This is a genomic window from Paenibacillus taichungensis (assembly GCF_050994985.1).
Taxonomy (GTDB): Bacteria; Bacillota; Bacilli; order Paenibacillales; family Paenibacillaceae; genus Paenibacillus; species Paenibacillus taichungensis.
In genome coordinates this window covers 4,786,196-5,016,881 of sequence record NZ_CP194720.1, presented here as the reverse complement: position 1 = coordinate 5,016,881, position 230,686 = coordinate 4,786,196, and the positions used below count along the sequence as shown (strand labels likewise).

Genomic DNA, 230,686 nt, shown 5'->3' with positions numbered 1-230,686 from the left:
AGCTTCATAATGTCCGCTGTTGAACCCGATTAACACACGGCAGACCTCATCTCCCGTATTTTTGATATAGTGACCTGCACCCATCGGGGCATAACCCACATCACCTGCTTCGAATTGCTCTGTCACCGCATGACCTTCTGCCAGAAATACGGTCATTTCGGCAGTGCCGCTAATGTAATACTGCCATTCGTCGGCGTTTGGATGCCAATGCATCTCTCGTAATGCGCCTGGTTGCAGCTCGATCAATGATCCGGCCATCGTGGTGGAGATGGGGAAATCTTCGACAGTAACCGTACGCTGTGTTCCACCTCCTGGGGCACGTCTGGGCTGCTTGGCATGCAGCGGGTATCGGTGGGGAGTCGTCAGCTCTGAATTGCGGCGATAGGTTCCAGAAGAGGAGCTGTCATTAGGGACAGGTCCTTTGACGAAGTAGGCTTCGCCCTGAGGCAATTTCGCTGCTCGCTCCGGGGTAATCCCAAGATTCTGGGCAACAATGTTGTTTGGTGTATGAGACAGGAAATCGGTAATGCTGAACGTGTGATCTTCCGAGAAATCACCATTATCAAATATCAGAATAAAATGGCATTCGTCCGGTCCCAATCCCTGAATGGAGTGTCCGTAACCACGTGGGAAATACCACACATCTCCTGGCTCAAATGTATCGGTGTACGCATGTCCGTCCGGATGAATGACAGTGGTGCGACAGGAGCCGCTGATCACATAAGCCCATTCCGCCGCATTGGCATGCCAGTGCAATTCACGCATGCCTCCCGGTTCCAGGCGCATGGATACGCCAGCTATTCCAATGGACGCAGGAAAATCCCGAACGGAAGCACCGCGGGTAATACCGCCCGGGCCTGTACGGGGTTCTTTTTGTTCAAGTCGATATTTGAAAGATGTCATCATGATTCCTCCTCATATTATATTAGGTACACATGTAAATAGTTAAATATGGCGTTCATACCTTTTACCCATATTTTGAGAAACTATTCAATTGATTCCTGATTAATATGAGGAAAAAGAGAGACTTTCATTCAAAACTTATGCTGGTTTGTCTGTACGTGTTGTACTTAGGGAGACTTATACGAGGTATGGTACACGACATTACCAGGTTTGAAATTAATGATTTTAAATAACTCATCTGCCATATAAGCCGGAGTATGTTTGAATTCTTGTCGAATCCATTCAATAATCATGCCGAATATCGCATGGGATTGATAACTTGCCAGCAGCTCGCGATTGATGTGGGACGGAAATATTTCGTTGAGGTCCTGAAGGGCAAGGTCACGCAGAACATCGCAAATCATTTGCTGAAAATTGGATGATGCCTCTGATTTCACAACAAGGGTGTAGAATTGCGCATGCTGATGCACATGTTCGAATATTTTGATTGCCGAAGAGGGCATATGACTTACTTCAAATATTTCTTTATCCAGATAAGGTTCACGATAGGAGAAGACCAGATCCTTAATGATGTCATCGATGATCTCATTGAACAGGTCTTCTTTGTATTGATAGTGCCTGTAAAAGGTGCCCCGATTCAGATCCGCCAGCTGTACGATATCGGTAATGGATATTTCTTTGAACGGCTGCTTTTGCATCAATTGGATGAGGGCATCCTTTAGTGCCGCTTTGGATTTCTTAATTCTTCGATCCATGGAACTCGGAAGTTCGGTCATATGCAGTACTCCTCGTAAACAGGTATTTTAAGATAAAGTACATTTGGAATTAGAAGTGTTGATTAACGTACAATTGGACAAGCTTTTACTGATTGAACAGGAATGCTATGACTTATTATACTAATGATAAGAGTTAATGAACATTTGTTTGTTAACTTATTGTAAACGAATACATGGAGGTTGATACAATTATGAGACTTCAAGATAAAGTAGCTGTAGTAACAGGTGCGGGTTCTGGCATGGGCAAAGCAATTGCAACACTTTACGCGCAAGAAGGTGCTAAGGTGGTTGTATCGGATATCAATGAAGCTTCAGCGAAGGCAGTTGCTGAGGATATCAAGGCAAATGGTGGAGAAGCGACGTTTGTGGTTGCGAATGTGGCGAAGGAAGAGGATATTCAGAACCTGATCGATACGACGGTTAACACCTATGGAACCGTGGACATTCTGGTCAATAATGCAGGCATTATGGACGGCATGGAGCCAGTTGCTGATGTTCTGGATGACAAGTGGGAAAGAGTATTTGCAATCAACACGACCAGTGTCATGCGTGCAACACGCAAAGTGTTGCCAATCTTCCTGGAGAAACAAAAAGGAGTCATTGTGAATATCGCCTCAGCAGGTGGGTTAAACGGTGGACGAGCAGGTGCAGCCTATACGGCTTCCAAACATGCAGTGGTAGGATTAACGAAAAACACTGGCTTCATGTATGCCGAACAAGGCATTCGTTGTAATGCCATTGCTCCAGGCGGGGTGGCAACCAACATCAGTTCGTCCATGGACGGGATAAGCCCATTTGGTGCAGGGCGACAACAGCTGGGCATGGCGATCAATCCGCGTGTGGGGACGAGTGAAGAAATTGCACAGGTGGCGCTATTCCTTGGTTCCGATGAATCCAGCTTCGTGAACGGAACAGTTGTAACGGCAGATGCAGGATGGAGCTCTTACTAATCCATCGTTTATAACTGAAATATGGAAAGAAGCTCATACCAATGTATGGGCTTCTTTTTGCATGTCCACAACAGGCGTGAATGTGGAACATTAGGCCAGTAGGACAAACGTTTGCACAAACATGCCTACGCATTCCCGGATAACGTAAATAGGGACGAATCCCGAACAATCAAGCGGTGCGGAATAATAACAGGATTCTGAGGCAGGTGTTCACCGTTTAGAATTTTTAACAATACCTGAACCGCAGTATAGCCCAGCTGATAAGTTCCGATATCAATCGAACTAAGCGGCGGCGAAGCAAGTTCCGACAAGGCAATGTTGTTAAAGCTCACAACACTTATATCTTCAGGAACGTTGTATCCCAGCTCGGCCAGAGCGCGAAGCACGCCAAACGCAACATTGTCGTCGATGACAACGAGAGCGGTAGGCCTGTCGGGTAGCGACATGAACAGGGACATCGACCGGAAGCCGCTTTCCTGCAGGAATTCTCCCTCCACGATCCAGTCATTGTTAGCATCAAGACCCGCTTCTTCAAGCGCATTTTTGTATCCAAGCAGGCGATCATGAGACAACGTCAAATCTGGTGGTCCGCTAACAAATCCGACTCGTTTATGCCCTTGGGCAATCAGATGTGTGGTTGCATCGAAAGCTGTCTGTACATTGTTGTTGTCCACCATCGGAGCATCAGGATGCGTTTCGCTGCGGCCGATCAGTACAAAAGGAAACTTTTCCGCCTCCAAAAATGAAATAATCGGGTCTTCCCGTTTGGAGCCAAGCAGCAAAATGCCATCCACGCGCCGCCCATGTACCAGGCGAGATATGGCATTCAATTCATCGCTGGAAGACGTTTCGGTGGAGAGAAGAAGTTCATAATTCATACGGGTGGCATGGGTAATGATTCCCCGAAGCAATTCTCCGAAAAAGTAGTTCTGAAACAGCTCTTCAGCAGGTCGGGGCAGCATGATACCCAGGGTTTGAGTCGTTTTGGAAACAAGGCTTTTGGCCATCATATTGGGATGATAATTCATTTCTTTCATGATTTGCTTCACTTTGAGTGATGTTTCCGAACTGATTCTGGGATGGTTGGAAATAACCCGTGAGACCGTAGAAGGGGATACACCCGCCAATTTGGCAATATCTTTGATTGTAATCATGTGAAAAATCCCTTCTGTACAAGCATTTCAACATGTCTCCTATGTTAATTCAAAGACTTCGATAAATCAATTGCTAACTACTTCATGGTAAAGAGGAGAAACGAAAAATAAAGGAAGATGGTGGGAGATCAAGCAAATAGGAAATTACAGAAAGAAACACCACAAAAGTGACGGAAAATGAGCGAAAATGACTTGTGCAAACGTTTGTACAAACAAAGTTTGCTGTTGTATGATGTTATTGTTATTATAGCGCTTACATGAATTAAATCAACATACTTCCTAGAATATTCATCCCGATTACATAAGGATTGGACCAGTCTGAGGTTAATATGAGCAAACGTTTGTATTACTTTCAAACGGAACCACGGCGAACTTCGGAGTACAGGAACAGTACACAGAAAAACGGGTGAAAAGCGCGAGTACAGCATCGATCAAGACTACGAAAAGGGGGAAATTCAATGAGAAAATGGCAGCAAGCAGCACTTGCAGGTTTCATGGCACTTGCACTTACCGCATGTTCAAGCGGAGGTGGAGGCGCTGCGCCAACCACAACAGACAGCGGTGAGACTGGGGAAACCATAGTGACCGCGGAAAATATTCAGCCAGAAGAGGGCGCGAGCCTTGTCATATGGGAGGATAAAAATCAGCGCAGCTTTATCGAGGAGCGTGCGAAGAAATTTGAAGAGGAGTACGGCGTTACTGTAAAGATCGAGGAATTGCCACCGACCGATCAAGTGACCAAGCTCACTACGGACGGACCCGCAGGATTGGCTGCGGATGTAGTCGTTTTCCCGCATGACAAGATTGGTAGCGCTTCAGAAGCAGGACTGATCTTGCCGAACGATATTTTTGAGCAACAGACCACACAATCTACCAGTGACAATGCGGTTAAAGCCGTAACTTTCAAAGACATCTTATACGGATATCCCTACAGCGTAGAAACCTATGCGTTGTTTTATAACAAAAAGCTTTATCCCGAAGCACCGAAATCATTTGATGACATTATCAGCTTTGCCAAAACCTTTAATGATACCAAAAACAACAAATACACCTTGATGTGGGAGCTTCAGCAGTTTTATTATAACTTTGCTTATCTGGCTTCCCAGGGCGGATATATCTTCGGTGATGAAGGCATGAACAGCGAGGATATTGGCCTTAACAATGAGGGAGCCATCAAGGGCGGTCAGTTCTTGCAAACGCTGAAATCGGAAGTACTGCCTGTGAAGATGGGTGATGTGAACTATGACATCAAGAAAGGCCTCTTTTCAAGCGGGAAACTGGCTATGGATATTAACGGACCTTGGTCCATCGCCGATTATCGCAATGCTGGCATTGACTTCGGTGTGGCGCCACTCCCGGCAATTGAAGGCAAACCGATGACCTCCTTCTCTGGAGTCAAGGCATATTACGTCAATGCATTTACAACCTATCCGAATGCTGCCAAGCTGTTTGCGGCCTATCTCTCCAGTGCCGAATCCCAGATGGTCAACTTTGAGATGAACGGAACTCTCCCGGCCAATAAAGACGTGGCGGCAGATCCGAAGATTCAAGGGGATGAAATCACGAAGGCATTCCTTGAGCAATTCAACAACTCCACCCCAATGCCTTCGCTTCCTGCCATGGATAGCGTGTGGGGTCCCATCAGCGCGGCGATTACCGACATATGGGATGGAGGCAAGGATGTAAAAACCTCTCTGGATAACGCAGTCAAACAAGTCAAGGAGAGCCTTGCAACCACCCAATAAAATAAAAAATGAGCAGGTGCAGAGGAAGCTAACATGTCCTCTGCACTCTGCTATAACTGATCGGTAACTTCGCTTGCCGGGAAGGAGTAGGAATGAATGAAACAACAGCATGTTCCAGTCACTGTTAAGCCGAATCGAGAAAGACAGCATCGTATGACAGCGGCTGTGTTGTCCGTTGTCCTGCAAGGACTTGGACAGTTGTATAACCGTCAATGGATCAAGGGAATTTGTTTTCTGATCTTAGAGGGAGTGGGACTCGCATATCTGATTCCCCGTTTGAATCAGGCTGTATGGGGAGTATGGACGCTGGGCGAGCAGACGCAGCGTTTCGTCAAGGTCAATGGATCAACGGTGCTGCAGCAGGGCGACCACTCCATCTTTTTGCTGCTCAACGGAATCATAGTACTTTTGGTATTTTTCGTTTTTCTTCTTCTGTATATATTCAATATCCGGGATGCGTACATCACGGGAAAATTAAGAGAGGAAGGCAAGCAGGCCACCAGAGCTTCTGCTTCCCTGAGATATCTGCTCGATAAACAATTCCCGTATCTTTTCTTATCCATCCCTGCGCTCGGCATCTTGTTTTTCACCATTATGCCGATTTTGTTTACGATTACCCTGGCCTTCACCAATTACTCGGCACCGGATCATATTCCGCCTGCCAAGCTGGTGGACTGGGTCGGCTTCAAGACATTCACGGATCTGGTCCAGCTTAAATCGTGGAGCCATACCTTCTTTGGCGTATTAACGTGGACCGTAATCTGGGCCATCCTGGCAACGGTCACTACGTATTTCGGCGGGGTGCTGGTTGCACTTCTCATCGAGCAGAAAGGTATTCGTTTCAAAAAGGTATGGCGGACGATATTCATTCTTCCTTATGCCATTCCACAGATTATCTCACTACTTCTGATGCGTAACCTGTTCAACGGACAGTTTGGTCCGATTAATACGTATATGAAGGCTTTTGGCCTTGAGGGGTTGCCATGGTTAACCGATCCATTCTGGGCTAAAGTTACAGTCGTTATTGTAAACATGTGGATTGGAATCCCGGTCAGCATGGTGCTCATCCTGGGCGTGCTGACGGCGATTCCACGGGATTTGTATGAAGCGGCTGAGGTAGACGGTGCGTCCGGCTTTCAGAAGTTCCGCATCATTACGCTTCCTTTTATCATGTTCGCTACGACACCGGTGCTCATTATGCAATTTGCCGGGAATTTCAACAACTTCAACGTCATCTTCCTGCTGACGAACGGTAATCCGCTGCGTGGTGATTATCAATACGCGGGATCAACCGATCTTCTCGTGACCTGGTTGTACAAACTGACGTTGGATAACAACAAGTTCAATATGGCTTCGGCGGTCGGCATCATTATTTTCTTGATTATTGCGTCGTTCTCCATCTGGAATTTCCGTCGTTCCAAATCGTTCAAAGAGGAGGACATGATTCAATGAAAAAGCGCAATAATCCCATGCGTCTGGCGATCAGTTATGTGCTGCTGGTCATCATTGCCATCGTATCGGTGTATCCCGTCTTGTGGATATTTCTCTCGTCACTGCGTCCAGGGGCGGCGCTGTACAGCGAACGTCTGTGGCCTGAAGCATTCACGCTGGCCCATTACGGGGAATTGTTTACCAACCCGTCGTTCATGTATGGCACATGGTATCTGAACACGTTGAAAATCGCCTTTTTCACGATGATTTTCTCAACGCTTATGGTCACTTTGGGCATGTATGCCTTGTCCCGTTTCCGTTTTCGCGGTCGTAAGACCATTCTATCCACGATGTTGATTCTGGGGATGTTTCCCAGCTTCATGAGCATGATTGCCATTTATATTATTTTGCTTCAGATCAAATTGCTGGACACCCATGCCGCGTTGATTCTGGTTTATTCGTCCGGAGCCGTGTTGGGTGGATTTATTGTCAAAGGGTTCTTTGATACCATCCCGCGCAGTTTGGATGAAGCAGCACGAATTGATGGTGCCAGTCATCTGCGTGTGTTCACCAGTATCATTCTGCCGTTGTCCCGGCCGATGCTGACCTATGTAGCCTTAACCAGCTTCACTGGTGCGTGGATGGACTTTATTTTTGCCCGACTGGTACTTCGGACAAAAGAGAACTGGACACTTGCAGTTGGCATGTGGGATCTGGTTAGCCGTTATCAGGACAGTAACTTTACGATGTTTGCTGCCGGGGCGGTGCTGATCGCCATTCCAATTACGTTATTGTTTGTATTCCTGCAACGCTTCCTGGTGCAGGGGCTGACCTCTGGCGCTTCCAAAGGATAAAAGGTTAAGAGGATAAACACCCAAATCGCATAGACAGCCTGTAGAACATATTCAGGCCACCAATCAGGCGCTTCTGAGAGGTTCCATTCATCGCTGGAACTGCTCCGGAAGCGCCTGCCTGCTGTTTGAGATCCGAATGACAAGAGGAGGAAAAGATCGATGGGAACGCTACAGTCCCCAGAACCGGAATTGGGACCGAACGGGGCTCTTGCGGCTGCGGAAAGTCAGAAAATGGCCAACAGGGCGCTTTGGCGCAATGTTGCTTATCGCAGAATTTTGTGTGGCTATGGCATCTCGGTATTTGGTGATTGTTTCAACGGCATTGCCATCAGTCTGTGGGTATTGCAGACCACGGGAAGTGCGAAGAGCATGGCAGCTGTACAAGTATGTAATATGGTCGTCAGTTTTCTGTTCGGATCATTCGCGGGTACGTTTGCCGACAGGCTGGATCGCAGAACATTGATGTTGTCGTCGGATTTGTTTCGTGGGGCTATGGCGTTTATCATCGCGGTGAGTCTGTTTGTGCTGCATGCTCCTTTTCCAATCGTACTGCTCATGCTTTCCCTTTCGATGTTCTCCAGCCTGTTTCAGGCGCCTGCATTTCATGCTTCGGTAACCAGTCTGGTGGGGAGGGAGCATCTGCAGCAAGCTACAGGAACCATTCATCTTGTCGATAATATTGCACGTATAAGTGGACTGGCAGCAGCGGGGATTGCGGTTTCTGCATTTGGAGGGTTTACGGCTATTATGATTACGGGTGTGACCTTTCTGCTATCTGCGATATGTGTAATGTTGGCCGGGCGTTTTCCGGATGTACAACGCTCTTCGATGCATAGAGGATCGTTTGTAAAGGAGTGGGGTGGTTCATTTTCCTACATCTTTGCACATCCACTGATTCGCTCTATCGTTATTCTTAATCCGCTGCTGATTCTTTTCTTCATGTCAGCCATCATGCTTGTTCAGGTCATGGCCGTCAAAGTATGGCAGGCGAATCCAGTCCAGTTCGGACTGATTGAGACATGTATTCCACTGGGGTACATGCTGGGTTCCGGGATTCTGATTGCCTCAGGCAATCGGCTGAAACGAAGGGGGCGATGGGTGTTCATCGGTCTGCTGGTTCTCGGCCCACTGTATATGCTGTTAGCCAATGTATCTTCTCCTTTGGTGGCCTTGCCGCTGATCATTGCTGGGGGAGCCATGTTTGCGTGCTGTACGATGTTAACCCAGATCATGATGCGTGCCGAGGTTCCCGATGAGCTGCAGGGGAGAATCTACGGGGTGCTTGGAACCATAACAAGTACAGCCCCAATCTTGGGATTAACGGTGGTTTCCGTTTTGGCTGATCAGTGGGGTGCCCAAACCGTGCTGGAGAGCCTCGGAGCATTGCTGTTGGTGGTAGGAATTATTGCTGCAGCAGGATTAAAATCCATTCGGACCTATCGATAGTTAATGCATGCCACAGATAAGGACGAGCCTAATCAAAGAACCCGGAAGCAGACGCTCATCGCGTCTGACTCCGGGTTGAATGATAGGACGGTGAAGGAATTAAGGTTGCCAGTCCACTGTAACGGTTGCGGTTCCACTGGTTGGTGTGGTGAAAGTATGATTATTGCCATTTTCCCACGTAATCGTAGAGCCGTTCTTTTTGAAGAACTTGAATTCTAGATTCGTTCCGGCTGGCACACTCACGTCATAATACCAGATTGGATAGGAATAGATCACCTGATTGAACGCCGGACCAATGGCGAGAGGGCCTGTGGACCAGTTACCCAGTTCCGCGACATTGCCCGTCAGATAGAGATTCTGACCGAGTGTCGTGGATGCATTGTTGATGACAAACCGCACGGAAACCTGGTTGCCACTAAGAATCGTGAAATTGTTATAAGTGTTGCTGTTGACTCCGCTCGCTGCGACTTTGACTGCATAGTTGCCGGCGGCAACAGCAGGGATGGTCACTTTGATCTGAGTATCTTCCCATGATGTAATGGATGAACCGGTAACAGCGGTTGTTCCGAAATAGACAGTGCCTTTGGTAGTACCAAATCCACGACCATCAATGGTAACGGTATTACCCGCTTTACCCATTACAGGGCCCACATGCCCAATGGTTGGTGTAGTGGTATTGGCTGTATACTGCCAGACTGCTGTAGCTCCTGCTGCCAAAGTGAAGTTAGCGACGTTACCTCCTGTAGAGGTAATGTTATTACCACTTAATGCACCTGCAAGAACATCGTTGTATGTACCCGAAGGAAGCGAAGTGGTCAGACCACTGATGGATGTGGGAGTCGAAAGATTACGGTTAACCGCTACGACGGCCACGTTGTTGCCGAATTTACGTTCATACACATACACATCGTTGTTAATCCAGCGCTGCTGGGTTGTTCCATAGGCGATGGCTGGATTGGTTTTGCGCAATGGAGCCAGCTTGCTGATGACGTTAAAAGCAGTTGTTGTTTTGGAAAACGAAGGCATTTTGGCACGGTTATCCGGGTCACCGTTACCTGTCATATACTGCTCAGTGCCATAATAGATGGCTGGTACGCCCCGTGAGGTAAGTGTAAATGCAAGAGCTTGTTCCAAGCGACGGTTGTTAACGGCACTTGTTTTGAAGCGATCCATGTCATGGTTATCAATAAAAGTCACTTGGTCATTCACCTGTGCATAATCAGCGGCAGTGCTGGTGATCATGGAATCCAGGGCAACCATCGTGGATGTGTTATCACGGAACACGTTACGTACTTCATTGTTGAAACGGAAGTCAAGCAGACTCATGCCGGACTGGTTGGCGAAGTTGGTATTGTCCGCATCGGATGCGGATGAACCCAGGAACCATTCACCAAACGTGAATACCGGTTTGTAGCCATAGATGGAGGACATCCAGTTCTTTTGCCATCCCATCGGCATATGCTTCACCGCATCCACCCGGATTCCGTCAATACCCATATCCAGCCAGAGCTTGATCGCATCCTTGAAGTAGGTGTCAATGGTGCTGTTATTGTGATTCAGGTCAGCAAGATCATAGAGGTTTTTGTAGATACCGTTCTCCAGTGTGGAGAAGTCGGAACCGCCATTGTGGTGGAAAAGTTTGTTCGTATCATTGGTGTAGCCACCAAGCAGCGTACCGTTATTGTACAACTTTCCATTCTCTGCGAACGAGGTGTCGGTTTCCATGGCAGGAGAGGTATGGTTGGGAGCAAAATCAATGATGACTTTAATGCCTTTGGCATGTGCCGTATTGATCAGATTCTGGAAATCGGTCATCGTACCGAAAGCAGGATTGGTCTTCTTGAAGTCACGTGCCCAATAGCCGTGATAAGCCGTATTGTTAACACCGGAATAGTTAATCAGCGAGTAAATGTTCTCCACAGGCTGGGAAATCCAGAGTGCCGTAATGCCGAGATCGGAAAAATAGTTGTCGTTGATCTTGTTGATCAGTCCTTGCCAGTCGCCCCCGCAATAGAGCTTCAGGTTAGAACAGGAGGCGTCATAGGCTCCCCCGGTAGGGTTGTTGGAGGGATTGCCGTCCAGAAAGCGGTCGGTAAATACCTGATAAATAACATCGGTGCTGAAGTTCTGCTTGTTGCTTACAGCCGTATCAGCATCTGCAAATACGGAGGCCGCCGGGAATAATGGCAGTGCACTTCCGGCCAGCAAGCTGAAGCTCAACGTGGTACTGAGGATGATTCGCTTGGTCCATTTGAACATTGGTAATCCACCCTTCGTTTATTATATAAATTGAACTAAAGAATATTTACACTTACCACTCCGATGACAGAACAACCTTCCGATCGCTGTTATCCCCAGATTTTTTTGATGCCCTTTTCAAAGGGGGAAATCCGGGGATAAAGGCGAAGCGTATGCTTCCGATGGAGCTTTCCTTCAGAAAGCTTTTAGCTTCACTTCTTCAGGTTATTTCTGTCCTCTCCGTTCTCGTGCAAATGTGTAGTTCAATTTATATAGATTTGTGATCTCTTTTTTGATTGGAAAAGCGCTTTCAACATTGGACGTTGGTAGGTTATTCTTAACGATATCCCCCCTTTATGAACGCCAACAACCCCGGCACCTCCTGCTGGAGTTACCGGGGTTGTCCTAAACCGATTGGGTTTAAAAGCATGGCCCTCTAGTTATAATCACAACGTTATGATAATTAAATAATGGTTTGGTTGTCAATAACTTTTTCTTGAGCATTTTTTTTCTATTTCCATATTTACAAATCAGGCTCAACAGATTTAAACTATTCGCAGACCCACCAATATAAGGGCTATGCATTTTAGAACATTTCGGTGTTTTAAAACAACCCCGTCTCTTCAGAGACGGGGTTGTTTGTCGATGTAGCCGAGGGAAGAACGAAGCAGAACTAACAGAAAACCCCGGTAGTGTAAAAGCTAAATCTATAGGAGAGGCGGTTGATGGATCAGTGAACACTCATTCTGTTATCGAATGTGTGGAAGGTTTCAAGGCGTCCAGGCTGGACAACACAAGAAAGATTTTTATCTATTTGCCACCAGGATATAAGGAGCATGTGGATGAACGCTATCCAGTGTTATACATGCATGCGGGTCAGAGGGCCTTCGGCTCTTCGACTGCGGGAAATGAAACGTGGCACGTAGATCAGGCGGCAGACCAACTGATTGATCAAGGCTTGATGGATGGACTGATCATTGTCGGAATTGCCCATGTTCGTCCAGTTACACACAATGAATTCTATCATTTTATTGCGCCTGCAAGAGAAGCGGTGAGTGTGGGCTGCTCAGGCCTGGATTATGAACACTTTATCATTCATGAGCTGAAACCATTCATTGACGAGCTTTACCGCACACTTCCAGACAAGGACAATACGGGATTGCTTGGTTCTTCCGCAGCGGCACTCAGCACCTTCCATATAGGAACACGTCATCCTGATATTTTTGGCAAACTGATCATGCTCTCTCCCTTTTTCGTGGATGTGCAGCTGGATGAAACGTCGGAGAGCAGGTTACAGGAGGAGGATATGTACCTCTTGCCTGAGGGCAGTGCTCCCATTCAAATGTGGATGGATATAGGAGATGCAGAAGGATTATTTCTTCCTTACCAGGTAAGGAATGTAGCCCATCAGATGCTTGAACTGGGATATAAGTCTGGCAAGGACATCGCATTTCTGGAACAGCCGGATGCAGGTCATCAGGAGGCGGATTGGGGAGAGCGAGTTCATATTCCGCTACTGTATATGTTCGGCCGAATCGGCAATCCAGTCTCTCTGGAGCTGATGGGAAGGGACGTTATTGGATTGAAAGGCGGGATGAGCGGGCAGATCAATGCGCTGCTTCATTACGACAGCGGGTTCACCATGAGTGTGCTTGAAGGGGAATATCATTCCGATCAACCCGATGTTCTTGAGGTTCGACCCAATGGGGAACTGGTTCCTGTCAAGATGGGACATGCAATTGCTACCCTGACGGTGGGAGAGTTGACGGCATCACGGATGTACACGGTTGTGGAAGAATTATCGGGTCACGTGACAGTCTGCATGAGTGCCGAGGTACCCTTTCAAGACATGTATGATGACTCGATCTACGGAGGCATGGGCATGAAGCTTCTGCACACCGGAGGTGGCGATTATGAGGGCTGCTTCGAGGTTCCACGTGACAGCGGATTTCGGTTCAGGTTCACGCGAGGCTTCCGGCAGTTTGAAACCGATGCAGATGGCAAGGCACTGCCCAATCGGGTGTTTCGTGCCCATGATAACCTGTCTCTACATTACAAAATCCAGTCTTGGGGCAGTACGGCTGCCAAAGCCGGGAACAGGAGGTAGCCATGATTAGTCAACCATTTCAACCAACGATGGATATTCCGTATTATTATCCCTGCAATTTTCCTTTGATTCACGAAATCCTTCAGCGTCAGGGCTCGATAAGCAGTCTCGGCCTGTTGGCTTCCAGCCGCTTGTATAGTCTGACTTCCTGTTCGGATCGTGGCCTGATCAAGCCTTACTTTCATAAGCTGGATTATGAGGAGCCGATGTGGGAAGTGTTTGGAGAACGGGAGTTTGACAGCTTCGAACAAGGAAAGGCATATATTCGGGAACGGCTTGAAAATGAGGGGCCTTTAATCGTTACAGGCACAAGTTATTGCTTGCCTTATGGGGATGATTATCGAAATCCCGAGTATATTCATAAACTCGTTAAACAAGACTCACGCCTGCATCTGGTCGATCATTGGCTGGCTGTGTACGGAATGGATGAGGAGCATTTCTATGTCTATGACCCCGTTCCCTCCAAATACATGGGAGCTGTGTCATCACCTGATTTCCAAGAGTTCTGGAAAGGAAACAAAAATATCTCCGAGCTCGAAATAGCCCGGCGCAAAGAAACATTACGAACATATGGCACGATGGAGATCCGTGCTGTGGAAACACTCGACTCCGCAGGCTATCGGAACATGTTGCGCTCTGCGCTGGCGACACAGGCCTATGAATTCATCGCGGGCAGAACGATCTGGCAGGGCAATCGAAGCTATTATTTTGGACAGGCTGTCACATCACAATTGTTACAAAGATTGCACCCGGATGCCGAGGTGGATCGGGAACAGGAGAAAGCCATCTCCGCGTTCCTGTTCGACATGCGCTGGAGCCGCTACTTTTTCCGCGATTTGCTGGAGGAAGCAGCCAAATGGCTCAATTCTCCTCATGATCAATATGTTGAGGAATTCGGTGCAATGATAGCCCGGTGGGAACAGGCGCATAAGCTGCTGCAGATCGCCAGAATGAAACGAAGCCCTGAATGGCGGGAGCAGTTAACGGATATTATCGAACAATTGGCGGCGGACGAATTACGCTGGTACGAAGCGCTAATGACGACACATCAGCATGCCGATCGCTTCAGACAGATCCCATCGACTGTGGAAAATCCCGGGCCTACGCCTTCACATCGGGAAGTCATTGAGCGGATTGTGCTGGACAGCTGCGATGAGCTTAATCGGTACCATAACGCGCCCATTCCACTAGAGCATGGCTTGCAGGCACCCCTATATGGAAGTCGTGGAAGACTGGACTCCCTTGAACTTGTAACTCTACTTGCGGTTATCGAGCAAAGTGTTGAAGATACGTTCGGTGTAGGGATAACCCTCGCTGAATTGGCGGCTGCTTCCATGCCAGAAAGTCCTTATCGAACGGTGGAATCACTGGTTGAGTATCTGGAGGCGCAATTGAAACCTTGCCCAAAGGATGATGAGGGATGAATATCACTTTTCTTCTGGAACGGTTCGCTGCGTATGACCATCGTCCTGCGTTGATATGGAAGGGCGAACATTATAGTTATAACTGGTTATTGGATCAGATTCACACCTTTAGCCAATGGATTTCCAGTGAAGGGCTCGAAGGGGCGATCGTTGTGCTGGAAGAGGATTATTCTCCTTATGCCGCAGCAGCATTGATCGCTCTTCTGGAGCAAAATTGTATTGTGGTTCCGATGGATCGACACTTGGTTGAGGCTAAACGGAATGAGTATACAGCGCTCGCTCAGGCAGAATGGCGCATGAGTGTTGGGGAAGGGGAAGCTATAGCCAGACGTTGCTCCGTGCAAGGCTCTCGGTCCTCGATTTTGGAAAGGCTGAGTCAGGAAAAGAACGCAGGTCTGGTAATCTTCTCATCCGGATCGACAGGGCAAAGCAAAGCTGCTGTTCACAGCGCGGATCGTCTGTTGCACGGGTTCAGGCGGCAAGTTCGGCCGCTCTGTACCATTCCGTTCATGATGTTTGATCACATTGGCGGATTGAATACGATGCTGCAATCCCTGTCCAGCGGCGGCTGTTTATGCGTCATACCGAATCGCTCCCCCATGGAAGTATGCAAAACCATTGAAAAGTATCGTGTTCAGGCCTTGCCAGTCTCACCAACGTTCATGAATTTGCTGCTCCTTAGTGGAGTCTATCGGGAGTTCAATCTATCCAGTCTCGAAGTGGTCTCCTATGGTTCAGAGGTCATGCCAGAGGCGCTGCTTACCGCATGGAATAGACAGTTTCCGAATGTACGCACGGTGCAGGCTTACGGCATGTCGGAGCTTGGAATTCTGCCGACAAGCTCCAAAGATTCCGGTTCATTGCAATTTACGGTTCGTGATGAGGAAGTCCATTATCGGATTGTGGACGGGCTGCTTGAGATCCAAACAAAAACGGCCATGATTGGGTATCTGAACGCCCCTTCTCCGTTCACGGAAGATGGTTGGCTCCAGACCGGGGATGAAGCAGAGATGGAGGATGGTTACATTCGCATTTTGGGTCGCCGCTCCGAGATCATTAATGTAGGCGGACGTAAGGTTTATCCTGCGGAAGTGGAGAGTATTCTGGAACAAATGGAATTCATTGAAACAGCAGTCGTGAGTGGCGAGCCAAGTGGGATCATGGGACAGATGGTAAAGGCCACGGTCAGACTTACAGGTGAGCAGCCTCTTATGGAACTACGCAGACAAATCTGGGACTTTTGCCGAGACAAGCTGCCCCAGTACAAAATCCCGCAAAAGATTGTGATTACTCAGGAGACATTAACAAGTCCAAGAATGAAGAAAATAAGAAATTCCGGTCCAAACTGCTCCGTTCGGGATGAGGTTGCGGCAAGCCAGGAGGAAGAGTTGGAAGGGACACAGCACTGATTGAACGAATGAATAAAGTGACTCCATGAATGCCAATACAGCAGGGGACATCATGAGTTGTAATAGGAGAGGGGAACCTTCGGATGCATGACGCACCGATGGTTCCCCTTTTGTTGAACAGAGTCGAAGTGATTCGTACGAGAGATTTCCTTTCACACAATTTAATGGGAGATAGCCTCATACGACGTACCAAGAGTCTCATCGGAGAAAGGATTTAGAATGAAGCAAGATGTTATGCCTTCACGTGTGATTTGACATCCAACTGCAACAGGGAGAAACCGTACGCTTCCAAGTCCAGCTTCAGCTTGTTCTGCTGAGTTTCACGAGTTGTGGCTGAGAATACATTACGCCAAGTTCCTTGGTGTAGTGGCAACTCCATACTGCATGGTTCTTCACTTGCATTCAGGACAAGCACGAATTGTTCCCCGGTATCTTGATCCTTGCGTCCGATGGCAATGCACGGGTCTCCGGCTTCCGCGTAAATCATGGAGATGTCCGCACTGCGCAATGCAGCGTGTTGTTTACGCAGGGCAATGGCTTGGGTGAAGAAATCGAGCAGATCCTTGTTCTGCTTCTGTTCGTCCCACTCCATACATTTGCGACAACCTGGATCATAGCCACCATCCAGCCCTACCTCGTCACCATAGTAAATACAAGGAGCACCTGGGTACGTAAGCAGCAGAATGACAGCCAGCTTCATCTTGCGTACATCCCCTTCACATAGGGTGAGCAGTCTTGGCGTGTCATGACTGCCGAGCAGGTTGAAAGCTGCTTCGGTTACAGGCTGTGAATACGCAGCAAGCAGTTTGCCAACCTCGTTGGCAAATCCGAGGCCGTCTAGCTTGCCAAGCACAGCGTAATCCATGACTGAATTCGTGAAAGGGTAGTTCATGACTGCATCAAACTGATCCCCCTGCAGCCACATGATGGAATCATGCCAGATTTCGCCTAGTAGATAGGCATCCGGGTTAAGTGATTTGACCGTTTGCCGGAATTCACGCCAGAATTGATGGTCTACCTCATTGGCAACATCCAGCCTCCAACCGTCGATACCCATATCCTGAATCCAGTAACGGGCCACCTCCAGCAAATATTCCTTAACCTCTGGATGCTCTGTGTTCAGTTTAGGCATAAGAGGTTCAAAGGCAAAGGTATCATATGTGGGAATACCATCCTCGATACGTGCCGGCCATTCTCTGACATGGAACCAATCCGCATAACGGGAAGCAGCCCCTTTTTCAAGCACATCCGCGAATGGAAGGAACTCTCTGCCTGAATGGTTAAACACCGCGTCCAGAACTACCCGTATGCCGCGTTCATGGCATGCATCCACAAGTTCCTTCAATTTCTCATTGGTGCCAAAGTGCGGATCGACCCTCATATAGTCTGCGGTATTGTACTTATGGTTGGTTGTAGCCTGGAACACTGGGCAGAAATAAATGGCGTTAATGCCAAGTGTACTCAGATGATCGAGGTGGTCCAGAACGCCTTGAAGGTCACCTCCGAAAAAATTGACAGGCGTCGGTTCACCGCCCCAAGGTTCAGCATTCTTTGGACTGATCGACGGATCACCATTGGCAAAACGTTCAGGGAAGATCTGATAGAACACCGCATCCTTAACCCAAGCAGGTGCCTCGAAGAAATCCACCGGATTCATAAATGGAAAATCGAAAAATTCCAACGGATGATCAGGCAGAGCCTGTTCGAATCCCCGTTCCGTCATCCAGACCGATTTCTCTTCCTCGATCAGTTGGAAGCCGTAGCGTAATCTGCGGTAGGGTGGTTGCGCTTCCACTTCCCAATAATCGAACAGGGCATCACGGGCAAAGATTCGCATCGGAAGGTGGAGAACCGTACGATCCCATGCATATTTATCCCCGATGATGGCGATAACAGCATCCAGGTCACCCCGCTTGGAACGGAGCCTCAGGTGCATGGTGGAACGGTCATATACGTAGGACCAATTCATTTTGGGACGATGATAAATAGCTTCAAGTAACATAGCATTCACTCCTTATCTGGGATGGATCATATGGCTATAAACGCAAAAAAGGCACAACCCCAATGTTCACGAGGTTGTACCTTTCGGCAGCATAGCCTTTTGATTATAGTGCTATTATACGAACTAAATTGGAAAAAGAAAACACTTTTTTTTCCTGAAATCTCAATTTGTTTATTGTGGAACAAATGGTGTGTCCTGCTTCATGTGTGAGGTAGAATGATTCACAATCAACACACATTTTGGTGGACTATTATTTAAAAATCATACCCAAGCTTATTGGCATAAGCAGAGATTTCTTTATGATATTTCTCGATACTTTTCTTGCCGGTATCAATTTTGGCATTGGCTTGTTTCAGGACAGCGCTGTTTACCGTTGTTTTGGAGACAGCCTTTTTAGCGAGTTGGAATCCTTCCAGCTGTGCATAACTACCTTTAATCAAGTTGGCATGGATTTTTTGCAGTTCCGCATTTTGCGGTTTAATCAGCTTCAGCTTGGATACATATTTGGTGTAGTTAGGAATCGCTGTGTTGGTCAATTTCAGGAAAACGGACTTGCGATTGGAAGATGTAATGTAAAATCCTCCTCCAAGAGCGTTGAATGCTTTCTCTTCATATACCGATGCGCTATCCAACTGATCCAGGTAGTTGAGGAAATCTTCTTCTTCGACTGTAGGGATCGGTTCTTGTTCTGACGTGTCAACTTCTTCATAGTATTCGTCTTCCGAATATGTAGTAGTTGAGTCATCCGCAGCAGCGGCATAGGACCCTGCAGGTGCGAATACTCCGCCGAGCAAAACAAAACTCATAATGATTGATAGTACCCATGATTTCTTCACGTTCTAATTTCCCCTATCTATATATGTGATATTATTCCAATGGATAATCTAACATAGCACGACAAGAAATTACAGGAATCGATTTACAGAGATGGAATCTATGAATAGCAATAAAAGGATATAATAACGTTGTGAATCAACAAAAAGGGAGGAAATCTTGATGACTGTTGAACGTTTTCATATTCATGTCTCCGATGAGATTCTGGACGATTTGCAATATCGGCTGCATCACATCCGTTGGCCAGATCAATTGGCAGACTCCGGCTGGGGGCGAGGAACAGATATTAGTTATTTAAAATCACTCGTTTCCTATTGGAGAGATTATTATGACTGGCGAGCACAAGAGTCCAGGCTGAATCAATTTTCCCAGTTTCATTGCCAGTTGGATGGGGTGGATGTGCACTTTGTATATGAGCGTGGTAAAGGGCCTAATCCTCTGCCGATTATTCTTACCCATGGCTGGCCCGATAGCTATCTTCGTTATCAAAAGATTATCCCTCTCCTGACCGATCCCGCGAGTCATGGAGGTAATCCGGAGGACTCTTTTGATGTCATTGTGCCTTCACTGCCTGGATTTGGATTCTCTAGTCGCCCTGACCAACCTGGCATCAACAATTCTCGTGTCTCCCAGATGTGGGCCAAACTAATGACCAAAGAATTAGGCTACAATAAATTCGCTGCTGCAGGTGGAGATATTGGCTCTGGCGTTACACGTTATCTGGCATCGAATAATCCTGAACTTCTAGTTGGAATCCACTTAACGGATATGGGTATCATAAGAGATCTCTTATCTTCCCAGGATGAGGCAGAACGCTCAGAGGAAGAACGAGAGTACAAGAAAAATGCTTCAACATGGATTTCACAAGAGGGGGGTTATATGTCCATTCAATCAACCAAACCTCAGACACTTGCCTATGGGCTTTCCGATTCCCCAGTAGGTTTGGCCGCTTGGATCATTGAGAAGTTTCGTGCTTGGAGCGACTGTAAAGGTGACCTCAATCAACTATTTAGCAAGGATGAGTTGCTGACTCATATTATGATCTATTGGGTTACGAACACCATAGGATCATCCACACGTATGTACTACGAAAATTCACATTCCTTGCCACCATTGGGACGTATAGAAGTTCCGACAGGCATTGCCATATTTCCTGCGGATATCGTGCTGCCGCCCAAGTCTTGGGCGATGCAAAACCTGAACGTAACGCGCTGGACCTCCATGCCTAGTGGAGGGCATTTTACGGCTTTGGAGGAACCGGAGTTGCTGGCTGATGATATTCGGGCATTCTACAGACCGATTCGAGCAATGAACAATTAATGTAGTTATATATATGGTGGAATTCGTAAGGTCCCGACTTGGATATCTAAAGCGGGCCCTTTTTTTTCTTCAATCTGCTCAAAAAGTGACGTACAAAGGTGGTCAGATGGTATAATCGGGTGAAGTGTTATTGTCTCACCAAGTTATTTTCGAAAAGGTTTTCGAAAAATGGTCTGTTTTTGTTTGTAACCGCAATCATAATACACACAGAAAGTGAGAGCTGAGATGAATCAGAAAAAGCTTTTTACGGATGGATGGCAATTTGCGAAAAGTAAGCTGGAGGTTACGGAGTCTGCGGGATTAACGTTTGAACCGGTTGAGCTTCCTCATGATTGGCTGATCTATAATACGCTTGAACTGTATGAGGACAGCATCGGATGGTATCGCAAGACATTCACATATACGAAGGATGAGCAGCAGGTTCTGCTTTGCTTTGACGGGGTGTATATGGATTCTTCCGTATATGTGAACGGTCAGCTTGTGGGGGAATGGAAGTACGGTTATTCGGCTTTTGAGCATGAGATCACGAGTGCTTTGGTGGAAGGTGACAATGAAATTGTAGTCAAAGTTGTGCATCAGAGTCCCAACAGCAGATGGTATTCCGGGGCCGGAATTTATCGCAACGTGTGGATCAAAACGAGAGATCGGAATCATATCGTCACAGACGGTACCTATGTATCGATTCAGCAGCAGCCAGAAGGCTGGCAGGTTGAGGTGGATACGGAGCTGAGTCTCAATCAGAACGCACAACTTGTGCACACGATTTGGTATCAGGGTAATCAGATCGTATCCAGCAGAGAGGACGTTACAGCTTCAGCGGGTAAAGACACCGGACATGGAGAGATACAATCGAACAGCCAACAGCTGACGGTCGATCTTCCGAAGTTATGGAGCCCGGATGAACCGAATCTGTATGATCTGGTAACGGAACTGCAAGTAGCTACAGGTGAGCAGGGCTATGAGACGATCGAGACCGCCACACAGCGGATTGGTTTCAGGGATATCAAGTTGGATGCAAACGAAGGATTCCACCTGAATGGGGTCAAGATGAAGCTGAACGGCGTGTGTGAACACCATGATCTTGGGGCGCTGGGGGCTGCTTTTAATCTAACTGCGCTGCGCAGAAGATTTGTGCTGTTGAAGGAAATGGGCGTTAACGCTATCCGGACCGCTCATAACATGCCTGCCAAAGAGTTCATGGAACTTGCGGATGAGATGGGTATGCTGATCGTTTCGGAAGCGTTCGATATGTGGGAGAGAGCCAAGACCCCTTACGACTATGCGAGATTTTTCCCGGAATGGGCACATACTGATGTGAAGAGCTGGGTGAAGCGTGATCGTAACCATGCAAGTCTGATCATGTGGAGTATCGGTAACGAGATTTACGACACTCATGCGGATGAGCGGGGGCAGGAAGTAACCCGCATGCTGATGGATTATGTATTGGAATTTGATCCAAAAGGGAATGCAGGCGTGACGATTGGTTCGAACTACATGCCATGGGAAAACGCGCAAAAATGCGCCGATATCGTGAAGCTCGCAGGTTATAACTACGCGGAAAAATACTACGACAAACATCACGAAGAACATCCGGACTGGATTATCTATGGTAGTGAAACGTCGTCTGTGGTGCAGAGCCGTGGGATCTATCACTTCCCGTTCGAGCAATCCATATTGGCAGATGATGATGAGCAGTGCTCGGCTTTGGGTAACAGTACAACAAGCTGGGGCGCGAAGTCCGCAGAATACTGCATTTTGGCAGAACGAGATACGCCGTATTCCTTGGGGCAGTTCCTGTGGACCGGATTCGATTATATTGGAGAACCAACACCGTATCATACAAAGAATTCATATTTTGGACAGCTGGATACAGCAACGTTCCCGAAAGATTCCTACTATATCTACCAAGCAGCCTGGACGGATTACAAGAAAAGTCCGATGGTTCATCTGTTCCCTTACTGGGATTTCAGCCCGGGTCAGCTGATCGATGTACGCGTGTGCAGTAATGCGCCGAAGATTGAATTGCAGCTGAATGGCAAGACAATCGGCACGTATGATATCGACCATGCAAAGGGAACCCAGCTGGCAGGCTGGTGGAAAGTGCCATATGAAGAAGGCGAGCTCAAAGCGATCGCTTATGATGAATACGGCAACGTTATTGCAACGGATGTGCAAAAATCCTTTACAGATGCGAAGAAGATTCGTCTGCAAACCGATCGGGAGCAGCTGCAAGCGGACGGTACAGATCTTATTTTCGTGGAAATTCAAGTGGAAGATGAAGCGGGCAATCCCGTGCAAAATGCAAACAACCGTGTGCAGGTCCAAGTGACAGGTGCAGGTCGTCTGTTGGGTCTCGATAACGGGGACAGCACGGACTATGATCCATACAAAGGACTGAGCAGAAGGCTGTTCAGCGGCAAGCTGATGGCAATTATCGGGGCAACGAACGAATCAGGAACGGTACGGATCGAGGTGACCTCGGAAGGATTGGAAAGTGCAGCTGCCGAGTTCGAATCACGAGCTGTTGCAGGCGCAGTAGATCGTACCTTAGGTGATTCCGAGGCCGCTGCAAGTCAGGAGCAAAACGTACTTATGAGTAATACGGAACGTCCGGTTCTGACGGGACGTCCGCAGGAGATTCCTTTGCGGAAAATCGAGATTATCAGCGAAGGTGGGCAGTTATTCGATCCATCGAAACAGCAGATGACGGTGAGCGCCAAGCTGTATCCGGAGAACACATCCTATCGGGATATTGAGTGGGCAGTTGTGAACGACGCAGGTATCGAATCCAACATTGCCAAGGTCGAAGCCAACGGTCTGGAAGTCAACGTATCCGCTCTGGGCGATGGGGAATTCCGTCTTCGTGCGACGAGCAGTAACGGTACCGATAAAACGAAACTGATTTCTCAACTGGAGTTCAAAGCAACTGGTCTGGGTACGGCTTACAAAGATCCATACGGCTTTATTACTGGCGGGCTGTACGATTACACCAAAGGGGATGTCGGTAACGGCAATGAGCGAGGGGTAGCGACAAGCCGGGACGGGGAGACACATGTGGGCTTCCGCAATATCGACTTCGGGCCGTACGGCTCCGATACCATTACGATTCCAATCTTTGCGTTGTCCAGTGAAGAGTACTTCATTCAGATCTGGGAAGGTATGCCGGATGAAGAGGGAAGTACACTGCTGGCAGATGTGGTGTATGACAAAGAATCCAGATGGAATGTGTATCAGGAAGAGACGTATCAACTGTCCAAGCGGCTGAGCGGGATTACGTCGATCTGTTTTGTACTGAAGCAGAAGATTCATATCAAAGGCTTCTCATTCGAGCGCCAAAGCCGGGCATTTGAACAGAATACGGCTGCATCATGCGATCATCTTTATGGGGATACGTTCAAGATCGAGGGTAATCATGTTGAGGGGATCGGGAACAATGTGTCGCTTGAGTTTGAAAATATGGACTTCACGGCAGAAGGCACATCCAAGCTTGTGATCTATGGACGTTCAACAATCGATAAAAACACGATCCATATCCGCTTTGCAGGTGAGGACGGACAGAGCAATCAGCTGGTCGAATTCACACAGTCCGATGGATATGAGGAGCGAGTGTTTGAGCTTGAGCAGGTTAAAGGTGTGCAGAAGGTGACCTTTATTTTCCTGCCGGGTAGTCAGTTTGACTTTGGCTGGTTCCGGTTCGAGAAGTAGGACGCCAGATATAGTAGTTCAGGGATAGAGATGATTTATATCAATCCTCTTCAAGTAAACGGTATTTGTTAAGAACAAGTCGTTTACCTGAAGGGGATTTTTTTGCATGTTAAACGATTCGTTTAGCTTCCTGAATCTTTTTTATCAGCATCGTCAATGGTCAGCATCGCTTTCTCTGAATCCCAGGACACGTTCAATCCCAAACCACGCAATACCTCAAAAGGCATTGTAGTTGCTCCCGAGTAGTTATTTATGGGTTCAGGTATCTGCACGACTCGCTCCCCAGAGGAATCGGCGGAGGTTATAACATACTGTGTCTCGTTAGGTAGGATTGTGATTGTCCGATTGTCATAATTCAACGTATAGTGGTTCAGGCTACCTTCCACCAGATGAATCTCAAATTTTGCTCCAAGTGCTGTGGCGATGGCTTTGATTGGCAGTTGCACGGTCTTAGGCGTTTCAACAGCGGCATACATCGACTGGAACAGCTCACCGTTCAGATATACATCTGTGCCAATCTTGGCTTGAACGGGTTTGTAGACCATTCCTCCAGATGACGTTGCAGGTGCACCCGCTTCCTCGTACTTATCACTTCCCCAGCCCCAGACGGTTCCATCCGAGGATAAGGCAAGACTGTGGTAATATCCTGCTGAAATATCGGTAATGCCGGATAGATGGTTTACTTTTCCTTCTTTACCGTTCACGCTCCTTCCGTAGCTGTACACCTCACCGGATGTCGTGAGTAATAACATATATTGCGTATTTCCATCCATCTTCTTCACCTTGAAGTCGTAATGAATGGCGAATGCTTTCCCTGTCTCGTCCACACCCCAGACTTTCCCGTTCTTATCCAGTGCAAGCAGGGACGTATCTGTTCTTGTGATCGAAGATATGTTGGTCAGACCTTTTATCTTGGTAGGTTTGGACAGGACTTTATCGGGTTCTTCGGGCTCGTTCCACGTCCATACGGAGCCATCTTTCTTCAAAGCATATCCATGCAGACCTGCGGATCCAACCTGGATAACATCTTTCAGTCCGCTAATCGCATGTGGTTTACGTATGAGATCATCTGAATTGATTCCTTGAGCGTTAGGGTGCTGCCATGACCAGACTGTCCCGTTCTGGAGAAGGGCGACAGTGAAAGAACCAGTCACTACATCCTTCGCAGAGTTGATGCTTTCGACTTTGCTTGGTAGTTTGCCAGCACCCCACTCCCAGACCGTTCCATCTGCCTGAACTGCTGCGTTGATTCCACCGCCGGCGGCTGAAATAGCTATTACATTAGATAGTTCCGGTACGCGGATGGGACTAAATGTATGACGATATCGAATGTTCTCGCTCACACCCAGCTCTCCAAACAGATTGCGGCCCCAGGTCCAGACCGAACCATCACTTCTCAAAGCGACTGTGTAATAATAAGCTCCCTCTACAGCGGTATAGTGGAGTTTCTTCTCTGTATTTGCTGCATTCGATTGAACAGAAGTGTTACTGGCGGAATGCTGTACGTTAGGGGCTGCATGAGTAATTGGCTCAGCTGTCAGTTCCAACAACAAGCTGGACGCAACTAGTGCTGTAGCCATTGCAATGGCGAATCGTCGGGACGATTTACTTTTACTATTAGGTCTATGATTCAAGCGTGAAGTGGGACGTCGTTTTTCTTTTGCTATGTCATCGAATGGGTTAACCGAACGCATGTGTATCGCCTCTTTTTCAGATGAGATGGACGTAAATGATGCATTGCTATATAAACACTTTATGGTGGGTTGAAGTTACATACAAATGATAAAAAATCCTTTATATTGAAGATCCGTGCTGAGTGTGTTTACGTTATTTCTAACAGCACATAGGTAACATGTACGGAGAATTTAGCGTCTTAATTCATGAGGTGATTGGATGAAAAGAGTACTGCTCACGCTTTTGTTAGCGTTAATAATGTTAACAGCCTGTGAGGCAAATGATCCGACAGTGGATTCTCCAGTGGTTTTGAATTCATTTCCGGAAATTATTGAGCCACATAACCCTGAGCAAGCGGAGCAAAGCGGGGATGTCGTTGTGCTTCTCGAAGGCATGCGGAACAAGGATAAGTGGAATACTTTTGTGAAGAATGTGAAGAACAAACAGCAGGATCAGGTTCGTGTGACGATGTATACCATCGAAGGTGGGGCCATTATCCATGAATTGATTTACGATGGCTCAGCCATTCAAGCGACTTATGATAACTCTAGGGATGCCTATGGCTCCAAACAGGAGATCACGACCAACACCTGCCAAGGGATCGGTACGATGAAGAGTGAGCAGGGACGTGTTTTTTACGTGTTAACCGGTTGTGAGAAGGCAGGCAGTACCTTTTCGATTCCCAAGTGATGAGAGCGGTATCTAACCGTAAATAGTTGAGCTATGTAATTATTCATGCTGTAAATCAAAAAAGATCCTGCGAAGCCGAGGCTTTTCAGGATCTTTTTGCTGCTATATGGAGAGCGAGAGCTGGTGGCTTATGCATACAAAGCATTGGATAGTTCGATCAGATTACCGTCAGGATCACGTATATACACCGAACAGATTGGCCCTAGTGCACCTGTCCGCTTAACTGGTCCTTCTTCGATCTTCGTGTTCTGTCGTGTTAAATGCGCAATGACTTCCTCCAGCGGTGTGCTGACTAGAAAACAAAGATCTGCTGAACCCGGTGTGGGGATATGAGCTTTGGGTTCAAACTCTTTGCCACGTTCATGCAGATTGATTTTTTGCTGTCCAAACTGTAATGCTTTTCGGCCTTGGCCGAATTCGACTACCTGCATACCTAAAACATTCGTATAAAATGCAATCGTTGCTTCCAGATTTTCCACGGTTAACACGATATGATCGAGTCGTTCTATTTTCATGGATAAGCCTCCTTTGAAATGGAATATTAGCTCCTGTGAGACGATATTAGTATTATACCTTAGAGATTGGTGTGGGTAATTGGTTTAGGCAACGCCGAGCCTTCGGATATTTTAGTGGAGAAGTAGAATATGAAGGGGAGAGCGAGCAAGATTAGACCGATGATCACGGCGACGATGATACTCTTTTTGTTCAATTTATAGCTCCTTTCGGAAAAATATATTCTAGCAATATGGGGATATAACCTATATATTAACCAATTGATCGAATTATGGAGTAACATGCACGAATGCGCAATATATCTGCCTAATGATCTTTACCAACTTTCAGTTAGACTATGTGAAAATGAATCCTCCGTTTGATTCCAATCCCTATTCTAACTTGTTAAAATTTAGGTACATATACTACGGTCAGGTTGGCGGTGAAGATAGAATGCAGCGTATTCAGGTACATCCCGATGTATTAGAGGAAAAAGCCCGGCTCGTCCAGCAGAAGAAGCTGGAACTGGAGCGAATGGTACGGGAACTGGAAAAGTCAATTTACCTGTTGCAGTCCGAATGGTCTGGTGTCACTGGAGAGCGGTTCTTCTGGGATTTTATGCAGGTGAAAGAAGTTTTTCCTGCTACACTGGGTCTTTTGGATAAAATTCAGAACGAATTTATTTTTATAGCGAAGAATTTCAGAACAGCCGATGGTTCGGGTGAGGTTGCTCTATATATACCTGAAGAACTGAAACGAAATTTCGGTGTTGGACTGCTGGACAAGTCGGTGGGAGAAACAGTAACCGGAATGGGACAGACGGCGGAGGCGCTTTTCTACGATCCATTCGGTACGGTGACCAGTGTGGCTTATGCTATGACCTTGGGCAGAGTGGTCGATGTTGGGCGAGGCATTAAGTTTGCTTGGGATGCAGCCTGGGGAAACGGAACAGCCAGGTCTGATGTAGGTCAATTTGTGGATGAGCAGAAGAAACAGGTGAATGAGAGTGGGGCCGGGTATTATAGTGGTTCTGTGATGGGTCAGGTATTGGCCTACGCCTTTGTTGGCAGGGCGCTTCGTTCGGTGGAGAATAAGCATAGCGATCTGGGAGGATCGGGTGGAAAGACGAATTCAGGGAAGGGAAAAGAGGGGCCAGGTAAAGTTGACCTTACAGAGCCGACACTTTCTCCAGGAGGAAAACCTAAAGGGAAATATGAAAAGCCTGATCCTAACGATCCGAATCCAATAACATTTCAGAATGAAGCGGCAGATTTATTAGCAAGTAAAGGTTATGATATTGATATGTTGCCCAACACAAAAGGAGGGAACGGTTACGGTATTAACCCAACATCCAACCCTGATTTTCTGATTAATGGGAAGGCTTTTGATTGTTATTCCCCAGAGACACTTAAAGTTAGAAATATCTGGGCAACTGTAATGAAAAAGACTGAAGAGCAAACAGGTCGAATTGTAATGAATTTAGATGGATATAAAGGTTCAATGGATGAACTTTACGAACAATTCAATAAGTATGAAATTTCAACTTTGAGTGAGTTAATCTATATTAAAGATGGCCAGATAACGAGATTAAAACCTTAAAAAGGAGGGAAAATATGTTTGGTAATTTTTATTTTGGAGGTTACTCTGAATACAGAGAATTAAAAAATTCATTAACTGGATTATTTCAAAATATTGAAATAATAGAAGAGAATAATAAGCTAACGGTCCCTTGCGACGGGTTCACACTATCCATTAATGAGGGAGGGCCTGGTACTATGTTTGCAAGTGAAGATTATGATATTGAATTAAAGTTTAGTTGTTACATTGATATTATATCTTCTTATAGTCATTGGGCAGACGAGCTAATGGTCTTTATTGGAAAATTAATTAATGGTATGGATGGAGACTGTCTTTTAGAGTTGAATGATAAACCAATATTAATGCGAAAAAACAGTGTAATAACTGTGGATGATAAAAAGCTAAATGGATCAGCTGAATTCCCTTTTCATGGGTTAGGACTAAGTTATCAGGTTGGAGATATAATCTAGGTGATGCTCAGAAGTTTGCGTGGGCTGCAAAGTCGAGTTTGGGGAAGATAAATAAAATGGATTACGAATTATTTTTACGATCTAATTTAGATCTTAATTCTTTAGGGAAACTGTTAGAAAGATATACCACTGAATTTGTTAAGGGATCGGCTTCTTTTAATAGTAACGATGAAGAAATTGTAATTGGTTCTGATTTTTTCTCATTGACACTTGAAATAGAGGATATTTCTGATATCGCTTTTGTTCAACAGCATTATAACTTAGATGTTAATGTATGTATTAGAACTCAGGTGTTTGGCAGTACTTTTTCTAAAGGTATAGAGCATATTTTCAGAATTATTAGTAAGCTTATAAAACATACTGAGGGTAATCTATTATTCCTAGAAGATGGTTCTACTCAACTACTTAGAATGGAGAAGGGTCTGTTGACGGTCACTAATCAGTTGGATGAATATCAAACTAAATATCTAACTAAATATCTAACTAAATATCTAACTTCAAGCCTTCTTCTATTACTTGACAGTCCTTACGTTGAAAAGGAGCTATCAAGCTAAAAAAGCAGCAGGTAAATGAAATAATGATACTACTTGAAAGCACTTCTACCACACAAACGTAGGGGTGCTTCTTACTATAAAATCTTAGGAGAACAAAGTGCCATGATACTAAAAAAACGACTTTTAATGATCGGATGTTGTATTGCTTTTGTGATCTTACTTGTACTAACCTATAGTTTTTATAAAGAAAAAAGAATGTATGAAAAGTATCTAACGATGAATGTACGACAAGATATGGTTGATATGAAGAGTGCGATTATAAATAATGATATTTTATTTAACCGAATACTTAAGAATGAAATAATAACAAACGAGATGGTTGAGGATGGAGAACAAGCCAGCCAGCTCTATTACAACTTTACAGATATGACGCAGATTATAGATAAGTATAACTTGATGAATCTAAGTTTCAGCGAAGAAGCCAACTGGCTGGTAAAACCCGCAGCATTATATGCTAACGACTTAGGCCAAGATGACATTTTGCCACCTACACTTCACCGCATGCGAATGACGTTCGAGAGGCTGGATATAACTGGTTATCCTGTAAAAGCTGAACTTAAAGCCAGAATCGAGGAGTACCAGCAGTTAAATCATCGATGGCTGAACATTGTTGGGGACTTTGAATCCAAGGAAATTAATGAGAATGATTGGCCCCAAATCTTGAATAGTCTGGAGCAAGTGACCCGAGCTTATTTTAGTGAGAAAAAGGTTAATTTCGTGGATGAATACGTTTGGAGAGATGCTTTGAATCCAAGGTACGAATGATAATTATGAGTGTGATTGATGTTTAATAAAATTTAAGAGGTTCTTTAGTATGAAAGGAGATGAGGAGTATATCCATCCTAGAAACAATTAATGAATTAGCAGTGATTCTTTTACTAATTGGTACCTTCTTTTACTTTCTAGAGTTACGTAAAATCAAAAGGCAAAGGAAACTAACGGTTATAGAATACATCATGTATGTCACGATTCAATTTGGGTACTTACTTTGGGCAGGAAGCCGATTACTAATGTTAATTTCATAATAGCTCACACCCAAAGTGTAGCACTACTACCGTTCAGAATGGGTAGAGAGTGCTCTTTTTTTATAACCAAACAACTAATGAATTTTCTCCCATGCTGGACGATAATAGAGCAGAGACCATATTTACTAATAACAAGCATCTAATGGTACCACTTACATAAGGCATGCTGGGGAAGAAGAGTACAATGAATTGCAACTGGATGAGCAGGGGGAAGTACTGACCCATGTGTATTCCAAACTGAACAGCATTCGTGCGGTAGAGAATAAGCATAGTGATCTGGGCGGATCGAGTGGAGGTAAGCGGCATAGTGGAGAAATTAAGTCTTTTGACCCGAATTATCAACAGGCTTTAGCTTGGGAGCGATTAATGAAAGGAAGCTATAATAAAAATGACATCTTATTACTCAATCATGAATTATTTAATATTAGGGAGGTAGAACATTGACTACTTATGTTCTGTTAGTTAAAGAAGAAGAGACAAGGGATTTTGTAGTATATAAATTTGGCCCGGATGAAAATTTATTAGGGAAAATTAAGTTAAGTAAGTCGGATGGGGAATGTGAAGAAATCGAAAAGGTTCCGGGTTCAACCACAAATTTCTATTTCTTACGCGCAGCTTCAAAATTAATTAGAATCTTAAAAGAGAATGATGGTATTTTCCCAGATAGAACATCCTACGCCTCTTAAGGGTCTAAGTTCATTTACACTTCAAACAGCATGTTTTTACAATTTACCAACAATCGTGTACTCTAAAAAATCCAAACTTTTTGATTAGAGAAATTTAAAAGCTTATTCCAACTTTTTCGAAGGAGGAATAAGCCTTTTTTATAGAAAAGAGGAGTGTCCTGCCATTCATAGGCAATAAAGAGCGCTCTTTTTTTATATACAAACAACTAATGCATATAAAATGATATCACTTACATATCCACAGCCATCCTAACTCTCGCGAGGTATATTCATGGACCAAGACATATATGAACAGCTTATTAACACTATCACCAGACAGGAGATTTCGGCGCTGAACCCAGATTAGAGCAGATTCGAACGTGTAATGAGATTATTGCTACTCTGAAAGGCACGCTTGGGGAAGAAGAGTACAACGAATTGCAACTGGATGAGCAAGGGGAAGTACTGACCCATGTGTATTCCAAGTTGAACAGTATTCGTGTGTTCCGGGATACCAAATATTAACGGTAAGATTGTTGGGAAAGTTGATACACCTAATGAGTTTGGTGTCTATCAAGCCAATGTTGAAATTAATGGAGTACCAAAAGGACCCAAATCCACATTTTTTCCAAAGGAATGGACACCACAACAGGTAATTGATTCAGTAAATGAAGCTTTTAATAGTAAAGTAAATATAATAAAACAATAAATATATAGGGAAAACAAGCACAGGTATGGAAATAGAGCTTATTTTGAGAAATGATAAGATAATCTCAGCATACCCATGAATTGGAGGGTACATTAGTGAAGATAAAATATAAATATAAATTAAAATATATGGATGAATTTAATTTGGTTGTAATGGATTTTGACGAGGAAAAAACACTTGAGTTCGCCACTATGATAAGTGATCCTTTAGGATCTGATATTTCTTGGAGATTTGAAGATTTGAGAAAAGATATTGAGAATTATTTTGAAGTATTAAGGGGAGGAATCTCCGAATATAGACATGGAGGAAATGCATCCAGCGTTATATCACATAAAGACTATACAATAATTGAAGATCCATTTTATGATGAGGAAGAAGATGAAATTGAACCGATCTGTAAATTAGAGACAGTTGAATTTGTGAAAATTATATTACTATGGGCTTACGAAACTTACAAATTTAAAAGTAAAAAGGGAGTGATTGCTTTAAAGGAGGCAGAAATGGTTATGAAATGGGTTGAACAAAAGATGTTAGAAGTTGAGAGTATAGAAAATGAATCTATACAATAGATGATGTAGAGCTCATTCCTAATCATGGTCGGCAAGCAGTGAAGAGTTGTATCATCTTATTATTGGGAGATTTAATTCATGGGGATATCATCTTTTATACTATTTAGACTTGGAAAGAGCATGCCGACTTATCTTTTATCGAGTGCTGCTCGGAACATATGTAGAAAAGAGAAACTTTTCTTTGATAAGGATGAAGAAACTTACAATAGTGTAACCAGTCTTACATATGCTATGACAGTGGGCAAAATTGTGGACGTTAGGCCTGGGATAATTCGCAAATTTCGGAGGGAATTAAGGAATGTCTATTAGTGCTGTGATACATGAACCACAAAATGATTTTGAAAAGAGTTTTTTGTTCCAGTTGCAACAGAAACTTTTTTTAAGGATTGCTGGACACCCGCAGTTGAAGTATTAGATTTAAAATGGATAGATCTCTTCTCAACTGGTGTTGATATAGAAGGGGAAGATGTGCCGATGATTATTGAGGAACTACTTCTGGTAAAGGAATGGGCTATAAAGAATTTAAAAGATGAGCAAAGGGATAAAATAGTCGAAAGAATAGAGGTACTTCGAGAAAAGTTGCCACTTGCATTTCAAAGACAGGACGTAATTGTTTTTATAGGGTAGAGGATCTAAATTTTAGGAGTTGCAAAATCAACTTCGGAGACGGATTATGAGAGCGGGAAATCTAATCGAGAAGAATTGAAAGTGGGCTGTTTGAGATGAGTTCTTTCATTTTTCTAAAAAAGTTAGAAAATTATTCACCTGAAAAAGCCATTGAGGATTTTAAGAAAGCAGCGCAAAAAGCGAATATGTTTTGCATCTTGATAAAAGATAAATATTATGATGATCTCTTTATATCTGCTGAAGGGACACTATCCGAAGTTGATGAATCTACTTTTAAAACCATAGATAATAAAGACAACTTAAAGTATTTCACATTTAATGTTAATCAAGTAGAAGAAGACTCAATTGATAGTTTCACTTGGCTTACTCAAGACGAAAATTACTTCTGGGCTTTAGATATTGAAAATATAAATCATGAGTACAAATTTATCTTTAGATTCGTTGTAGAGTATTTTAAAGATAACGGCGAGGATTATTTATGGTTTGATGATGCCGAATGGTATTACACCGCTGACGATATTATAAAATTAAGTAAGATGCCATATGACCCGAAGTGGTGTAGTGAAAAGATTGTATAGTCTTATACATCTATAGATAATTCATTTAAAGGGATTAAGCACTTCTACAAGAGAGAACCTAAATTAGAATTGCTTTTCTTCAAGAACGGGTGCAAGAGAAATCAGACATCGTGATGAAAGAACTTACTTTAGCGTAAGGGCAGTAAAATATACTCGACTATATAAGTGACACGCCATTCAAAAAGGTGGGTTGAACAATGAATAAAGATTTTCTTTACACTAAGCCCTATGTTCCCGGGATAATAGACGATACACCAGTGGACCTTGAATCGTGGTTTCTAGATGATTCAAGAGAGAGGATGGAAGAGAAATTAAGAAATATTCCTCTGAATGACCTTATCATTGAGTTAATTAATATATTTAAAGACGGAGATCCGAATTATCAAGTTCTCTTAGGGTTATTAGGAGAAAAAGTGTTTAAGGAGGCTAGAGAAGATAAGATTGTCTATTGTCTAGCTGATATTTTGCGTGCTGACGATGATATACAGAGAATTGAGATCGAAATTGATGATGAGGGTCTGAATATAAAGAAAATGAATGTTTTTGTTATTCCAGCCGAGCTTTTGGTACTACAAAAGGAGATAACTAGCCTGTTTGTTGATATTCAAACTCAAAAAACAAGCAATTACTTATCAATCTCTATTAAAGATAAAATGATAACCTTATTTTCAATTTAAGAGAGTAGACTGTCATACTAACTTATAATCCAATCGATACAGTGAAAAGATGATATGAGCTGCGCGTATCTATGCATGACTTAAAGTCATATCATTGAGCACTTCTACCAAACCAAAAGTAGAGGTGCTTTTTCCTATGAAATCAAACAACTAATGAAATCTTCCATAGATTGGTCGATAATATAGAAGAAACAATTTTTAGCTCATCATATACATAGAGAACTATCCACAACTATCCTACACCCACACGAGGTATATTCATGAAACAAGGCATATATGAACAGCTTATCAACACAATCACCAGACAGGAGATTTCGGCGCTGGACCCGGATGTGTATAACATTGGGACCGAGAAGCTGGATGCAGAGGAAGCACGTAAACTGCTGTCCACGTATTTGGCGGCGGTGACCCGGCGAGCGCTCAAGATTGTCAGGGAACAGACGGGAGATAAGACAGCAGTGTTGGCGCAGATTCGAACGTATAATGAGATTATTGCTACTCTCAAAGGCACACTAGGGGAAGAAGAGTACAACGAATTGCAACTGGATGAGCAGGGGGAAGTGTTGACCCATGTGTATTCCAAGCTGAACAGCATTCGTGCGGTTAGGGATACCAGAATCGTTCGTCGAGATACGCCTATCAGCCAAAGCTCTTTATTCACAGGTGCAAAGTCCGAACCGAGTATGTTATTGGAGTTGCAAAAGGAGATCGTGACCGCCGATCGAATCGATTGGCTGGTGTCATTTATCAAATTCAGCGGACTTCGCCTGCTTCTGGAACAGCTTCAACAATTCACGGCGGGCGGTGGGAAGTTGCGGATCATCACGACCACCTATATGGAAGCAACCGACCTTAAGGCTATTACCGAACTTAGCAAATTACCTAACACAGAGATCCAGATTTCGTATGATACCAAAGTGACTCGGCTGCACGCCAAAACGTACATTTTCCACCGTGATACTGGATTCACCACCGCCTATGTAGGCTCTTCTAACCTGTCCAACCCGGCGCTGACCAGTGGCATGGAGTGGAACCTCAAGGTGACGGAGAAGGATTCACTCGACGTGCTGCGCAAGATCGAAGCGACCTTCGAGAGTTACTGGAATGACCGCGAATTTACGCGATATGTGGCTGAGGATGAAGGCCATGAGGCACAGTTGAAGGCGGCTCTGAATCGCAAAAAAGATCAGTCCAGCTACTTTCACCTCGACATCCAGCCTTACGATTATCAAAAGGAAGTGCTGGAGCAGCTGCACGCCGAGCGTACGCTGTACGGACGAAACCGCAACCTGATCGTCGCCGCCACAGGCGTTGGCAAAACGGTCATCTCTGCCTTCGACTACAAGCGATTCCGTGCAAGCCATGCGGGAGCAAAGCTGCTTTTTGTCGCCCATCGGGAAGAAATCTTGAAGCAAAGCCGTGACACGTTCCGGTATATCCTGAAGGATATGAATTTTGGCGAGCTGCATGTCGGGAATCACCGAGCAGAGGCGCTGGACCACTTGTTTGTTAGCATTCAGAGCCTTAACGCTATGAAGCTGACGGAGATCACCAGCCCAGACAATTACGATTACATCATTGTGGACGAATTCCACCATGCCGCTGCGCCTTCGTACCAGAAGCTGTTGTCTCACTACGAACCGAAGATTTTGCTAGGACTTACTGCAACACCGGAACGGATGGATGGCAAAGACATTACCGCCTACTTCGATCATACGATTGCCGCCGAGATCCGTCTAACCGATGCCATTGACCGCAAGCTACTGAGTCCGTTTCAATATTTTGGCGTCACCGATACTGTCGATCTATCTCAGGTGAAATGGTCGCGTAAAGGCTACGATCTGAACGAACTGGAGAAACTCTATACCCATAACAAAATCCGTGCCAACCAGATCATCCAAAGTCTGAATAAATACGTAACCGATCTGGACGATGTGAAGGGGCTTGGTTTCTGCGTAGGGGTGGATCATGCGATGTATATGGCAAAAATATTTAACGAAGCCGGCATTCCATCCATGGCCCTACATGGCGGGTCGAACGAACAGGAGCGCCATTCTGCGAAAGGACAGCTAGTGAACGGGGAACTGCGCATGATCTTTGTCGTGGATCTGTACAATGAGGGCGTGGATATCCCTGAGGTGAACACCATTCTGTTCCTACGTCCTACTGAGAGTCTGACCGTATTCCTGCAACAGTTGGGACGTGGACTACGGATGGCGGATGGCAAAGAGTGCCTGACTGTGCTCGACTTCATCGGGCAAGCCCATCAGGAATACAGGTTCCAAGATAAATTCCGCGCCCTGATCGGCGCTACCAAACATTCCATCTCGTACTACGTCGAGAACGGCTTTTCGAACCTGCCTCGCGGCACGTTCATTCAATTGGAAAAGCAAGCGAAGGAATACATTATGCGCAACCTCAAGCAGATGAGTCGTAATCGCAGAGCGTTGATCCAGAAGCTGCAAACGTTCCAGCAAGACACAGGACTGTCGCTGACCTTGGCTCATTTTTTAGAGCATCACGGGATGAAACTCTATGAATTCTATGGTGGACGTACGGGGAGAAGGTATTTCCGCGGTATGTTAGCCGAAGCTGGACTGACAGAGCCTATCGAGAGTGAGCAGGAGGAGTATATCCGCAGACTGCCATCTGTGCTGACGATCAACTCCCGAAGCTGGCTGACGTTCCTGATCGACTTTATTGAAAAAGGCAAAGAAGCAACCACCGCCGATGAACGGCGCATGTTGATCATGTTCTATTACACCTTCCACCGGGCTGCGCCCGAGAAACTCGGACTGAGTAGCATCGAAGAGGGTGTGCAGCGCGTGCTGTCTTGTGAGGCATTCCGAGCAGAGCTTGTGGATATTTTCAAATATAATCTGGCTCATCTGCGATTTGTGGATAAAAGTAATTCGTTCCCGTACACTTGTCCACTAGATATCCACTGTATGTACTCCATCGACCAAGTGCTCGCAGCCTTCGGCTACTGGAACGCTGAGCAATCACCCGCCTTCCGTGAAGGCGTGAAGTATTTTGCAGACGAACAGACCGATATCTTCTTCATTACATTGAACAAATCGGACAAAGATTTCTCACCCTCAACGTTGTACGAGGATTATGCGATCAACGAGCGGCTATTCCACTGGCAGACTCAGAGCCGGGTGTCGGAGCATACGGCTACCGCGCAGCGGTATATCCATCATCGAGAGACAGGCAATCGGATCGCGCTTTTCGTGCGGGAGTATAAGGAGGAGCATGGCTATACGTCTCCATTTGTCTTCTTGGGGGAAGCGGATTATGTGAGTCATGAGGGGAACAAGCCGATGAGCTTTGTATGGCGATTAAGAGAAGAGATGCCTGCGAAGATGGTGGCGGTGGCGAATAAGTGTATTGTTTGAAAACTAGCGGTATTAGAATATGTATGGAGGCAAGGTCATGTGGGATAGAATTTTGGATGGACAATTTTTATCTAAATTAGGCGGATTGGGCGGGATTGTTGCTATTCTTAGCTTTATGTGGACTTTTTTTAAGAAAAATCAGGTGATAACTTCGTTAACTTCATCCAAGATCGAAAGGTTAATTTCATCAAAAGAAAAGAGGACTTTGATAAAAATATCCAATTACATCTTTTATGTTATGATAGGCTCTATTTTTTCTGTTTTTCTGACAATGTTATATTACAATCTTGGTGTTAATGAATATTTTACATTTTGTATTTCAATCATTGGAACAATTTTTTATTTTACTATCTTATATGTTAGCCTTACACAAAAAAGTATTTTTGATAAAAGGTTATCAAGGTCAAAGAATCTTACATTCACATTAATCGTACTTACGTTACAAACATTATGTTTTTTCTCCGTGCTCCCAAGTTTCTTAGCCAGTAATATAGCAGAAGGTAGTTTAGTGTTAACTATGGACAAACCAGAAGTGTTATTAATTAATTTAACACTGAGTTTAATTACGTTGTGTTTCTCAAGTTCCATGTTTGTACTATTAATAATAATGACATTCACACAACTCAGAGAAAAGTTTACTAGGTATGCTTATGAGTGTTTTTATGTTCTAGATCAGGAAGATCAGGAAATAAAATGGTTTATTTATCATCTCCTTGATAAGGATCATTTTTTACTTGGAAATTGTGAGTATATACATGATGCTACAATTTTCCGTACCGAAGAGCGTTCAAAATTACTCTCCGAGAAAATCCATTTACTGAAATTATTGAAAAATAAGGAGGGGGAAATAGAATACTATATATAGAGAAAAACTGATATATAGGTGATGGCAAATGTTCCATTAAAGCAGTGATGCATTAGCTTCTTGTAAATCATGTCACTTAAAAAGTAAAAACTTAAAATGTATTATAGATTTTGCGTATCGAAGAAACCCTATCATTCCAATAATGGAGAGATAGGGTTGTTGTTTTTTACATCAATATTCCTTTTATAACATTTTTGGCGGTTCGTATATGTTCTGAATTAGAGTCTCTTAGTAGTTGTACAATTTCCTTGATTTGCTTCTCATCTTCAGTTACTTCAAACTCTTCCTCTACATACGCAAATAATTGAATTAAGTTCACTTCCAGTGACTCAGCGATCTTAGCCAGATTCACCAAAGAAACGTTCTTTTCACCACGTTCAATCTGTCCTATGTATGAAAAATGAAATCCACCTTTTTCTCCGAGGGATTCCTGTGAATACCCTCTTTCTTTGCGTAGTGCGCGAATTCTGGCTCCGACCAGCTTCAAAACTTCTCTGTCCTCGTTCATGGTATTCACCTCTCTATGTTCAAAAGTGTAGACAAGTTTCCTTAAGGTAAACATTAAACGAAGAATACAAATAATTTATTTGATTACTATATGTATCAATTTATTGTATAATACTGGTATTAACTCTTTGGAGGGATGACGATGGCAAGAAATTGGTCCATAAGCGAAGCACATTGTAATCACCAAGTAGATTTTACCCCACGTTTGCAAGACCATGATATCTCCACACAACCTAGGTCCAAACACATTCCTGCTTACCATATGCTACGTACCACAATAATGGCCTATCACCAACATGCTAAGTATCATCTCAAACTTGCCGCCATCATGTGTAATCACAATCAGTTCAAAGCCTGCCTAATTCTATGTGATTGGGCTCTAACCTCCATGATTAAGGCACTTTATATCCATAAGTATCATTCAGTTCATCCACCCAAAGAACTCACCATGAATGAAATCTTGCCTTTAGTGCATACGGAGACTGAACCCGGACTAGATATTGCCTTGTTCATCGGCACGATGCAACATATATCATCCCTAGTGGATTATCCACATGACCAGCCACTAGAACTGAACAACATCGAAAAGCTTCTTCAACGAACAGAAGAGATATTGTACGAGTTATCCAAACGAATAATAAATAATTCATCAGAGTAAGATTGATTAATCTATGTTACGCTTACAAGATGACATCATCCAAATAAAGGATATATCATGCAGGGAATACAAGGATACTCCTTGCTTTGCATTTGGAAAGTAGGTGTACATTTTGAAAAGAGTGATTGCTATTGCGTTTTTTATATTATCTATATTGGAATTGGTTACTTTAATCCTAATCGGTAAAAGTATGATGCATGGGTATATGGAACCGAGTACGTTTAGAGGGATAATTTCATTTCCACTAAGCGCTACGTACCTCTCGATCTGGATGTTCTTTTCACGGCAAGAGTTTACCGGAGGACGAGTTGCGGCACAGATCAGTTTGACAACGGCATTGTTGACTTCGTGTCCGTTGGTGTGTTTGTTAATTATTTTCTATTAAATCAACCCATCCTCTAATGGCAACTTGCATAATGGCAAAAAGGGGGATTCTGGATCGAGGCTCGAAAGCTCTCACAGCAGAAAGGATGTTATACCACATGCCTACATACAACAAATTGGTACGGGACAAGATTCCGCATATTATCACATCCAGTGGTAAGGAATGCCGCACACGCATTCTCGACCCGGAGGAGTATAAGCAAGAACTAAGAACGAAACTGCAAGAAGAGACGGATGAGTACTTGAATGCAGAAAGCGATCAGGAAGCTCTGGAAGAACTGGCTGACATGCTCGAAGTGATTCGGGCGCTAGCTGAGGTGCATGGTGTTAATATAGCGCAGCTTGATAAGCTACGGGCGGACAAAGCCGAGGCACGGGGTGGATTCCAGGAGCGGGTGTATCTGATCGATGTTGACGAAGCTTAACGTTAAACTGACATATATATTTTAGACAAAAAACCTTTGATTGCTCACCAGACATCCTGGAATATAATCAAAGGTTTTTGAATATTTTTAATCTTCCCGCACGTTATCCACGTTTCATTAATCCCCAAACCACATATATGAACAACGCTACCAATAGAAACGCAGGTACGAAGATTGGTTGTGCCAAGTTGCCAACGGACATTGACGTGACCTGTGAACCCACCAAACTGACCGTGCCAACCCCGACAAACAAAGCGACATTCCATAAGGCAAAAGGGAGTAATCTTCCTACATTTCTTCGGTACCGCGTAATCATGATAATCATCACCAGTATGAAAAGAATTAGAAACAGTAATTCAGTAATTGACGTCCATCTTCCCAGTTGACTCATTGACTCGATCGCTTGGTCGCTTATGGAACCACCGGAAGTCCACTGTTGTGATTGAGCTATCCGATCCGATTCCAAGGAAACATAAATACCATAAAATAAAATCATTAGTACGAGATACATAAGCATCGTTACGTTTATACGACGTTTATCTGGTTCTTTATTTAAAATAAAGTTCATAGATTCACCTCTTAACCTGAATAGTGGGTTATCTCATGAAAATAACATTGAAACCGATCTGACACCAAAAATGGATATCTTTGTAGTATAATCCATTTGGTTCTGGATCGAAACCATGCACGAAGGAGGAGTGCTATGAAAAAGAAAATGTTCTTTTTGCTACTAGTTATAGTACTCGTTACTTCAGCGGTAATTATGATATGGTTTTCTAGGTTAGAACCTCCCGCATATCAGGTGGAAAATGATAACGATACCAACTCTTCAGGCTTGTATAACAAGGCATCTTCATTACCCCATATCATTGAAATCACGAATGAAGAAGCAACCCTGCAATTACCTCTTAACGACGTCCCAGAGTATAGGCGCTACCTGATGAACGAACAGGACTTCCAAACTGAAATAGATCGTACACATGTGGAAGTATTGGAGGTGCCTTCTTCGGAAACATATTCAATGCTGAAGTATGGCTGTGGAAACAAAGCTTGCTATACCCTTTTGGTGAAAACTGATGATAGAGGGACGCATAGCTTGCCGATGCCTGAGGGCATTTTACAAGATTATAAACTTTCCTCTGACTATCAGCAGGTGTTAATTAGATATGCTTATGATGAAGGCGGTCTGGTTAAGAGACAAATCCTTGTTGCCGTGGATCTCAAAAAATTAGAAATCATCCCATATACATCAACTGATTTGGAAGAAGCTTTCATGTTGAAACCAACCTGGCCCATCATCTCTTATGAATGGATAGACAATAACCATTTCACGATTGAAACAGCAGCATTAGAAACAAGTGAATATAACGTACTTAAAGACTGGTTTGATTCTAATGATCGTGAAACGAGGAAGGTAACCATTCGGTTAAATTCATTGGATTAATTTTAGCTATTTAGTGAGAGGGGACAGTGATTTGATAAAAGAAATAGCTTCATTGATGTTGTTGAGTGTAGTTCTTTTTGGAGGATGCCAAACCGAATCGTTAGGCGCTGTCCATCTGGAACAGGTTGTGTCTCCCACCAAGCAGGTAACAACGAAACCGGAACAAGAGACAAATTCAAAATTGAAATTAATCGGATCTTCTGAGGATGAACAAGTAAAACTTTATGCAATTAAAGAAACGGAAGATGCAATTGAAAGCGTAACTCTAGATATAAATGGGCGCACAAAAGATTTTGATTGGAGCATTTCTCATCATTCGGGAACGAAGCCGCAGTTATTTTATACCGATCTTACCGGTGATGGTAAGGAAGAGGCTGTAATAATCATTCAGACTGGTCGAGGGACAGGCTTGGATAACTATGAAATTCATGTCGTTAACTCCGATAACTTATCTGAAATTAAAGTACAGCGTTATGAGGATATTGTTGCTGAGCATATTAAATCGCGTATATCTAAAAATGATGATGGTACATTAGCGATTACAGTGATTTCACAAGGGCAAGTAGGTAACTTCAATTATGATTTTGATCCAGCACCAGACTACCATCAAGGTGAGCTTGCTTTCGGCGGTGTGGTTATTTATACATTGGATAATCACAAAATAAAATTAAGTCTTCCCGGCTCTATTGGCATATCTCCTACATATGTGTGTGACTTCAATATCACGTATACCTTCGATAAAGCCGACAATGAATTTATTGTTGATCAGATTGAAGTTGAACCTGTTGAAAAATAGATAAAAAGCTTGTTCCAATTTTGGAGCAAGCTTTTTGGGCATTTGAATGAATTAATTTCATGGTCATAATTTAATGAATTGACATTTTTAATGGGGAAAGTTATCTTAGTCTAAATAGTTAAGTTATTAACTAAATGGAGAGGAACAGAACGTATGGATCATTTACGAAAAGAAAACTTGCCATTAATTGACTCTAAACGAGATGCGCTGCAGGAATATTTACTTCATCTGCCGCTGCCAAATGCAGCTTTTTTCACGATGGTTGAGGCGACTGCCAACCTGGTAGCCGTATCGGAAAAATACTGGCAGTCGAAGGGGCTGAATGGAGCAAGAATCCGTGTGCTTGTGGAGATTGCCAAAGATGGGGGAACGATGCTACCTTCAGTGCTTGCCGAAAAAATTGGTGTCACCAAGGCTAACATTAGTTTACTGCTAACCCCACTGGAGCGTGATGGTTATATCGCCAGAGCTGAACATGCACGAGATGGTCGCAAGACAGTCATTTCCATTACCGATGCTGGGCGGACATTATTGAGTGGGCATCTGCCGGGAAACCGTGAAGCTGTGGCCAGACAGATGGGCAAGTTGGATGAACAGGAGCAGCATCAGTTGATTGTTTTATTACAGAAGCTGAACAGGTCTTAATGCTGTTTGAAAGGGTGTTAAAATAGAAGGTTCTGGGGCCGGATATGTGGAAAGGAATATGATTAGTTCAGCGAGGAATATGTTGATGTCCAGCTGATCATTTTGTCCATTTAGTTAATAGCTTAACTACTTAATGGTGATTCATTTAAAGGAGGGGGAAACAGGATGTCTATTATGATTACTGGAGCGAATGGACAACTAGGCAATCTGATTATCGCAAATCTGCTAGCCAAGATCCCTGCTACCCAAATTATTGCAGGTGTCCGTAATTTGGGGATGTCCTCAACCTTAGAAGCTCTGAAGGATCAGGGTGGAGAGATTCGTTTCATGGACTATGATAGTCCGGAAACATGCCAGAAAGCTTTTACCGGTGTGAATAGATTGCTGTTGATCTCTAGCTCACATACCGATGATACAGTACGGCTAACTCAACATACTAGTGTAATTAATGCAGCGAGGAAAGCAGGGGTTGAACATATCCTCTATACCAGCTTTGCTTTTCCGCAGACGGGTCTTAAAATTCCAGTAAGCGTTCATAGACTTACCGAGCAGGTCATATTTGATTCAGGTATGAAGTATACGATTTTGCGCAACGGGTTGTACATTGATTTTGTGGATGTACTTGGATTAAATGAGGCGATACAAAGTGGTGTACTGACAACTCGTCCAGGAAATTGGCGATTCAATGCTGTAACACGTAGCGATCTTGCACAGGCAATTGCGAACGTACTCGCAGGCAAAGGATATGAGCAGCAAATCTATGAGCTGGCCGCGTCAAAAACTTGGACCTTTGCTGATCTGGCTGAAGTGCTTACAGCGTTTGCAGGAAAGACCGTTATTCACAGCGAGGATGTGTCGGTGCAGCACTGGATCTACCCTTTTTTAAGCAGTATAGATACGGTATCTACATCGAAGGACCTTGAACAATTGATGGGTCATCCGGTAACTTCGTTGAAGGATAGCATCGCACCCTTTCTGAAATAAGCGAACGTAAATTGGAGCAAAGTTAAGCCTATGATTGTGAAATATAATTAATTTGAAAAAACGCTTACAAACTTTCAATTCTACCCTACCTTTTACGAAACGAAGCTGAGATAATGGGAGAGTAAAGGGGCATAGATTGTTCCCCGTATTGTTCATCATTTACGTCAAAAAAATAAATGCTGCATATCCATAGGAGGATTATCAATGACTACTCAACCACTGGAACTGATCCAATCCACTTCAGGCCAAGCGTTGTTTGCCCAAATGTACGGTCAGCAACAACTAGAAGAACAGACAGCACGTTACACAAAGCTCAATGAATCATTCGAACAGTATTTTGGCGTACAAGATGGCAGCAAATTGTTCAGCGCGGCTGGACGTAGCGAAATTGGAGGCAACCACACGGATCATAACCATGGTAAGGTGCTGGCTGGTAGTATTACGCTGGATACGATTGCGGTGGCTGCGCCAACGACGGATTCGGTGATTACCTTTTATTCAGAAGGCTATGACCAGAAATATGTAATCGATCTCACGGATTTGGCACCGAAAGCAGAGGACGACGGTACTACGGCGTTGATTCGTGGTATGGCTGCGGGATTTGAGAAGTTCGGATACAAAGTGGGCGGCTTCCAGGCGTACATCTCCAGTAACGTGTTCTCGGCGTCCGGGCTGAGCTCGTCGGCATCGTTCGAGATGCTGATTTGTACGATTCTGAATCATTTCTACAACGATGGATCACTGGATGTGGTGGTCATGTCCAAGATTGGTCAGTATGCGGAGAATCAATATTGGAACAAACCTTCCGGTCTGCTGGATCAGATGGCTTGTGCCTATGGAGGGCTAATTGCGATTGATTTTGAGAATCCGGCCGGGCCTGTAATTGAGCCTGTTCAATGGAATTTCCAACAAAACGGCTACTCATTGGTCATTGTAAACACAGGTGGGAATCACGCGGATCTGACTGAGGACTACGCTGCTGTTCCTTATGAGATGAGAGCGGTTGCTAAAGCGTTGGGCAGCGAATATGTCCGAGAAATTACGGCCGAGGCGATTTATGCCAATCTCAAACAGGTACGTGAAGCAGCGGGGGATCGTGCGGTACTGCGTGCGCTGCATTTCTTGGAGGAAAACAATCGGGTGGACGGTCAGGTACAGGCCTTGCGGGAAGGGCGTTTTGCTGATTTCCTGAATCTGATTACGGCATCCGGGAATTCTTCCTGGAAGTGGCTCCAGAATGTATACCAGAGCGGCTCGGTGAAGGAACAGGAGATTGGTATCGCACTGGCGTTAACTGAAAATTACTTGCAAAAGCTGGGTGATGGCGCTTGCCGTATACACGGCGGTGGATTTGCAGGGGTCATTCTGACGATTCTTCCCAACGAAAAGGTTGAGGAGTATATGTCCTGGATGCATGGTATGCTGGATACGCCAATTATTGTGGTTAATGTGCGTGCGCAGGGTGCGGTATGTTTGAACACATTAATCGAAAACGTGGGTTAATCTTGTCGGTGTAACACACGCGATGTTTAACCTGTATAAGTAGTATTAAACAGTACATTATAGCGGTTCTCCAACTTGACGCTGGTCATGGAAGAGGATCGCTTTTTGCTGTCTACATGAGGAGAGATAGCTCGCTCCGGACTTTTTCTGAGGGAACGGTCCGTTATTAAAAACTTCAGATTGGCGAAGATGATTGTGGAACGTGAGCAATCTTAAGTTCAGTTCTCTATATAATTCCAAACTTTGGACGCGTTTCCGTTGTTAATTAGGTAAGGGAGGGGATGCAGAATGACGACAACCGCAATGGCTGAGCAGGAAGATGCGCGATTGTATGACGAGTTGCGACGTACACTGGAAGAAGTGGAAGAAGGAAAGCAGCGGCAGAAAATGTTGAAGCGTATGATCAGGCAACTCAAGTTTGCCAAATGGCGGAAAGATCGATTTCACTGGTTTGATCAATACTTCCAGAATATAAGACCTGTAACACTTTGGATCATGTTAGCCACTGGGGCGCTTATGCCAGTAATGTTGTTCAGCATTTTTATATGGGTATCCTTGTGGGTGGAATGAATCATGATTGATTGGGGTAAATACCTTTGAATGAATAGCATGTTAAAGTGAGGGCAGTGGGTATGGAGGAATTATGTGTACATTCACTGCCTAATAACTTCATTAGGCCAAAGATGCACTATAATGATTCTACTTCTTTTGGTATAAGTTCACATATATAGGGGGTGAATAATATTTTTAAAAAGCTTAAATGTTTATCTATGATATCTATACTTTTATTACTTATCCTTGGAGGATGCAATTCTATGCCCAATCAAAACAAAATCATTGAACAGGCCACAGAAATTGGTCAACAGTATTTTATAGATCAATACAATACGGAAGTTGAGTTTACAGATCATAAGTTCATGCCAAAAGATCTTAGTCACAATGTTAGTCTAAGCGGACATGTCAAAGACGACAAAGAAACGGAAGTCTCTATTCTTATTGATTATGATACGTTTGAATTCCAAACAGCTATTGTCCCCAAAGAACTGCTTAAACAAAAGAAAAAATAAATTCTAAACAATATCTTACTTCTTAGTGAGAAATGAATCAATTTATTTAAGAGGTTTGATATGATCAGGCACTGAACCTGTTTTGACTTCATAGGTATCATAATCCACCATAGCGAATACTTCTTGATCTTTGTTGCCTTTCACATATCCCGTCAATGATACCGTATGAGATAAGTCAGCCGGAATGAATTTATGATTTGTGAATTCTACATCAATTCCATAGTTTTCTTTAAAGTAAGTGAGACTTGCTACTTCGGCTTTTTGAAGGATGTCTTTTTGTTCACTTGACATACATCCGCTTAATACGATGAAAGCAAAAATGAACCATATAAACAAGAACGCTAATGTAAGATATTTTCTATTAAGAATATTCACTTCATTACTCCTTGCCGTACCAATGGAATGTGATGCATTATTTCTTGTCCGTTCCTTCAGGGAGAGAAAGCGTTTCCACCTTCAGAGGATCGTATTTTACAAGTACAAATACTTTTTGGTCATCGTCTCCCTTGACATGGCCATGTATTCCTACAGATTTATCGAGATCAACGGGGGTAAACTTATGATCAGTAACATGAGTAGACATACACCCTCCTAGAATAGTAAAAATTAGTCCCAAGGTTAAAAAGAAAAGTAACCTTTTTTTTCAAATCAATAGCATCTCGGCTTTCATATGATGGTATAAATATACTATAGACACTTAATTTAAACTAGATTACATATAAGCATAAAAATGCATTGAATTAGGAGGCTGATTATGCAGGATTTCATCAGTGATGAACTATATCATAAAATATCGATAATCGCTTACCAAAATTACATTTCTGTGGGTTTAAAAATAGTCCCTTTAAGCTTATGAAGGATAACATGGATTGGGAAAATAATCAGTTTCACCAAGCTGATATGGAGGGGGCATCTGCAAAGCTGACTGAACTTGAGGCTCATAAAGAAGAACTGATCCGATATATTCGTAAAATGGAGGAAGCGGACAGAGAAGATCGTAGCAGGGTACTGTAATACCTCTTTACAAGAAAATAGTTAGACAGGAATTAGACTTCCCATCTAACTATAGTTTGTTTTTTATACAGTGGAGCAATGCAATCCGAATAGCCGATACTGGTTAATGTGTGGCAGACTTCGCCTTGTTCAACGTTTGAATTTTCTCTTGCATGTACTGGTGGTAATCGCGAAAACTGCTGATGTGGTGCAAAGAATCGGAATTTTCAGACTGGATCTTAATTTTACCGTCCTGAGGCAGTTTTTTCATCTCAGCAACCACTTCCTTCGAGCCTTGAATATCTCCAGCCATCTCCTGAATTCGTTGTAACAGCGTTGGATGGCCCTCATGTTGCAGCATTTCAGCGAGCGGTCTCATTTCCTCCAACTTCTGGGTGGATCGTTCAAGGGTGGTCATTACTTTGTCTTCATCCATGCTCGCATTCAGCGAAACCATGCGATGAATATGATCCTTTTCCATCCGTTCCAGCGCTTCCAGATGGGAAGCCTCCAGTCGTTTGGGATCGCTCCAGCTCTCGGTTTGAACAGTATCCTTCTGCTGTGAAGCATGGTTCATATTGGCATTGCCACAGCCCCATAACAGCGTCGAGCAAGTTAACACCGTTCCGACGGCGATGATGCTTTTTAACCTCATGTTGTCACTCCTTCAATAATTTCCTGAAGGTAGTATGAGCTATAATATCCATAATCATGCTTATATTCTTCATTTCTTTCCCAGAAATAAGCATATCTATGATCAGACTGGTAAGAACGTCTTATAAGCACTCCATATATTTAGCTCATTGAGATTGAAAAAAAAGATTGGGAGGTTTTCTCCCACTCCTATATAACGAAGTGTAAATACATCTGTGTATTTCTTTGCAGATTTTTCTCAGGAAGAAGGTACTTCCTTTTTCGGATTTCGGCTATCGATAAACCAGTCTGGTCCTTCTACACTAAGAACCTCCTGTGTAACATAATTATAGGAAACGGTAATACGTTCATCTTCATGTCCTGTTATATGACCATAAAGGTAAAGGCGTGAATGGATGGAAGGGTCATCAATATCATGACTCGTTACAATAAAATCCGCATTGTAGTATTTCTTTATGTACTGAACACTTATTAGTGTAGCTGTTTCTACAATATTTTGCTTATCTGAGGTAGACATACTTGAACATCCTCCTAATAAAAATAAAAAAATAAGTAAGATCAGAGCTACAGGTTTTATTTTCATAGGGCATTAATTCTCCTTTTATGGAAATAAACTCTAAAGATACTTTAGTGCATATTATGGAAGGCTGCAAGATTGGAAGGGAGAGTCTGCAGTACAGTTGTCTGCAAAAATGTCGACTTTTCTTAAAGGGACTACATCCAAATTAGCAGAGTTAGAAGAACACAAAGAGCAATTAAAACGATTTATAAGAAAGATGGAAGGGGCAGACCGCGAAGATCGGCGAAAAGCGCCGTCTCCTTATTAATCAGTTTACTTGCCGAGCAAGGAGGTATTATGTTTATCTACCACAATCCGATCTGGCGCTGGACCATTAATCTTTTATATCCTGCCATTATCTTTGTCTTCCAGAGCTGGGAACCAATATTGGATTCCTGGGCTGTTCCAATTGTATTTGTCGCATTGTTCTGCTTTCTGTGGAGTGGGGTGAAGGATTTATTCATCTCTACCGGACTGACCTGGCTTGTTGCCATCCCGTGCTGGTGGTATTTCATTGAGCTTCCCAAACCATCGTTTGGCGCAGAGAATTTTGCCGCTCATCTGTGGCTGATCGTGCTGATTTTTATATTTGTGGTGCTCCTGCCGCAGACCCTGATACTGACCACACGTATGCGAATAATGGAGTACTATAGGCAGAATGGAAAATAGTCTGATAGGCGGTCGCTGCATAGGGTAAATACAATAATTTAACATCATAAAAAGATCTCTAACCTGTATGGTTGGAGGTCTTTTTATTAATCAGCAAGGAATAAACTATTTATATTTCCATATCCATCCTGTAAAATCTTCTAATAAAGGTTTTTCACGTTGTGCGAATACGTTCATGCAATCAGGAGGGCATATGAGCAAGAGGAAGAATGAGAAGTTATACAATTATTTATTATTATTTTTGATTTTGTATGGAGTTACTTTGTTCATTTGGCCTATGGCTCTTTTTGGACTTGGTATGTCCTTATCGGCACCGTATCCACACACATATGATACTTCCCGTGATCTATTGGTTAAAATTCTTTTCACCTATCCTTTGGGCGTATTATTCGCGATTTTTTATTGTGGGATCAGTTATGAGAATGGGCGATATAAAGCCCCTTACTGGGTTGTTCATGTTCCATTACTTTGGCCTGTTTCATGGGTCATAGTTGAATATTTAGGATTAAAATTTAGCTTTTAAAGAAAAGAAGGATTCATACATCCCTGGATAACGAAGATTAGAAGATCTCACGATTGTTATGAAACGTTTCAACCCCTACACAAAGTAATCGCAGCATCAACCCAAACAATCCCCTAGTCCGTTTCATACGGCAGGGGATTTGTTATGGCTACACTTTCCTACGGAATTTTCCCGTATATGGAATGGTAATATGAATGTCCAGCTTCTGAATGGAATCTTCCGTCAGGATCATCTTTGAGCCGTTGTTGGACAGCTTGCGCCATAGGCTTGGATTTTTGCGATAAACCTTCTCCTGAAGTCCATAGACATCGACCCCACGTTTCAGACCTTCGCGATACGTTTGCAAAATTTGCTCCCGCAATGTCTTCTCGCTGAATTGGACCATCTCGTCATAGGAAACAGGGGTGATATATTCATACAAGGCGGTCAGGTACTTGGCATCGATGTTGAAATAAACCTCATTCCCACGAATGACAGGCACAATTTTGACGTTGGGCAAACCAACGCTGAGCGCGCCATAGATGGTTCCTTCGTTTTCAATAATCAATGGCGCACGCCGCATATCCTTAAGTAACCAATGAAATCCAGGAATTGTGCTATGGGGCAAATATTCAAATTTATCCCCGGTTCTTTCAAAAAAAGCACCGTCAATCATAAACAATTCGTAATTTTTTTTGTTCTGCGACCAGTGTTCCTTGTTCAAGGTGATGCAAGGCAGATAAGTTGTCGTGGACGCATCATTATGGGTGGCAATGAGTTTGAAACTAAGCACTGGAGGAAACAGCGATTCTTCCAGGAATGAGGGAAGAGGGTTATGCAGAATACTGTCCAGCGGCGACATATTGTATATGGACGTGGCGCTCAGAATATTTTCCAATGGATCACGAGTGCCGTATACCCAAGTTGTATAACGTGATTCAGGGAAACGTCCAAGCATGTCGAACACTTCCGTAATATGCTTGCTTGTCAGGACATTTTCGGCCATGACAATGGCCGTCACATGGCCCCAAGCGATATGGAGCTGGGAACTTCGGAACAGTTCGTTTACCGCCAGATTCAATGTTCTCCCCGATGCATGTCCAACCCACACGGGTGGGGCTTCCGCAGTTTTGGTTGAATTTTCGCTCTTGGCTACACTGGCAAAGTCCATGCTTTGAACATACATGTGATACATCCCGTCCTTGTAATCGATCCCGATCGCTTTGGCATAGTCCACCTGTTGGATCTCATAGGCACTCCAGCACCCGCTGGTCACAAAACAAAGAGAGAGACTTAGCAGTCCTAGCAACCATCGTTGTATAAGCCGCTTCATCGCTCATTCCCTTCTTTGCGCGGCTCCTGCGTTTCCAAATAGACAGGTCTGCGTTTCATCCATCCTTTCGGAAGTTTGAACAACGAGGCCAGCGCCTGTCTGAAATTAAGCGGACTGAGCGGTGTCAGATAAGGAATACCGAACGATTTCAGATCGGTCAGATAGATCAGGAACAGGATAATGGACAGAATGAACCCATAGATGCCAAGGGATGCCCCCAGTACAAAACAGAAAAAACGCAGAATCAGAACAGAACTGGTCATGACCTGATTCACAATCGTTGCTCCGGCCACTACGGTTACAGCAATGACGACAATCATGAGCGGGGAAACCATGCCTGCACGGATAGCCGAATCCCCAATAATCAATCCGCCAACAACGGTCAGCGTCTGACCAATGGCGCTGGGAAGCCTCACCCCTGCTTCCCGGAATAGCTCCATCAGAAGCATAATGAGAAACATTTCCACACCAGACTCCATAGGTAGACCCATGCGCCCAACCGAGATCGTGGCTACGAGTGGAAAGGGTAGCTGGTCCATGTGAAAAGAAGTCAGCGCAATATAGAAACCAGGCAAGAACACGGTTATTAATAGCCCGATAAAACGCAGCATACGGCCCACATTCACCGGAAGAAAAGGGAAGCTGGCATCCTCAGGGGATTTGAGAAGCAGAAACAAATTGACGGGTCCGATGATGACGCTGGGATTGCCATCCACGATAATGACGAAACGTCCGTTCAGAAGACATTCCGCCGCAAAATCAGGTCTGCCCGTGTAGTGGGTTACCGGAAACAATGTGACTTTGGAAGGGGACAATAATTCCTCTAGTTCATTGGCGGTCATAATGCGTTCGATATCGATTTTGCGCAGCCTATTCTTCACATCATCAATCAGCTCGGGATTGGCAATGTCCTTAATATACATCAGGGCGACTTTGGTCACGGAGCGAGAACCAATTAATTCAATATTACAGGCTAATTCGGCCGTACGCAGGCGTGTACGAATTAACGCAATATTGACTGATAGTCGTTCGATAAAACCATCTCGTGCCCCGCGGATCGATACTTCCGTAGTGGATTCATCCGGCGACCGTGTAGGAATGTTGGATATATCCATGCTCCACATCTTCTGGATGGAAGGAATGCAGATGAGCATATGCCCCTCAAACACTCGTAGGGACATGAGTTCCTTTCCCAGCGGATTGTTCTGTATGTCTATACTTGTCCATTGCAGGGTAATGGACTTCTCGATATCCGATGCACGAACAAAGTGAGTACTCTCGTACGTTCGCGTCAGTTCGGGAAGAATAATATCATATATGGATTTGCTGTCGACCATACCGCTGCAATACACGATGACAATCTGCTGCGGAGACTCCCCAATCATATGGCTGCTGATGATCACATCGTCTGAACCTGTAAAAAACGTCGTCAGATTATGCTCATTGATTCGGAATGGTTCAGCCAGATGGGGGTTTTTCTTTGGTGTGGTTGTGAGCGGCATGGGCGGGAGCCTCCTTGTCTTTTTTGTGTATGAATGCGGCGAGGGTCAACAGGATTGTTACCGTGGATACATAGGCCAGCATCACGGGGAATTGAATATGGTTTACATAATAGTCAACGTAATCAATTCTCCACCACTGTACAGCTATTCCACACATGATGAAGGTTACAATTAGAACGGCAACGTACCTTTTCTTGGGTCTGCGAAAATCGAGCAGATCGACGATAAGATAGATGGAGATCGCCACTCTGGCAAATGAACCGCTTAGCCATTGATAGATGGACAAGAAGTCCACGTGCTGGAGCAATTTTCCTATATTCACCAGCTTCCATTGCTCATAGGGGCTATTTCGCTGTTTTGCTGCTTCCTCCGGACCGAACTCAACGATGGCTCCCAGCGTTGGACCAATCGCCATACTGAGCATGAATAACCCGAGCAGCAGAAGATGCCACCAGCGAATTTTACTTTTAATATCGTGTTGGAACAGCATCAAGATCCAGATTTCCATCAGTCCAGCAAGCGAATAGATCATGCCCCTTAGGACAGGACCGGCACCGTATTCCATGATGGGAAACAACTGACTATAGTCCTTGTATTTTATGTTGGCTGACATCACGAAATATCCAAGCAGGATCACAAATGGAAGCAGAAGACTTGAAGTCATGGCAATGGAACGGATACCTTTGGCAGCCGCCCAGGCAGCAACCAGTGCTCCCACGCCTGCGAGCACATAGGGTGGGGTGAATTGCAGATAGGTGGATACCGTCCAGTTTGTTGTTTCATATAAGGTATGTGATCCGAGTGCAAGCAGCATGAGTGAAGCAGTGATACGGAAAATCCATGAAGGAATTGCGCCAAATTCCCGCGTAATCCAGTCCGTCAAACGCTGCCCGCGTACCCGTCGGATAATAACGAACATCATACATAGAAATAACAAAAAGAAGGGAGCAGCAGCGACTACCGATAGCCAGCCATCTCTGCCTGCATAATCCAGAATCGCCGGAATGGACAGAACATGGCACACGAGGCCTGCACTTAACAAAATGATGGAAAAGGACAGCCATATCGTGATTTCTCCCTTTTCACGGCTCATGGGAATTCTCCTTTCCGTTCAAGGAAGTTTCCGTTAGGTTGTACAAGAAATGGATTTTCGATTCCTATTTTATTTTTTTGAACAATAGAAGACGAAACAAGATAGACGGAAGAGACAGAAAGCATTAACATACAGATATAGCAAGTTTAGAAGACAAGCTCCAAGCGAAGTATAGAGAAATAGGAGGAAACCTACGATGACAAATACAACGAAGGCACCTGGAGAGACGAAAGTTGGCTTTATCGGTACAGGCGTAATGGGCAGAAGCATGGCAGGGCACATCCAGCAGGCAGGCTATCCGTTGCATGTCTATACGCGCACGGCCGCCAAAGCGGAAGCGTTGGTGAAGGAAGGTGCCGTATGGCATGACACACCAGGCAAACTGGCAGCCGAGTGTGATGTCATCATCACGATGGTGGGGTATCCGAAGGATGTTGAGGAGATTTATCTTGGTGAAGATGGTCTCGTGGCGAACGCGAAACCGGGCTCTTACCTGATTGATATGACCACATCCAGTCCGCTGCTGGCTGCTCGGATCTATGAAGCCGCGGAAGCCAAAGGACTGCATGCGTTGGATGCACCAGTTTCCGGTGGGGATATCGGAGCACGGGATGCCAAGCTATCCATTATGGTTGGCGGCAGCACGGAGGCCTTTGAAGCGGTTCGTCCGTTGTTCGAGCAAATGGGCACCAACATTGTGCTGCAAGGCAAGGCGGGAGCAGGACAGCATACCAAAATGTGCAACCAGATCGCGATTGCTTCAGGCATGATGGGTGTGTGCGAGGCACTCGCTTATGCCAAGACATCCGGTCTGGACGCGGAGAATGTGCTGAAGAGTATCGCTACTGGTGCAGCCGGAAGCTGGTCACTTAGCAATCTAGGTCCGCGCATGATCGCAGGCGATTATGAGCCTGGATTCTATGTGAAACATTTTATCAAAGACATGGGTATCGCTCTCGAATCTGCCAAAGCCATGGGCATGAAGACACCAGGGTTGGCCTTGGCTGAATCTTTGTATCAGGAAATATCCAGCAACGGTCTGGATGAGAAGGGTACACAGGTGCTTTACACATATTATTTACAGGCTTAATCCTCACACCCAAGACAACAGCGTGTTCTTTTTCTTCAATAGAAAGGAATACGCTGTTTTTATAAAATTCCCCCTTCTCGTATGCGTCTAAAGTCACAGTATTGGTTAAAGAATCGTATATACTTTAGTTAAACAATGGATTTTTGGCCCTCTTCCCTTTATTTTTGCCCCTCTTTATCCGACATAAGTAATAGAAGTATACATAATGGATGTGCGAAACCCACACTACATAGAACGGAGCTTGCCCATGTTCAAAAAAATCCTGTCTCTGTTCAAGTCACAGCCAGAGCTCGCGAACCAGATATCAGCTTCCGCTTCATCTTTACCGTCAACGGCCCCCATACCTACGCGTATGGTCCGCAGTAGACGCAAAAAAACGAAATCAGATGGAGATTGGACCCGTCAGCCAGAGGAACCAAGCACTGCCCAGCAGCTGCATGCTCTTCCGGGTGAATACAAAGTTCTGAACGACTTGCTTGTTGCCAATACCAAGTCCCGCTCGGGTTATTCATCGATTGATCATGTTGTCATCGGTCCGCGGGGGATCTTCGTGATTGAGACACGAAACCTGACGACGGGTGAGATTCGTGGAGGCCGAAGAGAGGCCAACTGGACAGTCAGCAGCAGCCGAATCAAGATGTATAACCCATTGATGCAGCACCGGGGGCATGTGGAGGCCATTCAGGCACACCTCGGCGATTATAAAAGAGTTCGTCTCGTCTCCATGGTGACCTTCACCAATCGCTGCCGGATCAGTGTTGATCCAGCTGTGCGGTATGTCAATTCGGATGAACTGATTATCTATGATCATGAATTGGTGGAGACCATTCTTCGTAAAACGGAAAGGCTTGAGACCGAAGTCCCCGAAACGTTGTATAAAGAACAGGATATTCAGGCAATCTACAACATGCTGTCCGCAGTCAATTCCACGGATCCCCAGATTCGGGCTGATCATATGGAGAAGGCCAAAGGCATTAAATAAGAGGAACCTGAACCTGTTACATCATCCATGCGATGAATTGAAACGAATAATGCAGATCACTAAGCATACATATCAACACGGTTGTCCTTCATTTCATGGATGACCGTGTTTTTTTGTTCTCTCCGTATGTAAGAAGGGGACAGCCAGAAGTGCAGGTGAGCATGCAGGCACATTGTCGTATACACCCAGTATTTAACTTATGATAAAATAAAGACCAGATTACACAGTGATATATCTATGTTATCCGAAAGGATATTTATGGAATGAACTATTCATGGATTGAAGCAGAGGTTAATTGAACTCAGGTACATACATAAGATAAGGGGAAGATTACAAAATGAGATGGAATCATAGAATCAAGATGTTCACGGCCATTTTCAGCTTGGTTGCCATATTGACTGCATGTGGCGGTGGGACGAAGGAAGCAACGACGAAGGAGTCTGCTCAGGATGCTGGCACGGTGGCTACAGCAACCAATGGCTCGGCCACGTCAACAACTGACTCGTCGGCAGCAGATACGAATGCTGAAGACTCTGCGGGCACCTCCTCAACTTCCGATACAGCGGGGTCTTCGCCTGAAGAAGGCAAAATCGGAGTGGACTCTACACTGGAGGAATTGAAGGAGAAGTATGCAGACAAGCTTGGCTATATCCGTGTCCCGCTTAACGATCATCCGGTTCGCAGGGTAAGTGAAGAAGGCTCCAAAAATATTAATATCGCCAACTATAGTGATGCGGTAGTGAATATGAATACAGGTATTCCAATCCATTCCGATTCACAGCGTTTGATCGATGATGCCTTTCCTTTTTTCACAACCGTTCAGGCACCGGAAGTGTCCTATGTGTCATGGGAAGAAGCAACCAATCTGGAGCGTGCCATGGTGAAGACATTGTTTATCTCTCGTCAGGCGCTGCTACTCACGGAGGATGCCATGAAGAACAAGGATTACACCAGTCAGTCCTTTAAGGACTCGATGGTATTTTTCAAGAATGCAGCGGAGTTCGACTCCATGGCACCTGTTGCGCAGCATACGTATGACATCACATTAACGAAACTTTACGATAAAGCCCGCGACGTGTGGGGCAAGCTGGCTGCAATCGATCCGGTTCAGGACGAGGCGGCATTTGCGGAGATGTATAAATCAGCCAGAACGGAAGCGAATAACACGATGGGGCTGCTGAATATTTTGCTATCCACTAATGAAGAAGAACGTTTGGAGCAGACATACGGCAAATAAATGTGGTGTGTCGTTGTAAGAGTATGTTTGGTGTAACTGGAGCATTTCAAAAAAATCGTAAACCAAAATCATCGCACCTGGGCTATCTGCCCAGGTTTTTTGTTGCAGATGAATGTTCACTCCAGGTCTATTTCAGGTTAATAAAGAGGAGGAAAGAAAGATATTAACGATTTGGCAATGAAAAATGCGATATAATAAGCGTATTGGATACGTGAAATTTTACATAGAGTTATGGAAAGAGAATAACGGAGCTGGCTGCGTGAACATACCAAATCGTCACGAAGATTAAACGCTCTGGGCCGGAGGAATGGTTATGATCAAGCTGTTGTACTACTTGAAGAAGTATCGAGTCGCCGCCATCGCAGCACTGGTCATGATGCTGATTGAATTGACGGTCGAATTGGCTCAACCCTATTTAATCTCGAAGATCATTGATAACGGTATCCAACAAGGAGATCTGTCAGTGGTTTGGCTATGGGGTGGAGTGCTTGTGGGCAGTGCCGTCGTGGCGTTTGCCGCGGGTATTGCGAGTTCGTTTTTTGCGTCACATGCGAGTCTTGGCTTCGGTTACGATCTGCGGGAGAAGCTGTATGACAAAGTGCAAGCGTTCTCTTATGCCGTATTTAACCGGTTTGCCACATCATCTCTGATTACCCGATTGACCGGGGACGTCACACAGGTGCAGGATACGGTGTTTATGAGTCTGCGATTCATGACGCGTGTGCCGCTGGTGGTGATTGGCAGCATGATCATGGCGGTTGTGGTAAATCCGAAGCTTGGTCTGCTGCTTGTTGTGATGGTGCCTGTACTGCTCGTGTTTGTCATCTGGATGATTAAAAAGGCAGCGCTGCTGTTCCGCAATGTGCAGCGCAGGCTGGATGCCGTCAACGGAGTCATCCAGGAAAATCTGACAGGCATTCGGCTGATCCGTGTCTTCGTCCGGATGGGCCACGAGATTGAACGGTTTGCCGGATATAGCGGCAAGCTGATGAAGGGCACGATTTCCGCGCTGCGCTTGACGGAGACGACAATGCCATTCATGCTGCTCATGATGAATGGTTGTATCATCGCCGTGCTATGGTTTGGACGACGTGATATCACTACCGGAAGTGCAACCGTGGGTGAAGTCGTCGCAGTCATTAATTATCTGCTCCGCACCATTGGCGCCATGTCTGCGCTGTCCTGGATTCTGGTGACCTTCTCCAGAGCGAGTGCTTCGGCACAACGGCTTAACGAAGTTTTTGACACGGAGGAAGTTTCGGATTCGGGTCAATCCATGGACACAGATAGTTCTGCACAAGCTGGGAAAGGGAATTCTGTTATCCAGGGTGCAGTTGATTTCCAAGGTGTAGGATTCAGCTATCCGGGCAGTGAAATTACCGTATTGGAGGACATTACGTTCTCAGCCAAACGAGGTGAGCGTATCGCCATCATGGGAGCGACAGGCTCGGGTAAATCATCACTGGTACAGCTTATTCCAAGGCTTTATACCGAAGATCAAGGCGAGGTTCGTATAGATGGTAATGACGCAGAACGGTTGGACATTGCCACATTGCGCGGAGCAATCGGTTATGTGCCGCAGGAAGTAGTCCTCTTTACCGGATCGGTACGGGATAACATCGCCTGGGGCCGGGAGGACGCAACGCTCGAAGAGATTAAGGAAGCAGCGCGGCGTGCACAGATTCACGAGACCATTGAGAAGCTGCCGAATGGCTACGATACACAGCTCGGTCAGCGAGGAGTCAATCTGTCGGGTGGACAGAAGCAGCGGCTCTCGATTGCCCGTGCATTGATTCGTCGTCCAAGCATCTTGATTCTGGATGACAGTACAAGTGCTCTCGATGTAGCCACGGAAGCAAGGCTGCTGGGTGCACTGGAAGAGCTGTCGTGTACAACGTTTATCATCACGCAGAAAATCAGTTCAACCACCTCTGCCGATCTGATTCTGCTGTTGGACGATGGGCGTCTGATTGGACAGGGGAAACATGAAGATCTGATGGATTCATCTGAACTGTATCGCCGAATTTATGAATCACAATACGGGGAGGGTACACCACATGTTCAAAGCATTCATTGAACCTTTCCGTCAGCCCCCGCCGCCGATTGATCCCGATACGCTGAAGGCAGGTGGAGGTCGCAAGCCGAAGGCACGGGCGAAGAACTGGTCTGGTACGTTAGGCCGAATCTGGACGTATCTGGCCCGTCGCAAGGTCAAGCTGACGATGGTGCTGCTGATGGTATTTGCCAGTTCTGCGCTCGCTTTGCTTGGACCATATATGGTCGGTGTAGCTGTGGATAAATTCATTGATGGAGAAGCAACGAGTTCCAGTTGGACGACATTTTTATTGGGTCTGGTGGCAGTCTATGTTCTCTTTTCCTTGTCGTCATGGCTGCAAAATATATGGATGATTGAAATTGCACAGGAGACCGTGTTCCGCATGCGGTATGATCTGTTCTCCCATCTGCACAAACTGCCGATTCCATTCTTCGGCAAGCGTCAGCAGGGGGAGATTATGAGCCGGGTTACCAATGACATTGAGAATGTCAGCGGTACGCTGAACAGCTCGGCCATCCAGATTTTCTCCAGTGTGTTAACTCTGATCGGAACGTTTGGCGTGATGCTCTGGTTAAGTCCGCTGCTGACCTTGCTTACATTTATCGTGGTACCGCTGATGGCCATTGGCATGCGCTGGATTACCCGTAGAACCGGGCCGTTGTTCAAACAACGTCAGCGTAATCTCGGCGAACTCAATGGGTATATTGAGGAAACATTGTCAGGACAGAAGATTATCAAGGCGTTCTCGCAGGAAGAACGGGTCATTCGCGGGTTTGAGGAACGAAATACGAAGATCCGGTTGTCCGGTTTCTGGGCACAGACCATCTCCGGTTTTATTCCAAAGCTGATGAATGGCCTGAACAACCTGAGCTTTGCGATTGTCGCAGGCATCGGCGGGATCTTGGCGATTCAAGGTTCCGTTACCGTCGGCGTGATTATCATTTTCGTAGAATATGCCCGTCAGTTTACCCGGCCGCTCAACGATCTGGCCAACCAGTGGAATACGTTGTTGTCTGCGATTGCTGGTGCGGAGCGCGTGTTCGAGGTATTGGATGAGGATGAGGAAGCGAAGGATGAAGGCGCAGCAGTATCTCTCGAAAAGGTGGAGGGAGCCGTTCGCTTCGACAAGGTATCCTTTGGATACGATGAGGGACGCAATATTTTGCATGAAATTAACTTTGAAGCCAAGCCGGGCGAGATGATTGCTCTGGTAGGTCCGACCGGGGCGGGGAAAACAACATTGATTCAACTGTTATCCCGCTTCTATGATCCTACAGCCGGTACACTAACGGTGGATGGACGTGACATTACGACCATTCGGCGCGAGAATTTGCGCTCACACATGGCATTTGTTCTTCAAGATTCATTCCTGTTCCAGGGCACGATTCGTGAAAATATCCGTTTCGGCCGCCTGGATGCGACCGACGAAGAGGTAGAAGCCGCTTCGAGGCTGGCGAATGCTCATTCCTTCATTGTGCGAATGAAGGACGGGTACGATAAAGTGCTTCAGGCCGACGGAAGTGGCATAAGTCAGGGACAGAAGCAGCTACTTGCGATTGCCCGGGCAATTCTGGCCGATCCTTCCATTCTTGTATTGGATGAGGCGACCAGCAGTATCGATACCGTCACGGAGATCAAAATCCAGGAAGGGCTGCAGCGCCTGATGCAAGGCCGCACCAGCTTTGTTATTGCTCACAGACTGAACACAATCCGCCAAGCCGATCGTATTCTTGTACTGAAGGATGGTCAGCTCCTGGAGCAGGGTTCGCATGACGCATTGCTGGAACAAGGTGGCTTCTACAGCGAACTGTATTACAGTCAGCTGCGGAATAAGGCGCAATAGTTATTGGAGAAAATCATAATGACGGTTGTTCGGTAAGTTGGCAATGATGATTCACTCGAAAAAGAGCAGGAATGAGAGCATAGTGCCCCTATTCCTGCTCTTTGCATTTTCACTAGTCGAAGTAATTTGAGATTACTTCGTTACACTGCTTAGTTTGAACGAGCCGTCGGTCAATTTATTTGTATTGGCAAAGTCTACTCCAGGTTTATTCGTTTCCGGGTCAATGATTGCAATCGCGATATCATAGGTTCCGGCAGCAAGACCGGAGACCGGAATGGAATCGGTCAGGGTGTAGGTACCCGTTTTCCACGTGGTCAGATTAACGGTTGTTGTTTTCTTGGCGACCACGGTATTGCCGCTGCGCAGTTGAATTTCAACCGGCCAGGCAAACGGGAAGTGCTGTACGCCTTTATTCTCCACTTTAATCGTTGTTGTAAATGTGCTTCCGCTAATGGTGGATGGATGCGAAATTTCCTTCACTACAAAGTGGTAACCCATTCGTTTCTTGAGTGCATCAATATTGGCCTGTAAGGCATGATTCAGCGGAAGCGAGGCGGGGGAATTTGGCCCCAGCCAGCTTGGTTTACTAAGCTCCGTCTGACGCAACGTTTCCGTAAATCCACTACCGGTGGTTAATGCCGCAAGCATGCCGGAAGCTCCCCCGTAAAATTCGCCGCCTGAGATACGTGTCTCCCAGAAGTTCGCATGTGCTGGCTGCTGTTGACCGATATCATCCCAATAGCCATTCTGGGTGCCTGTGTACCAGCCCCAATCCGCATCGAAGCTGTCTTTATGTCCAAACACATCGTTGAACATGCCCATGACCATGCCTTTATTATTGGTTTTGGCGAGGGCGATACTGCGCCGGATCAGAACCTGCATTTTGTCCTCTTTGCCAGCAAAGGCATCAATATAATGCTGAACATACTTGTTCGAGATGTCATTGGTAGGGAAAGAGCCTGTGTAATTGGTTTCACCATTTGGTCCGACATAAGGCCATGTATGGAACTCGCCCCAGTGTCCGAGTGAACCGATCTGAACAAAGGCGACCGGACGATCATTGGTGTTGTATCTTGCCGCAATGGCTTCGATGGCTAATTTGTGCCGTTCTTGCAGATAAGTGGACTTGTAGTTGGGAGAGAAGCCCATGTTGTTTCCCGTACCCATGCCTCCGGTTGTATCGTTGTATACGGTCCCAGGCGATTCTCCGCGTGCAATCATGTCATTGTAGAGCCAGTCGGGAATATCCCTGTGAGCCTGTCCTGTCGGGCTATCCAGAATGAAGCGAAACACCACTTTGACGCCTTTACTTTTCCAGTATGCAAAATTGTTGGCGGCTTCAATTGCACTAAAATCATATGTGCCTTTGGTAGATTCAAGTTCCTTCCAAGTCACTCCGGCATATACGAGCCTGTGTGGCTGTGCATATGTGGTGCTCTTGGCCGAAGGCGCCCAGCCTTTGAATGGATTGTTAAGTGGGCTGTCCAGCTCTACGGGATTCACTACGGTATTGTTCCCCGTACCACCACCCGATCCGGCCGAGGTCAGAAGGTAAGCTGGTAGTGTTTGTCCAGACGCGGGCAATCTCGACGTATCCGAGCTGTTGTCGATATACCCGACTCGCACTGTGCTACCAGCACTGATTTGCAGTGTAGAGAGAGGAATAGCGACCTCAATGACGGTGGAGCTGCGGTAGAATTGGGAGCTGGTCAACGTGCTGTTGAAGTTCCAGACCCAGTCGGTTCCGCTGCCGCCATAGCGGTATAACCCCGTATTTTCAAGCAGCCACTCCACACCTGTAACTCCCCAGCCCGCAGCCTGGTAACCGGTTGAAGTATTGTTATCGGTATTGATCCAGAAGTTGCCCATCGTTGTACTCAGACCAGAGCCTTGAATAAGCAGATAGAGATTGGCTCCATCATTGGTCACCTTGAGCGTTTGGGCAGTGCCACTATTGGTGGTGAGAGCACTAACGCTGCTCCAGTCACTGACATTGCCATCAATGGTGATGGTTGCAGCAGAGGCTTTGGGTAAGGCTCCCGCAGGCAATAGCAGGGTAATCATGAGGACAAAAGCCAAAAACAATCCAAGGCTCCGCTTGCTTTTATCAAACAATCTTGTCATGGTATACCTCCTGAATAATGGATTTTGAATGATACCTCGTTCTGCCCACCCCGAAATTCGTTATGAGGGGAGAGTTAGGAGAGCTCAACTCCTTTCTGATCCGCATGAAGTAGCAGAATAGTAACGTTTTATGTAAGAGTCATGGTAGTAATGGGGAAATAAACAACTGGAAGATGAGATTTTGGTTTGCGGCAAATACAAAATGTGTTTTTGGTTCTTGGATTCCGTGTCTAAATTGCATTATAGGGGATGGGTACAGGAGATACAACAGATATTTTTCCAGAATTTATTATGTTTTCTATTGAAAATAGGCGTGTTTTATTGAATTTTGGACATGAGTATTCATAACTTGAATATAATATTTGCCGCAAATAAAAATAAATACAAATTAAAGTATATGATAATACAACAGAAATGTAAACGCTTAATTTATGATGAATAAAGAGTTATACTGTTTAGTAGTATGTAAAATGCACCGCAAATATATTGCCGCAAAATAATTAAAAATCTAGCCAAAATCAATTGACAAGAGATTAAAACTATTTTACTATCGTTACATAGTCACAGTCCTGTTAGATTTCTTAACATCGAATTGGCTTCATGGCATTTGCCGCAAATTTACGAGCAACGGAGAGTGTAAGCATGGGGAAGATAAAAATGGCTTTTATCGGTGTAGGAGACATGGGGTCACATCATTGCATTGGGTTTGATTTGCTCGAGGATAGTGAGGTTCGTTATATCTGTGATATGAATGAAGCCAATGTGGCACGTACGCTGGCTGAACTCAAGAATAGCAACCCCACCATAGTTAGTGATTATCGTGAACTGCTTACCAAGGAAGATTTGGATGCGGTGGTTATCAGTGTACCGAATTATTTGCATCGCGAAGTGGCAGTCGCTTTTCTGGAAGCTGGCAAGCATGTATTTCTGGAGAAACCGGTCGCGCATACCATTGAGGACTGTGATGCCATTATAGAAGCGGCGGAAGCCTCTGGACAGGTATTGCAGATCGGATTGGTTTATCGATATTCGAATCTGTATCGCCGAATGGAGAAGGAATTGGAGAACGGACGTCTTGGTGACGTGAAATTGATGTGGTGCAAGGAATTCCGTGATCCGTTCCCGCCTGCGGATTGGTTCTATGACAAGACCAAGTCTGGGGGAGCGATTGTAGAGAAGGATTGTCATCACTTCGATATTTTCAACTGGATGATCCAGGCGAAGCCTGTCCGCGTGTTTGCCTCTGGAGGCCAGCATGTCATGAAGCAAGGAGAGCCTAATCGGATTCAGAATTCATACAGTCACTATCCAACGAAAGAAATTTCGGATACCTCCATCGTCGACCATGCATTTATCACCATTGATTATGATAACGGCAGCAAGGCCAATCTGGGCCTGTGCATGTATCTGAAACCGCGCAATCTGATGGGAGAAGGGCTTGAGATTGGCCTGATCGGAGAGAACGGCGGTCAGATGGTGGCCCGTAATGACAAAACGATTGATATCGTTGGCGGGCAGGACTGGACGAAGGACCATTTGGAGATTGATGTGACGTCGGATTCCATTATGGGGGGACACACGGGTGGACAGACCCAACGTATTGATTTTCTGAAATGTGTACAGGAAGGTAGACAGCCCTTTGCTAGTGCGCAGGTTGGTCGTAACGCGTTGCTTATTGCCCTGGCGGCAGAGAAATCTATTTTGGAAGAACGGTACGTCTATTTAGAAGAAATTTCAGGCTGAGGGGTGTCATCATGAACAGGTTGAGAAAATATGACACACTGCTGTTTTTTCTCTTCATTTTGCCTTGGATTATCGGCTTTATCACCTTTTTCCTATTTCCTTTCGGGACTTCGGTTTTCTACGCCTTTACGGATGCGAGACTCCCGGGAGCGACCAACTTCAATTTTGTCGGCATTGATAATTTTACGCACATGATGGATGATCCCATCTTCTTGAAAAGCTTGATGAACACGATGTTTTTCGTTGTATTCGGTGTTCCGATCGTAACGGCAGGTATGCTGGGTCTGGCGATGCTGCTTAATTTTAATGTCAAAGGTATTGCCTTGTTCCGCACCTTCTTCTATTTACCGACCCTGGTGCCCATTGTGGCAACGGTTATTATCTGGCGGCTGGTGTTCAACTCCGAATTCGGCATCCTGAACGCCGGACTTGGCGCGCTGGGTATAGGCAAAGTGGACTGGATTGGCGGGGAGCACACGATCAAGCCAGTCATCATCATGCTCCAGGTCTGGATTTCGGGCAGTGGGGTTCTGATCTTCCTGGCTGCACTGAAAAATGTACCCAGACATTTGTATGAAGCTGCTGCAATTGACGGTGCAAGCGGGATTCGCCGATTTTTCCAAATTACACTGCCGATGATCAGTCCTTCCATCCTGTTTGTCATCATTATTCAGACGATGTATAACTTTCAGATGTTTACGGAAGCACTGCTGCTATCTAAGGGTGGTCCGAACTACTCTGCTTATACGTTTGTCTACAATATTTACAAGTCGGCCTTTACCGATCTGAAATTCAGCATGGCGATGACGCAGTCGATTTTCCTGTTCGCCGTGATCTCGCTTGTCACCCTGATCCTGATGAAAGTATCGAACCGCTTTGTGTATTACGAGGGAGAACGATAGGAGGAGAGTTACATGAACAGCCGAAAAATAGCGGTAAAAACGTCCCAATATACCATGCTGATTGTAGCATTATTGCTGTTCGCAGGGCCTCTTGTATGGATGCTCTCGACCATGCTGAAAACCAAAGCGGAAACCTACAAGGTACCTCCAACCATCCTGCCAGACACATTCAGTCTGGAAGCCTTTGAACGATTGTTTGCTGTGCAGCCGATGATGTGGCAGTGGATCCAGAACTCATTTATCATTTCCTTTTTTGTGGCGGCGGGAGCGGTGGTGTCCAGTTCACTTGTCGCTTACGGTTTCTCCCGTTTTGCAACCAAGTATCGGAATATTCTGTTCCCGGTTGTGCTTGTTACCTTAATGATTCCTCCATCCATTATGATGATTCCCTCGTACGTCCTATTTTCCAAGCTGAACTGGATTGACACCTGGTTGCCGCTCATTGTACCAGCCTGGCTTGGAGGTGCCTATTATATCTTCCTGTTCCGACAGTTTTTCATGACTATTCCCCAGGAGCTGGACGAGGCTACATATCTCGATGGCGGCAATCGCTGGACGGTATATGCACGAGTCATTATGCCGCTGTCCAAACCCATTATTATGACGACCATTATTTTTGCCTTTGTGAACTCCTGGCTCGATTTTCTGGGGCCGTTCCTGTATATCAAAAACGCAGAAATGTTTACGCTGAGCGTAGGCTTGCAGTTGTTGATTGGTCAGACGAGCCAGGATTTACCGGCGCTCGCTGCGGGTGCATTTATCAGTATTGTACCTATCGGTCTGCTGTATCTGTTTGCACAACGTTATATCGTCGAGGGGGTGGTGCTTACGGGCACCAAAGGGTAGAGTGGCTGCCTGCTTTCCGGTTTTCAGGTGAACAGGACTTATTGATATGACTTAAAGGGGAGCTGTGTATATGAGAGCGAAGAGTAAACGGCTATTCAATGTATGGGCACTTGTACTTGCTACAATGGTGGTGATCAGTGGATGTGGAAATGGAGGATCGTCCGAAAACGCCGACTCTTCTGGTTCCGGCAGCAGCCAGAGTGAACCTGTAACAATCACATACTCCCAGTGGGGGACGGCAGAAGAGCTTCATCGTACACAGGAACTGTTGGATCAGTTCATGAAGGCCAATACCGATATTAAGGTCAAACTCGAAGGCAAGGATTGGGGCAGCTATTGGGATGGACTAACAGCGAATGCAGCGGGGGGCACACTTCCAGACGTCTTCAAAACGAGTTATGCATACGTGGAGAAATACGCCGAGCTGGGCATTTTCAAGGAATTGGACGGCTTGCTCGCGGAAAATCAGTTTGATCTGAACAATGTGGACAAAAGTCTGCTCGGTCTTCACCAATATCAGGGCAAACAAGTATCCTTGCCTATCGATGCCAACGTCATCGTATGGTATTACAACAAAGCAATCTTTGAGAATGAAGCCACGAATCCTCATAAAGCTCCCGTTCCATCGCTTGAGCCAACGTGGGATGAAATTACCGACATTGCAACCAAGCTGACGCTGGATAAGAACGGGAAAAGCGCAGACGAAACGGGTTTTGACGCCCGAAACATTGTGCAGTGGGGCTTGTCCATTTCACCAGGATCAACGATGGATTGGTTCTTGGAGCCGGAGCTCTGGTCCAACGGTGCGAAGCTGGTGAATGACGATGGTTCCCTTGCGCTGGAGACACCTGAAGCGATGGAAGTGCTGAACTATTTTATCGACTTGACCAAAAATAAAAAGATCAACACCACGCCTGCACAGATTGAAGGTTTGGGTGGACAGGTGAACCTTGCGATTACTACATCCAAAGTAGCGATGAATCCGGGTGGCAGCTGGAATACAACCAACTACCAGGAGGCTGGCGTGGATTACGGCATCTCTTATTTGCCGAAATTCAAAACGAATCAAACCGTTGTTCAGCCAGCAGGTCTTGCAATCAGCTCCAATACAAAGCATGAAGAGGCGGCTTACAAGCTGCTGGCTTGGCTAGCAGGTCCGGAAGGACAGACAGAACTGGCGAAGCAGGGGTACTCGATTCCCGCGAACAAGGCCGCAGCAGATGCTTATATTGCCACTGTAGGCGAAGATAATAAAATCTTCCTGGATGCGCAGCAGTATGGCATTATATCTCCCTTTACAACCAAAAAAACCGATCTGGTCTGGACGTATGGTGAGCAATCACTCAAACTTCCACTTGCCGGAGATGGTGATCTGAACGCAGCGCTTAAGGATTTGGCCTCCAAGATGCAATAAGCAGATAAAGAGGTGGCAATGCTTCATACGTTTTCTTAAAAAGGATTAAAATTGCGGCAGTTATGGGGGACATCAAGCTCCCTGACTGCCGCTATTATTTTTATAAAAAACTGCGCCCGTGCACCATTTCATTGACTTCTGGGCAGTAGAAATATAGAATTATATTTGCCGCAAATTTGTGTTTGCAGAGATGAAATTGCCCCAATACGAATGGGGTTTAAATACATAGGTAGAGGAAAGGTGGGGACTTCACATGGCAAAATTGAAGGATATTGCAGACCGCGTTGGTGTATCGATCTCTACCGTTTCACGTGTGATGAAGAACGATGTCAATCGATCGGTCAGCGATGAAACCCGCAAAAAAATATGGGACACCGCTGAGGAACTGGGTTATCGTTCACAGCGTCCGGCCAAGAAGAAAAAGGTCCAGCCCAAAACGGCATATGCGATCGGCTGTGTGGTTGCTATTCCTCAAAATAAATACAACAGTCCCTATTTTTCAGTCATTATGGAAGGGATTGAGAAGCAGCTTGCTGAAGCGGGCATGCGTCTGGAATTTGTGTACAGCATCGAAAATGATGGGGATATCGTGCAGCTGCAGTCTCTGGTGAAGGAACATCAGATTGATGGCATGATTGTGGTGGAACGGATTGATCCGGAAGCCTATCGTTGGCTCAAGGCCAATGTTCGGACTGTTGTGGGTGTGGATATTACAGACCCGGACATTCCGGTCGTCGGTTATGATCGTGAAGAGGCAGCGAGGGAAGCAACGAATCATCTGATTGCCCAAGGTCATCGGATCATTGCCTACATTGGCGGAGCAGAATTCAAAAATGATTTTCTGGAGGAAAAACGGTTTCTTGGTTATCGCCGTGCCATGACGGATGCGGGATTATCTATTGATAATGACTGGGTGATCGACGTGAAATGGGATGTTTCGCTGAGTTATGAATTGACCAAGCAGGCATTTACCAACAATGCGAACAGACCTACAGCCATCTTTGCAGCCAGTGATATGATGGCGATTGCGGCCATGCGTGCTGCAACCGAACAGGGGCTCCGTATTCCGGAGGATATCGCCTTTTTTGGGGTAGATAATATTGAAATATCCGAATTCACCTCTCCGCCGTTGTCGACGATTCATGTACCCAAGCTGGAGATGGGCATGTTCGCGGTTAAACAGCTGCTCGATTATCTGGATCATCCGTATGAAGTGGCTGTCAAAATGATCGTCCCGTACCGCTGCATATTCCGCCAATCTTCCAATGGCAAAATAGAATAGCTATCAACCAAAGAGTTCCCTTGTCCTGATTTGGACGAAGGGAATTTTTTTGGTTAAGAATTAATCGTAGATCACATTTTTCCCTTCTTCACTTAATTTTTTTAAAGATGTAAGCATATGATTGATCTCTTCATCGGAGTGTCTTTCCCAGGAAGCTAATTCAGCTACTATTTTTAGAGGTGATTTAGATCTATATGAGCGTGTTGGGTTGCCGGGAAATTTTTTATCCGTTAAGTTAGGATCATTTTCAAAATCTCCTAATGGTTCTACAATGTAGATTCTTTCTTTTGCATTCGTTTTTGCTAATTCAGCACCCCACTTGGCAGCATTTAATGTTCCTGTAAAGTAAATATGGTTAGATTTTTTATCTTGGTAATTGGATAAGTATTGCGGCTCTAATAAATCTCCAATGTTCAGTTCTGCTTTAGTACCATGAAAAAAAGGCCCATTATCTAAGAGATTTTTTTGGTTATCCATACTGAAGCACCTCTTTTTTTGATTTGTATTTAGCAGTATAGTGTAGGAATCGCCCAAAAAACAGTCTATAAAAAACATAAAAAAAACGTTACAATATAAGTAGAAAGAATGATATTGAGCGGAAATTACCTATATAGGCTGAATTAAAGGGTATAGTTTGGCACGGAAAAATGAACCATTTGGGTTAGCGATATTTCAAAAAGCATGGAGCAGACTGCACATTGGCAGGCTGCTCTTTTTTTATAACATTCTGGACAACTTTCGGTATTCCCGGGGTGAAATGCCTTCATATTTGCGGAACATGCGGCTGAAATAATGAATATCTGGGTAACCGCTTTGTACACCCACAGTCTCAATGGAATGATCGGTTTCCCGCAGCAGCTTACGTGCCTCACTCAGGCGGATGGATTGAATGTATTCGTTGGGAGGCATGCCCGCAATCTGTTTGAACAATTTGGCCATATGATCCACACTCAGGTTCAATTGTTTGGCGATGCCCGAATTGGTCCACGGGTCGGAAGGGGCAGCCTCTATACGTTTCATGAGTTCGAGCAGCTTCTCTCCGTGTACTGAATCATGGCGTGACGAACTTCGCCAGGATGAACGCAGGAGATGGGTCAATATTTGCAGCATCAAGGCTTTACATACCAGTTCATATCCCGGTAGGCGCATCGTAAATTCATGTACCAATTGCTCCATAAGCTGCACGGTAGCTGGAGAAGGGGTATACACCGGGTTGATGGATAGCGGCGTCATGCCCTCTGCGCAAGCTTCCACTGCGAATTTATGGTGCAGAACAGTCTCTTCGTTAACAACCATATCTGCCTCGGTCTGAATGGTCAATTCGTTGAAAAAATCAAAATGAATGCCAATGAAACATGCTTCCGGGCTCGAAACCACCTCGTTCTGATGATAGACCCCGGCGGGCAGCAAGATTAGCTGACCCGCCTTCAAAATATGGTGTTTATCGTTCATATAAGTTGCAGCTTCACCTTGAGAGACGTACAGAAGTTCAAAATCATACAAACGCCGCTTTGCCAGCTTACCGGGAGGAAGACTCTGGAACTGAGCATAATGCACGTTGGGAGACCAGTCCTTGTAAGTGACGGTTCGTTGCAGAGGATATACCCCTTGTTGGAGAGACATAAATTCCATCTCCTTTTTCAATGAGATTGGCACAAACAGATTTAATTAAAACTGAACGGAATTATGCAAATAATCTCTTTATCTCCTAAATAAATAATCACATAATTTATTTATAATATATGTATTATCACATGTCTTTACGAGAGAGACAACATCACGGATTAAGCTAAAAAAGGAGAGGATTAAGATGCGCTCTCTCCCTGTGGAACGGAGCCCAAGTTATTGCTGCGAACCACTTAGGTCAGTTGCACAGAGTGGATTTCCCTCGACTGCGGATTGGGAACGATGTGTTCCAGTGGAACTGGTGGACACGGTAACAGGCAGACCACCTTCTCAATCCACAGAAGTCCGTTTTGGCTGGAGTCCCGAATACTTGCATATTCGCTTTGTATGCCAGGATGATTACGTTGTATCTGATTTCACGGAAAGGGATCAGTCATTGTATGAGCAGGATGTAGTTGAACTGTTCATTGATGAACAGGGCGATGGCAGGAATTATATCGAACTGGAGGTCAGTCCGCACAACGTAATATTTGATGCACTCATTCACAATAACAGCGAAGGTTCAGAATTGAAGGCAGATGTAACCTGGCAGTTGGAGGGGTTGCAAACGGCTGTAGAAGTGGATCGTCAGGGCCATCGGGTGTATGTGATCCATATTCCAGCGAGTAACTTCAAGTCGCCCCTGACTAAAGGCGTATGCTGGAGGGTCAACGTTTACCGTATTGATGAGAATGTGCAGGGAGATCGGGAGTATCAGGCATGGCAGCCCACGGGGGCTGTAAACTTTCATTTGCCTGCCCGGTTTGGTCATTTTCAATTAGGATAGCGATGCGATGCTGAAGAACAGGTATTCATATTTTGAAGGAGGGTATTCGGATGAAAAAAGGAATTAACATATGGTCGTTTCCAGGAGATGCCTCTATTGCGGATTGTATTCAGACGGCGAAGCAATCTGGCTTTGAGGGGATTGAACTTTCGCTTAATGGAGAAGGCGAGCTGAGTCTGTCTGCCACGGATCAGGAGGTACGTGATATTCAGGGACGTCTCGAAGAGGCCGAACTCGAAATCGCGGGACTTGCAACCGGATTGTACTGGGATTACCCGATGACGAGCGCCCGTCCGGAGATTCGCACGAAAGCACTGGATGTGTGTAAAAAACAGTTGGAGCTTGCCGCGGCATTTGGTGTGGATACCATTCTGGTCATTCCGGGTGCGGTTGGTGTGGACTTTATTCCAGACAGTGAAGTTACGGATTATGAAGTTGCCTATGAACGGGCACAAGAAGCCCTTGCGCATCTGCTGCCGTATGCGGAAAGTGCTGGAGTATCGATTGGCATTGAGAACGTGTGGAACAAATTCTTGGTGTCACCGCTAGAACTGCGTACCTTTATTGATTCTTTTAGCTCAGATTATATAGGTTCGTATTTCGATGTGGGCAATGTGGTGCAGAATGGTTACCCAGAGCAGTGGGTTCGCATTCTTGGTCACCGGATCAAGAAAGTGCACTTCAAAGATTACCGTCGTCAAGCGGGAGGACTTCATGGATTTGTGGATCTGCTGGCTGGAGATGTGAATTATCCGGCGGTTATGCAGGCATTACAGGATATTGGTTATGACAACTACGTTACTGCCGAGATGATTCCGCCATACACCCATCATTCGAAACAGATCATATTCAATACATCCAGAGCGATGGATGCCATTCTTGGACGTTCTCAGGAATAAATTCAGATAACAACGTTTATAAGTAAATGATTCTGTTTTTATATGGGAGGTAGAAATATGTTAAAAGTGGGATTGATCGGTTTTGGGTTTATGGGACGTATGCATTTTGATAACTATGTACGCCTTGCCTCAGAAGGGGAACCCGTGGAATTGGTAGCCATCTGCGATCTGAGAATAGAGGAACTGAAGAACGGTAAAGCAGCCGGCAATATGGCGACAGAGCAAGAGGTATATGATCTCACACCTTATCGTTTGTACGACAACATCGACGCGATGCTAGAGCAAGAAGAACTGGATATCATTGATATTACGCTGCCTACGCCACTGCATGCTGAATTAACGTGTTCGTTGCTGGAGAAAGGTTACCATGTGCTGTGTGAGAAACCGGTTGCGCGTCATTCGGTGGAAGGCTGGAAGATGGCACAGACGGCCAAAGCGACCGGGAAAACACTGATGATTGGTCAATGTTTACGCTTCTGGCCAGCTTATGCCTATCTGAAATCCGTAGTAGAAGACGGTCGTTATGGAGCGGTCAACGCAGGTTATTTCTTCAGGGGTTCAGGTTTGCCTCAAGAGTGGTTTTTGGATGGGGAGAAAAGCGGTGGCTGCATATTAGATATGCACATCCATGATGCGGATATTATTCACTGGGTGTTTGGCAAACCGGATCAAGTATCCACGCTGGCTCGCAACGTCATTCCGGGAAGTGGCTATGATACCGTGTCGACCAATTATGTATACCCTGACGGAAAAGTACTGAATGCCCAAGCTGACTGGACGCTGGGGGGAGACTACGGTTTCTCGATGACCTATCGCGTTAATTTGGAGCAGGGGAATCTGGTCTTTGAGAATGGCGAGCTGAAAGTAAATCCGAATGATGCTCCCGGTTTCGTCGCTGAGCTGTCACCCGACTCGGGATATTATCACCAACTCAAATATTTTATCCAGTCTGTTCAAGCAGGTACGCCTGTATCTGTATGTACACCGGAGAGTGCAACAGGCACGCTTGAGTTAATTGAAGCGGAGATGCGCTCGGCGGATGAGCGTGGGGCATTGGTTTCATTATAATAGAAAGAGCAGAACCTGTGATGCAGGTTCTGCTCTTTGCATTTCTGAAGTAGTGCGACTTGTGGTAACGATTATACTCCTTCAATTACAGTAATTACTCAGTACGACCAACAACCCGCCAGTTATTCGCCTGCTCCACTGTTAGTGGTTGATGTCTGCGAATATAATCCTCCACCAGTGCCGCCATATCCGTGGCGCCTTCGTGAAGTACCTTTTTGCCTGGATACATCGCATAATCACCGCCACCTGCCGCGCGATAACTGTTCATCACGACAGAGTACGTCGCGTCCATCGCAACAGGTATGCCCTCACGTTCCAGCTTCACCACACGACTTCCTACAGGTTTGGAGATATCCAGCTCATATTCGACGCCCGCCCACATGTCATAATTATAATGCTGTGGTTTCGGCTGCATGTAAGCAGGATTAACGACTACTTCGCCTGAAGGCTCCATTTCAAAGTAACGCGCCGTTTGCTCTAATGCATCTCGAATGTCCTGACCCCGAAGCTCCAGCACCGTTAGTGTGTTGGGATAGATAAAGTTAGACAACACATCCCGAACGGTAATGAGCGAACCGAAACCGCGGGCTTCTTCGCTGAGTAATGCGGTATTTGAGATTTGAGCTCCCGTTGCTTCCATCTGCACCTGATGTACAAAAGCAATGAAGGGATGCGCCGCGAGCCGCAAGGCGGCAGGATCGGTGATGGATAAATCTCCGGCCACCTCGCCAATCGGCTGGTCCAGCCATGCCTGTGCTTTTGCTTCCAGCTCGTCCGTCAGTCTCATGACAGCCGCATCGGGCTGAACATCACTATTCTCGTCCAAGAGCAGCAAGCTAGCCTGTTTTCCTGCAATCTGCCACTTTCCATTCGATAACCGGTCCAACTCAATGGATACATGACCCGCACCGTTCCCACTAAATCCAGGCTGAACCACGGTCACACCATGTATTTCAGCAGTAAGCTGACGGTGTTGATGTCCGGTAAGAAGAACGTCAATCCCATCAATGTCACGGCAGATGGCGTACGCCTGATTTTCTCCGGTTAACCGCTCAGCAGGTTCGCCTGTCTCCAGATCACTTTCAAAACCACCATGATAACTGACCACGAGCACATCCGGCTGTTCATGTTCACGAATATAGCCAACCCACGCACGAATAGTCTCCAAAGCGTCAAGGAACTGTAAACCTTCTATATTTTTCGGATGCTCCCAATTCGGAATATAGTGTGTCGTTGCACCCAGCAAAGCAATTTTAACACCCGAAGACAACGTTTTGATCAGATAGGGAGGACCAAAGGCGGGTATGCCTGCTACAGGAGGTGCAGTGTGTGGTACCTCTTCGTCAGGCTTTCCTTTATTAACAATATTTGCAGATAGCCAAGGGAAATGGGAATCTTCAACGGCTTTACGCAGCAAGTCCTGACCGTAGTTGAATTCATGATTGCCCATCACGGCTGCATCATATCCAAGTTCATTCAGAACATTAATGAAGGGATGCACTTCGTGATCTGAAACAAAGGACGCAGCATACGAGGCCAAAGGGGAGCCCTGCAACAGATCACCGTTATCCACGAGCAGCAGTTCGGGTGAACGCTCTTGTTCACGCCGGATCAGCGAAGCAAGCAAAGCAAGTCCGGCTGGACGATAGGCATTGGTGTTGTAATGTATGGGACGAATGGCCCCATGAAGGTCACTGGTTACCATGATGTCGAAGTTTGCCGTAGTTGTTATGGATGTCATTTTACAATCTCCTCTAAATATATAAGTTTAAACATATCAAATCACAGGTCATTCTGACGGTAGAGTACAAGGGAATTCACCATTTCTACTTGGATTATCAACCGTAATGAGGCTATTCTAACAGATCAAAGCCGCTCTGACAGCCTGACAGGAAACTTTACAAAACTCCAAATTTCGTTTCACATCGCGCAAATAATTGACGACTATAGTAGACAAGTAATGAAAAATAGAAACTCTTTGGAGGGTGTTCGCTTGAAGAAGTCTGCTTTATTTTTACCATTGTTGATTTTGGTTCTGTTTCTAAGTGCTTGTGGGTCTAACAGTAGTACAACAGGTTCGGCTAACGGGGCTGATACGAGCTCGAATTCATCCAGTACTGACACGGCAGAGACAGACAAAGCCGCTGAAGGTTATGTGCCGACTGAGCTGACTGTACAATTCGTTCCATCACAAAATGCAGATACACTCGAAGCCAAAGCAAAACCGCTCGAGAAGCTGCTGGGTGACAAATTGGGTATCCCGGTGAAGGTCAGCGTATCCACAGACTACAACACAATTATTGAAGCAATGGCTTCCAATAAAGTGGACGTAGGTTTCCTGCCTCCGACGGCTTATGTACTTGCCAAAGAAAAAGGCGCAGCTGAAGTTATCCTTCAGGCACAACGTTTTGGTGTAAATGATGAGACTGGCGCTCCAACTGAGGAACTGGCAGATTCGTATAAATCCATGATTATTGTGAAAAAAGACTCGCCGATCCAATCCGTTGAGGATCTGAAAGGCAAAAAAATCGCTTACCAGAACGTAACTTCTTCCGCTGGTTATGTATGGCCGGCAGCCCTGTTGCTCGACAGAGGCCTTGATCCTTTGAAAGATGTACAGCCAATCACGGTTAAAGGCCATGACCAAGGCGTATTGGCAGTACTGAACGGCGACGTTGATGCTGCAGCAATTTTCCAAGATGCTCGTAACACTGTAGCGAAAGACTACCCGACTGTATTTGAAGATACTCGTGTACTGGCGTTCACTGAGCCAATTCCTAACGATACAATCGCAGTACGTACAGACATGAATGCAGATTGGACAGCGAAGATCAAACAAGCGTTCATCGACATCGGTAAAGATCCACAAGGTCACGAAATTATCAAAGAAATCTACACACACGAAGGTTATGTAGAGTCTGATGACAGCAAGTTTGATATCGTTCGTCAATACAACGAAAAAGTAAAAACCGAGTAGTTTTCTATCAAAAGAAAGATCGTTAATGATCGCTTTGCATTGATTATCTTTTCATTGGATAACTTCATCGTATCAGCGGGCAGGCCAGTTCAGCGTGACATACGCTGAGCTGGCTTGTCCCATTACAGCGTGACCCTGCGAAATACCATATTAATGAAAGAAGGATTACTGCCATGATTGAGCTTCACAATGTAACGAAAACATACGCTAACGGCACCAAGGGCCTGAATAATATTAATCTGAAATTTAAACAAGGAGAATTCATTGCCGTCGTTGGTTTGTCTGGTGCGGGAAAATCGACGCTTCTACGTTCCATTAATCGACTTCATGATATCAGTGACGGTGAGATTTTGATTAATGGCAAGTCGATCACGAAAGCTCATGGCAAGTCACTTCGCATGATTCGCCGGGATATCGGCATGATCTTCCAGAGCTTCAATCTCGTGAAACGTTCCAGTGTGCTTCGTAACGTGCTTGCTGGACGCGTGGGATATCATTCCACGATGCGTACCATTCTGGGTCGTTTCCCAAAAGAAGATACAGAACTCGCATTTGGAGCACTGGAACGGGTAAATATCGCAGAAAAAGCCTATTCTCGTGCAGATCAGTTGTCCGGTGGGCAGCAGCAGCGGGTGGCTATAGCCCGAGTACTTGCACAGGAAGCCAAAATCATTTTGGCAGACGAGCCTGTCGCTTCACTCGATCCACTAACAACGAAGCAGGTAATGGATGATCTGAAACGCATCAACCATGATCTCGGTATTACAACGATCGTTAACCTTCACTTTATTGACCTAGCCAGAGAGTATGCGACCCGTATTGTTGGATTGCGTGCCGGCGAAGTGGTGTTTGATGGTCCGGTATCCGAAGCAACGGATGAGCGTTTTGCAGAAATTTATGGCAGACCTATTCTGGCAGACGAGCTGCTGGATAAACAGGCTGTACAGGAACAGCGGGGAGAAGTTCTGGTATGAAGCAACCCGTAAACGTATCGATAGATGGATCATTGCAGAATGAAACAGGAAAGGGAAAGCGTCCTGGCACAGGTTCAGGCTCGGCTCTCCTCCGTCCCAAACCACCGGGGCGTACCAAACATCTGCTCACGCTAGTTATCATTCTGCTGCTTTTGTGGGCAAGTGCCAGACAGACCGATGCCAGCTTCAGTGAGCTGTTTGAAGGTTTGCCCAACATGCTGGATTTGCTGCGTGAGATGTTCCCGCCGCGGTGGAGTTACTTTGACAACATCGTTCAGGGCATGCTGGAGACGATCCGTATGGCTCTGATTGGTACAACGATTGGTGCGATCATCGCAATTCCGGTCTCGATCATCTGTGCAGGCAACTTAATGCCTAGCCGTTGGATCTACTATCCAGCCCGCTTTGTACTGAACCTGATCCGTACCGTGCCTGACCTGCTGCTTGCGGCGCTGTTCGTTGCTGTGTTTGGACTGGGACCGATTCCTGGTATATTGGCACTCGCCGTCTTCTCGGTGGGACTGATTGCCAAGCTGACCTACGAAACGCTGGAAACGATTGATCAGGGACCGCTTGAAGCGATGACGGCTGTCGGTATGAACCGGATTCAACTGATTGTTTATGGCGTGGTGCCACAACTGGCCGCTCAGTTTACTTCCTATGTACTTTATGCCTTTGAGATTAATGTACGTGCCGCTGCGATTCTCGGATTGGTTGGAGCTGGGGGTATCGGACTGTATTATGAAGCAACACTTGGATTCCTGGAATATGACAAAACGAGTGTAATCATTCTGTTTACCCTTGTCATTGTTCTGATCATTGATTATGTAAGTACTAAGCTGCGGGAGAAATTGTTATGATGAAAAATGAAACAAGCGTAATCCGGCGCAAACCACGGAAGAACCCGCTTCGCTGGGTCATTGTAATCTTGCTTATTCTTGTGTACGCTTGGGCACTTGCCGGTGTACCGTTCACCGGTTTGAAAGAAACCGCTGGTCAGATCATGAAGGCGATTGTCGCCGGGATTTTCTCCCCGGATTGGGACTTTGTTTATCTGCCTGAGGGTGAGGATTTGCTGCGAGGACTGCTGGATACGCTGGCGATCTCGGTGCTGGGTACCGTCATTTCCGCTGTACTGTGTATCCCGTTTGCATTCTGGTCTGCCCGAAATATGAGCAGCTTCCGTCCTGTATCGGGTACGGGCAAAATGGTGCTCAGCTTTATCCGTACGTTCCCGGAGATTATTATGGCTTTGCTGTTTATCAAGGCGGTGGGTCCGGGTTCCTTCGCGGGTGTACTCGCCCTTGGACTGCATTCCATCGGGATGCTTGGTAAACTGTTTGCTGATGAAGTGGAAAATATTGATTATGGTCCTTCTGAAGCGTTGCTCGCTTCCGGGGCGACTCGTATGCAGCAGCTGTGGTTTGCTGTACTGCCACAGGTTTTACCTGGATTTCTTAACTACACGTTGTATCGGTTCGAGATTAATGTGCGTTCCGCAACCATTCTGGGGGTTATCGGGGCAGGAGGGATTGGTACACCGCTGATCTTTGCACTCAGTACTCGGAACTGGCCACGAGTAGGGATTATCCTGCTGGGGATCATCGTGATGATCACGATCATTGATCTGATCTCGGGATACATTCGCAAGAAGCTGGTGTAGAGAATTGAAAGTAAAGTTTGCTTGCTAATAAAGACGAATAAAGTAAAGAACATGATGGATATGTTTCCATCCATTATTGATCTATCGGAAGAGCAGCCCATGCAATAGCAGGTGCTGCTTTTTGTATTTTATAGGGTATCAATAACTATACTTATTTTAATAGTCGCCATGTCTCTCACGGGTTGTTCCAAATTGCAAACAAGAATTAATCTGATGGGAGAAAGTGAACATTGGAGAGGCGAGCTAGATACCACAGTAACAAATGAAAGAGCGGAAAATGGAGCCTATACTATATTTTATAAAAAAGATAATTTAGAAGATATTAAAGAATATAAAATTAACATTAATGAAGGAATGATAATTAGAAAAGAAAGCGATTTAACTTCGAAATCGCTAGATTTTCCTTTAAAGCGAACAAAAGGTTCACAAGTCAGTAGGAATGAAGACCAAACTATTGTCATTGAGTGGACAGATATGAATGGTAACAACTTTGAAGAGAATTTTATCTTAAGAGAAAAATAACAGAAAAAAACCGAAGCGAGTGCCTGGAGTCCCGGCAAACTTGCTTCGGTTTTTCAATGCTTGGTTAAAACGTTAGGCATTCCTTATTTAGATTTAGCTTGCTGCTGGCAGAGATACAGCGGATTTCGTTACTTGTACCGTAATCGTTTCCGTGCTTGTCACACCCGCTGCATTGATCAGCTCGGCACGATACGTGTACGTTCCATTCGAGTGACCGGATACATCTGTCACAGCGCTTTGTGCATTAGGTGTTACTGCGTTCAGTGCTTTGGTATCGATCAGTTGACCATTCTCATAGAGACGGTATTCTGTTGCATTTGTTCCCCACCACAGATTCATCGTCACTTTGTAGTTGCCGTCCCCATCCCAATTGTCTTGGGAGAGAACGGCTTTGCCAGGTGCAGCATTCGCAACTTGTACTGTGAGTACTTCACTGCGAGTTGTACCCTTGGAGTTCGTCAGCTCAGCTACGTAGGTATAAGTACCGTTAGCTTTGCCATTGATCGTTGTTTGGGCCGATTGCGCCGCTGGTGTAGCGTCAGTCAGCTTTTGTGTGTCAATCAGCACGCCATCTTCATACAGCTTATAGCTTGTGCCATTGTCACCCCACCAGAGGTTCATCGTAACCGTATAAGATCCTTCAGACAGACCGTTGCTATAACCATTGTTGGAGGTAAGCGCCGGTTTACCTGGTGCGCCAACAGCTGGCGTAGAAGGTCCTTCTTCGCCGCCTTCTTCAACTTTTACGAAATCGTCCAAGCTTCTAGGCTTCAATTGAAATACATCTTTGAAAATAGCGGCAACACCTGTCACGCTGATTTTATCGCCTGCTGCATAAGGGAAGGTCGTTTGCGTTACACCTGTGCGTGTATCCACACGTACATGCGTGCTTGTTCCGTCCGCTGCAACTGCATCAAATTCAAAGGAACCTACCGGTGTTGCACTAATGATGTTCTCAACAGTTACTTCTTTCAATTGAACGAGTTGACCTTGGTTTGCAGCCGTAACTGCTGGCACTTCAATGGCAGCAGGGATGGAGGCTGTACCCGTTTTTTCGATCGCTACGATATCCGTAAGCTCAAATTCACTGTTGTACAGCGCCGTTGCTGCGGTTACTTTAACCACATCTCCAGCGTGGAAGCCGCCAGTGCTTTGGAAAACATAAAGGCCGCCGGTTGTGTCTTGAAGATAGAAGGATTGTCCACCAAAAGCACCTGGCTCTGTAGTAACTACGCCCTCAACCGTAACTGTTGAACCAGCTGCTTTGGTGCGAGCATCAGCAATGCTGATTGTTGCCGGGATTGGTCCTTCTTCTTCCGGAAGCTGCTCAGCCGGAACATTGCCGACGGTAACTGCAGTCGTGATCAGGTTGCTGCCGTTCAGACGCAGACGCAGGCTGGCAGCGCCCGTTGTACCTGATTTAATGCGGACATTCAGGTCCTTGATTGCGCGACCTTTGCTGTCGGAAGTTACGCTAAAGTTGGAGCTGTAACCGTACGAAGTCGGCCATGTACCACCTTCATTCTGAATCATGGCGACCTGTGTTCCGCCAGTCAGGTAAATCCCTGCACTGTAACCGGAAACGGTTGTGTTAGCAGGCATGTTCTCTACAACCACACGGATCTGGAAATCCTCCGCATTAGGAAGGGTGTCCTGCTTCACGAAGCTGTAGGAAGCGTTCGCGCTTGAAGCTGGTCCACCATAAGAACCTGCTTTGAACGTGGAACGATCATACCACTTGTATCCTGCAGCTGGTGCGGCCCAAGGTTCAGCCTGTGGTTCTGTGGAAGCCGCAGGTTGTTCGAACGGAAGCAATGCTGTTGCATTATCCAATTGAAGTCCGCTCACTTGAGTCAAGCTAGTGTAATTTTCTTGAGTAGCAAGCCAGTTAACGGTATTGACCAGCAATTTGCCATCATCCACTTCTTTGAAGCCGTCATATGTTGTTTTGCGAGCGCCAGTCTCTTCACGCAGATATTTCGGTGAAGCATCCTCAACCGGAGAAGAGTCCCCGATAAACGCTGCTTTACCTGCACCCAATTTGGATACGGCTACGTAAGGACCTTCTTCAACTCCGCCGCCGTTGTATACGCCTTGGTCAACAGCGTTTGGCCAAGCCGCATTCGTTTTCGGCAGGTATACAATACCTTTAGCTTTTGTTGGATCGGTGATCGCAAGTGTGGACCCTGCATGCATGGCTACAGCAGATACACCTTCCGTAATGCCAAATGCCTGTCCAGCAGGCACAATGTTAGTGGCGTTAATATCGCCTAATGCGTTGTAACGGAAGCGTACGCCGAAATTATCGGACAGCCAGTCCGTGCTGGTTACATTTTGCATCGCCTCAGAGTTACGCTCCTCTGTGCTCATGCCTTTGGCTGGATCTTCGAATGCGCCACGACGATAGCCGTTAATCGCTTCAGAACCGTCCCAACGGTTTTTGTTACGGTCAGCATTGTAGTGATCTCCAATGAAGAAGATGCTGCCGCCTTTTTCTACATATTCTTTCAGCGCTGCCTGTTCTGTTGTTTTGAAGGGAACATTCGGTTCAGCAATAACAAACACGTTATAATCTTTCAGATCGTCATAGGTAAAAGGAGACGTCTTGCGCAGTTCCTTAACATAATATCCATCGTTCGCGAGTGCATTGCCGAAGTCCGAGAAGCCTCCGTCAATGACCCAGTCAGCCGCTCCGGCTGTCTGTGCATGTGTATTGTCGAACAATACTTTCTTGCCTGCATTTCCATTAACAACCTTTGCCTGAATGAACGGTGCAGGGTCTGTTGCCCATTCGGCCTGAACCGATGCATCTCCATTCCACAATCCAATCTGAAGCGGCAATGCCATGGATAATGCCAGGAGTGATTTTACCCATACTCCTCGCATACGTGTCAATTTACCCAACCAAATCCCTCCCAAATATTAGTTAAAACATGAGTTCGTCCATATTCTAACACACCAAAATCTCACATAGTCATAACAATTTGTAAAAACGAACTCGACTTTTGTAAAAATGAGTCCTTTGTCATGCTCCATAGAACAAATTTTGATACTTTCTAACATCAGATGTTGATTTCACGTCATTTCTACTCATGAAAAAAGCCATCTCTTATGAGATGACTTTGGCCCGAATCCGATTGACAGCATGGAATACCGAGGATTTGATCATGCCTTCACTGCGGTTGACGAGCTGGGCGGTTTCCTTGATGCTGTACCCGTGAATCACGCGTAATTCAAGAATTTTGCGATGCTCTGTATTATTAATGATCGACACAAGATCGTTAACACCTTCAGTGATCTCCAATTCGGATGTATCACAGTGATACGTCTGCATCTCCAACTTACTGTCCCGCTTCAGTGTACGGGTTCGCTTGCGGAATGTATCCATGGCGAGGTTGCGGGCAATTCTTTTGAGGTAGTAGAGAAGCCGCTCTTCCGGAATATCTGCCGATACATTCATCATTCGGATGAAGCACTCCTGCGTGAGATCCTCTGCATCCTGTTGATTTTTGACGATCTGAGATAGATACCGTGTCACTTCTGATTTATAGTTTACATAAGCATCATGAATGGTTGTTTTGTTCACGTGATGTTTTCCCCTTTGGATACCGATCTGACTTTGTCCGGTCTGGTTTGTTCTCTGTGTTCCAAGTATATCGGGATGATGTTTCCAAAGACGCCAGACTTGTATCCGAGTTGTAACATTTCCGGTGAACCTCTGTTCAATCCTGGAGCAGAGATACAAAATATAAGGCAGATGAAATTCATAGAGCAAGGAGATTAAGATTCATCATGAGACCGAAACAGATTTTGATTATTGAAGACGAAGAGTCCATTCGCGACATCCTGTCCTATTCTTTGCGCAAGGAAGGATTTGAGATGATTGAAGCAGCAACAGGCAGAGAGGGCTTGGATCTGCTCAGAGAGTCCAGACCAGACTTGATCCTGCTCGACCTGATGCTGCCTGATATGAGCGGGTTCGATGTATGCAGACAACTTTCCGTGAATTCGAAGATTCCCGTAATTATGATTACGGCGAAGTCCGATATGCTGGACAAGGTGCTCGGCATGGAGCTGGGGGCGGATGATTATATTACCAAGCCATTCGACATTCGTGAGGTAGTTGTGCGCATTCGGGCCATTTTCCGCCGGATTGATCTAATCAGCGAGACGCTGGAGAATCAGTCTTATGAAGTGGTACGGCTTGGTAGACATATTGAGATACGCAAGGATGAGCGTGAAGTCTGGAAAGATGGGGAACGCGCTGGACTGACCAATAAGGAGTATGATCTGCTCTTATATTTGGTCAACCATCACCGCAAAGTACATACAAGGTCCGAGTTACTGGATAAAGTGTGGGGATTTGATTTTCCCGGAGATACCCGGACGGTAGACATTCATATTCAGCGCATCCGCAAGAAGCTGGATAGTGGGGAGCAGGGGATTTCACTTATCGAGACGGTCTTCGGCGTAGGTTACAAACTGAATATTCAGGTGCATACATGAAGTGGACGATCCAGTTCAAAATGGTCGTTCTTTTCTCGGTCATCGTATTTATCGGTTTTTCAGCCTTGCTCATTATTTCGAATAAAGTGGGTGAGGAGAACATGTACAGGGAAGTGCAGGAGGACATGGTGCAATCCAAAAAAAACCTGGATATCGCGCTCAATCAATACTTCCTGATTCATAACAAACGGATTAGTGAGGACTCCCTGGGAACAGGGAATCGAGACCTCGCAGAACAGATCGGCTCCGCAGTAGGCGGCAAGGTCGTGGTCTATCGGTCTGATGGCACTCCCTTTAGCAGCACGGGTGCGAAGGCGAAGCTGGCTGCTGCTCAAACCTCTGATCTACAGGCTGCCATGAAATCAAAGATCGCCTATACAACCGTGGTGGACAAAGGCAGAGTAACAGGAAATCTGTCTTTCCCTGTGCTGTCGGAGGGGAGCATCCTTGGCATTATCCAGCTGGAAAGGGATTATACGGATCTGTTCAAACGGCATCTGCGATTTCAGAACACCATCAAGGGCTTTGCAGCCGTCATTTTTGTGTTTGTTTTCATTGGATCTGTCTTTATTTCACGCCAGATTACGAAGCCGATTCGTGTGTTGACAAAACGTTCAGCCGAAGTTGCTCAAGGCAGCCTGAATGCAGACATCCACATCTCCACGAAAGATGAGATTGGAGAGCTGGCTTCCAGCTTTACGGTCATGATTGCTCGGGTAAAGGAGCAGATTGACGTGATTGAGAGAGAACGGGATGAGGTCAAGCATTTACAGGCACGCAACAAGGTTTTTTTTGACAATGTGACGCATGAATTAAAGACACCGCTGACCACGATACTGGGGTATGCCCAGATTTTGCGGGATAATGGATTTACGGATCAAGCGTTCTTTGATAAAGGGTTGAAATATATTATCAACGAAAGCCAACGCCTCAACGTCATGGTTGCGGATATCCTGGAAGTGACCGTATCGTCCACACCGATTCAGACCTTTCATTTTGAGCGGGTGAATGTATCCAATATTATTCGGGAAGCCTGCGAAGACATGTCCATCAAGGCGGGCAAGTACAATATTGGCATTCGCTATGAGCTGGAAGAAATGCTGTATGTCCAGGGGGACTGGAATAAGCTCAAGGAAGTTTTTTTGAATGTGCTGGATAACTCGGTCAAATACGGGAATGTGAATTCCATCATTCAGGTCCAATCATTTCGGCTGGGGGAATCAGTAGCTATACTGATTCGTGATGAAGGAGAAGGCATTCCGGAGGAAGCGCTGAAGCATGTATTTGAACCCTTTTACCGGGATAACGGGATGAACAGGACAGAGAAGGGAAGCGCTGGGCTGGGCTTGTCAATTGTGAAAAACACGGTGGAGCAGCATGGGGGAACGGTGGAGATGAAGAGTATATTAAACAAGGGAACACAGGTGAATATCAGTCTGCCTGGAGAATCGGACGTATGAAGAAACGAGGATTTTGGAGCAGATATCGCGATATGCTTATGTTATCCGGTTTGCTGATTGTATTTGTCGGAGGTATCTTTGGCATTGGTAGCCTGTTCAGCATTGGACATGGGAAGCCCAGAACAGTCATTCTGCCGGATAAACAGTTCAACAGCCGCCTCACCCCACCGCCAAGCAGCACCATTCAGATTGAGTCGGCTACCAAGCTGCCCAATGACTTTGCCATTTATGATTTTGAGGTAGCAGATCCCAACACGGTCATATTGAATCGGCCGGATCGTTCCTATACCGGGATCAAGCTGTCGCAGCTGCATATGGATGATAACATCTTGAAGGACATCGCCACGAATACAGAGTATGGCATTACCTTGAGTCCGGATCAGAGCAAGCTGATTTACTCCCAATACCGATCGAGTCAGGCGCAGAAGACAACCTATGAATATGACTTGAAAACAGGAGAACATCATAAGCTGAAGAATGACAACTCCTATTCACGTGTCTTTGTAGGTAATGAATCCTACATCGGATATGATGACCTGGTGTTCAACATGGTGGATCTGGATACAGGAAAGAAACATGAATTGTACAGTTATGATGAGTTAGTTGCCAAGGTTGCGCAGGTGAGTAACATTTCAAGTCCGGATGATACCCTGATTATGCTGGATTCATATGAGATTAGCCGGGATCTATCACGGGTGTATGTGCTGGTCAAACTGAAAGAAAATTACGCCGTCTATAGCTTCTCTCTGAACGACAAAAATGATATCACCGCATACACCCCTGCCCAGGATATACAGCAGTTTAAGGTATTAAAGAATGGGGACATGCTGATTCAGGGCATGATCAACAACGAACAGGGATTGTATAGATATCGAGCGGATACCAAGAAGTTTGAGCTGCTGGTGAAAGGGCCCATCTGGAGCTTCGATCTGGATGAGGAGGAGTCCCGCATTGCCTATTTTTTGACACTCGAAGGACAGAAGAACGAGGTGCACATTGCCTATCTGAATGACCGCAAGCTGGGGTCCGATACGGTTATCTACAGGAATATCGATTACTTTATCAAGTTGAAATGGAATGACAGCAATCTCTTTGTTGTCGGGAGCTCCATGGAAAAAAGCGAGTTATACCGGTTTAGCTTCCGGGCTTGGTAAAGATGTGATTATGAAAGCTCAGAAATTAGGCCCTATGGAATCAAGTCGCTATGTTAAGGACTGAACCCATAGGGCCTTTTTGTGATTTGAACATTTTGCATAAATCCAAAGAAGGCCTTTCAATCCAATGCAGCTAAAGGCTGATTTTACAAATTGGATACAAGTCCAGATTGGACCGATACATCTGATGGCTATAATTACCTCTATTACATCGATGAGAGGAAGCCGGATTCATGCTGCGAGTAGAACAGGTGTCACACACATTCCGCAATACACAAGGGACTGTTCCCGTGTTGCAGGACATTAACATATCCGTGGGTAAGGGTGAGATGGTTGCACTGCTGGGAAGCTCCGGTTCAGGCAAATCGACGTTATTGCATCTGATGGCAGGTCTGATGAAGCCAGACACAGGCAAGATCCTTATAGCAGATCAGGATATTGTGCGTATGAGTGAGAACCGACTGGCGGAATTCCGCCGGACACATATTGGCTTTATTTTTCAGGCGTATGAGCTGCTGGCGAACCTGACAATTCGGGAAAATGTAGAGCTGCCGCTCGTGTTTCAGGGCATTCGCCCATCACGGCGTAAGCAAAAGGCGATGCACCTACTGGAACAGGTTGGCCTTGTCGGCAAGTCCGAATTATTCCCTTCCCAGCTATCGGGAGGGCAGCAGCAGCGCGTCAGCATTGCGCGTTCACTGATTACGGAGCCGTCCGTCATATTCGCGGACGAGCCTACCGGGAACCTCGATACCCGAACGGAGGAAGAGATCATTTCCATTTTACAACAGCTGAATCGGGAGATGCATACAACATTCGTTATTGTCACGCATGAGGCTGAAGTGGCGGAGCAGATGCAGGTTGTCATTACATTGCAGGACGGATGCTTGGTGGAGAGTAGCCAGTCCAAGGCAGTAGAGCAAGGAGAGCGGTTGTGAGAGTTCTGGATGTGTTGCGAATGTCATGGGGACAGATTGTGCGCAGGAAGGTGGTAACTCTACTGTGCATGATTGGCCTGTCCATCGGCTGTGCGGCCATGATTATTGCATTAAGCGTGGGGCAGTCGGTACAGGTCTATGGTGAGAAAACGTTAAATGAGAATTACAAAATGGATGAGATTACGGTATCACCCAATGAGGGAATCGGTTCGGGCGGAAGTAATGGGCAGACGTCCACCTTCGAACGAGGAGCGCTAACGGCTCGAAAAATCGATATTATTGCCAGCCTTCCGCATGTTGTCGCCGTTGCTCCGATGCTGAAGCTGGATATGCTGGAGATGGCTACATTGGATGGCAAAAGCTCCAATGTGGAAGTCATCGGTACAGAGCTTGGATCATTGAGCCGTTTCGGCTACCGTTTTGACAAAGGCGGGGCATCGGGGATTAGCGGAGCCGCTATTGTGAATTACGGTGCAACCTTCGGACTTGTGGACGCCGAGGTGATCCGCGAACTGAACAACAAGCTCATGGAGGATTCGTTTAATGACGAGTTTCTACAGCAGTACATGGCATTGATGTCTACCCAAGCCGAGCTGTTTCAGGCACAGTTTAACCTGAAATATCAGGACATGAATGATTCCGCCAAAGCCAAAACAAGCTCTCCTTTGCGAGTGACGGGGGTACTGAAGGTGCCTGGCGGCATGAGTGAGAACAATGCCATGTATGACAAAAAGGTCTACGTTTCCCTCGAAACCGCCCGGATGCTCGCGGAACAGTTCCAGAGCAGTCAGGCACAGGCCGCGGCAGCAGGACGGTTGAATTCGGCGCTCGTGAAGGTAGAGGACAAGAAGTATGTGGCACAAGTGCAGGAGCAGATTCAGAAGCTGACGCTAATGACAGACAGCAATCTGTATCAGGAGCAGGCGATGAAGGAACAGCTTGGCATGTACCAGAAGGCCGCTATGGGCATAGGGATATTCGTCATGCTGCTGGCTTCGCTGTCCATTATTGTTGCGATGATCATGTCCACGCATCAGCGCCGCAAACAGATTGGTGTCATGAAAGTGCTGGGAGCCAATCTGTGGCAGATCAGGCAGATGTTCATTACTGAAGCTGCTGTACTTGGAGTGTTGGGTGGCATTGTTGGCGTCTTCATCGCTTACGGAGCCATTCAGGGGGTAAATGGACTACTCCAAGGACAAATCTCGATGGAGGCAAGCACACCTCTCCAAGTGGTTATTGAGATGTCGACCCTACCTGCTGGTATAGCGTTTGCGGTGTTGACCGGAGTACTCTCGGGAATCTATCCGGCGATTAGCGCCTCGCGTACAAATGCGTTGCAGGTGATAAAATCGGCATAAATAAAGCAGAGATATAGGGGAAGCACAGTTTAGGGATTGAACAGACAGAATCAATAGACAGATTCAATGAAGGGACATACGGCAATGAAGAACTCGGCAATAAGCAAATGGATAAAGAGAATTATCATGATCGGACTGCTCGCAGGCGCTGGATACTTTCTGTACCAGCAATATAAACCGGTTCCCGAAGCGCCCATCGAGGCCCCGCAGCCCATTACATTTGAAGTCACACAGGAGACAATCACGCAGGAAATTCAGGTTAAAGGCAAGTCGGCTTATGCCAAACAGACGGATGTGTACGCTCCTTTTGCCTCGAAAATAAAGCAGTGGAATGTGGAGAATGGGGAGTCCATTCACAAGGGAGCCGTCATGTTCTCGCTTGATTCGATAGCATTGCAGACGGAAGTGCAGCAGTTAGAGACCGATATTGAGAAATCGAGGCTGGAAGCTCAATTGAATGAGATTGGTCTTACTCAGGGAGAGGGCCCCGAGCAATTAGGGGTTACTGAAGATGAACGGAAGAAAGCCTTCGCCGAGCGGGAAACAAAACGACTGACCAACGAAATGAACAAGGAATCCATCGCTGTAAAGGAGCAGGAGGTTCAGGCCAAGAAAGCAGTCATAGGTTTATCCACCGTGTACGCGCCGGTATCCGGTGTGTTTTTGATGAACGATACGGAGACCAAGACACGTATGGTGGGCGAAGGTCAGTATGTGGGTACCATTGTGGACACAGGCAAATTACAATTTGTGGCGACCATTAGCGAGCAGGAGTTATTCAAAATCCAAACAGGCATGCCTGTAAGTGTACATATGACGGGAAATAAGGAGGTTCCGTTAACCGGAAAGGTCAGCAAAATCTCCAAGTTTGCCAAAAAGGGAACAGAGACAGATCTGAAGCAGCCTTCCCAATTCGATATTGTCATTGATCTGAAGCCAAACGCCAAGCTGATCGGTGGATTAAGTCTGGAAGGCAAGATTGAAACGCTACGCAAGGAGAAAGCGACGGTCGTTCCCACGCTGGCGGTCATGCGAGATCAGGATACGGCATATGTGATGCTGGATCAGGGCAACGGGCAATATGCACAGCAGACGATTCAAACAGGCATCGAGACAGATGACAAGACTGAAGTATTGAACGGCTTGAAACCAGGAGATATTGTAGTGCTTCCGTAAAAAAAGGGTATGAGAATATGCTATGTCAATTAGCTCATTACGGGGAATAAGCCGTGATGGGCCTTTTTTATGGCTTGGGGAGGCACATCTCAGAATTCCTGCCTGATTTATGGAATTAAATATAATAATTTTTAATAAATTCAATTTACAGTAATATTTACATGAGTTATAATCGATTCATAAGGAGGTGGACACGCGATGTGAGGTTTGTATCGAGGGTAAGCCTTTTTTTAAAACCTCTAAAAGTAAGCGCTTACTTAACTTGAGTCTGAGCAATGCCTTGAAAGCCGTTCACCAAAGATCACCCGCACACACCTACAGATGTTATCCCCCTTGCTTTGTCCCTTAACCTCAGTGTAAGACACCATTTCTGTTTCTTGTTTCACACCTTATTTTTGTTGACCTAACTTGACCCAAATGAACTACATTCACATTCATGGAGGTGAAGTTCCTACAGCTCATCCATACGTTCTCTACCGTGCAAAGCATCTTGCCGACACAGAGGATCAGACATGAGTATATACCCAATCCAAGTACAGGAAAGGTGGAACCCTAATGACAAAATCGAAAACCTTATCGAAAGGCGGAAAGGTGCTTCGCAGAAGTGTAAAACAAATGCTGGCAGCAACGCTGCTCGCGGCGGGAATCTTCCCGGGCATGGCTCCAGGAGTGAGTCAGGCGGCTGAAGCGCATGTGGATAATCCATTTGTCGGAGCTACAGCGTATTTAAACCAGGATTATTCCGCTCTCGTGGATACGTCCATTGCTCTCACCAGTGATGCTTCATTAAAAGCCAAAATGGAAACGGTCAAATCCTATCCAACGGCAGTCTGGATCGACCGTATTGCCGCCATTAATGGTGGAACAGACAATGCCGGACGCAAAAGTGTGGAGCAGCATCTGGATGCCGCCTTGGCACAAAAGAAGGCAGGTACTCCGATTACCGCTTCTTTCGTTATCTACAACTTGCCTGGGCGGGATTGTCATGCGCTTGCATCCAATGGTGAACTTCCACTAACACAGGCGGCACTGCAGACGTATGAAAATGATTATATCAATGTAATCGCCGATATTTTTGCAAAGCCCAAGTATCAGGACATTCGTATCATCGCCATTATTGAGCCGGACAGTCTGCCCAATCTGGTAACTAATCTCAGTACACCAGCTTGTGCCCAGGCGAGTTCAACAGGCATCTATGAAGCTGGCGTGAAATACGCCTTGGAAAAGCTGCATGCCATTCCGAATGTGTACAACTACCTGGATATTGGTCACTCCGGCTGGCTTGGTTGGGATAACAACCGTACAGGCGCAATCTCGCTGTATACCAGCGTTGTCCAAGGAACAACAGCAGGTCTGAGCAGCGCCGATGGCTTCATTACGAACACGGCGAACAGCACACCGCTGAATGAACCGAATCTGCCTAATCCGGATCTGAACATCGGCGGACAACCGATCAAGTCTTCCAAGTTTTACGAGTGGAATCCTTACTTCGACGAAACCGATTTCACTGCGGCACTGTATAGCGGATTTGTACAAGCTGGCTGGCCAGCCAGCACAGGCTTCCTTATTGATACCAGCCGTAATGGATGGGGCGGGGTGAACCGTCCAACGTCTGCTACAGGCAGTGATATTAACACGTACGTGAATTCCGGGCGTGTGGATAAGCGTGATCACCGGGGGAACTGGTGTAATAACAGTGGAGCAGGTATAGGTGAAGCACCTAAAGCAGCACCAGGACCAGCCCATCTGGATGCCTATGTATGGGTCAAACCTCCAGGGGAGTCTGATGGCTCCAGCTCGGAAATTCCGAACAACGAAGGCAAAGGTTTCGACCGGATGTGTGATCCAACGTTTACAACTCGTGATGGTGTATTGACGGGTGCGCTACCTAATGCACCAGTGTCAGGTCACTGGTTCCATGACCAATTCGTCATGCTGGTGCAAAACTCATTCCCTGTTCTTCCTGCCAGCAATGGTGGAGGGGGTGGAACGACAGCTCCAGCAGCTCCGGCAACACTGTCTGCGACAGCAGGTAACGCACAGGTTTCCCTGAGCTGGACAGCCTCCACAGGTGCGACCAGTTATAACGTGAAGCGGGCGTTGAGTGCATCGGGTCCATTCACTACGGTTGCTGCGGGCGTGACCGGCACATCGTATGCCAACACAGGTCTGATCAATGGAACAACCTATTATTATGTAGTTAGTGCCGTGAACGCTGCGGGTGAGAGTGTGAATTCGGCAGTACAAAGTGCTGTGCCGGTTGCAGGCGTAACCGCTCCTGCCGCACCAACAGCATTGACAGCTACGGCAGGTAATGCTCAAATCAGTTTATCCTGGGCGGCTTCTGCAGGAGCTACCAGTTATAACGTGAAACGAGCGTTGAGTGCATCAGGTCCATTCACTACGGTTGCTACGGGCGTGAGCGGCACATCGTATGCCAACACAGGTCTGATCAATGGAACAACCTATCATTATGTGGTTAGTGCCGTGAACGCTGCTGGGGAAAGTGTCAATTCTGCCGCAGCTTCTGCAATACCACAAAGTGTAGTTGTTCCGACCAGTGATCTGGTTCTGCAATATCGTGCGGGAGATACGAACGCGGCAGATAACCAAATCAAACCGTATTTCAACATCAAAAACGTAGGTAACACGGCTGTAAATCTGAGTGATCTGAAAATCCGTTATTACTTCTCCAAAGAAGGTACCGCAGCGATGGACTCTGCAATTGACTGGGCTCAGGTCGGTGGTGATAACATCCAGCGCACGTTCACCGATTCCTATGTGGAGCTGAGCTTTACTTCTGGAGCAGGCGCGATCCAGGCAGGTGGACAGTCTGGGGACATCCAGCTCCGCATGTACAAAACGGACTGGAGCAACTTTGATGAAACCAATGATTATTCCTACGATCCAACCAAAACATCCTATCAGGACTGGAACAAGGTGACCCTCTACAAAGGCGGTACCCTGGTCTGGGGCATTGAGCCTTAAAAGGAGCGAATACGTAACAGGGACGTTCCCCAGTCATGAACATGACTGGGGAACGTCCCTTTTTTTAAATTTTAACGAATGTAGTGCGTCTTATTTTGTGTAATGGAGACGGTGCAGTGTTTTAACGAATCGTATACACATTATTACCAGGTTTTCGCCCTGTGGTCACGCTGTTTCGATGGTTTTTACCAGTTAACGATACTGGAGTTCGTTAGCTTTTCTATTGCCCGCTAATCTTCGGAATAAGGTGTGCTCGTTTCGATAGAGGCCTGAACAACACTGATTATTAATCGTTTTGGACGGATATTTGCCTATGTCACAGCAGGTGGGATGTCTATAATAATACCCGATGGGCAGGATGAAGCTGCTCTGATGGAGAGAGATTGGAAGGGGGACCGAGTCAAAGAAGTCTGTTCAGGAGAGTTATTCATTTATATTATTGTAAGCGCATTCAGTAAAGTTTGAAGGATATGAACGTCTGTATGGATTGACGGATGTCGCCACGATCCAAGCACAGCCATAAGCATCACCCATTCTGTCTCAAGGAGAGTGAAGGTCGATGAAATCCAAAATAACAGCGCCGATACATAAGGGATCGGTTTCAGGTATGCACTCCAATCGCAGAAAGGTGCGTATGCCACTTGCAGCCAAAATGCTGTCTTCGGCACTAAGCGTTGCTTTGCTCGTTGCGGGAACAGCGGGTGCGAGCGGAGCAGCAGCTTCCAATGAGAACAGCGCCGCTGAGGCCAGCGTGCAGTCACATAAGGGAGGTAGTTCTTTGAAAGACATTCAGCTTGAGTATCTTGATCGCGGTCTGGTTGCGGCGTCTACTTCCGAGGGTATTTTTCTCAGTTGGAGATTGCTTGGTGACGAGGCTACAGGGTATAGCGATAAAGGTCTGACAGGCACGGATTTCAACGTATATCGTGATGGCAAGAAGATTGCTACGGTCACCGACAGCACCAACTATGTTGATGCCTCAGGCAAATCGTCGTCCCGTTATGAAGTGGCAGCGATAAGCAAGAAGGGCAAGGAGAGTAAACGCAGTGCATCCGTCAAACCTTGGGCGAACGGCTACGTCGATATTCCTTTGCAAAAACCGGCCGATGGTGTGACGCCAGTGGGAGAAGCCTACTCGTATTCTGCAAATGACATGAGTGTGGGCGATGTGGACGGGGACGGTCAGTATGAGTTTTTTGTAAAATGGGACCCTTCTAACTCCAAGGATGTTTCGCAAAAAGGCTACACCGGTAAAACTTACGTGGATTGTTACACGCTGGACGGACAATTGTTGTACCGGATTGATCTCGGGGTTAACATCCGTTCGGGTGCTCATTATACACAGATGCTCGTTTATGATTTTGACGGGGATGGCAAGGCTGAGATGATGTTCAAGACCGCACCGGGAACCAAGATTATCAAATATAACAAAAAAGGAAAGGTCACTTCCGAGAAATACATCACCCTTCCGAAGCAGGATCGCAAGGCAGGATACTCCAACGAAGATGATTACCGTTTAAGTGCAGATGGTTACTACGATCATGTCGTGGATATGTTCAAAAACTGGCATAAACATGAAGAGGTCGTGAAGGGCAACTGGCCTGCTACATTGGAGGAAGCTTTTGGGATTGAGAAAAAGTATAGTTATCCATTGTCTCAGAAGGATGCTGAGAGCTTGGCCGATTACTTCATCGATGTGTATGCACCAAGCCGCAGTGACAAGAATGAGCTGCGCAAGTTCGAAGGTTTTATCGTCGATGGACCTGAGTATGTAACGGTGTTCGAAGGAGAGTCAGGCAAAGAGCTGGAGACCATTCCTTATGAACCGGGACGGCAGGATGATGGGTTGATGTGGGGCGATTACGCAATGGCGCGTATTGAACCAGCGAACCGGGTAGATCGTTTCCTGGCAGGCGTGGCATATCTGGATGGAAAGAAACCGTCTGCGATCTTTGCACGCGGATACTACACACGTTCGACCATGGTGGCCTACAACTGGGATGGCAAAAAGCTCAAACGTGAATGGAAAGTCGACAGTGGCTGGACACCGATGAAGAACCCGTTCAATGACGGTCCGCATGGGGTGGACGGTACTGATCCAGAGTATGGCTCCATTACAACGCAAGGTGCGCACTATTTCAGTGTTGCTGATGTGGATGGAGACGGTAAACAGGAGATTGTGTACGGCTCGGCCACGATTGATCATGATGGCAGTGTGCTGTACAGCTCCAAGGACCTGATGCCTGCGGAGAGTGCTGCTCCGGGAACGATTGCACGTCTTGGCCATGGGGATGCGCTTCATGTAGCGGATATCGATCCGGATCGTCCGGGACTGGAAATCTTCATGGTGCATGAGGGCGGTCCTTGGGCGCCATACGGATATTCCCTGCGGGATGCGAAGACTGGGGAAGTGATCTATGGCGGATACACGGGCAAAGATACCGGACGTGGCATGATCGGTGATGTGGACCCGACTCGTCGCGGGTTGGAGACATGGGCTGTAGGATTGTGGACAGCCAGCGGAGAGAAAATAAGCGATAAAGCCCCGGGCACGAATATGAATATACGATGGGCCGCCGATATGACAACTCAGATCGTGGACGGTGCCATCGATGTTACACCTACGATTAAAGATTGGAATCGAGGCACGCTGCTGACCGCAACCGGAACGTTGACTAACAATTATACCAAGGGTACGCCATCTCTCGTTGCGGATATCTTCGGGGATTGGCGGGAAGAGATGCTGGTGAGAACTGAGGACAGCTCGGCGATCCGCATCTACCTGAGCACCGAGAAGACTGACCGAAAACTGTACACGCTGATGCACGATGCGATGTATCGTGTCGGCATTGCTGGACAGAACAGTGGATACAATCAGCCGTCCTACCCATCCTTCTACATGGCATCGGATATCGATTGGTCGAAAGTTACGCTGCCCAAGTTCCACACGCCCAGTTCGGGTATGGGTGAAAAGTGAGAAGTGAGAAGTGAGAAGTAATAGGCGATAGGTTTTCAAAAGTATTATTTCTTTATAGGAAGTGTTTACTATTGTATTAAAGTGAAGCTCTGGAGTAACCTCAGTGCGTTTAGGCGTACGGGAGGTTACCCGGAGTTTTTTGATATGGCTAAACGAAGCAACATACGGCTTCATCCTTCCAAATGTGATATGGATGCAAAATCTTGAATGGTGTACTTCCCGTTTCCATAAATCAATGTGGTGATGGAGCATTCGGGAATCAACTGACTTTGCATCGCGATAAAATCAGGATGCCAGACGTTAAGTTCATGCTCTGGGAATGTGTTTACGAGAAAATCTGTAATTAACCCTCCATGAGTAACGAGAACGATATAGCTGTCTGGTGGCTCTACACTCGTCAATTCCGTTATTAAAAAGGCCAAACGTTCGCCTGCTTGCTTAGAGGAATCACCTACGGATGGGAGATAGTCTGGATCACTTGTGCATCGGTCCCACATCGCGATGAATTCTTCAAAGGTTTGTTCAGGCAGGTCACCCCAGTTGGCGCGTTCCCGCAGACGCGAGTTTTCAGTCACTGTAATGTTTGTTAGGAGAGCAATATGCGCCGCAGTGTCGATCGCTCTTTGAAGTGGGCTTGTAATGATTTTGGTGACAGGTACGTTAGCTAAATGAAGTGCTGTTGATTTAGCTTGTACTACTCCCTCGGATGTGATGGGAACATCACCGATGCACTTTTCTTTTAATGCATGCCTCACCAAAAAAAATGTAGTTTTCATAGTCTCAAGACCTCCTGGCTATAGATTGGATGAAAATAAAATAAATTAGAATAATATCTAATTATATTATTATCTAATTTAAAATCGCAATGTTTTTTCTTTTGCACGGGTGAAATACATCACCCAGACTTGCTACAATGGAGAAAAGTGAGGATCGTTGCAGCAACGGAGGTGCAGGCATTGGAAGCAAAACATTGGACAGGCAGTCTGTTTCAGGAGAAACTGCGTACTGAGGACTATGGACCGCGTTTCTACGCGTATTATTACAAGCAATGGGACAACTACCAGATGTCCTATCATGATCATGATTCCACGGAGATCATGTACATTATTTCGGGAATGTGCCGGGTCGATGTGCAGATGCCGGATGGCAGTTCGGAACAGGCAGTATTGAAAAAAGGGCAGTTCATTCTGCTGGACGCGGGGGTTCCACACCGTCTGTTGGTGAAGGATGGCGTACCGTGCCGCATGCTCAATGTGGAATTTGGAGTTGCCCGTTCGGATCCAGGGCATCCATCCATTCGCCAGCTTGCGCTGGAAGAGGAAGAAGTCCATGCTTTTCTATCCCATGCCTCGCCTTATCTGGTTTTGCCTGACCCGGAAGAGGTGTACCACATTATGAAAAGCCTGGTGCTGGAACTGGATCAGCGTGGACTGATGGAGCAGGGACGATCTTCTGCACCCATGCGGATCATTCCGCCGGAGGAACGCTCGCATCATCGTGAAGCCCGTGATCTGAAGTCGCCTGAGCAAGGTACGCTGGTACGCACGTTGTTTATCCAACTGCTGGTTCGGGTCGCAAGACTACGCGGCGAATTCAACCGAAGTGCGCTGGATCAGACGGAGCTTTACGTGAAACGTACGATTGAATTCATGCATCACAATATGGATCGCAATATTCAAATGAAGGATATCGCAGCAGCGGTGAATCTGCATCCAGGCTATTTGCACCGTATTTTTCGCCAGCAGACGAAGCGCACGCCTACCGATTATCTCACGATGCTCCGAATGGAAAGAGCGAAGATGCTGCTACAACAGACCAATATTCCAATCTCTGAAATTTCCGATTACGTGGGCGTGGGGAGCAGACAATATTTTCATATGTTATTCAAGAAATATACAGGCCGAACTCCGGTTGAATGTCGTTCTTCAATGGAACGACATGTCAGTCATTATCCCGCTGAAGAATAAATCGTGCAGTTTATCTGGAAAGTACGGCGGTTGAAGCAAAAGTGAGGATTTTTGACAACCTCGCTGCGAAGAGGTCATGATTTTGATAACGCTTCCTTACAACCCGTTGCTACAATGATTTCATGAAGTGAGATCATTAACCGGGGCGAATATACTCGGATTACGGGAGGAACTGTGCATGTCGTTTAAAGTGGCATTTATCGGGGCGGGCAGTATCGGATTTACACGGGGGTTGCTGCGGGATTTGCTCGCGGTACCGGAATTCAACAATATTGAGATAGCGTTCTGTGATATCAATCAGCACAATCTGGACATGGTTACCGAGCTGTGTCAGCGCGATATTCGCGAGAATGGACTGAATATTCAGATTCAGCCGACAACAGACCGGAGAGAAGCGCTCAAGGATGCGAAGTATGTGCTGTGTACAATCCGTGTGGGAGGGTTGGAAGCTTTTGCAACCGATGTAGATATTCCGCTCAAATATGGGGTAGATCAATGTGTCGGCGATACATTGTGTGCAGGTGGGATTATGTACGGACAGCGTGGAATTGCCGAAATGCTCGACATCTGTAAAGATATTCGTGAACAAAGCACACCGGATGTGCTGCTCCTCAATTATTCCAACCCGATGGCTATGCTGACATGGGCCTGCAACAAGTATGGCGGTGTTCGCACGATTGGATTATGTCACGGGGTACAGCATGGGCATCACCAGATTGCGGAAGCGTTTGGACTGAAAATGAATGAAGTGGATATCGTATGTGCCGGAATTAATCATCAGACCTGGTACATCAAGGCATCCCATGAAGGTAAAGACCTTACGGGTGATTTGCTCGAAGCCTTCGAGAAACATCCAGAGTATAGCCGTACCGAGAAAGTGCGGATTGATATGCTGCGCCGATTTGGTTATTACAGTACGGAATCGAATGGTCACCTTAGCGAATATGTGCCTTGGTATCGCAAACGTCCGGAAGAGATCAAGGACTGGATTGATCTGGACAGCTGGATTAATGGCGAGACAGGTGGATATTTGCGTGTGTGTACTGAGGGCAGAAATTGGTTTGAGACAGATTTCCCGAACTGGATGAAGGATGAACCGATGCAATTTGTCCCGGAAAAACGAGGCGGAGAACATGGTTCCTACATTATAGAAGGGCTGGAAACGGGACGCGTATACCGCGGACACTTCAATACCGTCAATAACGGTGTGATCTCCAACCTGCCTGATGATGCGATCATTGAAGCACCGGGATATGTGGACCGTAATGGTATTTCGATGCCACATGTAGGCGACCTGCCACTCGGCCCGGCTGCCGTGTGTAATGTGAGCATTTCCGTACAACGACTTGCGGTAGAAGCTGCGGTACATGGTGACGACAAACTATTGCGTCAGGCGTTCATGATGGACCCACTCGTGGGTGCAGTATGTAATCCAAAAGAAATCTGGCAAATGGTCGACGAGATGCTGGTCGCCCAAGCCGAATGGTTGCCACAATATGGTGATGCGATTGCCGCGGCAGAAGCAAGACTTGCTGCGGGCAACCTGATTCCAACGAAGGAATATGAAGGTGCTGCACGTCTCAAAGTGAAAACCGTTGAGGAGATGCAGCAGGATCGCGATGCCGCCAACAAAAATGCGGGCGAATCGGATAAAGGGAAAGATCGCGAGAAAGTGCAGCAATAGAACAAAATGAGTAGGGCTTCTCCAAAATTGGAGGGGCCTTGTTTGGTTCTATTTTTTTTCGACACCACGGATTACGAAGGCAAAAGAGGTATCACCCAAGGAAACCTGCGAATTTTTTGGGGAAGACCAGCCGACAAAGGCTCCATAATAATGAGTACCTTTTTCCTGTGCAAACTGGAATGATCCTTCTCGCAAAGAGATGGGACGTGCCTCCCCGTTCACATATTCAACCAGAGTGAACTCGTTAGGTGGTACATCCGTACTCAAGTGAATAGATATGTTCTCGCCCACCAAAACCGAGACAGGTACTTTACCTTCAAGCAATTCCACATCACCTGCATAGTCAGCACACATACCTCCCCAGCAATAACTGCCCTGTATAGCCGGAATAGAGATGCCGCTTTCGCTCTGGATAGTTGGCGTAGGCAGTTCCTGAGGTAAGTTGGACTCCGGTTCCTGAGTGTTCTCCTCTAGTGAACCCACTTCGGTTTCCTTTGTATTTGGCGATGGGAGAGAGGGAGGTTCGTTTGTTCCGTTACTTGGAGTAGGATTACAGCCGGATAATATCAGCAAAGTTGTAAGGAACACGAGTGAAGCCAACGTTCTCACAGTAATGAAGATTTTTATTTTATCCACCTCCCTAATATCTTCCAGACGAAGAACAAGATAAGAATGTTGCTCATTGCGACGCATATGTACCATGCGATACATATTACCTTTACAGACATAGTAATATGTCTTATAGTATACCCAGGATTGAAGAAAGTCGGTGAATCTGGCAGATGGATGAACAAGCGATTAACAGTGACCTCATTCGAGGCAACATTGACCCCATTATTCTGAGTGTACTTATACCGAAGGATAACTACGGCTATAGCATTATTAAGGAAATTTATCGCAAGAGTGGAGAACGGTTTGAATTAAAGGAACCGACACTCTATTCCAGTCTGAAAAGGCTGGAGAAGAGTGGATATGTGGAATCCTACTGGGGGGAAGAGACCCAGGGAGGACGACGCAAATATTACCGAATTACAACCCAGGGGCAGGAAGCTTATACACAGCAAGTTCAAGCTTGGCATGCAGCCAAAACATTAATTGACTGTATGATTATTTCCGGGGAAAAGGGAGTTGAAGGGATATGACATTGGAAGCTCGTATTACCCGCCATGTGGATCATCTATTCATTCATGCACAGGATACATTGGCCAATCAGGAGTTAAAAGAAGAGATTCACAGTAATCTCGCTGCACGAATTGAAGATTATATGGAGCAGGGTATGGACGAGGAGCAGGCTTTTCAGACAGCCATTCAACATGTGGCTGGCATGGAGCAGATCATGAGTGATCATCGCAGGGTGCATCGCGTTCCTTATTGGACTGCAGTGTTGCAGTCTGCCTTGATCTATAGTCTTATGGCCTGGATCATTACCATTCCAATGAGAGTCATGGTTCAGGGCGCAACCATTAACAATTTGCTTATGATCATGAGTGTGATTGTTGGTGGAGCGTATGTATTTTACATGATGAAAAATAAAAATACTTCGACTGATCCAGAGGACACTGCAGTTATTCGTACACCTGTGTTCTTACAATGGACGCGCAGAGTGTGGTGGTTATGGGCAGGGCTCATCGTTGTGTTATGGGGTACACAAGCGGCGCTGCGATTTGGAAGCAACATCTGGTATAGCCGACCGATTCAGGTAGAGGGGCCCTATCAATTTACAGTAATTGTGATTGCCTTTGCCATACCTTTATTAAGTATTATTATTCCTTTGATTGTGCAAAGGGCGTATCGGATCGTGGGCAAGTATGAGGTAGGTGATGTCATATGACGGGAAAGAATAAATGGATTATTGCATTGGTCATGCTCGGTATCTTTGGTGTTATTGTGGTTGAGGGCGTCGTTAATCCGAGAATAGAGGCGAAGCAGTCGCAGTATGAAGCAGAGCAGCAAGACCCGTTGGTCCATGATTTTGCGGCATTAGCGAAATATCGCAGTGCTTATATGGGAGACTTCTCTAATCTCAGCCATTTGAATCAAGCCTTGCCTCTAAACGGCGAATTGAATGGGTATCAGTTGTATCCAGAGACATTTACGGCTCAGATCAATTACAGGATGAATACCAGCGAGATGAAGCCTGAAGAGTTGGAACGAATTCTTGTATATAATGCTGCTGCCAATTTTGTATGGATTGATAATTTGGAGCATGTGCTTTATTCATTTGAGGATGTTCAATATACTTTGAGCCGTGAGGCTGCTCAGCAATGGGCCGGTACAGAACTGAAGACGCTTCAGGAACTGGAGGAGTGGGATATATCGGTGCGTAAGAAGCTGGTAGGGCCTATGAAAGTGAAAGCAGCTTTTTCACAAATTGTTGACAATTAAGCTGGTTCAAAGATAAGGAAAAGGTAAGAGGCTCGACTCTTCTCCTATGCTATGTTATTATAAGACTCTGATAACGTGGTAACGAACTAAAGCGTTTGGGTTTTGGTTATAGACATGGAGGGGTTAGAGAGATGAGAAAACAAGCGATATTTCTATTATTGATCAGCATATGCATGATTGTTGTTGCGGGTTGTTCCAGCTCGGGAAGCAAAGATGATAATGCCATTATTGTGGGGATAGATGATAAATTTGCTCCAATGGGCTTCCGGGATGACAAGAATGAAATTGTTGGTTTTGATATTGATTATGCTAGAGCGGCAGCGGAAAAAATGGGGAAAGAAATTACGTTCCAGCCCATTGATTGGTCTTCCAAAGAATCGGAGCTGAACAGCGGCCGAATCGACCTGATCTGGAACGGGTACACGATTACGGATGAGCGGAAAGATAAAGTGCTGTTCACGAAGCCGTATCTGGAGAACAGCCAGGTTGCAGTCACACTCGCGGACTCACCGATTACGAAGCTGGATGAACTGGATGGCAAAAATGTAGGAATGCAGGCCTTGTCCTCTGCGGCAGATGCACTCGCGGCAAGTCCTCTGAAGGATAAAGTGAATGCTTCCGAATTCCCGGACAATGTACTGGCCCTTACCGATCTCAAGACGAAACGTTTGGATGCTGTCATCATCGACGAAGTGGTCGCGAGATATTACATGTCCAAGGAAGAGGGAACGTTCAAACTGCTGGATGAATCCCTTGCTCCGGAACAATACGGCATTGGTGTGAAAAAAGGCAATGAAGAACTGCTGAATCAGCTGCAAAAAGCGTTGGATGAGCTGAATGCCGATGGCACAGCAGCCGAGATTTCCACCAAATGGTTTGGTGAAGATGAAGTTTTGAAATAGGATCAGGCCACTTGCCTGACATATGTAGTAAACAACATGACCCCGGATTCCAAAAAGGAGCAAGTCTCCTGCGGAATGCGGGGTTAACAGATTAGAGGAGCCGATTGCGATGAGCTGGGAGTATTTATTGGGCATCATGAAGCCCATGCTTGAAGGGGCACAGACCACGATCTTTTTATTTTTGTTGGCCATTATAGTGTCAGTACCACTTGGATTTGGAGTAACCTTATTGATGAAAAGCCGATTCAAGCCGTTGGCATGGATCGCTCATACGTACGTATATGTGATGCGGGGAACGCCGCTAATGCTTCAGCTGTTGTTCTTCTGCTTCGGTCTGCCGCTGCTTCCAGGGGTAGGGGAGTATCTTGTATTTGACCGTTTCACGGCGGCGGCGTTGGCCTTTATTTTGAATTATGGTGCGTACTTTGCCGAGATTTTCAGAGGTGGATTGCTCTCGATTGATAAAGGACAACATGAAGCTGCACAGGTATTGGGCCTAAGTAAATGGCAAACGATGACGAAAGTCATTATCCCGCAGATGTTTCGGGTAGCATTACCAGCTACTGCAAATGAATCCATAAGCCTTATCAAAGATACGGCATTGTTGTACGCTGTTGCTGTACCTGAGCTGCTGCATTACGCACAGGCCGCAGTAAACCGGGATTTCCGCCTGACACCATTCCTGATTGCAGCTATTATGTATTTGCTAATGACCATGGTACTCACCTTGTTCTTCAAGGCACTGGAGAAACGTTATACATTTGAGTAAACTCGCAGGGCACAGAAGTATATGAAATTATCCAATCTGATTAATTAAAGGACTGTCTGCATATGACACATATTATAGAAGTGAATCAATTAAGAAAATCATTCGGTACACTTGATGTGCTGAAGCAGGTATCGTTCAACGTGGAGCCGGGTGAAGTCATTGCCGTGATCGGACCTTCGGGTTCGGGTAAAAGTACGATGCTGCGCAGCCTGATTCATCTGGAAGATATTTCGGGTGGTACCATTCGCATTCAAGGCCAGGTGCTGGCTGAGAACGGAGCATATGCGGGCGGCGCGGATATCCGGAAGATTACGGGTCGTATGGGCATGGTCTTTCAGCATTTCAACCTATTTCCGCATCTGACAGTACAGGCGAATCTGGAACTGGCACCGAAGACGTTGAAAAAAGAAAGCTCGGCGATCATCCGGCAGCGCAGTCTGGAATTGCTCGGTAAAGTAGGGCTGTCCGACAAGGCGGATGCGTATCCCGCCAACCTGTCCGGTGGACAGAAACAGCGCGTAGCGATTGCACGCGCACTGATGATGCAGCCCGACATTTTGCTGTTCGACGAGCCAACATCGGCACTCGATCCCGAGCTGACCGGAGAAGTGCTGCGTGTCATCAAGCAGTTGGCACAGGAGAATATGACGATGATGATCGTCACCCATGAGATGAGCTTTGCCCGCGATGTCGCGGATCGCGTCTTCTTCATGGATAACGGCGAAATCGCTGAGGCGGGTCCGCCGGAGCAGATCTTTGGCAATGCCAAGCTGGAGCGTACGCGTACGTTTTTGCAGCGGGTGGAAGTGGAAGGATAGAGGACTGGACAGGAGTATGGGAGGTGCGAATGCCAAGCTCCCATGAAAACCCCGGGGGATTCGCACCTCGAAATTTGTCGAAAAGGTCATATTTGTGACCTTTTGGCAACATGTTACTTGAATATAATGGGTATTTTATATTAAACTAAATCTAATAATTGACTACATGATTGATAACACGTAATGAGTATATATACATATGCTGTTGTTACGTGTTTTTTTGCTGTCGCACTCCGTATGGAGTGCGTGGATTGAAATGATTGTACGATCAGGAGCCTGCATTGTCAGTTTCGTCGCACTCCGTATGGAGTGCGTGGATTGAAATTTTCGCAGAAGTCGTAAGTCCAGACCAATAACGACGTCGCACTCCGTATGGAGTGCGTGGATTGAAATTTGCCGATCCTGTTCATAACGCTCTTTTGCATCGTCGCACTCCGTATGGAGTGCGTGGATTGAAATTACCCGTGATGATCTCTTTAAGCGGCGTTGTTCCGGGTCGCACTCCGTATGGAGTGCGTGGATTGAAATCTCACTCACATTTCTCTTCACGTTAACGTTCTTGCAGTCGCACTCCGTATGGAGTGCGTGGATTGAAATATATTCCGCGTTTTTATCAATTGAACGTTCCATCGTCGCACTCCGTATGGAGTGCGTGGATTGAAATCCCGGAAAGTGTCAAAACGTTCATTGCTATTGCAGTCGCACTCCGTATGGAGTGCGTGGATTGAAATCAGTATCGTATACCTTTCCTTCCAAGCTTGGAGGGTCGCACTCCGTATGGAGTGCGTGGATTGAAATGGCTTGAAGGAGACAAAGAGAAAAAGGCGGCAATGGTCGCACTCCGTATGGAGTGCGTGGATTGAAATTGGAAAGCACCAATTAATGATTCAGTAGGTGTTGGGTCGCACTCCGTATGGAGTGCGTGGATTGAAATTTTTTAGGACCAGCGTAGGCCGTTGCTCTCAGCGGTCGCACTCCGTATGGAGTGCGTGGATTGAAATTGGCAATCCGGCCAAGCTTGTGAGCAGACTCGTGAGTCGCACTCCGTATGGAGTGCGTGGATTGAAATAAACAGACAACGACCAGATCACTCGAATTCAGAACGTCGCACTCCGTATGGAGTGCGTGGATTGAAATATGTTCGCATATGTAATCGGCACTTTTAGATACTCGTCGCACTCTGTATGGAGTGCGTGGATAATAGATGGGGTGAGGCGCAAATAAAGGCAAGTTTCCTCTTGAATGATTTTAGATCATTTCGCTATGTTTTATCTTTTTATCCTTAACTAGAGTCTTATAGTTCTCATCCCTTGCATACCTGACGTATTTAGCCGAACCAATAAAATATATTTAATAAAATCGGAATATTTACAAATAATGGAGCATAATTTTCCAGCTGATCAAGTATAATGAGACTACTTAACGAACAGGGAGGATTTACCTTTGGATCAACGTCAGAATGATGTGGACCGTTATTATAGCGATCCGCTTCCACCACCGCCTTATGTAGTACCGAAAACCAATAGCAAGTCTATCGCAGCTCTTGTCCTGGGGATTTTGTCAATCATGATTCCATATTTGGGATTTCTGATTGGGATTGTCGCTATCGTATTTGCATCTATTTCTCTTAAGGAAATCAGGCTTCGTATGGAACAGGGAAGAGGACTCGCGATTGCTGGTCTCGTCTGTGGCATCATCGGCACGGCAATTTATGCGATTATCCTGTTATTCCTGCTGGTAGTATTCGCCGTATACACTAATGGGGAGATTTCTTCTACATATTAGGATCATAAGGAATAAGGAAGGGCGATTAATATATGTCTTTTCGCTAAAAAAAGCAAGGCCGTGCATAAGCAGAGACTCGCTGTGTTCCAGACGAGGACGTTGCTTATGACACGCCTTGCTTTTTATTTTTCTTTCTTATACATGAAGCACTGCCTCACTATTTACTTCTTCGACCTCACTCGTTCGATGCACCATGAAATACGTAAAGGTAGCCGCAAGACCCATCACGGCATAGATGCACAGAATTCCGATCTGATCCCATGCCACACTAAACTGTCCACTCGAAATAACCGCTTTATACCCGGTTACCGAATAGGTCATTGGCAGCCAAGGGTTGAAACCTTTCAGCCAGTTCGGAATAAGCTCCAACGGGAACGTACCTGCACTGGTGGTCAATTGGAAGATTAACATGAGAATCGCCAGGAAGCGGCCGGGATTCTCCAACCAGGTAACCAGAGCCTGAATGATGTACATGAAGGTCAGGCTGGTAACAAAGCTGAATAAAAGGAACAATGGTACGCTTTGAACTTCCAGGCCCAAGCCGGACATGACAAGCCAGGAAGCGAGCAGGGACTGCATGGCACTCATAATCGTGAACGCCAGTGTTCTGCTTACAAAACGATTCCAGCCACTCGCATCCGCAACCGAGCTACCGCGTGTGGGTACAACCAGCGTTGCAATCAATGCTCCGACAAACAGGCCCAAAGACAGGAAGTATGGCGAGAATCCTGTACCGTAGTTGGGTACTTCATTATGTTTATGTTCATCCACCTGAACGGGCTCGGCGTACATCGTTACGAGTTCATCCGTCTTTTTGACGCTGCCTGTTTCATCGGCGGCATCATTCAGTTTCGTGGCAAGCTCACCAGAGCCGTCCGTTAACTTGGCTGTACCTTCTTTTAAATCACCTGCGCCGTCATCCAGCTTGCGGGAACCGTCAGCGATGGTGGTGATTCCGTCTGAAAGTTGGCTCAACCCATCAACCAGTTTCCCTGCACCTGCGTTTAATTGACTTGAACCCTCTGAAAGTTTGGCTCCGCCAGCGGCAGCTTCAGACAGCTTGGCGTTGAACTGTTGGAGGCCAGTTGCGAGCTGTTCCTGTCCAGCGGACAATTGCGTCGCTCCTTGTACAAGCTGCTGCTCACCCTGCACTAACTGGCTGCTGCCTTGATGCAGCTGCTGCTGCGCAGCTTGCAGGCTTTGGCTTCCTTCGACCAGTTGTTGTCCGCCTTGATACACTTGTTCACTACCAGCGGCAACGGCCTGGCTTGCTGCCAGCAACTGCTGTACAGCCGGGTTAGCAGCGAGCTCCGGGCTGGCCTCGGCCAGTTGGGCAAGACCTTGCGCAACGGCCTTGGCACCTTCACTTACTTTGCCACTGCCTTGAACGGAGGTCTGCAATCCCGCAGTCAGCTTGGCGCTGCCTGCTTCGGAAGCTGCCAGTCCGGCATCCAATTGAGCGGCCCCTTCCTGAGCGGATTGAATCCCGGCTTGCAACTTTTGGCCACCTGCTTCAGCTTGTGCTGCTCCGTTACCAAGCTTCGTGCCTGCTGCCGCCAATTGGGACAGACCATTGGAGAGGGAGCTCGCTCCCGTATGAAGCTCACCAATACCCTGAGCCAAGGTATTCGTGCCTTCTTTTAGCGGAGTAATACCTGTTTCAAGTTTGTTGGTCCCATCGGCCAATTTGGACAGGTTCTCTTTTAGCTTAAAGGCACCTTTATCCAGCTTAACCGCGCCCTCGTTGATCTGACCTGCGCCATCCCCGGCATCTGCCAAACCGCTTGAGATTTTCTCCACCTGATCCAACAGGGTTTCCGTATAGGATTCCGTCACTTTGGCGGAGACTTTGGATTTGATCTGTTTGACGGCTGTCCCGCCAATCTGACCCGCAAGGAAATTGTACCCTTCATTCGGTTCATAGATCAGCTCAGCCGGCTGGGGATGGTCATCCATCAGAGTGGTTGCTTTGGCGGAAAAATCCTCCGGAATAACAATCGTCATATAATACGTGTTGTCTTCCATACCTTGCTCTGCTTGTTCCCGTGTTACGAATTGCCAGTTGAAGTCGTCACTTTCTTTCAATTCATCGACCAGATTCTGACCAACTTCCAGCGATTTGTCATTGTAGGTTGCTCCCTGATCCGTGTTGACCACGGCGACAGGCAGTTCATTCATTTTGCCGTAAGGGTCCCAGAATGCATTGAGAAACAGACCGCTATACAGCACCGGAATGAACAGTACCACGAGAATCGGAATATATACTTTTGGTTTCTTGAAGGCGGACTTCAAATCCTGCCCAAATACAGTAAATGATTTCATCATGTTCTCTCCCCATCATCACGCTGCTCTGTTGTTCTATCTTTCTCTAATGTTAAAAGGATTCTGTCTCGCTTCTTTTTTATGTAGGGGATAAACCACTCTTGAGAAAGAGGCCTACGAAATCCTTGATCTGATCCTTGTTGAGCGAAGGATGTGCTTTGTTCCAGTCGGATGTTAAGGTAACGTACAGCTTCAACAGGACAAAAGAGACCAGTCTGGGATCGTCCTCGCGAATCTGCTCCAGTTTCATCGCACGTCTTACTTGGCGCTCCAAATATTCAAGAATCGCAGTTTCTACTTTCTGCAAACCTTCCTTCGCTTGAGGCGTTCCGAATTCGTTAACCTCCTGAAACAGCTTGATCAACAGCTCATGCTGCTCCCTGTACTCCAGCAAAGAATCCATGCTCTGGTGCACGTTGTCCAGAAAAGAATTCTCTTCCTTGACCGTTTGCTCCGTAATCTGTTTCATATCCGTAATGATTGAATGGAGAATCTCGCTGAACAGTTCTTCCTTGTTTTCGAAAAAAGTATAGATGGTTCCCTTGCCCACATTGGCAAGTCTCGCTACCTGTTCCATAGTTGTGGCTTTGTAACCAAACAGCGCGAACGATTTCTCAGCCGAGTCCATGACCTGCTGCCTTCGATCGATGGTTTTCATGGTATATACACCTCCTTGTTGTCTAATAGAGTAAAAGATATATCTAAAAATGACCGAATTACTTATTTGGTCATTTGGTCGTTTATAACTGTAGCACTCAAACAGGCAGAGTGGATGTGATCTTTGTCATAATGTACACGGGGAGAGTGAGAAGGTTATTCAGGGGAATCAATATGTACTCAGGCAGGTGCGAATGTGATGCTCACATGAAAACCCTGGGGGATTCGCACCTCAGATGTTGTCGAAAAGGGGTGTTTTATTGCCTTTTGGCATAAAGTAGACAGGAATAGATTGTAATATGATATGGAAAGTCATAGAATAATAGTGAAAAAACGTGTTTTTGACGGATCAGATCGTTAAGATACGTCTTTTTTCGCTGTCGCACTCCGTATGGAGTGCGTGGATTGAAATATAAATCCTTATCTGTACATCAGATTGTTCCCTAGTCGCACTCCGTATGGAGTGCGTGGATTGAAATTCCATGCCAACGTCTCCTTATGTAGCCGTACAACGTCGCACTCCGTATGGAGTGCGTGGATTGAAATCCATTTAGCGTGCCGTGGGATATCATGGCCCAGTTGTCGCACTCCGTATGGAGTGCGTGGATTGAAATATAGGTGACCAGTCAATAGGCTTACTCAAATCAAGTCGCACTCCGTATGGAGTGCGTGGATTGAAATCAAATCAGACTTGACACCAAGGTCAATTCGAATTGTCGCACTCCGTATGGAGTGCGTGGATTGAAATACCTATAAAAGCCGATGCAGCAGGTCGACTATAAGTCGCACTCCGTATGGAGTGCGTGGATTGAAATCTCAATGAAAAGCAACAAATATTCGCAAGCCTTGCGTCGCACTCCGTATGGAGTGCGTGGATTGAAATCCCTGCCGGATCGGCAGCTTGTTAAAAGGGAGCCGTCGCACTCCGTATGGAGTGCGTGGATTGAAATACGAGCACCACCACGCATGTCCAGAACAATTTGTGTCGCACTCCGTATGGAGTGCGTGGATTGAAATCTGGCATACGAATATGGACAGAACTGGTTACCTGTCGCACTCCGTATGGAGTGCGTGGATTGAAATTTTCCTGCAAATCCTGGACATCCTGAACCGTTCGAGTCGCACTCCGTATGGAGTGCGTGGATTGAAATACTAACATCGTGACTTCAAAATCTGGACGCTTTCCGTCGCACTCCGTATGGAGTGCGTGGATTGAAATCCCATTCCAGGTGCGCCCGCTACCTCTCCCTTAAAGTCGCACTCCGTATGGAGTGCGTTGGATTGAAATCCGAATCAGTTGAGCAGGCAACATTAATGTCCTTGTCGCACTCCGTATGGAGTGCGTGGATTGAAATCAGTTATGATATAGCAGATTCTTGTTGTGCATCCGGTCGCACTCCGTATGGAGTGCGTGGATTGAAATTGGCATGATGCGCCGCATCGCCAATATAATGCCTAGTCGCACTCCGTATGGAGTGCGTGGATTGAAATCCCTTGTCCAACCACTCCACAATGTCTTCTAGCGCGTCGCACTCCGTATGGAGTGCGTGGATTGAAATCAACCGGAAGCATCAGCAGGCGTTTGCGTGCTGTAGTCGCACTCCGTATGGAGTGCGTGGATTGAAATGCTAAAGTGAACGTGCGGGTTGCACCGCTCGATGGTCGCACTCCGTATGGAGTGCGTGGATTGAAATTTGTACATAATGAGATAAGGCGCAGAAATCTGTGCGTCGCACTCCGTATGGAGTGCGTGGATTGAAATAGAAGTAGGGTACGCACTGGAAAGCGGATCTGCTGGTCGCACTCCGTATGGAGTGCGTGGATTGAAATCTATTATGAGTGCGGTGGAAAATAGAACTGTTAAGTCGCACTCCGTATGGAGTGCGTGGATTGAAATGTGTAACGGGAGCCTTGCAACACTTTGGCGTGGTGTCGCACTCCGTATGGAGTGCGTGGATTGAAATCGACCAACAGAAATCAGGTAGTTACAAAAATCGTAGGTCGCACTCCGTATGGAGTGCGTGGATTGAAATAGCTTCTCCCACATGAGGAGCCGCAATTGCAGATTGTCGCACTCCGTATGGAGTGCGTGGATTGAAATTTACAATATATCTCCATGCGGTCGCCCTCCGTATGGAGTGCGTGGATTGAAATGTTTAAAATAGTCGCACTCCATGGCTCCAGTCCCAGTCGCACTCCGTATGGAGTGCGTGGATTGAAATCGTCAGGGAGCTTTCAACGTGTTAAGTCATGAAAGTCGCACTCCGTATGGAGTGCGTGGATTTAAATTGTGTTTTCGCTGCTGCTTTAGCCATTGTTTTTCGTCGCACTCCGTATGGAGTGCGTGGATTGAAATCACCTACATACACCCCGTTTTCCGATAGTAATAAGTCGCACTCCGTATGGAGGCGTGGATTGAAATTACACAACGGAGCGGATAGCGAGGGTCACCGGACGGTCGCACTCCGTATGGAGTGCGTGGATTGAAATTGCTTCCCAGGTAGGCTGATAGGTGCCCAATGCGGTAGCAATCTATACAAATGCACTAAAATGCCAATCACAACTCAAAAGACTTACCATCATCTACACTAATCCGTAGCATGAGGTGAGTTTTTTTTATTTGATTGAATAGAGTTTTGACTTAGCTGCATAAGTTTTACTGTCCTCTTACCAAATTACATAATAATTTAAAAGTATAGAATTTATAGAAGGTGAATGTATTTTAGTGTCGAAATTTACAATGTGAGTCTTTTTGCCTATGGATCTGGGATTAATGTCATGAAATTCAGTGGAGGTGAAGTGGTGTGACCTATATTGCGCATATCCGTCAAAAGGATGGAAAAGTACAAACTGTTCAGGATCACTTAGTAGAGGTACAACAAGGGGCGGAACAGGCTGGAGAGAAGATTGGTGTCAAATATTTGGCAGGCATTGCTGGTCTTCTGCATGATATGGGCAAAAATACAGATCTTTTTCGAAACTACATTCTGGAAGCTGTTGCGAACCCGGATGCCCCTCCTCGCAAAGGTTCAGTTGATCATTCGACTGCTGGTGGCAAATTGCTGCACAGCCTTTACCATGGAAGTGGCACAACGCTTGAGTCAAAGTACACAGCGGAGTGGATTGCCAATTGTATTATCTCCCATCATCAGGGTCTAAGAGACTACATATCACCTGATAAAGCTTCACCTTATATGGAGCGAGTCATTTCCAGGGAACTAGATCAGTATGAGCAAGCGAAAGAAGAATTTTTCAAGCACAATCCCCTAGATCAACTCAACCATATGTTTGAGCAAGCAACCCAAGAGCTTCAAGGATACATACAGATCATCAAAGAGCATAAACTTCCGCCGATTGCGGGAGCATTGCTTATCAAATATATGTTTAGCTGCCTGATCGATGCAGATCGAACGAATACAAGCCGATTTGAAGAAAATGAAACAATGGCAGATGAATTCGATTACAAGTCTTTTTTTCAACAAAGTTATGAATTATTATCTCAACATTTAAGCGAGCTTGAGCACAGCAGTATAGTAGACACACCCATTAATCAATTGCGACGTGAAATGTCCCGGCAATGCGAACAATTTGCGTATCGTCCATCAGGAGTGTACACCCTTTCCATACCAACAGGCGGGGGGAAAACCCTTGCCAGTATGCGCTACGCGCTCAGACATGCCATCGAACATAATAAACAACGGATTATATATATCGTTCCGTACACCACCATCATTGAACAAAATGCGGATGAGATTCGCGGTATTTTGAAGAACGATGACATGATTTTGGAACATCACTCTAATGTATTGGATGACAAGGATGATGAACGTAAAGAGGGTGACGAAGGGGAAACTCTGGATTTACGCAAAAAGAATCTCAAGCTTGCCCGGGATCATTGGGGTCGGCCGATTATTTTTACGACGATGGTTCAGTTTTTGAACACCTTTTATGCCAAAGGAACCCGAAACGTCCGCAGATTACACCAGCTTTCCAATGCAGTCATTGTATTTGATGAAGTACAGTCGGTTCCGATTCATTGTATCTCCCTCTTTAATGCTGCACTGAATTTCCTGAATGTAATTGGGAGATCCAGCCTGTTGCTCTGTACAGCGACTCAGCCTGCATTGGATTTTGTAAAGCACAAGTTGCATTTCTCGGAGCAGCCGGAGATTATTGAGAATTTAGATGAGGTCGGACGAAGCTTCAAACGAGTTGATTTACAGGATCTTACGCGGGAATCACCTTCGGGCTGGGGTGCAGAGGAAGTATCTTCTTTTGTACAGGAACAAATGAGAGAAGTAAACAGTGTACTGGTTATTTTGAACACGAAAATGGCAGTTCGTAAACTGTTTGAACAGTTGAATGAAGTGGAATGGCTGCAAGACAGCGGCGTTCAGGTTGTTCATCTAAGTACCAATATGTGTGCTGCACATCGCAAAGAGGTCCTTTCTGGAGAGAATGGCGTAATTCAACGATTGGCAAAGGGAGAACGTATCATTTGCGTGAGCACACAGCTTATTGAGGCAGGCGTGAATATCAGCTTCGAATGTGTGGTTCGTTCTTTGTCTGGTTTGGATTCGATTGCCCAGGCGGCTGGTCGATGTAATCGGCACGGCAAAGATGAGATTCGCAATGTGTACATTATCCGATCATCGGATGAAGTGTTAACCCACCTACCTGAGATTAAAATTGGTGCCGAGAAGACAGAGCGAGTGCTCCATGATTTCAAGGAAGATCCGGAATCACTAGGGAATGATTTATTATCTTCTGAAGCAATCGCTCGTTATTTTAAATATTACTTTCACGATATTCAAGACAAAATGCACTACCCCATTCCTAAGCTCGAACAGAACTTGTTTGATCTGATGGACCGGAACCGCTATTACGTGGATGCATACCAAAAGAAACATGCTACAAGACCTGAGGTTGTTAATCATTATGCTATCGCTACAGCAGAGAAATATTTTGAAGCCATATTGACGAATGCCACTGCTGTACTTGTTCCTTACGGAGAAGAAGGTAAGGAACTGATTATTGACCTGAATGGTAAGCTGGAGCCGAGTGAATTGGGGGATTTGTTGCGAAAAGCCCAGCAATATACGGTGAACATCTATGATCATGAACTCAGGACATTAGAAAAAAGTGGGGACTTGTATCCATTGTTACATGGTCACGTCCTTGCTCTACGGGAACCAGCATACTCAGAAGACTTTGGTGTGGAATCCAAAGGGGAGGGCGCTTGGGCAACGATGATGATATGAAAAGGGCACGCTAACGTCGAGTAGGGAGTTTCATGACACATGTTTCTCCCTCCTACAGCCCATAGAAAGGAGCTGAAACGTTGAGAAATCAAATCGAATTTGAGGTTTCGGGAAAATATGCGCTATTCACCGATCCGCTTACGAAACTTGGGGGAGAGAAATTCTCTTATCAGATTCCTACATATCAAGCCCTCAAAGGCATTGTAGAATCCATTTACTGGAAGCCGACGCTGATTTGGATTATAGACGAAGTCCGCGTCATGAATCCAATTCAAACGGAATCGAAGGGCATGCGTCCGATTGAATATAGCGGTGGCAACACATTAGCCTATTACACCTATTTAAGAGATGTTCGATATCAGGTGAAGGCTCATTTTGAATTTAATCCTCATCGTGAAGATCTGGTACATGACCAAAACGAACACAAACACCACAATATCGCTAAACGAGCTATCCAGGTCGGAGGACGAAGAGATATTTTCCTGGGAACTCGTGAATGTCAGGGTTACGTCGAACCTTGCCAGTTCGGTGAAGGCGAGAGCTTCTATGATCGTATAGGTGAGCTTGATTTTGGCACGATGATACATGGAATCAATTACCCGGATGAAACGGGAAGCAATGTGCGAGAGGTTCGTCTGTGGAAAGCGAAAATGCAACATGGTGTGATTCGTTTTATCCGTCCGGATGAATGTACATTGGTACGCAAAGCGGGAGAAGGTACAGCTAAGATATTTGGCTCAGAGAATATGCAGTCTGTTGATGATTTACACTCAGAGTGGTTCGATAATGAGGTGAGTAAATGAGCTGGCTTGCTAACTTAAGCAAAACGTATGATGATCACGCCGAGGTCGTAGGGCAATTTGAAATGAAGAAAAGCGGCAAGGAATACGCCTTAATTCCAATCTCGCACACAACCCAGACCGCGCATATTGAAGTGCACCTGAATGAAAAAGGAAATATCGTAAATGCCAAAGTAGTAGAAAAGAATGATGGCAGCACGATTATTCCCTGCACCGAGGCTTCCGCAAGCCGAACGAGTGCGCCTGTACCGTATCCGCTTTTTGACAAGTTAGCCTATGTTGCAGGAGATTACACTCAGTTCTGCGGAGAAGCCAAAGGAACACCGTATCAAGATTATTTGATCCAACTGAAGGCTTGGTGCGAATCTCCCTTTAGTCACCCTAGAGTACAGAGTGTACTTCGCTATGTTAGCAAAGGCACACTCATCGCTGATTTAGTAAGCAGAGGCATACTTCATGTGGATAGCCAAGGTAAGCTGCTGGAGAAGTGGATCGCAGGGCCTGGTGACCAGGAAGGGAAAAAGCCTGACATCTTCAATGTGATTGCTTCGGATCAGAGTGGTGCATTTGTCCGATTTGCTGTAGATATTCCAGGAGAGCCCGAATCCAGATTGTGGCGGGATGCTTCGGTACAACAATCATTTATCCAGTTTTACGAGATGAGTTTGCAGGACAAGGATATCTGTTTCGTGACAGGTGATTATCTGCCAGTTGCTGATAAACATGCTTCTCGCATACGTCACTCAGGGGACAAGTCCAAGTTGATCTCCGCCAACGACTCCAGTGGATTTACGTATCGGGGGCGTTTTCGTTCCAGTCGTGACGCAGCGGTAGTTAGCTACGAAGCTTCACAGAAAGGCCATAACGCGCTGAAGTGGCTTATTGATCGGCAAGGAACCACTATAGACGGCAAAGTTTTTCTAGTGTGGGGTAGTACAAGTTTAGATTTGCCTGAACCCCAAGAAGATACATTTAGCTTGTGGGATGAAGATGATGAGGAAGCAACTGTTAGCGGGGATACAACACATAAGGAGTTTGCCTTGCAAATCAGGAAGGCGATTGGTGGCTACCGATACGATGGGGAGTATAACTCCAAGCATGAAGTGACTTTGATGACACTGGATGCGGCCACACCAGGGCGAATGTCGATTATGTATTATCGGAGTTTAGATCAGAATGAGTATCTGGACCGGATAACAGCTTGGCATGAGAGTTGTTACTGGATACATCGCTATAAGAAAAATAAAAACGACAAACCCGTCTCGTTTATTGGGGCGCCCGCGACGAAAGACATTGCTTTTGCAGCCTATGGCCCACGAGCCAGTGAGAAGGTAATTAAAGGACTAATGGAGCGTATGCTCCCATGTATTATTGATCAACGTCCCATTCCACTAGACATCGTTCGCAGTTCGATTCACCGTGCATCCAACCCGGTAGGAATGGACAATTGGGAGTGGGAGAAGACACTGAGTATCACGTGTGCACTTGTTAATAAGAAGGAGGGGTACGGGGTGAGTCTGAATACTGAAACAACGGATCGTAGCTACGTATTTGGCAGAATGCTTGCCATTGCAGATGTATTAGAGAGAAGTGCTCTGGGTAAAGAGGAAAAACGAGCAACAAATGCCATTCGATATATGAATGCCTTTGCGCAACGACCAGGCAGAACTTGGAGCATTATTCAATCTAATCTCCAACCTTATCAAGCGCGGATGGGGACGGGTGCCAGATATTATAATTCGTTGCTAGATGAAGTTGGAGACAAACTACAGTTGGAAGATTTTACAGACAAGCCACTTACGGGACTATACTTACTAGGCTTCTACAGTCAGCGTAATGATTTATATACAAGCAAGAAAGATAAGGATGCTGCAGTTGCACTTGATAACGACGATGAAAACCAATTGAACGAACAAGGGGATAACTAAATGAGTACACTTGATCACAAAATCGATTTTGCTGTTGTGCTGTCTGTTCGTAATGCTAATCCGAATGGAGATCCACTGAATGGAAACCGTCCCCGTCAGAACTATGACGGTTTAGGGGAGATCTCGGATGTATGTATCAAGCGTAAAATTCGTAACCGTCTGCAGGATATGGGAGAGTCTATTCTCGTACAATCTGATGAAAAACGTAATGATAGTCACCGTTCCATTAAAGATCGTGTTGATGCAAATGAGAATGTGCAGGAACATGCCAAAGGCAAGAAGGCAAACAAAGATCTGTATGCGGAGGCTGCTTGTCAATCCTGGATAGACGTACGTAGCTTTGGACAAGTATTTGCTTTTAGTGGTACCGATGTCTCTGTGGGTATTCGGGGTCCAGTATCCATCCATACCGCTGTAAGCTTGAATCGGATTGATATTTCCAGCATGCAGATTACGAAGAGTGTAAACTCAGTCACAACGGCTAAAGATCCGGACAAAAAAGGATCGGATACGATGGGCATGAAGCATCGCGTAGATTTTGGAGTATATGTATTCTATGGCAGTATTAACACGCAACTGGCTGAGAAGACCGGCTTTACATATGAAGACGCAGAGAAAATTCGTGAATCACTGAGAACTTTATTTGAAAATGACACGTCTTCTGCCCGTCCTGACGGTAGTATGGAGGTGCACCAACTGTATTGGTGGGAGCATAGTTCCAAGATGGGGCAATATTCATCTGCGAAAGTACATCGTTCTCTGCAAATTGAATTGAAACCAGACGTAGCAGAAGCAAAGTCTTACGAAGATTATAACTATACGGTAGTGCCACTGGAAGGCTTGGCAGTCCAAGAATATGAAGGACTATAACGAAGAGGATTACCTACTGCTTTCAGGTATTCAGCATTTTAACTTTTGTAGAAGACAGTGGGCATTGATTCATATTGAACAGCAGTGGGAAGACAACGTGCGTACCATTGAGGGAGATCATTTGCATCGAAAGGCAGATCAACCAGCACTTCGTGAAAAACGAGGAGATAAACTAGTGGTTCGTGCACTTCCGGTACAATCGAGAGAACTTGGTATCACAGGTATCTGTGACGTAGTTGAGTTCATTCGTGATCCGGCTGGAGTTCCGCTTGCAGGGGAGGAAGGGGTATACCTTCCTTGTCCTGTTGAATACAAACGCGGCAAACCCAAACGAAATGATTCCGATCACTCCCAATTGGTAGCACAAGTCATGTGTCTTGAAGAGATGCTCGTATGTGATATTCACAAGGCCTATTTTTATTATGACGAGATCAAGCATCGGGTAGAAGTCATAATTACTGCGGCAGATCGGAAACGTGTGAGGGCGAGTATTCAAGAAATGAGATCTTACTTTGAACGGAACCACACACCCAAAGCCAAAGCCGGGCCACACTGCCTAAGTTGTTCTTTGAACAATATTTGTGTACCTGATATCTTGAACAAACGCTCTGTTTCAAGTTACATCGAAAGCAGGTTAAATGAATGAAAAAACTGCTAAACACCTTATTTGTGACATTACCCGATACATACCTTTCACTGGATGGTGAGAACATTGTGGTGAAGCAGGAGGAAGAAATTCTTGCTCGTTATCCGCTGCATAATCTGGAAGCCGTATGCACCTTTGGCTATGCTGGAGTAAGTCCAGCACTGATGGGGGCTTGTGCGTCTCGCAATGTTAGTTTGACGTTTATGACACGAACAGGGCGATTCCTCGCACGGGTCATTGGTGAAGATCGTGGAAATGTGGTTCTTCGCAAAGAACAGTATCGTATCTCGGACGATGAGGTGCGTAGTGCGAGGGTTGCTCGTAATATGATTACAGGCAAATTGTACAACAACAAGTGGATTTTGGAACGTGCAACACGGGATTATGCCCTACGTATCGACACGGAACGAATGAAGAAGGTTACGGAGTCGCTAGGCGAGACAATGAAGTTGTTACGCGAGGTAGAGCAATTGGACGTATTGCGTGGCTTGGAAGGCTCTGCAGCTGTTCAATATAACGCTGTGTTCGATGATCTGATCCTACAGCAAAAGGAGTCATTTTACTTTTACGGACGCAGTCGGAGACCTCCCTTAGATAAAGTGAATGCGTTATTATCTTTTGCCTATACATTGCTTGCTAATGATATGAAGTCTGCACTTGAATCTGTCGGACTTGATGCATATGTTGGTTTTTTGCATCGTGACCGTCCTGGCAGAGCTTCTCTCGCACTGGATATGATGGAGGAGCTCCGGGGCGTGTATGCCGATCGATTTGTGCTTTCTCTTATTAACAAGAAGGTAGTTAGCGATAAAGGATTTTATGTGAAAGAAAATCTTGCAGTGATTATGGATGATGATACACGAAAGAAAGTGTTAAAAGCGTGGCAAGATCGTAAACAGGACAAGATTATGCACCCGTTTCTGAATGAAAAAATACCTTGGGGGCTAGTACCATACACTCAAGCGTTACTACTGGCAAGATATATACGCGGAGATCTGGATGAATATCCTCCGTTTCTGTGGAAGTAGGTGTAATGATTGCTTATTTTGATTACTTATGATGTAAGCACGATAGATAGTGAGGGCAGAAGACGGCTATCTAAAGTGGCAAAGAAGTGTGTAGATCACGGACAACGTGTGCAGAACTCCGTATTTGAATGTAGACTGGACGCTACCCAGTTTAGACGATTACGATTTGAATTGGAAGAATTGATTGACAAGGATACAGATAGTCTTCGATTCTATAATTTAGGTGATAATTACAAAAGTAAAGTCCAACATGTAGGAGCGAAAGATTCCTATGATAGGGGTGATCCATTAATACTGTAGCCGGTGCGAATACCAAGCTCACATGATTTCCCTGGGGGATTCGCACCTCGAAACTTGTCGAAAAGGTCATTTTTGTGACCTTTTGGCAATGGATTTTAAGCAAATTCGATCGAGTAAAGGTTCTAACTAAGTTGAAATAACGAAAAGACGTTAATATCTATTCGAGAAATATTGCTATTACGTACTTTTTCGCTGTCGCACTCTGTATGGAGTGCGTGGATTGAAATAACTTGGGAAAGTAACACTAAAGAGCCTAGAATGGGGTCGCACTCTGTATGGAGTGCGTGGATTGAAATCTAGGTCTGATAGACTAGACCTAAAAATGTGATGGTCGCACTCTGTATGGAGTGCGTGGATTGAAATGGTTTTGCTGTTGTTGATATCAATGACCGCTTGCTGTCGCACTCTGTATGGAGTGCGTGGATTGAAATTTTTTAGCAATGTTTCTTTGTAGAATCGCATGCTGGTCGCACTCTGTATGGAGTGCGTGGATTGAAATACCGGATCGCCGCACACTTGGCATTCTTCTGTCCAGTCGCACTCTGTATGGAGTGCGTGGATTGAAATATAGTGGCAATCCGTATCTCTTGCGAGCTCTCTTAGTCGCACTCTGTATGGAGTGCGTGGATTGAAATCCTTCACCGACCCAAGCCAGTTCCGGTCTGTCAACGTCGCACTCTGTATGGAGTGCGTGGATTGAAATCGCTTTGGTGTAGGCAGCAAAAATAGCCGGATCGTGTCGCACTCTGTATGGAGTGCGTGGATTGAAATTGATCGATGCCGACGCGATCCATGCCGTCGCAGATGTCGCACTCTGTATGGAGTGCGTGGATTGAAATACTCCGCCAAGACTGACGCGTTTTTTCGTGTCTAGTCGCACTCTGTATGGAGTGCGTGGATTGAAATTCTTTACTTGTCCGAGGGCTGTTCAGACAGGAAACTGTCGCACTCTGTATGGAGTGCGTGGATTGAAATAGAGAAGTCTTTTCCCAATTTATTGTAGATGTCCGTCGCACTCTGTATGGAGTGCGTGGATTGAAATGTCCAGGTACTTGCTGTACTCTCGGTCCGTCATTGTCGCACTCTGTATGGAGTGCGTGGATTGAAATCGCTGAAGAAAAAGATATTTCCCAAGTAGTTGATGGTCGCACTCTGTATGGAGTGCGTGGATTGAAATAAACCTAAAGACCGACCAAGACAACGTTTAGTATCGTCGCACTCTGTATGGAGTGCGTGGATTGAAATTTCCCGGACCCACGCATTAAGGACTTCATTTACGTCGCACTCTGTATGGAGTGTGATTAATGAGTATTATCCATAAAAGTATACTGATGCATGAGGCCACCGTTCGTATGGGGGCCTTTTGGGCTTGATTGTCATGACCTAAAGAAAACACAAGTGAACGAAAAGACAGTCCATTGTTGCTCTCTCACAGGAACGCTAAGATGAAGTTGTTGAAGCGTTTACATTATATGGTGAAGGGAGCTTAACTCGGATGCCAGAAATTACGATCAGGCTGTATGAAGGCAGGACGGATGAGCAAAAGCAGGAGATAGTGGAGGTGTTCACACGCGAGCTCTCGCGTATTATCGACCGTGAGCCGGAATATATTTCCGTTGAATTCAACGAAATCCCATGGGACGAGAACGTTCCTGATAATTTGAAAGCCACGCAATCACAGAAGCAAGGAGGGGAGAAGACGTGAAGCCGGCGTACATTGCGCCGCCAAGCCGGGGAGCAGCCAGACTTAACTCGTCTGGTCTGGGCACTCGGCTCGGAGATGCAGGACGTTATCTGTGGCGATACCGGATACTATATCTGCTCTCCGTACCGGGCATTCTGTATTTTTTCCTTTTCAAATATGTGCCTCTGTTCGGCTCGATCATTGCTTTTCAGAACTACAACATTTTCAAAGGCATCACCGGAAGTGATTGGGTAGGCCTGGAGCATTTCCAGAAGATGTTCAGCCATTATGACTTTTTACGAATTCTCAATAACACACTTCTGCTCGGACTATATGATCTGGTGATTGCATTCCCGGTACCGATCTTACTGGCCATTCTGCTGAATGAAGTGCGGATGATTGTGTTTAAGCGTTTGCTGCAAACGATTGTATACATGCCTCACTTTCTGTCCTGGGTCGTCATTAGTGGTATCTTCATGGGTATTTTCTCGATGGATGCCGGGGTGGTGAACAAGGCACTTGGATTTCTGGGCATGCAACCGATCTACTTTCTTGGGGAAGACTCTTACATTCGTTCCATTCTGATCGGTTCGGGGATTTGGCGGGATTCCGGTTACGGCACAATTATTTTCCTGGCTGCCATTGCGGGAATTAATCCCGATCTGTATGAGGCGGCAGAGGTCGATGGAGCCGGACGTTTGAAGCAAATATGGTCGATTACTCTGCCATCATTACTGCCGACGATTATGATCCTGCTGCTGCTGCACATCGGGAAGTTCCTTGATCTGGGCTTTGAGCGAGTGTTCGTATTCCTGAATCCGCTCAATCTGGAATCGGGTGAAATTCTCGATACGTATATTTACAAAGCTGGCCTGCTCTCACAGCAATACAGCTATACAACGGCTATCGGATTGTTCAAGTCGGTCGTGGGTTTGATGCTTGTTCTACTAGGTAATTTCTTCAGCAAAAAAACAACCGGCGAAAGCCTGTATTAGGAGGCGAGATAGATGCGTACCCCCAGTGTCCGTTACCGTATATTCCGCATTGGAAATCTCGTTTTTCTTACGCTGCTCTCGTTGACGATGATTCTGCCTTTCATTAATGTGTTGGCTCAATCTCTTAGCAGCTCGGAAGCGATCATGGGCGGAAAGGTCAGCTTCTGGCCTGTTGCTTTTACCTGGATCAATTATGAATATGTATTCGGCGATGCTTCGTTCTGGCGGGCATTTGCAGTATCGGTTGGGGTGACGCTGTTCGGGACGCTGGTCAATCTCGCTGCAACGGCATCGCTGGCGTATCCCGTTTCCCGTCCAGAGTACAAGGGGCGCTCCCTGGTTGTCATGTTTGTCCTAGTGACCGTTGTGTTCTCGGCGCCACTCATTCCGAACTTCATCTTGATGAAAGAACTGCATCTGGTCAACAACCCGCTGGTTCTGATTGTGCCAGGAGCGATTAATGCCTTTAACTTTTTCGTCATGCGCTCGTTCTTCGCACAGCTGCCTGGTGAACTGATCGACGCTGCCCGTATTGACGGCTGTGGGGAATTCGGCATCATCTGGCGTATCGTCATCCCATTGTCCAAACCAGCCATGGCATCACTCGGCATTTTCTATGCGGTGGGCCACTGGAATGCCTATTCCACCGCGCTTTATTATCTGAATGATCCAGCCTGGTGGCCGATCCAGGTAACACTTAAGAAGCTGTTTGAGAGTGACGATATTTCCGTCGATCCAGGTTCTGCCGTCTACAGCACCCTTGCACATACGTCGCCGGAAGGCATCAAAATGGCAACCATCATCATCGCCACCTTACCGATTATTATCATTTACCCTTTCCTGCAAAAGCATTTTGTAAAAGGAATCATGGTCGGCTCCGTCAAATCTTAAGTACAAGAAGCATACAGATCTGACGGAAACGGGGGAATGGCGATGTTCAGAATCTTGATTACGGACGATGAACCGATGATTCGGATGGGTCTGGCAAAAATGATCAAGCAAGCGGGGCTGTTCGACTGTGAGATACGACAGGCAGCGCATGGGGAAGAGGCCCTTCAGGTGGTAGAGGCCTTTCGGCCACACATCCTGTTTACGGATATCCGCATGCCGACGATGGATGGTATTGAGCTGTGCCGACGTTTATCCGAGCAAGGAAGTACGATGCGCATTATTGTGGTTTCCGGTTATTCGGACTTTGAATATGCAAGAGCTTGTATGGATTATGGAGTAAAGCGATATCTGCTAAAGCCTGTGGGACGACAGGAGCTTCATGAACTGCTGCTCAAATTGCTGGCAACCGAAGAAGATAAACCTACGGTTTCTCTTGTACCCGTGAGGGAGCTGAATGATTGGGCGATGCGTCTGGAAGAGGCCATATGGGAGTTACGGCAGTCCGATGTAACGGAGCTGCTCGCAGCATGGTCTGGTCGTTATCCGGCATATTCCTTAATGCCTGAGCAGACAGCGGAGCTTTTTCAGGAATTGCTGGAATTGATTGTAGCCCGGATGAACGCACGTGGCAATGGAACGATGAGTACATCCTGCGAGATTAATGAAAGCGCTTCCTCAAAAGAGTGCTTCGAGGCTTTGGGCAACGAGATCCACACGTTAATGAAGACGATCAAGGAAAAGCGCAGTGGCAAGCGCAAACATCCGGTGGAAGAAGCAAAAGCCTATCTGGAGAAGCACTTGCGCCGCGAAGTCTCGCTGGACGAGATTGCTGCCAAGCTGGGCCTTAACCCGTCCTACTTTAGCCAGCTGTTCAAGCAGACGACAGGCCAGACCTTTATCCAATACCGGATACGCAGCAAAATGGAACTGGCCAAACGCATGCTGGAACAGCCGGGCAACCGGATTACGGATATTTCCTACGAAGTGGGATATGCGGACCATCCCCATTTTACGAAAACATTCAAGAAAATTACCGGACTGACACCGTCCGAATACCGCAGCAAGTTGGGCATTGAATGATGAAGCGCAGCCTGTCCATCCGCCTGTTCTTTCATTTTGCCGTCGTGATTACGTTGTCTCTGTCCGCCATCGGCCTGTTCACCTATACCTATGCCTCGACTGAAATGAATGACCAGCTTGCGGACAACATCGCCCAAACGATGCGCAATACGGCGTACCAGACTGATCTGTATTTGCAAAATTATGATCGTGCAACCTACTCCATCCTCTCGAACGGAAGTGTGAAGCACTTTCTCGATATGAATTCGGAGGACAGTTATGCCTATTACGAGTACAGCCGTCAGATTAAGACGAACGTGTTCCCGCCTGTTTTTATGTTATACCCACAGATCAAGTTCCTATATGTTATTGGGGAAAACGGGCGTGTTGTCATTGATGACAACCAGAATTCAGCCGGCATACCGGATATCGACGCAGCACAGCAGTATAAGGAGTTGCTGGCTGCAACCCCTGCAAATGGCGAATCGACATTGCTTACCCGGAGTATTCGCAGTGGACAGAGTGCCAATGTGATTACGATTGCGCGCCGGATTAGAGGGGTGTCCTCCTATACGCCTAACGGAGTACTGGCGATGGAAGTAAATGTGCTGGAGCTTGACAAAATATGGGGAGAACTCGACCTCGGTCAAGGTGGGTATCAGTATGTGATGGATCAGAACGGAACTGTAATCTACACACCCGGGGATGAAGAGGCGCAGACATCGATGCCGTCCAACACTGTGAACAGGCTTATGCACATGGAGGCAGGATCACTGGAACAGAACACGGATGGCACCAAACGGCTGCTCATATCGGAGCTTTCTGCATATTCGGGATGGCGCTTTGTCGCTTCCGTGCCGCTGTCGGAGCTGCAAAGACCGATTGCAACGATCCGTTCGGCGACCTTATGGGTTGGTGCAGGGACCTTGCTCGCTGCGCTTGTCGTGGCCTACCGGATCGGAGCATCTCAAGTGGAACCCATTCGTGTGCTGATGAACGGAATGAGACAGACGGAGAAGGGAATCTGGAACAAGGTGGAGATGAAGGAAAGGCGCGATGAAATTGGTGTGCTGATCCGCAGCTATAATCTGATGGTCAGCCGCTTGTCGGACATGATTGAGAGTGTATACGAATCGGAGCTGCGCCGCCAGAAGTCGGAAATTGAGCTTCAGCAGGAGGCGCTGGAACGGCACCGTGCGGAATTTCAGGCGCTTCAGTTGCAGATCAATCCGCATTTTCTCTACAACACCCTGGAAACGATCAAATGTTATGCCGTCGTACAGGACTCCGAAGAAATTGCACAGATGGTGGAATCGATGGCTCATATGCTCCGTTATTCCATTCAGACCAATCTGGAGGAAATTACGGTTGCCAATGAGTTGAAGCATGTGCTGGCCTACCTTTCCATCATGAAACATCGCATGGATCGGGAGCTTGAAGTTGAGGTCATCATTGCACCGGATCTGTTGTTGGAAAAAATGGTTCGACTCACTCTTCAGCCACTGGTCGAAAATGTGCTACAACACGCATTTCCACGAGGCATGGAGCCCGGTCACTTTATCCGTATCGATGCTCGGCGCCTGGAAGATCGCTTTCTTGTCATCGTCCAGGATAACGGTATGGGTATGAGCGAGGAACGCCTGGAGAAGCTGCGTGACCGTCTGGAATTGAATCGTCTGGCAGGCGAAGATTCCGATGATGTATACCATCGCGGAGGCATCGGACTCATGAATGTTCATCGCAGGATTCAGCTGGTATTTGGAGAAACATATGGCTTAATGATTGAGAGTGAGCAAGGCTTGGGAACGACCATTACGATGGCGCTTCCCGCAGATCAGCATAGCAAGCGGATTTAATTAAATCTATAACAGGGAGGAAGATAGAACATGAATATCAACTTGCAGAACAAAATTGCGCTGGTTACCGGCTCCAGCGGAGGAATTGGTGCTGCCATTGCTGGGGCATTGGCACGTTGCGGAGCAAAGGTGGCTGTGAATGGCCTGCATAATATGGATCGGGCGGAGGAGGTCGTTGCCGCCATCCGGAATGCTGGCGGTGAAGCAGCTGCATTTCAGGCAGATGTGACCGATACGAATGCCATAGAATCGATGGTTGGGGATATCACACTCCGCTTCGGCGGTCCGATTGATCTGTTGATTAATAATGCAGGGCATCTGGTGGAACGGAGCCCCATTGAAACGATGAGCGAGGAGCTTTACAGCCGGATTATGGATGTCAATCTGAAGAGCGCCGTATTTGTATCCAAAGCGGTCATTCCTGGCATGAGGGCGGCTGGAGGCGGCCGAATTATCAATCTGACCTCGGTAGCGGCTCATAATGGAGGCGGCCCGGGTGCAGCTATTTACGCAGCCTCCAAGGCGGCCGTCATTGCGTTAACCAAAGGGCTTGCCAAAGAACTGGCTCCAGGCGGGATTACGGTCAATGCCCTTTCACCGGGCTTCATTGGGCAAACGGCATTCCATGCTACGTTCACCTCGGCGGAAGGCCGAACTTCTGCCGTAAGCAGCATTCCGCTTGGACGGGAAGGGACACCCGATGATGTCGCAGGAGCGGCGCTATACCTGTGTTCCGAGCTGGGTTCTTTTATAACCGGAGAAACGATTGAAATCAATGGCGGAATGTACATGCGTTGATGCTACACCATTGCGATAAGGAGGGGACGATACGATGGAAGTGAAGCGGAAGCTTGCAGAAAGACCGTTGTACCAACCAATCAGCGGGCCGTTCCATGTGGACTACGCTCCTGATGAACATACCGTTCTTGCAGAAAATCCGCCGAGATTTACCTGGATGGCGGCGCAGCAAGAGGATGAGAATGCCTATTTGCTGCAGGTGTCGGTGGGACCTTCTTTTCAGGAAGAAGAGACGATGACCTTTGCGCCGCTCCCGTATAACTTTTTCACGCCTGACCGGGTGCTGCAACCTGGGGAGTATTATTGGCGATATGCGCTGCTTGTAGATCAACCAGTGCAGGAAGATAGCGAAGTAAAAGCGGACGCCGTGCTGGGGAAGCAGCAGGAAATGTCGGCATGGAGTGAGGTGAGGCGGTTTACGGTACCAGCGGGATTACCCGAGACACCGATACCTTCTCGGGCACAGCGATATGTTGCCACGGAAACGTCTCACCCTCGGCTATGGCTCGGAGAGAACGGGCTAACGGAACTTGCGGATGCCATTGCGTCAGATGCTACATATTGCGGCTGGGATGTGTTTATGGCAAATTCCGTGGAACCGTGGGCCAACCGCGAGCTGATCAGCGAACCGATGCCTTACCCGGAGAACAAACGTGTCGCTCCGCTCTGGAGGCAAATGTACATTGACTGTCAGGAAACGTTATATGCGATTCGTCATCTCAGCATCGCTGGGCGGGTGCTACGTGACGAACGGTTGCTTGGAGCAGCCAAAACCTGGCTATTGCATGTGGCGGCTTGGGATACGGAGGGAACGACCTCCCGTGATTATAACGATGAGGCGGCTTTTCGGGTCGCCGCCGCGCTCGCTTGGGGCTATGATTGGCTGCATGATGAGTTGACCAGTGATGAGCAAGAGGTGGTAAGGCGCAGCTTGCTGCGGCGGACAGAACAGGTGGCCCAGCATGTGATGGTTCGCTCGAAAATCCATCATGTGCCTTATGACAGCCATGCCGTGCGTTCATTATCCTCCGTGCTTGTGCCCTGCTGTATGGCCTTGTTGCATGAGGAGCAGCAGGCTGCAGAGTGGCTGGATTATGCGATCGATTATTATGCCTGTCTGTACTCCCCTTGGGGAGGAAGTGATGGAGGTTGGGCCGAAGGTCCAATGTATTGGACAACAGGCATGGCCTATGTGACCGAAGCGATGAATTTGTTGCGAAACTATGCGGGCATCGACTTCTTCCGTCGGCCGTTCTTCCAGCGTACCGGGGATTTTCCACTCTATGTGTACCCGCCCGATGCTCGTCGCGTCAGCTTTGGAGATCAGTCTACGCTGGGTGACCCGGTAAACTTGAAAACAGGCTATCTTGTCCGCCAACTGGCAGGTGTTACAGGCAACCGCTGGTACCAGTGGTACTTTGAGCGTGTTCGCCAATCCGATCCGGGGACAGAGGGAGCTTTTTATAACTACGGTTGGTGGGACTTTAACTTTGACGATCTGGTATACCGCCACGATTATCCGCAGGTGGAGGAAGAGTCGCCTGTGGACATCGAGCCACTTAAGTGGTTCCGTGATGTGGGGTGGGTAGCCATGCATCACCGGATGGACGATCCGGATGAGCATGTTATGCTGCTGCTCAAGTCGAGCCGTTATGGCTCCATCAGCCACAGTCATGCGGATCAGAACAGCTTTACCCTGCATGCATTCGGTGAGCCGCTCGCGGCGGATACGGGCTATTATATCGCGCACGGCAGCTCCTTTCATCGGGAATGGCGCAGGCAGACTCGCTCCAAAAACAACCTGCTGATTGGTGGAACAGGTCAGTATGCTGAGAACAACAAGGTGCTGAATATGGCCGCAACTGGGCAGATCGAAGAGGCCTATTGGCGGGATGGCGATGGTTATGTGCGCGCGGTAGCGACCGATGCCTATGCCAGCACCGTACCCCATGTGAAGCGTGTTGTACGGGAGATTCATTTTTTGCAATCCTCCTACTTCGTCATTGTGGACCACATTGATCTGGATAAGCCGGACAGCGTTCAATGGTTGTTCCATGCACTGCACCCGCTGCAGCTGAAAGGGCAGAGCTTCCGTCTAAACGGTAATAAGGCGGGGCTTGAAGGGACGTTTGTATATGCTTCCTCCGGTGAGTTGTCGCTCAGCCAGACGGATCAATTCGCAGAGGTGGACCCGGCAGAGTACAAAGGGCTGGAAAGACATTATCATCTGAGCGCAGAAACGCGCCCTGCTTCAAGCCATAGAATTGTAACGCTGCTGGTACCATATAAGATCGAGGAGCCGAAGTATGTCCCCTATTTCATTGATGACCAGGATCACGGCATCCATCTCTATTTTACCGACAACAGTGTAACGAAAAAGATCGAGGTATCCAAGACGTACTAGGGAGTGCTGACCTAAAGAAAACGCAATCTCATCTAAAACATCCCCATTGTTTCAGGCGGTGGGGATGTTTTAACATCTATTTGAAAGCGCTTCATCAACGAGTGGTACCTAAATCAGGATGAAAAGAGGGGTAGCATGAAAAAGTGGATGGTCTCAGGCATGGCGCTATTGCTGGCGGCAGCTGTCATGACGGGGTGCAACAAAGGCAGCGGAGCGGCATCCGGTGAGGGCGGGGGAGACGGCAAAACAAAATTCTCCATTTCACTACGTACGCTGGCGTATACGTATGTGGAGAAGTCACCCGACATTAACAAGGATCAATGGGTGAAGAAACTCGAGGATCTGACGAATACCGATCTGAAAATTGTCCTGGTGCCCCATAAGGAATATGAACAGAAAATGGTTCAGATGTTTGCCACCAATGATATTCCTGACGTGGTGCAGGGTGACGGAGGCGTCAACGGCAAAGAGATGGCCGGCTCGGTCGAAGCTGGAGTATTTCAGCCGCTGGATGAACTGTTGCAGCAGTACGGGCAAGATTTGCTCAAAGCCGTACCGAAGGAAGCCTGGGACCAGGTAACTCATGACGGCCATATCTATGCCATCCCCGAATATTTATCCAATCCATCCCGCCGGGCAACCTGGATTCGCAAGGATCTGCTGGATCAAACGGGACTGCCGGTGCCTACTACGGTTGAGGAGACAATGGATGTTTTGCGGGCCTTCAAGAAGCTCGGCGTGGAGAATCCATATATGGGGCGTGAGGATTTCAAATATGCAGATACCTTTTTCGGTGCCTATGACGTACAGCAATTCCTGTCCATGATGGAGCAGCAGGGCGACCAGGTTGTACCGAAGTTCATGGATAACGAGAATATGCAGCAAGCCCTCACTGTCTATAAGACGATGTACGAAGAAGGGCTGATCAACAAAGAGTTCGCGACCATCAATTCCACCGTATTCAAAAACACGATTCTCTCTGGCAAGGCGGGCATGTGGTCCATGAATGCCAACGAACTGATCCAATGGGAGAAGCAGATTAAAGCGTCGGTTCCCGATGCGAAAATCGAGATTATTCCTTCCCCTGTCGGCCCCGACGGAAAGGGCGGTTATTATTTGTACGGTCCGGTGACACGTGCCTACTTTATTAATAAGGATGCGGCTGATCCGGCTTCCATTATCCGTTTCTTTAACTGGATGGTGTCTGACGAAGCCGAAAAGTTTTTCACATACGGCACAGAAGGAGAGACCTACACAGAGGATAATGGCGTGATTTCATACACAGCGCCAACAGACTCTGCTGGTGTGGACGAAGAGCGTTACCGTCAGTCGTTCTTATGGTTCGTACAGGACACAACGTACAATAAAGGCTCGTTATCGCTGACAGAGGAAGGCAGAAAGCTGATGAATATTTACGATACCATCTTAGCCAAAGAAGGTCGGGATGGCATCAACTTTGATCCGCGTTTGGAAGCTTTTGTACAGAATCCCGATATTGCTCCCAATTCGGATACACCTCCTCAAGTATTGCTCACACACATGATCAAGATGGTTTATGGTAAGGAGCCAATTTCCGATTGGCCGAAAGTGGTAGAGGAATGGAAATCCAAAGGTGGCGATCAGGCAATCAAAGAAGCCACCGAGAAATTCAATAAGGGTGAGGGAGTGTCGGCACCGCGTCGCTAACGATTTAAGTTGAACTATACATTTTACACGATAACAGCGATCGGAAGGTTGTTCTGTCATCGGAGTGGCAAGTCAGCTGAATACGGAGGGGATACAAGTGAATGACGTGTTCAAAACGTGGAAGAAGCGGGTTGTACTTGTTGCCATGTCTGTCATACTCATTAGCGGTATTGCCGTTCCCGTGCATGAAGTCCGGGCGATGGAAGACGCTGTTCCTCATTCTATTTTAAATACTACGCAGGAAGAAAATATCCCAGATCCGGAGGGCCCAGAGCTGGAAATTTACGCGGAAAACTTTGATGATCCGGACAATTTTGGCTCTACAGGCGGAATTGCATTGAGAGCTCCCTGGCTGCAGGAAGGGGGAGGTGGAAGTAAGGCCAAAACATCGTCTTCCACAACCGCCCCCTCGTTGCCCAACATGATCAAGATTGACGGAACAGATGCACTTGCGCTGCCACTTGATCTGACTGGATACGGAAATATTCGGCTGAGCTATTACACACGTGCGTCGTCCTATATAAGCGGAAGCATCATTATCGAATGGTCGAAGGATGGAGGCAGTTCCTGGGCAACGCTGGAGACATTTGAACTTCCCCCAGGCACTCCTGACGTGAAGAACAAGGAAGGGAATACGCTAAAAAGCTGGACGCTGGGTTCGGAAGCGAACAATAACAGCACAGTGAAAATTCGTTTTCGGACAGGAGATGCCATGCAGGCCAACATGTATATCGACAATGTTGCCATTTACGGTCAGGCTATTCCCGGTATAACGCCTGCCCCATCCCCAGTGCCGCCTGGAGAGGAGAATACTGAATTTACGCCACCACAAGGAGTGACTTTATACGAGGATGTGGAGATTGGCACGGCTGGTGGGCGAGCAATCTATTCATCCATTGCTGTTCCCGAGACAGCGGCAGCTGAACCGATGCCGGTCATGGTCTATATCCATGGAGGTGGATGGAATCACGGGGACCGGAAGCAGGCATTGAACTCCATATGCAATTATGTACTTAAACGCGGTTATATCGGTGTATCTCTGGACTACCGGCTGACGCCTGAGGCGCCGTTCCCTGCCCAGATTCAGGATGTAAAGCTCGCTATCCGATATTTGCGGGCCCATGCAGCCCAGTACAATCTGGACCCGAGTCGCATCGGCGTTTGGGGATCATCTGCGGGCGGCCATCTGGCTGCATTACTCGGCACAACAGGAGACATGGTCGCTGGTGACACTGTAGAGCTCGATACAGGGGTGACGGTAGATGTACCTGATCTTGAAGGTTCTGGCGGATGGCCTGAGTATTCCGACAAAGTGCAGGCGGTCGCCGACTGGTACGGACCCGCTGATTTTACGACGACATTTGCCAATAACTATAGCTCGGTCACAGCTCTGCTTGGCGGGCATCGTGCGTTCGATGTTCCGGAGCAGGCCAGACTTGCCATGCCGGGCACGTATGCTTCACCGGATGATCCACCGTTCTGGATTCGGCACGGTGATGCTGATGCCACCATTCCTTACACCGACAGTGTTACTTTCGCGGGACAGCTCCAATCTGCGGGTGTCTCGATTGTGGATATGAAAGTCGTACCCGGTCAGGGTCATGGATTTACAGGAACGGCTTCCGAGGTTGCCAATGCGGAGGCATGGACCTTCCTTGATGAACATGTGAAGAACCGGATTGTTACGGAGCCCATTATTTTCAAAAACAATCCCGAAGACACTTCGCCTGGAGATCAAGAAGAGGAAGAAGAAAAACCGTTGATTGAAAAGGTCATCGCCAGCAAGCTGCCAAGCGACGATGCGGCGATTGACAGCAGCAAGCCGGATCTGAATTTCAATCAGGCCACGGGCTCCAGCACCGGATTACTAAGCATCTCTTCCACTTTATCGACCAAGAAATATGTATATTTCAAATTTGATATGTCCGGAAATGAGCCAGAAGGAGATCGGTATCGGCTACGGATTGCCGCCAAGAAAGGCACATCGAATATCGATACAGAGTTGTCTCTTTACGGTTTGGATGAAACAGACTGGAGCGAATCATCGTTAACCTGGTCGAATGCTCCGGTCCAAAGTCTCAGCGAAAGTTCGCTGCTTGGCAAATTCCAGGTCACGGCAGATCGTAATGGAAGCCCAGCCGTCTATGAAGTGGATGTAACCGATTATGTGAAGAGTCGTTCAGATGCGGGGCAGGTTGCATTTTTGCTCGCAGATGCGGAATCAACAGGTGTTTCCGTGAACGTATACACCAAGGAAGCCAACGGAACGAGTAATCCGCGTCCACAGTTAACGGTCATTGCTTTAATCGAAGAAGGCAGTGACACGCAGTCACCAGAATGGGAGCAGGGAGCTATACTTGAGATTCGAAACTGGGGAACGGATTTTACGGAACTGAGATGGCCAGCGGCCAGCGATGATACAGCTGTATCTGCCTACCGGATTTATCGGGATGGAGTTTTGCTGGCTGAACAAGGCAAACAGTCATTTCGTGACAGCGGACTTGCAGCCGGAACATCGTACACGTTTCAAGTGAGGGCGATTGATGAAGCCGGCAACGTCAGCAGTGCTTTATCAACCGATATAACCACCCTTGTCGTTCCGGTATCATCCTTGCCTGTTGCTTTCGTCTCGGCAAGTGGTAGCGATGGCAACCTGGCGACCAATACCATCGACAATAACAGTTATACACGCTGGTCTGTTGCCGGAGAGGGGCAATGGATCACGTTTGATCTGGGTCAGGCTCAGCAAGTGGGCTATGTTGGGATTGGTTTTTACAAAGGGGATGTCAGGAAGACCTTTTTTGAGGTAGAAACGTCTGTTGACGGGAATCATTGGACCCAGGTATTCAATGGCGAAAGCAGTGGGGATACAACAGAAATGCAGGCATTTGATATCCCGGACACTTCTGCACGTTATGTACGGATCACTGGGCATGGCAATTCTGATTCCAGTATTTATACAAGTCTGACCGATGTGCATCTGTATGCCCCTTATGCAGGGGGAGGAACGCCTGTTGCCCTGATTCCGTACATTGAGCCACAACCACCTGAAGGGACGGTGCCCTTTATCGCTCCAGGACTGACGGAGACAGATGGAACATCGCATACTATCCATTCTCCTCATGCTGTAACCGGACGTACGATTGATGTACGGGATTACGGAGCAGATCTGGCTGATAATACGAGTGATGATCGACCTGCAATACAGGCCGCCATTGATGAGGCTAACGTTGGTGATGAAGTGTTTTTGCCTAATGGAGTGTACAATTTGTTGTCCGGGCCGGATGGAACCACCAACCTGATCCTCAAATCCGGGGTGAACCTGAGAGGAGAGAGCAGTGGAGGAACCGTGCTCAAGACATCGCTGGATCAGGTGACGGGCAGCGCCGTCCTGAAAGCATCGGCTCAGCACAGCATTCTCGTATCCAACATGACCATAACATCATCCTGGTCTGGCAGCTACTCAACCGATCACAAATCCAACAATCCCTCCGCAGGGGGGGCCGGATAGCATGATCCACATCGCCAACTATGGTGAGGAACCATCGTATGACATTACGATCGACGGCATAATTGTGGAGAAATTCAAACGAATGGCTATCCGCATCGAACACAGCCGAGATGTCGTTGTGAAGCATGCAACATTCCGTAATGCAACAGATCTGGGCCCTGGGGGCTCAGGCTACGGAATTTCCATTCAGGGAACGGCCAAGACCGATCGGCTCGGCTTTGACAATGATACGATATGGAATGTGGTGGAGAACAGTACGTTTGAGGGACCTTATCTCAGACATGGAGCGTTGATCCAGTTTGTTGCCCATAACAACGTGCTGCGTGGCAATACATTTAACGGAACGAAGCTGGATGCTATTGATCTTCATGGTGAACAGGAATATTTGAATGAAATCTCAGGCAATGTCATTACCGATGTGCTGACAGGCGCAGGGATCGGGCTTGGCAATACAGGGGGTTCAGCACCCAGCAACCACAGCAAGTCGGGCAATGGAAACTACATTCATGACAACACGATCACAAACAGCCAAATCGGCATTTCGGTAACCATGGGCACCCCAGATACATTAATCGAGAATAATCTCATCGAGAGTACAACCACGATTGCAGATGCGGCAGGAATCAAAGTGCTGAACGGACCGGGCACAGTAATACGCGGCAATGTGATCCGTAACAATACTGCCAGCGGCTACTGGGGCGTGCGGCTTGAGCGCGACAAAGGCGATGCTGGAGCGGGCAATATTGGCGAAGGAAACCCGGAGAATGTGTTGATTGAAAATAACCGAATCGAAGGTAACGCAAATGGAATAGGACTCTTTGCCGGAGTAGGCATTCTGCTGAAGGCCAACATTCTAAACAACGTGAATGAGGACTACTACAAAGCAGCAGGTGTTACCGTTACCGAGCAGTAAAGGATCAGAACAAGTAGCCTGGCAGGCGTCTATATAAGTTGAAGCTCAATTTTACACTTAAACGGAGAGTGCAGAACCAATTTGAAGAAGCGAAGCGTTCGCCTTTATCACCGGATTTTTTCCCTTGGACAAAGGGAATGATGAAAATCTGGGGATAAGAGCGATCGGAAAATGGTACTGCAATCGGAGTGATAAGGTGTAACATTTATAGTTCAACTTATGTAGCCTGATGGGCTACTTTTTGTTGTGAATCATTGATTTAAGATTCATTAAAGGTTTGTCCTCTACCATGGTTTCATAAGCCTAAGGTGCTTAACAGAAACCAAGAAGGAGGATTCATCATTTGAATAGTTTACTACGTAAAGTTGCAGTAACGGCCTTGTCCGTGACGATGGTAACATCATCTTCTTTTGTTTTGGTAGGAAGCCCAAACGCTGCGTTTGCCGCAGAGGATACAAGCACTAGCACAGGCGTCACGCAAGCCTATGAATCGTTGTTCCAAACGGACAACGTCATTGATGTGAATGTTACGATTGATGATGCAGACTGGAAGAGCATGCTCGAAAGCCCGCTGGATAAGGATTATAAGAAGGTAAGTGTGGAAGTTGACGGTAACAAGCTGGATAACGTTGGTTTCTCCACCAAGGGTAATCTGACTTTGAAATCCGTAGCCTCGATGCAAGATTCCGACCGTTACAGCTTCAGACTGAAGTTCGATAAATACGACAAAACACAATCCCTGCTCGGTCTGGATAAAATGGTCCTGAACAACAACTACGCCGATCCATCGTACATGCGTGAAGTTCTTCATTATGAAGCGCTGCGCAGCATTGGCATGGATGTACCGATGACGAACTACGTAAATCTGTATATCAACGGCGAACTGGTTGGTTTCTATACCGGGGTCGAAGCAGTAGATGACAGTTACCTGGAACGCAATTACGGTGAAGATTATGAGGACGGTGTCCTCTACGATACAGATGAGAAGAGTTACCTGCAATATTCAGAAGGCAGTGACTACAGCACCATCACCGAAGATTTGGGTACGGACGAGAATAAAACCAAACTCAAAAACTTCATCAAAACGCTGAATGACATGCCTGAAGGTGAAAAAGGTGATATCGAGAGTGTGCTGGATGTGGATTCGGCACTGAAATATATCGCGGGCAACATGGTCTTTGGCAACTATGACAGCTATAGCGGCGACAAAGGGCATAACTACATGCTCTACGGCGATGCGGCTGGCAAATTCACAGTTGTACCTTGGGACTTTAACATGTCCTTTAATGGATACTCCGGTGGAGGCGGACGTGGAACAGCAGGATCAACGACGACCAACACCAACGCAACGAACGTATCTGTGGACGAACCAGTACTGGGCATTAGCATGGAAAATGTACCGATGATCAACAACCTGCTGGCCGTGCCTGAGTATAAGGAAAAATACTTGAGCTACGTCAATGAGTTGACGGATTATATGGAAGGCATTCAGGACCGTATCACAGGTCTGGCTGATATCATTCGTCCATATGTAGAAGCAGATCCAACGAAATTCTACACAACTGAGCAGTTTGAATCCAACATTGCATACTCTGCCAACGCTGATGCAACAGGCGGTATGGGTGGCATGGGTGGTACACCACCAGAAGGATTCGAAGGCATGACACCACCAGAGGGCATGGAAGGTATGACGCCTCCGGAAGGTTTTGAAGGCATGACACCTCCCGATGGTACAACACCGCCGGATGGCACAACGGGAACAGGAACAACAGACAGCACAGGCAATACCCAGACACGTCCTGGCGGTAACTTTGGCGGAGGCGGGGGCATGGGCTCCATGGCAGCGGGATCGCTGACGACGTTTGCCCTGAACCGACTTGCCAATCTGCAAGAGCAGCTTGGACGTGAAGTAACACCTTTGCCTGAGACTTCCGAAGATACGGGCACGGATAACGGAACAGGAACAACAGACAAAGCAATTACTGTATCCCTTGATGGAAAAGCAATTACGTTCCCGGATCAGGACCCGCTAGAGCAAAGTGGCCGGGTCATGGTACCCGTGAACGCCATCCTTGAAGCTTTGGGTGCAGAAATAACATGGGACAAAACAGCGAAAACGGTAACAGCCGTTCTGAATGACCAGACGCTTGTGCTCCAGATCGGAAGCAGCACGGCAACGGTGAATGGTGAAACGCTCGAAATCGATGCACCAGCGATTATCAAGAATAGTCGCACACTTGTGCCGGTACGCTTCATCTCTGAAGGACTGGGACTGACCGTGGATTGGGATCAAACGGCTGCACAAGTCACACTTACATCTAAATAAGAAATTTCTCCGGTAGAGTAACGTTGTTCTATGGAGAATGAGAAAAGGGATTCGATGGTCAGATCGAATCCCTTTTTGGTACAATGAGGAAAAGGAGGGAACACATATGGCTCCCGATAAAACGAAACTCTTCCCTAATGATAATATTCGTACCGTTTGTTACATTCAAAATTTGCCGCCGCGCTCTAATGTGTTGATCGGTGATTATACGTATTATAGTGACAACAGTCGTCCACCCGAGCAATTTTATGACCGCATTCAGCATCATTATGATTTCCTGGGTGATCGTCTGGTGATCGGTAAATTCTGTGCAATTGCCGAAGGTGTGACATTCATTATGAATGGTGCCAATCATCGGATGGAGGGCATGACGACGTATCCCTTCAATATTTTTGGTGGTGGTTGGGAGAGAGTAACTCCTACGCTGGATCAGCTGCCTTTTAAGGGAGACACAGTATTGGGCAATGACGTCTGGATTGGACAAAATGTAACCATCATGCCGGGTGTCACGATTGGAGACGGTGCCATCGTCGCTTCCAATGCGACAGTCACCAAGGACATCGAGCCTTACACCATTGTGGGTGGCAATCCAGCGAAACCAATCAAAAAGCGCTTCGACGACGAGATCATTGCTTTATTGCTGGAACTGAAATGGTGGGATCAGGATGAGGTGTGGTTGGACACACATTTGAAACGACTGGTCTCAACATACGATCCGCAGACATTGCGTGAGCTTCTGAAGAGCAGGTAGGTTGGTGTACGTGAATTGATATGTAAAAAACGAGACTATCACTGGTTCCTTATGGAGCCAGTTTTTTTATTTTGAACTCCATTTGCTCATCATTATGACATTTCATGGAACCATGCATATCCACACTAAGCCCCTGGATGGAAGAAGTTAAGAGAGCCAGTCCATCTATAGGTGGACTTAACTCCCGTTGAATTCGGCTACACTGAATGTAGATCAGAGAACACGTGGAGAAGGTGAGGAAAAAAACATGATGAATATTGTGATTGTAGCTGTCATTGTTCTATTGTTATCGCTAAGGGAGAAGGAAGTGAAGACATCCCGTTTATGGGTCTTGCCAGCGATCATTGCGTATTGGGTGCTGTCGAGCGTAGTAAATACACCATTAACAGTGGGCAACATTCTGTTATATATTGTTTTTCTCATTATAGGTTGTGGAATTGGTGCGTGGCGGGTAAATCTGGAACAGCTTCGAATCCATCCAACTACAGGCAAAATGATGTCCAAGGGATCACTTGCCAGCAGCGTGCTTCTAATCGCAGTTATGGTGTTGAGACAGCTTGCCAGCCAATGGGATGTGCATCATACGGTGGTTTCACTGAGCAATGCTCTGTTGTTTCTACCTCTGGGAAGCATCGCTGCCCGGCGTTATTTTCTGTATGCCAAAGTCCAGCGCTTTCAAGGCAGAGGTGTATAATCGTTTCAAACTTTAGGATTGGAAAGGATGGCTATGCAGAACGATTCAAAATGGATGCAGATTCAAAAGGTGGTATTGGATCATACCGCAGATATTATTTTAACGTTGCTGCTGCTTTACAGTCTGATCGAGCCCTTCAAAGAATTGGCGTGGGCCGAGTTGGTTGCAGGATTGATCGTTAGGCTGCCATACCTTATGTTGGTTTGGGTTCCACAGTCACTTCGAAATGAGCGAATGCGAACGTTAGGAATATTGGTGATTTGGATAGTAACGCTGCTCTATGCCCAGTTCTTCGAGGCCGAGTATCGCATATTTGAATTAACCTTTTATCTCATCGGATATACTGCGTTAAAATTGCCTATACATCGTTCTTCATTGCTTGGATTCGTTATCATCATCGGGAATGCAGCGCTGCTCTATATGGATGAATACGAAGCCAATCAGATTCTGGTATATTCGATGGCTCATGCTGTAACTTATATTCTATGCTGGGCTGCGAGAATCAGGCGGGAAAGCAGACAGGACAGCAAACGACATTATGAGGAATTGCAGAAGGTGCACGCTGAACTGACACAGGCCCATCAGGAGCTTCAGGATACACATCAGGAGTTGGAGCAGGCTACCGTGCGATTGATGCAGTATGCCGTACTTGAAGAACGAAGTCGAATCTCGATGGATTTGCACGACAGTGTTGGCAACCGATTGACCTCCATTATTGTTCAGCTTCAGGCATTGCCATATATGATGAAGATGGATGCAGCGGAAGCCGACAAAGCGATGGGTACGGTGCTTGAAGTAGTCCGACAATGTCTCCAGGAGGTTCGAACTGTTGCTCATCAGATGGGCAGCAATGAAGCAGGCCTCGGGCTGGTCGCCTTGACGAGTCTGGTGAATGAGATACGGGAGATGGCAGGTTTCACGATCAAACTCACCCCCCAAGAGCAGACGAGTCATTGGACGCCAGAAACGTCTGAATTATTGTATCGTGTACTCCAGGAAGCGTTAACGAATATCATTCGTCATGCCCAGGCTTCACAAGTGAAGGTGGACATCTTGGAGAAGGAGCACCAGCTACATATGATTGTGGAAGATAACGGAATGTATCGCAAAGAAAATCCGATCTCTCCCGGTTTCGGACTATCAAGTATGAGAGCAAGATGTGAGAGGGCAGGCGGTTCCTTATCCATTGATGCAGTCGATCCACATGGAATGAAGTTAACCCTGACTATTCCTCAAGATGTGAAGGAGATTATAGGAGGTGATGAACACTAATGGAGCAGGACATACAGGAAATACGTGTACTCCTCGTGGATGACCAGCATCTGGTCCGGCATGGCTTACGTTTTATTATTAATGCACAGCAGGATATGGAAGTGGTAGGCGAAGCGGGAGGGGGACATGAAGCAGTCCGTTTGGCAGCAGAGGTTCGTCCACATGTCGTATTGATGGATGTACAGATGGAAGCAGGAGACGGACTGGAAGCGACAGCGGAGCTAATGAAGATACTGCCTGACTGCAAAGTGGTCATCCTGACCACATTCGATCATGAGGACTATGTGTACAAAGGAATACGTGCCGGAGCTGTTGGTTATCTGCTCAAGGATGCGGCGCCGGATGAACTCGTTGATGCGGTTCGTGCTGCATACCGGGGGGAAGCCATTTACCGCACGGCGGTGGCAGCCAAGGTAATCAGTCTTGCCATTCGTTCAACCCCGAGTCATTCGGATTCAGTGAAGGAGACGGTAGAAAACGAACCATTGCCGGAACCGTTTACCGGACGGGAATTGGAGGTTTTGCAGCAGATGGCCTATGGATTACGAAATGAGGAGATTGCTCGCAAGCTTTTTATTGGAGAGAGTACGGTCAAGACTCATGTGCATCGTATTTTGCAAAAGATTCAGGTGGAAGACCGCACACAGGCGGTCGTCTTTGCCATTCGTAATGGATACGTCAAGTAAACCGTTCTTCTTGACCTTCTGTGGATCAGTAATCATTATTCGGTAAATAACCAGCTGCCCTATGCGGAGCTGGTTATTTCGTTTGTCCCCATAAATAATGCCTCGAAATTGAGAAAAGAGATGGAATGTTTGGTGTGAGATAAGTCATAGAATAACTTTAAGTAAGCGCTTCCAATAACATCAATATGAATTCACGGAGGGGTTCAGAATGCGATTTAAAAGAGCTGCCACACCGCTCGTCGCTCTGTTCATGTCGGTCACATTGTTTGCCGGATGCCAAAGTGTTCAGCCACCATCAGTAAGCGAACCACAAGGGACGGTGGATACACCGACCACGACAACCCAGAACGAACCTGCACCACAGACCAACAAGGAGACTCCGCGTAATGAGACCTTGTATATCAATGGATTGCAATGGGGGCCACCAACCAACTTCAATCTGTTGAGCGGAAATCCCGCATTCCCAGTGAATTACGGCAACTCCAGGGAACTGGTGTACGAGACGCTGTTTATGGTGAACCAGCTGGACGGTGGCCTTGAACCTCTCTTGGGCAATTCGTATGAATGGACGGATGAAACCACGCTGCGCATTGAGTTGAATGCGGATGCGAAGTGGAGCGATGGAACGGCTTTTACAGCAGATGATGTTGTGTACACCTATGAATTGGGCAAAAAATACGATATCAACTGGAGCAGCTTCTGGACCTACATCAGTGAAGTGAAAGCGGATGGAGCGCAGGCCGTGGAAATTAAACTGAATCCTGATAACCCCAACAAGCTGACTGTACTGGACAGCATTGAACTGATCCCGATGCTGCCGAAGCATATCTGGGAAGAGATCGAGAAGAAGAACAATAATGATCTGACCGCGATTCGCAAAGAGGTTAATGATAATCCGGTGGGAACCGGAGCATATAAGCTTCACTTTTACAACGACCAGAAAATTACGATTGTACGTGACGACAACTACTGGGGACAAAAATTGTTCGGCAAGCTGCCTGCACCGAAGTACATCACCCATGTAATCTACAAGGATAATGCCGCAGGAGATCTGGCGTTCAAGAGTGGGCAAGTGGACGTCTCCCAGCAGTTCATCCCTCAAGTGTGGAAGATGTGGGAAGGCGGGGCTGCTGTCAAAACGTATCTGAAAGATGCGCCGTATTATCTGCCCGGTTCCATGCCAAGCATTTTCTTCAATCTGTCCAAAGCCGGACTCGATAATGCTGACGTTCGCCGTGCAATAGCCATGAGCATCAACTATGAAAAAATTTCGGAGCTGGCCATGAGCGGATATTCCGCACCAATGCAGCCTTCCCTGACCTTGAACTCGGACGCCGAGTCCAAATATATTGACCAAGATGCCATCAAGTCTTTGCAGTGGACGATGGATATTGAAGGAGCCAACGCTCTGCTCGACAAGATTGGAGCAACCAAAGGCAAAGACGGCATCCGTGTTCTTAACGGCACACGCCTCGGACCTTTCGAGGTTGAATGTCCTTACGGCTGGTCTGACTGGAACGCTGCCCTGGAGATCGTAGCGCAGAGCGCCAAGGCCATAGGGATTGAAATTCGTACCAAATTCCCGGAATCCCCGGTATGGACCAATGATCTGCAAACCGGCAAATTCGATATCATCATGAACACACCTGCAGGCGGGGTCAGCCCAAGCCAGCCATGGAACCGCGCGATGACGATCATGTACTCCAAAGGGGTTGCCCCAATGGGTGAGATGGCATTCTGGAACTGGGGACGTTATCAAAATGACCGTGCAGACGCCATTATTGAAGAGATTCCATCTGTGTCTGACGAGGCGAAGCTGAAGTCACTGTATACCGAACTAAATACGATCTGGTTAAAAGATATCCCTTCCATTCCGCTGATGTACAGACCATGGGTGTTTGACACGGTGAACGAATCAGTCTGGAAAGGTTTCCCGACGGAAGGAGATGGAACCAACATTCCGCCGCAAATCTCGATGGACGGTGCAGGTATTAAGGCATTATATCAGATCCACAATTAAGGAACTCATATTGAATCAGGACATGATGAAGTGACACGCCACTTCAGACATAAGGCCCTTATCCGCTAAACTCGGGGGTGCTAAATCCTATGAATGCCTATTCCAGATATGTCGCCAAAAAAGTATTCTGGTACGGCCTGACCCTGGTCATCGCCATCGGACTGAATTTTATTTTGCCAAGACTAATTGAAGGTAACCCGGTGAGCATGATCGCTTCCAAAATGACGTCAGGGATGACCGACTCGGATTCCATCAAGCGGGTGTATGAGACATTTACGGTTGAATTCGGCATTGATCAGCCACTATGGACCCAATTCGGCATCTATTTGAAAAATCTGTTCACTGGCAATCTGGGCACGTCCTTTGGACTGTATCCGAAGCCTGTGACGGACATTCTGGCCTCCGCCGTCCCTTGGACGGTGGGGCTTCAACTTCCGGCCATCCTGGTCGGCTGGATCATTGGTAATTTGCTCGGTGCGATTGCAGCGTACCGGAAGGGTGTTTTTGATAAAGTGCTGTTTCCGGTAGCATTGTTTATCAATTCCATTCCTTTTTTTACTCTGGCTATTATTATGCTGTATGTCTTTGCGTTATCACTAAAATGGTTCCCTTTATCAGGCGGATATGACTTCCAGATGGTGCCACAGCTGAGCTTCGACTTCATCATGTCCGTGGTTCGCCACCATACCTTGCCGTTTCTCTCCATTGTGCTTGTGACCATTGGTGGTCAGGCCATTGGCATGCGGGAGATGTCCATCTATGAGCTGAATTCAGACTATGTGTTATACAGCAAACTGTTGGGTATTCGCGACGGCCGAATTGCGCGTTATGTGTTCCGTAACGCCATGCTGCCGCAAATTACGGGACTTGCGCTCTCCATCGGTACGATGGTCGGCGGTTCACTCATCTGTGAGATTGTCTTCAGTTATCCGGGCATCGGCACATGGTTGTTCACCGCCATAAGGCAGCTGGATTATCCACTAATCTCGGGGTGTACGCTGCTGATTGCCATTGCTGTATTGCTTGCGAATTTCACTATTGATGTAATCTACGGTTTCATTGACCCGCGCATCAAGGCCGCTCAAATGGAGGAACAGTGATATGAAGCATTCGATCTCTATTTTGCTGAAGTCACCCAAATTCATGATCGGTGCGGTGACTTTTGTCGGCATGTTGCTCTTGGTTACGATCTATCCGCTCATTAATCGCAGTGACCCCCTTGAGATGATTGCAATGGCGTTCCAGCCACCTGGCGATGGCCTGTTACTAGGATCGGACAATTTTGGACGGGACATCTTCCTTGAATTGATGTATGGCATCCAGACATCCGTACGTGTGGGGCTGATTGCAGGTGTGTTTGCGACCGTTATCGGTTTGGTTATGGGCCTGGTGTCGGGATACATCGGGGGAATGCTGGATAACTTTCTGACGGCGATCACCAATATTTTCATTGTTATTCCTTCGTTCATCATCCTGATCTTGATCTCGGTCAGCATTGATTCACGCAGTTCCCTGGTAACGGCGATCATTATCGGTATAACCAGCTGGCCTTGGACGGCCCGGGCTGTGCGAGCCCAGACGACATCTCTGCGCAGCCGGGATCATGTGCATATTGCGAAAATTTCGGGACACAGTACGCCGCGTATCATTATCCATGAGATTTTGCCGTATATCGCGTCTTATGTGGTGATGGCTTTTGTGCTCCAGACGGCATCGGGCATTCTGTCCGAAGCTTCCATCTCCATGCTGGGACTGGGGCCGTATAATACGATCTCGCTCGGCATTCTGATGAACTGGGCACTTGTGTTTGAAGCGCCGGTAGCTGGGGCGTGGTGGGCTTTCATTCCTGCGGCGCTGGCGATTGCCGTCATTACCTTCTCGCTTTATCTGATGAACACGGGCATGGACGAAATTTTCAATCCGAAAATAAGGAGCTAAGGCCATGAACCAACCTATACTTCAGGTCAGCGGTCTGAAAACGTATTACCGTACCCGGCTCAAGGAGAACGTCTTTGCCGTCGACGGGGTGGAGTTCGGACTGAAAGAGGGGCAGACGCTGGGCATTGCAGGTGAATCGGGCTGTGGAAAATCAACGCTGGCGCTCAGCCTGATGGGCTTTTATTTCCCGCCCCTTCATTATGGCAGTGGTTCGATCCGCATCAATGGTACCGATATTATGCAGCTGAACAAAGAGCAGCTTCGTTCGCGCATTCTGGGCAAGGAAATTGCTTATATTCCGCAGGCAGCCATGAATGCACTGAACCCAACGCTGCGTATTATCAGGTTTATTGAAGATATCATGAAGGAGCATCGTCCGGAGATGAAACGGTCGGATGTGCGAAAGATGGCTACAGAGCGCTTCCAATCACTGAACCTGTCGCCGGATGTGCTGGATATGTATCCAAATGAATTGTCCGGCGGCATGAAGCAGCGAACGGTTATCGCTATCTCAACGATTCTGAATCCCAATGTGCTTATTGCGGATGAACCTACTTCGGCACTGGATGTAACCTCCCAGAAGGCGGTCATTCGTCTGTTGAAGGATTTGTTGAAGCGCAAAGTAATCAAATCACTGGTGTTCATCACACATGAGCTGCCGTTGTTGTACCATGTCACGGATGAAATTATGGTGATGTATGCCGGGGAGATTGTGGAACGAGGCACGGCAGAGCAGATGATTTTCAATCCGTTGCATCCGTACACTCGCAAGCTGATGGGTTCCATCATTGTTCCGGAAGAGGGCATGAAGGAGCATAAATTGGCGGCGATTCCCGGTGCACCACCCAATCTGAAGAATGTGCCGGAAGGCTGCCGCTTTGCAGAGCGCTGTACACTGGTGACCGACGAGTGCCGCCAAGGGAAAATTGAGAACATTCAAGTCGATGGGCGCATATATCGCTGTCTTCTGACACCGGAGATGCTGGAGCAGATCAGGGAGCAGGAGCAGGAGCAGGAGCAGGGCGGTCACTTTGAGCAGGAGAGCATTAACGAACATTCCCAGGAGACGAAACAAAATCAGGAGGAAAGCGGCTTAAACAAAGATGTAATCCAAGATGTTCGAACTGCCACAGATGATAGTGCAGACCAATGAAACGATTCTCTCTGGGTTTTAATGGGCTCGGATCAAGGCTCCCCGAAAGGAGTGAGGTAGTATGGCGATGGGCAAGGTACTGATCAGCGGCCGCCATCTGACCAAGGTGTACGGTACAGGCAATCGCAAAAAGGCAGCGGTGGACGATGTGAGCTTTGATTTTCATGAAGGGGAGATTATCTCCATTGTCGGAGAGAGCGGCAGTGGCAAAACGACACTCGCGAAAATGATCATGGGTTTGCTCAAGGAAACGGGTGGAGCGATCGAATACGATGGCAAGCCTAGACAACTGAAGCGGTATCGTGAGCGTAAAGCCTATTGGAAGGATATCCAGGCCATTTTCCAGGACCCGTTCTCTTCGTTCAACGTATTTCACCGGGTGGAAAAGCTGCTGGTAGACTGTATCAAACTTCAGGGATTGAAGCTGAACAAGGACGAGGAATATGCCAAAATGAAGGAAGCCTGTTCTTTCGTCAACTTGAAGTTCGAAGAGTTATATAACAAATATCCGTTTGAACTGTCCGGTGGACAGATGCAACGGCTCATGATTGCCCGCATTTTCATGCTGCATCCTAAGGTGTTGATCGCCGATGAACCGACGTCCATGGTGGACGCATGCTCGCGTTCAACGATTCTGGATATGCTGCTCAAGCTGCGCGACGAAAACCGCATGACCATTGTGTTTATTACGCACGACGTGGGTCTGGCTTATTATGTGAGCGACACGATCTGTATTATGGAGCATGGACGAATGGTGGAGGCGGGGAGAGCGGAGGAAGTTATTCACCATGCGGAGCATCCTTATACCAAACAATTAATCAATGACGTACCCAAAATTCATTCTCCCTGGGTGCTCGATTGACACAAATCAAGCCCTGGACCGTTTTGAGCGGAACAGGGCTTCTTATTGTCCAAGATGAAAGGTTCATTTTAGCGAGTGGGTGGTTGTGGCGTCTGTGCAGACTCTGTTGATGGGGGTGTTGAATGGGTGTGTTCTTCCGCGTTATTCTGGTTTGTCTGCTTGCCGGAATAAAAGTTAATGATATCATCAACCGTAGAAAACACGAAATTTACATCAAAATGTTCATTGTGTGTTTGAATAAAAACCTCTTTTCCAATCTTGTTGTTGCTGTTTAGTTTAAAGCTTCTTTCATGGTTAATCCTGCAGTGAATACGGGAACTTTACCTGCTGGAAGTTGAATTTCCTTACCAGTTCGACGGCTTTTCCCCATACGTGCTTCACGATTACGCACTTCGAATTTGCCGAATCCAACCAGTTGAACCTCTTTGCCTTCTTTTAATGCTTCCAAAATCGAATCCAGTACAACTGTTACGGCCTTTTCAGCGTTCTTTTTGGAGAATCCGCCGTTTTTGGCTACTTCTGTGATCAATTGTTCTTTATCCATTTGTCATACCTCGCTTTTCGTTTTTGGATGTAATAAAACAAAAAGCTGCCTTGTACAAGGCAGCTTTAATATAATTAAACTTTAGTAACGTTCTCAGCCTGTGGACCACGGTTACCTTGAGTTACTTCGAATTGGACGCGTTGTCCTTCATCCAATGTTTTGAAACCGTCGCCTTGAATTGCACTGAAATGAACGAATACGTCTGTTCCTTCTTCAGTTTCGATAAAGCCAAATCCTTTGTCCGCGTTAAACCATTTCACTGTACCTGTTTGCATGTAGTTCCTCCAAAAAATAAGTTTTTAAACGACCATTTTGAAAAGGCTAATTTTAGAAATCAACGCTAATCAGGTATATTCAACCCACAGACTTGATGTCCGCTAATGTATCGATTAATATGATAATACCATGTCCGCTAATATAAGTCAAGATTTGGAGGTTTTTTCTAATGGATAAGGTATCTGGTACTTCGGTACAAGGGGAAATGGTTGTTCAGGAATTCATACATATGCTTACGATCCAGGGAGAATTGACTCCTAAAACCTTGAAGGAATATGCGAGTGATTTGAAGCATTTTACCGAATGGTATAAAGGGAATGATTCTCGGGGTGTAGAGATTTCATTTCATATCGAAGAAGTGCATACACCGACTTTGGTCAGTTACCGGGAAGATTCTCAAAAAGTAATGCAATTGAAGCCATCTACCATTAATCGCAGACTGATTACATTGAAGCGTTTTTTTAAGTGGGCTGCATCGGAATCCAGGATCAACAGTGATCCTTCCAAACCTTTGAAATTCATTCCGGAAGACAAGGTTAGCCCCCGCCGAATGACAACTGAGGAAGAACAATCATTCATATCTGCGGTCGAGGACGGCAACTCGCTTCGGGATCAGACCATCCTTACGCTCATGTATCATACCGGTATGCGAACGATGGAGATATGCAATCTCGCTCCCGATGATATTGAATTGGGCAAAAGAAGCGGGCAACTTACCGTACGGGCCGATAAACGAAACGGTCAACGGAAAATTCCGCTGAACATGACATGTATTGCTTTGTTGAAGATATACATGGCTGGCCTCGCACCGGGTAGTCCTTACCTGTTTCCTTCCGAGAAAACCAGTGATCGCTTAACGGAGAGGGCGCTGCGCCATTTGATCAAAAAGGTGATGACTACAGCCGGTCTGGAAGGGCTAAGTTCCCATGATCTGCGTCATCGGTTCGGATACGCTATGGCCGAGCATACACCACTGCATCAATTGGCAGAAATGATGGGACATATCAATCCGGATACCACGATGATTTATGTGAAGGGTTTAAATGCCAATCTATCTTTATCAGCAAAAGAGGATGGAGAAACGGAACCGGATTAAAGTACATGCAGAACTCTTTATAAGGGATTACGAATGGATAAGAGATCAATGCCCTGACCCACTTCAAGTGGATGAGGGCTGTTTGGTTATCCAAGAATGACTTACATCCCATTCAGGTTTGTTGTTTGCATTGATTTGCGATTCTAGTGTAATAATGGCATAGGTTCCATCATGCTTTTCCCAATAAAGTATTGCCTTTGTATGATCGGGATGTAAAAGCAAGGCAGGCATGATATCCCCGGTTTTCAGCATGGTTCTTCGTTCGTTACTATAAAAGGCAGTGATGAAGGAAGAGTGCTCTTGATGGGGAAGGGTGTTTAATGAATCCTCCAAACTGTAAAACAGTTTCCATTCAGTTATATTCTCATTTTCACTATTCTCATTCAGCGTGTTACGTATCGCCTCTATTCCTCCGCTCCATGATTTTGTTAACTTCTCCTGAAGTTCTTGAGGTTGGTTTTCTATTTCATAGTTAACCACTTTCAATAATTTACCATATGTTTGTTTGTGAGCGCACATTATATCAATCTTATCATCTCAAAAGTAAGCGATTACATAATTAAATTTATATTGTATATTATGATGGCAACCTTGGATCATATCGACATATACATTATTGCTTGGGCTTATGGCCCCTTAAATAAAGGAGGAATCTGACGTGTACCGGGTATTGCTGGTGGATGATGAAGAGGATGTACGCGAAGGGTTGGTCGTAGAGGTAGATTGGGAAGCACTCGATCTGCGCATAGTTGGTCTGGCGGAGAATGGACGAGAAGCACTGGAGATGGCGGAACGAGTGGAGCCGGATATTGTGGTAACGGATATCAGCATGCCATTTATGGATGGACTTGAACTTGCCAAAAGGCTGAGGGAACGAAATCCGCTTGTGAAAGTGGTGATTTTGACTGGATATGATGAATTCGACTACGCCCGGCAAGCGGTCTCGCTGAGTGTGGATGAATATTTATTGAAGCCTTTCTCGGCGGGACATCTGACAGAACTGCTTACAAGATTGCGTGCGCAGATGGCGGCTGAAGTGGCCGAACGAGAGGATGTACAGCAGCTGCGCGACCATTATTATACAAGCCTGCCCTTGTTACAGGCGGACCTGATGGCCACTTTGCTGCATCGGCAAAAATCGCCGGAATATATCCATGGCAAAGCAAAGCAATGTGGACTGGATCTGCACGGTGAACGTTATGGTGTATCCGTACTAACTCTGCATATGGACGGAGAACAATCCGCGGATGCGGAGCTAAAGCAGTTCGCTGCGCTAAACATTGCCGCAGAGGTATGGACGGAACATGGGGCCGGACATGCTTTTATGCATCAGGAGACGATTGTGCTGCTCTATGTAGATCGGTGGGATGGAAAAGATGGAGAGAAACGACAGCAGCAGGCGCTGGAAAATGTAATGCGCAGCATCAATCACTATCTGCGTATCCCTGCCACTGTTGGATCGGGCTCAATCGTGAACACACTGGCAGGTGTGAAGCATGCCTATGAGGATGCACTACTGGCACTGGATTATCGGCTTGTACCGGGGACTGATCCACTTATCTATATTGCAGATGTGGAACGGCAGACGGCGGGCAAATTGCGTTTTGACGAGTTGAAGCAGCAAACGCTGACACGTTGTCTGAAAGCGGGTACGCAGGCGGAGCTGGAGGACGCGCTAGAGATCATTTTCCGGGAAATTACGGTGGAGCATGGGCGAAGTGACATTCAACTGTATCTGATTGAAGTTTTAACAAACGTTTGGAAGGCAGCCCAGGCATCGGGCGAGGCCATGGAGGACATTTTTGGGGCAGGGTTCCAGTTGTATGCCGATTTGTTCCGTTTGCCTGGGTTGTCTGAGGCGCAAGGTAAGGTGAGCGAGGTTTGTCTGCTCGTTCAACATCGCATTGCCAGCGGAAGGCAGCATGTATACAAGGATATTGTGGAACAGGCATTGTTGTTTACCAAAGAACACTACGCTGATCCGGATCTGTCCATTCAGAAAGTATGTGGGCATCTGCATATCAGCTCGGGTTATTTTTGTGGCATTTTCAAAAAAGAAGTACAGCTTACCTTTCTGCAATATCTGATGCAGATCCGGATGGAGGCGGCCAAAGAGTTGCTTCGATCCACGGAGATGAAGTCGTTTGAGATTGCTGGTCAGGTAGGCTTCGCGGAACCGAATTATTTCAGTTTTTGCTTCAAAAAACATATCGGCGTCTCGCCCAAAGAATATCGCAAACAGACTGCACTAACAGCTAGTGAAGGCACAAGTCGATGAGAACGTTTGCCGGATGGATAAGATCCCTTTGGCTCAAGCTTCGGTCCAGGCTGCGTTCATCCAGAGTCAGCAGTATCCGCTTTATTATTACGTGGTCTTTCTCTGTCTTCATTGTATTGGTGCTGACCATCATGGCGATGCTGCTGCATGACAAATTCACGCAGGCCGCGGAGCGAAGTGCGGAGCTGACGACGAGGCAGATCGTGGATCAGGTCAGTTACAATCTGGAGGATTATGTCCGCAGCATGTCGCATCTGTATCGAGCCATCGAAGAACATATGCTGCGGGATGGTACGTGGGAAGGGGATCAGGTAGATAAACAGCTCGACACGCTGCTCAGCAGCCGCGAAGATATCATCTCTATTACTTTGTTGGATTCAAAAGGGCATTTGCTCAAGAACAGACCTTCAGCTGAATTAAAACCGAGTGCGCATGTGACACAGCAAGGGTGGTTTCAATCTGCACTCCGAGTACCGGATCACCTTAGTTTCTCGCTGCCCCATATCCAGAACATGTACACAGGCCCATACAAATGGGTCGTTTCCATGAGCAAAGGCATTACTGTACGCCAAAATGGTCAGGATCGTCAGGTCATTCTGCTGGTGGATATCAACTTCAAACAAATGGACGAACTGAGCCGCCGGGTCAGTCTGGGGCAGCGGGGATACGTCTACATTATCGACGAAAGTGCGGGCAATATCGTCTACCATCCGCAGCAGCAATTAATGTACATGGGGCTCAAAAGTGAAAATATCGAACAGGCACTGGTTGCAACCGGCAGCTATGAAGATGAGGCGGATGGGCAGAAAAGGTTGAATGCAGTCAAGTCTGTCGCCAATATCGGATGGAAAATCGTAGGTGTGGCCTATCTGGATGAGATCATGACATCCCGCCAGGAGGTCAATGGATATCTGATTCGAGTACTGCTGGTTGTGCTGGTACTGGTCATCCTCGTCTCGCTATTCCTCTCTTCCAGTCTGACACGTCCGATCCGGCGGATGGAACGAAAGATGAAGGCCGTGGAGCGAGGGGATTTTAACGTGGAGCTTCCTATTGAGGGGCCACTGGAAGTGGAACGTTTATCCCGTCGTTTTAACCTGATGGTCTATAAAATCCGGACCTTGATGAATGAAATCATTCATGAACAGGAACAGAAGCGTCGGCTCGAACTGGAAGCTTTGCAGGCTCAGATCAATCCACATTTCCTTTACAACACGTTGAATTCAGTCGTGCGTATGGTGGGCATGAGCCGGAATGAGGAAGTCATTACGATGATCACTTCGTTATCCCGATTGTTTCGGATCAGTCTCAGTCAAGGCAAAACGATTATTACGGTCAGAGAAGAACTGGAGCACGCCCACCATTACCTGACGATTCAGCAAATGCGGTTCAAGCGCAAATTCAATTTTAGCATGAAGGCGGATGAGGATACGCTGGACAACCTGACACTTAAGCTGGTGCTTCAGCCACTCATTGAAAATGCCATCGTGCATGGCATTGAATATCATATGGACGAGGGATGTATTGAGATTCGTGTATACCGGGAGGACGACAAGCTGGTATTTCGTATTACGGATAATGGGGTCGGCATGACGGAAGAGCAGATGTCGAAACTTCTAATGGGCAGTCCTATCGTGAAAAGTGGTGCAGGATCAGGTGTAGCTGTACGCAATGTGCATGATCGGATCCAGCTCTATTATGGCGAAGCTTACGGTCTTGAATTTGAGAGTGAGCTGGAGGAAGGAACAACCGTCTGGATTCGGATTCCGATCCAATCGGAACGAGAGGAGGACGATGCTCATGAAAGCTAATAAGATCAATAGAACGGACTGGATGGGGCATCTAGTTATGAAAATAAACATCTGCCCTCGCGTGGAAGTCATACGGATGAGAGTCCATCTCCTTCGTTACATGGCCATGACAATTGCAATCTGCTGCCTGTTGTTATGTATGGCATGCGGTATGTCGAATGCTGATCCGGCGGGATCACCGCCGCGTATTGCACTGATTACGCCTGCGGGAACCGGAGAACTTGCAGAAGCGATACGTCTTGGGGCCGAAGCGGCTGCCAAAGAAGCGGGAGCGGAGCTTATTACGGTGGAGGCTTTCCCCTCGGAAGGGTTAACTTACGCGCCTTCTAACCCTGACTTCACAGCAGAACAGGGAAAGGTGAAGCAAGAGCATTTGCAAAATGGGACTTATTCACTGAGCGAGCGTGAACAAGCCCAGGTGGATGCGGTATCACTGGCACTGGAGCAGGGAGCATCGGCCCTGTTGATCGATCCCTTGAGTGAGAAGACACTCAGCGACATCATTCAGAAGGCACAGACTAAAGATGCCAACGGAGTGATTACTCCCGTCATTTTGTTAAATGATGAATTTCCTGTTAAAGGCATAACAAGTGTTATCTCGATAGATAACGTTGAAGCTGGACGGCAGGCGGGTCAGGCCATGGCTGTGCTTCTGGGAGGGCGAGGACGTATAGCCCTGCTTGGTCCTGATCCTGTAAATCCTGTTCTGATTAACCGGGAGCTAGGAATAGAGGAATCACTGGCTCAATACCCGGACATTCATGTGGAGGCCCAATCCGTATGCAGCACACGGGATGCTTGCTGGCAGGCGGCGAAGCAACTGCTTGACCAGCAGCAGGTGAACGGGTTGATTGCCCTTCAGGAACCTGCTTCTCTGGGGGCAGCGGATGAACTGAATCGACGTACGTCCGAGAACAATGGGAACAAGGTGAAGATTGTGGGATTTGGCAGTGAACAGCAGCAGTTAGAGCAGTTACAGGAAGGCAGAATTCAGCACTTGATTGTGCAAAATGGATTCAGTGCAGGTTATCTTGGTGTGAATCAGGCCGTTGCACGGTTGAACAACCAACAGGTGCAAGCCAGGGTAACACTGGAAACGAAGCTGGTCAGTACGGACAATATGTTCTGGATGGATAATCAGAAGTTGTTGTTTCCTTTTGTACAGTAAAATCAATTGAGGAAGATTTCGATAAAACAGAGGAAGATATTGTATTCGAATTTATTGTAAACCCTTTCATAATAAAGACATCGGTAAAGCCGAATGAACTTGGGGGAGGTCATTAGGATATGAAGAAAACGTGGATGACATTGTTGCTTACAGCGTGTATGGTTGCGGCGGCGGGGTGCAGCAGTGGCGGAGACAACGCAGGCGGAAGTACAGGAACAGATACAGGAGGCCAGACGGCCGCAGGAACGGAAACGCCGAAGATTGGGGTGGCCATCTATAAGTTCGATGACACGTTCATGACGGGTGTACGGAATGCAATGACCGCGGCAGCGGAAGGTAAAGCCACACTCGATATCGTGGATAGCCAGAACGCACAGCCGACCCAGAATGAGAAAGTCGATCTGTTTGTATCCAAGAAATATAACGCAATGGCTGTGAATCCGGTTGACCGGACCGCAGCAGGTGTCATTATTGACAAAGCCAAAGCGGCCAGCATTCCGGTTGTCTTTCTGAACCGTGAGCCGGTTGCCGAAGACATGAACAAGTGGGATAAAGTGTATTACGTTGGAGCCAAGGCAGAAGAGTCGGGCACGATCTCCGGTCAGCTCATTGTGGACTACTGGAAGGCCCACCCGGAAGCAGATAAAAACGGGGACGGCAAACTGCAATACGTCATGCTGAAAGGCGAGCCTGGCCACCAGGACGCTGAACTGCGGACTAAATATTCCGTACAGGCAATTCAGGATGCCGGAATTGAAGTGGAAGCATTGGCTGAAGACACGGCGATGTGGGATCGGGTCAAAGGCCAGGAGAAAATGCAGGCGTTCCTTGCCTCCCACGGAGACAAGATTGAAGCGGTATTGGCTAACAATGATGACATGGCACTTGGAGCCATTGAAGCGTTGAAAGCAGCCGGATACTTCAAAGACGGCAAAACGATGCCTGTTGTCGGCGTGGATGCAACGGCTCCGGCCATTCAGGCCCTACAGGACGGTACGATGCTGGGCACGGTGTTGAATGATGCCAAGAACCAAGGCGCAGCAACGGTTGCACTCGCTTCCGTACTCGCGAAAGGTGAGACACCAACGAAGGAAAATACGGGTTATGACATTACGGATGGCAAATATGTTTGGATTGCCTACAAAAAAATTACGAAAGACAACATTGCCGACGCCCAATAACAGCAGCAAACAGGGACGTCCGTCATGAGATGGCGTCCTTTTTTTGCCGGGTTTAAGGAAGGGGAGGATGAAAGATGGAATCACCTTACCTGCTGGAGATGGACGGAATATCCAAAGCATTTCCGGGTGTGCAGGCACTAAGTCAGGTCACATTGAAGGTAAAGCCGGGTACGGTTCATGCGCTGATGGGAGAGAACGGAGCGGGCAAATCCACGCTGATGAAATGCCTATTCGGTATGTACCGCCCGGATGAAGGGACGATTCGGATGGACGGCAAGGAGGTGGACATTCCGAGTTCGAAAGCGGCGCTTCAGCATGGCATATCGATGATTCATCAGGAGCTGAACCCGGTGCCACATCGTCCGGTGATGGAAAACATCTGGCTGGGACGCTTTCCAATGAGGGGGTTGTTGGTGGATGAGAAACGAATGTATGCCGATACACTGGCTCTGTTCAAGGACTTGAATCTGGACATTGATCCGAAGGCTCAGGCGGGGACTTTATCCGTTTCCAAAATACAGTCGATGGAAATCGCCAAAGCGGTCTCTTTTCAATCTAAAGTTATCGTGATGGATGAGCCAACATCCTCGCTCACGGGCAAGGAAGTGGACCAGCTCTTTGCCATTATTAATCAGCTGCGCAGTCGCGGGGTGTCTATTATCTACATTTCGCACAAGATGGAGGAAATTCTGACGATCTCGGATGAGGTCACGATTATGCGTGATGGTTTTGTAGTCGGTACCTGGGATGCTGCCGATTTAACGACCGATCTGATCATTACCCGCATGGTTGGACGTGATCTGGATGAACGGTTCCCGGAACGGACGAATGTACCTGGAGAAGTGATTTTGAAGGCAGAAGGCTTAACCTCCAGCCAGCCGAATTCGTTCCGTAATGTGACGTTTGAATTGAGGAAAGGCGAAGTGCTTGGCATCGGCGGCCTTGTTGGGGCACAGCGGACGGAATTGATCGAGTCATTGTTCGGCTTGCGCGGACTTGCTTCAGGGACGATCTCCATTCATGGACGCAAGGTGAAGATCAAGTCACCTGCCGCAGCAAAGCGTCATAACATTGCCCTGCTTACCGAGGAGCGAAGAGTCACAGGAATTTTTCCAGTGTTGTCTGTGTATGAAAATACGATTATTGCGAGTCTCGGACGTTACCGGAATCGGATTGGTCTGCTGGATGAGAAGAAAGGCCGAGATGAGGCACGCGAGCAAACTCAGAAGTTTAGAACTAAAACGCCTTCAGTTAACACGCTGATTCGAAACCTTTCTGGTGGTAATCAACAGAAGGTACTTCTGGCCAGATGGTTGTTGACTGACCCCGAAATTCTACTGCTCGATGAACCGACACGTGGGATTGATGTGGGTGCCAAATTTGAAATCTACACCATTATTACGGAACTGGCCCGCCAGGGCAAAAGCATTATTATGATCAGCTCGGAGATGCCCGAACTGCTGGGCATGTCGGATCGAATTATGGTCATGAGCGAAGGGCGGCTCACCGGAATCGTGGACGGTGCCGAGGCAACAGAGCAGGATATCATGAGGCTGGCCGCACAGCAGCGGATGGCTTAGTCAGGAGGGAACATATGAATACACAGGTTATCAATCAGGTGAAGCAGTATGTGGCGCAGCGCGCGATCTTTATTGTGCTGATCCTGCTCGTCATTGGCATTGCCATTGCCGATCCGCACTTTCTTGCTTTCTCTACACTTCGGGATATATTACAACAGTCCTCCACACGGGCCATCATTGCGCTGGGGGCGGCGTTTATCCTGGTAACGGGCGGGGTCGATTTGTCGGCAGGACGGGTCGTTGGGCTAACGGCTGTTGTCTCCGCATCCATGCTGCAAATCGACGAATATGCCAATCGGTTCTTTCCCGATCTGCCACAGTATTGGGTAGGATTGCCAATCGCTATCGGGATCATCGCAGGCTTGGCAGTGGGTCTCGTCAACGGCATCATTGTAGCCAAATTGCATGTTCCACCCTTTATCGCCACACTGGGCACAATGGTTGCGGTATATGGTCTGAACTCGATTTACTTTGATACAGAGCCCAATCAGTCACAACCCATTGGTGGATTGAGATCAGATTTTACCGTTATTGGATCTGGTTACATTGATCTTGGCGGTGGTTATTCCATTCCGTATATAGTATTGATTGCTATAGGGGTGGCATTGATCTGCTGGGTCGTCTTCAACAAGACCCGCCTTGGGAAGAACATGTATGCCATCGGTGGCAACATTCAGGCTGCGCATGTGTCCGGCATTCATGTGGCACGCAACCTGATTGCGTTGTATGCCATTGCAGGTGCCCTGTATGGACTGGGCGGTGTGCTGGAAGCCGCACGTACGGGCGGAGCAACGAACAATTACGGTAACATGTATGAGTTGGATGCTATTGCGGCTTGTGTCGTGGGGGGCGTCTCCACAGCGGGTGGAATTGGTACGGTTCCCGGTGTTATGGCAGGGGTGTTGATCTTTGGAGTCATCAACTATGGTCTGACCTTTATCGGTGTAAGTCCTTACTGGCAGCTAATTATTAAAGGGTTGATTATTGTGGCTGCGGTGGCATTTGATATCCGCAAGTATATGGCGAAAAAATAGAAGTTTAGTAATGAAGCATAAAGCCAGCTTCCTGAAATGACAGGGGAGCTGGCTTTATGCTTGTTTGCTCTTTTAATGAAATATAACCCATATTATACCGTAAAGTGGAAAGATCATAACGCTAAAGATCAGCATGAAACCACCGACCTTGTAGGCTACTTTTGTACCAAAGTGAGAATGGTATTTGCGTGCGATCAAAACGGAAGATAACCAAAAGATTATAGCTACCATAAAGGGAATGTGAAATCCTTGATGACCATCGCTATAGATAGGCAAGTTCAGTAGATTAAACAAATAGTGGCTGATTTGCACCTTTGCTGTGCCCCAGGAAAAATTAAAGGCAAACCCTATAGCAAGCACAAGCAAAGAAAGTGTCCCGATGCCCAAAGGTTTTCTTTGTTGTATCATGTTTATCCCTCCATAACCAAGGTGATATTCTATATAAACCCATTAAATGTATTGTAACACAGTAATGACCATTGTAATTGGATCATTATTTCGTAATGTGCATTTCCTATAAACCGTTTGTCCTATTTTAATTATAAATTTATACATTCATGTGAATTTGACGAACCTCCAATAATCGACAACATCAGCTAATCATTATCGATATAATACATGTGAATAGGATCTTAGATGTGAGTATTGTCAAAGGGGGCGAGGCTGTTTGCTGAGTTACACGATGAAAATGGTTATTTTCCCGCTCGGATGTCTGCTTGTTATCCTGTCCTCTTATTTTCTAGGGCTTACTTCCCATCTCGCGTTAATGATATGTGCTGGTGTGTTATTTGTAGCAAGTATATACAAGGAAAAACAGTATCCGGTATTGCGTAACATCCATTGGATTTTTCTTGGCATATTCCATTATTTCAGTGAACTTAACTGGTGTAATATGTTGTATTACCTGCTCATCATGTCGATGATTCAGGATAAACAGCGTGTTACGCAGACGTTACCCATTTCAATGTTGATTGTGTTTGAATATACTGTGATTCGGCTTTCGTATGTGACGATAGATACGTATAATTTGCTGATGTCCATGTTTGACATGTTAACTGCAATTGTCATTATCTTTTTGTATCATACCTTGATTAACAGCGAAGCAGAGAAGCGCAAACTTCGGGAGAAAAATGATTTTCTAACCCTCCATGATCCGCTCACCGGATTGCTAAACTACGAGGGATATATGAACGTACTGAAGGAAACGGCGGACGAGCAACGATCATTTTTGCTGATTATCATGAACATTCAGAATTTCAACGGGTTTGATCAAGAGGTCGATGACAATTGGAATCATGTAATCAAAGTGACAGGCGAGAGTGTTTCGAAACAGTTTGGAGATGCATATGGCGTATCTCGGTATGCGGGAGATCGGTATGCTGTCGTTTTGCCTGAAATACAAAATATCGAAGAACGCATGGTGTCACTGCTGTCCGGGGAGTTAAGGGGCTTACAAGTAAACTACAGCATTTCCCTATATCCGGGAATGTCCGAGACGTTGCAACACTTTATTACGGTAGCGGAGGACAGCTTTTTTCAGCAGCAGCGCAGCAAATGGTTGAAAAATGAAGAAGAGGTTTTCCGCTCGGAAAGACTACGGGCTGTAGGTGAACTTGCGGCTGGCATGGCTCATGAAATCCGTAATCCTCTCACTGCCATTCGAGGTTTCTTGCAGTTATCACGTGGACAGGCATTTAATATAGCACCGTGGTATGAGGTCATTATGGGTGAGGTAGCACGTGTAACGGATCTGACGGCCGAGTTTTTACAGTTTTCCAAACCACAGGCTAATCACATGAAGCCCGAACGAGTGGCCCATTGTCTTGAACGAGTCATGTCGTTAACCGAATCGGATGCAGCATCGCGAGGGCATCGGATTACACTTGAAATGACTGGTGAACCAGTTGTGGTCAACATGGATCGGGACAAGATCGTGCAGGTCCTGATTAATCTGATTCGTAATGCTTTTGAAGCAATGGAAGACCCGGGTGAAGTGCATATTGATCTGTTACATGATGGAGATAAAGCGATTATCTCGATTACCGATACGGGCAGCGGTATCCCGGAGAACTCACTGGCGACGATCTTTAATCCATTTTATACGACCAAGGAGGAAGGTACAGGACTTGGACTGGCACTCTGTCAGAAAATCGCTCAGGATCATCATGGGAGAATTACCGTTCGTAGTAAAATAGGTATTGGTTCAACATTCACCCTTCATTTACCTATGGGGCCATAATTCCAACAAAACAAAAACGCTTAACTGTTCCCCGTCAAGTAGACCGTAAAAAAAATAAAAAATGGTTCGTTTAGAAACCTTAGCTCAGATAACGTGCTAAGGTTTCTTTTATGCTCCTCTGACGAGACTCCAAATATCGACAACATCAGCTAATCATAATCGATATAATACATGTGAATAGGATCCAAATGTGAGAATTATGTCAAAGGGGGCGATGCTATGTACCAAAAAACGATTCGTAATCGTTTTACATTAGACGGTATTGCTATACATAGTGGGAATTTGTCAGAGATTACTCTGCATTCTGCACAACCAAACACGGGTATTATTTTTAGAAGAGTGGATGTAGATCCATATGAAATTATTGAAGCTAAAATCGGTAATGTATCCAATACGGAACGTTGCACACAGCTTAAAAACAACCATGGATACTCTGTATCTATGGTTGAACATACGCTGTCTGCTGTTCGGGGGATGGGTATCGATAACGTGATTATTGATGTTAATGGTGAAGAATTACCCATTTTTGATGGCAGCTCTACAGGTATTGCAGCAAAGATTTTAGAAGTTGGCCATCTGCAGCAAGAAATTAAAAAAACATATCTCCATTTAAAACAAAAAATTAGAGTTGAGCACGGTAATTCTTTTCTTGAAGCTCATCCCTCTTCAATGATCTCCTATTGCGTGTGTTTTAAAAATGAACATAAAATTGCCTACCTCTCAGATCAAACATCCAATTTTAATTTTATAGAAAACAATTACTTAAGGGATATTGCACCAGCTAGAACATTTTGTTTTGAAGAAGAAATAACGTACTTAAAAAGCAAAGGTTTAATTCAAGGTGCTTCTTTAGAGCATGGAATAGTTATTGGTGAAAAGAAAATTTATCCCAATTCACGTTTTCATGATGAATTGTCTCGTCACAAGCTACTGGATCTTATTGGCGATCTAGCTTTGAATCCTCCTTTTCATGCCAGAATCATAGGATCGGGAACGTCTCATTATTTGAACACTCTTTTTGCACAAGAATTATTAAATAATCTTATCTAAATACAAAAGGAGACCATATTATGTCATGTAATTTGAATGAAATCTCTGAACAGTTAAATGGGATTTTAATAGGTGATGGCAATGTCGTTATAACAGGCGTAGGTTCAATTAATGCTGCTAAAGAGGGAGAAATTGCTTTTGTTACGGATAAAAATCTAAATAAATTAGATCAATGTAAGGCTTCAGCTTTCATTGTGCCAGAAACGACAATAATAGAATTTAAAGTACCTGTTATTAAGGTGAAGAATCCCAGGCTCGATTTTATTCGCTTAATTGAAATGTTCAGTGAGAAAACCAAAAGTAGGGGTGTAGTATCATCAGAAGCAATTGAGCCTTCGGTAACGTTAGGCTACAATGTGCAGATCGACGAATTCGCGGTAATCAAAGAAGATGTTTCGATTGGGGATCATACTATTATTTCCGCGCATTCATTTATTGGTAGAAATGTGACCATTGGAACGAATTGCTTGATCCACCCTAATGTCACTGTTTTACATGATACTATCATCGGAGATAATGTCACCATTCACTCTGGCGCAGTGATTGGCGCTGACGGCTTTGGTTTTGAATGGGATGGTCAGAGACATGTTAAAATCCCGCATATTGGAAATGTCATTGTTTTTGATGATGTTGAGATTGGTGCAAACACCACTATTGATCGCGGAACGATTGATTCAACAACCATTGGTAAAGGAACCAAAATGGACAACCTCATTCAGATTGGTCATAATGTGCAAATTGGTGAGCACTGCATTATCGCAGGTACAAGTGCAATTGGGGGCTCATCAAAAATTGGTAATCGCGTCATATTGGCTGGTGGAAGTGCGGTAATTAATAATATCACCATTGGAGACGGCTGCGTTGTTTTAGCTAAAACTATGGTTACTAAAAACATGCCCGAGAACTCAATGGTTTCGGGATATACAGCTCGTTCACATAAGAGACAACTACGAGAATCCGCTGCACTTTCCAGACTCCCCCAAACGATAAAAAAACTAAATAAAAAAATTAATGAACTTTCCAAAACAAAGGAAGGTGCTAAATGATACATCAGTCAGCCATTATTCATCCTACAGCAGTAATTGGGGACAATGTCGAAGTCGGACCTTTCAGTATCATTGAAGAAAATTCAAAAATAGGTAGCGGGTGTAGGATTGGAAGTCACGTTATCATAGGGGCTAACACGATATTGGGGGGGAATAACCATATTTCACATGGTGCCATTATCGGTTCAGATCCACAAGATAAAAGCTACCAAGGCGAAGAATCGTATCTCATTATTGGAGATAATAATACCGTGAGAGAGTATGTCACCATATGTAAAGGCACATCAAAAGGAGATTGTTTCACGAGAGTAGGAAGTAACAACTTTATTATGAATTATGCTCATATCGCACATGATGTATTGATGGGAGATCACAATGTCATCGTCAATAATGTGCAAATTGGCGGGCATGTTAATATTGAAGACCATATCACTTTTGGTTGTGGTTCTGGTGTACACCAATCATGTAACATCGGAAGGTTTGCAATGATTGGAGCAGGAAGTAAAGTTTCACAAGATATCGTTCCATATTCTTTAGCAGATGGTCCGCGTTCGTACATACATGGTGTTAATATCGTTGGTCTAAGAAGAAATGGGTTTTCCAATGAAGAAATAAGCACGATAAAAAAGATTAATACCATTTTATTTCGCCAAAAGTTAACTCTCGATCAATCTATTGAAGAAATAAACAACTTACCTCCTTCTGAATTTAAAGAACACACATTGAATTTTCTATATAAATCTACACGCGGAATTGTACGAATGAAGCGATAAAATGGAAACGCCGCAAAGGTCCGGAATAAAACGGAACCTAATGCGGCGTTTTTGTTGTGTTTCTGTGTTTTAATCATCAATGAACACGAACCCAATCAGGTAAGCTGACCCTGATGCAACTGATAATAGAAACCTTGCTGTTGCATCAACTCATCATGGCTGCCTCGTTCGGCGATCTTGCCGTCATCAATAACCAGAATCTGATCGGCCTCACGAATCGTGCTTAATCTATGGGCAATGACAAAGCTGGTGCGATCCTTCATCAAGGTGCGCATCGCTTCCTGAATTTGCATTTCGGTGCGTGTGTCGATGCTGCTGGTCGCTTCATCCAGAATTAGAATCGCAGGATCCGCAAGAATGGCACGAGCAATGGTTAACAGTTGTCGCTGTCCCTGACTCAGATTGCTGCCACCGGAAATGATCGGGGTATCATAACCCTGCGATAATTTGCGGATGAAGGAGTGGGCATTTGCCAACTTCGCTGCTTGCTGGATCTGTTCGTCCGTTGCATCGGGTTTGCCGTAGGCAATATTGTCACGAATGGTGCCGGAGAACAGATAGGCATCCTGTAACACAATGCCAAGTTCGCGCCTTAGCTGGTCTTTCTCTAGTTCGGAGATGTCACAGCCATCAATCGTAATCCGTCCGCCCATAATCTCGTAAAAACGGGGCAGCAGGTTGATGATGGTTGTTTTACCCGCCCCAGTCGGGCCGACAAGTGCAATCATCTCGCCTGGCTTGGCGGTGAAGCTGACCTTTTTCAAGATCTCCCTCTCGGAGTTATACCCAAAGGATACATCTTCAAATACAACTTTACCCTGAATCTGCTGCAGTTGTTTCTTCTGTTCTTCCACGTATTCACTTGGTGTATCAATAATGTGGAATACGCGCTCGGCACCTGCTATAGCTGCCTGAATCAGATTGTACTGGTTCGCCAGATCATTGATGGGCCGCTCAATCTGGCGGGAGTAAGCAAGGAAACTTACAATCAGCCCGATGGACGTCAGATCATGATAAGCCATCCATCCACCTACGGCTGCCAGTATGGCAAAGCCGATATTGTTCATAACGTTCATCGTTGGCCCGACCAGACCTGATACGCTTTGAGCTTGGGTACTGGAAGTGCGAAGCTTTTCGTTCAAATTCTGAAAATGTTTTTGTGCCTGCTCCTGACGATTATAGGCTGCAACCACCTTTTGTCCGGCAATGGTTTCCTGAGCGTAGCCATTAAGCTCACCAAGCAACTTTTGCTGGGCGGTAAAATGTTTGCGTGTTCTTGAAGCGATCAGCCGAGTGGCGATCGTAATCAGGGGAACCGTGACCAGACTGAGCAGTGTCAGACGGACATCCAGGGCTAACATAATCGACAGGGAGCCAACCAGCAAGATGGCGCTGGACATCAATTGAGTTACACTTTGATTCAGCGTCGTGGACACGTTATCGATATCATTGGTAGCCCGGCTCATCAGATCACCGCTCTGATTTTTGTCAAAAAAGCTGATCGGCAGCTGCTGCAGCCGTGAAAATAGAGCATGGCGTAAATCCTTCACAGTCAGTTGGGACACACCGATCATGACATAGGATTGAGCCCACATCATAAACGAGCCGAGAACGTATACGGTCAGTAATAACATGCAGTCTTTCAGCAGACCGTCCGTAATTTTGGGAACGATATGTTCATTGACCGCACGGCCGAGCAGATAAGGTCCTGCCAGATTAAGTAACGTTCCAAGAGCCGTCAGTACCAGAGCGGTGATAACCCCTTTGCGATGACGTCCCATGTATGACCACACTCGAATGATGGCGTGCCGGGCGTTCTTGGCTCTTACTTTGGGAACCGGACCTCGGCCGGGTGGCCCGGGTCTTCCGATCATCGGTGGGACAACGGTCTGATGGTTGGAGGAAGAAGCGTTTTTAGCCAAATTGAACATCCTCCTTCCGTTGCTGCGAATAATAGATGGATTGGTAATGTGGCGAATGGGCCATGAGATGTTCATGTGTACCACTTGCCACGATCTCTCCTTCATCAAGCACGTAAATACAGTCTGCATCTTTTACAGAAGAGATCCGTTGTGCAATCAAGAAGGTCGTACTATTTTTCATTAGTGAATGCAGCGCCTTCTGAATGCTTGCTTCGGTACGCAGATCGACGGCACTGGTGCTATCGTCCAGAATCAGAACCTCCGGTTGCATGAGCAGGGCACGGGCAATAGAAATCCGTTGTTTCTGCCCACCTGAGAGATTGACCCCGCGCTGGCCCAACTCCGTGTCATATCCATCTTTCAGATTCATAATAAAATCATCGGCCGCCGCCCCTTGAGCTGCGGCACGTAGTTCAGCTTCCGTTGCATCAGGTCTGCCGAAGCAGATATTATCCCGGATGCTGCCACTAAACAGGATGGATTCCTGTAATACGATGGACACACGGCTGCGAAGATCCTGGAGATCCCAGTTACGCACGTTCACTCCATTCACGAGCACTTCACCCTGTGAGGCATCATACAAGCGGGGGATCAGCTGTACAAGCGAGGTTTTGCCTGATCCTGTAGATCCGAGCAGGGCCACTTTTTCTCCCGGCCGAGCCGTCAGTGTAATTCCAGAGAGCGTATGTTCTCCATCATAGCGGAAATAGACATCCCTGAATTCCACCTGACCTGCTCCTTTACGAGACATATCATCTCCCGATTGAATATCAGGCTGGGTGTGAAGCACCTCGTTGATTCGTGTTGCAGATACTTTGGCGCGGGAGAAGCTCATCATCATCATGCCGATTGAAGTGAGCGACGAGAGTACAACCGTTACGTAGTTGATAAAAGCAATCAAATCTCCGGCGGCAATATCGCCTCCTACTACCTGAAAGCCCCCAAACCACAGTACCGCTACAATGGTTGCATTCAGCATCAGGCTTAATACCGGTGCATTCAGCGATACGATGCGCCAGGCTTTCACTGCCGTATGGGTATAATCTTCATTGGCTTGCTGGAAACGCTTCTTCTCCTGACGCGCACGTGCAAAAGCTTTGACGACACGAATGCCGGCCAGATTCTCTTGAAGAACCGCGTTCACCTTGTCGAGTTTGTTCTGAACGCTGGCGAACAGCGGATAGGAAGCGGATATCAGGATATATAAGATGATAAAAAGAATCGGCACGGACAAAATGAGAATGAGCGCCAGTTTGACACTGATTGTAAACGCCATAATAATACTGCCGATAATCAGCATCGGCGAACGGATAAACATACGCAGAAGCATCTGTACAAAGGTCTGCATCTGGGTGATATCACTCGTCAGGCGAGTGATAAGCGAGCCCTCCTGGAAGGTATCCAGATTACGGAACGAAAACTTCTGGATATGATCAAACAATTCCTGGCGCAGATCAGTGCCATATCCAACGGCAGCTTTGCTTGAAAACAGCGTACAGCCTGCACCGCCAACCCATCCGATTAACGCAAAAAGAAGCATAAATAAACCTGTAGTCACGATGTGGGACAGGTTCCCTGCAAGAACACCATCATCCACAATGCTGGACATCAGCTTGGGTTGAAGCAGGTCCATGGCAACCTCAAGGACCATGAGCAGCGGAGCAAGAATAGCTGCTGACTTATACGGGGTAAGAAATCGTTTTAACGTCCACAATGGGAAAAATCACCTCATTCGTTATGAAATAATCATGTTGCAAATATTGATGAAGATAGATGAATCTCAATTAATATTCTCGCAGATTCTGAACCATGCGCTGGGCGAGCGCTGCCATGAGTTGCGATTCTTCAGGTGTAAAATCTTTCTGGGCTTGGCGATCAAGCTCCTGGAATACTTCTCTCAGTTCCTTAAGCGCAGCACGGCCCTGATCGGTCAGATAGACACGTAGACTGCGAAGATCCTTCGGGTCAGCTTCACGCCGTATAAACCCCGAGCTTTCCATACGTTTCAGCATTACCGTTACCGTTGCAGGGGCGCGGCGAAGCTGTTCGGCCAGATGTTTCTGGGTCTGACCATCTTCCCGTTCAAGCTGGAACAGCAGCGGCGGTTGTCCAGGATATAACTCAGGGTGGTTGACAAGCTTCTCATGAGCCTTGTAACGCTGTAGCTTGACGAGTTCTGATAACTGTCCCATTAACCGTTCATTTCGATCTGATTTCATAAGCGCTTCCATCCTTTTAATTAGTCGACTAACTAAATGATAAGTTTCATTTGACATATCGTCAAGCGATTTTTGACATCCCGAGGAAGCATATCTGAGAATGCTCTAATGAATTTTTCAAGGAGATGGAGAATATTGACCTAGGGCAAAAAGATATGTTAGATTGTTATTATCTTATTGTTAATAACAAAATGTTAATAACAGAATGGGGTCTTTCGAAATGACGCATGCAGGTAATTCTGATCAAAATCCATTAGATCATCAGAATCACGTGAATATAAGTGAACAACAGTTTCTTGAAACCTATGACGCGGGCGATTACGAACGTCCCTCCGTTACGGTGGATATGTTGGTATTTACAATACGAAGTGAAACGCAGGAGAACTATCGCAAGCTTGCGGAACCTGAGCTCCAGTTGCTGCTGATCCGTCGTGGCGGTCATCCCTATATGGGTCAGTGGGCTCTTCCGGGTGGTTTTGTCTCCATGCAGGAATCGCTGGAGGATGCGGCTAGGCGGGAACTATTTACGGAAACCGGACTGGATGATATTTATCTGGAGCAGCTGTATACCTGGGGAGATGTGCATCGCGATCCGCGTACGCGTGTTATCAGCTGTTCTTACATGGCGCTGGTTGACAGCAGCGAACTGCAACTTCAGGCTGGCGACGATGCCAGCGAAGCAGACTGGTTCAGAATGGAGCAGCGGCTTCTGGAGGAGAAACGCCATATCCATGAGCGTGGACGTGTGACGGAGCGCAGGGTGCAGTTGATTTTGACCAATGGAACAGAGGAATTGTCGGCGGTCATTGAGACAAAGGAAACGTTGGAAGGCAGAGTACACAGCAGCCATATTACCGTGAACGAAGTCCAAGGAATTGCTTTTGATCATGCGAAGATCATTTACTACGCGCTGGAACGTCTGCGGGCAAAAGTGGAGTATACCGATATAGCTTTCAATCTGATGGCGGAGACGTTCACGCTGACCGCTCTTCAGAAAGTATATGAGACCATCAGTGGCAAAAAACTGCTGGCTGCCGCTTTCCGGCGCAAAATCGCCGATTGGGTCATCGAAACGGGGGAGTATACAGGGAATGCTGGACATCGCCCATCCCGTTTATACAGACTGAACCCGGAAAGATTGGCCCCATAAAGTTAGGAGGAAATATCGATGGAGAAGTTTACATTTTTCTGGCGTACAGCATCTCCGTTCTCACAATGGCACCCGGCGGATTTTACCGTGAGTGGCGTTCACTACACGAGTGCAGAGCAATACATGATGCATCAGAAGGCACTGCTGTTCGGCGATCAGATTATTGCAGATAAGATCCTGAAAGCAAGCTCCGCATCTGTACAAAAAAAGCTGGGCAGACAGGTCGCAGGATTCGACCAGACTGTATGGGAAGCGGAGTGCAAACGTATTGTTTATGAGGGCAACGAAGCCAAATTCACCCAAAACGAACAACTGCTGACCATGCTGCTCGCCACCCGCAGCACGACCCTTGTGGAGGCAAGCCCGGATGACCGCATTTGGGGTGTTGGACTGGCGGAAGAAGACTCGCGTATTCGTAATAGAAGGACGTGGCGGGGAACCAACTGGCTGGGTGAGATCCTCACCCGTCTTAGAGAAAATATAGGAAGTGATGAAGATGAACGATCAACAACATAAGAACAATATTCAGAACAACAATCGCAGTAAAACAACTGGCTTCAATAGTACGAATCAACGTTCCAGACGATCCCAAATCGCCCATCAGACGCTGGCTATTCTGGAAGAAGGAGAATACGTAAACGGATATGATCGCAGAATTCAGATCGGTACAGATTTACAGCGAGCGATCCGAGATTCGGTCTTATATCGTCCGACGGAACTTATCGCTCTTCGAGAAAAACGAAGTAAAGAAATGGTTCAGCTGCAACCTCGCGCCGAAGCTTCAGTCGTTCGCATCGAGGTTACGGGTGAGACCACACTCGCAGCCGCATCACGTCTTTCTGTGGATGAAGGAAGGAAAGATGTCGTTTGTCTGAACTTTGCATCAGCGAAAAACCCCGGTGGTGGCTTCCTGGGAGGCAGTCAGGCACAGGAGGAAAGCTTGGCTCGGGCGACGGGACTGTACCCATGTATCGCCCAAATGAACGAAATGTATGATTATAATCGTAAGCAGCGATCTTGTCTTTACTCGGATTATATGATCTATTCGCCTGCAGTTCCGGTGATCCGTGATGACGAGGATCGGCTGCTCGACAAATGCTATCTGACATCATTCATCACAGCGCCTGCTGTAAATGCGGGAGTAGTGAGAGAGCGGGAAGATGCCGATGATCGGCAGATTGAGTCCGTCATGAAAGGGCGCATTCGCTATATTCTGGACGTGGCCGCGCTGCATGGACATCGAACCATCGTACTAGGTGCATATGGCTGCGGAGTATTCAGGAATGATCCGGCGGACGTAGCGAAGTATTTCCATGATGTATTGGTGGAAGAGAACTTCAGGCATTCCTTTGAACGAATCGTATTTGCCGTATTGGACCGGTCATCAGGACAGAAAACAATCAAGGAGTTTGAGGATCGTTTGGCGGGAAAGTGAACTAGAAAAAGGTGGAAAATAAAATTTGTAAGGGAGAAGAAGACAATATGGATTTTCGCGAAATACAGCAGGATTTGTTTGCCATGGATGATCACTACACGCTTGCACACTGTATTTCTGCGGATGCCCGCATGGGTGCAGGAATTGCTGTGCAGTTTCGGCAGCGATTTGGATTGGAGATTCTCCAGGAGCAGGCGCAGCAGGAGCCGCTTGAGATCGGACAATGTTATTCGGTGGGGCGGACACTGAATCTGGTCACCAAGGCCAAGTTCTCTAACAAACCAACCTATCAGTCGTTTACCCGAGCCGTTGAATCCATGCGTGACATATGCGTTAGAGATGGGCTCAACAAACTGGCGATGCCACAAATCGGCTGCGGGCTGGACAGGTTGAAGTGGGATAAGGTGAGGGGCATTATTCAAGATGCTTTTGCCGATACGGATGTTGAGATCGTCGTTTGTACCTTGTGATTAGGCCATGCCGACGGACTTTTACCTACAGGAATACCAATTTGGATTCAAAAAAACCTCTGCTTTGAGCGGATGGAGAGAGCATGTTAGCTTACTCTGTTCCGATCTGCAAAGAGAGGTTTTTTGGTGTTTTTTTAAATGTTGTGCGTAAGGATCATTTTACTTCTTAGAAAACATTTCTTTGGCTTCATCCATGGCCATTTTATTGCCGATTGAAGAATAGTCCAACCAAGGTTGAGCACCGATTGGGTAGACATGACCTGCTTTGACAGCCTTCAGTCCTTGCCAGATCGGATTGTTTTGCAGTTCTTTGAACATGTTCTGAGCTTCATCATCCGAGTTCACGACAACGAAGATCGCATCTGCATCAAAGTCCGGCAGTATTTCACGTGAAACAACTTGATACGGTTTGGACGAATCGAATTCTTCAATGCCTTTAGCCGGAGTTAACCCCAGATCTTCATACAAAATCGGGCCCATTGGGCGGCGTGTACTGAATACACGCAGTTCTTTGGCGGTAACACGGATAGCCATTACGGTGCCGTCACCGATTGTATCGTGAATCAGGGATTTCACTTCTTCCGTTTCAGTTGCATAATCCTGAATGTATTGCTCTGCTTCTTTCTCGCGGTTGACCAGTTTACCAATGTCTTTCAGGTGGTCGCGCCAAGTGCCATCATCCAGATTGAAGACGTGTACAGGAGCAATTTTCTCGAATTTGGCAATATCATCACCGGAGAATTCTTCGTCCAGGTAGATGACATCTGGTTTCAGGGCAAGTAAGGCTTCCATGTCCGGGTCCTTAACGGGACCGAGCGGCGTTGTATTTTGAAGACGGTCAGCCACATGGGACAGGAAGGCTTTGGCTTCCCCGCCGATCACCGAACCAACCGGTGTAATGCCGAGAGACAGCAGGTCATTGGTCAGATGGATCGACATGGATGCAATGCGTTGATCCCCGGAAGCGGAATTGCTATCCTGTGTAGCGTTCGAAGTGTCCGTAGTAGAACCTTCCGACGCAGAAGATGAATTATTGGCGTTCCCGCAGGCTGCGAGTACAAGCACAAGACAGATGCTCATGAAGAGCATAAGGTTTTTCTTTAACATGGGTAATCTCAATCTCCTTGAACATCTCATGGATGTCGTTTTTATGTTGGGTGTACGGGTGAAATTTTCGGATTGTTCCGATAAAGCCATTACTTGGTTCGTACCAGCAGGTATAAAAAGTAAGGTGCGCCTATCGCTGCGACCACAACACCTGCCGGAATAGAATTGGGCTGAAAGATCGTTCGCCCAACCGTATCGGCGGCAACTAGGATCACCATGCCGATGAGTCCTGCGGCTGGGATCAGATGGCGATGCATCGGGCCAACCAGTCTGCGGGCCAGATGCGGCGCCGCCAGACCAATGAATCCGATCCCGCCAGCCATGGACACACTGACGGCAGACAATGCTACCGTGCACAATAGTAAAATAACGCGTTGGGATCTGACGGGTGTACCAATACTGGTCGCGGCAGCATCTCCCAGATTGAAGGCATCCAGCGTTTTGGAGCGGCTCCATATGTACGAGATGCACAGCACAACCCATGGAAGCAGCGCCTGAACATGTACCCAATCTCTGCCCCAGACGCTACCTGCCAGCCAGCGGGCGGCGAAGGAATAGGTGTCTTCATCCAAACGCAGGGACAGATAGAGCGTCAGGGCATGGAAACCGGCTGCTACGGCAATACCCACCAGAATAAGCTTAATGGGGGATACTCCGTTATGTTGGTCATAGGATAGCAGCATGATAATTAATGCCGCGGCGACACTGCCTGCAAAAGCAAACAACGGAATCAGCAAGGCAACCGAACCATTCATGGAATGGGAGAAGCTTACGAATACCATCAATTCAAAAGCCGCTCCTGCATGCAAGCCGAGGATGCCCGGATCGGCCAATGGATTGCGTGTAATGCCTTGCAACGCTGCACCAGCCACACCGAGTCCCGCTCCGGCGAGCACAGTAACCAGAATGCGTGGCAGTCGATAGTCGAACAATACAATCTGATCATCCGGCGTTCCATAGCCAAGCAGGGTGTGAAGCACGGCTATTGGTGACAGGCGAATTGTTCCCGAGTTGAGGCTGATAACGATAACGGCACAGGCGATACAGAGCAGCGCAACGCTGACCGCTATGGAACGTTTACCTCGTGAAGGTGCATTGGTGTTCATCGCTATAGGGCCCTCCTTTCTTTACGGGCCAGATAGAGGAAGAAGGGTACACCGACAAAGGCGACCATAATGCCTACTGCCAGTTCCTGAGGCGGGTTCACAATGCGTGATCCCAGATCGGCGAGCACCAGCAAGACGGCTCCGAGCAGGGAGGACATCGGAATGATGAGTCGATAATCCACGCCAACCAATTTGCGAGAAATATGTGGAATGACCAGTCCAACAAAGCCGATCGAGCCTACAGCAGAAACGGATACGCCAGCCAGCACAACAACCGCCGTCAAGGCAAACAGCCTGGTCCAGCGGAGATTGATTCCGAGATTAATCGCAACTTCTTCTCCTAGCGACATGAGAGATATCCGACGGGCCATAGGTAAAGTGAGCACGAGAGTAACCAGTAGAACAGGCAGAATCAACTTCAGATGCCGCCATTCAATCCCCCCGAAACCACCCGCATACCAGAAGGCCAAATCCTGGCTCAAGTCAAAATATATGGCGACACCAGTGCTGAGCGAACTCAGCATGGCTGCAATAACGGCACCCGCAACGGTAAGCCTGATGGATGTCAGCCCTCCAGGGGCCGCCATTCCCAGCAGGAAAATGAGCAGCGTGCCAAGCACAGCCCCTGCAAATGACAGGAACATAATCCAGCCGTAAGGCAATCCCGGCCAGAAGGCGAAGCTGAGCGCCACGACAAAGGTAGCGCCTGCATTGATCCCCAGAATGCCGGTATCTGCCAGCGGATTACGTGTGATTCCCTGCATGAGCGCTCCCGCCACAGCATAGGCTGCGCCAATGACAGCAGCAGCAATGACACGTGGCAGCCGTAGTTCGTGAATAATCTGATGCGGCGTCAAAGCCGGGTTGTACTGAAATATAGCAGTCCATACGGTTTCCAGTGTCAGTCCCTTGGCACCAAGAGAAATGGCGACAAACATACTAAGCAGCAGTGCGGCAATGGCCGCCAAAAACATCAGGCCAACCGTCACTGCGGATTTTCGTGATTTGGATGGACGTTGTGACAATCCCGGATGTTGAATGCGGGTCACTCCTTTGGTACCAACAACGCATTGCTGTTGTTATTGATTATCATTATCAATTAGTGAACATTATAAAATCTTAATTCAGGCCCGTACATGGCATAAATTAAGATTATAGAGATGGACATTTTTTAGATTACAGAAATGCTGGTTTGTTCGTCAACATAGAGAGCGCTTCATCGAGCTGGATGTTGATGGAATACGGAGCGTATACCACCCATGAATTCCAGTCTATGACATGCACACGCCCAGCTTTTACCGCAGGATAGTTTTCCCACAACGGATCAATAGTCATCTGCTGTAACAGAGTAGTACGTTCGTGCATGGACGTAACCGCAATCAGCAGCACATCCGCTTCGAGGCCATCCCATTCTCCAGGCGTGAAGGACATCCAGTTGAATCCCACACCGTCAGGTTTGCCTGTCAGTTCTTTCTGAATTCGATCTGGAGGTGACAGCTGCAGGCTGCGGTAAAATACATGACCGAAGTTGCGATTGCTGTACATGCGCGGTCCTTTTGCAGTTAAGGTACAGATCGCCACGGTGACCTGACCTGTTGTATCTCTGATCTTTTTGCGAGCCCGCTCCGCCTTACGCTCATGCCGATCCAGCCACTCCTTAGCCGCTTGAGTACGATCCACGATAGAGGCTATTTTCTGCAAATGACCAAACATGTCTGTCTGATTCCAAGGGACGGTAATGATTGGAGCGACATCTCCGATATGTTCCATCGCCTTAGCGGCGGCGTTGTCCTTAGTCAGAATCAGGTCGGGATTCACATCAAGAAATGCCTGACGTCCCTGTTCCCATGGTTCATAGGCATGGAACGGCAATGTCAACGATTTGGGAACATGGGGCAGATGGCCCTGGATCTGCGCTGCACATGGTGTGATGCCAAGAGTCATCAGGTGATCGGTGTAAGGATAGGAGAGTGAGACGATATTTCGATGTACCTGCTTGGCATAGGAAGTTGGTGCATAACCGGCGTGATTTCTGAACCGGCGGCTGAAATAGAATTCGTCCCGATAGCCTACTTGGCGAGCTACATCACGAATTCGCAGTTCTGAAGTCATGAGCAATTCCTTGGCCCGATTCATTCGTAAATGAGTGATATATTCGATTGGATTTTTCTGCATCCGGCCCTTGAATAGCTGTGAATAATACGACGGATGCATACCTGCCAGTTCGGCCAGCTTTTCCAGCTTGATTTCGTTCATATAGTTTTCCCGCATGTACTGCAAGGTGGATCTGAGCCATTGTTCAGGCTCGTCCTGTGCTTCCGCATGCACCGGACCTTCCTGTGGCCAGAGGGTATGAAGAAGATCGGTCAGAAGCAGCTGCACTTTCAGGCTGGTCTGTGAAGCTTCGGTTGTTAATTGTGCGGCTATTCGCTGTATCCCATAGTAAGGGCCCTGAATCCACCCTGTTACAGGTGAACCAAGCTCTCGCTCATATATTCGTCGTTCTTCCGTTTTCTCAGCAACCCGAAACAGATCGAAATGAATGATATACAATTCAATCTCATGGTCCGCATCAGAGAAAAGCTCCAGAGAAGTTCCCGGTATAGACAAGAAGGCGGATTTACGTGTGACAAGGGATTCGATACCGTTTGCTACCAGCTTGCCCGTGAATTTATGCATGTAGACAAAGGTATGGTGAGGGAGCTCAGTCTGACTCCATTGCCAATGCGTATTCATGGTAACCAGCTCTGCCTGACGCAGTTCAAGCAGCGCATCGTTCAGAAAAGCATCCATTTCCGTTCGTGTCATGGATTCATCAGTGCGTTTCGGGTGATCCGGTTGGGTCAACGTGTTGGAGGTATTGCCGTTATTATTGGTGCTTGGATGGGTTAACAAGGTGTGACCTCCTTTCCTCGCGAGGTTGATATATCATAGCGAGCGCAGCCGCATATCCGATGTAAACCACTGTCGGTACGTCATCATGCTGAGCAGAATGCTGGTAATGGCGGCTGAGCTTGTAAAAGCAAACACGATCAGAATCTGGTAACGCACGGCCTCAACCGGATCAGCACCCGCAATAATCATGCCTGTCATCATGCCAGGAAGCTGTACAAGTCCTACCGTTTTCATGCCATCGATCGTGGGAATCATGCTGGATTTTACAGAACGTTTCAATACGTCCTGAAAAGCACGTCTTGGCGTTGCGCCCAGTGCAAGCAGGGATTCAATCTCTCCTTTGGAGGACTCGACCTCGCGTTTCATCTGATTCAGGAACAGCCCGGACACTACCATGGCATTACCGATGGTCATCCCACTCAATGGAATAATGTATTGGGGAGTAGGCTCTACAATCCCAAGTCCCAACAACAGTCCCATCATGAGCAGCTCCGTAACCGTAATTGCAGCCGCAATATACAAGGAAATCCAGCGAAGTCCTTTGCCGCGTTTGCCAGCATTAATGGAGGCTACTATTATCATGAATCCGACAATGGCAATGATAAGAACGGGGTGGTCCGAGTTAAATATAAATTGAAGTACATATCCGACAAGCAGCAGCTGTACAGCGGAACGAACGGTGCCTATAGCAATATCCTTTTCCAGATCAAGCTTCTGCCAGACAGAGATGAGCATGGTGACCATCACAAATATAATGGTAAAACTCAAAGCGATGAGTGACATGATTTCTCCTTATTCTGCCGCAGGGGCAGGGTGCATAATGAATTGTCTGGCCAGGTCCGTGGCCGGATTGTCAAAAAAATGAGCTGTCGGCTGGCGCTCCAGCAGTGTCTGATTGCCCATAAACCAGGTGGTTGTACTGAATGATTGTGCCTGTTCCTGATCATGGGTAACCCAGACGAGCGAAGTACCTTCCTGCTGACTCCAGCGGGTCAATTGCTCTTCCACCAGGCGTGCGTTGGTCCGATCCAGGGAAGCAGTCACTTCATCCAGCAGCAGGACCTCAGGACGCAGCATCATGGAACGAATAAGAGCTATGCGCTGTTTCTCCCCACCGGAGAGGTCGATGGCCCGCTTATGAATATCAAGATTCTCCAATCCCATACCTGTAAGCAGGCGTCGGGCGAGATCCTGATCGTATGGCTGCCTGTGAAGCAGATGCACTGTTTTCAGGTTATCTTCCACACTGCCTGCCAGCATGACAGCTTGCTGTGCGACATAAGTCATGCGTGTGCGCCAGATACGAGGGTCCGAATCACGATAAGAAATTCCTTTCCAGATCAGGTCTCCTTCATCAGGAATATCCAGCAGGGCGAGAATGCGGAGCAATGTGCTCTTCCCTTGGCCGGATGCACCGAGTATGGCAATACGTTCTCCCTGATCCACTTCTGCGTTCACATGTTCAAATAAAATACGCTGCTCGGTTAAACCGATACGTTTTACTAGTTTATCAATGGTTAAAAGTGTGGACAAAGTCGGGTCGTCCTTTCATCCGTGATCTGCAATCATCTTAGCAAAAATACGAAAAAATTGAAATGAGAGTGAATCTCAATTAGATCATTGAACTTAGAGCATGGAATGTAAGAGATGAAACGGGTCTGACGCAAGCGGTTCTTTTTGGTAAAATAAAGAAGACTCCGTGTTGGCCTAATCGAGATCGTGATCTTTTTAAAATATGTTGATATCAGGGGAGGCTTTATGATGACGAAAGTTGTTGGACGGGACAAAGTGAATTGGGGCATTATGGGTACAGGATGGATTGCATCCCAGTTCGCAAGAGATCTGGAGCATGCCGGAAACGCCGTAAAAGCGGCGGTGGGTTCACGAACATCCGGAAGCGCAGAGAAGTTTGCAGCTGAATATGGTTTTGCACGCGCTTACGGTTCATATGAAGAGATGCTTCAGGACCCTGAAGTGGATATTATTTATGTGGCAACACCGCATCCGCTACATAAGGAAAATGTACTTGCTTGTCTGGAAGCGGGCAAAGCAGTACTCTGTGAGAAACCGTTTACGATGAATGCCCGTCAGCTGGAGCAACTGGTGGAGAAGGCGCGTGAGCGCAATCTTTTTCTTATGGAAGGCATGTGGACACGCTTTCTGCCACCAATCACCCAAGCGAGAGCATGGATTGCGGAAGGAAGAATCGGCGAGGTACGTTTGGTCAAAGCAGACTTTGGTTTCCGCGTAGGTTGGGAGCCGGAAGGCAGGTTGCTTAACCCGGATCTGGGTGGAGGCGCTTTGCTTGATGCAGGGGTATATCCGATCTCCTTCGCGTCCATGATTTTTGGCGAGCAGCCTCAGCATGTGTGGAGTACGGCGAACATTGGACAGACGGGTGTGGACGAACAGTTCTCCGTACTATTGTCTTATTCCGAAGGTCGTTCTGCATCGCTGAATGGGGCCATTCGTCTTAACTTGAGTAACGAAGCTATCATATATGGCACGGAAGGGTACATTCGTTTACCACTTTTCCTGGCAGGCAAAGAAGCTTATCTGCATATGAACGGTCAGGACGAACCGGAGACATTTATCGATGACCGGACGTGTATTGGATATGCGTTTGAAGCGGAGGAAGCAGGGCGCTGCATTCTGGAAGGACGTACGGAGAGCAGAACGATCCAACTGGACGAATCCCTGGAAATCATGAAGTTGATGGACACGATTCGTGGGCAGTGGGGTCTGCGTTACAAATCCGAGTAAATAGACAGGAGTGGAAAAGCGATCGTGAAAATACTGATCTCCGGATTTGAACCTTTTGGCGGGGATGCAGTGAATCCAACGGGAGAGCTGATGGAGGCACTTGCGCATGAAGTGATGGAGGGAGCGGAGCTGAAAACAGTGCTGCTGCCTGTGCACTTCGATGAATGTGCGGATCTGCTAATCGCAGAGATGGAATCCTATCAACCGGATGTTGTCATCGCCTGTGGTTTGGCCAAAGGCAGGACGGCCATTACACCTGAACGGATTGCTGTTAATGTCAAAGATATTCCTCCAGGCTCCTATGCGGACAACCAAGGCCAGCTTCCCGTGGACGAGCTCATCGTGGAGGGCAGCCCAGACGGTCTGTTCTCCACATTGCCCATTCGTGCAATGGTGAATAACATGGGGGCAGCAGGCATCCCGGCTGCGGTGTCCAATACGGCAGGCACGTATATTTGCAACAATACGATGTACCGGGTGCTGGATCATATTCGGTTGAAGCAGCTTCCGATTCGTGCCGGATTTGTACATTTTCCAGCTTCAACGGAGATGGCTGTGCTTCAGCCTTCGGTGCCGTCACTGCCCATCCCCATGATGCTGGATGCTCTGCGGGTTATGATTCGCACGGTAGTGGCGGAGTAATTGAGTTTGGATCAACATTTTGTATAGGTTTGGTTTGTTGTTGAATAAATTAATAAGGGCTGTCCTATTGTCATGAATATGACGTTATAGGACAGCCCTTTGTATTATCTAACGAAATAGAGTCACGCTAATGGGCGGGTTTCCGCAGATAATGGAACCTAACGAACTCCAGAATCGTTATTTTGCCGTTCATTTGTTTTTTCTGTCTTTTCGCTGAGATTTATCCCCAATAGAAAATAGAAAAACGAGATTGATACAGCCTCATTGATGTTTTGTATTAATGCTGGCGAATTAGATCCGTAACAAATCCAGGTCAAACTCGGGAACAAGTCCTTCTTTCATCGCTCGTCCAAGCAACGCTGTAATTGCACCGTAACCGTCATCGCCCAGGTTGGCGCTGAACTCGTTAACGTACAGGCCAATATGCTGCGCAGTTACTTCAGGGTCCATCTCTTGTGCATGTTCCATAACGTATGCTTTGGACTCATCCGGATGCGCCCAAGCGTATTCCACTGAGGCACGTGCCCAACCTGCAAGAGCGTGAGCATCCAGGTTACGACGGGCGATGATTGCACCCAGCGGGATTGGCAGGCCAGTGTCGCTTTCCCACCAGTTACCGAGATCTGTCATAAGTTTGAGATCATAATTCTGGTACGTGAAACGTGCTTCATGGATAACCAAACCTGCATCGATCTTGCCATCCCGTACAGCAGGCATAATCTGGTCGAATGGCATAACGACAATCTCACCTACACCGCCGGGAACATTTTGTGCTGCCCACAGACGGAATAAAAGGTAGGCTGTTGAACGTTCGCTCGGCACGGCAACTCGGCGTCCCGAGAGATAGGCTGGATCGGTTGTACCGTTAGCGGTCAGAACCAGCGGACCACATCCTCTGCCAAGTGCGCCGCCCGCAGGCAAGAGCGCATAATCATTCAGCACATAAGGTAGTGCTGCATAGGATATTTTCATAACTTCAGGTGTATCTGGTCCATCCGGATTTGCCGCAAGGCCGTTGGTAATATCGATGTCCGCATAACGGACATCAAGCTCAGGTGCACCAGGAATCAGTCCATGCACCCAGGCGTGAAAGATAAATGTATCGTTAGGACAAGGGGAAAATGCAATTTTCATGATGTAAGTACCTCCCGTAAAATGGAACTTGCAGCCTGGAGCGCATCCAGAGCATCCTTGATGCGCCAGGCGTCGCGGTCGCGTGGACCGACCGCGTTGGATATAGCCCGCAGTTCGAGTGCCGGCACGCCGAACTGCTGGGCTGCAGTTGCTACGCCGAAGCCTTCCATGCCTTCGGCGGAGGCATCCGGCACGCGGCGCAGCAGCTCCGCGGCCGTCTCGGCAGTTCCGGTCGCCGTGGATACGGTGACCGCCGTGCCTCCGCTGACAGCGAGCCCTGCCCGCTGCAGCTCATGGCGCAGGCGCGCGGCAAGCACTGCGTCCGCCGCCACACGGGACGAGCCGAAACCGAGCTCGTCCACGCTGAGGAAGCCGTCTGGCGTCTGCGAGCCCAGATCGGCGGCAACCATAGCGTCGGCCACCACGAGTGAGCCGACGTCCGCCCGGCCGGGGAACCCGCCGCCAATGCCGGCACTGACCACCAGCGTGTACGCTGGGGTCAGTCCGGTTCCGGCCAGGGGCCCCGGCCTTGAGGATGCGGCAGATGCTTGTGCCGCATCGGGTTCGCTTGGCGCGGCGGAGCCCTGCGCCAGCGCATTTGCGCCAGCCGCTGCTGAGGCAAAGGCCAGCGCGGCAGCGGTTCCTGCTGCGGCCGAGGCAGGGCCTACACCAGCAGCAATCACATCAAAGTGCGCGGCTTGGTCACCCAGGCCGCGCAGTACAGCCTCTTTTTCCGCATCAACGGCGGTTACGATTAATACACGTTGTGTCGAAGCTGTGGATGTCGAGTTTGTTTCAAAGCTACTTGACACGCTTGCAGTTTCTGGGCGATTACGATCTATAGAATCATTCTTTTTCTGTTCATTCATCCCGAATTCTCCCTCATGAGGTTTTTATAAAGCCATCTATAAAATATGTACGCATAGGCCAGACGGAGTGACAACTGTACTGACAACGAGCGAAGCGAGCACGTGAACCAGCGAACGAGCACAACGTTCTTCTCCATCATAACGGAAGGGGAAAGATCAGAACAAGCTTTGAACGTATTTAGCGGAATAAGTGATTTAACGAACAGCAGCAATCCGCCCGAACCAGTCTGAACCCTGAAATTACGCGTTTCATATAACAGAATAATCTATTTTCACCTGGCTATATGTCACTTTAATCATATATATAAACCTAACGCGAATCATATAAGAAGTCAAAGTAAATGGTTGACAATCTGTATTAACTGTATTAATAATAGTAGTACAGTTAATACACCTTAGTGTTGGATACATACACTTCAAAATACAGTCATCGTTCATCAATAGGGTATTACAACTTTTATAGAGAGGAGGTGCGGGATGTTCGAATTGGATGTACGCAGCCGTAAGGCGATCTATGAGCAACTAGTAGACAAAATCAAAGAAATGATCGTGTACGGTGTTCTCCAACCCGATGAGCAGTTGCCTTCCGTTCGCACACTGTCCGGGCAGCTTACGGTTAATCCGAATACGATTCAGAAGGCGTACCGGGAACTTGAACGTGAAGGTTATATCTATTCATTGCAGGGAAAAGGGAGCTTCGTATCATCGTCCGTGGAACATCCGAATGCAGCCATGAGAGATGAAATCAGAGCCGCTCTGGTGAAGCTGATTGCGGAAGCTTCATATTCCGGTTTGAGCAAAGCCGATATGACGCTTTTATTTGAGGAAGCGATGGCCCGTATAGAGAAGGGGGAGCCTCATGATTGAGCTGAATCAGGTCATTAAGGCATTTGAACAGGAAAAAGCCGTTGATGGCGTCACGATGCAAGTACATAAGGGATCGATCTACGGTTTGCTCGGTTCCAACGGGGCAGGCAAAACGTCGCTGCTCAAAATACTGGCAGGCATCTATCGTCAGGATAGCGGCACGGTTCGCATTGATGGACAAGAAATATATGAAAATATGGACCTCAAGGGACGTACCATTTTTATGGCAGACGCGCCATACTTTTTCCCGCAATCGTCCATCCATCAGATGGCTGCCTTCTATCGTTCGGTATATCCGCGCTGGAATGAAGAGCGTTTTGTACAGCTCGGCAGTGTATTTAAACTGGACGTGAAACGTAAACTGCATCGCATGTCCAAAGGCATGCGCCGTCAGGCAGCCGTATGGCTTGGACTTAGCTGCATGCCTGAAGTACTGCTCATGGATGAGCCAATTGATGGGCTTGATCCGGTCATGCGGCAGCAGATCAAAAATCTGCTATTTCAGGAAGCAGCGGAGCGTCAGGTGACAATTCTGATCTCGTCTCACAATTTGCGCGAGATTGAAGACCTATGCGACCATGTTGCCATCATGCACAAAGGCCGGATTATCGTAGAGAAAGATCTGGATGATCTAAAGGCCGATACACATAAAATTCAGGTCGCTTTCCGCCATCCTGATCATGCCAAGGCTATGGACGAACAGGTGAATATTTTACATGAAGAGAAGCGCGGAAGTGTATCCCTGTTTATTGTGAAAGGTAATCGCGAGGTCGTGACGGAACGGTTCCGTGCATTTGATCCCTATCTGCTGGATGTGCTGCCGCTGACGCTGGAAGAAATATTTATCTATGAAATGGAGGATGCAGGATATGATATTCAACCGATTGTTCTGTAACCGGGGCATCCTGTTCCAAAATTTCAGGCAGCATGGATGGATCGGCATCTTGTACCTGATCACGTTGTTGTTTTCGCTACCGCTCCATATCGGTACAGAGTATCGGGATTTACCACAGCAAATTACGAGTTTGTTTCAGGCGAATGGAGAAGTACAAATTCTGTTTGCCATTACGTTCCCGGTAGCTGCGGGCATTTTTCTGTTCCGGTATGTGCAATCCGGTGCACCTTCAGATCTGTTCCACAGTTTGCCGCTGCGCCGAAAGCATCTGTTAACCGTTAATTTGTTGACAGGATTTATGATGATCCTGCTTCCTATCTGGATAACGACTGCCATTACAGGCTGGGTATGGGCAGCACTGGATCAGCCCGCATTTATATTCGAAGCTAGTTCAATCTGGATGTGGGGCCTCAGTATGAGCATCTACTCGTTGTTTATGTTCATGCTGACCGTGGTGGTTGGTATGTGCATTGGACAGTCCGTGTTGCAGGGACTCACCGTGTATGCGCTTCTATTGTTGCCTGTTGTTGTATGGTTCATTTTTTCCTTGCATCTTCAACATTACCTGCTTGGATATCCGTACGATGAGGTTGGGCGAAATGCAGAAAAAATATCTTTAGTTCTTCGCATGGCTTCGATTAGTGGAGCTCCTGTGATCGGTTGGGAACTCATTATTTATTCGATATTGACACTGTTATTCATCCCGTTGTCTTACGTATTCTATGCGAAGAGACAGGTGGAATCTGCTACCCAAGCGGTGACGTTTACGCTTGTTAAACCCATATTCCGATTTGGTTTAATGTTTACGCTGGTTTTAATTAGTGGAGCCTACTTCACCATTATTGCTCCAAGAGGATCATCGGGGTGGGGAATCTTCGGATATATCCTCGGTGGAATTGTCGGTTATATTGTTGCCGAGATGATTATTCGCAAGACATGGTTGATCTGGAGCAGCAAGCTGCTGCCCAAGATGGCTTTATATGGTATTGTGGCCGGATTGATTCTGTACGTGCCTGTTGCCAGTTGGAATGGATATGCTGCACGAGTGCCTGAGTTGAACAAGGTCAACAGTATCAAGCTTGGTGGAGAGAGATACACTTATACTAACGGTGTTTCATCGAAGTTGGATGATGGCCCTTTCTATTCAAGTGATTCTGAATATATGAAAGCCGTTATTGCTCTTCATCAGAAGATCGTGGATTCTGATCTGTCATTGCTGGATGATCCCATCAATCCTGGTATGCGTAATGACGAGTATGTGTTTATTAATTACAAGCTGGATAACGGCAAGGTGATGAAACGCAAATATTACATTCCCGAAGCTGAGTTCCGTCAGGAATTAATGACTCTGAAACAGACCCAGGACTACAAAAGAGTTGCATTTGATACGTATAAGCTGGAAGAGGACGCGCTGAGTATTGGAATTCGCTCAACCATTAGTCCTTATCTGAAGGTATATATCAGTAATCCACAGCAAGTTCGTGAGTTCAAGGAATTGCTGAAGCAGGACATCATGGACCAGACATACGAGGAGCAACGTTCCCCGTGGCAGTCTTTTGCATTGGCGGAAATGAATCAGGAGTCTACATCGAATGATCCTTTTCAGCCTAAAGAGATGTGGAATTTTGAAATCAAACCAAGCTATGATCGGGTATTGGGTTGGCTGAAAGAAAACAAATTATACGAACAACTGGAATTTTCAGTAGATGAGGTGGCTTCCGCGCAGTTTGTGAAGCAAGAGGTCAACAGTCCTGGGAATCCACAGTTGCTCTATCCTCAGTCAGAGTATGTGGACGGGAATGCTACTGGCAATAAACAGATCGCAACCAAAAACAAAAAAATTATCAGCCAACTGCTCAAACGTCAACGGTCCGGTTATCAAACAGAGAGAGATACCATCTATCAGATCAAGTTGAATGTTACCCAGGGCGAGAACATCTACATGATCCTGAAAGAAGAAGACCTGACACAAGAAATGAAAGCCATCCTGGCCGGACAGTAAGATAATCTGCAAGCGGGAAGGGTTCTCCCGGTAAATATGCTGATTTCTCTATCTGACTTGACCAGATACAACACATGGAATATATTAGAAAAAGGTAGTGGTTCGATTCGAGATGATGACCATTTCGGCGAATCCCATATGGAACGGCTTATGAGGGAAGCACCCGTAAGAGCAGGCAATACGCCTGACTTGCGGGTGCTTTTTTTGTTGTGCCGTTTTGTATATCAGGAATCGTAATCGAATCACCGCACAGATACTCCAGCAGGTTCTAACTATCAATTCATAATGAAGGGAGCAGAAGAGAATGCAAACTGGAATTTTGGAGGAGAAGGAAAATAATCAGGCGGGTCTTTGTTCATGCTCAGTGCAAGCCAGGCAAAGCCGCATAATTGAGGGAAATGAAGGCAAGCAACAAATTATGAACCAATATCATATGAGGAGCATGAAGAATCATAGTTTCATGAGCAACCCGAGCAACCTGAGCAACCGATACGGGGCACGCCCTAACCTTCGCGCTAACGTATGGACGCGTATGAGTCTGGGACTCATCATCATCTTCAGTATCAGTGTGATTTACTATTCCTCCGCTGCTGAAGCGGCGAGTCCTGAGCTTGGCGTAACAGCCCAGAAGGCGTGGGAGACCGTGCTGAGCAAGGCCGATTCGCAGACCAAGTTGTCCCTGCAACGAGCGTACGAGAACGTTGGCAACTGGACGACGCAGGAACAAGCTTGGGAACAAAAGACAAAGACCATTCACGCCGCCAATACCAAGGAGCTGGAACAATTACGTGTGAGTATAAGGCAAATCGATGATGCAAAGATCGCTGGTTTAATCGAAAAGGTAAAACAAACCGAGGCACGGTATGAGTCTTTGTTTGCCTTGTACAGTTCAGTGAATAGGCAGCTCGATGCTGCCAAAGCGATCAAAAACAAGGAATGGAGTGCGGCTATTCGCACCCAAGCGGATACGTTGAAACCAGTTGTTCAGCTTGCCCGACAAGACATTCGTTTCAAGAAAAAGGAGCTTGCCGAAGCCCGCAAACGAAAGAGCGCAGAAGTGAAACGGTTGCGTACTTTACTGGCTGGAGCTGATCCGGTGAAGAAGCAGATTCAAACGGGCAAAAAACAGGCGAGCCTATCGAAAGAGCGATATTCAAACGCGTTGCAGCAGTTTAAACAGAGTACAAAACTAGGCCAGTCATCACGCGTATTAAGCTCGTTGAACTCCTTATCCGCAGCAGCGGAGAAATGGGCAGGCTCCAAACAACATATCTATACACTGGAACAGAAGGTAAGTGCTACATATGCCAAAGTCAGGCAGGAACTGACCAAGAGACCTAAATAAAAGCGAGCTACATTATCCATTTTGCCGCTACCGAGAAATAACAGTATAGTCGATGAGAAGACAGGACTGTGGTACACTCGAAGCAAACGAGGCGGCAGGAGGATATGAATGGCAGACAAAGAAGATTTGACCCGGTTCGGTGTGGCATTTCCCACGCCTCTGATCGAACAGTTTGACAGATATATTGAAGAGCAGGGATACAGGAACCGTTCGGAAGCTTTTCGTGATTTGGTCCGTAAAACATTGCTGGAGCCCTCTGCATTGCATTCCGAGCAGGATGTAGCTGGAACCATTGTGATGGTGTATGACCACCATATCAGTGATCTTCCTATTCGATTAATGGAGCTGCAGCACGAGGCGCACCATGACATCATCTCCAATATGCATGTGCACCTGAACCATGATCAGTGTCTGGAGGTCATTGCGGTACGGGGCAACCTAGGACGATTGCGTCATCTGCATCAGCAGATCCAGGTTCAAAAAGGAGTACTGTATGCAGAGCTGTCCGTAACGTATGTGGATGAGCTCAACAAAATGGCAAGCCACCACAGTCCTCACAATCATGATCACAGCCAAAATTAATAATCATCACCATCATCCTGATTCCTCAACGGATTAACTTTTAAAAATTCAATAACCGATTCATTGGCTTTAGCCCACTTTGTCCATAGCACGTATTTAGAACAGCAGATTATTGGTCCAATACCGATAATCTGTTGTTTTTTTTGTGTTGTTATAATACCTGACTCCAATCAGGGTGTCGTCTATTTATACCTCTGTTAATCTCATTTAAATTCCCTATAAATGAAAATAAATGGATTTTGAAGTTAAGTTTGTTGACACAATAAATCTATTTTGTGCTACAATTTTCAAAAAAAGTAACACGGAATTGGATTGAATCGTAAAAATTAGAGGGGGAACAACGTAAATGCGCAGATTTTCATGGGGGAAACGATCAGTTAGAGCGGGAGTAGGCATTTTACTGATATGTACAGTTGGACTGTCGGGATGTACACAGGGGACATCCTCAATAACAGAGAGCGTCCATCAGGCGGCGGCTTCTCTTCCCAAAGACGAATTGGTGCTGGCCGTTGGCACGGAACCGGAAGGTGGATTTGATCCCACTACAGGATGGGGACAATACGGTTCGCCGCTCTTTCAAAGTACTTTGCTGAAAAGGGATGCCAAACTACAACTGGTCAATGATCTGGCGACAGAGCATTCCGTCAGTGAAGATGGGTTGACTTGGACCGTCACACTTCGGGATGATGTAAAGTTCTCCGATGGTGAGCCACTGACGGCTGAAGATGTCAGGTTTACGTTTGAAACGGCTGCCAAGAGCGGTTCGGTCATCGATCTGACCAATATGGCTGATGTGGAAGCACCGGATACAACTACTGTCGTCTTTACATTAAAGTCGCCGCAGTCCACGTTTATCAGTCTTCTGACGACACTCGGAATTGTACCTGAGCACGCCTATGGTCCTGATTATGCCGAGCATCCGGTTGGGTCTGGTCCATACAAGCTGGTGCAGTGGGATAAGGGTCAGCAGGCGATCGTCGAGGCTAACGAACAATATTACGGGAAAAAGTCCACATTCCATAAACTGACGTTCCTCTATCTGGATGAGGATGCAGCCTTTGCAGCGGCGCAAGCCGGAACAGTCGATATTGCGGCTATCCCGGCGGCATTCAGCAAGCAGCAGGTGAGCGGCATGAAGCTGGAATCAGTGAAAACAGTCGATAACCGGGGCATCATGTTCCCGATGCAACCCGCAGGAGCTAAGTTTGGTGACGGCCTGCCGGCAGGCAATGATGTTACATCCGACATATCCATTCGTAAGGCGGTAAATGTCGCGATTGATCGTACTGCATTGGTGGAGGGAGTACTGGAGGGTCATGGTCGTCCGGCTTACTCGGTCAGCGACGACCTGCCGTGGAGCAATCCGGATTCTGTATTTGCAGATGCCAATATAGACGAAGCGAAGCAGATTCTGGCTGATGGCGGCTGGGTGGACACAGATGGTGATGGAATTGTAGAAAAGAACGGCATAAAGGCTGAGTTCAATCTGATTTATTTTGCAGGGGATCTAACGAGACAATCTTTAGCGCTGGCTGCTGCGGATATGGTGGCCCAGGCAGGGATCAAGGTCAATGTAGAGGGAAAGAGCAGGGAAGAGACGAAAAAGCTAGCCTATACTAATGCCGTATTATTTGGGTGGGGAAGTCATGATCCGCTTGAGACATACAACCTCTACAGTAGTACCCATAAAGGGGAAGGTTACTACAACACTGGATTGTACAGTAACCCAACTGTGGACAACTGGATGCAACAAGCTCTCCAAGCGACAACGGAAGAAGAGGCACTGCCCTTCTGGCAGAAAGCGGAGTGGGATGGATCGACAGGATTTAGTTACCAAGGCGATGCGCCATGGGCATGGCTGGTGAACATTGATCATCTGTATTTGGTGAAGAATGGTTTAAATATCGGTGAACAGCAGATCCATCCACATGGTCATGGGTGGCCTGTGACATCCAACCTGGAAGAATGGTCCTGGGAGGAAGAATTGAAATAGAAACGCTGCGGTAGCTTTAGCCTGAATTGGGGAGAGATTGGATGGAGGACAGGATGGGATGGGCCAGATTTGTCGGATTTAAAATGCTGCGGCTGTTATCTTTGCTGGCAGGAGTCAGCGTGGTGTCTTTTATATTAATGCAGTTCTCTCCAGTGGACCCGGTGGAGGCTTACATTGGTGGAGATATGATCAGGGTGAGCGCAGAACAACGCAGTCTTATTGAAGAACGTTGGGGACTCAATGATTCACCCGTAGAACGGCTGTTTTCTTGGGGGCAGGCACTAGTTCAAGGGGATCTGGGAACATCGATGATCTATAGACAGCCGGTTGCGGACATCATCCAGGAACGATTCATGAATTCTGTCGCTCTTATGGCGGTGGCATGGGTGTTATCCGGTCTGATTGGATTCGGTCTGGGTGTCGCTGCTGCCATGAGGCGGGATTCGCGGCTGGATCGTCTGATCTGTTGGTACTGTTACACACTGGCTTCCACACCGGTATTCTGGATTGCGCTGTTACTGCTCATGGTATTCGGTGTATGGCTTGGCTGGCTGCCAATCGGACTTGGTGTACCTGCGGGCATGGCAGCAGATCAAGTGACATGGGGAGATCGGGCCTTGCACATGATTCTGCCTGCGCTGACGTTGAGTCTGACGGGCGTAGCCGCTATTGCCTTACATACCCGGCAGAAGCTCGTGGATGTGCTGGACTCCGATTATATTCTTTTTGCGAGGGCACGAGGTGAGAGAGGTGTTCAACTGTTTCGTCGTCATGGGTTCAGACATGTGGTACTGCCAGCTTTGACGCTGCAATTTGCTTCATTTAGTGAATTGTTCGGTGGAGCTGTGCTTGCGGAGCAAGTGTTTTCCTATCCCGGATTGGGGCAAGCAACAGTCCAGGCTGGATTACGCGGTGATGTGCCGCTGCTGCTGGGACTTGTGCTGTGCAGTGCGATATTTGTGTTTACAGGCAATATGCTGGCCGATATTCTGTACCGTATCATTGATCCGCGCATGAAGGAGGAGGCTATAGGATGAAACAGACATTAGAACGTCCCTCCCGGCCTGCGGCTCAGACTACACAGCATCTGAAAGTTAACTCTACCAAAAGTGAGGCGGGGAACAAGAGAAATTGGAGGCCAGTACATCCACGTACTCATGGTGGGAAAGGTTATTCAGGTGGCGGTATTCCTCGTTTTCGTAATCCGCGCAAATGGGCGATAATCTGGGGTGGCATAGGTGTGATCTGGATTGCCATCGTGTGGCTAACAGGCAGACTGCTTCCCGCAGAATCGACGCTGACCTCATTAATGGATCGGAATCTGGCTCCAGCCTGGGCACATCCTTTCGGTACGGATTGGCTAGGACGAGATATGTTCTTGCGCACATTGAAAGGATTGGCAACGAGCATTCAGGTGGGATTACTGGCGGCTTGTGGCGGCGGCCTTATCGCACTTTTTCTGGGTCTTGCTGCTGCTTCAGGGAAAGCTGTGGACCGGGTCATTTCATGGATCATAGACCTCTTTCTGAGTGTTCCCCACTTGGTGTCGCTGGTAATGCTAGCATTTGTGTTCGGTGGAGGGTTGCCTGGGGTGACGTTAGCCATTGCCCTGACTCATTGGCCGAATCTGGCCCGGATTGTAAGGGCAGAGATGATTCAGCTGAGATCAGCAGAATATATTCACATCTCACGCAGATTGGGTCATTCGCGAATTCGTATTGCGGTGCAACACATGCTGCCTCATCTGATCCCGCAGCTATTCGTGGGAGTGCTGCTGATCTTCCCTCATGCCATTCTGCATGAGGCAGCGATTACGTTTCTGGGGCTGGGGCTGTCACCGCAGCAGCCAGCGATCGGTATTATTTTATCAGAGTCGATGAGATATTTGTCCGCAGGGATGTGGTGGTTGGCCTTTTTCCCAGGTCTCGCATTATTGTTGGTTGTTCGTGCGTTTGATGTGTTGGGCGGTAGTCTGAAGACATTAACGGGAACCGGCAGTTCAAGGGAGGTGGTGTAGACATGGCGCTTCTTGAAGTGGAGGAAGTATCGGTTTCGTTCCGGCGTGCTCGGGGATGGTTTGGGCACGAGGAGACCCAAGTTATTCAGGATCTGAATCTGTCTGTTAATGAAGGGGAGATTGTCGCTGTCGTAGGGGCAAGTGGATCAGGCAAAAGTGTGTTGGCGCAGGCAATCATGGGCATTCTTCCTGCCAATGCGACGATAGAAGGCCGGATTAGCTATGCAGGCGAACCCTTGACCATGGACCGGAAGCTTCATCTGCGTGGAGATAAAATGGTGTACATTCCCCAATCGGTCAGTTATTTGGATCCGTTGTTGAAGGTGGGCAGGCAGGTTCAACCTGTAAGCCAAAAGACAGGGCGTAAGCACCGATCGACGCTCCGATCCACGATGCAAAAGGCAGAGCAGGAACTGACGGGACGTTATGGATTGCCTCAGGGCACGTCGGGCAAATATCCGTTTGAGCTGTCAGGTGGCATGGCTCGGCGGGTGTTGATGGCAACGGCCACCTCCGGTGATCCGAAACTCATTATTGCAGATGAGCCCACACCTGGCATTCATCCCGAAGTGCTGGCTGAAACGATGAAGCAATTTCGACAACTGGCCAATGAAGGCGTCGGCATCCTTTGGATTACCCATGATATTACGACTGCTTTGACGGCAGCAGACCGCATATCCGTATTTTACGCAGGCTCCAATGTGGAGACGGCGCAGGTTTGTGATTTTACGGGAAAGGGCGAAAGATTAAGACATCCATACACGAAGGCGCTCTGGAATGCATTGCCGCAAAATGATTTTAAACATCTGTCTGGTACCCAGCCTGCAGCAGGTCGGCAGCAGGTAGAAGGATGCTCATTTGCACCACGCTGCATTGGAGCGACGATGGCTTGCACGAACGAACGTCCTGAGCTGCGCAAAGTTCGTGGTGGGGAAGTGAGGTGCGTTCATGCCACTTGAGGTTAGAAAGACAGGGTATCGTTATGGTAAAGACGCTTGGGTACTTCAGGATATAAATATGAAAATACAGCAGGGGGAGGTCGTTGGCTTGTGGGGGCCCAGTGGGTGTGGAAAAACAAGTCTTGGGCGTATCCTTGCAGGGTATGTGGAACCGTTGGCAGGTCAAGTGCTGCTGGATGGGAAACCGCTGCCCAAAACCGGGGCCTGTCCGGTCCAACTTGTATTCCAGCATCCGGAGAAAGCGGTGAATCCACGCTGGCGAATGCGCCGTGTCTTGAAGGAAGCCATGATCGAGGATCAGGAGCTGCTCAATGACTTGGGTATCCAGACGAATTGGCTGGATCGAAGGCCCGGTGAGTTGTCAGGCGGAGAATTGCAACGATTCTGCGTTGCACGTGCACTCGGCACAGCGACTCGTTACGTGATCGCTGATGAGATGACCACCATGCTGGATGCGATCACACAGGCACAGATCTGGCATACCGTGATGAATATCGCGCGTCAGCGCAACCTGGGACTGTTGATCATCAGCCATGATCGGGAGTTACTGGACAGGTTATGCGATCGGATTGTGCAGATGCCAACTTCATAGCTTATGGTGTATAAACCGTTTTCCAATATAAAAGGGGTGTCCGAGTAGTTCATCATGAACATTAATCATGGATTTGACTACAGGGACAGCCCCTTTTGCAATTTTACCGAACTCAGCGCTTAAATGAAACGAGCGCGAGTTATTAGACGAAATTCTAGTTTCGTTGTTGGAACGAATTGAAGACACCTTATGCCTGATTCGTTAGCGTCTTTAATTTACTTTAACGTATTTCAACTTACTTGGTCGACAGCCTGCCCATTAGCACAGACAATCTGCGCATGGCTTCTTCCACTGTTGAACGTGGGCAGGCCAAATTTATGCGCATGAATCCTGTGCCTTCTGCTCCGAAGATACTTCCATCATTGAAGGCGAGTCCCGCTTCCTTGAGCAGCATCGTACACAGCTGCGCATGTGGAATATTCAACTTTCGGAAATCCATCCACAGCAGGTAAGTCGCTTCTGGAAGTTGGATTCCGATTTGCGGCATATGCTCTGCGACATACTCCTGCACGTATTCCATATTTCCGCGGATATAGGCAAGACAGTCATCCAGCCATTCTTCAGCGCCGTTGTAGGCCGCTTCGGCTGCAACTGCTCCCAACGTGGAGATGTTGGCAAGTCCCATCGTTTTCACGCCTTGCATGAATGATTCCCGCAGCTGGGCGTTTGGAATGATGATATTGGAGGTGCAGAGACCTGGAATGTTGAACGTTTTGCTTGGTGCTGTACAGATGATGCTAAGATCAGCGACAGCTTCAGAAATAAGGGCCAATGGAGTATGCGCCCCGCGTTGGTGTACCAGATCGGCATGAATCTCATCCGAAACGATAATTACATTATATTGCACGCAAAGTGCAGTAAGGCTTTGAAGTTCTTCATGAGTCCATACCCGTCCAATCGGGTTGTGAGGACTGCACAGAATTAACATTTTGACCCGACCCGTCTTCAGGCAGGATTCCAGATGTTCCAAATCCATGGAGTAATGTCCATCGTTCTCTACCAATGAATTGGTCATCAGTTCTCTGCCTTGACCACGTACCACATCATAGAAGGGTGCATACACCGGAGTCTGAATTACTACTGCATCTCCCGGTACGGTGAACCGTTGTACAGCAATGCTGAGTGCAGGCACAATACCTGGGGTGAATACAACCCATTCATTGTTAATACTCCAGTTGTGACGGCGCTCCATCCATCCCGATAGCGCAGCGTGATACGCATCTGTTCGCACCGTATAGCCAAAAATCCCATGTTCCATTCGAGTCTTCAACGCTTGAATGACCGACGGCGGAGCGGCGAAATCCATATCGGCAACCCACATGGGGAGTGCATCTGCAACACCAAAAATCTCCTCAAGCGCATCCCATTTCTCTGATCCCGTGGAGAGCCGATTAATCGGCTCGTCAAATGTATGATTATTGTTCTTGCTCATTGCTTAAATCCCCCTTGAAATCCGTTCCTTCGACTACAATCGACAGATTATTATCTAATAAATTTGGTGATTTCGCAACTTGTAACCAGCAGATGGATTCCATTTTATATAGGGCTGCTTCCATGATTTTGTTCATGCAATAACAATGATTCGAGTGTGCGTATGGACAGTGAAGCAGTAACTGTCCCATTTCCAAACGTCCAAACAGTAAAAACCACCAGATAAGGTCAGGATATGACCGATTCTACTGGTGGTTTTTTTGCTGATCCTGAATTCTTCTCGCACAGGCAGACATGAAGAGCAAGAGGAAGAATATTTATTTTTTATTTCATAAATGTGATCTTAATGATGGCGTTACAAGTGCTCGTTAAACCATCCGGCAATATGCTCCAGACGACGTACCCTTAAGTGCGGGTGACCTCCGCGAGACAGCTCGTGATTGGCTCCCGGGAAACGAACGAACCGAGTGGTCTGTTTGCGCCGCTTCAAGGCAACATACAGTTGTTCAGCCTGTTCAATCGGACAACGCAGATCCTGCTCACCATGCAAAATCAGCAGCGGCGTGCTGACATTACCCACATATGCAAGCGGGGAGTGTTTCCATAACTTCTCGGTGTCATCCCATGCATTACCGCCAATCTGGTCTTCCGTGAAAAAGAATCCAATATCACTGACTCCGTAGAACGAGAGCCAGTTAGAGATGGAGCGCTGAGTGACGGCTGCCTTGAAACGGTCAGTATGTCCAACGATCCAGTTGGTCATAAAGCCACCATAGCTGCCGCCAGTGACGCCCAGACGGGACTCGTCGATAAACGAATATCGGGACAACGCATAATCCATGGCTTCCATCAGATCACGATAATCCCCGCCGCCATAGTCACCCCGGCAGGCATTCACGAATTGCTGCCCGTATCCGAGCCCACCTCTTGGATTGATATATACAACAGCATAGCCCTGTGCTGCGAGGATCTGGAACTCATGCATAAACGTAAAGCCATACATCATATGTGGACCGCCATGAATCTCAAGGATAGTTGGGACTTTGACCCCTTCCACCATGCCAGCCGGTTTGAGCATCCAGCCTTGCAGTCGCAGGCCATCAGAGGAATCGAACCAGAAGGTCTCCGGTGTGCTAAGTTGGATTTCTTCATCCAGTTGAGGATTGCTATGGGTCAATTGTATAGGCTCGGCCCCAACTTCATCAGGTTGGGTATACAGAAAGAGATCACCAGGATGAAGTACGTCTGCTACGCCTGCCACAATCTGTCCATTTTCCAGCTCAGCAAATTGATAGAACTCTTTCTCGTCCGGCAAGATGTATTCGGCATGACTGCCGTCCTGTGCAAATCGGGCAATCCGAACGCTACCTTCAATAGTAGCAAGACAGAGAATGGATGAACCATCACGACTGAATACCGGGCCCGTATTGGTCAGGTGTGAACGCATATCACCAACGAGGCTGTGATTGATCTGGACATCCCATTCCTTGCTCAGACATACGGGTTGGCCGCCTGAGATCGGAAGGGTATAGAGCTTGACCAACGTAGCATTTCCATAGGAGCGGTCGCTAGCAAGCAGTGCAAGGGATTGTCCATCAGGTGCGTACGTCAGCCGGCCGAAAGAGTATCCTTCCGGGGTCAACTGCTGCACGTCAGATCCGTCAGCCTTAGCGCGATACACATGGTTCGTCAGGGTGTAATCGTTATGCTCCTCGCCCTCTTCCGGAAACTGAGCGATCCAGGCAATGGACTCTCCATCCGGCGACCACGCATAATCCCCAACGTCATAATGGCCTGTAGTTACAGGGATCGCTTCTCCGCCTTCGATTGGAACACGGAAGAGATGGGTTCGTCGACCGTTCCACAGTCCGCCGCTGTCAGATTTCATTCGAATTCGATCCACGACAAGTTCTTGCGGCATTTTTTTATCTATGTCTTCAGTTTCATCTTCGTCTTTTTCACTCATGTCCACAGATGACTTAACAAGCAAATTGAGCCCATCTGGTGACCAGAGCAGGGAGCTGACGCCATGCTTCAAATGACTGATTTGTTGTGCTTCTCCACCATCTGAGGCGATCAGCCACACTTGTGTTTTGCCTTCATGCTCTCGTAAAAAAGCAAGCTGTGAACCATCCGGCGACCAAGCAGGAGCGTGATCCTTATCCCCAGATGTGAAAGGTCTTTCCTTCTGGTTCTCCAGGTTAAGGAGTCTCAGGTGAGAAGAATAACCGTCTCGTGCTTCATTTGTTTTCCGACTTACATATACCAATTGTCCGCCCTGAGGAGACGGAGTTGGATCATTAACCCATGTAATTTGAAAAAGATCTTCCGATGTTATGCCGCGCAGACTCTTCATTGTTTGTCCTCCCACCACGATTCAGATTGTTTTAATTTCCTAACCTTTCCATTTATATTAACGGAAAGCATGAGGCAGGACAACACGATTCTAACGAACGTACTCCTATTTCTTAACAATATCGCCTGTGCCCGAAAGGAATTATTGGAAGCATGACGAATCCTAATGTTGAATAGTCATGAAATAGACGAAAAGCTGTCTGAAAATGATGTTTAATGTCAGTTGAATATGTTTAATGAACAATGCTATTTAAGTATATTTGGTAATCCAGCTCATTTAATGAGCTGTACCCCTTTTATATAGATCATTCTTGTCTCAGTCACCATGAAGGAGGAGCATCACTTTGTCCACATCCTATGATCAACAGCACGTGGAATACCCGAGCCGGAAACGAATGGCATGGCTTACAGTAGGGGCGGCACTTTTTGTAGCAGCCGGATTTTTTTTGATGTTTGATGATTCTTCAGCCAAGGGATCTGCCATTTCTTCCGTTATAGGCTTGTTCTCCATTTTATTTTTTGGGCTTTGTCTCTGCTACAGCCTGGTGAAGATGATTAAGAAGGAACCTTCCTTTGTTGTCGATGAACATGGGTTTGTGGATTCATCTTCTTACACATCAGGAGGGTTAATTGCCTGGAAAGATGTTGAGAATATTTTTATGTATGAATTCATGGGACAGAAGATGATTGGGGTTAAATTGTGGGACGAGAAAGCGTTTCTGGATCGTCAGAATGGGATGAAGCGCAAATTAATGACGGTAAATAGCAGCATGGTCGATGCTACGGTAAGCATTGCCCAGAGCAGCCTCACGTTACCACTGGATCAGTTGTATATCATGATGGTGGAGCGTTGGAAGCGATCGAATGAAAGGGCGAGTGAAGGGAGTAGCTTTGATCTGTTTAATAATCAATAGATAGGAAGAAGAGTATTCTCAGATTGGAGGAGTACAGATGCAACAAGGAAATCAGATGCGTACGATCCAGCTACCCGATGGGACAACATTACCTGCAATCGGACAGGGAACATGGTACATGGGTGAGAAACAATCCAGTCGGAGAGAAGAAGTTCAGGCACTGCGTCATGGTATTGAACGTGGAATGACAGTAATAGATACGGCTGAGATGTATGCTGAAGGCGGGGCGGAAGAGGTCACTGGTGAAGCGATAAAAGACTGTCGCGATGATGTATTTCTGGTATCCAAGGTATATCCTCACCATGCGGATCGGAAGCAGATGATTACCGCTTGTGAGCGCAGCCTTTCGCGTTTGGGTACAGATCGCTTGGATCTGTACTTGCTGCACTGGCGTGGAGGTGTGCCGTTGGAAGAGACGGTTGAAGCTCTGGAACAGTTGAAACAATCAGGCAAAATTCTGCGCTGGGGTGTCTCGAATCTGGATACAGAGGACATGCAGGAGCTCTGGAACGTTCCAAGTGGTCAGCATTGTGCAGTGAATCAGGTGCTGTATCATGCAGCTTCTCGTGGTATAGAATACGAGCTTCTTCCCTGGTTGAGGGAACGCCGTATTCCTGTGATGGCATATTGTCCACTGGCCCAGGGAGGAAGGCTTCGTAAAGAGTTACTGGAGCATTCAGTCATCCGTGAGATTGCTAAGGATCGAGGAGTCAGTCCTTCGCAAATTGCGTTATCCTGGGTTATTAGGGATGGAGACATACTGGCGATCCCGAAAGCTGTACAGCTGAATCATGTTGCAGAAAATGCTGCGGCGATGGATGTTATTTTGACCCAAGATGAAATGGTTCGGTTGAATGAGGCATTCCCTGCACCTAAGGGCAAAGTGCCTTTGGATATCGTATAGAAAACTTCTTGTCAGACCGATTACATCATACAATGAACGAAGTTGAAAGAATCAAGAGTAATAAGAGCAGATCTGAGGATCTGTTCTTTTTTTTGCATTTGAAGCCATTTTAAATAAATGGGCTTTACAACAACAAATCACTAGTGTACTATGTAACTAACACACAGATACAGAGAGGAGCGAGGACATTGTGAGCATCGAATTTGACAACAACTTGCCAATCTACCTGCAGATTATGCAGTACATCAAAAGACAGATTGTGACCGGAACACTTAAGGCAGGCGATAAAATTCCTTCGGTTCGTGAGCTCGCGGCCGAATTACAGATCAATCCCAATACAGTACAGCGAACATTTCAGGAGTTGGAGCGGGAAGAAGTGGTTGAAACCAAGCGGGGTCTGGGTCGATACGTGACAAGTGAGGAGTCGAAAATTATGACGATCAAAAAGAGATGGCTGGTGAATTGCTGGAGCGTTTTCTGACAGGAATGCAGGAACTGGGCATCGAAGAACAGGATATCGTAAATATCGTGGCGGATGCCGTTGCAGAGGGAAAGCAATCACTGCATCGTGATGGAAGAGGAGGAACAGGGAATGAGTAATATTCTTGAGCTGAACCATGTGAGCAAAACGTATGGCGGCAAGAAAGCACTTCATGACATCACGCTTGATATCGCACCAGGCCGAATTGTAGGTCTGCTGGGCAGTAACGGCAGCGGTAAAAGTACTTTGATGAAGCTGGTTGCAGGGCTTCTGCACCCCAGCAGTGGAGATGTTCGTGTTACGGGAAAAGCGGTAGGTTTGGAAACGAAGTCGCTGGTATCCTTTATGCCGGACCGCCCATTGACCGAGAGTTGGATGAAGGTACGGGACGCGATTGCGTATTACCGCGATTTCTACGCTGATTTTGATCAAGAGAAAGCGAGAGAGATGCTTGATTTCATGAAGCTTGGAGAGGGAGATAAGGTAAGACATCTGTCGAAAGGCATGAATGAACGACTGCAATTAACACTGGCTCTTTCCCGTAAAGCTCGTCTTTATCTGCTCGATGAACCGATTGGCGGGGTAGACCCGGTTGCACGTGGCAAAATTCTGGATGCGATTGTGAAGTTCTATGACGAAGACAGCAGTCTGATCATCTCTACACATCTCGTAACGGATATTGAACGAATTTTTGATGAAGTGATCTTCATCCGTGAAGGGGAATTGGTAATGCGGGAAGAAGTGGAGACACTGCGTCTCAAGTACGGTAAAAGTGTGGATGAAATGTTCAAGGAGGTCTATGCGGAATGATGACACTGCTGAAGTATGACTTTAGAAGGAATTGGAATACATTGTTGGCTGGGCTAGCCGTATTGATTATCGTTCAGATTGGGCTGGCATTGTTTTTTTCTGAAGTAACAGGGAGTGTTGTAGGTGTCATTGCATATGTCGGAGCAGGTGTGGCTATTTATGTGAAAATGATCAAGACATACCGATCCAATATCCGTTCGTTCAACCGCCGTCTTGTGCCGGTAACAGGGCTGTCTCACGTCTTGTCTCCGATCATATTCGGAACACTCTGCTGGTTGGGCTTAATGGTTGTTGCTGCCATTCACTACTTTATTTACAGTACAACGCATACAGGGATTAACTTTACCAGCTACATTAACGATTCGGGTATTCATCTTTCGGAGATTCTCAATGTGTTGCTGTTTCTCTGGTGGGTGGCTATGTTCAGTATCATAATCATCTTTCTCTCCATTTCTATCGGAGGCAGCTTCCGCTTTAAAACAGGACCGTGGATTAGTATTGTCGCATTTTTCGTACTAGTCAATGTCATTAGCTGGCTGGAGAATATCATCTTCTCGGGTCGTTTTAATTCGAACGAATTATTTCATTTCACTGAAGAAAGCACAGCGCTCTCCTTTACGTCCAATCGGATTACATGGTCAGATGGAACATGGGCCAGTATTATTTTTGAAATCATCGTGGCCGTGATTTTGGTTGGTGTTGCTGTGTATCTGAATAATAAAAAAGTTGAAGTTTAAGATAAAAATCTGTCAGCTGCAATTTAGCTGGCAGATTTTTTATTTGAAGCAATTTCCAGTTCTTATACGTAAATAGGGATATATGTCGTTTTACAATAAGGGAGAAGGTTTATTTCTTGTAAGGGAGGAATTCCATGGAACTCTATTTCAGAGATAATTTCTTTAATGCAGGGTACACCGAGATTATGAACCATGAACAGGAACAGGCAGGTCATCTCGATTTGAAAAGTGCCTTTGGTTCATCGCTTGATGTATTCGATAACTCGGGAATCATTTGCAGTGGTAAATTCCGCATGTTTAGTAACCGTTGGGATGTGACCTCAGCCGATGGAAGGGAGTGGGGTGTCTTACGGGCGAGGTTCAGCTTTTTCAGTAAGAAGTATGAGTACGATGCAGGACCACGTGGTGTGTATGATGTCTCCGCGCCGGCGTTTTCACATGATTATGATATCACCGGGATGGGCGGTAAAGTTGTGGCAAGCTTCAGGCGTACAAGTGGCTGGTTTGGTTCAGGCGCATTTGTGTTAGACAACCAATCAGAACATCTGGACACGTATGAATTGATAGCGGCTGTGATGGGTGTGCATGCGATTAATAAAAGAAGGAACTCGGCTGCCGGTAGTGGCGCGTAGAGAAAACATATGAACAAAGAGGCTGTCCCTCAGGTCGTTAGTATAACGGGGGACAGCCCTTTTTGTATTATATTATTCTAATGAAACGAACACACGCTATTTGTCCCCCTATGCATAAGTTGGACGTTTAACGAATCACAACTAACAAGAGCTATGCAGAATCACTGCCGTCTGCATTGGCGAAAGGCTTTTCAATGGTGTGGCTGCGCACTCCTCCAGAAGTCCGTTCAGGCAGTGCTTCAAGTTCGGTTTTCGCATAGCGTGCCAATACTTTGGCGGCTGTCTCGGACATTCGCTCTCGAAGCGCAGCATTGTCTGCAATCCGTACCCGTTTGCCCAGAAAACGCATTTTGGACAGCACATAATCCATCTCATTCCGCGGAATGGTCAGTTCAATGCGGTACGTCTGTTGGGCTTCCACAAATTCCACCTGCTTCTCGAAGCAGGAAAAGGCATACAGAATTCGGGACAACTCCTGATTGAACTCCGGCAGCACTTCGATCATTACGGTCGTCTTCCGGTTTTCCGTTAAAATCGCGATTTTGGCAGCATATTGAGAAGCAGTTTCCGGTTGAAGCGGCTGAGCTTCCGCGGTAATGATGCTGTGCAGCTTGGTGGACATCAGTTTGCTGTAGAGTGGAGCATACCAGAGTACGTACCATTCTTTTTTGACCATGGAATATTCGAGCTTGTAGGGGTATCCAAACTGATCCTGGCTGATTCGTCCATTGCGTACACGCCCTGTCAAGCGAAACCCCTGATGATGCAAAATCATCTGCCGTAATGGTTTGAGCAGCGGATGAAAGACACTGTTTTCTTCACTTTTGGCTTTTTCGGTCAGGTAATCCTGAAGGTCCAGATCCTGCTCTGCATCCAGCATGTCATGCATTTTGTGCAACGTGTCAGGGTTTAGTGCTTCTGGTGCGGCAGGGTGATTCAGCATCATGCGCAGCCAGGCCCGTTCCTGGGATGTCCAGGTAAACAGTCCGGTTTCATTCAATCTCGTCATCATCTGGTAGTTGAACATCTTCTCGAACAGATTCATAATATTGCGCAATCTCCTTCCATTCCTTAATCATCTCCTGACGCAGCCTCTGTGGAGCGATCACCTCACAACTTGAGCCAAAACTCCGAAGCCACGGCTTAATCTCGGTGATACCGTTGACCTGGATTTCATACAGGAAGGTATGTTCCGTTTCGGGCGTAATCGTTCCCCATTGGCCTTGCAAACGAACCCGATCCAGAATGAAGTTACGCTGGCCGTCCTGAGGATGGAAGAATCGTGCTTGAACCGTTACGGTGTTCCCCGTATCCACCAGCCAGCTGTAGCGGCTGATCTCGGCCCACTGTTGTTTCAATTCGAGCATATATCCTTCTTCAATCGAATCCTGTTCCTCCAGCTGTGTAATGCCTTCCATGCGGAATTTCACAAAGCCACGGCGTCCCTGATATCCAATGACATACCAGCGACCATACTGATGGTCATAGACCACTTCAAGCGGTACGATCCGGTTGAATCGTCCGCCTGCTTCCCGTTCAAAGCGTGGATTCGTATTCTGCGAGCTGTAGCTGGACGGTTTTTTGGGTGAATAGTACAGAAACTTGACATGTTTTCGTTGGCGAATTGCACTAAGCAGAGTGTACAGATGTGCTTCGTCCAGAATGCGTGAATAATAGTGGTATTTATATATGAATGGCTCGGTGGCTTCTTCCTGCGGATAACTTGCGGCAATGGCCTTTTTGAGACTGTCCCGCAATATATAGCCTTGTACGGACGGAACCTGAGTGTTTGCCATAATATCCACAAAATCATACAACTCCAACTGTTCTTCCACGGATAGACCCGTAAGTACGTCCTGCTGCAAAAGGTAACGATATGGCCTGCCGCCAGGTTCCTTGCGGATCACCCCCACTTCTTCCAGATACTTCAGATCGGAGCGAATGGTCTTTTCGTCAGGCAGCGCCAGTTCCTCTGGAAGTTCAGCGCAGCAGGCATCCAGTAATTCCATTGCGGTTAAAGCTTGATCTTGCAGGGTATGCAAAAGGACAGAAAGTCGCTGCACTTCAGTCTCTTTCATCGACTTGGCTCGAAAGAGGAAGAGCAGCATAGGCTCAGCAGATTCTCCGTACTGGAAGCGAACAAGGTCCGCCATTTCTTTGTTTGGTTCCGAGCCTGAGCGTTGGTCAGCGACGGTCTGCATGATTTCTTTTAATCTACGCTGGGTTTTATCAAATGTATGTACGGAGATGCCGAGCCGTTCGGCATACTGTTTACGGTTGTACGCACCACTTGTCAGGGACAGCATGCGCAGGAATTGAATTTCTTTGTCAAAGCTCTCTTTAGCCATGAATATTCACTCCTTGGTGGCCTGGAGTCAGGCGGATGTATGGATGACTATGTTGGCAGAACAATTCTTCGTTATATAGAAACATTGGTGATCTGCCCATTTACTATATCCCTACATTGTATCAGGATGAGTGGTTGGTTTCATTTTAAACTTATGGAGGTTGAATCAATTTCATAATACCTTTAGCTGCTTCAATCGTTACAAAACGATAATTTAATGAGTTATGAAATTGATTCGTCGCCATACTTTCGCCATGTTCGCGTGCAAATGTGTGAGGCATAATAAGGTTGTGAAGCGGGGCAGCAACAAACTCTGCGGATCAAGGTTCCGAGGCGCCAGGGAGGGTTACTTCGACTGTTAATCGACCAGGTCGTTGGTTCGAATCCAATCGCCGCCGTTCATGGCGGTGTAGCTCAGCGGTAGAGCGGGTATTATACCTTCCCACCTTTTTCCTCGGAACATTTTATTATGGAATATCAGTAAATAGACTCACACCGGGAGGTCATGAGTGATGAGCAGAGCAAAACAATTATTTAATCAACCTCAGCCAACGACACGTAATCATGGGGGTTACGGAGCCTATGACCGTTTGGTGGAGGAACAATATATACAGATGTTGATGACCAATACATTGAACAATACGTTTTATGCAGACACACAGCAACTGATGGATGATGCGATGGTCAGTCATCAGGAGATGGCTGAGGTCGATGCAGGGTTTATGGCGCGGGCGCTGGTCTATGCTCGTAATGAAGGCTTGATGCGGTTACAGCCTCTATACGGGCTGGCACTCTTGTCCAAGGTGGACCCGGATCAGTTTGCGAAAGTATTCTCCAAGGTGGTACAGACACAGGCTGACTTGGCCGATTTTCTGACGATTCTAAGAGGAACGGGGCGAGGACAGGGCGGTCGAGCGGTGAAGCGCCAGGTGAGTCAATTTTTGAACGGCATCACTGAATATTGGGCAATCAAATACAACGGGCGCGGACGTGGATACAGTCTGGGCGATATGATCGCTACAGCACACCCCAAGCCGACAGATATGAAGCAGCAAGCCTTGTTCCGTTATTTGCGAGGACATGAGGTGGATCTTACGGACCTGCCGCAGTTGCAGGCGCTGGAAAAGCTGAAGGCTACCCCAAACCCGGCAAGTAGGATGCATCTGATCGAAAAAGGCAAACTGCCGTATTCGGTGGTCACATCGATCATGCAGCCGACACGTACGGTATGGGAGGCGTTGATGTCTCAGATGCCCACCTTTGCATTGTTACGTCATCTGAATGCGATGGATCGGGCGGGAGTGTTTGAGAAATCGAAAAATATCGATTACGTAACGGGTCGTCTAACGGATGCAGAAGCCCTGCGCAAGTCGCGCATCTTACCTTTCCGATTCGCCAGTGCATATGAAATGATCGCAAGAGAAGAGCTGCGCTCTGCTTTGCGGGAAGCGGTGGAGCTATCGATTGGCAACCTGCCATCGTTGCCGGGAAGAACCGCCATTTTCCTGGACCGCTCCGGTTCCATGCAAGGGGATTATTTGCGAATTGGATCGGTGCTGGCACTGGCGCTATATAAACAAACACGAGGCAACTCGCTGTTCTGGTTATTCGACCATATGGTTGAGGATGCTCGTCCCAAGATGGATGAAAGTATTCTTTCTCAAGCTCATCGGATTCGCGCACAAGGTGGAACTGACACGGGACGGCCTGTACGAGAGCTTCGGGATATTGGAGAGAAAGTGGATCAGATCATTATGATCACCGATGAACAGCAGAATGAAGGCAGTCCGTTATATGCTGAGCTTGTACGTTATCGGCGGATGATGAATCCGGACCTGAAAGCATATATTGTGGATATTGCACCTTATCAGCAGGCAATGGTGCCGCCACGGGATGGCAATACCTTTTATATCTATGGGTGGAGTGAAACGGTACTGACGTATATTGCTGAGACTGTAGCGGGATATGATACACTTGCGAACCGGGTGAGAGAGATAGAGATTTAAATTGGAAAATGTGGAGGCCACAGAGATGACTCATGTTCATGAAGAGATGAGAGATACGATTAGACAGCAGCTGAAGCAGATCGAACAGGAGGAGCAGGTGCGGATCATCTATGCCTGTGAATCGGGCAGTCGGGCATGGGGATTTCCTTCACAGGACAGCGATTATGATGTTCGTTTCCTGTATGTGAGACCGCTGGAATGGTACTTGTCCATTGAAGATAAAAGGGATGTTATCGAACGCCCGATCAGTGATCAGCTTGATATTAATGGTTGGGATTTACGCAAAGCTTTGAAGCTGTTTCGCAAGTCGAATCCACCGCTGCTGGAGTGGCTGCAATCCCCGATTCAGTATGACGAACCGTACAGCGTGGCAGAGCATATTCGTGCACTATCGCCTTTGACCTTCTCACCAAAGTCCTGTATGTACCATTATCTGAATATGGCGAAGGGAAACTTCCGGGATTATCTGCAGGGTGAGCAGGTGAAGATCAAAAAGTATTTCTATGTGCTGCGCCCACTGCTCGCCTGTGGCTGGATCGAACGTTATGACGCGATGCCGCCGATGGCATTTGAAGAGCTGGTGCAAGAGCTTGTTCCTCAGAGCGCGCCGCTCTATACGGAAATCCATGAACTGCTGCGCCGGAAAAAGGCGGGTGAGGAACTCGACCTGGAACCGCAGCTACCTGCGATACATGCTTTTTTGGCGGAGAAGATCGCGCATTTTGAAAAACTGGCCACCCAGCTGGAGAATGAACAGATTATTCAATATGAAGAACTGGACCGGATTTTCCGTTTTGCACTGCAAGAGGTGGGGGCGGCAAAGGAATAACAAGGAGAAGGAGGAGAACTGATGCATCTAATGTTGAAAGCAAGAGGAGCAGGGTCAGGAGCTGTATCGCGTTTGCTGGCGAAGAATCCACATAACGTATATGACCGGATGGAAAAAGGTGTACGCGTACGAATTGTGTACATCACCGATACTGAGAGCGAAACCGAAGTGCTGATTCATGCCGAACCTGACCCTGTTGATCTGGTAAGAGGCACTCCGAACGGTTACGACATCACACAATATATTAATGACCGGGAATTTGTGACGAGCAGTCTGTTCTGCTCCTACATACGTCCTGCACTGGGGACGGCGCTGAATGGTAAACCGAAGGAAGACTATGTGCAATGGGTGGAGCATCCGTTCGATATGGAACTGTCATTTGGACCTGTTGCATCGGACCTCCCTGATCGGGTTGTGGAGGAACTATTCTCATCACTCGGCTACGCGGTTACCCTTGAGCGAGATGAGTTGTCTTATACGTTTGATCTGAAAAAGAAAAGCTCAATCCGTCGTATTAGGCTGCATGGACAGGTCACGGTGCAAAATGCACTGCGTCAGTTATTTCTGCTGATCCCAGTGTTGGACAACTACAAACATTATTTCATCAGTGAAGACGAGATTGATAAGATCAAACGTTATGGCGAAGGATGGCTGGAAAACCATCCGTTGAAAGAGCTTATTGTCCGACGTACACTGCGATTTTCTGAACTGATTCGGAAGTATGAGCTTCAGGAAGGGGCTTTGTCTGTTTCGGTTGAGCAGGCAGGTGAGTTGAATCAGATTTCGGATAAGGATATCAATGAGAGTGATGAGGGGATTCAAGATGGCTCCGCAGGTGAGGTTGAGCGATCTGAGTCACCAGTGAGATTAAATGAACTGCGTTATCGTGCAATCACGGAAGTGGTCACAGGTCTTCCAGTCAAACGACGTATTGTCGATATGGGAGCCGGGGAAGGCAAGCTTTCTGCCCGCTTAGCCTACATTTCGGGCGTGGAATCCATTCTGGCCGTTGAACCATCAGGTCAGTCACGGCTTCGGGCTATGGAGCGCTTTGCGAAGCTGGAAGATCGCAGTGGGGTCATTGCTATGCCAGAGCCTGTGATCGGTTCGCTCTATTATTTTGATGAACAGATGCAAAATCAGGATGTCATGATCCTGTGTGAAGTGATAGAGCATATCGAAGCGTATCGCTTGAACGGAATTATGGATACCATTATGAATGATTATCGACCTGATGTGTTGCTGGTGACGACTCCGAACAAAGAGTTCAACGAAGTGTACGCGATGGAGCAGGAGGACTTCCGTCACCATGATCATCGTTTCGAGTGGACTCGGTCGGAATTGGCTGAACGATGTGAGGAATGGGCACTTCAAGGGAATTATACTTTTGAAATAAGGGGTATTGGTGATTACGCAGAGGAATACGGACAACCTACACAACTGGTCATTTTTGAGCGGAGAAAGGAGAATGGATCGTGAAGAACAACAGGGAGCCTAATGAGATAGAAGATACAGTCAGGTGCCAGGGTGATGAGGCGAATGCCTTGGATCGAAGACAGCGTGAAATTCGCTTGCCGCATGCAGGCATCGTTGTTCTGGTGGGGCCTTCGAACAGTGGTAAAAGCACGTTGTTGGATCGTCTCGTTGTAGAAGGTGTCATCCGAAGAACCGAAGCAGTCTCATCTGACCAATTCCGAATGTTAATTGGAGATGACGAGTATGTGGATTGGAAACATCGGCCTCGTAGCGAAGCAGACGTAATCTATGCCGAGTATCAGCAAATATCTGCCAAGGCGTTTGAAGCGATGGAGGCGATGCTTGGGGCCCGCTGCCGTCTGAACAAGCTGACCTGGGTTGATGCCACCCATCTGTATCCAGAGGATCGTCAGCGTTTGATTCAAATCGCCAGAAAAGCTCATGTACCCGTGATTGCTGTCGTACTGGATATCCCTGAAAAAGAACTGCTCGAACGTGATGTTCAGCGAGAGTATCCGCGCGGACGTCAGAGGGTGAAACAACAGTTGCAGCAGTTTAAACGAACACTACGCTCCGTCCGTGAAGATGGCTTCGACGCTAATTATGTACTGAAACAGCCCGATGAATTCTCGTTTATCCGTACATCCAACCCTCTTGTGATTGATATGGATACAGGTATCGACATCATTGGGGACATTCACGGCTGTTATGATGAAATGATGGAATTAATTCTGCGACTCGGATATGAGGATAAAGATGGAAGTGGTCTTTACTATCATCCGGAAGGACGGAAATTGGTTTCAGTTGGAGACGTAACCAGTCGGGGACCAGAATCGTTAAAATGTCTATTGTTCTGGCAGCGGCATTGTGCATCCGGACTGGCCTACATGATCGACAGCAATCATGGCTGGAAGATAGGACGTTATCTGGATGGTCGTGACGTTTCGTTGAGTCATGGCGATGAATATGTGGAGGCCGAGCTTATTCAGTTGGAGCAGGAGCGGGGCCAAGAGACGGCACTGCAAGTACGGGAAGAACTAAGGACATTTCTGCTTGATGCGCCATCGCATCTTATTTTTTCAAGAAATGGTGTACGTCAGGTGGTTGTAGCACATGCAGGGATTCGGGATCACTTTATCGGGAAACAGTCCAAACGCATTCAGGATTATTGCCGCTATGGTGATGTGGAGGGAACGGATGAACACGGTAGACCGATTCGCAAGGATTGGTACGTAGATCACACTTCGGGTGAATGCATTGTCTGGGGACACGATCCGCATCCATATCCCATGATAGTGAATGATACGGTCAATATTGATCAAGGCGTTGTCTTTGGTGGTATGCTCACAGCATGGCGGATGCCTGAACGCGAAGCAATTAGTGTTCCTGCGAAGCAGGATTACGCTCAAGATCCGGATAGTCCACTTAAACGTTGGGAACGGCGAAGATTTGCCCCGCCTAACTTGCGCAAGTTCAAGGAAGGATTCACAGTGCAAACCGGGTCCCGGCTGGATGTATCCATTCATGCTGAGGTCGCGAAGGCGGCGATTGATACGTTTTCCCATTTTACCGTACCTTTGGAGGAACTAGTTTATATCCCACCTACGATGAGCCCACCACCAACAGCTTCTTCGGTAGAAGGGTATTTGGAACATCCACGGGATGCGTTCCAGTACTACCGATCTCAGGGTGTTACTCGGATGGTAGCGGAGAAGAAACATATGGGAAGCCGTGCCATTATGCTCCTGTTCCGAGACGAACAAGTAGCGGAGAAGCGGGTGGGAAGATCAATGCTGGGGAACATTGTGACCCGGACAGGACGTTCCTTTTTTGACCGGACGATTGAGCAGAAGGTGTTATCAAGATTACATGCGGATTTGATCGCAGCGGATTATTTTGACCGTCATCAGACGGAGTTCGTATTACTCGATGCAGAGATTGTACCTTGGAATCTGAAAGCGCGTGAGCTGATCTCATCGCAGTATGCACATGTAGCGGAGGCCTCATTGATGGATCGGGAATTGGTGGTAACCAAATTGCGTGAAGCCGAGATGGAAGGCCGAGATGTGGGGGAGTGGTTGCAGGACACAGAACGTAAGCTTGCCAATGCTAGAACATTCCGCGACGTATTTCAGAAATATTGCTGGGATGTAGAGGACATCGGAGATATTCGTATTGCGCCGTTTCATACCTTGGCACATAGCACCGGAGCGTTCTGGGATCAGACACATGAATGGCATATGGAGCAAAATCGTGAGTTCTCTCGGATGTCTACGATGATGATGGAAACAGAATATCGCGTAATTGCAGGTAGGGCAGATGAAGATGAGGTCATTCGTTGGTGGGATGAAATCACGGCAGAAGGACATGAAGGTATTGTCATCAAGCCGGAAACATTCCGTGCCTGGAACGGCAACAAAATGATCCAACCTGCGATTAAAGTACGAGGTCGTGCGTATTTGCACATCATTTATGGCATGGATTACCTTGCACCGGATAATTTGTCCCGGCTCAGCAAACGCAAAACGTCCAAAAAAGAGCGCCACGCTCTGATGGAAAGTGCCTTGGGCATGGAGGGAATCGAGCGTTTTGTGCGCATGGAGCCCGTGGAAAGGGTGCATGAATGTGTTCTCGGGACATTGGCTCTGGAGTCTGAACCGGTGGACCCACGTTTGTAACAGGATCGATGAAGCATGAGACTTCTGATTCCTTTAGATGCAAGGTAATAGGGCAGGTTTGGTATATCCAAGCCTGTTTTTGTTTATTTTTCGTCAAAATATTTCATTCAAGATAATTAAAATTAGGAGTTTTAACGTTAATATAAATAACTAAAGCCCTATATGTTTCCAATCCATTCTGGGTAATAATTAATAGTAAGCAAGTGGTCATTGGAATCTCACAACGTAACGATAGGGGGTAACCTGTATGGCGTCAATGATTCTGCTGGTGAAACAGACGGAAGACGATGAAAAGGTTATTTATCGATTCGGACCGAATGAGCGGAAGATGGGACTCATTGAAATGAATAAGGTCAAGGAAAGTGTGAAGGAACTGGAACCTGTTCAGGTGGAGGGTGTCAGTCCGAGTTTTTATTTTAATCGGGCCGCGCAGCGACTGGTTCGATGTTTGTTCAGAGAAGGTGGCAAGTTCCCTGAACGGACGACATGTGAATCTTAGTAGTCAATTCAAATGAGTCATAGAGACTTAGCTCAAATTTTCTATCATATATTCATTAATAAAGAAGTCCAGGCACATCCGTTGAAGGGTGTATCTGGACTTCTTTTTGTATTCCATATCGAGATTAACTTGTTCAGAATCCGTTCAGAACGACCTGATATATTGATAAAACATGGATGGAAAATGTATTGGTTCAACTTTCATTGTATATAGCACAACATTTCTAGGTCTCTAATTTACTATCGAAAAGGAGAGAAAAATCTTTGAATAAATGGCTTTTACGCACAACGCTTGGTGTTTTCTTGTTAAGTCAATTTCATGCGACTGCTGTATCCGCGCAAGTTACCGAAAAACTTTTCTCGGATATAGATCAAGCCTCCAATTGGTCTCTGGCCTCAATCGCTTATCTGAACGAACTGGGCATTACCCAGGGCTATGATAACGGGACGTATCAACCGCGCAAAAAAATTACTCGTCAAGAGGTGGCTGAATTGCTTGTACGGACTCTCCAGTTACCGGCCAATGAATCTACATCCGTGCTGCCTCCGGATGTTCGTGCAAGCAGTTGGTCTGCAAACAGCATCCAACGAGTTCAGAGCCAAGGACTGATGGGCAATCCAAATGAGCCGTTTCGGCCAACAGATCTGGTAACTCGGGAAGAGTTGTTGTCCATCTTTGTCCAAGCCACTGGAGCCCAAGGAAAAGGGACTGCCGTACTGTCGGATCGTGAAGTAAGTGATCCTGTCAGCAAGCAAAGCATTGAAACATCCATGGAAATCGGTTTGTTGCAGGGGGATGGTCAAAAGTTGGCTTTGGATAGACCAACGGAACGACAGGAAATCGCTGTCTTTTTGACTCGTTTGATTCAGGCACTTGAAGAACCGAAAACGAGGGAGATGGAACTCACCATTATTAATGAGAGTACTGTCCGTATCGGTGCTTTCAAATATCCGGTGACAGACGAGATTCAAAAACTGCTGACCGCTGCCAACAAGCAGTTCCTCGAAGGGGCGACCTTGAAGGTCGCGCTGACACCGGATTACAAGATTCAGAACATTGTGGATTTAACGGTGCCTGCTTCCAAAAAGAATCTTGTATTTGATGGTGGAGATCTGCATATTACGGGGAATTTGATCATTTTGGGTGATGAACTAACCATCAAAAACCTTTCAGTGGATGGACAGGTATTGACTAATGGGAATACCAAAACCTCGCTGGTTTTTGAGAATGCCAAGATCAAAGGAATGGAATTGAATGTGGCTACCAAGTTAACTTTGACAGGCACGACTTCCGTTGACTCATTAACTGTGGCACAAAAAGCGGTTAAGGATTCTGAGATTGTTCTCCAGCAAACTAGCGTAATCAACGATATTATTGTTCCGGACAAGCAGCTCGTTCCGAATTTGGTCAAGGATTACAGTGGGAATCAGGGCAAGATCCAACTCATTAATGGGAAACCTCGAGACGTACAACCTACGGTTTCTACGGGTGGAACAACTACTGGCGGCAGTTCTGGGGGGAGTGTAAGTCCAACAGGACCAGTGGTTTCAACAATCGCCAAAATTCAGGAGGTTGCTGAGGCCTATCAGCTTCCGACGCAAGTGTCTGTCCGGATGCCTGATGGCAGTACCGTTATGAAAACAGTAATTTGGACTGCACCCAAAGATGTGCATATCACGAATAATGAAGTCCTCATTAATGAACCAGGAATATATCTGTTCACAGGTCAGGTTGAAGGTATCTCCGAAAAATCTCAGTTGAAATTGGATGTTAGACTGCCATTGAAACTGCAGGTAGGGTCAGAAAATTCGGGGATTGTCGTAACCACGCCTGGTGTGAGCAAAACGGTATCCTTCACATCTCAGCCTGTTCCTGAAATAGCAACGACCGTTAATCACGCCAGTTACTTGCTTGAATGGACTGATGAAAACGGCTCTTCATCTGATATAGAGCTGATCAGTACGCCAGGATATACATCATACGATGTCGGCAATGGCTGGCTTATTACGAAGTCCGATGATGCTGCCGTTGTCAGCAAGGAAACAATCTCGTTTGAGGTGAAATTCAATGCTCCGGGGACATACTCCGTGCAGATAAGTGCTGTGAAACATAAACATTTTGATTAAGAAAAAGGAGTGTTCTCTCATGTTGAAAAGGAATAAATTAACAAAAGCTCTGTTATTATCCTCTGCCTTGCTCTTGGCGGCCAGCCCTACGTATGCAGCTTCCGGAAGACCGGTATCCAATACGATTACGGCCAGTTTCAAGGTAAATCCTGTTGCTCCATCCTTTGTGCTAAAGTGGGTGGATGATGCGAACGCAGAACTGGAAACGCTGCCGTTGCAAACTGTGACTAGCGGAGAAAACAAGGATGTTAAGGTTCGTGCAACGACATCCAAGACCTATACAGATATCCAATTGTTGTTTACCATCACCCGTACAGACGGAACTGCAATTACTGCAAATGATGTGGAATTGAACGAATACGTAAACAATTCGCTTGGATCGCCAAGAACCGGAGAAGTTGGCGGTGATGGCAAACTGGCTATTTATACAAGGTATTATCAAACGGTCACTTCACCAGTGCATGACTTCTTGTACAATCTGAAATTCAACAACACGGGTGAGTACGAGATCAGCGTAGTTGCTCTAAATTCACCAGCTTAAGTCAAGATTGTGAAAAGTCTGCAATAGCGGGAGAGAGCCGGGAGAATCCGGTTTTTCCCCTTGGAGATAAAAAGGAGATCAATACCTATGAGAATCCCGAAATTTGTTAAGGCAGTACTTCTATCTACCGCATTGTTTACTATGGCGGCCCCAGCGTATGCCGACTATTCTTACACGCCTTTATCCAATAAAATTACAGCGACTTTCAAGGTGAATGCCCCGGCAGAACCTACCTATGTATTGAAATGGTTGGATTCAAGCAACCATGAATTGGAGGCACTTCCGCTTCAAACCGTAAATAGCGGGGACAGCAAGGATCTCAAGCTTCGCGCAACCGTTAGTCAGGACTTTAAGAATATCCAATATTATTTTAAGATTACCAGAACAGACGGAACTTCCATCACCAAAAGTGATTTGGATTTGTCCCAGTATAGAGATAGTGGTGGTCTAACCGCATTAAGTAGTAGTGTGGATGGGGAGCTACTTTTAATTTATTCCAAGAACTTTAGTACTATAACGAGTCCAAGCATGGATTCGACATTCAAAATTACATTCAACTCGTCTGGGCAATATCAGATTAGTGTTGTTGCTGTTTCAGCACCAATCTAATGAACCAAACAAGTCCATAACCCATATCATGGGTTATGGACTTGTTTTTTTTGGAAACGGAACATGAAGTGGAGAAGCTTCATGTTTGATTTGCCAGTATCAGAACGTCTTCGCAAACGAAATCAGTGCGGTAATCGTAATGATGTTAAGCAACGTCGAGATCAGAACCGTCTGGGCGGCAAAGTCTGGCTCGTTATCGTATTCCTCAGCCAGAATGGACGCATTGACTCCGGTAGGCATACCGGATGCGATAATAAGGGCTTGAGCGGCGATACCTTGCAAACCGAGCAGCAGTACAATCGAAATCCCGATGGCCGGGCCAATCAGCAAACGCAGAAATGTGCTAATATACACATCAAGACGATACAGGCGAATTGGATATTTTACAATTTGGGCACCGAGTGTCAAGAGTGCTACAGCGACCATACTTTGCTGCGCATAAGTCAGCGGCATGGACAGGAAAGTGGGCAATGGAATATTCCCCATATGAAACAAAATGCCGAGCAACAGTGCATAAGGAACGGGCATTTTTAGAAATCCAATGATCACCGCACGGTAATTGCCTTTGAGCTTGGCACCCTGAATGGACAGCACACCATAGGTAAACGTCAGTAATGCCTGTAAAGACATGACCAGTGCCTGGATGGAAGAGGCCAGCGGATCACCACGAAATACCAGGGAGTTAATGGGCAGACCATAATTGCCTGCATTGTCCAGCATGATGCTGTTGTTGAAGGCAGCCTTCATGCCTTTGTTCATGCGAAGCGAGCGTGCGAACACAGACCCCACAATATAGAGAATAAGTACATATAAGGCGTAAAAAAGCGTGACAGTTCCGAGCAATTCCCCCGACATATCGGAGTGGTACATGCTCATAAAGACGGCTGCGGGGGTAATACAATAGAAATTGATTTTGGCGAGGGTGTACAAGTCCAACTTGAACACCTTTTGCATCCAGGACCCGACGGCAATCAGGAGAAAGACGGGCAGGACGACTTCAAGCATGATGTCTGCAATCATCAGTTCAGCTTCCTTTTTCATGAAAATTTCAGTCCGATTTCGAAAATACTTCAACCATTATATCATTTTATACACAGATGAAAGATGTAAATGACTAAAAAAGATAAGGGGGCTTTTCATTATGATTCCAGATCATCTGGATTATGGTTTATCGATATTATTTATTGGATTCAATCCCAGCATCACGTCTGGAGAGACGGGTCATCATTATGCTTATAAAGGAAACCGTTTCTGGCGCATTCTTGAGCGTTCCGGATTGACTCCTCGTTTATATGATGCACAAGAGGATGGAGAGTTGCTGAAGCTGGGGTACGGATTTACGAATATTGTTGCCCGGCCAACAAGAGGTATGGACGATATTACAAAGGAAGAATATGCAGAGGGACGGCAGATTTTACGGCAAAAGCTGGAGGAATACCGACCAGACATCGCCTGTTTTGTGGGGAAAGGGGTATACACTCAGTATAGTCAGCGTACCAAAGCGGAATGGGGATTTCAGGACGACCCGGTCGTCAAGGAAATTCATGAATTTGTAGCCCCGTCATCCAGTGGACTCGTGCGTATGTCGATGGATGAGATCGTAGCGATCTATTCACAGCTTAGTGATTTTGTCTCCGAGAAAAGCAGAGAGGACTGAAAACGAAGCAAAAATGAAACTCCACATGGCAGCAAGTGCAGCAGTAACAAAGAACCTTCATTGGTTGCAGAGTTCGGCTATCCGGTTTAACACCGGGTGGCGCGAATTCTTTTTTTTGGATAAAGTGAGAGGTTTCAGGAAGTGATTCCGTCTATATAGTACAGAACCATGCATGGAAGCTGTAGAGAAGGGGGATTACATGACTCAACAGATACCAGAGGAGGAGCTCATTCAGCGTATTATGGCAGGGGACAAACAGCTATTTGCTGTGCTCGTGGATCGATATAAAAATAAAGTCTTCGGTATTTTACGCGGAATGGGTGCGAGTCATCAGGATGCACAGGATCTCGCTCAGGATACGTTTCTTCGGATGTACCGCTATCTTCCCGCGCGAAGGGAAGGAAGCAGTTTCTCATCTTGGGTATACACCATCGCTGTGAATCGGATGCGGGATTTTATGCGGCAACAGAAACCGGTCATGACCGCTGTTCATACAGGCTTGGAACAAACCAATGGTGAAACGCCAGAGAAACATGTGCTGCATAAGGAGATGCAGCGTGAAATATATCGCCAGATGGACCAACTGCCAGAGTCGTATCGGCTTGTGCTGCTGCTTAAATATACGAATGAGCTGAGCTACGAAGAGATTGCAGATATCACAGACATGAGCCCCGCACAAGTGCGTAATGCACTTTATCGAGGGAAGAAAACGTTGAAGAAACAAATGGAGCGCAAAGGAGGTTTATCGACGTATGAAGCCTATTCCAAATGATGAGGATCGATTGTGGGAACAGCATTTCTTTCGTGAGGAGCCGGATGCGGACTTTACACTTGAGGTGATGCGAAAACTGGAAGGGGTGTCCATGGAAAGCGCAGAGCACGGGGATCCATTTACGAAAAAGGCTTCCAAGTCCCATTGGATGCGCCGTACTGGGATTGCAGCAGCGGCAGTTGTGATCCTTGTGGGAGGGGCATGGTTTGCTTTTGATCACACAGCAAAATCGACTCAATCCACGGTAAATGCCGTAAATAACCCGCCACTACCTAATATACCTGTTCCAGAGGCGCTGAAATATTCCAGTTTGGCGGATGATTATAAACGTCTTAAACCTCTTGGACTTGTGGTTAATCCGAACATTCATATTGATGATCAGGGCTACAAGCTCAAGATTGAAGATGTGCTTGTAGATCGTTCGCAGATTGTAATAAACTTGCAGCAAACAGCACCTGATGGGACAGGAATATCCGTGTTATATCCCGAATTGGGAAAAATTCATGTTACTGATGAAAAGGGGAGAGAGGTTGCAACCATTGCGAGAGATACCAGATTAAGCAGTGCCTCTCTTAACAAATTTATATTTCAGTTGCAGCAAGATATCCCTGATAAAGTGATCGTGCGTGGAGAATTGGGACATATAAGAATAGGAGATTTCTATGATTTTGTGAAAGAGCCATATGAGGATAGAGATGTTACGGTGGATTGGAGTTTTCAGTTCAACATCGATATGACCAAAGCCAAATCACTCGCTGTTGAGAGCCCGATGGAAAACACGTATACGACACCGGAAGGGTTGGAGATCGATCTGACACAGCTTGTACGCACGCCAAATGGAACACGACTTGATATGGCTGTGAAGCTGGATGATCAGCTTCGTACCAAAGTTGATGAGGATTGGGCGAACTATATGAGCATCATTTACCATCTTGAGATCCCTGACACCAATGAATATCGAATTTTCAATGGGTTTAGACCAGATGCTCGTGAAGCGAAGTTTCGGCTTCATGATCAGAGTGGCGTGAAGGACGGAGGGCCGTTGAAGTTGTCGGAGACATGGGATCCAGCATTTGTAACGGTAGATGCTAAAAAAATTCGTTTTGTCCTCGATGGTTACACCCTCCCGGTGAAAGAAGAGAAATCTGTGGAAGTTGATTTGGATAAGAGGCGTACAGACATTGCATTTCATACCTTTGTGAAATTCGAGCAGCTTGGTGATAAAATCCTATTTGATGATTTTGATTATAAGTCTGTGCCGGAATCATCTAACCTTCAGAAGAGTAATGTGAATAAAGAATATTCCCTTGTCCTGAATGGAACAGGGACGTTCCGAAACGCTTTCCATGGTGATCGCTGGATAGCGGTAGATTCACAAGGGACGGAATATCCTGTTGAAGTAGTTGGTTATCCAGACCAGCCCAATAGTAACGGTGAATACGTTGCCGATAAACTGAAATTGATCATCCGTGGTTTTTACAAAGAGAACGGTAGGAAATTCACTTTAAAACGTGAGGTGGTCGATAGAGAGTATCGAGACGTAAATTGGGAAGTAGATCTTCCGTCGTACACCAGTCTGCCTTGGCAGAAATAACAGTCATGAATTATTCTCTGCTAAGAAGGGACTAAACTTGGAAGAATAACAAGATAGAGATAGAAGGGCCCAGCATAATAAAATGCTGGGCCTTTTTGATATTCAATAAAGTTAAGTTGTACTGATGCTAAAGAAGTTGTGCACATTGAGTTACGCCGATTCCCTTGGAATAAGGGACGTGGATAACATCACCGTTTCCTTTGGTGTTCCCGGGCGTTCAATTCTGCGCTGTAACGCTTCGATCGCACGCTGACCGAGTTCCTCTTTGCACAGGTTGACTGTGGTCAGGGGCGGTGACGATGTGGCGGCGGCATGCACATTGTCGATACCGATGACAAGGCAATCCTCAGGTGTGGAGAATCCCATTTCCTGCAACTTATTCATCCACTGCAAGGCGATATCATCATTGACGCCAATCCAGGCATCGGGCCGCTCGTTCGCGGGCATGTTTTTGATTGTGGCAGCCAATTGATCGATCCATTCGCCGTTCTCATAAGGAATATTCCATTCTCTGAACGTGGTCAACCGACTGCTATCCGCGTGGAAATGGTTCAAAGCCAGTTCGATGCCGATCTGCCGCTGCGCAAAGCTGGCAGCTCGGCCATCATCCGTAATCAGACCGATACGGCGGCACTGCATCGACATTAAATATCTAGCCACAGTAATGCCTGCTTCCAGGTTATCATGGCTGATGGTATCGCAGTTCAATAGTGGCTCCTGATGATCCACGAGCACAATTGGGCGGCCTGTCTGGGTCAGTCGTTGCAGGACTGCATGGGGGAAAGCGCCCATGGCGATGACTCCTGCACAACGTTCCCAATCCAAGTGAGGAGCGATTGCCCGTTCTGGCGGCGTGTGTTCATCAGCGACTCCCAGAGAGGGAGATACAATGGCATGATGCCATCCTCTCTCATTACAGGCAGAGATCATGCCTGAGAGGACGCGCTGCCAGTAGTGGGGCTCACCCCGGTTGAGCTGATTCATGCAGATGAGAGCAAATGGGGGTTCGGATTGTTCTGTCTGGGTTGCAGTTGGAACAGTGCTGCTTCCTGGGGTGCTTTGGCGATATCCCAAGGCACGGGCTAATTCCAGCACACGGGCGCGAGTCGCTTCGCTGACACCAGTCTTGCCACTGAGTGCACGGGAGACGGCATATTTGGATAATCCAAGCTGGTCGGCCAGCGACTGGATAGATACTTTACGTGACATTTCATTACTCCTTCATATGTAAACAATTTGCATAAAACCAACGAGCCATTTCAATCTACAAGATATGATCCAATTTATTTTTTAATATACCATCCGTTATGAATTGACGATCATCTTCCGGCACAGTACACTTACAAATAATAATGTTATTATAATTTATCATAACGAAAATAACAATGCGACACAAATCATTGAATGAATCGGTGCAAACAAATATGGAAACTTCAATTCAAAGGAGACGACATCCATGGAACAGTTCAGATTACCGAAAATCCCCATGCCGCATCTGGAATTACCGCAAGCTGTGCAGAACATTCTCACCGAGGCCGAGGAACGGCTGCAACATAGACCCAGATTGCTGGCACAGTTCCGTAACTGTTTTCCCAACACGTTGGAAACGACGACAAAGCTATTGGATGATGGGACAACCTTTGTTATTACAGGGGATATCCCGGCAATGTGGCTGCGTGATTCAGTGGAGCAGGTGATGCACTACGTTCCGCTGGCAAAGGAAGACGAACAGCTGCAGCGGATCATTGGCGGGCTGATCAAACGGCATACATTCTATGCGGACATCGATATCTATGCCAATGCGTTTAACGAAACGGCTAATGGATGGCATTGGGATGCGAATGATGAGACAGAGATGTCGCCTTGGGTGTGGGAACGCAAGTTTGAGCTGGATTCACTTTGTTTCTCTATGCGGCTCGCCTATGCGTATTGGCGTGAGACGGAATTGACGGATATATTTGACGAGCGTTTCAAGAGGGTGATGGAGAGCGTAGTACGTCTGTGGAAAACGGAGCAGCGTCATGGTGAACAGTCCCCATATCGATTCATGCGCCGGAATTGTCCAGCCCATGATACGCTCCGTAACGAAGGCTTGGGGATGCCGGTAAACTATACCGGAATGATCTGGTCCGGTTTCCGCCCCAGTGATGATGCATGTGATTTTCATTATAATATCCCGGCAAATATGTTTGCAGCGGTGACTTTGCGCCAAATGGGGGAGATTGCAAGGTGGGTATTTCGAGATGAGAAGCTTGTCAGTGAGATGGCTCATCTGGAAGAAGAAATACGACATGGTATTTCCTTATACGGTACTTACCGTCACCCCGAGTATGGGCAGATTTATGCCTATGAGACGGATGGTTACGGCAACTTTTGCCTAATGGATGATGCAGGTACCCCGGGACTTATGTCTATTCCGTATTTGGAGTATGCTTCCACCGAGGATATCGTGTACCAGAATACACGGCGCTTTATTTTGAGCAAGGAAAATCCGTTTTATTATGAAGGACAAGCAGCCAAAGGCATCGGCAGCCCTCATACTCCTCCCGGATACGTCTGGCATATGGCGCTGTCCATGCAGGGTTTGACCGCAGACAATGATAAGGAAATGCTGGACATGATAGATTTGCTGGAGAACACGGATGCAGGCACCGGGTACATGCATGAGGGTTTTCATTCAGATGATCCCAATACGTTCACAAGGCCGTGGTTTGCTTGGTCGAACAGCCTGTTCTCACAGCTTGTGTACAAGGCAATGAAAAAAGGAATTCTATAAAATGATGTAAGTTCAAAAAAATAACTGCCTGCAAAGCAGTCGTTCCGGTTACGAATCGTTCTTTCGATCGCTGTTATCCCCGGATTTTTTGATTCCCTTTTTGTAAGGGGAAATCCGGTGATAAAGGCGAGCACTTCGTTTCTCCAGAATCGATTTCGTCCCCTGCACTGCGTTTGCTATTTGGCATGACTTTTTTTCGGCTACATCATTTCTAGAATAGAAGAGTGAGTAGACAAAAAGCCCAAACTGCAAAAGATTCGCAGTTTGGGCTTGGTTTATGAGGAAGGCTATTTGACTCACGGCTTCACTATACAGTTTTCAGCAGATCCGCAATGAGCACCTTTTGACCTGTGCGGGCACTTTCGAGGGATGCAAGGACCATGGCCATACTGAACTGGTTATCACTGCAATCGGTCTCAGGCAGTCGTCCGGATTCCAGTGCAGCGAACATGTCTTCGAGACAGCCGTGGTGTCCTGTTTTGTCCATGACAGGCTGCTCTCCTTCGATCCGCTCACATGGTTGGAAAAAGGATGGTTTGCCGTCCGCATCCAGATGCTGTGCCGAGACAACTTCAGCATAAATGTCATCATGTCCATCCCAGATCGCGGTTCCTTTTTCGCCGGTTACACGCCAGGATGCTTCCCATGAAGTAGGCACACCTTCTGTGCACCAGGACCCGCGATAGTTAAACACGGAGCCATCGGACATTTCGAAGATGCATAGTGCCATCGCATTACCTTGATACCAGGACCCTGGAGGATTAAATTCGTGGCAGTACACCGAGACCGGGTTGGCACCGAGAATATAACGTGCCTGGTCGAAGGTGTGGATCGCCATATCCAGCAGCAGTGGACTATCCATCAGGTCACGGAATCCTCCAAAATGAGGTCCCAGGAAGAAATCTGCCCCTGCAAAACCGACCTGACCAATCGTTCCGTCGGAAATCAACTGCCGATAGGCGCGAATACGTGGATCGAAACGGCGATTTTGCATCACAGCCTGAATATTGCCCGTACGGCGTGCAGTCTGAACAATATCTTCACAGTCAGAGAAGGATTCCGCCAGAGGTTTTTCGCCAAATACATGACATCCTTGTTGTAATGCCGTCATCGCAATGGTGTGATGGCTTGCTGGAATGGTGACATCAAATACAATATTGGCATCTGTTACTCGAATGGCCTCACCGATATCCGTAAACGTGGGACAGGAGAGGCCGTGCCGTGCAGCGAGTGCAACGGCAGTCTGTTCATACAGATCGACAAGCCCTACAATTTCCGTGTCCGGTCTCTGGATGGCGTAATCAACCCAGGTATTGGACATGGCCCCACAGCCTGCCACAACTACCCGATAAGGATGACTCATCCTATCATCTCCTTATACTTTTCATTTTCTATGTTTGTGCAATGGACATCATGCCACTCCATGTTAATCCCGTTTCTATAACGGATTGGGAACAAAATCACCACCGCGACATTGTTTTAAATATTTTAGTGCGTGCACCTGTCCGGTCATTTCGAGTTCATCTTTGTAGACAGGATCATGCCAGCCTTCAATATCAATCGTTCCCTGATACCCGTTTTGGCGCAGAATTGTAATGATGTCGGACCAGTTGGTATCCCCGAAGCCGGGTGTACGGTGCCAGACGAATTCACGTGGGCCGTGCACGCCATATTCTTTGACGATGTCCCAGGCAATGGTGGCATCTTTGCCGTGCACATGGAACACTTTAGGCGCCCATTTGCGCAGCTGAGGAATTGGGTCGATCAGGCTGGACATTTGATGGCATGGCTCCCACTCCAATCCGATGTTTTCATCAGGAACTGCATCGAACATCATCTCCCAGGCCGTTGGATTATGCGCAATGTTCCAATCGCCTGTCTGCCATGTACCACCCATATCACAGTTTTCAAAAGCAATGCGTACACCCCGGTCTGCAGCCCGGCGTGCCAGTTCTCCAAACACTTCCTTGAAACGTGGGATGGATTGGTCAATCGGTTGATCGGTCAGTCGTCCGGTAAACCCGGAGACGATATCCGCTCCGAAGAGCTGGGCATGGTCAATCACCCGTTCCCAACTGGCCAGTGTATCGGCATTATCCCCAGCTCCGGTGAGCGGATTGCCAAAGACACTTACTGCAGAGATGACAATTCCTTGTTCGTCCACAATTTCACGGACACGTTTGGCTGTTTCGGCGAGGTCCAGATCACCAGTTGTTTGCCAGAAGGTCAGATTGAATGATTCGAAGCCATGTTTCATGATCTGTGGAATGACGCGGACTGCGTCGTGTCCACCCACAAGGGTGCCTATGCGTAACGGATTATTCATGGTTGAATTTCACTCCAATATTGGCTTATAGTACTTCGTGACACACTCATTATAGCCGGGCATCTGCTGCATGGCTCTATACAATCTTGTGCAATATTAGTCTGATCTTGTGGGGAAAGGAGGAGACAGCTTGCTGGACCTGAAAGCGCTTCACGAAAATACCCGCATTGACCATAAATCACATCCATTTCAGTTGTTCCAGAATCGTTGTTGGGGGATGAAAACGGAAGAATGTATTCTGTACTTGCACTGGCATGAACACTTTGAACTGATTTTTATGCGGAAGGGCAGTGCACTGTTTCATATCGACAGCAGGCCCTATGTAGCTCAAGCAGGTGAGGTCATTATCATTCCTGGAGGGGCGCTGCATGTCGGGTATGCTCTGGAAGAAGGGGATATCCACTATGATTCGGTTGTGCTCAACAGTGCGTTATTTCATGATTTTACCCATGACCCCGTTCACTTGAAATATGTTGCTCCCTATCTGGAAGGGAAGGTAAGGTTCCCGGTAAAACCGGCGGAGCACGACATAGCTTGCCAAGGCTATTACTCCCTGTTGGATGAAGCTATCGAGGAGATGGCCTCACAGCCGCTGGCCTATCAATTGGTTGTGAAATCCAAGTTGCATGCCTTGTTCACTCTGCTTGCCCGCACATTTATGCCACACCATCTCCCTGATAAAACAACGGGATCGTATTTTCCCAATCGGGAACGATTTAAGCTTTTGATTGAGCAGATTGAAGCGGAGCCAACAGGGAAAATGTCCGTGACCGAGGCTGCCGGGCAGGTAGGGCTGAACACATATCATTTTTGCAAAATGTTCAAAAAACTAACTGGACGCACCTTTGTGGAATATGTGAATGGGTGCCGAATGACGAGAGCCGAACAGTTGCTGCAGGAGAGCAGCCTTACCATTACCGAGATCGCTGCCCAGGTTGGCTGTGATAACGCCAACTATTTTACGAAGCTGTATAAACAATACAAAGGGATGACACCCTCGCAGGGGCGGTTAAAATAAGAAGGCCTTGCGTCAACAGAGTACAAACAAAAATCCGGATCACCGCCAGAGATGCGCGAGTAATCCGGATTATTTTATGAATATCAGATACCAGAACAAACATTTGATCTGTTTATGAAGATGCTTATTTCATGAATTTGGAGAATAATCGATTAGCCTTTTTGGAGAGGTCGTCCAATTTGATATTGGCCTGATCTAGTTGATTGTATCCCCATTTGATCGTTTGCAGCATGCGTGGGGAGATGGGCGTACCTTTGATCCGTGGATAAATGTTGTGATAGGCCCAGACGAGATGCTCCCAGCGATTATCGTTGCCGTCCTGAATATACTCCGAGACGTCGATGACTTTCCCGCGTCCATTCTGGAGAATGACATTTTTCAGATGAATGTCGCGAGGGTTCAGTCCGCGGCTGCGAACGGCTTCTCGCGCTGCGTCCACATCGAGCATCACCTGCTCAGGAACCGGGATTCCTTTTTCCAAACATTCGAGCAAGGTATCTCCCGCTTCAAAACTGATCACAAGAATATTTCGGCCGCTGCCGTAATAGGTAGGGAAATAGGGCAGGCCTTTGAGCTGCTCATATACCTGTTTTTCATTTTCAAGTTTGTCCAGGGCATGATCTGAGTACATCTTGAAGGCATACTGCGGCAATCCGTCATACGTAAATACCGCCGCATCCGTTCCTGTGCCAATACAATTCAGTCCTTCTACATGGCCGATGATGTTCACGAGCTCATTCCGGTCGCTTCCGATGACTTGGATTTGTTGTAATGCCTCTTCCGCCTGGAACCAATCCGGTCGATTCATGGGTGGTGCCTCCTTTTAGGATATGCCTGTACAATATTTTTTCATATAATATCAACTCATGAGTTTTACACTCGGCCGCTCCGCGTGCAGAATAATCTTTCAATCGCTGTTACCCCCAGATTTTTTCTGCGCTCTCCGTTTTAGTGTAAATCTATGGTTGATCTTATATCAAAGCAAAATCCTGTACTCTATTTAGAATAGTATGCGTTCTGCTCTGTAATTTCATCTTTTGGTGATGTTACTATATAAACGTTACGCATTGAATCGGAAACGGTTGCGGATAGAAGAAAATTACGGAAGGGGTGCTTGCGACGTTTTTGCTCTTTCCTATATACTGTGAGCATTAAGGGATCTCATGCAGATCCGGCATACAGAAAGGCAGAATATCTTATGGCACAATACCCGCAGTGGTCTTATTCGCAGTCGCGGGCGAGTATGTTCGATGAGTGCCTGCGCAAATATTATTATCATTATTATGGAGCCCATAACGGCTGGAAGGCAGATTCGGCTGATGAGATGCAGGTACGTCTGTATCGATTGAAGCAGCTCAGTAATCTATACCTCGTATTCGGTGACCTCGCGCATCGGATGTGTGAATCGGCGGTTCGCAGCAGGGAAGAAGGCAAGGATAAACCTCGTGAGCACTTTCTGGAACTGACGATGCGCAAGCTGCTGAATCAGGCGTATGTGGAATCAATGGATCAAGATCAGTGGCGGCTCGATCCCAAGAACCGGGTGATGTTGTCTGAGATGTATTACGGGGATGACACGTTGAATGACCGGATTGCGACAATTAAAGAACGAGCCTCGGCCTGTGTCGGTAATTTGTACCAGACGCTCACGTGGGAGGACCTGTCCCGTGCAAGTACGGATATTTTGGAGATTGAGAAATGGGATACGATGATGCTGCACGATACGCGTGTGTATGTGAAGATGGACTTGTTATATCGTCGCAGCAACGGCAACATCGTCATTGTGGACTGGAAGACGGGCAAGGAGGATGACTTTTCGGATCAGCTGATGCTGTACGCATCCTATGTGAGGGAGCATTACCGGGTTCCACTGGAGCAGATTGAGCTGAGGGTGGAGTACCTGTTAACCGGAACACACCGAGAGTTTACGGCAACGGAAGAGGATATCCTAAAGGTGGAGGAGAACGTGGGGCGGTATATTGCGGAGATGCGCTCCTGTGTGGATGATGAGTATTACAACCGTCCCAAGGACGTTTCGTATTTCACGCCAATGCCTTCACGCCGTGCTTGCCGGGACTGTAATTTCCGTGAGGTGTGCAGCGAACGTATAGTATAGAGCGCCACCCGAAGCATCTTCAGAACTCATTCCTATTTCATGTAAAAATAAAACAAGAAGCGCCAGCCTGGACAGAATCTGTCCGGACTGGCGCTTCTATTACGTTCCACAGGCCGGCGACAACGCGCCAGGTGGAACGGTCATATCAAGATTACTGGACCGTGGCGGTATTCTCCAGCGCCTGTCCTGCGGGAACATAGGCATGCCCGAGATCCCGGGCAACCGCCTCATACGTGATATGTCCATTCAGCACGTTCACCGCGCTGCGAATGGACGCACTGCCGCGAATCGCGGCTGCTGCACCGTGGTTCGCCAGCTGCAGCGCATAAGGCATAGTGGCGTTAGTCAGCGCCACCGTAGACGTGCGCGGCACCGCGCCTGGCATGTTCGCTACCGCGTAATGCACCACACCATGCTTCACATAGGTCGGTTCATCGTGGGTCGTGATATGATCAATGGTCTCCACAATTCCGCCCTGATCAATCGCCACATCCACAATGACCGAACCGGGTGCCATGGTGGTAACCATTTGCTCGCTGACTAGGGTTGGCGCTTTGGCGCCTGGAATCAGCACCGCACAGATCAGCAGGTCGGCAGCCGCAACAGCCGAAGCAATATTGGATGGACTCGATACCAGCGTATGAATCTGATTGCCAAAAATATCATCCAGCTGGCGCAGACGATTCAGATTCAAATCGAGGATGGTCACATCCGCACCCAGACCAATCGCGATTTTGGCGGCATTGGTGCCCACCGTGCCGCCACCAATAACAACGACCTTGCCACGGCTTACGCCGGGTACGCCGGATAACAGAATGCCTTTGCCACCTTCCGTTTTCTCCAGCAGCTGCGCTCCAATCTGAGCCGACATTCGTCCGGCAACTTCACTCATCGGGGTGAGCAGAGGCAGCGTCCCGTTAACTTCCAATGTCTCGTACGCAATGGCGGTCACCCGGCTTTCAATCAGTGCCTTTGCCAGTGCAGGTTCCGCTGCGAGGTGCAGGTAGGTGAAGAGAATCAAGCCAGGGCGAAAATAGGCGTATTCGCTGGCAAGGGGTTCTTTGACCTTGATGATCATATCTGCCTCTGCCCACACAGTTGAAGCTGTATCCCGAAGCTCCGCTCCGGCCGATTGATATTCGTTGTCTGTGAATCCACTGCCCAATCCTGCGCCACGTTCGATCATGACTTGATGTCCGGCTCTGACAAAATCAGCAGCTCCAGCAGGGGTCATTGCTACACGATTTTCATTGTTTTTGATTTCTTTCGGAATTCCGATTCTCATCGCCATGCACCTCGTCCATTTAATGGTTGTTAGCTTATACTACAAGTTTATGACCTGGATCATCGTTTTGCACCTTACCTCATGTCTATGTTTTGAAGAATTGATTCAACATAATGTCGAGAAAAGACTATTCAGGACATTTGTCCATCGCTTATAATGTAAGAAAAAATGACACTATGAGGGATCGATATTGAGAAATGACCGCGTGTTTACGATAAAGGATATTCTGGCTCGCCCTGTCTTTGCCAAAGCCCGGCTTGCTGCGGGGAAAGAAGGAACATCACGTCAAGTTGGATGGGTTCATGTGCTGGAGATCACCAATGTTTCTCCCTTTGTAAGTCCCCATGATCTTATTTTATCCACTGGACTATGGCTTCAATCGGAAGAAGGGCGCGAAGAATATCTGCTCCAGTTAATCCGGAGCGAAGCGGCGGGGCTTTGCGTGGAGTTTGGTACGAGCATTCATGGCATTCCCGAAGAATTGATTGAACTGGCTGACAGGCATCAATTCCCACTTATCGTGTTTGAGCAACCGGTCCGTTTTGTTGAGATCACGCAAGATATTCACGCTTTGCTTATTAATCATCAGCACCAGCTGCTGAAGAGCCTGGAAACCTATTCCCGTCAGCTTCAGCAGCGAACATTACAGAGTACAGACATGTCGGCTGTGCTTAACCTTCTGCATGAATATGCGGCCAAGCCGGTTGTGTATATCTCGTCCATGGAACCGGGCAGTTTTGTGCCGGAGTTACCCTCCGAGACACAGCAAGCGATCTACACATGGTACGAACAGGAGGTTGAGCATCTGGATCTCAATGATTCAGACACGGAGTTATGGTTCCATCTGGATGAGGAACAGGTGTTACTGTGTCATCCGGTCGTATGTTTTGGGCAGGTTTTTTCTGCGGTAGGCATGGTTGTACATCCTTCAGCACCCGTTGAGTATCTTAAGTTGTTGCTCGATTATACAGCGAAGGCTGCGGCCGCACTGACTCTGCGCTCTCAGTTTCTGGAGGAGAAGATGGTACGCAACCAGAATGAGCTGATCCAGGATCTGATGAACGGTAACATTCTTCAAGAGGAGCAGGCGCAGACCCGAATGGGGCTCCGTCTGTTGGTGAAGGGACAGTACTGGTTTGCCGGCGGAGTTATTGAGATGGAGCACCGTCTGAAAGGCATCGGCCGTGAGCGAATGGAAACCAATCATCAGGATATTCTGGTGCTGCTGCGTTCCTTGCTCAAAAAGAACAATCTCGCCAGCCTCATCATGCTGAGAAATAATCAGGTATATGTATGCTGTGCCAAGGAAGAGAGCAAGACATCTACACGAAATCAACTGGTAAAATCACTTGAAGGCATTATTGGTGATGTGAAGAGATTTGCGAGTCGCAACCTGAAGCAGGTTACGATCCATGCCGGATTTGGCAAGGTGCGTAACCGACTAACAGGATTGCCGGACAGTCTGCGGGAAGCGTACCAGGTCATCGAAGTTTCACGATCCGTGGATCGGCTGGAACATATTCATTTTTACGAACGTATGGGTATATATCAAATGCTTAAAGCATTGCCCCAATCGTTTTTGCAGCCTTTTGTAAATGATCATCTGGGCGTTCTGATTGACTATGATCGGACACATCATCTAAGGCTGGTGGAGACATTGGATGCCTTCCTGCAAAACTTTGGTTCCAAGCGGGATGCGGCTGCTCAATTGTTCATACATCGGCAAACCTTGTACAATAGATTGGAGAAGTTAGAAGAATTAATGGGACCTGATTTTATGGATCAGGAAAGAAGAATCTGCCTGGAGATGGCCCTGCTTGCTCATGCCATGATCGAGGAGGAACAGGAATTTCTGTCTTGATGAATCAGGCTGGTGACAGTCCAG

The 230,686-nt window shown here is 47.0% G+C and carries 199 protein-coding genes, 2 pseudogenes and 3 CRISPR repeat arrays (1 of these 204 only partly in view); of the genes and pseudogenes, 147 read left to right on the top strand and 54 right to left on the bottom strand.

Going from position 1 to position 230,686, the window contains the following annotated elements:
* Together ACR1R9_RS22645 and ACR1R9_RS22640 are read right to left on the bottom strand one after the other, a co-directional pair.
* Positions 1-906, bottom strand: the 5' portion of a protein-coding gene (locus tag ACR1R9_RS22645; RefSeq protein ID WP_231952700.1) for a cupin domain-containing protein. It extends 138 nt beyond the left edge of the window; 906 of the gene's 1,044 nt are visible here — the first part of the coding sequence; its start codon is at positions 904-906; its stop codon lies beyond the left edge, outside the window.
* Between the two features lie 164 nt (positions 907-1,070).
* Positions 1,071-1,679, bottom strand: a complete 609-nt coding sequence (locus tag ACR1R9_RS22640) for a TetR/AcrR family transcriptional regulator (RefSeq protein WP_076290386.1) — start codon at positions 1,677-1,679, stop codon at positions 1,071-1,073.
* A gap of 191 nt (positions 1,680-1,870) precedes the next feature.
* On the opposite strand from ACR1R9_RS22640, the gene ACR1R9_RS22635 reads away from it, so the two are divergent.
* Positions 1,871-2,629 (top strand): SDR family oxidoreductase, encoded by a 759-nt coding sequence (locus ACR1R9_RS22635; RefSeq protein ID WP_076290385.1) that lies wholly within the window; start codon positions 1,871-1,873, stop codon positions 2,627-2,629.
* A 125-nt stretch (positions 2,630-2,754) separates the two neighbouring features.
* Here ACR1R9_RS22635 and ACR1R9_RS22630 read toward each other — a convergent pair whose 3' ends face one another.
* Positions 2,755-3,783, bottom strand: coding sequence for a LacI family DNA-binding transcriptional regulator (locus tag ACR1R9_RS22630; RefSeq protein WP_064640517.1), 1,029 nt, complete (start codon positions 3,781-3,783; stop codon positions 2,755-2,757).
* A gap of 458 nt (positions 3,784-4,241) precedes the next feature.
* On the opposite strand from ACR1R9_RS22630, the gene ACR1R9_RS22625 reads away from it, so the two are divergent.
* The 4 genes from ACR1R9_RS22625 (at position 4,242) to ACR1R9_RS22610 (ending at position 9,259) form a co-directional block, all read left to right on the top strand.
* Complete coding sequence (locus ACR1R9_RS22625) at positions 4,242-5,528, top strand: sugar ABC transporter substrate-binding protein (RefSeq protein ID WP_076290384.1); 1,287 nt, start codon at positions 4,242-4,244, stop codon at positions 5,526-5,528.
* Between the two features lie 96 nt (positions 5,529-5,624).
* A complete protein-coding gene (locus ACR1R9_RS22620) occupies positions 5,625-6,980 on the top strand; it encodes a carbohydrate ABC transporter permease (protein ID WP_433922630.1) in 1,356 nt (451 codons plus the stop codon).
* Positions 6,977-7,813 (top strand): sugar ABC transporter permease, encoded by an 837-nt coding sequence (locus tag ACR1R9_RS22615; RefSeq protein ID WP_076290382.1) that lies wholly within the window; start codon positions 6,977-6,979, stop codon positions 7,811-7,813. Before ACR1R9_RS22620 ends, ACR1R9_RS22615 begins: the two co-directional genes overlap by 4 nt.
* 159 nt (positions 7,814-7,972) lie before the next feature.
* Complete coding sequence (locus tag ACR1R9_RS22610; protein WP_433922631.1) at positions 7,973-9,259, top strand: MFS transporter; 1,287 nt, start codon at positions 7,973-7,975, stop codon at positions 9,257-9,259.
* Between the two features lie 99 nt (positions 9,260-9,358).
* On the opposite strand, the gene ACR1R9_RS22605 is transcribed toward ACR1R9_RS22610, so the two are convergent.
* The gene (locus ACR1R9_RS22605; RefSeq protein ID WP_433922632.1) at positions 9,359-11,518 is read right to left on the bottom strand and encodes an alpha-amylase family glycosyl hydrolase; all 2,160 of its coding nucleotides are present in this window, start codon (positions 11,516-11,518) and stop codon (positions 9,359-9,361) included.
* 712 nt (positions 11,519-12,230) lie between these two features.
* Between ACR1R9_RS22605 and ACR1R9_RS22600 the strand changes: the two genes are divergently transcribed.
* Genes ACR1R9_RS22600 through ACR1R9_RS22590 form a run of 3 tightly spaced genes read left to right on the top strand, consistent with a single transcriptional unit; the run spans position 12,231 to position 16,437 of the window.
* Complete coding sequence (locus ACR1R9_RS22600; protein WP_433922633.1) at positions 12,231-13,604, top strand: alpha/beta hydrolase; 1,374 nt, start codon at positions 12,231-12,233, stop codon at positions 13,602-13,604.
* A gap of 2 nt (positions 13,605-13,606) precedes the next feature.
* Positions 13,607-15,028 (top strand): hypothetical protein, encoded by a 1,422-nt coding sequence (locus tag ACR1R9_RS22595; protein WP_433922634.1) that lies wholly within the window; start codon positions 13,607-13,609, stop codon positions 15,026-15,028.
* The gene (locus tag ACR1R9_RS22590; RefSeq protein WP_433948882.1) at positions 15,025-16,437 is read left to right on the top strand and encodes an ANL family adenylate-forming protein; all 1,413 of its coding nucleotides are present in this window, start codon (positions 15,025-15,027) and stop codon (positions 16,435-16,437) included. Before ACR1R9_RS22595 ends, ACR1R9_RS22590 begins: the two co-directional genes overlap by 4 nt.
* A 232-nt stretch (positions 16,438-16,669) precedes the next feature.
* Here the strand turns inward: ACR1R9_RS22590 and ACR1R9_RS22585 are convergent, their stop codons facing one another.
* Both ACR1R9_RS22585 and ACR1R9_RS22580 read right to left on the bottom strand, forming a co-directional pair.
* Positions 16,670-18,439 (bottom strand): alpha-glycosidase, encoded by a 1,770-nt coding sequence (locus tag ACR1R9_RS22585; RefSeq protein WP_433922637.1) that lies wholly within the window; start codon positions 18,437-18,439, stop codon positions 16,670-16,672.
* A gap of 254 nt (positions 18,440-18,693) precedes the next feature.
* The gene (locus ACR1R9_RS22580) at positions 18,694-19,275 is read right to left on the bottom strand and encodes a hypothetical protein (RefSeq protein WP_099855450.1); all 582 of its coding nucleotides are present in this window, start codon (positions 19,273-19,275) and stop codon (positions 18,694-18,696) included.
* A gap of 160 nt (positions 19,276-19,435) precedes the next feature.
* Between ACR1R9_RS22580 and ACR1R9_RS22575 the strand changes: the two genes are divergently transcribed.
* Together ACR1R9_RS22575 and ACR1R9_RS22570 are read left to right on the top strand one after the other, a co-directional pair.
* Complete coding sequence (locus ACR1R9_RS22575) at positions 19,436-20,593, top strand: epoxide hydrolase family protein (RefSeq protein WP_433922638.1); 1,158 nt, start codon at positions 19,436-19,438, stop codon at positions 20,591-20,593.
* 225 nt (positions 20,594-20,818) lie between these two features.
* Entirely contained in the window at positions 20,819-24,298 is a 3,480-nt protein-coding gene (locus tag ACR1R9_RS22570) for a glycoside hydrolase family 2 TIM barrel-domain containing protein (RefSeq protein WP_433922639.1), read from the top strand.
* Between the two features lie 122 nt (positions 24,299-24,420).
* Here ACR1R9_RS22570 and ACR1R9_RS22565 read toward each other — a convergent pair whose 3' ends face one another.
* A complete protein-coding gene (locus tag ACR1R9_RS22565; protein ID WP_433948883.1) occupies positions 24,421-25,992 on the bottom strand; it encodes a stalk domain-containing protein in 1,572 nt (523 codons plus the stop codon).
* Positions 25,993-26,191: 199 nt separating this feature from the next.
* Between ACR1R9_RS22565 and ACR1R9_RS22560 the strand changes: the two genes are divergently transcribed.
* Positions 26,192-26,662, top strand: a complete 471-nt coding sequence (locus ACR1R9_RS22560) for a DUF4362 domain-containing protein (protein WP_433922642.1) — start codon at positions 26,192-26,194, stop codon at positions 26,660-26,662.
* A 128-nt stretch (positions 26,663-26,790) separates the two neighbouring features.
* On the opposite strand, the gene ACR1R9_RS22555 is transcribed toward ACR1R9_RS22560, so the two are convergent.
* On the bottom strand, positions 26,791-27,177 hold the full coding sequence (locus ACR1R9_RS22555; protein ID WP_433922643.1) for a VOC family protein: 387 nt from the start codon (positions 27,175-27,177) through the stop codon (positions 26,791-26,793).
* A 59-nt stretch (positions 27,178-27,236) separates the two neighbouring features.
* Entirely contained in the window at positions 27,237-27,371 is a 135-nt protein-coding gene (locus tag ACR1R9_RS22550; protein WP_256716861.1) for a hypothetical protein, read from the bottom strand.
* A 185-nt stretch (positions 27,372-27,556) separates the two neighbouring features.
* On the opposite strand from ACR1R9_RS22550, the gene ACR1R9_RS22545 reads away from it, so the two are divergent.
* From ACR1R9_RS22545 to ACR1R9_RS22480, 14 genes and pseudogenes are all read left to right on the top strand, one after another.
* Positions 27,557-28,753, top strand: coding sequence for a WXG100 family type VII secretion target (locus ACR1R9_RS22545; protein ID WP_433922644.1), 1,197 nt, complete (start codon positions 27,557-27,559; stop codon positions 28,751-28,753).
* A 14-nt stretch (positions 28,754-28,767) separates the two neighbouring features.
* Positions 28,768-29,202, top strand: a complete 435-nt coding sequence (locus ACR1R9_RS22540; protein WP_269054791.1) for a hypothetical protein — start codon at positions 28,768-28,770, stop codon at positions 29,200-29,202.
* A gap of 56 nt (positions 29,203-29,258) precedes the next feature.
* Positions 29,259-29,756: a hypothetical protein gene (locus ACR1R9_RS22535; protein WP_433922645.1), complete on the top strand. Its 498-nt coding sequence runs from the start codon at positions 29,259-29,261 to the stop codon at positions 29,754-29,756.
* 102 nt (positions 29,757-29,858) lie between these two features.
* Entirely contained in the window at positions 29,859-30,521 is a 663-nt protein-coding gene (locus ACR1R9_RS22530) for a hypothetical protein (RefSeq protein WP_433922646.1), read from the top strand.
* A gap of 449 nt (positions 30,522-30,970) precedes the next feature.
* Entirely contained in the window at positions 30,971-31,225 is a 255-nt protein-coding gene (locus ACR1R9_RS22525) for a hypothetical protein (protein ID WP_326064860.1), read from the top strand.
* Positions 31,222-31,467, top strand: a complete 246-nt coding sequence (locus tag ACR1R9_RS22520; protein WP_433922647.1) for a hypothetical protein — start codon at positions 31,222-31,224, stop codon at positions 31,465-31,467. The genes ACR1R9_RS22525 and ACR1R9_RS22520 overlap by 4 nt, the downstream gene beginning before the upstream one ends.
* Before the next feature lie 271 nt (positions 31,468-31,738).
* Positions 31,739-31,965 (top strand): annotated as a pseudogene (locus ACR1R9_RS22515) (hypothetical protein); the annotation flags it as partial.
* Positions 31,946-32,155, top strand: a complete 210-nt coding sequence (locus tag ACR1R9_RS22510; protein WP_257219447.1) for an EndoU domain-containing protein — start codon at positions 31,946-31,948, stop codon at positions 32,153-32,155. The pseudogene ACR1R9_RS22515 and the gene ACR1R9_RS22510, both read left to right, overlap by 20 nt.
* A 128-nt stretch (positions 32,156-32,283) precedes the next feature.
* Positions 32,284-32,724, top strand: a complete 441-nt coding sequence (locus ACR1R9_RS22505; protein WP_099855925.1) for a hypothetical protein — start codon at positions 32,284-32,286, stop codon at positions 32,722-32,724.
* A gap of 474 nt (positions 32,725-33,198) precedes the next feature.
* Positions 33,199-33,351, top strand: coding sequence for a hypothetical protein (locus ACR1R9_RS22500; RefSeq protein WP_433922648.1), 153 nt, complete (start codon positions 33,199-33,201; stop codon positions 33,349-33,351).
* Between the two features lie 95 nt (positions 33,352-33,446).
* Positions 33,447-33,929 carry a hypothetical protein gene (locus ACR1R9_RS22495; protein WP_433922649.1) on the top strand — a complete coding sequence of 161 codons (483 nt, stop codon included), beginning with the start codon at positions 33,447-33,449 and terminating at the stop codon, positions 33,927-33,929.
* 197 nt (positions 33,930-34,126) lie between these two features.
* A complete protein-coding gene (locus ACR1R9_RS22490) occupies positions 34,127-34,606 on the top strand; it encodes a hypothetical protein (RefSeq protein WP_433922650.1) in 480 nt (159 codons plus the stop codon).
* Between the two features lie 260 nt (positions 34,607-34,866).
* The gene (locus ACR1R9_RS22485) at positions 34,867-38,004 is read left to right on the top strand and encodes a DUF3427 domain-containing protein (RefSeq protein ID WP_433922651.1); all 3,138 of its coding nucleotides are present in this window, start codon (positions 34,867-34,869) and stop codon (positions 38,002-38,004) included.
* 37 nt (positions 38,005-38,041) lie between these two features.
* Positions 38,042-38,869, top strand: a complete 828-nt coding sequence (locus ACR1R9_RS22480) for a hypothetical protein (RefSeq protein ID WP_433922652.1) — start codon at positions 38,042-38,044, stop codon at positions 38,867-38,869.
* 166 nt (positions 38,870-39,035) lie between these two features.
* Here ACR1R9_RS22480 and ACR1R9_RS22475 read toward each other — a convergent pair whose 3' ends face one another.
* Complete coding sequence (locus tag ACR1R9_RS22475) at positions 39,036-39,377, bottom strand: helix-turn-helix domain-containing protein (RefSeq protein ID WP_315794627.1); 342 nt, start codon at positions 39,375-39,377, stop codon at positions 39,036-39,038.
* Positions 39,378-39,518: 141 nt separating this feature from the next.
* Between ACR1R9_RS22475 and ACR1R9_RS22470 the strand changes: the two genes are divergently transcribed.
* Together ACR1R9_RS22470 and ACR1R9_RS22465 are read left to right on the top strand one after the other, a co-directional pair.
* Positions 39,519-40,034: a HEPN domain-containing protein gene (locus tag ACR1R9_RS22470; protein ID WP_310852012.1), complete on the top strand. Its 516-nt coding sequence runs from the start codon at positions 39,519-39,521 to the stop codon at positions 40,032-40,034.
* Positions 40,035-40,516: 482 nt separating this feature from the next.
* A complete protein-coding gene (locus ACR1R9_RS22465; protein WP_099855482.1) occupies positions 40,517-40,843 on the top strand; it encodes a nucleoside triphosphate pyrophosphohydrolase in 327 nt (108 codons plus the stop codon).
* Between the two features lie 103 nt (positions 40,844-40,946).
* Here ACR1R9_RS22465 and ACR1R9_RS22460 read toward each other — a convergent pair whose 3' ends face one another.
* On the bottom strand, positions 40,947-41,411 hold the full coding sequence (locus tag ACR1R9_RS22460) for a hypothetical protein (protein WP_433922653.1): 465 nt from the start codon (positions 41,409-41,411) through the stop codon (positions 40,947-40,949).
* A 135-nt stretch (positions 41,412-41,546) separates the two neighbouring features.
* Here ACR1R9_RS22460 and ACR1R9_RS22455 point away from each other — a divergent pair, with 135 nt between their 5' ends.
* The 7 genes from ACR1R9_RS22455 (at position 41,547) to ACR1R9_RS22425 (ending at position 47,282) form a co-directional block, all read left to right on the top strand.
* Positions 41,547-42,287 carry a hypothetical protein gene (locus ACR1R9_RS22455; protein ID WP_433922654.1) on the top strand — a complete coding sequence of 247 codons (741 nt, stop codon included), beginning with the start codon at positions 41,547-41,549 and terminating at the stop codon, positions 42,285-42,287.
* Positions 42,288-42,318: 31 nt separating this feature from the next.
* Positions 42,319-43,083 (top strand): hypothetical protein, encoded by a 765-nt coding sequence (locus ACR1R9_RS22450; RefSeq protein ID WP_433922655.1) that lies wholly within the window; start codon positions 42,319-42,321, stop codon positions 43,081-43,083.
* A 153-nt stretch (positions 43,084-43,236) separates the two neighbouring features.
* Positions 43,237-43,728: a MarR family winged helix-turn-helix transcriptional regulator gene (locus ACR1R9_RS22445; RefSeq protein WP_433922656.1), complete on the top strand. Its 492-nt coding sequence runs from the start codon at positions 43,237-43,239 to the stop codon at positions 43,726-43,728.
* A gap of 165 nt (positions 43,729-43,893) precedes the next feature.
* Positions 43,894-44,712 (top strand): NmrA family NAD(P)-binding protein, encoded by an 819-nt coding sequence (locus tag ACR1R9_RS22440; protein ID WP_433922657.1) that lies wholly within the window; start codon positions 43,894-43,896, stop codon positions 44,710-44,712.
* Positions 44,713-44,916: 204 nt separating this feature from the next.
* Positions 44,917-46,215 (top strand): galactokinase, encoded by a 1,299-nt coding sequence (locus ACR1R9_RS22435; protein WP_433922658.1) that lies wholly within the window; start codon positions 44,917-44,919, stop codon positions 46,213-46,215.
* Between the two features lie 288 nt (positions 46,216-46,503).
* Positions 46,504-46,785 carry a hypothetical protein gene (locus ACR1R9_RS22430; RefSeq protein WP_433922659.1) on the top strand — a complete coding sequence of 94 codons (282 nt, stop codon included), beginning with the start codon at positions 46,504-46,506 and terminating at the stop codon, positions 46,783-46,785.
* Positions 46,786-47,030: 245 nt separating this feature from the next.
* Positions 47,031-47,282 (top strand): hypothetical protein, encoded by a 252-nt coding sequence (locus ACR1R9_RS22425; protein WP_339849289.1) that lies wholly within the window; start codon positions 47,031-47,033, stop codon positions 47,280-47,282.
* Between the two features lie 42 nt (positions 47,283-47,324).
* Here ACR1R9_RS22425 and ACR1R9_RS22420 read toward each other — a convergent pair whose 3' ends face one another.
* Entirely contained in the window at positions 47,325-47,657 is a 333-nt protein-coding gene (locus ACR1R9_RS22420; RefSeq protein WP_433922660.1) for a hypothetical protein, read from the bottom strand.
* A gap of 37 nt (positions 47,658-47,694) precedes the next feature.
* Entirely contained in the window at positions 47,695-47,865 is a 171-nt protein-coding gene (locus ACR1R9_RS22415; RefSeq protein WP_310852021.1) for a hypothetical protein, read from the bottom strand.
* 281 nt (positions 47,866-48,146) lie between these two features.
* Between ACR1R9_RS22415 and ACR1R9_RS22410 the strand changes: the two genes are divergently transcribed.
* Positions 48,147-48,296, top strand: coding sequence for a hypothetical protein (locus ACR1R9_RS22410; protein ID WP_326064862.1), 150 nt, complete (start codon positions 48,147-48,149; stop codon positions 48,294-48,296).
* A gap of 103 nt (positions 48,297-48,399) precedes the next feature.
* On the opposite strand, the gene ACR1R9_RS22405 is transcribed toward ACR1R9_RS22410, so the two are convergent.
* Together ACR1R9_RS22405 and ACR1R9_RS22400 are read right to left on the bottom strand one after the other, a co-directional pair.
* Positions 48,400-48,930 (bottom strand): hypothetical protein, encoded by a 531-nt coding sequence (locus ACR1R9_RS22405; protein ID WP_310852024.1) that lies wholly within the window; start codon positions 48,928-48,930, stop codon positions 48,400-48,402.
* A gap of 237 nt (positions 48,931-49,167) precedes the next feature.
* A complete protein-coding gene (locus tag ACR1R9_RS22400; RefSeq protein ID WP_310852025.1) occupies positions 49,168-49,446 on the bottom strand; it encodes a hypothetical protein in 279 nt (92 codons plus the stop codon).
* Positions 49,447-49,785: 339 nt separating this feature from the next.
* Here ACR1R9_RS22400 and ACR1R9_RS22395 point away from each other — a divergent pair, with 339 nt between their 5' ends.
* Positions 49,786-50,157 (top strand): hypothetical protein, encoded by a 372-nt coding sequence (locus ACR1R9_RS22395; protein ID WP_433922661.1) that lies wholly within the window; start codon positions 49,786-49,788, stop codon positions 50,155-50,157.
* A gap of 193 nt (positions 50,158-50,350) precedes the next feature.
* Positions 50,351-50,680 carry a hypothetical protein gene (locus ACR1R9_RS22390; RefSeq protein ID WP_076290325.1) on the top strand — a complete coding sequence of 110 codons (330 nt, stop codon included), beginning with the start codon at positions 50,351-50,353 and terminating at the stop codon, positions 50,678-50,680.
* 148 nt (positions 50,681-50,828) lie between these two features.
* On the opposite strand, the gene ACR1R9_RS22385 is transcribed toward ACR1R9_RS22390, so the two are convergent.
* From ACR1R9_RS22385 to ACR1R9_RS22375, 3 genes are read right to left on the bottom strand one after another with little or no spacing between them, the layout of a single operon-like run.
* Positions 50,829-51,992 (bottom strand): Ger(x)C family spore germination protein, encoded by a 1,164-nt coding sequence (locus tag ACR1R9_RS22385; protein WP_433922662.1) that lies wholly within the window; start codon positions 51,990-51,992, stop codon positions 50,829-50,831.
* Positions 51,989-53,494, bottom strand: coding sequence for a spore germination protein (locus tag ACR1R9_RS22380; RefSeq protein ID WP_090807766.1), 1,506 nt, complete (start codon positions 53,492-53,494; stop codon positions 51,989-51,991). Before ACR1R9_RS22380 ends, ACR1R9_RS22385 begins: the two co-directional genes overlap by 4 nt.
* Positions 53,451-54,587, bottom strand: a complete 1,137-nt coding sequence (locus ACR1R9_RS22375; protein WP_433922663.1) for a GerAB/ArcD/ProY family transporter — start codon at positions 54,585-54,587, stop codon at positions 53,451-53,453. The genes ACR1R9_RS22380 and ACR1R9_RS22375 overlap by 44 nt, the downstream gene beginning before the upstream one ends.
* 196 nt (positions 54,588-54,783) lie before the next feature.
* Between ACR1R9_RS22375 and ACR1R9_RS22370 the strand changes: the two genes are divergently transcribed.
* The 5 genes from ACR1R9_RS22370 (at position 54,784) to ACR1R9_RS22350 (ending at position 61,795) form a co-directional block, all read left to right on the top strand.
* The gene (locus ACR1R9_RS22370) at positions 54,784-55,677 is read left to right on the top strand and encodes an NAD(P)-dependent oxidoreductase (protein WP_433922664.1); all 894 of its coding nucleotides are present in this window, start codon (positions 54,784-54,786) and stop codon (positions 55,675-55,677) included.
* A 247-nt stretch (positions 55,678-55,924) separates the two neighbouring features.
* Positions 55,925-56,659 carry a nuclease-related domain-containing protein gene (locus ACR1R9_RS22365; RefSeq protein WP_064640469.1) on the top strand — a complete coding sequence of 245 codons (735 nt, stop codon included), beginning with the start codon at positions 55,925-55,927 and terminating at the stop codon, positions 56,657-56,659.
* 337 nt (positions 56,660-56,996) lie between these two features.
* On the top strand, positions 56,997-57,896 hold the full coding sequence (locus tag ACR1R9_RS22360) for a hypothetical protein (protein ID WP_433922665.1): 900 nt from the start codon (positions 56,997-56,999) through the stop codon (positions 57,894-57,896).
* A 313-nt stretch (positions 57,897-58,209) separates the two neighbouring features.
* Complete coding sequence (locus ACR1R9_RS22355; protein ID WP_433922666.1) at positions 58,210-59,973, top strand: ABC transporter ATP-binding protein; 1,764 nt, start codon at positions 58,210-58,212, stop codon at positions 59,971-59,973.
* Entirely contained in the window at positions 59,954-61,795 is a 1,842-nt protein-coding gene (locus tag ACR1R9_RS22350) for an ABC transporter ATP-binding protein (RefSeq protein ID WP_433922667.1), read from the top strand. Before ACR1R9_RS22355 ends, ACR1R9_RS22350 begins: the two co-directional genes overlap by 20 nt.
* 132 nt (positions 61,796-61,927) lie before the next feature.
* Here ACR1R9_RS22350 and ACR1R9_RS22345 read toward each other — a convergent pair whose 3' ends face one another.
* On the bottom strand, positions 61,928-63,919 hold the full coding sequence (locus ACR1R9_RS22345; RefSeq protein ID WP_433922668.1) for a DUF4832 domain-containing protein: 1,992 nt from the start codon (positions 63,917-63,919) through the stop codon (positions 61,928-61,930).
* A gap of 642 nt (positions 63,920-64,561) precedes the next feature.
* Here ACR1R9_RS22345 and ACR1R9_RS22340 point away from each other — a divergent pair.
* The 5 genes from ACR1R9_RS22340 (at position 64,562) to ACR1R9_RS22320 (ending at position 70,106) form a co-directional block, all read left to right on the top strand.
* Positions 64,562-65,662, top strand: coding sequence for a Gfo/Idh/MocA family protein (locus tag ACR1R9_RS22340; protein WP_433922669.1), 1,101 nt, complete (start codon positions 64,562-64,564; stop codon positions 65,660-65,662).
* Positions 65,663-65,673: 11 nt separating this feature from the next.
* Entirely contained in the window at positions 65,674-66,564 is an 891-nt protein-coding gene (locus ACR1R9_RS22335; RefSeq protein WP_072735121.1) for a carbohydrate ABC transporter permease, read from the top strand.
* Positions 66,565-66,576: 12 nt separating this feature from the next.
* On the top strand, positions 66,577-67,410 hold the full coding sequence (locus tag ACR1R9_RS22330) for a carbohydrate ABC transporter permease (RefSeq protein WP_433922670.1): 834 nt from the start codon (positions 66,577-66,579) through the stop codon (positions 67,408-67,410).
* A 70-nt stretch (positions 67,411-67,480) separates the two neighbouring features.
* Positions 67,481-68,824, top strand: a complete 1,344-nt coding sequence (locus tag ACR1R9_RS22325; protein ID WP_433922671.1) for an ABC transporter substrate-binding protein — start codon at positions 67,481-67,483, stop codon at positions 68,822-68,824.
* Positions 68,825-69,077: 253 nt separating this feature from the next.
* Positions 69,078-70,106, top strand: a complete 1,029-nt coding sequence (locus ACR1R9_RS22320; protein WP_433922672.1) for a LacI family DNA-binding transcriptional regulator — start codon at positions 69,078-69,080, stop codon at positions 70,104-70,106.
* Between the two features lie 60 nt (positions 70,107-70,166).
* On the opposite strand, the gene arr is transcribed toward ACR1R9_RS22320, so the two are convergent.
* Both arr and ACR1R9_RS22310 read right to left on the bottom strand, forming a co-directional pair.
* On the bottom strand, positions 70,167-70,583 hold the full coding sequence (gene arr / locus ACR1R9_RS22315; protein ID WP_076290309.1) for an NAD(+)--rifampin ADP-ribosyltransferase: 417 nt from the start codon (positions 70,581-70,583) through the stop codon (positions 70,167-70,169).
* Positions 70,584-70,823: 240 nt separating this feature from the next.
* The gene (locus tag ACR1R9_RS22310) at positions 70,824-71,729 is read right to left on the bottom strand and encodes a helix-turn-helix domain-containing protein (protein ID WP_433922673.1); all 906 of its coding nucleotides are present in this window, start codon (positions 71,727-71,729) and stop codon (positions 70,824-70,826) included.
* Positions 71,730-71,916: 187 nt separating this feature from the next.
* Between ACR1R9_RS22310 and ACR1R9_RS22305 the strand changes: the two genes are divergently transcribed.
* From ACR1R9_RS22305 to ACR1R9_RS22295, 3 genes are read left to right on the top strand one after another with little or no spacing between them, the layout of a single operon-like run.
* Positions 71,917-72,558 (top strand): carbohydrate-binding family 9-like protein, encoded by a 642-nt coding sequence (locus tag ACR1R9_RS22305; RefSeq protein WP_433922674.1) that lies wholly within the window; start codon positions 71,917-71,919, stop codon positions 72,556-72,558.
* A 50-nt stretch (positions 72,559-72,608) separates the two neighbouring features.
* Entirely contained in the window at positions 72,609-73,457 is an 849-nt protein-coding gene (locus ACR1R9_RS22300; protein ID WP_175383538.1) for a sugar phosphate isomerase/epimerase family protein, read from the top strand.
* Positions 73,458-73,514: 57 nt separating this feature from the next.
* On the top strand, positions 73,515-74,525 hold the full coding sequence (locus ACR1R9_RS22295) for a Gfo/Idh/MocA family protein (protein WP_433922675.1): 1,011 nt from the start codon (positions 73,515-73,517) through the stop codon (positions 74,523-74,525).
* A 94-nt stretch (positions 74,526-74,619) separates the two neighbouring features.
* Here the strand turns inward: ACR1R9_RS22295 and ACR1R9_RS22290 are convergent, their stop codons facing one another.
* The gene (locus tag ACR1R9_RS22290; protein WP_433922676.1) at positions 74,620-76,266 is read right to left on the bottom strand and encodes a bifunctional metallophosphatase/5'-nucleotidase; all 1,647 of its coding nucleotides are present in this window, start codon (positions 76,264-76,266) and stop codon (positions 74,620-74,622) included.
* A gap of 285 nt (positions 76,267-76,551) precedes the next feature.
* Between ACR1R9_RS22290 and ACR1R9_RS22285 the strand changes: the two genes are divergently transcribed.
* The 5 genes from ACR1R9_RS22285 to ACR1R9_RS22265 all read left to right on the top strand — a co-directional run bounded on the left by ACR1R9_RS22285 (position 76,552) and on the right by ACR1R9_RS22265 (position 80,661).
* Positions 76,552-77,502, top strand: coding sequence for a phosphate/phosphite/phosphonate ABC transporter substrate-binding protein (locus tag ACR1R9_RS22285; RefSeq protein ID WP_411836508.1), 951 nt, complete (start codon positions 76,552-76,554; stop codon positions 77,500-77,502).
* Between the two features lie 173 nt (positions 77,503-77,675).
* The gene (gene phnC / locus ACR1R9_RS22280) at positions 77,676-78,476 is read left to right on the top strand and encodes a phosphonate ABC transporter ATP-binding protein (protein ID WP_310852048.1); all 801 of its coding nucleotides are present in this window, start codon (positions 77,676-77,678) and stop codon (positions 78,474-78,476) included.
* On the top strand, positions 78,473-79,336 hold the full coding sequence (gene phnE, locus ACR1R9_RS22275) for a phosphonate ABC transporter, permease protein PhnE (RefSeq protein ID WP_433922677.1): 864 nt from the start codon (positions 78,473-78,475) through the stop codon (positions 79,334-79,336). The genes phnC and phnE (ACR1R9_RS22275) overlap by 4 nt, the downstream gene beginning before the upstream one ends.
* The gene (gene phnE / locus ACR1R9_RS22270; RefSeq protein ID WP_063565946.1) at positions 79,333-80,139 is read left to right on the top strand and encodes a phosphonate ABC transporter, permease protein PhnE; all 807 of its coding nucleotides are present in this window, start codon (positions 79,333-79,335) and stop codon (positions 80,137-80,139) included. Before phnE (ACR1R9_RS22275) ends, phnE (ACR1R9_RS22270) begins: the two co-directional genes overlap by 4 nt.
* A 192-nt stretch (positions 80,140-80,331) precedes the next feature.
* On the top strand, positions 80,332-80,661 hold the full coding sequence (locus ACR1R9_RS22265) for a hypothetical protein (protein WP_433948886.1): 330 nt from the start codon (positions 80,332-80,334) through the stop codon (positions 80,659-80,661).
* A 93-nt stretch (positions 80,662-80,754) separates the two neighbouring features.
* Here the strand turns inward: ACR1R9_RS22265 and ACR1R9_RS22260 are convergent, their stop codons facing one another.
* Positions 80,755-83,565, bottom strand: a complete 2,811-nt coding sequence (locus ACR1R9_RS22260) for a chitinase N-terminal domain-containing protein (protein ID WP_433922679.1) — start codon at positions 83,563-83,565, stop codon at positions 80,755-80,757.
* Positions 83,566-83,770: 205 nt separating this feature from the next.
* Positions 83,771-84,247 carry an RNA polymerase sigma factor gene (locus tag ACR1R9_RS22255; RefSeq protein ID WP_180287094.1) on the bottom strand — a complete coding sequence of 159 codons (477 nt, stop codon included), beginning with the start codon at positions 84,245-84,247 and terminating at the stop codon, positions 83,771-83,773.
* A 206-nt stretch (positions 84,248-84,453) separates the two neighbouring features.
* Here ACR1R9_RS22255 and ACR1R9_RS22250 point away from each other — a divergent pair, with 206 nt between their 5' ends.
* The 8 genes from ACR1R9_RS22250 to ACR1R9_RS22215 all read left to right on the top strand — a co-directional run bounded on the left by ACR1R9_RS22250 (position 84,454) and on the right by ACR1R9_RS22215 (position 97,221).
* On the top strand, positions 84,454-85,167 hold the full coding sequence (locus tag ACR1R9_RS22250; RefSeq protein ID WP_076290301.1) for a response regulator transcription factor: 714 nt from the start codon (positions 84,454-84,456) through the stop codon (positions 85,165-85,167).
* The gene (locus ACR1R9_RS22245; protein ID WP_433922680.1) at positions 85,164-86,627 is read left to right on the top strand and encodes an ATP-binding protein; all 1,464 of its coding nucleotides are present in this window, start codon (positions 85,164-85,166) and stop codon (positions 86,625-86,627) included. The genes ACR1R9_RS22250 and ACR1R9_RS22245 overlap by 4 nt, the downstream gene beginning before the upstream one ends.
* Positions 86,624-87,781 carry a hypothetical protein gene (locus ACR1R9_RS22240; protein WP_076290299.1) on the top strand — a complete coding sequence of 386 codons (1,158 nt, stop codon included), beginning with the start codon at positions 86,624-86,626 and terminating at the stop codon, positions 87,779-87,781. The genes ACR1R9_RS22245 and ACR1R9_RS22240 overlap by 4 nt, the downstream gene beginning before the upstream one ends.
* A gap of 233 nt (positions 87,782-88,014) precedes the next feature.
* Entirely contained in the window at positions 88,015-88,719 is a 705-nt protein-coding gene (locus ACR1R9_RS22235; protein WP_175383545.1) for an ABC transporter ATP-binding protein, read from the top strand.
* Positions 88,716-90,080: an ABC transporter permease gene (locus tag ACR1R9_RS22230; RefSeq protein WP_433922682.1), complete on the top strand. Its 1,365-nt coding sequence runs from the start codon at positions 88,716-88,718 to the stop codon at positions 90,078-90,080. The genes ACR1R9_RS22235 and ACR1R9_RS22230 overlap by 4 nt, the downstream gene beginning before the upstream one ends.
* Before the next feature lie 66 nt (positions 90,081-90,146).
* Positions 90,147-91,256 (top strand): efflux RND transporter periplasmic adaptor subunit, encoded by a 1,110-nt coding sequence (locus ACR1R9_RS22225; protein WP_433948887.1) that lies wholly within the window; start codon positions 90,147-90,149, stop codon positions 91,254-91,256.
* Positions 91,257-91,811: 555 nt separating this feature from the next.
* Entirely contained in the window at positions 91,812-94,244 is a 2,433-nt protein-coding gene (locus ACR1R9_RS22220) for a glycoside hydrolase family 6 protein (protein WP_433922684.1), read from the top strand.
* 634 nt (positions 94,245-94,878) lie between these two features.
* Positions 94,879-97,221, top strand: a complete 2,343-nt coding sequence (locus tag ACR1R9_RS22215) for a rhamnogalacturonan lyase (RefSeq protein WP_433923665.1) — start codon at positions 94,879-94,881, stop codon at positions 97,219-97,221.
* Between the two features lie 170 nt (positions 97,222-97,391).
* Here the strand turns inward: ACR1R9_RS22215 and ACR1R9_RS22210 are convergent, their stop codons facing one another.
* The gene (locus ACR1R9_RS22210; RefSeq protein WP_433922685.1) at positions 97,392-97,997 is read right to left on the bottom strand and encodes a histidine phosphatase family protein; all 606 of its coding nucleotides are present in this window, start codon (positions 97,995-97,997) and stop codon (positions 97,392-97,394) included.
* Positions 97,998-98,177: 180 nt separating this feature from the next.
* Here ACR1R9_RS22210 and ACR1R9_RS22205 point away from each other — a divergent pair, with 180 nt between their 5' ends.
* Both ACR1R9_RS22205 and ACR1R9_RS22200 read left to right on the top strand, forming a co-directional pair.
* Positions 98,178-99,188, top strand: a complete 1,011-nt coding sequence (locus tag ACR1R9_RS22205; protein ID WP_076290457.1) for an AraC family transcriptional regulator — start codon at positions 98,178-98,180, stop codon at positions 99,186-99,188.
* A 178-nt stretch (positions 99,189-99,366) separates the two neighbouring features.
* Complete coding sequence (locus ACR1R9_RS22200; protein ID WP_076290293.1) at positions 99,367-100,872, top strand: alpha-glucosidase/alpha-galactosidase; 1,506 nt, start codon at positions 99,367-99,369, stop codon at positions 100,870-100,872.
* 48 nt (positions 100,873-100,920) lie between these two features.
* Here ACR1R9_RS22200 and ACR1R9_RS22195 read toward each other — a convergent pair whose 3' ends face one another.
* Entirely contained in the window at positions 100,921-101,481 is a 561-nt protein-coding gene (locus ACR1R9_RS22195) for a hypothetical protein (RefSeq protein ID WP_433922686.1), read from the bottom strand.
* 173 nt (positions 101,482-101,654) lie between these two features.
* Here ACR1R9_RS22195 and ACR1R9_RS22190 point away from each other — a divergent pair, with 173 nt between their 5' ends.
* From ACR1R9_RS22190 to ACR1R9_RS22160, 7 genes are all read left to right on the top strand, one after another.
* A complete protein-coding gene (locus ACR1R9_RS22190) occupies positions 101,655-102,014 on the top strand; it encodes a PadR family transcriptional regulator (RefSeq protein WP_433922687.1) in 360 nt (119 codons plus the stop codon).
* Positions 102,011-102,703 carry a permease prefix domain 1-containing protein gene (locus tag ACR1R9_RS22185; RefSeq protein ID WP_433922688.1) on the top strand — a complete coding sequence of 231 codons (693 nt, stop codon included), beginning with the start codon at positions 102,011-102,013 and terminating at the stop codon, positions 102,701-102,703. Before ACR1R9_RS22190 ends, ACR1R9_RS22185 begins: the two co-directional genes overlap by 4 nt.
* Complete coding sequence (locus ACR1R9_RS22180; RefSeq protein WP_433922689.1) at positions 102,700-103,257, top strand: DUF4825 domain-containing protein; 558 nt, start codon at positions 102,700-102,702, stop codon at positions 103,255-103,257. Before ACR1R9_RS22185 ends, ACR1R9_RS22180 begins: the two co-directional genes overlap by 4 nt.
* A gap of 131 nt (positions 103,258-103,388) precedes the next feature.
* Entirely contained in the window at positions 103,389-104,159 is a 771-nt protein-coding gene (locus ACR1R9_RS22175) for an amino acid ABC transporter substrate-binding protein (protein WP_433922690.1), read from the top strand.
* A 109-nt stretch (positions 104,160-104,268) separates the two neighbouring features.
* Positions 104,269-104,928: an amino acid ABC transporter permease gene (locus tag ACR1R9_RS22170; RefSeq protein WP_099855561.1), complete on the top strand. Its 660-nt coding sequence runs from the start codon at positions 104,269-104,271 to the stop codon at positions 104,926-104,928.
* 62 nt (positions 104,929-104,990) lie between these two features.
* On the top strand, positions 104,991-105,746 hold the full coding sequence (locus ACR1R9_RS22165) for an amino acid ABC transporter ATP-binding protein (RefSeq protein WP_433922691.1): 756 nt from the start codon (positions 104,991-104,993) through the stop codon (positions 105,744-105,746).
* A 225-nt stretch (positions 105,747-105,971) separates the two neighbouring features.
* Positions 105,972-106,951: direct repeats of the CRISPR family, unit length 33 nt; unit sequence GTCGCACTCCGTATGGAGTGCGTGGATTGAAAT.
* Between the two features lie 238 nt (positions 106,952-107,189).
* Positions 107,190-107,531, top strand: a complete 342-nt coding sequence (locus ACR1R9_RS22160; RefSeq protein ID WP_433922692.1) for a DUF4190 domain-containing protein — start codon at positions 107,190-107,192, stop codon at positions 107,529-107,531.
* A gap of 135 nt (positions 107,532-107,666) precedes the next feature.
* Here the strand turns inward: ACR1R9_RS22160 and ACR1R9_RS22155 are convergent, their stop codons facing one another.
* Together ACR1R9_RS22155 and ACR1R9_RS22150 are read right to left on the bottom strand one after the other, a co-directional pair.
* A complete protein-coding gene (locus ACR1R9_RS22155) occupies positions 107,667-109,853 on the bottom strand; it encodes a YhgE/Pip family protein (RefSeq protein ID WP_433923666.1) in 2,187 nt (728 codons plus the stop codon).
* Between the two features lie 79 nt (positions 109,854-109,932).
* Positions 109,933-110,511, bottom strand: a complete 579-nt coding sequence (locus ACR1R9_RS22150; protein WP_433922693.1) for a TetR/AcrR family transcriptional regulator — start codon at positions 110,509-110,511, stop codon at positions 109,933-109,935.
* 378 nt (positions 110,512-110,889) lie between these two features.
* A CRISPR array of direct repeats spans positions 110,890-112,866; the repeat unit is 33 nt; unit sequence GTCGCACTCCGTATGGAGTGCGTGGATTGAAAT.
* 448 nt (positions 112,867-113,314) lie between these two features.
* On the opposite strand from ACR1R9_RS22150, the gene cas3 reads away from it, so the two are divergent.
* From cas3 to ACR1R9_RS22015, 27 genes are all read left to right on the top strand, one after another.
* Positions 113,315-115,771 (top strand): CRISPR-associated helicase Cas3', encoded by a 2,457-nt coding sequence (gene cas3, locus ACR1R9_RS22145; protein WP_433922694.1) that lies wholly within the window; start codon positions 113,315-113,317, stop codon positions 115,769-115,771.
* 80 nt (positions 115,772-115,851) lie between these two features.
* On the top strand, positions 115,852-116,574 hold the full coding sequence (gene cas5c, locus ACR1R9_RS22140; protein WP_433922695.1) for a type I-C CRISPR-associated protein Cas5c: 723 nt from the start codon (positions 115,852-115,854) through the stop codon (positions 116,572-116,574).
* The gene (gene cas8c, locus ACR1R9_RS22135) at positions 116,571-118,499 is read left to right on the top strand and encodes a type I-C CRISPR-associated protein Cas8c/Csd1 (protein ID WP_433922696.1); all 1,929 of its coding nucleotides are present in this window, start codon (positions 116,571-116,573) and stop codon (positions 118,497-118,499) included. The genes cas5c and cas8c overlap by 4 nt, the downstream gene beginning before the upstream one ends.
* Complete coding sequence (gene cas7c, locus ACR1R9_RS22130; RefSeq protein ID WP_433922697.1) at positions 118,500-119,369, top strand: type I-C CRISPR-associated protein Cas7/Csd2; 870 nt, start codon at positions 118,500-118,502, stop codon at positions 119,367-119,369.
* Positions 119,356-120,015 (top strand): CRISPR-associated protein Cas4, encoded by a 660-nt coding sequence (gene cas4, locus ACR1R9_RS22125; RefSeq protein WP_433922698.1) that lies wholly within the window; start codon positions 119,356-119,358, stop codon positions 120,013-120,015. The genes cas7c and cas4 overlap by 14 nt, the downstream gene beginning before the upstream one ends.
* Entirely contained in the window at positions 120,012-121,043 is a 1,032-nt protein-coding gene (gene cas1c, locus ACR1R9_RS22120; protein WP_433922699.1) for a type I-C CRISPR-associated endonuclease Cas1c, read from the top strand. Before cas4 ends, cas1c begins: the two co-directional genes overlap by 4 nt.
* A gap of 9 nt (positions 121,044-121,052) precedes the next feature.
* A complete protein-coding gene (gene cas2, locus ACR1R9_RS22115; RefSeq protein ID WP_433922700.1) occupies positions 121,053-121,343 on the top strand; it encodes a CRISPR-associated endonuclease Cas2 in 291 nt (96 codons plus the stop codon).
* Between the two features lie 194 nt (positions 121,344-121,537).
* Positions 121,538-122,588: a CRISPR direct-repeat array (repeat unit 33 nt; unit sequence GTCGCACTCTGTATGGAGTGCGTGGATTGAAAT).
* 250 nt (positions 122,589-122,838) lie between these two features.
* Positions 122,839-123,048, top strand: a complete 210-nt coding sequence (locus ACR1R9_RS22110; protein ID WP_433922701.1) for a tautomerase family protein — start codon at positions 122,839-122,841, stop codon at positions 123,046-123,048.
* Between the two features lie 56 nt (positions 123,049-123,104).
* The gene (locus tag ACR1R9_RS22105) at positions 123,105-124,022 is read left to right on the top strand and encodes an ABC transporter permease (RefSeq protein ID WP_063567852.1); all 918 of its coding nucleotides are present in this window, start codon (positions 123,105-123,107) and stop codon (positions 124,020-124,022) included.
* Positions 124,023-124,034: 12 nt separating this feature from the next.
* On the top strand, positions 124,035-124,913 hold the full coding sequence (locus tag ACR1R9_RS22100; protein WP_063567831.1) for a carbohydrate ABC transporter permease: 879 nt from the start codon (positions 124,035-124,037) through the stop codon (positions 124,911-124,913).
* A 42-nt stretch (positions 124,914-124,955) separates the two neighbouring features.
* A complete protein-coding gene (locus ACR1R9_RS22095) occupies positions 124,956-125,993 on the top strand; it encodes a response regulator transcription factor (RefSeq protein WP_076290285.1) in 1,038 nt (345 codons plus the stop codon).
* Positions 125,990-127,828, top strand: a complete 1,839-nt coding sequence (locus ACR1R9_RS22090; protein ID WP_433948889.1) for a cache domain-containing sensor histidine kinase — start codon at positions 125,990-125,992, stop codon at positions 127,826-127,828. The genes ACR1R9_RS22095 and ACR1R9_RS22090 overlap by 4 nt, the downstream gene beginning before the upstream one ends.
* Positions 127,829-127,858: 30 nt before the next feature.
* A complete protein-coding gene (locus ACR1R9_RS22085; protein WP_175383560.1) occupies positions 127,859-128,626 on the top strand; it encodes an SDR family NAD(P)-dependent oxidoreductase in 768 nt (255 codons plus the stop codon).
* A gap of 34 nt (positions 128,627-128,660) precedes the next feature.
* Entirely contained in the window at positions 128,661-131,030 is a 2,370-nt protein-coding gene (locus ACR1R9_RS22080; protein ID WP_433922704.1) for a DUF4962 domain-containing protein, read from the top strand.
* 135 nt (positions 131,031-131,165) lie between these two features.
* Complete coding sequence (locus ACR1R9_RS22075; protein WP_197521455.1) at positions 131,166-132,716, top strand: extracellular solute-binding protein; 1,551 nt, start codon at positions 131,166-131,168, stop codon at positions 132,714-132,716.
* A gap of 64 nt (positions 132,717-132,780) precedes the next feature.
* Positions 132,781-136,227 (top strand): alpha/beta hydrolase fold domain-containing protein, encoded by a 3,447-nt coding sequence (locus ACR1R9_RS22070; protein WP_433948890.1) that lies wholly within the window; start codon positions 132,781-132,783, stop codon positions 136,225-136,227.
* 1 nt (position 136,228) lies between these two features.
* Complete coding sequence (locus ACR1R9_RS22065; RefSeq protein WP_433922707.1) at positions 136,229-137,140, top strand: right-handed parallel beta-helix repeat-containing protein; 912 nt, start codon at positions 136,229-136,231, stop codon at positions 137,138-137,140.
* Between the two features lie 343 nt (positions 137,141-137,483).
* Positions 137,484-139,466 carry a CotH kinase family protein gene (locus ACR1R9_RS22060; protein WP_433922708.1) on the top strand — a complete coding sequence of 661 codons (1,983 nt, stop codon included), beginning with the start codon at positions 137,484-137,486 and terminating at the stop codon, positions 139,464-139,466.
* 106 nt (positions 139,467-139,572) lie between these two features.
* Positions 139,573-140,217 (top strand): Vat family streptogramin A O-acetyltransferase, encoded by a 645-nt coding sequence (locus ACR1R9_RS22055; protein WP_433922709.1) that lies wholly within the window; start codon positions 139,573-139,575, stop codon positions 140,215-140,217.
* A gap of 187 nt (positions 140,218-140,404) precedes the next feature.
* On the top strand, positions 140,405-140,911 hold the full coding sequence (locus ACR1R9_RS22050) for a hypothetical protein (protein WP_433922710.1): 507 nt from the start codon (positions 140,405-140,407) through the stop codon (positions 140,909-140,911).
* A gap of 54 nt (positions 140,912-140,965) precedes the next feature.
* Entirely contained in the window at positions 140,966-142,183 is a 1,218-nt protein-coding gene (locus ACR1R9_RS22045) for a sensor histidine kinase (RefSeq protein ID WP_433922711.1), read from the top strand.
* Positions 142,183-142,869 carry a response regulator gene (locus tag ACR1R9_RS22040; RefSeq protein WP_433922712.1) on the top strand — a complete coding sequence of 229 codons (687 nt, stop codon included), beginning with the start codon at positions 142,183-142,185 and terminating at the stop codon, positions 142,867-142,869. Before ACR1R9_RS22045 ends, ACR1R9_RS22040 begins: the two co-directional genes overlap by 1 nt.
* A gap of 208 nt (positions 142,870-143,077) precedes the next feature.
* On the top strand, positions 143,078-144,889 hold the full coding sequence (locus ACR1R9_RS22035; protein WP_099855589.1) for an ABC transporter substrate-binding protein: 1,812 nt from the start codon (positions 143,078-143,080) through the stop codon (positions 144,887-144,889).
* An 89-nt stretch (positions 144,890-144,978) separates the two neighbouring features.
* Positions 144,979-145,989 carry an ABC transporter permease gene (locus ACR1R9_RS22030; protein WP_063567843.1) on the top strand — a complete coding sequence of 337 codons (1,011 nt, stop codon included), beginning with the start codon at positions 144,979-144,981 and terminating at the stop codon, positions 145,987-145,989.
* 1 nt (position 145,990) lies between these two features.
* Positions 145,991-146,827 carry an ABC transporter permease gene (locus tag ACR1R9_RS22025; protein ID WP_063567844.1) on the top strand — a complete coding sequence of 279 codons (837 nt, stop codon included), beginning with the start codon at positions 145,991-145,993 and terminating at the stop codon, positions 146,825-146,827.
* Between the two features lie 4 nt (positions 146,828-146,831).
* On the top strand, positions 146,832-147,980 hold the full coding sequence (locus tag ACR1R9_RS22020) for an ABC transporter ATP-binding protein (protein WP_433922713.1): 1,149 nt from the start codon (positions 146,832-146,834) through the stop codon (positions 147,978-147,980).
* 61 nt (positions 147,981-148,041) lie between these two features.
* Complete coding sequence (locus ACR1R9_RS22015; protein ID WP_062320810.1) at positions 148,042-148,842, top strand: ABC transporter ATP-binding protein; 801 nt, start codon at positions 148,042-148,044, stop codon at positions 148,840-148,842.
* 271 nt (positions 148,843-149,113) lie between these two features.
* On the opposite strand, the gene ACR1R9_RS22010 is transcribed toward ACR1R9_RS22015, so the two are convergent.
* Positions 149,114-149,386, bottom strand: coding sequence for an HU family DNA-binding protein (locus tag ACR1R9_RS22010; RefSeq protein WP_053783990.1), 273 nt, complete (start codon positions 149,384-149,386; stop codon positions 149,114-149,116).
* Positions 149,387-149,460: 74 nt separating this feature from the next.
* Complete coding sequence (locus ACR1R9_RS22005; protein WP_062320808.1) at positions 149,461-149,661, bottom strand: cold-shock protein; 201 nt, start codon at positions 149,659-149,661, stop codon at positions 149,461-149,463.
* A gap of 170 nt (positions 149,662-149,831) precedes the next feature.
* Here ACR1R9_RS22005 and ACR1R9_RS22000 point away from each other — a divergent pair, with 170 nt between their 5' ends.
* Positions 149,832-150,758 (top strand): tyrosine-type recombinase/integrase, encoded by a 927-nt coding sequence (locus tag ACR1R9_RS22000; protein ID WP_175383568.1) that lies wholly within the window; start codon positions 149,832-149,834, stop codon positions 150,756-150,758.
* Between the two features lie 63 nt (positions 150,759-150,821).
* Here ACR1R9_RS22000 and ACR1R9_RS21995 read toward each other — a convergent pair whose 3' ends face one another.
* Positions 150,822-151,244, bottom strand: a complete 423-nt coding sequence (locus tag ACR1R9_RS21995; RefSeq protein WP_433922714.1) for a hypothetical protein — start codon at positions 151,242-151,244, stop codon at positions 150,822-150,824.
* A gap of 172 nt (positions 151,245-151,416) precedes the next feature.
* On the opposite strand from ACR1R9_RS21995, the gene ACR1R9_RS21990 reads away from it, so the two are divergent.
* The 6 genes from ACR1R9_RS21990 to mglC all read left to right on the top strand — a co-directional run bounded on the left by ACR1R9_RS21990 (position 151,417) and on the right by mglC (position 159,810).
* The gene (locus ACR1R9_RS21990) at positions 151,417-153,036 is read left to right on the top strand and encodes a response regulator (RefSeq protein WP_433922715.1); all 1,620 of its coding nucleotides are present in this window, start codon (positions 151,417-151,419) and stop codon (positions 153,034-153,036) included.
* Complete coding sequence (locus tag ACR1R9_RS21985; RefSeq protein ID WP_083678982.1) at positions 153,033-154,847, top strand: cache domain-containing sensor histidine kinase; 1,815 nt, start codon at positions 153,033-153,035, stop codon at positions 154,845-154,847. Before ACR1R9_RS21990 ends, ACR1R9_RS21985 begins: the two co-directional genes overlap by 4 nt.
* Positions 154,837-156,015: a sugar ABC transporter substrate-binding protein gene (locus ACR1R9_RS21980; protein WP_433922716.1), complete on the top strand. Its 1,179-nt coding sequence runs from the start codon at positions 154,837-154,839 to the stop codon at positions 156,013-156,015. The genes ACR1R9_RS21985 and ACR1R9_RS21980 overlap by 11 nt, the downstream gene beginning before the upstream one ends.
* A 119-nt stretch (positions 156,016-156,134) precedes the next feature.
* A complete protein-coding gene (locus ACR1R9_RS21975; RefSeq protein ID WP_163756078.1) occupies positions 156,135-157,196 on the top strand; it encodes a galactose ABC transporter substrate-binding protein in 1,062 nt (353 codons plus the stop codon).
* Positions 157,197-157,270: 74 nt separating this feature from the next.
* A complete protein-coding gene (locus tag ACR1R9_RS21970; RefSeq protein WP_433922717.1) occupies positions 157,271-158,776 on the top strand; it encodes a sugar ABC transporter ATP-binding protein in 1,506 nt (501 codons plus the stop codon).
* Positions 158,777-158,790: 14 nt separating this feature from the next.
* On the top strand, positions 158,791-159,810 hold the full coding sequence (mglC, locus tag ACR1R9_RS21965; RefSeq protein ID WP_072735160.1) for a galactose/methyl galactoside ABC transporter permease MglC: 1,020 nt from the start codon (positions 158,791-158,793) through the stop codon (positions 159,808-159,810).
* Between the two features lie 72 nt (positions 159,811-159,882).
* On the opposite strand, the gene ACR1R9_RS21960 is transcribed toward mglC, so the two are convergent.
* On the bottom strand, positions 159,883-160,218 hold the full coding sequence (locus ACR1R9_RS21960) for a hypothetical protein (RefSeq protein ID WP_076290269.1): 336 nt from the start codon (positions 160,216-160,218) through the stop codon (positions 159,883-159,885).
* A gap of 259 nt (positions 160,219-160,477) precedes the next feature.
* Between ACR1R9_RS21960 and ACR1R9_RS21955 the strand changes: the two genes are divergently transcribed.
* From ACR1R9_RS21955 to lpxA, 4 genes are all read left to right on the top strand, one after another.
* Positions 160,478-162,049: an ATP-binding protein gene (locus ACR1R9_RS21955; RefSeq protein ID WP_433948893.1), complete on the top strand. Its 1,572-nt coding sequence runs from the start codon at positions 160,478-160,480 to the stop codon at positions 162,047-162,049.
* Positions 162,050-162,268: 219 nt separating this feature from the next.
* Complete coding sequence (gene lpxC, locus ACR1R9_RS21950; protein WP_175383572.1) at positions 162,269-163,099, top strand: UDP-3-O-acyl-N-acetylglucosamine deacetylase; 831 nt, start codon at positions 162,269-162,271, stop codon at positions 163,097-163,099.
* Between the two features lie 20 nt (positions 163,100-163,119).
* Entirely contained in the window at positions 163,120-164,145 is a 1,026-nt protein-coding gene (gene lpxD / locus ACR1R9_RS21945) for a UDP-3-O-(3-hydroxymyristoyl)glucosamine N-acyltransferase (protein ID WP_433922719.1), read from the top strand.
* On the top strand, positions 164,142-164,918 hold the full coding sequence (gene lpxA / locus ACR1R9_RS21940) for an acyl-ACP--UDP-N-acetylglucosamine O-acyltransferase (protein WP_433922720.1): 777 nt from the start codon (positions 164,142-164,144) through the stop codon (positions 164,916-164,918). The genes lpxD and lpxA overlap by 4 nt, the downstream gene beginning before the upstream one ends.
* Before the next feature lie 95 nt (positions 164,919-165,013).
* Here lpxA and ACR1R9_RS21935 read toward each other — a convergent pair whose 3' ends face one another.
* The 3 genes from ACR1R9_RS21935 to ACR1R9_RS21925 all read right to left on the bottom strand — a co-directional run bounded on the left by ACR1R9_RS21935 (position 165,014) and on the right by ACR1R9_RS21925 (position 169,059).
* Positions 165,014-166,840, bottom strand: coding sequence for an ABC transporter ATP-binding protein (locus tag ACR1R9_RS21935; RefSeq protein ID WP_433922721.1), 1,827 nt, complete (start codon positions 166,838-166,840; stop codon positions 165,014-165,016).
* Positions 166,833-168,554, bottom strand: a complete 1,722-nt coding sequence (locus tag ACR1R9_RS21930) for an ABC transporter ATP-binding protein (RefSeq protein WP_433922722.1) — start codon at positions 168,552-168,554, stop codon at positions 166,833-166,835. Before ACR1R9_RS21930 ends, ACR1R9_RS21935 begins: the two co-directional genes overlap by 8 nt.
* Before the next feature lie 70 nt (positions 168,555-168,624).
* Complete coding sequence (locus ACR1R9_RS21925; protein WP_076290263.1) at positions 168,625-169,059, bottom strand: MarR family winged helix-turn-helix transcriptional regulator; 435 nt, start codon at positions 169,057-169,059, stop codon at positions 168,625-168,627.
* 220 nt (positions 169,060-169,279) lie between these two features.
* Here ACR1R9_RS21925 and ACR1R9_RS21920 point away from each other — a divergent pair, with 220 nt between their 5' ends.
* From ACR1R9_RS21920 to ACR1R9_RS21905, 4 genes are read left to right on the top strand one after another with little or no spacing between them, the layout of a single operon-like run.
* Complete coding sequence (locus ACR1R9_RS21920) at positions 169,280-170,209, top strand: NUDIX hydrolase (RefSeq protein ID WP_433922723.1); 930 nt, start codon at positions 169,280-169,282, stop codon at positions 170,207-170,209.
* A gap of 18 nt (positions 170,210-170,227) precedes the next feature.
* Complete coding sequence (locus ACR1R9_RS21915; RefSeq protein WP_433922724.1) at positions 170,228-170,725, top strand: NADAR family protein; 498 nt, start codon at positions 170,228-170,230, stop codon at positions 170,723-170,725.
* A complete protein-coding gene (locus ACR1R9_RS21910; protein WP_433922725.1) occupies positions 170,706-171,644 on the top strand; it encodes a TIGR02452 family protein in 939 nt (312 codons plus the stop codon). The genes ACR1R9_RS21915 and ACR1R9_RS21910 overlap by 20 nt, the downstream gene beginning before the upstream one ends.
* 47 nt (positions 171,645-171,691) lie before the next feature.
* Positions 171,692-172,114 carry a macro domain-containing protein gene (locus ACR1R9_RS21905; RefSeq protein WP_433922726.1) on the top strand — a complete coding sequence of 141 codons (423 nt, stop codon included), beginning with the start codon at positions 171,692-171,694 and terminating at the stop codon, positions 172,112-172,114.
* A gap of 159 nt (positions 172,115-172,273) precedes the next feature.
* Here ACR1R9_RS21905 and ACR1R9_RS21900 read toward each other — a convergent pair whose 3' ends face one another.
* From ACR1R9_RS21900 to ACR1R9_RS21875, 6 genes are all read right to left on the bottom strand, one after another.
* Positions 172,274-173,221, bottom strand: coding sequence for an iron-hydroxamate ABC transporter substrate-binding protein (locus ACR1R9_RS21900; RefSeq protein WP_076290259.1), 948 nt, complete (start codon positions 173,219-173,221; stop codon positions 172,274-172,276).
* A gap of 89 nt (positions 173,222-173,310) precedes the next feature.
* Positions 173,311-174,327: a FecCD family ABC transporter permease gene (locus ACR1R9_RS21895; protein ID WP_433922727.1), complete on the bottom strand. Its 1,017-nt coding sequence runs from the start codon at positions 174,325-174,327 to the stop codon at positions 173,311-173,313.
* Between the two features lie 2 nt (positions 174,328-174,329).
* Positions 174,330-175,301 (bottom strand): FecCD family ABC transporter permease, encoded by a 972-nt coding sequence (locus tag ACR1R9_RS21890; RefSeq protein WP_076290449.1) that lies wholly within the window; start codon positions 175,299-175,301, stop codon positions 174,330-174,332.
* 202 nt (positions 175,302-175,503) lie between these two features.
* Entirely contained in the window at positions 175,504-177,222 is a 1,719-nt protein-coding gene (locus ACR1R9_RS21885) for a helix-turn-helix domain-containing protein (RefSeq protein WP_433922728.1), read from the bottom strand.
* A 33-nt stretch (positions 177,223-177,255) separates the two neighbouring features.
* The gene (locus ACR1R9_RS21880; RefSeq protein ID WP_064640349.1) at positions 177,256-178,005 is read right to left on the bottom strand and encodes an ABC transporter permease; all 750 of its coding nucleotides are present in this window, start codon (positions 178,003-178,005) and stop codon (positions 177,256-177,258) included.
* A 9-nt stretch (positions 178,006-178,014) separates the two neighbouring features.
* Positions 178,015-178,755 carry an ABC transporter ATP-binding protein gene (locus ACR1R9_RS21875; RefSeq protein ID WP_076290256.1) on the bottom strand — a complete coding sequence of 247 codons (741 nt, stop codon included), beginning with the start codon at positions 178,753-178,755 and terminating at the stop codon, positions 178,015-178,017.
* A 228-nt stretch (positions 178,756-178,983) separates the two neighbouring features.
* Here ACR1R9_RS21875 and ACR1R9_RS21870 point away from each other — a divergent pair, with 228 nt between their 5' ends.
* On the top strand, positions 178,984-179,985 hold the full coding sequence (locus ACR1R9_RS21870) for a Gfo/Idh/MocA family protein (protein WP_433923667.1): 1,002 nt from the start codon (positions 178,984-178,986) through the stop codon (positions 179,983-179,985).
* 24 nt (positions 179,986-180,009) lie between these two features.
* Positions 180,010-180,627, top strand: a complete 618-nt coding sequence (locus ACR1R9_RS21865) for a pyroglutamyl-peptidase I (protein ID WP_433922729.1) — start codon at positions 180,010-180,012, stop codon at positions 180,625-180,627.
* Positions 180,628-180,918: 291 nt separating this feature from the next.
* On the opposite strand, the gene ACR1R9_RS21860 is transcribed toward ACR1R9_RS21865, so the two are convergent.
* Both ACR1R9_RS21860 and ACR1R9_RS21855 read right to left on the bottom strand, forming a co-directional pair.
* Positions 180,919-181,761, bottom strand: a complete 843-nt coding sequence (locus ACR1R9_RS21860) for a 1,4-dihydroxy-6-naphthoate synthase (protein ID WP_433922730.1) — start codon at positions 181,759-181,761, stop codon at positions 180,919-180,921.
* The gene (locus tag ACR1R9_RS21855; RefSeq protein ID WP_433922731.1) at positions 181,758-182,630 is read right to left on the bottom strand and encodes a futalosine hydrolase; all 873 of its coding nucleotides are present in this window, start codon (positions 182,628-182,630) and stop codon (positions 181,758-181,760) included. Before ACR1R9_RS21855 ends, ACR1R9_RS21860 begins: the two co-directional genes overlap by 4 nt.
* A 477-nt stretch (positions 182,631-183,107) precedes the next feature.
* Between ACR1R9_RS21855 and ACR1R9_RS21850 the strand changes: the two genes are divergently transcribed.
* The 10 genes from ACR1R9_RS21850 to ACR1R9_RS21805 all read left to right on the top strand — a co-directional run bounded on the left by ACR1R9_RS21850 (position 183,108) and on the right by ACR1R9_RS21805 (position 193,882).
* Entirely contained in the window at positions 183,108-183,497 is a 390-nt protein-coding gene (locus tag ACR1R9_RS21850; protein ID WP_053783970.1) for a GntR family transcriptional regulator, read from the top strand.
* Positions 183,490-184,392: an ABC transporter ATP-binding protein gene (locus tag ACR1R9_RS21845; RefSeq protein WP_076290252.1), complete on the top strand. Its 903-nt coding sequence runs from the start codon at positions 183,490-183,492 to the stop codon at positions 184,390-184,392. The genes ACR1R9_RS21850 and ACR1R9_RS21845 overlap by 8 nt, the downstream gene beginning before the upstream one ends.
* Positions 184,367-186,394, top strand: coding sequence for a hypothetical protein (locus ACR1R9_RS21840; protein WP_433948894.1), 2,028 nt, complete (start codon positions 184,367-184,369; stop codon positions 186,392-186,394). Before ACR1R9_RS21845 ends, ACR1R9_RS21840 begins: the two co-directional genes overlap by 26 nt.
* A 460-nt stretch (positions 186,395-186,854) precedes the next feature.
* Positions 186,855-187,739 (top strand): hypothetical protein, encoded by an 885-nt coding sequence (locus tag ACR1R9_RS21835; protein ID WP_433956394.1) that lies wholly within the window; start codon positions 186,855-186,857, stop codon positions 187,737-187,739.
* 108 nt (positions 187,740-187,847) lie between these two features.
* A complete protein-coding gene (nikR, locus tag ACR1R9_RS21830) occupies positions 187,848-188,321 on the top strand; it encodes a nickel-responsive transcriptional regulator NikR (RefSeq protein ID WP_433922734.1) in 474 nt (157 codons plus the stop codon).
* Between the two features lie 346 nt (positions 188,322-188,667).
* Positions 188,668-190,314 carry an ABC transporter substrate-binding protein gene (locus tag ACR1R9_RS21825; RefSeq protein WP_433922735.1) on the top strand — a complete coding sequence of 549 codons (1,647 nt, stop codon included), beginning with the start codon at positions 188,668-188,670 and terminating at the stop codon, positions 190,312-190,314.
* Positions 190,315-190,355: 41 nt separating this feature from the next.
* The gene (locus tag ACR1R9_RS21820) at positions 190,356-191,351 is read left to right on the top strand and encodes an ABC transporter permease (protein ID WP_076290247.1); all 996 of its coding nucleotides are present in this window, start codon (positions 190,356-190,358) and stop codon (positions 191,349-191,351) included.
* Positions 191,348-192,331, top strand: a complete 984-nt coding sequence (locus ACR1R9_RS21815; RefSeq protein ID WP_433922736.1) for an ABC transporter permease — start codon at positions 191,348-191,350, stop codon at positions 192,329-192,331. Before ACR1R9_RS21820 ends, ACR1R9_RS21815 begins: the two co-directional genes overlap by 4 nt.
* Before the next feature lie 2 nt (positions 192,332-192,333).
* Complete coding sequence (locus ACR1R9_RS21810; RefSeq protein ID WP_433922737.1) at positions 192,334-193,290, top strand: oligopeptide/dipeptide ABC transporter ATP-binding protein; 957 nt, start codon at positions 192,334-192,336, stop codon at positions 193,288-193,290.
* A complete protein-coding gene (locus ACR1R9_RS21805; protein WP_433922738.1) occupies positions 193,280-193,882 on the top strand; it encodes an ABC transporter ATP-binding protein in 603 nt (200 codons plus the stop codon). Before ACR1R9_RS21810 ends, ACR1R9_RS21805 begins: the two co-directional genes overlap by 11 nt.
* Before the next feature lie 235 nt (positions 193,883-194,117).
* Here the strand turns inward: ACR1R9_RS21805 and ACR1R9_RS21800 are convergent, their stop codons facing one another.
* Together ACR1R9_RS21800 and ACR1R9_RS21795 are read right to left on the bottom strand one after the other, a co-directional pair.
* Positions 194,118-195,314 (bottom strand): MalY/PatB family protein, encoded by a 1,197-nt coding sequence (locus ACR1R9_RS21800; RefSeq protein WP_433922739.1) that lies wholly within the window; start codon positions 195,312-195,314, stop codon positions 194,118-194,120.
* 354 nt (positions 195,315-195,668) lie between these two features.
* Complete coding sequence (locus ACR1R9_RS21795; RefSeq protein ID WP_433922740.1) at positions 195,669-197,669, bottom strand: S9 family peptidase; 2,001 nt, start codon at positions 197,667-197,669, stop codon at positions 195,669-195,671.
* Positions 197,670-198,012: 343 nt separating this feature from the next.
* On the opposite strand from ACR1R9_RS21795, the gene ACR1R9_RS21790 reads away from it, so the two are divergent.
* From ACR1R9_RS21790 to ACR1R9_RS21765, 6 genes and pseudogenes are all read left to right on the top strand, one after another.
* Entirely contained in the window at positions 198,013-198,582 is a 570-nt protein-coding gene (locus ACR1R9_RS21790; RefSeq protein ID WP_083678977.1) for an STM3941 family protein, read from the top strand.
* Between the two features lie 37 nt (positions 198,583-198,619).
* Positions 198,620-199,486, top strand: a complete 867-nt coding sequence (locus ACR1R9_RS21785) for an aldo/keto reductase (RefSeq protein WP_099855644.1) — start codon at positions 198,620-198,622, stop codon at positions 199,484-199,486.
* A 190-nt stretch (positions 199,487-199,676) separates the two neighbouring features.
* Positions 199,677-200,086 (top strand): annotated as a pseudogene (locus ACR1R9_RS21780) (GntR family transcriptional regulator).
* Positions 200,079-200,777 carry an ABC transporter ATP-binding protein gene (locus ACR1R9_RS21775; protein ID WP_063567684.1) on the top strand — a complete coding sequence of 233 codons (699 nt, stop codon included), beginning with the start codon at positions 200,079-200,081 and terminating at the stop codon, positions 200,775-200,777. The pseudogene ACR1R9_RS21780 and the gene ACR1R9_RS21775 overlap by 8 nt, the downstream one beginning before the upstream one ends.
* Positions 200,774-201,514 carry a hypothetical protein gene (locus ACR1R9_RS21770; protein ID WP_099855646.1) on the top strand — a complete coding sequence of 247 codons (741 nt, stop codon included), beginning with the start codon at positions 200,774-200,776 and terminating at the stop codon, positions 201,512-201,514. Before ACR1R9_RS21775 ends, ACR1R9_RS21770 begins: the two co-directional genes overlap by 4 nt.
* Positions 201,515-201,648: 134 nt before the next feature.
* Positions 201,649-202,146 carry a hypothetical protein gene (locus ACR1R9_RS21765; RefSeq protein WP_433922741.1) on the top strand — a complete coding sequence of 166 codons (498 nt, stop codon included), beginning with the start codon at positions 201,649-201,651 and terminating at the stop codon, positions 202,144-202,146.
* 151 nt (positions 202,147-202,297) lie between these two features.
* Here the strand turns inward: ACR1R9_RS21765 and ACR1R9_RS21760 are convergent, their stop codons facing one another.
* The 3 genes from ACR1R9_RS21760 to ACR1R9_RS21750 all read right to left on the bottom strand — a co-directional run bounded on the left by ACR1R9_RS21760 (position 202,298) and on the right by ACR1R9_RS21750 (position 204,774).
* Positions 202,298-203,191: a WYL domain-containing protein gene (locus tag ACR1R9_RS21760; RefSeq protein ID WP_433922742.1), complete on the bottom strand. Its 894-nt coding sequence runs from the start codon at positions 203,189-203,191 to the stop codon at positions 202,298-202,300.
* Positions 203,139-204,494: a helix-turn-helix transcriptional regulator gene (locus ACR1R9_RS21755; RefSeq protein ID WP_310852105.1), complete on the bottom strand. Its 1,356-nt coding sequence runs from the start codon at positions 204,492-204,494 to the stop codon at positions 203,139-203,141. Before ACR1R9_RS21755 ends, ACR1R9_RS21760 begins: the two co-directional genes overlap by 53 nt.
* Positions 204,495-204,645: 151 nt before the next feature.
* Positions 204,646-204,774 (bottom strand): hypothetical protein, encoded by a 129-nt coding sequence (locus ACR1R9_RS21750; RefSeq protein ID WP_433956393.1) that lies wholly within the window; start codon positions 204,772-204,774, stop codon positions 204,646-204,648.
* A 231-nt stretch (positions 204,775-205,005) separates the two neighbouring features.
* Here ACR1R9_RS21750 and ACR1R9_RS21745 point away from each other — a divergent pair, with 231 nt between their 5' ends.
* The 8 genes from ACR1R9_RS21745 to ACR1R9_RS21710 all read left to right on the top strand — a co-directional run bounded on the left by ACR1R9_RS21745 (position 205,006) and on the right by ACR1R9_RS21710 (position 215,257).
* Positions 205,006-206,499 carry a TROVE domain-containing protein gene (locus tag ACR1R9_RS21745; RefSeq protein ID WP_433922743.1) on the top strand — a complete coding sequence of 498 codons (1,494 nt, stop codon included), beginning with the start codon at positions 205,006-205,008 and terminating at the stop codon, positions 206,497-206,499.
* Positions 206,500-206,524: 25 nt separating this feature from the next.
* Positions 206,525-207,328 carry a nucleotidyltransferase domain-containing protein gene (locus tag ACR1R9_RS21740; protein ID WP_433922744.1) on the top strand — a complete coding sequence of 268 codons (804 nt, stop codon included), beginning with the start codon at positions 206,525-206,527 and terminating at the stop codon, positions 207,326-207,328.
* A gap of 21 nt (positions 207,329-207,349) precedes the next feature.
* Positions 207,350-208,807 (top strand): 3' terminal RNA ribose 2'-O-methyltransferase Hen1, encoded by a 1,458-nt coding sequence (locus ACR1R9_RS21735; RefSeq protein ID WP_433922745.1) that lies wholly within the window; start codon positions 207,350-207,352, stop codon positions 208,805-208,807.
* Between the two features lie 65 nt (positions 208,808-208,872).
* On the top strand, positions 208,873-211,482 hold the full coding sequence (locus ACR1R9_RS21730) for a polynucleotide kinase-phosphatase (RefSeq protein ID WP_433923668.1): 2,610 nt from the start codon (positions 208,873-208,875) through the stop codon (positions 211,480-211,482).
* Positions 211,483-211,729: 247 nt separating this feature from the next.
* Positions 211,730-211,981: a hypothetical protein gene (locus ACR1R9_RS21725; RefSeq protein ID WP_063567677.1), complete on the top strand. Its 252-nt coding sequence runs from the start codon at positions 211,730-211,732 to the stop codon at positions 211,979-211,981.
* Positions 211,982-212,244: 263 nt separating this feature from the next.
* Complete coding sequence (locus tag ACR1R9_RS21720; protein ID WP_433922746.1) at positions 212,245-214,107, top strand: S-layer homology domain-containing protein; 1,863 nt, start codon at positions 212,245-212,247, stop codon at positions 214,105-214,107.
* A 19-nt stretch (positions 214,108-214,126) separates the two neighbouring features.
* Positions 214,127-214,648: a hypothetical protein gene (locus ACR1R9_RS21715; protein WP_433922747.1), complete on the top strand. Its 522-nt coding sequence runs from the start codon at positions 214,127-214,129 to the stop codon at positions 214,646-214,648.
* 87 nt (positions 214,649-214,735) lie between these two features.
* Positions 214,736-215,257 carry a hypothetical protein gene (locus ACR1R9_RS21710; protein WP_433922748.1) on the top strand — a complete coding sequence of 174 codons (522 nt, stop codon included), beginning with the start codon at positions 214,736-214,738 and terminating at the stop codon, positions 215,255-215,257.
* Positions 215,258-215,356: 99 nt separating this feature from the next.
* Here the strand turns inward: ACR1R9_RS21710 and ACR1R9_RS21705 are convergent, their stop codons facing one another.
* On the bottom strand, positions 215,357-216,277 hold the full coding sequence (locus ACR1R9_RS21705) for an AEC family transporter (RefSeq protein ID WP_063567676.1): 921 nt from the start codon (positions 216,275-216,277) through the stop codon (positions 215,357-215,359).
* A gap of 121 nt (positions 216,278-216,398) precedes the next feature.
* On the opposite strand from ACR1R9_RS21705, the gene ACR1R9_RS21700 reads away from it, so the two are divergent.
* The 3 genes from ACR1R9_RS21700 (at position 216,399) to ACR1R9_RS21690 (ending at position 219,280) form a co-directional block, all read left to right on the top strand.
* The gene (locus tag ACR1R9_RS21700; protein WP_315794743.1) at positions 216,399-216,914 is read left to right on the top strand and encodes a mismatch-specific DNA-glycosylase; all 516 of its coding nucleotides are present in this window, start codon (positions 216,399-216,401) and stop codon (positions 216,912-216,914) included.
* A gap of 199 nt (positions 216,915-217,113) precedes the next feature.
* On the top strand, positions 217,114-217,686 hold the full coding sequence (locus ACR1R9_RS21695) for an RNA polymerase sigma factor (protein ID WP_310852112.1): 573 nt from the start codon (positions 217,114-217,116) through the stop codon (positions 217,684-217,686).
* The gene (locus ACR1R9_RS21690) at positions 217,667-219,280 is read left to right on the top strand and encodes a DUF4179 domain-containing protein (protein WP_433922749.1); all 1,614 of its coding nucleotides are present in this window, start codon (positions 217,667-217,669) and stop codon (positions 219,278-219,280) included. Before ACR1R9_RS21695 ends, ACR1R9_RS21690 begins: the two co-directional genes overlap by 20 nt.
* Positions 219,281-219,430: 150 nt before the next feature.
* Here ACR1R9_RS21690 and ACR1R9_RS21685 read toward each other — a convergent pair whose 3' ends face one another.
* A complete protein-coding gene (locus ACR1R9_RS21685) occupies positions 219,431-220,489 on the bottom strand; it encodes a LacI family DNA-binding transcriptional regulator (protein ID WP_433922750.1) in 1,059 nt (352 codons plus the stop codon).
* Between the two features lie 247 nt (positions 220,490-220,736).
* Here ACR1R9_RS21685 and ACR1R9_RS21680 point away from each other — a divergent pair, with 247 nt between their 5' ends.
* A complete protein-coding gene (locus ACR1R9_RS21680; protein WP_433922751.1) occupies positions 220,737-222,056 on the top strand; it encodes a glycoside hydrolase family 125 protein in 1,320 nt (439 codons plus the stop codon).
* A 307-nt stretch (positions 222,057-222,363) separates the two neighbouring features.
* Here the strand turns inward: ACR1R9_RS21680 and ACR1R9_RS21675 are convergent, their stop codons facing one another.
* Both ACR1R9_RS21675 and ACR1R9_RS21670 read right to left on the bottom strand, forming a co-directional pair.
* A complete protein-coding gene (locus tag ACR1R9_RS21675) occupies positions 222,364-223,419 on the bottom strand; it encodes a Gfo/Idh/MocA family protein (RefSeq protein ID WP_433922752.1) in 1,056 nt (351 codons plus the stop codon).
* A gap of 75 nt (positions 223,420-223,494) precedes the next feature.
* The gene (locus ACR1R9_RS21670) at positions 223,495-224,382 is read right to left on the bottom strand and encodes a sugar phosphate isomerase/epimerase family protein (RefSeq protein ID WP_433922753.1); all 888 of its coding nucleotides are present in this window, start codon (positions 224,380-224,382) and stop codon (positions 223,495-223,497) included.
* Positions 224,383-224,512: 130 nt separating this feature from the next.
* Here ACR1R9_RS21670 and ACR1R9_RS21665 point away from each other — a divergent pair, with 130 nt between their 5' ends.
* Positions 224,513-225,400: a helix-turn-helix transcriptional regulator gene (locus ACR1R9_RS21665; protein WP_076290224.1), complete on the top strand. Its 888-nt coding sequence runs from the start codon at positions 224,513-224,515 to the stop codon at positions 225,398-225,400.
* Positions 225,401-225,524: 124 nt separating this feature from the next.
* On the opposite strand, the gene ACR1R9_RS21660 is transcribed toward ACR1R9_RS21665, so the two are convergent.
* Complete coding sequence (locus tag ACR1R9_RS21660) at positions 225,525-226,208, bottom strand: serine/threonine protein kinase (protein ID WP_163756160.1); 684 nt, start codon at positions 226,206-226,208, stop codon at positions 225,525-225,527.
* 390 nt (positions 226,209-226,598) lie between these two features.
* On the opposite strand from ACR1R9_RS21660, the gene ACR1R9_RS21655 reads away from it, so the two are divergent.
* Positions 226,599-227,516 (top strand): PD-(D/E)XK nuclease family protein, encoded by a 918-nt coding sequence (locus ACR1R9_RS21655; protein WP_310853555.1) that lies wholly within the window; start codon positions 226,599-226,601, stop codon positions 227,514-227,516.
* Between the two features lie 151 nt (positions 227,517-227,667).
* Here the strand turns inward: ACR1R9_RS21655 and ald are convergent, their stop codons facing one another.
* The gene (gene ald, locus ACR1R9_RS21650) at positions 227,668-228,801 is read right to left on the bottom strand and encodes an alanine dehydrogenase (protein WP_099855671.1); all 1,134 of its coding nucleotides are present in this window, start codon (positions 228,799-228,801) and stop codon (positions 227,668-227,670) included.
* A 190-nt stretch (positions 228,802-228,991) separates the two neighbouring features.
* Here ald and ACR1R9_RS21645 point away from each other — a divergent pair, with 190 nt between their 5' ends.
* Positions 228,992-230,662: a PucR family transcriptional regulator gene (locus ACR1R9_RS21645; RefSeq protein WP_433922754.1), complete on the top strand. Its 1,671-nt coding sequence runs from the start codon at positions 228,992-228,994 to the stop codon at positions 230,660-230,662.
* Positions 230,663-230,686: the final 24 nt, after the last annotated feature.

Coding starts and splice junctions, on each gene's coding strand:
- ACR1R9_RS22390 (WP_076290325.1), top strand. CDS start 50,351: ATGAGCAAGAGGAAGAATGAGAAGTTATACAATTATTTATTATTATTT.
- ACR1R9_RS22585 (WP_433922637.1), bottom strand. CDS start 18,439: ATGTTACTTGAAGCTATTTATCATCGTCCCAAAATGAATTGGTCCTAC.
- ACR1R9_RS22045 (WP_433922711.1), top strand. CDS start 140,966: ATGCAGATTCAAAAGGTGGTATTGGATCATACCGCAGATATTATTTTA.
- ACR1R9_RS22035 (WP_099855589.1), top strand. CDS start 143,078: ATGCGATTTAAAAGAGCTGCCACACCGCTCGTCGCTCTGTTCATGTCG.
- ACR1R9_RS22540 (WP_269054791.1), top strand. CDS start 28,768: ATGTTTGGTAATTTTTATTTTGGAGGTTACTCTGAATACAGAGAATTA.
- ACR1R9_RS21825 (WP_433922735.1), top strand. CDS start 188,668: ATGCGCAGATTTTCATGGGGGAAACGATCAGTTAGAGCGGGAGTAGGC.
- ACR1R9_RS21985 (WP_083678982.1), top strand. CDS start 153,033: ATGAGAACGTTTGCCGGATGGATAAGATCCCTTTGGCTCAAGCTTCGG.
- ACR1R9_RS22335 (WP_072735121.1), top strand. CDS start 65,674: ATGAACAGGTTGAGAAAATATGACACACTGCTGTTTTTTCTCTTCATT.
- ACR1R9_RS22320 (WP_433922672.1), top strand. CDS start 69,078: ATGGCAAAATTGAAGGATATTGCAGACCGCGTTGGTGTATCGATCTCT.
- ACR1R9_RS22640 (WP_076290386.1), bottom strand. CDS start 1,679: ATGACCGAACTTCCGAGTTCCATGGATCGAAGAATTAAGAAATCCAAA.
- ACR1R9_RS22295 (WP_433922675.1), top strand. CDS start 73,515: ATGTTAAAAGTGGGATTGATCGGTTTTGGGTTTATGGGACGTATGCAT.
- ACR1R9_RS21890 (WP_076290449.1), bottom strand. CDS start 175,301: ATGTTTTTGGCGGCCATTGCCGCACTGCTGCTTAGTATGTTTGTCGCC.
- ACR1R9_RS22560 (WP_433922642.1), top strand. CDS start 26,192: ATGAAAAGAGTACTGCTCACGCTTTTGTTAGCGTTAATAATGTTAACA.
- ald (WP_099855671.1), bottom strand. CDS start 228,801: ATGAGAATCGGAATTCCGAAAGAAATCAAAAACAATGAAAATCGTGTA.
- ACR1R9_RS22590 (WP_433948882.1), top strand. CDS start 15,025: ATGAATATCACTTTTCTTCTGGAACGGTTCGCTGCGTATGACCATCGT.
- ACR1R9_RS22110 (WP_433922701.1), top strand. CDS start 122,839: ATGCCAGAAATTACGATCAGGCTGTATGAAGGCAGGACGGATGAGCAA.
- ACR1R9_RS21915 (WP_433922724.1), top strand. CDS start 170,228: ATGGAGAAGTTTACATTTTTCTGGCGTACAGCATCTCCGTTCTCACAA.
- ACR1R9_RS21705 (WP_063567676.1), bottom strand. CDS start 216,277: ATGATTGCAGACATCATGCTTGAAGTCGTCCTGCCCGTCTTTCTCCTG.
- ACR1R9_RS22100 (WP_063567831.1), top strand. CDS start 124,035: ATGCGTACCCCCAGTGTCCGTTACCGTATATTCCGCATTGGAAATCTC.
- ACR1R9_RS21810 (WP_433922737.1), top strand. CDS start 192,334: ATGGCGCTTCTTGAAGTGGAGGAAGTATCGGTTTCGTTCCGGCGTGCT.
- ACR1R9_RS22000 (WP_175383568.1), top strand. CDS start 149,832: ATGGATAAGGTATCTGGTACTTCGGTACAAGGGGAAATGGTTGTTCAG.
- cas4 (WP_433922698.1), top strand. CDS start 119,356: ATGAAGGACTATAACGAAGAGGATTACCTACTGCTTTCAGGTATTCAG.
- ACR1R9_RS22455 (WP_433922654.1), top strand. CDS start 41,547: ATGAAAAAGAAAATGTTCTTTTTGCTACTAGTTATAGTACTCGTTACT.
- ACR1R9_RS22345 (WP_433922668.1), bottom strand. CDS start 63,919: ATGACAAGATTGTTTGATAAAAGCAAGCGGAGCCTTGGATTGTTTTTG.
- ACR1R9_RS22435 (WP_433922658.1), top strand. CDS start 44,917: ATGACTACTCAACCACTGGAACTGATCCAATCCACTTCAGGCCAAGCG.
- ACR1R9_RS22225 (WP_433948887.1), top strand. CDS start 90,147: ATGAAGGGACATACGGCAATGAAGAACTCGGCAATAAGCAAATGGATA.
- ACR1R9_RS22325 (WP_433922671.1), top strand. CDS start 67,481: ATGAGAGCGAAGAGTAAACGGCTATTCAATGTATGGGCACTTGTACTT.
- ACR1R9_RS22555 (WP_433922643.1), bottom strand. CDS start 27,177: ATGAAAATAGAACGACTCGATCATATCGTGTTAACCGTGGAAAATCTG.
- ACR1R9_RS22150 (WP_433922693.1), bottom strand. CDS start 110,511: ATGAAAACCATCGATCGAAGGCAGCAGGTCATGGACTCGGCTGAGAAA.
- ACR1R9_RS21680 (WP_433922751.1), top strand. CDS start 220,737: ATGGAACAGTTCAGATTACCGAAAATCCCCATGCCGCATCTGGAATTA.
- ACR1R9_RS21980 (WP_433922716.1), top strand. CDS start 154,837: ATGAAAGCTAATAAGATCAATAGAACGGACTGGATGGGGCATCTAGTT.
- cas1c (WP_433922699.1), top strand. CDS start 120,012: ATGAAAAAACTGCTAAACACCTTATTTGTGACATTACCCGATACATAC.
- ACR1R9_RS21695 (WP_310852112.1), top strand. CDS start 217,114: ATGACTCAACAGATACCAGAGGAGGAGCTCATTCAGCGTATTATGGCA.
- ACR1R9_RS22180 (WP_433922689.1), top strand. CDS start 102,700: ATGACGGGAAAGAATAAATGGATTATTGCATTGGTCATGCTCGGTATC.
- ACR1R9_RS22490 (WP_433922650.1), top strand. CDS start 34,127: ATGAATAAAGATTTTCTTTACACTAAGCCCTATGTTCCCGGGATAATA.
- ACR1R9_RS22015 (WP_062320810.1), top strand. CDS start 148,042: ATGGCGATGGGCAAGGTACTGATCAGCGGCCGCCATCTGACCAAGGTG.
- ACR1R9_RS22470 (WP_310852012.1), top strand. CDS start 39,519: ATGGCAAGAAATTGGTCCATAAGCGAAGCACATTGTAATCACCAAGTA.
- phnE (WP_063565946.1), top strand. CDS start 79,333: ATGATGAAAAATGAAACAAGCGTAATCCGGCGCAAACCACGGAAGAAC.
- ACR1R9_RS22485 (WP_433922651.1), top strand. CDS start 34,867: ATGAAACAAGGCATATATGAACAGCTTATCAACACAATCACCAGACAG.
- ACR1R9_RS21970 (WP_433922717.1), top strand. CDS start 157,271: ATGGAATCACCTTACCTGCTGGAGATGGACGGAATATCCAAAGCATTT.
- ACR1R9_RS21715 (WP_433922747.1), top strand. CDS start 214,127: ATGTTGAAAAGGAATAAATTAACAAAAGCTCTGTTATTATCCTCTGCC.
- ACR1R9_RS22375 (WP_433922663.1), bottom strand. CDS start 54,587: ATGAGCCGTGAAAAGGGAGAAATCACGATATGGCTGTCCTTTTCCATC.
- ACR1R9_RS22330 (WP_433922670.1), top strand. CDS start 66,577: ATGAACAGCCGAAAAATAGCGGTAAAAACGTCCCAATATACCATGCTG.
- ACR1R9_RS22310 (WP_433922673.1), bottom strand. CDS start 71,729: ATGTCTCTCCAACAAGGGGTATATCCTCTGCAACGAACCGTCACTTAC.
- lpxD (WP_433922719.1), top strand. CDS start 163,120: ATGTCATGTAATTTGAATGAAATCTCTGAACAGTTAAATGGGATTTTA.
- ACR1R9_RS22080 (WP_433922704.1), top strand. CDS start 128,661: ATGGAAGTGAAGCGGAAGCTTGCAGAAAGACCGTTGTACCAACCAATC.
- ACR1R9_RS22595 (WP_433922634.1), top strand. CDS start 13,607: ATGATTAGTCAACCATTTCAACCAACGATGGATATTCCGTATTATTAT.
- ACR1R9_RS22615 (WP_076290382.1), top strand. CDS start 6,977: ATGAAAAAGCGCAATAATCCCATGCGTCTGGCGATCAGTTATGTGCTG.
- ACR1R9_RS21700 (WP_315794743.1), top strand. CDS start 216,399: ATGATTCCAGATCATCTGGATTATGGTTTATCGATATTATTTATTGGA.
- lpxC (WP_175383572.1), top strand. CDS start 162,269: ATGTACCAAAAAACGATTCGTAATCGTTTTACATTAGACGGTATTGCT.
- ACR1R9_RS22535 (WP_433922645.1), top strand. CDS start 29,259: ATGGATTACGAATTATTTTTACGATCTAATTTAGATCTTAATTCTTTA.
- ACR1R9_RS21840 (WP_433948894.1), top strand. CDS start 184,367: ATGATATTCAACCGATTGTTCTGTAACCGGGGCATCCTGTTCCAAAAT.
- ACR1R9_RS21655 (WP_310853555.1), top strand. CDS start 226,599: ATGGCACAATACCCGCAGTGGTCTTATTCGCAGTCGCGGGCGAGTATG.
- ACR1R9_RS22405 (WP_310852024.1), bottom strand. CDS start 48,930: ATGAGGTTAAAAAGCATCATCGCCGTCGGAACGGTGTTAACTTGCTCG.
- ACR1R9_RS22090 (WP_433948889.1), top strand. CDS start 125,990: ATGATGAAGCGCAGCCTGTCCATCCGCCTGTTCTTTCATTTTGCCGTC.
- ACR1R9_RS21905 (WP_433922726.1), top strand. CDS start 171,692: ATGGATTTTCGCGAAATACAGCAGGATTTGTTTGCCATGGATGATCAC.
- ACR1R9_RS22165 (WP_433922691.1), top strand. CDS start 104,991: ATGACACATATTATAGAAGTGAATCAATTAAGAAAATCATTCGGTACA.
- ACR1R9_RS22065 (WP_433922707.1), top strand. CDS start 136,229: ATGATCCACATCGCCAACTATGGTGAGGAACCATCGTATGACATTACG.
- ACR1R9_RS21745 (WP_433922743.1), top strand. CDS start 205,006: ATGAGCAGAGCAAAACAATTATTTAATCAACCTCAGCCAACGACACGT.
- ACR1R9_RS21920 (WP_433922723.1), top strand. CDS start 169,280: ATGACGCATGCAGGTAATTCTGATCAAAATCCATTAGATCATCAGAAT.
- ACR1R9_RS22410 (WP_326064862.1), top strand. CDS start 48,147: ATGGATTGGGAAAATAATCAGTTTCACCAAGCTGATATGGAGGGGGCA.
- ACR1R9_RS21870 (WP_433923667.1), top strand. CDS start 178,984: ATGACGAAAGTTGTTGGACGGGACAAAGTGAATTGGGGCATTATGGGT.
- ACR1R9_RS22630 (WP_064640517.1), bottom strand. CDS start 3,783: ATGATTACAATCAAAGATATTGCCAAATTGGCGGGTGTATCCCCTTCT.
- ACR1R9_RS21820 (WP_076290247.1), top strand. CDS start 190,356: ATGGAGGACAGGATGGGATGGGCCAGATTTGTCGGATTTAAAATGCTG.
- ACR1R9_RS21860 (WP_433922730.1), bottom strand. CDS start 181,761: ATGAAAATTGCATTTTCCCCTTGTCCTAACGATACATTTATCTTTCAC.
- ACR1R9_RS21670 (WP_433922753.1), bottom strand. CDS start 224,382: ATGAATAATCCGTTACGCATAGGCACCCTTGTGGGTGGACACGACGCA.
- ACR1R9_RS22445 (WP_433922656.1), top strand. CDS start 43,237: ATGGATCATTTACGAAAAGAAAACTTGCCATTAATTGACTCTAAACGA.
- ACR1R9_RS21740 (WP_433922744.1), top strand. CDS start 206,525: ATGACTCATGTTCATGAAGAGATGAGAGATACGATTAGACAGCAGCTG.
- ACR1R9_RS21925 (WP_076290263.1), bottom strand. CDS start 169,059: ATGAAATCAGATCGAAATGAACGGTTAATGGGACAGTTATCAGAACTC.
- ACR1R9_RS22020 (WP_433922713.1), top strand. CDS start 146,832: ATGAACCAACCTATACTTCAGGTCAGCGGTCTGAAAACGTATTACCGT.
- ACR1R9_RS21710 (WP_433922748.1), top strand. CDS start 214,736: ATGAGAATCCCGAAATTTGTTAAGGCAGTACTTCTATCTACCGCATTG.
- ACR1R9_RS22075 (WP_197521455.1), top strand. CDS start 131,166: ATGAAAAAGTGGATGGTCTCAGGCATGGCGCTATTGCTGGCGGCAGCT.
- ACR1R9_RS22185 (WP_433922688.1), top strand. CDS start 102,011: ATGACATTGGAAGCTCGTATTACCCGCCATGTGGATCATCTATTCATT.
- ACR1R9_RS22460 (WP_433922653.1), bottom strand. CDS start 41,411: ATGAACTTTATTTTAAATAAAGAACCAGATAAACGTCGTATAAACGTA.
- ACR1R9_RS22505 (WP_099855925.1), top strand. CDS start 32,284: ATGGATGAATTTAATTTGGTTGTAATGGATTTTGACGAGGAAAAAACA.
- ACR1R9_RS22360 (WP_433922665.1), top strand. CDS start 56,997: ATGAGATGGAATCATAGAATCAAGATGTTCACGGCCATTTTCAGCTTG.
- ACR1R9_RS21690 (WP_433922749.1), top strand. CDS start 217,667: ATGAAGCCTATTCCAAATGATGAGGATCGATTGTGGGAACAGCATTTC.
- ACR1R9_RS22085 (WP_175383560.1), top strand. CDS start 127,859: ATGAATATCAACTTGCAGAACAAAATTGCGCTGGTTACCGGCTCCAGC.
- ACR1R9_RS21725 (WP_063567677.1), top strand. CDS start 211,730: ATGGCGTCAATGATTCTGCTGGTGAAACAGACGGAAGACGATGAAAAG.
- ACR1R9_RS22430 (WP_433922659.1), top strand. CDS start 46,504: ATGACGACAACCGCAATGGCTGAGCAGGAAGATGCGCGATTGTATGAC.
- ACR1R9_RS21785 (WP_099855644.1), top strand. CDS start 198,620: ATGCAACAAGGAAATCAGATGCGTACGATCCAGCTACCCGATGGGACA.
- ACR1R9_RS22625 (WP_076290384.1), top strand. CDS start 4,242: ATGAGAAAATGGCAGCAAGCAGCACTTGCAGGTTTCATGGCACTTGCA.
- ACR1R9_RS22570 (WP_433922639.1), top strand. CDS start 20,819: ATGAATCAGAAAAAGCTTTTTACGGATGGATGGCAATTTGCGAAAAGT.
- ACR1R9_RS22380 (WP_090807766.1), bottom strand. CDS start 53,494: ATGCCGCTCACAACCACACCAAAGAAAAACCCCCATCTGGCTGAACCA.
- ACR1R9_RS22215 (WP_433923665.1), top strand. CDS start 94,879: ATGCCACTTGCAGCCAAAATGCTGTCTTCGGCACTAAGCGTTGCTTTG.
- ACR1R9_RS22370 (WP_433922664.1), top strand. CDS start 54,784: ATGACAAATACAACGAAGGCACCTGGAGAGACGAAAGTTGGCTTTATC.
- ACR1R9_RS22440 (WP_433922657.1), top strand. CDS start 43,894: ATGTCTATTATGATTACTGGAGCGAATGGACAACTAGGCAATCTGATT.
- ACR1R9_RS22250 (WP_076290301.1), top strand. CDS start 84,454: ATGAGACCGAAACAGATTTTGATTATTGAAGACGAAGAGTCCATTCGC.
- lpxA (WP_433922720.1), top strand. CDS start 164,142: ATGATACATCAGTCAGCCATTATTCATCCTACAGCAGTAATTGGGGAC.
- ACR1R9_RS21800 (WP_433922739.1), bottom strand. CDS start 195,314: ATGAGCAAGAACAATAATCATACATTTGACGAGCCGATTAATCGGCTC.
- ACR1R9_RS22190 (WP_433922687.1), top strand. CDS start 101,655: ATGGATGAACAAGCGATTAACAGTGACCTCATTCGAGGCAACATTGAC.
- ACR1R9_RS22575 (WP_433922638.1), top strand. CDS start 19,436: ATGACTGTTGAACGTTTTCATATTCATGTCTCCGATGAGATTCTGGAC.
- ACR1R9_RS22495 (WP_433922649.1), top strand. CDS start 33,447: ATGAGTTCTTTCATTTTTCTAAAAAAGTTAGAAAATTATTCACCTGAA.
- ACR1R9_RS22235 (WP_175383545.1), top strand. CDS start 88,015: ATGCTGCGAGTAGAACAGGTGTCACACACATTCCGCAATACACAAGGG.
- phnC (WP_310852048.1), top strand. CDS start 77,676: ATGATTGAGCTTCACAATGTAACGAAAACATACGCTAACGGCACCAAG.
- ACR1R9_RS22465 (WP_099855482.1), top strand. CDS start 40,517: ATGCCTACATACAACAAATTGGTACGGGACAAGATTCCGCATATTATC.
- ACR1R9_RS22425 (WP_339849289.1), top strand. CDS start 47,031: ATGCCCAATCAAAACAAAATCATTGAACAGGCCACAGAAATTGGTCAA.
- ACR1R9_RS21675 (WP_433922752.1), bottom strand. CDS start 223,419: ATGAGTCATCCTTATCGGGTAGTTGTGGCAGGCTGTGGGGCCATGTCC.
- ACR1R9_RS22395 (WP_433922661.1), top strand. CDS start 49,786: ATGTTTATCTACCACAATCCGATCTGGCGCTGGACCATTAATCTTTTA.
- ACR1R9_RS21835 (WP_433956394.1), top strand. CDS start 186,855: ATGAGCAACCCGAGCAACCTGAGCAACCGATACGGGGCACGCCCTAAC.
- ACR1R9_RS21815 (WP_433922736.1), top strand. CDS start 191,348: ATGAAACAGACATTAGAACGTCCCTCCCGGCCTGCGGCTCAGACTACA.
- ACR1R9_RS22005 (WP_062320808.1), bottom strand. CDS start 149,661: ATGCAAACAGGTACAGTGAAATGGTTTAACGCGGACAAAGGATTTGGC.
- ACR1R9_RS22350 (WP_433922667.1), top strand. CDS start 59,954: ATGTTCAAAGCATTCATTGAACCTTTCCGTCAGCCCCCGCCGCCGATT.
- ACR1R9_RS21910 (WP_433922725.1), top strand. CDS start 170,706: ATGAACGATCAACAACATAAGAACAATATTCAGAACAACAATCGCAGT.
- ACR1R9_RS22025 (WP_063567844.1), top strand. CDS start 145,991: ATGAAGCATTCGATCTCTATTTTGCTGAAGTCACCCAAATTCATGATC.
- ACR1R9_RS22040 (WP_433922712.1), top strand. CDS start 142,183: ATGGAGCAGGACATACAGGAAATACGTGTACTCCTCGTGGATGACCAG.
- ACR1R9_RS21760 (WP_433922742.1), bottom strand. CDS start 203,191: ATGAATCTGTTCGAGAAGATGTTCAACTACCAGATGATGACGAGATTG.
- ACR1R9_RS22400 (WP_310852025.1), bottom strand. CDS start 49,446: ATGTCTACCTCAGATAAGCAAAATATTGTAGAAACAGCTACACTAATA.
- ACR1R9_RS21795 (WP_433922740.1), bottom strand. CDS start 197,669: ATGAAGAGTCTGCGCGGCATAACATCGGAAGATCTTTTTCAAATTACA.
- ACR1R9_RS21850 (WP_053783970.1), top strand. CDS start 183,108: ATGTTCGAATTGGATGTACGCAGCCGTAAGGCGATCTATGAGCAACTA.
- ACR1R9_RS21880 (WP_064640349.1), bottom strand. CDS start 178,005: ATGTCACTCATCGCTTTGAGTTTTACCATTATATTTGTGATGGTCACC.
- ACR1R9_RS21735 (WP_433922745.1), top strand. CDS start 207,350: ATGCATCTAATGTTGAAAGCAAGAGGAGCAGGGTCAGGAGCTGTATCG.
- ACR1R9_RS22300 (WP_175383538.1), top strand. CDS start 72,609: ATGAAAAAAGGAATTAACATATGGTCGTTTCCAGGAGATGCCTCTATT.
- ACR1R9_RS22565 (WP_433948883.1), bottom strand. CDS start 25,992: ATGCGTTCGGTTAACCCATTCGATGACATAGCAAAAGAAAAACGACGT.
- ACR1R9_RS21685 (WP_433922750.1), bottom strand. CDS start 220,489: ATGTCACGTAAAGTATCTATCCAGTCGCTGGCCGACCAGCTTGGATTA.
- ACR1R9_RS22290 (WP_433922676.1), bottom strand. CDS start 76,266: ATGACATCCATAACAACTACGGCAAACTTCGACATCATGGTAACCAGT.
- ACR1R9_RS22155 (WP_433923666.1), bottom strand. CDS start 109,853: ATGAAATCATTTACTGTATTTGGGCAGGATTTGAAGTCCGCCTTCAAG.
- ACR1R9_RS21855 (WP_433922731.1), bottom strand. CDS start 182,630: ATGAATGAACAGAAAAAGAATGATTCTATAGATCGTAATCGCCCAGAA.
- ACR1R9_RS22175 (WP_433922690.1), top strand. CDS start 103,389: ATGAGAAAACAAGCGATATTTCTATTATTGATCAGCATATGCATGATT.
- ACR1R9_RS21660 (WP_163756160.1), bottom strand. CDS start 226,208: ATGAATCGACCGGATTGGTTCCAGGCGGAAGAGGCATTACAACAAATC.
- ACR1R9_RS22610 (WP_433922631.1), top strand. CDS start 7,973: ATGGGAACGCTACAGTCCCCAGAACCGGAATTGGGACCGAACGGGGCT.
- ACR1R9_RS22635 (WP_076290385.1), top strand. CDS start 1,871: ATGAGACTTCAAGATAAAGTAGCTGTAGTAACAGGTGCGGGTTCTGGC.
- cas8c (WP_433922696.1), top strand. CDS start 116,571: ATGAGCTGGCTTGCTAACTTAAGCAAAACGTATGATGATCACGCCGAG.
- nikR (WP_433922734.1), top strand. CDS start 187,848: ATGGCAGACAAAGAAGATTTGACCCGGTTCGGTGTGGCATTTCCCACG.
- ACR1R9_RS22200 (WP_076290293.1), top strand. CDS start 99,367: ATGTCGTTTAAAGTGGCATTTATCGGGGCGGGCAGTATCGGATTTACA.
- ACR1R9_RS22245 (WP_433922680.1), top strand. CDS start 85,164: ATGAAGTGGACGATCCAGTTCAAAATGGTCGTTCTTTTCTCGGTCATC.
- ACR1R9_RS22605 (WP_433922632.1), bottom strand. CDS start 11,518: ATGTTCAAATGGACCAAGCGAATCATCCTCAGTACCACGTTGAGCTTC.
- ACR1R9_RS22530 (WP_433922646.1), top strand. CDS start 29,859: ATGATACTAAAAAAACGACTTTTAATGATCGGATGTTGTATTGCTTTT.
- ACR1R9_RS21845 (WP_076290252.1), top strand. CDS start 183,490: ATGATTGAGCTGAATCAGGTCATTAAGGCATTTGAACAGGAAAAAGCC.
- ACR1R9_RS22415 (WP_310852021.1), bottom strand. CDS start 47,865: ATGTCTACTCATGTTACTGATCATAAGTTTACCCCCGTTGATCTCGAT.
- phnE (WP_433922677.1), top strand. CDS start 78,473: ATGAAGCAACCCGTAAACGTATCGATAGATGGATCATTGCAGAATGAA.
- ACR1R9_RS22055 (WP_433922709.1), top strand. CDS start 139,573: ATGGCTCCCGATAAAACGAAACTCTTCCCTAATGATAATATTCGTACC.
- ACR1R9_RS21895 (WP_433922727.1), bottom strand. CDS start 174,327: ATGAACACCAATGCACCTTCACGAGGTAAACGTTCCATAGCGGTCAGC.
- ACR1R9_RS22340 (WP_433922669.1), top strand. CDS start 64,562: ATGGGGAAGATAAAAATGGCTTTTATCGGTGTAGGAGACATGGGGTCA.
- ACR1R9_RS22170 (WP_099855561.1), top strand. CDS start 104,269: ATGAGCTGGGAGTATTTATTGGGCATCATGAAGCCCATGCTTGAAGGG.
- ACR1R9_RS22365 (WP_064640469.1), top strand. CDS start 55,925: ATGTTCAAAAAAATCCTGTCTCTGTTCAAGTCACAGCCAGAGCTCGCG.
- ACR1R9_RS21765 (WP_433922741.1), top strand. CDS start 201,649: ATGGAACTCTATTTCAGAGATAATTTCTTTAATGCAGGGTACACCGAG.
- ACR1R9_RS22480 (WP_433922652.1), top strand. CDS start 38,042: ATGTGGGATAGAATTTTGGATGGACAATTTTTATCTAAATTAGGCGGA.
- ACR1R9_RS22305 (WP_433922674.1), top strand. CDS start 71,917: ATGCGCTCTCTCCCTGTGGAACGGAGCCCAAGTTATTGCTGCGAACCA.
- ACR1R9_RS22240 (WP_076290299.1), top strand. CDS start 86,624: ATGAAGAAACGAGGATTTTGGAGCAGATATCGCGATATGCTTATGTTA.
- ACR1R9_RS21755 (WP_310852105.1), bottom strand. CDS start 204,494: ATGGCTAAAGAGAGCTTTGACAAAGAAATTCAATTCCTGCGCATGCTG.
- ACR1R9_RS21975 (WP_163756078.1), top strand. CDS start 156,135: ATGAAGAAAACGTGGATGACATTGTTGCTTACAGCGTGTATGGTTGCG.
- ACR1R9_RS21775 (WP_063567684.1), top strand. CDS start 200,079: ATGAGTAATATTCTTGAGCTGAACCATGTGAGCAAAACGTATGGCGGC.
- ACR1R9_RS22030 (WP_063567843.1), top strand. CDS start 144,979: ATGAATGCCTATTCCAGATATGTCGCCAAAAAAGTATTCTGGTACGGC.
- cas7c (WP_433922697.1), top strand. CDS start 118,500: ATGAGTACACTTGATCACAAAATCGATTTTGCTGTTGTGCTGTCTGTT.
- ACR1R9_RS22355 (WP_433922666.1), top strand. CDS start 58,210: ATGATCAAGCTGTTGTACTACTTGAAGAAGTATCGAGTCGCCGCCATC.
- ACR1R9_RS21900 (WP_076290259.1), bottom strand. CDS start 173,221: ATGTTAAAGAAAAACCTTATGCTCTTCATGAGCATCTGTCTTGTGCTT.
- ACR1R9_RS22095 (WP_076290285.1), top strand. CDS start 124,956: ATGTTCAGAATCTTGATTACGGACGATGAACCGATGATTCGGATGGGT.
- arr (WP_076290309.1), bottom strand. CDS start 70,583: ATGGATAACCAAAAAAATCTCTTAGATAATGGGCCTTTTTTTCATGGT.
- ACR1R9_RS22010 (WP_053783990.1), bottom strand. CDS start 149,386: ATGGATAAAGAACAATTGATCACAGAAGTAGCCAAAAACGGCGGATTC.
- ACR1R9_RS22220 (WP_433922684.1), top strand. CDS start 91,812: ATGACAAAATCGAAAACCTTATCGAAAGGCGGAAAGGTGCTTCGCAGA.
- ACR1R9_RS22210 (WP_433922685.1), bottom strand. CDS start 97,997: ATGAAAACTACATTTTTTTTGGTGAGGCATGCATTAAAAGAAAAGTGC.
- ACR1R9_RS22500 (WP_433922648.1), top strand. CDS start 33,199: ATGATTATTGAGGAACTACTTCTGGTAAAGGAATGGGCTATAAAGAAT.
- ACR1R9_RS21960 (WP_076290269.1), bottom strand. CDS start 160,218: ATGATACAACAAAGAAAACCTTTGGGCATCGGGACACTTTCTTTGCTT.
- mglC (WP_072735160.1), top strand. CDS start 158,791: ATGAATACACAGGTTATCAATCAGGTGAAGCAGTATGTGGCGCAGCGC.
- ACR1R9_RS21750 (WP_433956393.1), bottom strand. CDS start 204,774: ATGCCTCACACATTTGCACGCGAACATGGCGAAAGTATGGCGACGAAT.
- ACR1R9_RS22620 (WP_433922630.1), top strand. CDS start 5,625: ATGAAACAACAGCATGTTCCAGTCACTGTTAAGCCGAATCGAGAAAGA.
- ACR1R9_RS22385 (WP_433922662.1), bottom strand. CDS start 51,992: ATGAAGCGGCTTATACAACGATGGTTGCTAGGACTGCTAAGTCTCTCT.
- ACR1R9_RS22475 (WP_315794627.1), bottom strand. CDS start 39,377: ATGAACGAGGACAGAGAAGTTTTGAAGCTGGTCGGAGCCAGAATTCGC.
- ACR1R9_RS21770 (WP_099855646.1), top strand. CDS start 200,774: ATGATGACACTGCTGAAGTATGACTTTAGAAGGAATTGGAATACATTG.
- ACR1R9_RS21805 (WP_433922738.1), top strand. CDS start 193,280: ATGCCACTTGAGGTTAGAAAGACAGGGTATCGTTATGGTAAAGACGCT.